This is a genomic window from Microbacterium sp. A94 (assembly GCF_051842855.1).
In the GTDB taxonomy this organism is placed as follows: Bacteria; Actinomycetota; Actinomycetes; order Actinomycetales; family Microbacteriaceae; genus Microbacterium.
Window position 1 is genome coordinate 57,672 of sequence record NZ_JBPXMU010000005.1, and the last position, 228,229, is coordinate 285,900.

General features: G+C 65.0%; 208 protein-coding genes and 3 tRNA genes (1 of these 211 running past the window's edge). 73 read left to right on the forward strand and 138 right to left on the reverse strand.

Translation table 11 applies throughout. The annotated features are described in order from the left end of the window. From ACSU1L_RS13220 to ACSU1L_RS13245, 6 genes are all read left to right on the forward strand, one after another. Nucleotides 1-632, forward strand: partial view of a beta-N-acetylhexosaminidase gene (locus ACSU1L_RS13220; protein WP_438253203.1) — the final stretch only. 868 nt of this gene lie to the left of the window's left edge; 632 of the gene's 1,500 nt are visible here — the last part of the coding sequence; the start codon falls outside the window, past its left edge; the stop codon is at nt 630-632. Further along, on the forward strand, nt 629-1,777 hold the full coding sequence (nagA, locus tag ACSU1L_RS13225; RefSeq protein WP_438253202.1) for an N-acetylglucosamine-6-phosphate deacetylase: 1,149 nt from the start codon (nt 629-631) through the stop codon (nt 1,775-1,777). Before ACSU1L_RS13220 ends, nagA begins: the two co-directional genes overlap by 4 nt. Before the next feature lie 381 nt (nt 1,778-2,158). Next, nucleotides 2,159-4,324, forward strand: a complete 2,166-nt coding sequence (locus tag ACSU1L_RS13230) for a sigma-70 family RNA polymerase sigma factor (protein WP_439256102.1) — start codon at nt 2,159-2,161, stop codon at nt 4,322-4,324. A gap of 31 nt (nt 4,325-4,355) precedes the next feature. After that, the gene (locus tag ACSU1L_RS13235; RefSeq protein ID WP_438253200.1) at nt 4,356-4,727 is read left to right on the forward strand and encodes a YrdB family protein; all 372 of its coding nucleotides are present in this window, start codon (nt 4,356-4,358) and stop codon (nt 4,725-4,727) included. Then, a complete protein-coding gene (locus tag ACSU1L_RS13240) occupies nt 4,724-6,085 on the forward strand; it encodes an FAD-binding oxidoreductase (RefSeq protein ID WP_438253199.1) in 1,362 nt (453 codons plus the stop codon). The genes ACSU1L_RS13235 and ACSU1L_RS13240 overlap by 4 nt, the downstream gene beginning before the upstream one ends. Continuing rightward, nucleotides 6,078-6,485 (forward strand): NUDIX hydrolase, encoded by a 408-nt coding sequence (locus ACSU1L_RS13245; protein WP_438253198.1) that lies wholly within the window; start codon nt 6,078-6,080, stop codon nt 6,483-6,485. The genes ACSU1L_RS13240 and ACSU1L_RS13245 overlap by 8 nt, the downstream gene beginning before the upstream one ends. 91 nt (nt 6,486-6,576) lie before the next feature. Here ACSU1L_RS13245 and nagB read toward each other — a convergent pair whose 3' ends face one another. Both nagB and ACSU1L_RS13255 read right to left on the reverse strand, forming a co-directional pair. Then, complete coding sequence (nagB, locus tag ACSU1L_RS13250; RefSeq protein WP_438253197.1) at nt 6,577-7,356, reverse strand: glucosamine-6-phosphate deaminase; 780 nt, start codon at nt 7,354-7,356, stop codon at nt 6,577-6,579. A gap of 150 nt (nt 7,357-7,506) precedes the next feature. Further along, a complete protein-coding gene (locus ACSU1L_RS13255) occupies nt 7,507-8,691 on the reverse strand; it encodes an ROK family protein (protein WP_438253196.1) in 1,185 nt (394 codons plus the stop codon). Nucleotides 8,692-8,884: 193 nt separating this feature from the next. On the opposite strand from ACSU1L_RS13255, the gene ACSU1L_RS13260 reads away from it, so the two are divergent. Beyond that, nucleotides 8,885-10,348, forward strand: a complete 1,464-nt coding sequence (locus ACSU1L_RS13260) for a L,D-transpeptidase family protein (RefSeq protein WP_438253195.1) — start codon at nt 8,885-8,887, stop codon at nt 10,346-10,348. Between the two features lie 69 nt (nt 10,349-10,417). Here ACSU1L_RS13260 and ACSU1L_RS13265 read toward each other — a convergent pair whose 3' ends face one another. Further along, on the reverse strand, nt 10,418-12,637 hold the full coding sequence (locus ACSU1L_RS13265; RefSeq protein ID WP_439256103.1) for an NADP-dependent isocitrate dehydrogenase: 2,220 nt from the start codon (nt 12,635-12,637) through the stop codon (nt 10,418-10,420). Between the two features lie 118 nt (nt 12,638-12,755). On the opposite strand from ACSU1L_RS13265, the gene ACSU1L_RS13270 reads away from it, so the two are divergent. Together ACSU1L_RS13270 and ACSU1L_RS13275 are read left to right on the forward strand one after the other, a co-directional pair. Then, nucleotides 12,756-13,214 (forward strand): GNAT family N-acetyltransferase, encoded by a 459-nt coding sequence (locus tag ACSU1L_RS13270; RefSeq protein WP_438253193.1) that lies wholly within the window; start codon nt 12,756-12,758, stop codon nt 13,212-13,214. A gap of 185 nt (nt 13,215-13,399) precedes the next feature. Beyond that, on the forward strand, nt 13,400-14,836 hold the full coding sequence (locus tag ACSU1L_RS13275) for a GH1 family beta-glucosidase (RefSeq protein WP_438253185.1): 1,437 nt from the start codon (nt 13,400-13,402) through the stop codon (nt 14,834-14,836). A 3-nt stretch (nt 14,837-14,839) separates the two neighbouring features. Here ACSU1L_RS13275 and ACSU1L_RS13280 read toward each other — a convergent pair whose 3' ends face one another. Further along, nucleotides 14,840-15,748, reverse strand: a complete 909-nt coding sequence (locus ACSU1L_RS13280) for a hypothetical protein (protein WP_438253184.1) — start codon at nt 15,746-15,748, stop codon at nt 14,840-14,842. A 239-nt stretch (nt 15,749-15,987) separates the two neighbouring features. On the opposite strand from ACSU1L_RS13280, the gene ACSU1L_RS13285 reads away from it, so the two are divergent. After that, a complete protein-coding gene (locus ACSU1L_RS13285; RefSeq protein ID WP_439256104.1) occupies nt 15,988-16,827 on the forward strand; it encodes an endonuclease domain-containing protein in 840 nt (279 codons plus the stop codon). A 95-nt stretch (nt 16,828-16,922) separates the two neighbouring features. Here ACSU1L_RS13285 and ACSU1L_RS13290 read toward each other — a convergent pair whose 3' ends face one another. Continuing rightward, complete coding sequence (locus ACSU1L_RS13290) at nt 16,923-18,737, reverse strand: ABC transporter ATP-binding protein (RefSeq protein ID WP_439256105.1); 1,815 nt, start codon at nt 18,735-18,737, stop codon at nt 16,923-16,925. Continuing rightward, nucleotides 18,734-20,605: an ABC transporter ATP-binding protein gene (locus tag ACSU1L_RS13295; protein ID WP_439256106.1), complete on the reverse strand. Its 1,872-nt coding sequence runs from the start codon at nt 20,603-20,605 to the stop codon at nt 18,734-18,736. Before ACSU1L_RS13295 ends, ACSU1L_RS13290 begins: the two co-directional genes overlap by 4 nt. Before the next feature lie 261 nt (nt 20,606-20,866). On the opposite strand from ACSU1L_RS13295, the gene ACSU1L_RS13300 reads away from it, so the two are divergent. Continuing rightward, entirely contained in the window at nt 20,867-21,322 is a 456-nt protein-coding gene (locus ACSU1L_RS13300) for a hypothetical protein (protein WP_438253180.1), read from the forward strand. Here the strand turns inward: ACSU1L_RS13300 and ACSU1L_RS13305 are convergent. From ACSU1L_RS13305 to ACSU1L_RS13325, 5 genes are all read right to left on the reverse strand, one after another. Further along, nucleotides 21,314-21,817 (reverse strand): methylated-DNA--[protein]-cysteine S-methyltransferase, encoded by a 504-nt coding sequence (locus tag ACSU1L_RS13305; RefSeq protein ID WP_438253179.1) that lies wholly within the window; start codon nt 21,815-21,817, stop codon nt 21,314-21,316. The genes ACSU1L_RS13300 and ACSU1L_RS13305 overlap by 9 nt on opposite strands. Then, the gene (locus tag ACSU1L_RS13310) at nt 21,814-23,313 is read right to left on the reverse strand and encodes a DNA-3-methyladenine glycosylase 2 family protein (RefSeq protein WP_439256107.1); all 1,500 of its coding nucleotides are present in this window, start codon (nt 23,311-23,313) and stop codon (nt 21,814-21,816) included. Before ACSU1L_RS13310 ends, ACSU1L_RS13305 begins: the two co-directional genes overlap by 4 nt. Nucleotides 23,314-23,378: 65 nt before the next feature. Further along, nucleotides 23,379-24,986, reverse strand: a complete 1,608-nt coding sequence (gene purH, locus ACSU1L_RS13315; RefSeq protein WP_439256108.1) for a bifunctional phosphoribosylaminoimidazolecarboxamide formyltransferase/IMP cyclohydrolase — start codon at nt 24,984-24,986, stop codon at nt 23,379-23,381. A 34-nt stretch (nt 24,987-25,020) separates the two neighbouring features. Further along, entirely contained in the window at nt 25,021-25,602 is a 582-nt protein-coding gene (gene purN, locus ACSU1L_RS13320) for a phosphoribosylglycinamide formyltransferase (RefSeq protein ID WP_439256109.1), read from the reverse strand. 9 nt (nt 25,603-25,611) lie between these two features. Further along, nucleotides 25,612-26,943, reverse strand: coding sequence for a cell division protein PerM (locus ACSU1L_RS13325; RefSeq protein WP_438253174.1), 1,332 nt, complete (start codon nt 26,941-26,943; stop codon nt 25,612-25,614). A 91-nt stretch (nt 26,944-27,034) separates the two neighbouring features. Here ACSU1L_RS13325 and ACSU1L_RS13330 point away from each other — a divergent pair, with 91 nt between their 5' ends. The 4 genes from ACSU1L_RS13330 to ACSU1L_RS13345 all read left to right on the forward strand — a co-directional run bounded on the left by ACSU1L_RS13330 (nt 27,035) and on the right by ACSU1L_RS13345 (nt 32,558). Then, nucleotides 27,035-28,468, forward strand: coding sequence for an NCS2 family permease (locus tag ACSU1L_RS13330; protein WP_438253173.1), 1,434 nt, complete (start codon nt 27,035-27,037; stop codon nt 28,466-28,468). A 117-nt stretch (nt 28,469-28,585) separates the two neighbouring features. Next, the gene (locus ACSU1L_RS13335; RefSeq protein WP_438253172.1) at nt 28,586-29,341 is read left to right on the forward strand and encodes a GntR family transcriptional regulator; all 756 of its coding nucleotides are present in this window, start codon (nt 28,586-28,588) and stop codon (nt 29,339-29,341) included. Nucleotides 29,342-29,488: 147 nt separating this feature from the next. Beyond that, nucleotides 29,489-31,456, forward strand: a complete 1,968-nt coding sequence (locus ACSU1L_RS13340; RefSeq protein WP_438253171.1) for a glycerophosphodiester phosphodiesterase — start codon at nt 29,489-29,491, stop codon at nt 31,454-31,456. Nucleotides 31,457-31,523: 67 nt separating this feature from the next. After that, the gene (locus ACSU1L_RS13345; protein ID WP_438253170.1) at nt 31,524-32,558 is read left to right on the forward strand and encodes a hypothetical protein; all 1,035 of its coding nucleotides are present in this window, start codon (nt 31,524-31,526) and stop codon (nt 32,556-32,558) included. On the opposite strand, the gene ACSU1L_RS13350 is transcribed toward ACSU1L_RS13345, so the two are convergent. Next, nucleotides 32,533-32,910: a VOC family protein gene (locus ACSU1L_RS13350; protein ID WP_439256110.1), complete on the reverse strand. Its 378-nt coding sequence runs from the start codon at nt 32,908-32,910 to the stop codon at nt 32,533-32,535. The two genes, ACSU1L_RS13345 and ACSU1L_RS13350, sit on opposite strands and share 26 nt — an antisense overlap. Nucleotides 32,911-33,013: 103 nt before the next feature. Here ACSU1L_RS13350 and ACSU1L_RS13355 point away from each other — a divergent pair, with 103 nt between their 5' ends. Further along, nucleotides 33,014-33,598, forward strand: coding sequence for a TetR/AcrR family transcriptional regulator (locus tag ACSU1L_RS13355; RefSeq protein ID WP_438253168.1), 585 nt, complete (start codon nt 33,014-33,016; stop codon nt 33,596-33,598). Between the two features lie 72 nt (nt 33,599-33,670). Then, on the forward strand, nt 33,671-34,603 hold the full coding sequence (locus ACSU1L_RS13360) for a glycerophosphodiester phosphodiesterase (RefSeq protein ID WP_438253166.1): 933 nt from the start codon (nt 33,671-33,673) through the stop codon (nt 34,601-34,603). Nucleotides 34,604-34,647: 44 nt separating this feature from the next. Here ACSU1L_RS13360 and sucD read toward each other — a convergent pair whose 3' ends face one another. Next, nucleotides 34,648-35,550: a succinate--CoA ligase subunit alpha gene (gene sucD / locus ACSU1L_RS13365; protein ID WP_438253165.1), complete on the reverse strand. Its 903-nt coding sequence runs from the start codon at nt 35,548-35,550 to the stop codon at nt 34,648-34,650. 18 nt (nt 35,551-35,568) lie between these two features. Continuing rightward, the gene (sucC, locus tag ACSU1L_RS13370; protein WP_438253164.1) at nt 35,569-36,735 is read right to left on the reverse strand and encodes an ADP-forming succinate--CoA ligase subunit beta; all 1,167 of its coding nucleotides are present in this window, start codon (nt 36,733-36,735) and stop codon (nt 35,569-35,571) included. Nucleotides 36,736-36,848: 113 nt separating this feature from the next. Between sucC and ACSU1L_RS13375 the strand changes: the two genes are divergently transcribed. After that, nucleotides 36,849-37,514 (forward strand): TetR/AcrR family transcriptional regulator, encoded by a 666-nt coding sequence (locus tag ACSU1L_RS13375; RefSeq protein WP_438253163.1) that lies wholly within the window; start codon nt 36,849-36,851, stop codon nt 37,512-37,514. A 4-nt stretch (nt 37,515-37,518) separates the two neighbouring features. Here the strand turns inward: ACSU1L_RS13375 and ACSU1L_RS13380 are convergent, their stop codons facing one another. Then, nucleotides 37,519-38,007 carry a hypothetical protein gene (locus ACSU1L_RS13380; RefSeq protein ID WP_438253162.1) on the reverse strand — a complete coding sequence of 163 codons (489 nt, stop codon included), beginning with the start codon at nt 38,005-38,007 and terminating at the stop codon, nt 37,519-37,521. A gap of 31 nt (nt 38,008-38,038) precedes the next feature. Between ACSU1L_RS13380 and ACSU1L_RS13385 the strand changes: the two genes are divergently transcribed. Next, complete coding sequence (locus tag ACSU1L_RS13385; RefSeq protein WP_439256111.1) at nt 38,039-39,502, forward strand: phytoene desaturase family protein; 1,464 nt, start codon at nt 38,039-38,041, stop codon at nt 39,500-39,502. A gap of 132 nt (nt 39,503-39,634) precedes the next feature. Then, nucleotides 39,635-40,678, forward strand: a complete 1,044-nt coding sequence (locus tag ACSU1L_RS13390; protein WP_439256112.1) for an ATP-dependent DNA ligase — start codon at nt 39,635-39,637, stop codon at nt 40,676-40,678. Nucleotides 40,679-40,700: 22 nt separating this feature from the next. On the opposite strand, the gene ligD is transcribed toward ACSU1L_RS13390, so the two are convergent. Both ligD and ACSU1L_RS13400 read right to left on the reverse strand, forming a co-directional pair. After that, entirely contained in the window at nt 40,701-41,765 is a 1,065-nt protein-coding gene (gene ligD / locus ACSU1L_RS13395; RefSeq protein ID WP_438253159.1) for a non-homologous end-joining DNA ligase, read from the reverse strand. 39 nt (nt 41,766-41,804) lie between these two features. Beyond that, nucleotides 41,805-42,914 carry an SseB family protein gene (locus tag ACSU1L_RS13400; RefSeq protein WP_438253158.1) on the reverse strand — a complete coding sequence of 370 codons (1,110 nt, stop codon included), beginning with the start codon at nt 42,912-42,914 and terminating at the stop codon, nt 41,805-41,807. A 39-nt stretch (nt 42,915-42,953) separates the two neighbouring features. Here ACSU1L_RS13400 and glsA point away from each other — a divergent pair, with 39 nt between their 5' ends. After that, a complete protein-coding gene (glsA, locus tag ACSU1L_RS13405) occupies nt 42,954-44,333 on the forward strand; it encodes a glutaminase A (RefSeq protein ID WP_438253157.1) in 1,380 nt (459 codons plus the stop codon). 3 nt (nt 44,334-44,336) lie between these two features. Here the strand turns inward: glsA and ACSU1L_RS13410 are convergent, their stop codons facing one another. Next, the gene (locus ACSU1L_RS13410) at nt 44,337-46,817 is read right to left on the reverse strand and encodes an ATP-dependent helicase (RefSeq protein WP_439256113.1); all 2,481 of its coding nucleotides are present in this window, start codon (nt 46,815-46,817) and stop codon (nt 44,337-44,339) included. 77 nt (nt 46,818-46,894) lie between these two features. Between ACSU1L_RS13410 and ACSU1L_RS13415 the strand changes: the two genes are divergently transcribed. Beyond that, on the forward strand, nt 46,895-47,290 hold the full coding sequence (locus ACSU1L_RS13415; RefSeq protein WP_438253155.1) for a YccF domain-containing protein: 396 nt from the start codon (nt 46,895-46,897) through the stop codon (nt 47,288-47,290). A gap of 63 nt (nt 47,291-47,353) precedes the next feature. Here ACSU1L_RS13415 and ACSU1L_RS13420 read toward each other — a convergent pair whose 3' ends face one another. The 4 genes from ACSU1L_RS13420 to ACSU1L_RS13435 all read right to left on the reverse strand — a co-directional run bounded on the left by ACSU1L_RS13420 (nt 47,354) and on the right by ACSU1L_RS13435 (nt 53,412). Continuing rightward, nucleotides 47,354-50,293 carry a lamin tail domain-containing protein gene (locus ACSU1L_RS13420; protein WP_439256114.1) on the reverse strand — a complete coding sequence of 980 codons (2,940 nt, stop codon included), beginning with the start codon at nt 50,291-50,293 and terminating at the stop codon, nt 47,354-47,356. A gap of 134 nt (nt 50,294-50,427) precedes the next feature. Beyond that, nucleotides 50,428-51,450 (reverse strand): ABC transporter permease, encoded by a 1,023-nt coding sequence (locus ACSU1L_RS13425; RefSeq protein ID WP_439256115.1) that lies wholly within the window; start codon nt 51,448-51,450, stop codon nt 50,428-50,430. Beyond that, on the reverse strand, nt 51,447-52,379 hold the full coding sequence (locus ACSU1L_RS13430; protein WP_439256116.1) for an ABC transporter ATP-binding protein: 933 nt from the start codon (nt 52,377-52,379) through the stop codon (nt 51,447-51,449). The genes ACSU1L_RS13425 and ACSU1L_RS13430 overlap by 4 nt, the downstream gene beginning before the upstream one ends. 46 nt (nt 52,380-52,425) lie before the next feature. Next, nucleotides 52,426-53,412 (reverse strand): glycerophosphodiester phosphodiesterase family protein, encoded by a 987-nt coding sequence (locus tag ACSU1L_RS13435; RefSeq protein ID WP_439256117.1) that lies wholly within the window; start codon nt 53,410-53,412, stop codon nt 52,426-52,428. Nucleotides 53,413-53,502: 90 nt separating this feature from the next. Here ACSU1L_RS13435 and ACSU1L_RS13440 point away from each other — a divergent pair, with 90 nt between their 5' ends. Both ACSU1L_RS13440 and ACSU1L_RS13445 read left to right on the forward strand, forming a co-directional pair. Then, nucleotides 53,503-54,399 carry a Bax inhibitor-1/YccA family protein gene (locus ACSU1L_RS13440; protein WP_439256118.1) on the forward strand — a complete coding sequence of 299 codons (897 nt, stop codon included), beginning with the start codon at nt 53,503-53,505 and terminating at the stop codon, nt 54,397-54,399. 138 nt (nt 54,400-54,537) lie between these two features. Beyond that, complete coding sequence (locus ACSU1L_RS13445; RefSeq protein ID WP_438253149.1) at nt 54,538-54,810, forward strand: GlsB/YeaQ/YmgE family stress response membrane protein; 273 nt, start codon at nt 54,538-54,540, stop codon at nt 54,808-54,810. 6 nt (nt 54,811-54,816) lie between these two features. On the opposite strand, the gene ACSU1L_RS13450 is transcribed toward ACSU1L_RS13445, so the two are convergent. The 10 genes from ACSU1L_RS13450 to guaB form a co-directional block, all read right to left on the reverse strand. Then, on the reverse strand, nt 54,817-56,097 hold the full coding sequence (locus ACSU1L_RS13450; RefSeq protein ID WP_439256119.1) for an RNA polymerase sigma factor: 1,281 nt from the start codon (nt 56,095-56,097) through the stop codon (nt 54,817-54,819). After that, the gene (locus tag ACSU1L_RS13455) at nt 56,094-56,522 is read right to left on the reverse strand and encodes a YciI family protein (protein WP_439256120.1); all 429 of its coding nucleotides are present in this window, start codon (nt 56,520-56,522) and stop codon (nt 56,094-56,096) included. Before ACSU1L_RS13455 ends, ACSU1L_RS13450 begins: the two co-directional genes overlap by 4 nt. Before the next feature lie 204 nt (nt 56,523-56,726). After that, nucleotides 56,727-58,304 (reverse strand): glutamine-hydrolyzing GMP synthase, encoded by a 1,578-nt coding sequence (guaA, locus tag ACSU1L_RS13460; RefSeq protein ID WP_439256121.1) that lies wholly within the window; start codon nt 58,302-58,304, stop codon nt 56,727-56,729. Then, a complete protein-coding gene (locus ACSU1L_RS13465) occupies nt 58,301-58,825 on the reverse strand; it encodes a DUF3817 domain-containing protein (protein ID WP_438253145.1) in 525 nt (174 codons plus the stop codon). The genes guaA and ACSU1L_RS13465 overlap by 4 nt, the downstream gene beginning before the upstream one ends. Before the next feature lie 80 nt (nt 58,826-58,905). Continuing rightward, complete coding sequence (locus ACSU1L_RS13470; protein ID WP_439256122.1) at nt 58,906-63,030, reverse strand: ExeM/NucH family extracellular endonuclease; 4,125 nt, start codon at nt 63,028-63,030, stop codon at nt 58,906-58,908. A gap of 187 nt (nt 63,031-63,217) precedes the next feature. Beyond that, a complete protein-coding gene (locus ACSU1L_RS13475; RefSeq protein WP_439256123.1) occupies nt 63,218-63,970 on the reverse strand; it encodes an SURF1 family protein in 753 nt (250 codons plus the stop codon). Nucleotides 63,971-64,027: 57 nt separating this feature from the next. Further along, nucleotides 64,028-65,146: a GuaB3 family IMP dehydrogenase-related protein gene (locus ACSU1L_RS13480; RefSeq protein ID WP_438253687.1), complete on the reverse strand. Its 1,119-nt coding sequence runs from the start codon at nt 65,144-65,146 to the stop codon at nt 64,028-64,030. Between the two features lie 275 nt (nt 65,147-65,421). After that, nucleotides 65,422-65,973: an OsmC family protein gene (locus tag ACSU1L_RS13485; protein WP_439256124.1), complete on the reverse strand. Its 552-nt coding sequence runs from the start codon at nt 65,971-65,973 to the stop codon at nt 65,422-65,424. A gap of 67 nt (nt 65,974-66,040) precedes the next feature. Continuing rightward, nucleotides 66,041-66,355, reverse strand: coding sequence for a DUF2277 domain-containing protein (locus ACSU1L_RS13490; RefSeq protein ID WP_439256125.1), 315 nt, complete (start codon nt 66,353-66,355; stop codon nt 66,041-66,043). A gap of 125 nt (nt 66,356-66,480) precedes the next feature. Further along, the gene (gene guaB / locus ACSU1L_RS13495) at nt 66,481-67,983 is read right to left on the reverse strand and encodes an IMP dehydrogenase (RefSeq protein ID WP_438253139.1); all 1,503 of its coding nucleotides are present in this window, start codon (nt 67,981-67,983) and stop codon (nt 66,481-66,483) included. A 214-nt stretch (nt 67,984-68,197) separates the two neighbouring features. Between guaB and ACSU1L_RS13500 the strand changes: the two genes are divergently transcribed. The 4 genes from ACSU1L_RS13500 (at nt 68,198) to ACSU1L_RS13515 (ending at nt 72,265) form a co-directional block, all read left to right on the forward strand. Next, nucleotides 68,198-69,550, forward strand: a complete 1,353-nt coding sequence (locus tag ACSU1L_RS13500; RefSeq protein ID WP_438253138.1) for an ABC transporter permease subunit — start codon at nt 68,198-68,200, stop codon at nt 69,548-69,550. Between the two features lie 3 nt (nt 69,551-69,553). After that, the gene (locus ACSU1L_RS13505; RefSeq protein ID WP_438253137.1) at nt 69,554-70,531 is read left to right on the forward strand and encodes a branched-chain amino acid ABC transporter permease; all 978 of its coding nucleotides are present in this window, start codon (nt 69,554-69,556) and stop codon (nt 70,529-70,531) included. Beyond that, a complete protein-coding gene (locus ACSU1L_RS13510; protein WP_438253136.1) occupies nt 70,521-71,483 on the forward strand; it encodes an ABC transporter ATP-binding protein in 963 nt (320 codons plus the stop codon). Before ACSU1L_RS13505 ends, ACSU1L_RS13510 begins: the two co-directional genes overlap by 11 nt. 71 nt (nt 71,484-71,554) lie before the next feature. Next, nucleotides 71,555-72,265 (forward strand): ABC transporter ATP-binding protein, encoded by a 711-nt coding sequence (locus tag ACSU1L_RS13515; protein WP_438253686.1) that lies wholly within the window; start codon nt 71,555-71,557, stop codon nt 72,263-72,265. A 62-nt stretch (nt 72,266-72,327) separates the two neighbouring features. Here the strand turns inward: ACSU1L_RS13515 and ACSU1L_RS13520 are convergent, their stop codons facing one another. From ACSU1L_RS13520 to groES, 3 genes are all read right to left on the reverse strand, one after another. Continuing rightward, on the reverse strand, nt 72,328-73,590 hold the full coding sequence (locus ACSU1L_RS13520; protein WP_439256126.1) for an ABC transporter substrate-binding protein: 1,263 nt from the start codon (nt 73,588-73,590) through the stop codon (nt 72,328-72,330). A gap of 109 nt (nt 73,591-73,699) precedes the next feature. Then, nucleotides 73,700-74,611, reverse strand: coding sequence for an EamA family transporter RarD (gene rarD, locus ACSU1L_RS13525; protein WP_439256127.1), 912 nt, complete (start codon nt 74,609-74,611; stop codon nt 73,700-73,702). A gap of 173 nt (nt 74,612-74,784) precedes the next feature. Further along, nucleotides 74,785-75,081 (reverse strand): co-chaperone GroES, encoded by a 297-nt coding sequence (gene groES / locus ACSU1L_RS13530; protein WP_028502311.1) that lies wholly within the window; start codon nt 75,079-75,081, stop codon nt 74,785-74,787. 158 nt (nt 75,082-75,239) lie between these two features. Here groES and ACSU1L_RS13535 point away from each other — a divergent pair, with 158 nt between their 5' ends. Further along, nucleotides 75,240-76,427 (forward strand): THUMP-like domain-containing protein, encoded by a 1,188-nt coding sequence (locus ACSU1L_RS13535; protein ID WP_439256128.1) that lies wholly within the window; start codon nt 75,240-75,242, stop codon nt 76,425-76,427. Nucleotides 76,428-76,439: 12 nt separating this feature from the next. Here the strand turns inward: ACSU1L_RS13535 and ACSU1L_RS13540 are convergent, their stop codons facing one another. Genes ACSU1L_RS13540 through ACSU1L_RS13580 form a run of 9 tightly spaced genes read right to left on the reverse strand, consistent with a single transcriptional unit; the run spans nt 76,440 to nt 82,936 of the window. Then, the gene (locus ACSU1L_RS13540) at nt 76,440-77,570 is read right to left on the reverse strand and encodes a hypothetical protein (RefSeq protein WP_439256129.1); all 1,131 of its coding nucleotides are present in this window, start codon (nt 77,568-77,570) and stop codon (nt 76,440-76,442) included. After that, nucleotides 77,545-78,165, reverse strand: coding sequence for a hypothetical protein (locus tag ACSU1L_RS13545; RefSeq protein ID WP_439256130.1), 621 nt, complete (start codon nt 78,163-78,165; stop codon nt 77,545-77,547). Before ACSU1L_RS13545 ends, ACSU1L_RS13540 begins: the two co-directional genes overlap by 26 nt. A 4-nt stretch (nt 78,166-78,169) precedes the next feature. Further along, nucleotides 78,170-78,652 carry a hypothetical protein gene (locus ACSU1L_RS13550; RefSeq protein WP_439256131.1) on the reverse strand — a complete coding sequence of 161 codons (483 nt, stop codon included), beginning with the start codon at nt 78,650-78,652 and terminating at the stop codon, nt 78,170-78,172. Continuing rightward, entirely contained in the window at nt 78,649-79,734 is a 1,086-nt protein-coding gene (gene tsaD / locus ACSU1L_RS13555; RefSeq protein WP_439256132.1) for a tRNA (adenosine(37)-N6)-threonylcarbamoyltransferase complex transferase subunit TsaD, read from the reverse strand. Before tsaD ends, ACSU1L_RS13550 begins: the two co-directional genes overlap by 4 nt. Next, nucleotides 79,731-80,318: a ribosomal protein S18-alanine N-acetyltransferase gene (gene rimI, locus ACSU1L_RS13560; RefSeq protein WP_439256133.1), complete on the reverse strand. Its 588-nt coding sequence runs from the start codon at nt 80,316-80,318 to the stop codon at nt 79,731-79,733. Before rimI ends, tsaD begins: the two co-directional genes overlap by 4 nt. After that, entirely contained in the window at nt 80,315-80,938 is a 624-nt protein-coding gene (gene tsaB, locus ACSU1L_RS13565; RefSeq protein WP_439256134.1) for a tRNA (adenosine(37)-N6)-threonylcarbamoyltransferase complex dimerization subunit type 1 TsaB, read from the reverse strand. Before tsaB ends, rimI begins: the two co-directional genes overlap by 4 nt. 53 nt (nt 80,939-80,991) lie before the next feature. Continuing rightward, nucleotides 80,992-81,477 (reverse strand): tRNA (adenosine(37)-N6)-threonylcarbamoyltransferase complex ATPase subunit type 1 TsaE, encoded by a 486-nt coding sequence (gene tsaE / locus ACSU1L_RS13570; protein ID WP_439256135.1) that lies wholly within the window; start codon nt 81,475-81,477, stop codon nt 80,992-80,994. Continuing rightward, nucleotides 81,474-82,580: an alanine racemase gene (alr, locus tag ACSU1L_RS13575; RefSeq protein ID WP_438253124.1), complete on the reverse strand. Its 1,107-nt coding sequence runs from the start codon at nt 82,578-82,580 to the stop codon at nt 81,474-81,476. Before alr ends, tsaE begins: the two co-directional genes overlap by 4 nt. Continuing rightward, the gene (locus tag ACSU1L_RS13580; protein ID WP_438253123.1) at nt 82,577-82,936 is read right to left on the reverse strand and encodes a holo-ACP synthase; all 360 of its coding nucleotides are present in this window, start codon (nt 82,934-82,936) and stop codon (nt 82,577-82,579) included. Before ACSU1L_RS13580 ends, alr begins: the two co-directional genes overlap by 4 nt. 264 nt (nt 82,937-83,200) lie before the next feature. On the opposite strand from ACSU1L_RS13580, the gene ACSU1L_RS13585 reads away from it, so the two are divergent. Further along, on the forward strand, nt 83,201-84,031 hold the full coding sequence (locus ACSU1L_RS13585; protein ID WP_439256136.1) for an endonuclease domain-containing protein: 831 nt from the start codon (nt 83,201-83,203) through the stop codon (nt 84,029-84,031). Between the two features lie 121 nt (nt 84,032-84,152). On the opposite strand, the gene glmS is transcribed toward ACSU1L_RS13585, so the two are convergent. The 7 genes from glmS to ACSU1L_RS13620 all read right to left on the reverse strand — a co-directional run bounded on the left by glmS (nt 84,153) and on the right by ACSU1L_RS13620 (nt 92,511). Continuing rightward, on the reverse strand, nt 84,153-85,994 hold the full coding sequence (gene glmS, locus ACSU1L_RS13590) for a glutamine--fructose-6-phosphate transaminase (isomerizing) (RefSeq protein ID WP_439256137.1): 1,842 nt from the start codon (nt 85,992-85,994) through the stop codon (nt 84,153-84,155). Between the two features lie 60 nt (nt 85,995-86,054). Further along, nucleotides 86,055-87,008 carry a type I pantothenate kinase gene (coaA, locus tag ACSU1L_RS13595; protein ID WP_438253685.1) on the reverse strand — a complete coding sequence of 318 codons (954 nt, stop codon included), beginning with the start codon at nt 87,006-87,008 and terminating at the stop codon, nt 86,055-86,057. Between the two features lie 80 nt (nt 87,009-87,088). Then, a complete protein-coding gene (locus tag ACSU1L_RS13600; RefSeq protein WP_439256138.1) occupies nt 87,089-87,646 on the reverse strand; it encodes a histidine phosphatase family protein in 558 nt (185 codons plus the stop codon). Continuing rightward, on the reverse strand, nt 87,643-88,680 hold the full coding sequence (locus ACSU1L_RS13605; RefSeq protein WP_439256139.1) for an ABC transporter ATP-binding protein: 1,038 nt from the start codon (nt 88,678-88,680) through the stop codon (nt 87,643-87,645). The genes ACSU1L_RS13600 and ACSU1L_RS13605 overlap by 4 nt, the downstream gene beginning before the upstream one ends. After that, nucleotides 88,677-90,416: an ABC transporter permease gene (locus ACSU1L_RS13610; RefSeq protein WP_439256140.1), complete on the reverse strand. Its 1,740-nt coding sequence runs from the start codon at nt 90,414-90,416 to the stop codon at nt 88,677-88,679. Before ACSU1L_RS13610 ends, ACSU1L_RS13605 begins: the two co-directional genes overlap by 4 nt. Beyond that, the gene (locus ACSU1L_RS13615) at nt 90,413-91,588 is read right to left on the reverse strand and encodes an ABC transporter substrate-binding protein (RefSeq protein ID WP_439256141.1); all 1,176 of its coding nucleotides are present in this window, start codon (nt 91,586-91,588) and stop codon (nt 90,413-90,415) included. Before ACSU1L_RS13615 ends, ACSU1L_RS13610 begins: the two co-directional genes overlap by 4 nt. 92 nt (nt 91,589-91,680) lie before the next feature. After that, nucleotides 91,681-92,511: a MurR/RpiR family transcriptional regulator gene (locus tag ACSU1L_RS13620; RefSeq protein ID WP_438253116.1), complete on the reverse strand. Its 831-nt coding sequence runs from the start codon at nt 92,509-92,511 to the stop codon at nt 91,681-91,683. A 150-nt stretch (nt 92,512-92,661) separates the two neighbouring features. Between ACSU1L_RS13620 and ACSU1L_RS13625 the strand changes: the two genes are divergently transcribed. Next, nucleotides 92,662-93,603: a Ppx/GppA phosphatase family protein gene (locus tag ACSU1L_RS13625; protein ID WP_439256142.1), complete on the forward strand. Its 942-nt coding sequence runs from the start codon at nt 92,662-92,664 to the stop codon at nt 93,601-93,603. A 178-nt stretch (nt 93,604-93,781) separates the two neighbouring features. On the opposite strand, the gene glmM is transcribed toward ACSU1L_RS13625, so the two are convergent. The 3 genes from glmM to rplM are packed head-to-tail and all read right to left on the reverse strand — an operon-like array spanning nt 93,782 to nt 96,116. Continuing rightward, nucleotides 93,782-95,140 carry a phosphoglucosamine mutase gene (glmM, locus tag ACSU1L_RS13630; protein WP_439256143.1) on the reverse strand — a complete coding sequence of 453 codons (1,359 nt, stop codon included), beginning with the start codon at nt 95,138-95,140 and terminating at the stop codon, nt 93,782-93,784. A 14-nt stretch (nt 95,141-95,154) separates the two neighbouring features. Then, a complete protein-coding gene (rpsI, locus tag ACSU1L_RS13635) occupies nt 95,155-95,640 on the reverse strand; it encodes a 30S ribosomal protein S9 (RefSeq protein WP_438253113.1) in 486 nt (161 codons plus the stop codon). Between the two features lie 29 nt (nt 95,641-95,669). Continuing rightward, nucleotides 95,670-96,116: a 50S ribosomal protein L13 gene (rplM, locus tag ACSU1L_RS13640; protein WP_439256144.1), complete on the reverse strand. Its 447-nt coding sequence runs from the start codon at nt 96,114-96,116 to the stop codon at nt 95,670-95,672. Nucleotides 96,117-96,458: 342 nt separating this feature from the next. Here rplM and ACSU1L_RS13645 point away from each other — a divergent pair, with 342 nt between their 5' ends. Beyond that, a complete protein-coding gene (locus ACSU1L_RS13645) occupies nt 96,459-97,454 on the forward strand; it encodes a hypothetical protein (RefSeq protein ID WP_439256145.1) in 996 nt (331 codons plus the stop codon). A 219-nt stretch (nt 97,455-97,673) separates the two neighbouring features. On the opposite strand, the gene ACSU1L_RS13650 is transcribed toward ACSU1L_RS13645, so the two are convergent. Then, on the reverse strand, nt 97,674-99,659 hold the full coding sequence (locus tag ACSU1L_RS13650; RefSeq protein ID WP_439256146.1) for an acyltransferase family protein: 1,986 nt from the start codon (nt 99,657-99,659) through the stop codon (nt 97,674-97,676). 22 nt (nt 99,660-99,681) lie between these two features. On the opposite strand from ACSU1L_RS13650, the gene truA reads away from it, so the two are divergent. The 3 genes from truA (at nt 99,682) to ACSU1L_RS13665 (ending at nt 102,301) form a co-directional block, all read left to right on the forward strand. Next, nucleotides 99,682-100,524 (forward strand): tRNA pseudouridine(38-40) synthase TruA, encoded by an 843-nt coding sequence (gene truA, locus ACSU1L_RS13655; RefSeq protein ID WP_439256147.1) that lies wholly within the window; start codon nt 99,682-99,684, stop codon nt 100,522-100,524. A 168-nt stretch (nt 100,525-100,692) separates the two neighbouring features. Then, nucleotides 100,693-101,583 (forward strand): hypothetical protein, encoded by an 891-nt coding sequence (locus tag ACSU1L_RS13660; RefSeq protein WP_439256148.1) that lies wholly within the window; start codon nt 100,693-100,695, stop codon nt 101,581-101,583. A gap of 49 nt (nt 101,584-101,632) precedes the next feature. Further along, the gene (locus ACSU1L_RS13665) at nt 101,633-102,301 is read left to right on the forward strand and encodes an endonuclease/exonuclease/phosphatase family protein (RefSeq protein ID WP_438253107.1); all 669 of its coding nucleotides are present in this window, start codon (nt 101,633-101,635) and stop codon (nt 102,299-102,301) included. Nucleotides 102,302-102,307: 6 nt separating this feature from the next. On the opposite strand, the gene ACSU1L_RS13670 is transcribed toward ACSU1L_RS13665, so the two are convergent. From ACSU1L_RS13670 to ACSU1L_RS13680, 3 genes are read right to left on the reverse strand one after another with little or no spacing between them, the layout of a single operon-like run. Next, the gene (locus ACSU1L_RS13670) at nt 102,308-102,985 is read right to left on the reverse strand and encodes a methionine ABC transporter permease (protein WP_438253106.1); all 678 of its coding nucleotides are present in this window, start codon (nt 102,983-102,985) and stop codon (nt 102,308-102,310) included. Then, complete coding sequence (locus ACSU1L_RS13675; RefSeq protein WP_438253105.1) at nt 102,982-104,043, reverse strand: methionine ABC transporter ATP-binding protein; 1,062 nt, start codon at nt 104,041-104,043, stop codon at nt 102,982-102,984. Before ACSU1L_RS13675 ends, ACSU1L_RS13670 begins: the two co-directional genes overlap by 4 nt. A gap of 32 nt (nt 104,044-104,075) precedes the next feature. Then, nucleotides 104,076-105,005 carry a MetQ/NlpA family ABC transporter substrate-binding protein gene (locus tag ACSU1L_RS13680; protein ID WP_439256149.1) on the reverse strand — a complete coding sequence of 310 codons (930 nt, stop codon included), beginning with the start codon at nt 105,003-105,005 and terminating at the stop codon, nt 104,076-104,078. 97 nt (nt 105,006-105,102) lie between these two features. Here ACSU1L_RS13680 and ACSU1L_RS13685 point away from each other — a divergent pair, with 97 nt between their 5' ends. Next, nucleotides 105,103-106,410, forward strand: coding sequence for a M20/M25/M40 family metallo-hydrolase (locus tag ACSU1L_RS13685; protein ID WP_439256150.1), 1,308 nt, complete (start codon nt 105,103-105,105; stop codon nt 106,408-106,410). Nucleotides 106,411-106,439: 29 nt separating this feature from the next. Here ACSU1L_RS13685 and rraA read toward each other — a convergent pair whose 3' ends face one another. Beyond that, nucleotides 106,440-106,907, reverse strand: coding sequence for a ribonuclease E activity regulator RraA (gene rraA, locus ACSU1L_RS13690; RefSeq protein ID WP_439256151.1), 468 nt, complete (start codon nt 106,905-106,907; stop codon nt 106,440-106,442). 111 nt (nt 106,908-107,018) lie between these two features. Continuing rightward, nucleotides 107,019-107,408, reverse strand: a complete 390-nt coding sequence (locus ACSU1L_RS13695) for an SHOCT domain-containing protein (protein WP_439256152.1) — start codon at nt 107,406-107,408, stop codon at nt 107,019-107,021. Nucleotides 107,409-107,651: 243 nt separating this feature from the next. On the opposite strand from ACSU1L_RS13695, the gene ACSU1L_RS13700 reads away from it, so the two are divergent. Then, on the forward strand, nt 107,652-107,861 hold the full coding sequence (locus ACSU1L_RS13700; protein WP_438253101.1) for a heavy-metal-associated domain-containing protein: 210 nt from the start codon (nt 107,652-107,654) through the stop codon (nt 107,859-107,861). A gap of 46 nt (nt 107,862-107,907) precedes the next feature. After that, complete coding sequence (locus ACSU1L_RS13705) at nt 107,908-110,154, forward strand: heavy metal translocating P-type ATPase (protein WP_439256153.1); 2,247 nt, start codon at nt 107,908-107,910, stop codon at nt 110,152-110,154. Between the two features lie 80 nt (nt 110,155-110,234). Here ACSU1L_RS13705 and ACSU1L_RS13710 read toward each other — a convergent pair. From ACSU1L_RS13710 to ACSU1L_RS13785, 16 genes are all read right to left on the reverse strand, one after another. Then, a tRNA-Met gene (locus ACSU1L_RS13710) sits at nt 110,235-110,308 on the reverse strand. Between the two features lie 34 nt (nt 110,309-110,342). Beyond that, nucleotides 110,343-110,414, reverse strand: a tRNA-Thr gene (locus ACSU1L_RS13715). 67 nt (nt 110,415-110,481) lie between these two features. Continuing rightward, a complete protein-coding gene (locus ACSU1L_RS13720; protein WP_439256154.1) occupies nt 110,482-111,510 on the reverse strand; it encodes a M23 family metallopeptidase in 1,029 nt (342 codons plus the stop codon). Nucleotides 111,511-111,769: 259 nt separating this feature from the next. Beyond that, entirely contained in the window at nt 111,770-112,564 is a 795-nt protein-coding gene (locus ACSU1L_RS13725; protein ID WP_439256155.1) for an inositol monophosphatase family protein, read from the reverse strand. Between the two features lie 8 nt (nt 112,565-112,572). Beyond that, nucleotides 112,573-113,715: a hypothetical protein gene (locus ACSU1L_RS13730; RefSeq protein ID WP_439256156.1), complete on the reverse strand. Its 1,143-nt coding sequence runs from the start codon at nt 113,713-113,715 to the stop codon at nt 112,573-112,575. Between the two features lie 60 nt (nt 113,716-113,775). Next, entirely contained in the window at nt 113,776-114,573 is a 798-nt protein-coding gene (locus ACSU1L_RS13735; protein WP_438253096.1) for an enoyl-CoA hydratase/isomerase family protein, read from the reverse strand. 57 nt (nt 114,574-114,630) lie between these two features. Then, nucleotides 114,631-115,125: an FBP domain-containing protein gene (locus ACSU1L_RS13740; protein WP_439256157.1), complete on the reverse strand. Its 495-nt coding sequence runs from the start codon at nt 115,123-115,125 to the stop codon at nt 114,631-114,633. A gap of 9 nt (nt 115,126-115,134) precedes the next feature. After that, nucleotides 115,135-116,013: a bile acid:sodium symporter family protein gene (locus ACSU1L_RS13745; RefSeq protein WP_438253094.1), complete on the reverse strand. Its 879-nt coding sequence runs from the start codon at nt 116,011-116,013 to the stop codon at nt 115,135-115,137. Nucleotides 116,014-116,140: 127 nt separating this feature from the next. After that, nucleotides 116,141-116,225 (reverse strand) — tRNA-Tyr (locus ACSU1L_RS13750). Nucleotides 116,226-116,312: 87 nt separating this feature from the next. Beyond that, the gene (locus ACSU1L_RS13755; RefSeq protein WP_439256158.1) at nt 116,313-117,233 is read right to left on the reverse strand and encodes a carbohydrate kinase family protein; all 921 of its coding nucleotides are present in this window, start codon (nt 117,231-117,233) and stop codon (nt 116,313-116,315) included. A gap of 203 nt (nt 117,234-117,436) precedes the next feature. After that, nucleotides 117,437-121,312: a DNA-directed RNA polymerase subunit beta' gene (rpoC, locus tag ACSU1L_RS13760; protein ID WP_439256159.1), complete on the reverse strand. Its 3,876-nt coding sequence runs from the start codon at nt 121,310-121,312 to the stop codon at nt 117,437-117,439. Nucleotides 121,313-121,365: 53 nt separating this feature from the next. Then, the gene (rpoB, locus tag ACSU1L_RS13765; protein ID WP_439256160.1) at nt 121,366-124,866 is read right to left on the reverse strand and encodes a DNA-directed RNA polymerase subunit beta; all 3,501 of its coding nucleotides are present in this window, start codon (nt 124,864-124,866) and stop codon (nt 121,366-121,368) included. A gap of 202 nt (nt 124,867-125,068) precedes the next feature. Next, nucleotides 125,069-126,739, reverse strand: coding sequence for an ABC transporter ATP-binding protein (locus ACSU1L_RS13770; RefSeq protein ID WP_438253089.1), 1,671 nt, complete (start codon nt 126,737-126,739; stop codon nt 125,069-125,071). 22 nt (nt 126,740-126,761) lie between these two features. Then, nucleotides 126,762-127,712, reverse strand: coding sequence for an ABC transporter permease (locus ACSU1L_RS13775; RefSeq protein WP_438253088.1), 951 nt, complete (start codon nt 127,710-127,712; stop codon nt 126,762-126,764). Continuing rightward, nucleotides 127,709-128,713, reverse strand: a complete 1,005-nt coding sequence (locus tag ACSU1L_RS13780) for an ABC transporter permease (RefSeq protein WP_438253087.1) — start codon at nt 128,711-128,713, stop codon at nt 127,709-127,711. Before ACSU1L_RS13780 ends, ACSU1L_RS13775 begins: the two co-directional genes overlap by 4 nt. Nucleotides 128,714-128,782: 69 nt before the next feature. Beyond that, nucleotides 128,783-130,465, reverse strand: coding sequence for an ABC transporter substrate-binding protein (locus ACSU1L_RS13785; protein ID WP_439256161.1), 1,683 nt, complete (start codon nt 130,463-130,465; stop codon nt 128,783-128,785). Between the two features lie 184 nt (nt 130,466-130,649). On the opposite strand from ACSU1L_RS13785, the gene ACSU1L_RS13790 reads away from it, so the two are divergent. The 3 genes from ACSU1L_RS13790 (at nt 130,650) to ACSU1L_RS13800 (ending at nt 132,660) form a co-directional block, all read left to right on the forward strand. Further along, complete coding sequence (locus ACSU1L_RS13790) at nt 130,650-131,516, forward strand: spermidine synthase (protein ID WP_438253085.1); 867 nt, start codon at nt 130,650-130,652, stop codon at nt 131,514-131,516. Between the two features lie 81 nt (nt 131,517-131,597). Further along, a complete protein-coding gene (locus ACSU1L_RS13795) occupies nt 131,598-132,125 on the forward strand; it encodes a hypothetical protein (protein WP_438253084.1) in 528 nt (175 codons plus the stop codon). Nucleotides 132,126-132,171: 46 nt separating this feature from the next. Then, on the forward strand, nt 132,172-132,660 hold the full coding sequence (locus tag ACSU1L_RS13800; protein WP_438253082.1) for a SprT-like domain-containing protein: 489 nt from the start codon (nt 132,172-132,174) through the stop codon (nt 132,658-132,660). Between the two features lie 9 nt (nt 132,661-132,669). On the opposite strand, the gene ACSU1L_RS13805 is transcribed toward ACSU1L_RS13800, so the two are convergent. The 10 genes from ACSU1L_RS13805 to ACSU1L_RS13850 form a co-directional block, all read right to left on the reverse strand. Then, nucleotides 132,670-133,335, reverse strand: coding sequence for a 2-phosphosulfolactate phosphatase (locus ACSU1L_RS13805; RefSeq protein ID WP_439256162.1), 666 nt, complete (start codon nt 133,333-133,335; stop codon nt 132,670-132,672). A gap of 80 nt (nt 133,336-133,415) precedes the next feature. Next, entirely contained in the window at nt 133,416-134,876 is a 1,461-nt protein-coding gene (locus ACSU1L_RS13810; protein ID WP_439256163.1) for an FtsX-like permease family protein, read from the reverse strand. Then, complete coding sequence (locus ACSU1L_RS13815) at nt 134,873-135,634, reverse strand: ABC transporter ATP-binding protein (protein WP_439256164.1); 762 nt, start codon at nt 135,632-135,634, stop codon at nt 134,873-134,875. The genes ACSU1L_RS13810 and ACSU1L_RS13815 overlap by 4 nt, the downstream gene beginning before the upstream one ends. 154 nt (nt 135,635-135,788) lie before the next feature. Then, a complete protein-coding gene (locus ACSU1L_RS13820) occupies nt 135,789-136,430 on the reverse strand; it encodes a response regulator (RefSeq protein WP_439256165.1) in 642 nt (213 codons plus the stop codon). After that, nucleotides 136,427-137,650: a sensor histidine kinase gene (locus ACSU1L_RS13825; RefSeq protein WP_439256166.1), complete on the reverse strand. Its 1,224-nt coding sequence runs from the start codon at nt 137,648-137,650 to the stop codon at nt 136,427-136,429. Before ACSU1L_RS13825 ends, ACSU1L_RS13820 begins: the two co-directional genes overlap by 4 nt. A 136-nt stretch (nt 137,651-137,786) precedes the next feature. After that, nucleotides 137,787-138,578 (reverse strand): class I SAM-dependent methyltransferase, encoded by a 792-nt coding sequence (locus ACSU1L_RS13830; protein ID WP_439256167.1) that lies wholly within the window; start codon nt 138,576-138,578, stop codon nt 137,787-137,789. 110 nt (nt 138,579-138,688) lie between these two features. Further along, nucleotides 138,689-139,861 (reverse strand): AMP-binding protein, encoded by a 1,173-nt coding sequence (locus ACSU1L_RS13835; protein ID WP_439256168.1) that lies wholly within the window; start codon nt 139,859-139,861, stop codon nt 138,689-138,691. Between the two features lie 32 nt (nt 139,862-139,893). Further along, nucleotides 139,894-140,793 carry a 1,4-dihydroxy-2-naphthoyl-CoA synthase gene (locus ACSU1L_RS13840; protein ID WP_439256169.1) on the reverse strand — a complete coding sequence of 300 codons (900 nt, stop codon included), beginning with the start codon at nt 140,791-140,793 and terminating at the stop codon, nt 139,894-139,896. Nucleotides 140,794-140,802: 9 nt separating this feature from the next. After that, complete coding sequence (locus ACSU1L_RS13845) at nt 140,803-141,756, reverse strand: permease prefix domain 1-containing protein (protein ID WP_439256170.1); 954 nt, start codon at nt 141,754-141,756, stop codon at nt 140,803-140,805. A 1-nt stretch (nt 141,757) separates the two neighbouring features. Then, complete coding sequence (locus ACSU1L_RS13850) at nt 141,758-142,105, reverse strand: PadR family transcriptional regulator (RefSeq protein WP_438253071.1); 348 nt, start codon at nt 142,103-142,105, stop codon at nt 141,758-141,760. Between the two features lie 85 nt (nt 142,106-142,190). Here ACSU1L_RS13850 and ACSU1L_RS13855 point away from each other — a divergent pair, with 85 nt between their 5' ends. Together ACSU1L_RS13855 and ACSU1L_RS13860 are read left to right on the forward strand one after the other, a co-directional pair. Next, nucleotides 142,191-143,210, forward strand: a complete 1,020-nt coding sequence (locus ACSU1L_RS13855; protein ID WP_439256171.1) for a GNAT family N-acetyltransferase — start codon at nt 142,191-142,193, stop codon at nt 143,208-143,210. Between the two features lie 115 nt (nt 143,211-143,325). Continuing rightward, nucleotides 143,326-144,309 (forward strand): o-succinylbenzoate synthase, encoded by a 984-nt coding sequence (locus ACSU1L_RS13860; protein ID WP_439256172.1) that lies wholly within the window; start codon nt 143,326-143,328, stop codon nt 144,307-144,309. A gap of 99 nt (nt 144,310-144,408) precedes the next feature. Here the strand turns inward: ACSU1L_RS13860 and ACSU1L_RS13865 are convergent, their stop codons facing one another. Further along, nucleotides 144,409-145,041 (reverse strand): TetR/AcrR family transcriptional regulator, encoded by a 633-nt coding sequence (locus ACSU1L_RS13865; RefSeq protein WP_439256173.1) that lies wholly within the window; start codon nt 145,039-145,041, stop codon nt 144,409-144,411. A 125-nt stretch (nt 145,042-145,166) separates the two neighbouring features. Between ACSU1L_RS13865 and ACSU1L_RS13870 the strand changes: the two genes are divergently transcribed. Next, nucleotides 145,167-147,935 carry an MMPL family transporter gene (locus ACSU1L_RS13870; RefSeq protein WP_439256174.1) on the forward strand — a complete coding sequence of 923 codons (2,769 nt, stop codon included), beginning with the start codon at nt 145,167-145,169 and terminating at the stop codon, nt 147,933-147,935. Beyond that, nucleotides 147,932-150,103: a YhgE/Pip family protein gene (locus ACSU1L_RS13875; protein WP_439256175.1), complete on the forward strand. Its 2,172-nt coding sequence runs from the start codon at nt 147,932-147,934 to the stop codon at nt 150,101-150,103. Before ACSU1L_RS13870 ends, ACSU1L_RS13875 begins: the two co-directional genes overlap by 4 nt. A 410-nt stretch (nt 150,104-150,513) precedes the next feature. Here the strand turns inward: ACSU1L_RS13875 and ccsB are convergent, their stop codons facing one another. The 5 genes from ccsB to ACSU1L_RS13900 form a co-directional block, all read right to left on the reverse strand. Beyond that, nucleotides 150,514-151,485: a c-type cytochrome biogenesis protein CcsB gene (ccsB, locus tag ACSU1L_RS13880; protein ID WP_438255536.1), complete on the reverse strand. Its 972-nt coding sequence runs from the start codon at nt 151,483-151,485 to the stop codon at nt 150,514-150,516. A gap of 9 nt (nt 151,486-151,494) precedes the next feature. After that, on the reverse strand, nt 151,495-153,249 hold the full coding sequence (gene resB, locus ACSU1L_RS13885) for a cytochrome c biogenesis protein ResB (RefSeq protein ID WP_439256176.1): 1,755 nt from the start codon (nt 153,247-153,249) through the stop codon (nt 151,495-151,497). Next, the gene (locus tag ACSU1L_RS13890) at nt 153,230-153,964 is read right to left on the reverse strand and encodes a cytochrome c biogenesis CcdA family protein (RefSeq protein WP_439256177.1); all 735 of its coding nucleotides are present in this window, start codon (nt 153,962-153,964) and stop codon (nt 153,230-153,232) included. The genes resB and ACSU1L_RS13890 overlap by 20 nt, the downstream gene beginning before the upstream one ends. Further along, nucleotides 153,961-154,602, reverse strand: a complete 642-nt coding sequence (locus ACSU1L_RS13895; RefSeq protein WP_439256178.1) for a TlpA family protein disulfide reductase — start codon at nt 154,600-154,602, stop codon at nt 153,961-153,963. Before ACSU1L_RS13895 ends, ACSU1L_RS13890 begins: the two co-directional genes overlap by 4 nt. An 82-nt stretch (nt 154,603-154,684) precedes the next feature. Continuing rightward, complete coding sequence (locus ACSU1L_RS13900) at nt 154,685-155,089, reverse strand: MerR family transcriptional regulator (RefSeq protein WP_439256179.1); 405 nt, start codon at nt 155,087-155,089, stop codon at nt 154,685-154,687. A 52-nt stretch (nt 155,090-155,141) separates the two neighbouring features. Here ACSU1L_RS13900 and ACSU1L_RS13905 point away from each other — a divergent pair, with 52 nt between their 5' ends. Next, nucleotides 155,142-156,041 (forward strand): NAD(P)/FAD-dependent oxidoreductase, encoded by a 900-nt coding sequence (locus ACSU1L_RS13905; RefSeq protein WP_439256180.1) that lies wholly within the window; start codon nt 155,142-155,144, stop codon nt 156,039-156,041. A 5-nt stretch (nt 156,042-156,046) separates the two neighbouring features. Here the strand turns inward: ACSU1L_RS13905 and ACSU1L_RS13910 are convergent, their stop codons facing one another. Both ACSU1L_RS13910 and ACSU1L_RS13915 read right to left on the reverse strand, forming a co-directional pair. Beyond that, nucleotides 156,047-156,670: a histidine phosphatase family protein gene (locus ACSU1L_RS13910; RefSeq protein WP_438255542.1), complete on the reverse strand. Its 624-nt coding sequence runs from the start codon at nt 156,668-156,670 to the stop codon at nt 156,047-156,049. A 40-nt stretch (nt 156,671-156,710) separates the two neighbouring features. After that, nucleotides 156,711-157,076 (reverse strand): DUF5684 domain-containing protein, encoded by a 366-nt coding sequence (locus tag ACSU1L_RS13915; RefSeq protein ID WP_438255543.1) that lies wholly within the window; start codon nt 157,074-157,076, stop codon nt 156,711-156,713. Nucleotides 157,077-157,213: 137 nt separating this feature from the next. On the opposite strand from ACSU1L_RS13915, the gene aspS reads away from it, so the two are divergent. Next, complete coding sequence (aspS, locus tag ACSU1L_RS13920; protein WP_438255544.1) at nt 157,214-158,995, forward strand: aspartate--tRNA ligase; 1,782 nt, start codon at nt 157,214-157,216, stop codon at nt 158,993-158,995. A gap of 89 nt (nt 158,996-159,084) precedes the next feature. Here the strand turns inward: aspS and ACSU1L_RS13925 are convergent, their stop codons facing one another. After that, nucleotides 159,085-159,915, reverse strand: a complete 831-nt coding sequence (locus ACSU1L_RS13925; protein WP_438255545.1) for a sulfite exporter TauE/SafE family protein — start codon at nt 159,913-159,915, stop codon at nt 159,085-159,087. 70 nt (nt 159,916-159,985) lie between these two features. Here ACSU1L_RS13925 and ACSU1L_RS13930 point away from each other — a divergent pair, with 70 nt between their 5' ends. Next, on the forward strand, nt 159,986-160,498 hold the full coding sequence (locus ACSU1L_RS13930; protein ID WP_438255546.1) for a GNAT family N-acetyltransferase: 513 nt from the start codon (nt 159,986-159,988) through the stop codon (nt 160,496-160,498). A 31-nt stretch (nt 160,499-160,529) separates the two neighbouring features. Here the strand turns inward: ACSU1L_RS13930 and ACSU1L_RS13935 are convergent, their stop codons facing one another. From ACSU1L_RS13935 to ACSU1L_RS13975, 9 genes are all read right to left on the reverse strand, one after another. Then, complete coding sequence (locus ACSU1L_RS13935; RefSeq protein WP_439256181.1) at nt 160,530-161,285, reverse strand: amino acid ABC transporter ATP-binding protein; 756 nt, start codon at nt 161,283-161,285, stop codon at nt 160,530-160,532. Then, nucleotides 161,282-162,067 carry an amino acid ABC transporter permease gene (locus ACSU1L_RS13940; RefSeq protein WP_438255548.1) on the reverse strand — a complete coding sequence of 262 codons (786 nt, stop codon included), beginning with the start codon at nt 162,065-162,067 and terminating at the stop codon, nt 161,282-161,284. Before ACSU1L_RS13940 ends, ACSU1L_RS13935 begins: the two co-directional genes overlap by 4 nt. 25 nt (nt 162,068-162,092) lie before the next feature. Further along, on the reverse strand, nt 162,093-162,917 hold the full coding sequence (locus ACSU1L_RS13945; RefSeq protein WP_439256182.1) for a basic amino acid ABC transporter substrate-binding protein: 825 nt from the start codon (nt 162,915-162,917) through the stop codon (nt 162,093-162,095). A 135-nt stretch (nt 162,918-163,052) separates the two neighbouring features. Next, the gene (locus ACSU1L_RS13950) at nt 163,053-163,352 is read right to left on the reverse strand and encodes a Dabb family protein (protein ID WP_439256183.1); all 300 of its coding nucleotides are present in this window, start codon (nt 163,350-163,352) and stop codon (nt 163,053-163,055) included. Next, nucleotides 163,349-163,606 carry a glutaredoxin family protein gene (locus tag ACSU1L_RS13955; protein ID WP_439256184.1) on the reverse strand — a complete coding sequence of 86 codons (258 nt, stop codon included), beginning with the start codon at nt 163,604-163,606 and terminating at the stop codon, nt 163,349-163,351. Before ACSU1L_RS13955 ends, ACSU1L_RS13950 begins: the two co-directional genes overlap by 4 nt. Then, nucleotides 163,603-163,905, reverse strand: coding sequence for a rhodanese-like domain-containing protein (locus tag ACSU1L_RS13960; RefSeq protein ID WP_438255552.1), 303 nt, complete (start codon nt 163,903-163,905; stop codon nt 163,603-163,605). Before ACSU1L_RS13960 ends, ACSU1L_RS13955 begins: the two co-directional genes overlap by 4 nt. Before the next feature lie 70 nt (nt 163,906-163,975). Then, nucleotides 163,976-164,074 (reverse strand): 30S ribosomal protein bS22, encoded by a 99-nt coding sequence (locus ACSU1L_RS13965; RefSeq protein WP_003792170.1) that lies wholly within the window; start codon nt 164,072-164,074, stop codon nt 163,976-163,978. Nucleotides 164,075-164,209: 135 nt separating this feature from the next. Then, entirely contained in the window at nt 164,210-164,401 is a 192-nt protein-coding gene (locus tag ACSU1L_RS13970; RefSeq protein WP_438255553.1) for a helix-turn-helix domain-containing protein, read from the reverse strand. A 147-nt stretch (nt 164,402-164,548) separates the two neighbouring features. After that, nucleotides 164,549-164,965, reverse strand: a complete 417-nt coding sequence (locus tag ACSU1L_RS13975; protein ID WP_438255554.1) for an ArsR/SmtB family transcription factor — start codon at nt 164,963-164,965, stop codon at nt 164,549-164,551. A gap of 96 nt (nt 164,966-165,061) precedes the next feature. On the opposite strand from ACSU1L_RS13975, the gene ACSU1L_RS13980 reads away from it, so the two are divergent. Genes ACSU1L_RS13980 through ACSU1L_RS13990 form a run of 3 tightly spaced genes read left to right on the forward strand, consistent with a single transcriptional unit; the run spans nt 165,062 to nt 168,243 of the window. Then, on the forward strand, nt 165,062-166,492 hold the full coding sequence (locus ACSU1L_RS13980) for a TrkH family potassium uptake protein (protein ID WP_438255555.1): 1,431 nt from the start codon (nt 165,062-165,064) through the stop codon (nt 166,490-166,492). After that, a complete protein-coding gene (locus ACSU1L_RS13985; protein ID WP_438255556.1) occupies nt 166,485-167,156 on the forward strand; it encodes a potassium channel family protein in 672 nt (223 codons plus the stop codon). The genes ACSU1L_RS13980 and ACSU1L_RS13985 overlap by 8 nt, the downstream gene beginning before the upstream one ends. 10 nt (nt 167,157-167,166) lie before the next feature. Further along, nucleotides 167,167-168,243 (forward strand): alpha/beta hydrolase, encoded by a 1,077-nt coding sequence (locus tag ACSU1L_RS13990; protein WP_439256185.1) that lies wholly within the window; start codon nt 167,167-167,169, stop codon nt 168,241-168,243. Between the two features lie 6 nt (nt 168,244-168,249). On the opposite strand, the gene proC is transcribed toward ACSU1L_RS13990, so the two are convergent. Next, on the reverse strand, nt 168,250-169,089 hold the full coding sequence (proC, locus tag ACSU1L_RS13995) for a pyrroline-5-carboxylate reductase (RefSeq protein WP_439256186.1): 840 nt from the start codon (nt 169,087-169,089) through the stop codon (nt 168,250-168,252). 72 nt (nt 169,090-169,161) lie between these two features. Between proC and ACSU1L_RS14000 the strand changes: the two genes are divergently transcribed. Further along, complete coding sequence (locus tag ACSU1L_RS14000; RefSeq protein ID WP_438255559.1) at nt 169,162-169,473, forward strand: hypothetical protein; 312 nt, start codon at nt 169,162-169,164, stop codon at nt 169,471-169,473. Between the two features lie 62 nt (nt 169,474-169,535). Here ACSU1L_RS14000 and tadA read toward each other — a convergent pair whose 3' ends face one another. After that, entirely contained in the window at nt 169,536-169,991 is a 456-nt protein-coding gene (gene tadA / locus ACSU1L_RS14005; protein WP_439256187.1) for a tRNA adenosine(34) deaminase TadA, read from the reverse strand. A gap of 107 nt (nt 169,992-170,098) precedes the next feature. Here tadA and ACSU1L_RS14010 point away from each other — a divergent pair, with 107 nt between their 5' ends. Both ACSU1L_RS14010 and upp read left to right on the forward strand, forming a co-directional pair. Continuing rightward, the gene (locus ACSU1L_RS14010; RefSeq protein WP_439256188.1) at nt 170,099-170,245 is read left to right on the forward strand and encodes a hypothetical protein; all 147 of its coding nucleotides are present in this window, start codon (nt 170,099-170,101) and stop codon (nt 170,243-170,245) included. Nucleotides 170,246-170,297: 52 nt separating this feature from the next. After that, entirely contained in the window at nt 170,298-170,930 is a 633-nt protein-coding gene (gene upp, locus ACSU1L_RS14015; RefSeq protein ID WP_438255562.1) for a uracil phosphoribosyltransferase, read from the forward strand. A gap of 63 nt (nt 170,931-170,993) precedes the next feature. On the opposite strand, the gene ACSU1L_RS14020 is transcribed toward upp, so the two are convergent. From ACSU1L_RS14020 to nadE, 3 genes are read right to left on the reverse strand one after another with little or no spacing between them, the layout of a single operon-like run. After that, the gene (locus ACSU1L_RS14020; RefSeq protein WP_439256189.1) at nt 170,994-171,200 is read right to left on the reverse strand and encodes a VOC family protein; all 207 of its coding nucleotides are present in this window, start codon (nt 171,198-171,200) and stop codon (nt 170,994-170,996) included. Between the two features lie 6 nt (nt 171,201-171,206). After that, nucleotides 171,207-174,740 (reverse strand): TM0106 family RecB-like putative nuclease, encoded by a 3,534-nt coding sequence (locus ACSU1L_RS14025; RefSeq protein WP_439256190.1) that lies wholly within the window; start codon nt 174,738-174,740, stop codon nt 171,207-171,209. A gap of 46 nt (nt 174,741-174,786) precedes the next feature. After that, nucleotides 174,787-175,614 (reverse strand): ammonia-dependent NAD(+) synthetase, encoded by an 828-nt coding sequence (gene nadE, locus ACSU1L_RS14030; RefSeq protein ID WP_439256191.1) that lies wholly within the window; start codon nt 175,612-175,614, stop codon nt 174,787-174,789. 114 nt (nt 175,615-175,728) lie between these two features. On the opposite strand from nadE, the gene ACSU1L_RS14035 reads away from it, so the two are divergent. Continuing rightward, nucleotides 175,729-176,682 carry an aldo/keto reductase gene (locus tag ACSU1L_RS14035; RefSeq protein WP_439256192.1) on the forward strand — a complete coding sequence of 318 codons (954 nt, stop codon included), beginning with the start codon at nt 175,729-175,731 and terminating at the stop codon, nt 176,680-176,682. 26 nt (nt 176,683-176,708) lie between these two features. On the opposite strand, the gene ACSU1L_RS14040 is transcribed toward ACSU1L_RS14035, so the two are convergent. From ACSU1L_RS14040 to ACSU1L_RS14060, 5 genes are all read right to left on the reverse strand, one after another. Further along, entirely contained in the window at nt 176,709-179,690 is a 2,982-nt protein-coding gene (locus tag ACSU1L_RS14040; RefSeq protein ID WP_439256193.1) for an AAA family ATPase, read from the reverse strand. Further along, the gene (locus ACSU1L_RS14045; protein WP_439256194.1) at nt 179,690-180,859 is read right to left on the reverse strand and encodes an exonuclease SbcCD subunit D; all 1,170 of its coding nucleotides are present in this window, start codon (nt 180,857-180,859) and stop codon (nt 179,690-179,692) included. Before ACSU1L_RS14045 ends, ACSU1L_RS14040 begins: the two co-directional genes overlap by 1 nt. A gap of 58 nt (nt 180,860-180,917) precedes the next feature. Then, nucleotides 180,918-182,414, reverse strand: a complete 1,497-nt coding sequence (locus ACSU1L_RS14050; RefSeq protein WP_439256195.1) for an MFS transporter — start codon at nt 182,412-182,414, stop codon at nt 180,918-180,920. Nucleotides 182,415-182,741: 327 nt separating this feature from the next. After that, nucleotides 182,742-183,209 (reverse strand): DIP1984 family protein, encoded by a 468-nt coding sequence (locus tag ACSU1L_RS14055; protein ID WP_439256196.1) that lies wholly within the window; start codon nt 183,207-183,209, stop codon nt 182,742-182,744. A 57-nt stretch (nt 183,210-183,266) separates the two neighbouring features. Then, the gene (locus tag ACSU1L_RS14060; protein WP_438255571.1) at nt 183,267-183,575 is read right to left on the reverse strand and encodes a GNAT family N-acetyltransferase; all 309 of its coding nucleotides are present in this window, start codon (nt 183,573-183,575) and stop codon (nt 183,267-183,269) included. Nucleotides 183,576-183,902: 327 nt separating this feature from the next. Here ACSU1L_RS14060 and ACSU1L_RS14065 point away from each other — a divergent pair, with 327 nt between their 5' ends. From ACSU1L_RS14065 to ACSU1L_RS14075, 3 genes are all read left to right on the forward strand, one after another. Next, the gene (locus ACSU1L_RS14065) at nt 183,903-184,616 is read left to right on the forward strand and encodes a winged helix-turn-helix domain-containing protein (protein WP_438255572.1); all 714 of its coding nucleotides are present in this window, start codon (nt 183,903-183,905) and stop codon (nt 184,614-184,616) included. Between the two features lie 213 nt (nt 184,617-184,829). Next, nucleotides 184,830-185,786, forward strand: coding sequence for a DNA-3-methyladenine glycosylase family protein (locus ACSU1L_RS14070; protein ID WP_439256197.1), 957 nt, complete (start codon nt 184,830-184,832; stop codon nt 185,784-185,786). Between the two features lie 68 nt (nt 185,787-185,854). After that, the gene (locus ACSU1L_RS14075; RefSeq protein ID WP_438255574.1) at nt 185,855-186,064 is read left to right on the forward strand and encodes a hypothetical protein; all 210 of its coding nucleotides are present in this window, start codon (nt 185,855-185,857) and stop codon (nt 186,062-186,064) included. A 9-nt stretch (nt 186,065-186,073) separates the two neighbouring features. Here ACSU1L_RS14075 and ACSU1L_RS14080 read toward each other — a convergent pair whose 3' ends face one another. The 4 genes from ACSU1L_RS14080 to ACSU1L_RS14095 form a co-directional block, all read right to left on the reverse strand. Then, on the reverse strand, nt 186,074-186,829 hold the full coding sequence (locus tag ACSU1L_RS14080; protein ID WP_438255575.1) for an iron ABC transporter ATP-binding protein: 756 nt from the start codon (nt 186,827-186,829) through the stop codon (nt 186,074-186,076). Further along, nucleotides 186,826-187,869 (reverse strand): iron chelate uptake ABC transporter family permease subunit, encoded by a 1,044-nt coding sequence (locus tag ACSU1L_RS14085; protein ID WP_438255576.1) that lies wholly within the window; start codon nt 187,867-187,869, stop codon nt 186,826-186,828. The genes ACSU1L_RS14080 and ACSU1L_RS14085 overlap by 4 nt, the downstream gene beginning before the upstream one ends. Beyond that, the gene (locus ACSU1L_RS14090; RefSeq protein ID WP_438255577.1) at nt 187,862-188,848 is read right to left on the reverse strand and encodes an ABC transporter permease; all 987 of its coding nucleotides are present in this window, start codon (nt 188,846-188,848) and stop codon (nt 187,862-187,864) included. The genes ACSU1L_RS14085 and ACSU1L_RS14090 overlap by 8 nt, the downstream gene beginning before the upstream one ends. A gap of 70 nt (nt 188,849-188,918) precedes the next feature. Beyond that, complete coding sequence (locus ACSU1L_RS14095; RefSeq protein ID WP_439256198.1) at nt 188,919-189,911, reverse strand: siderophore ABC transporter substrate-binding protein; 993 nt, start codon at nt 189,909-189,911, stop codon at nt 188,919-188,921. Nucleotides 189,912-189,995: 84 nt separating this feature from the next. Between ACSU1L_RS14095 and ACSU1L_RS14100 the strand changes: the two genes are divergently transcribed. Then, nucleotides 189,996-190,754: a siderophore-interacting protein gene (locus tag ACSU1L_RS14100; RefSeq protein WP_439256199.1), complete on the forward strand. Its 759-nt coding sequence runs from the start codon at nt 189,996-189,998 to the stop codon at nt 190,752-190,754. 50 nt (nt 190,755-190,804) lie between these two features. Here the strand turns inward: ACSU1L_RS14100 and ACSU1L_RS14105 are convergent, their stop codons facing one another. Both ACSU1L_RS14105 and ACSU1L_RS14110 read right to left on the reverse strand, forming a co-directional pair. Then, nucleotides 190,805-192,262: an MFS transporter gene (locus tag ACSU1L_RS14105; protein WP_439256200.1), complete on the reverse strand. Its 1,458-nt coding sequence runs from the start codon at nt 192,260-192,262 to the stop codon at nt 190,805-190,807. A gap of 11 nt (nt 192,263-192,273) precedes the next feature. Then, the gene (locus ACSU1L_RS14110; protein ID WP_439256201.1) at nt 192,274-193,614 is read right to left on the reverse strand and encodes a M20/M25/M40 family metallo-hydrolase; all 1,341 of its coding nucleotides are present in this window, start codon (nt 193,612-193,614) and stop codon (nt 192,274-192,276) included. Nucleotides 193,615-193,751: 137 nt separating this feature from the next. Here ACSU1L_RS14110 and ACSU1L_RS14115 point away from each other — a divergent pair, with 137 nt between their 5' ends. Continuing rightward, nucleotides 193,752-194,762, forward strand: a complete 1,011-nt coding sequence (locus ACSU1L_RS14115) for an FUSC family protein (protein ID WP_439256202.1) — start codon at nt 193,752-193,754, stop codon at nt 194,760-194,762. Nucleotides 194,763-194,890: 128 nt separating this feature from the next. Here the strand turns inward: ACSU1L_RS14115 and ACSU1L_RS14120 are convergent, their stop codons facing one another. The 6 genes from ACSU1L_RS14120 to ACSU1L_RS14145 all read right to left on the reverse strand — a co-directional run bounded on the left by ACSU1L_RS14120 (nt 194,891) and on the right by ACSU1L_RS14145 (nt 201,963). Continuing rightward, the gene (locus ACSU1L_RS14120; RefSeq protein ID WP_439256203.1) at nt 194,891-196,099 is read right to left on the reverse strand and encodes an ROK family protein; all 1,209 of its coding nucleotides are present in this window, start codon (nt 196,097-196,099) and stop codon (nt 194,891-194,893) included. Continuing rightward, complete coding sequence (locus ACSU1L_RS14125) at nt 196,096-197,739, reverse strand: beta-N-acetylhexosaminidase (protein ID WP_439256204.1); 1,644 nt, start codon at nt 197,737-197,739, stop codon at nt 196,096-196,098. Before ACSU1L_RS14125 ends, ACSU1L_RS14120 begins: the two co-directional genes overlap by 4 nt. Then, on the reverse strand, nt 197,739-198,605 hold the full coding sequence (locus ACSU1L_RS14130; protein ID WP_439256205.1) for a carbohydrate ABC transporter permease: 867 nt from the start codon (nt 198,603-198,605) through the stop codon (nt 197,739-197,741). The genes ACSU1L_RS14125 and ACSU1L_RS14130 overlap by 1 nt, the downstream gene beginning before the upstream one ends. Further along, nucleotides 198,602-199,531, reverse strand: coding sequence for a carbohydrate ABC transporter permease (locus ACSU1L_RS14135; RefSeq protein WP_439256206.1), 930 nt, complete (start codon nt 199,529-199,531; stop codon nt 198,602-198,604). Before ACSU1L_RS14135 ends, ACSU1L_RS14130 begins: the two co-directional genes overlap by 4 nt. Nucleotides 199,532-199,595: 64 nt before the next feature. Further along, the gene (locus ACSU1L_RS14140; protein ID WP_438255584.1) at nt 199,596-200,918 is read right to left on the reverse strand and encodes an extracellular solute-binding protein; all 1,323 of its coding nucleotides are present in this window, start codon (nt 200,916-200,918) and stop codon (nt 199,596-199,598) included. 112 nt (nt 200,919-201,030) lie between these two features. Beyond that, the gene (locus ACSU1L_RS14145) at nt 201,031-201,963 is read right to left on the reverse strand and encodes a LysR family transcriptional regulator (RefSeq protein WP_439256207.1); all 933 of its coding nucleotides are present in this window, start codon (nt 201,961-201,963) and stop codon (nt 201,031-201,033) included. A gap of 70 nt (nt 201,964-202,033) precedes the next feature. Between ACSU1L_RS14145 and ACSU1L_RS14150 the strand changes: the two genes are divergently transcribed. The 4 genes from ACSU1L_RS14150 to ACSU1L_RS14165 all read left to right on the forward strand — a co-directional run bounded on the left by ACSU1L_RS14150 (nt 202,034) and on the right by ACSU1L_RS14165 (nt 208,124). Beyond that, complete coding sequence (locus ACSU1L_RS14150; RefSeq protein WP_439256208.1) at nt 202,034-203,764, forward strand: L-aspartate oxidase; 1,731 nt, start codon at nt 202,034-202,036, stop codon at nt 203,762-203,764. Nucleotides 203,765-204,218: 454 nt separating this feature from the next. Next, nucleotides 204,219-205,022 (forward strand): phospholipase, encoded by an 804-nt coding sequence (locus ACSU1L_RS14155; RefSeq protein ID WP_439256209.1) that lies wholly within the window; start codon nt 204,219-204,221, stop codon nt 205,020-205,022. A gap of 67 nt (nt 205,023-205,089) precedes the next feature. Continuing rightward, nucleotides 205,090-205,956 (forward strand): TrmH family RNA methyltransferase, encoded by an 867-nt coding sequence (locus tag ACSU1L_RS14160; RefSeq protein WP_439256210.1) that lies wholly within the window; start codon nt 205,090-205,092, stop codon nt 205,954-205,956. 41 nt (nt 205,957-205,997) lie between these two features. Continuing rightward, nucleotides 205,998-208,124: a heavy metal translocating P-type ATPase gene (locus ACSU1L_RS14165; RefSeq protein WP_439256211.1), complete on the forward strand. Its 2,127-nt coding sequence runs from the start codon at nt 205,998-206,000 to the stop codon at nt 208,122-208,124. Here the strand turns inward: ACSU1L_RS14165 and ACSU1L_RS14170 are convergent, their stop codons facing one another. Then, complete coding sequence (locus ACSU1L_RS14170) at nt 208,125-209,219, reverse strand: AI-2E family transporter (protein ID WP_439256212.1); 1,095 nt, start codon at nt 209,217-209,219, stop codon at nt 208,125-208,127. Between the two features lie 253 nt (nt 209,220-209,472). Here ACSU1L_RS14170 and ACSU1L_RS14175 point away from each other — a divergent pair, with 253 nt between their 5' ends. Genes ACSU1L_RS14175 through ACSU1L_RS14185 form a run of 3 tightly spaced genes read left to right on the forward strand, consistent with a single transcriptional unit; the run spans nt 209,473 to nt 211,022 of the window. Further along, nucleotides 209,473-210,147: a hypothetical protein gene (locus tag ACSU1L_RS14175; protein ID WP_439256213.1), complete on the forward strand. Its 675-nt coding sequence runs from the start codon at nt 209,473-209,475 to the stop codon at nt 210,145-210,147. Between the two features lie 4 nt (nt 210,148-210,151). Beyond that, complete coding sequence (locus ACSU1L_RS14180) at nt 210,152-210,367, forward strand: hypothetical protein (protein WP_439256214.1); 216 nt, start codon at nt 210,152-210,154, stop codon at nt 210,365-210,367. Between the two features lie 31 nt (nt 210,368-210,398). After that, on the forward strand, nt 210,399-211,022 hold the full coding sequence (locus ACSU1L_RS14185) for a TetR/AcrR family transcriptional regulator (RefSeq protein WP_439256215.1): 624 nt from the start codon (nt 210,399-210,401) through the stop codon (nt 211,020-211,022). Nucleotides 211,023-211,096: 74 nt separating this feature from the next. Here the strand turns inward: ACSU1L_RS14185 and ACSU1L_RS14190 are convergent, their stop codons facing one another. From ACSU1L_RS14190 to ACSU1L_RS14210, 5 genes are all read right to left on the reverse strand, one after another. Beyond that, nucleotides 211,097-211,963: a lysostaphin resistance A-like protein gene (locus tag ACSU1L_RS14190; protein ID WP_439256216.1), complete on the reverse strand. Its 867-nt coding sequence runs from the start codon at nt 211,961-211,963 to the stop codon at nt 211,097-211,099. A 146-nt stretch (nt 211,964-212,109) separates the two neighbouring features. Further along, nucleotides 212,110-212,772, reverse strand: coding sequence for a response regulator (locus ACSU1L_RS14195; RefSeq protein ID WP_439256217.1), 663 nt, complete (start codon nt 212,770-212,772; stop codon nt 212,110-212,112). Between the two features lie 8 nt (nt 212,773-212,780). Further along, nucleotides 212,781-213,923 (reverse strand): sensor histidine kinase, encoded by a 1,143-nt coding sequence (locus ACSU1L_RS14200; RefSeq protein ID WP_439256218.1) that lies wholly within the window; start codon nt 213,921-213,923, stop codon nt 212,781-212,783. Nucleotides 213,924-214,024: 101 nt separating this feature from the next. Continuing rightward, nucleotides 214,025-214,570, reverse strand: a complete 546-nt coding sequence (locus tag ACSU1L_RS14205; RefSeq protein ID WP_439256219.1) for a GNAT family N-acetyltransferase — start codon at nt 214,568-214,570, stop codon at nt 214,025-214,027. A 97-nt stretch (nt 214,571-214,667) separates the two neighbouring features. After that, nucleotides 214,668-215,702, reverse strand: a complete 1,035-nt coding sequence (locus tag ACSU1L_RS14210) for a MerR family transcriptional regulator (protein WP_439256220.1) — start codon at nt 215,700-215,702, stop codon at nt 214,668-214,670. A 129-nt stretch (nt 215,703-215,831) separates the two neighbouring features. Here ACSU1L_RS14210 and ACSU1L_RS14215 point away from each other — a divergent pair, with 129 nt between their 5' ends. Together ACSU1L_RS14215 and ACSU1L_RS14220 are read left to right on the forward strand one after the other, a co-directional pair. Continuing rightward, on the forward strand, nt 215,832-216,557 hold the full coding sequence (locus ACSU1L_RS14215) for a SurA N-terminal domain-containing protein (protein ID WP_439256221.1): 726 nt from the start codon (nt 215,832-215,834) through the stop codon (nt 216,555-216,557). A gap of 23 nt (nt 216,558-216,580) precedes the next feature. Continuing rightward, entirely contained in the window at nt 216,581-217,195 is a 615-nt protein-coding gene (locus tag ACSU1L_RS14220) for an HAD-IA family hydrolase (RefSeq protein ID WP_439256222.1), read from the forward strand. Between the two features lie 50 nt (nt 217,196-217,245). Here ACSU1L_RS14220 and ACSU1L_RS14225 read toward each other — a convergent pair whose 3' ends face one another. From ACSU1L_RS14225 to ACSU1L_RS14235, 3 genes are all read right to left on the reverse strand, one after another. Next, complete coding sequence (locus ACSU1L_RS14225) at nt 217,246-217,917, reverse strand: response regulator (protein ID WP_439256223.1); 672 nt, start codon at nt 217,915-217,917, stop codon at nt 217,246-217,248. A gap of 4 nt (nt 217,918-217,921) precedes the next feature. After that, nucleotides 217,922-219,358, reverse strand: coding sequence for a sensor histidine kinase (locus ACSU1L_RS14230; RefSeq protein ID WP_439256224.1), 1,437 nt, complete (start codon nt 219,356-219,358; stop codon nt 217,922-217,924). Between the two features lie 127 nt (nt 219,359-219,485). After that, nucleotides 219,486-220,214 (reverse strand): alpha/beta fold hydrolase, encoded by a 729-nt coding sequence (locus ACSU1L_RS14235; RefSeq protein WP_439256225.1) that lies wholly within the window; start codon nt 220,212-220,214, stop codon nt 219,486-219,488. Between the two features lie 73 nt (nt 220,215-220,287). Here ACSU1L_RS14235 and ACSU1L_RS14240 point away from each other — a divergent pair, with 73 nt between their 5' ends. After that, entirely contained in the window at nt 220,288-220,977 is a 690-nt protein-coding gene (locus tag ACSU1L_RS14240) for a helix-turn-helix transcriptional regulator (protein ID WP_439256226.1), read from the forward strand. Nucleotides 220,978-221,035: 58 nt separating this feature from the next. On the opposite strand, the gene ACSU1L_RS14245 is transcribed toward ACSU1L_RS14240, so the two are convergent. Continuing rightward, entirely contained in the window at nt 221,036-221,377 is a 342-nt protein-coding gene (locus ACSU1L_RS14245; RefSeq protein WP_438255675.1) for a DUF5713 family protein, read from the reverse strand. 305 nt (nt 221,378-221,682) lie between these two features. On the opposite strand from ACSU1L_RS14245, the gene ACSU1L_RS14250 reads away from it, so the two are divergent. After that, nucleotides 221,683-223,050 carry a hemolysin family protein gene (locus tag ACSU1L_RS14250; protein WP_439256227.1) on the forward strand — a complete coding sequence of 456 codons (1,368 nt, stop codon included), beginning with the start codon at nt 221,683-221,685 and terminating at the stop codon, nt 223,048-223,050. Next, nucleotides 223,043-224,086, forward strand: coding sequence for a hemolysin family protein (locus ACSU1L_RS14255; protein ID WP_439256228.1), 1,044 nt, complete (start codon nt 223,043-223,045; stop codon nt 224,084-224,086). Before ACSU1L_RS14250 ends, ACSU1L_RS14255 begins: the two co-directional genes overlap by 8 nt. Nucleotides 224,087-224,362: 276 nt before the next feature. On the opposite strand, the gene ACSU1L_RS14260 is transcribed toward ACSU1L_RS14255, so the two are convergent. Then, nucleotides 224,363-226,459, reverse strand: coding sequence for a HelD family protein (locus ACSU1L_RS14260; RefSeq protein WP_439256229.1), 2,097 nt, complete (start codon nt 226,457-226,459; stop codon nt 224,363-224,365). Nucleotides 226,460-226,628: 169 nt separating this feature from the next. Here ACSU1L_RS14260 and ACSU1L_RS14265 point away from each other — a divergent pair, with 169 nt between their 5' ends. Next, complete coding sequence (locus ACSU1L_RS14265; protein ID WP_439256230.1) at nt 226,629-226,976, forward strand: winged helix-turn-helix transcriptional regulator; 348 nt, start codon at nt 226,629-226,631, stop codon at nt 226,974-226,976. Between the two features lie 233 nt (nt 226,977-227,209). Here ACSU1L_RS14265 and ACSU1L_RS14270 read toward each other — a convergent pair whose 3' ends face one another. Next, nucleotides 227,210-228,094: an aminoglycoside phosphotransferase family protein gene (locus ACSU1L_RS14270; protein ID WP_439256231.1), complete on the reverse strand. Its 885-nt coding sequence runs from the start codon at nt 228,092-228,094 to the stop codon at nt 227,210-227,212. Between the last annotated feature and the right edge of the window lie 135 nt (nt 228,095-228,229).

The window sequence follows — 228,229 nt, forward strand, 5'->3', positions numbered from 1 at the left end:
TCGTAGCGCTCACTCCGGGTCCGTATCTGCATGTCGGTGGCGATGAGGCTCACGGCACACCGCAGACCGACTTCGACGCATTCGTCGAACGTGTCACGGCACTCACCACGCGCCTCGGAAAAACTCCCGTCGCCTGGCATGAAGCAGGATCCGCGCAGGTCGCCGAGGGAACCATCGGCCAGTACTGGGGCAGCACAACTCCTGCCGGCACGAACGCTGACGATGTTCGTCGGTTCGCCGAGCGCGACGGCGCGGTGATCATGTCACCGTCAGATACGGCCTACCTCGATCAGAAGTACGACGCGGACTTCCCCCTCGGGCTGGATTGGGCGGCGCTCATCGATCTGGAGACCGCGTACAGCTGGGAACCGGCATCCATCGTCGCCGGTCTGCCGGAGACCGCGATCATCGGTGTCGAAGCGCCGCTATGGTCTGAGACTCTCACCTCGCTGGCCGACATCGACCAGCTCTTCTTCCCCCGTGCCGCAGCAATCGCCGAGGTGGCTTGGTCATCAGCCGATTCTCGCGATTGGGCATCGTTCCGTTCTCGCATCGGGCATCTCGATGTGCGTTGGGATGCCGCAGGCTGGGGAGGACACCGTCCCGCCGAGATCACTTGGAGCAACCGTTGAACACCACCCTGATCCACTCCGCTCGCCTCATCACCGAAGGTGAGGAAACCGCTGATGCCTGGGTGCGGTTCGAAGGTGGCGTCGTCGCGGCCACCGGCACGGGTAGCGATTGGGCACCTGCTGACGCCGTGATCGACGCGACCGAGGTTGCCGGTGCCGGCGCCATCCTCACGCCCGGATTCATCGATATCCACGGTCACGGCGGCGCCGGGGCAGCCTTCGACGACGGCATCGAGGCGATCCGCACCGCCCGCGACCTGCATCGCACGCACGGTACGACGCGAGCTGTGATCTCTCTGGTTACAGCCCCCGTCGATGATCTCGTCCGTCGGGTCGGTGAGATCGCCGATCTCATGCAGACGGATGCCGACATCGTCGGTTCCCACCTCGAGGGCCCTTACCTCGACCCGGCACACAAAGGTGCGCACGAGCCGACGCTGCTGCGGCATCCGGAAGCCTCCGAGGTGCAGCGCCTGCTGGATGCCGGTCGCGGCACGATCCGCCAAGTCACCATCGCCCCCGAGCTTCCCGGTGGAATCGAAGCGATCCGGTTGATCGTGGCTTCGGGCGCCGCCGCGGCTGTCGGTCATACGAGTGCCGATGCCGCGCAGGCCGTCGCCGCGTTCGAGGCGGGTGCGACGATCCTCACGCACGCTTTCAACGCCATGCCGGGCATCCACCACCGCGCCCCGGGACCCGTGCTCACCGCTGCAGCCGACCACCGCGTAATCCTCGAGGCGATCGCCGACAATGTGCACCTGCACCCGCCCGTGATCAAGTTGCTCTTCGACTCGGCGCCGGGACGCGTGGCGCTGGTGACGGATGCCATGGCCGCAGCCGGCAGCGCCGATGGCAGCTACGACCTGGGGGCGGTGAAGGTGACGGTGACCGATGGCATCGCCCGCACCGACGAGACCGGATCGATCGCCGGATCGACGTTGACGCAGGATGTGGCCTTGCGACGAGCCGTGCAGGCCGGGGCGTCTCTCGTCGAGGCGATTCGCGCGCTGACGGAGACGCCGGCTCGAGCTATTGGTCTCGGTGACCAGCTCGGACGGCTCATTCCCGGATATCAGGCGGATGCCGTACTGCTGGATGCCGACCTGCAGGTCGTCCACGTGCAGACGGGCGGCGCACTGCGCTGAGCGCGGGCGCGGGCGCGGGGCTGAGCGCAGGGGCGGGCCACCACTCCCCAGCAGCAGCCCGCGCTCCCCAGACGCGAGACAGGCGGCCCAGGAACTCCTCCCCCGAGGCACCTGAGCCGCCTAACCGTGCATTTCCCCCGCACGGTGCCGAACTCCGCCCCCCGGTGGAGTTCTGATGGCTGTCTCTATTTGATGAGACGACGACCTGGTGGATTCATTACGCGAAAGTCGAAGATTCTTTTCGAGAGTTGTTCGTTCGCGATGAACAGGGGTGACATCACAGGCAATTTCGAGGAGAATAGGCCAGTCGCGTGATGAAAGACAGCATCCCGCGTCTCTTCTTGTGAGAGCAACTCCGTCTCTCACGACCAATGGAAACCAGTGCAGAACGACGAGACTTTTGAGGCCGGCCCCGCCGATGCCGATCTGATCCTGCGCACCCGTTCGGGTGACAGCGCAGCATTCGGTGAACTCTGGCGACGCCACTACCCGTCGGGGATGTCCGTCGCGCGCTCGATCACCTCCAGCATCGACCCGGACGATCTGGTGCAAGAGGCGTACACACGCATCTATCAGGCGGTGCTCAAAGGCGGCGGACCGAACGGTTCGTTCCGTGCATATCTGTTCACCAGCATCCGGAACACCGCGGCATCGTGGGGCCGTTCGCGTGTCGAAACGCCGATGGACGAGCTCGAGACCATCCCGGATCCGGACAGCACCGACCAGGCCGCGAACGATGCTCTCGACCGCAGCCTCACCGCCCAGGCATTCCGCAGCCTTCCCACGCGCTGGCAGGAGGTGCTCTGGTACACCGAGATCGAGCGGATGAAGCCAGCAGAGGTCGCACCGCTGCTGGGGATGAAGGCTGGCGCGGTCTCGCAACTGGCATTCCGTGCGCGCGAGGGCTTGCGAGAAGCGTGGATCGGTGCGCATCTGCGCAGCACGAAAGACGGCTCCGAGTGCCACTGGACCATCGAACACCTCGGTGCGTATTCGCGCGGCAACCTCAGCGCTCGCGATCAGAAGCGCGCTGATCTGCACCTCGATGAGTGTGCCCGATGCATGATCGTGGCAGCAGAGGCGAAGGACGTATCCAACCGGCTTGCTCTCGTTCTGCTCCCTCTCGTGCTCGGTGTTGCCGGGGCAGCCGGATACGCCGCGATGCTTCAGGGCAGCGGGGTGCCAATCGTGGCGCTGGCTGCGATGCCGTCATCCGTAAGCGGTAGTGCTGTCAGCGTCGGCGGCGCGGGAGTGACTGCAGGAACCGGCGCGCTTCACGGCAATAGTGGGGCGGCTGGAGGCACAACGGCAGGAGCCGGTTCCGGCGGCGCAGTCGGAGGCGGCGCGACCGGGGTCGGTGCAGCAGGCGGTGGTATCTTCACCGGCATCGGCGCTCTGGTCGGCGCCGGATCCGCGGCAGTTCTCGTCGCCGGCGCAGTCGCAGCGGCAGCGATCGTCCCGGGGCTGGTCAACGCCGCTCCCGTCATGTCGATGTCCAGCGCCAGCGTGCCGGGCGACTCATTGATCACAACGGAAGTCGCCCCGGACGAGAATCTGGATGCTGACGAGAAGTTCGTCCTCGAGATCGCCGAGGATGCTCCCGAGCACGGCACCGACACGAGCACGGAGCCTGAAGTTGAGGCTTCCACTCCACAACCGTCGACTCGGCCCGCCGAGCAGGAAGATCGCCGAGAGGGCGAGGGTGGCGACCAAGTCCCGGCGCCCGAGTCGGAAAAGCCAGCTGAGCCTGGGCCTGAGGTTGTGCCTGACGAGCCGGTCGAGATTGTGCCGGTCGATCCGGCAGACCCGCCTGTCGAGCCAGAGACTCCGCCTGTGCCGGAGATTCCCGGCGATATCCCGACCGGGCCTGTGCCGGATCCTGTTCCCGTGCCGGAGCCCGCGCCTGAGCCAGCCCCCGCGCCTGAGCCAGCCCCCGCGCCGAAGCCTGAGCCAGCCCCCGCGCCTGAGCCAGCCCCCGCGCCGAAGCCTGAGCCAGCCCCCGCGCCTGAGCCAGCCCCCGCGCCGACACCGACACCGACACCGACTCCAGAACCAACACCGGAGCCGACACCAGAACCAACACCGGAGCCGACACCAGAACCAACACCGGAGCCGACACCAGAACCAACACCGGAGCCGACACCAGAACCAACACCGGAGCCGACACCAGAACCAACACCGGAGCCGACTCCAGAACCGACCGACCCTCCCATCGATGAACCGGAAACTACCGTCCCAACCGCTGCAGTCACGCTCGGCGCGACTACGGTCTGGTACGAAGACACCGGTGAACTGTTCAAGAAGACCCACATCACCGTGGTTGTCTCGGGCGTTCCCGGCGAATGGGTTCAGCCGCGAATAGCCGGTGATACCGACGGTACGACTGCGATGATGCTGGATGAGAATGGCCAGGCCACATTCGACCTACGCCCGGGCGGCCTGGAGTTGCTACTCGGCGCGACAGTCACTTTTTCGTATACCGATCATCCGGATGCGCCAGTGGCTACGACGACTCTTGCTGCGCTGATGGGCGCAGCCGTCGACTGAGCAACCTCCCCCGGCCGAATAGACTGGGAGCATGTCCGAAGCTCCTGACGCAATCCCCGGTGTCAATCGTCCGAACATCGCTCCGCTCGACATCATCCGGGCCGTGATCCTGGTCGCAGCGATCGCATCGCTCGTGCTCTGGGGCTTTGCGATGTGGGCCTTCCCGTGGAACCTCGTGTTCGGTATCGGTGCGCCGTTGCTCGTTCTGGTCATCTGGGCGCTGTTCCTGTCGCCGCGTCCTCTGCTTCGCCTGCATCCATTCGTGCGCGCGGTCGTTGAACTGCTCATCTATGCCGGTGTCACCGTTGTTTGGTGGTCGATGGATCAGGCCTGGGTCGGACTCGGCTTCGCCCTCGTCGCCGTCACCGCCGGACTCTTCGCGGGTCGGAGAAACCTGCAGTGACCGTCGCTGCGGCCCTGCGGGACGCTCTCGGCGACATCGTCGATGTCACCGACGGCACGCTTGAAGCCGCGCGCGCAGACCGTTCCGGGCATGCCTCCCCAGGCCGCCCGCTCGCTGTCATTCATGCCGAGACCGTCGAGCATGTGCAGCAGACGATGCGAATCGCCACGCAGACCCGCACACCTGTCGTGGTGCGCGGTGCAGGCACCGGGCTCGCGGGGGCTGCCAACGCCGGGCCCGGTGAGATCGTCCTGTCGACTGTGCGGATGAACCGGGTGCTCGAAGTGCGCCCCGATGATCTCTTCGCCGTCGTCGAGCCCGGCATCCTGAACGCCGAGCTGAACACGCTGCTCGCAGAACACGGGCTGTGGTGGCCGCCCGACCCGGCCAGCCGAGACATCTCCACGGTCGGCGGCAACATCGCCACCGGTGCCGGTGGACTGCTGTGCGCGAAGTACGGCGTCGTGCGCGATGCGGTTCTTGCGATCGATCTCGTACTCGCGGATGGACGGCTCCTGCATCTGGGCCACCGCAGCGTCAAGGGCGTGACCGGGCTCGATCTGACCTCTCTCGTCATCGGTTCGGAGGGAACCCTCGGCGTCGTGGTCGGCGCGACGCTGAAGCTCAAGCGTGTCGTGGCCGGAGACGTCTGCACCATCACAGCGCTGTTTCCCACCGTCACCGATGCGGCCACCGGGTCGGCAGTGGTGACGGCATCCGGCGCTCAGCCCGCGATCATGGAACTCATCGATGCGACCAGCCTCGCAGCCGTCCACCGATTGCTGAGCCTGCCCGCTCCCCCGGCTGGATCGTCTCAACTGACGATCCAGACAGACGGCCCGGCTGCCACGGCAGAGGCCGATCTCATCGCCGCAGTGCTCACCGACGCCGGCGGGCAGGTCGTGCTGAGCTACGACCGCGCTGAAGGCGAACGGTTGCTCGCGATCCGCCGCTCGATCCATCCGGCGCTGTCAGCTCTTGGCACCACGCTGATCGAAGACGTCTCGGTTCCGCGCAGCGCCCTGCCGAGCATGTTTGACGAGATCGCGCGGATCGAGCAGAAGTTTGGCCTGACGATCCCCACCGTTGCGCATGCGGGTGATGGCAACCTGCATCCGAATTTCATCTTCGAGGGGCCCGACGTTCCTGCCCAAATCTGGGAGGCGGCCGATGAACTGTTCCGTGCCGCCATCCGCTTGGGAGGGACGCTGACCGGCGAGCACGGCATCGGGATGCTGAAGAGCCGCTGGCTCGCCGAAGAACTCGGTGAAAACCAGTGGGAGCTGCAGCGTCAGATCAAAGCTGTCTTCGATCCTCTCGGCATCCTCAATCCCGGGAAGGTATTCAACCGTGCCTGACATTCATGTGAGCGCAGCGATCATCCAGGACCCCGCTGGCCGGGTGCTCGTGGTTCGCAAGCAAGGCACGATCGCCTTCATGCAGCCGGGCGGGAAGCCCGAGGCTGGCGAGAACCCCGCGCAGACACTCGCCCGGGAACTCGATGAGGAACTCGGCCTCAAGGTCGATGAGAACGCACTGCGCCCGCTCGGACGGTTCATCTCTGCCGCCGCGAATGAGCCGGGATACCGTGTGGTCGCGGATGCCTTCGCCCTCACGATCGATGCGAGCGAGGTCGCGGTGCAGGCGGAAATCGCCGAGCTGCGTTGGATCACTCCTGCGGAGATCGGCACGCTGCCCTTGGCCCCGCTGAGCGTGGAGCATCTGCTCCCCCTCGCCTGGCCCGCTGTTTCCCCCTAGCGAGCGGGCGGCTGTGGCTCATAAATCGCGAAAACTTGAGCCACGCGCGCCCACTCGCAAGCAGGGGGTGAGGGTGTGGGTGGGGTGGGGGTTAAATTCCCTGCCAGGCGGGCTTGTTCGCGAAGGCGTACCGGTAGTAGTCGACGAGCTTCAGCTTCGACGCTGCTGCCTCGTCGACGACGACTGTGACGTGCTGATGCATCTGAATCGCGGATGCCGGCACCAGCGCGCTGACCGGTCCTTCAACAGCCTCCGCCACAGCACGTGCCTTGCCCTCGCCGAACGCCAGCAGTACCAGGTGACGCGCGCGCAGGATCGTGCCGAGCCCCTGCGTGATGCAGTGCCTCGGCACGTCATCAATCGAGTCGAAGAAGCGCGCGTTGTCCTTGCGTGTCTGCTCGGTGAGTGTCTTCACCCGGGTCTGTGAAGCAAACGACGAGCCCGGCTCGTTGAAGCCGATGTGCCCATCGGTTCCGATCCCGAGGATCTGCAGGTCGACGCCGCCCGCTGCGGTGATCGCTGCTTCGTAGTCGGCGCCGGCGTGCTCGATTCCGTCGAGAGAGCCGTTGGGCACGTGTACGTTCTCCGGGTTCAGCCCGAGAGGTTCGACGACCTCTCGAGTGATCACCGAGCGATAGCTCTCCGGATGCTTCGGGTCGATGCCCGCATACTCATCCAGCGCGAAGCCGCGGACCTGCGACACATCGGTGCCCGCGAGTCGTCCGTGAAGCGCCTGGTAAACCGGCAGTGGCGTCGAACCGGTCGCAAGGCCCAGCACCGTATCCGGGCGGTGTGCGATGAGTCGCACAATCTCGCCCGCCACCAGTGCACCTGCAGCAGCGGCGTTCTCGACAACAACGACTTCAGCCATGGACGACAGTCTCCTCTTCACGAACATGTGCTCCCACCGGCGCGGCGCTGAGAGCAGCCGCAGGGGAACCGGATGGAAGCAGTTCAATTCTCTCATCGAGGCGCGATGGAATCCGCCCGGCCAGACCTCTGACCGGGCGCACCACTGCCACTATGAGACTCCTAATTGTCCCGACAGCACCATCACCGTGGTGCCGAGCAGGACGATGTCATCCTGCGGGGTCAGACGAATTACCACGTCGCGGAACTCGTCGAGAGTCCGCTCGCGAAATGCTGCGAGTGCGGCATCGATGAACGTTCCGCTGAGCAGTTCCGCTGGTCCGTCAACGACGACGTCAGTCAGATCGAGTGCAGCGACGGTGGCAGCGATCGCGATCGCCAATCGGGTACCGGCGTCGCGCAAGATCTCCTCGCGCGCCTCGGGATTGGCATCGATCTCGGCGGTCAGGCGCGTGACGCTCAGCCACGCTTCCAGGCAACCGCGTTTGCCGCAGATGCACTGTGGGCCCCCATCGGTGCCGACCACGACATGGCCGATTTCACCAGCGGCGAAGCGACTGCCGCGCAACGGTTGTCCACCGGAGATGAGTCCGGATCCCACGCCGACCCCGATCTTGATCAGGATGAAGTCCGCACGAGCGGCGCCGAAGGTGTATTCGGCGAGCGCTGCCGCGTTGGCATCATTGCGCACCAGAACCGGGAGGCCGAGAGCAGCGTTCAGCTTCTCCTCCAGCGGAAAATCGATCCAGCCCAGGTTCGGCGAGTTGAGTACGACCCCGTCGGTGCGCACGACACCGGGGGTTCCGACGCCGACGCCGAGCAGGGTTTCTGTGGATGCCGCGATGAGGTCGCGGCCGAGTCCCAGCACCGCGGCAAATGCGGCATCCCCGTCGCCCCGCTCTGTGCGTGCGATCTCGCGACGCTCCACGACTTCACCATCCAGGGTGAGCACGGCGCCCCGGAAGACCTCAGCATCGGAAAGATCTATTCCGATGATCTGATGTCCCTTGCGGTCGATGTCGATGAGAATCGGTGGTTTGCCCGGACCAGAGGTCTCTCGCACACCGAGCTCGACGACGATGCCGTCAGCGATGAACTCCGAGACCAGATCCGAAATAGTCACCCGGGTCAGGCCCGTCTCGCGAGCCAGATCCGCCCGGCTCATCTCGCCTTCGTGGTACAGCATCTGCAGCACCAACGCGCGGTTGTGGCCGCGGGCGTGCTCAGGAAGCGCCTTGACCCGCGAGCGCAGCCTGCGCGATGGCCCGAAGGCATGAGAGCCGACAGTAACTGACTCAGTTACGGGCGCCTGAGGCGTGTCATCCAATGCGGACATATTTGTTAGTAGACCTTACGAACGACAGTTTCGCAACCACTTTTACCCCCAGAGTAAAAAGTCCACGAAAGCAATTTCCTCATCCTACGCCGCAGCTCACCCCTGCCCCGCGACCAACCGTTGCCTCTCCGTTACCCGGCGCACCGTATGATAAAGGGAAGTATGTCGCGTCAAAATCACGGGGGGTGAATTCGTGACTGATCTTGCTGCCACTCCAGGCGCAGACACTGCACAGACCACGGTTGTCACACCGGCGCCACCGCCGCCGGGCGGCAGTGGCCCGTCAGTCGAATGGGCTCCGCACGAGCCCGCACCGAAGAAACGCCGTGTCGGCCTCTGGGTCGGAATTGGCGCAGGAGCTCTGCTGGTCGCTGCCGGTGTTGCCTCCGTATTCTTGATCGCACCGGGAACGACGATCGCTGGCGTCCCTGTCGGAGGCCTGACCCCCGGTGGCGCAACGGATGCCGTCAACTCGCGCCTAGCGAACCTCGAGATCACCCTCACCGATGTCGCCGACGAGCAGGTCATCACCGGCGCCGAGCTCGGCGCTGCCATCGACGCCGGACCTCTGGCTGAAGAAGCATTCGCCGCTCACCCGATGTGGAAGCTCGGCGAATGGATGCCAGAACCGCTCACCGGCACGATCGCCGTCGATCCGGAACTGGCGACCGACGCATTGCGTGCGCTGATTCCGGCCAGCTACACGGATGCTGTCGACGCAACCGTCGCGTTTGACGCGGGCACCGGCACTTACGTCTCCACGGCAGCTGAAGCCGGAACCGGCATCAACCTTGCCGATCTCACCACCGCCATCACCGAAGCTCTCGCTGACGGTGAGAGCTCGATGAGCTACTCCGCGGCTCCCGCCGAATCTCCGGCGCTCATCAGCGACCAAGAAGCCGCCACCACCGTGGAAGAGCTGAACACCATGCTCGCCGCCATCGGCTTCTACGTCGGCGAAGAGCGCACGGTCCCCGTCGAACCAGCCGTCGCCGCCACCTGGCTCAACGTCTCCAACGACGGCAGTGAGTTGAACATCACCGCGGACGAGTCCGCGATCCAGGCTATCGTCGACACCCTGCCCGAACTCGTCAATCGTGCCGCCGTCAACGCCGATGTGATCGTCAACGGCGCAGGAGACGTGCTCCGCGAGATCGTCGCCGGCGTCAGCGGTCGCGAGTTGGGCGACGTCAGCAATGCGGCATCCGACTTCGCTGAGCAGCTTCAAAGCGGCGACGCCGCATTCGAACTGAACGTCAACGAAACCGCGTTCGAGACCACGACGCGGCTGCGTCAGATCGACATCAACCTCGCCACTCAGACCATCACTGTTCTGGAGAACGGCAACGCCATCGACTCTTGGCTCGTCTCCTCCGGCGTCAATGGTTTCAACACGCACACCGGCTCGTACCAGGTCGGCTGGAAGACGTCCAGCCAGAACATGGGCAACCGTGACCTCGCACAGGCTCCGCACTACTTCCAGCCGAATGTGAAGTCGGTCATGTATTTCAACGGCGACCAGGCAATCCACGGTGTGTACTGGCACGAAGCCTGGGGCACGCCCAAGAGCCACGGTTGCGTGGGGATGCCTGAGTGGCGCGCGCAGTGGCTCTACGACTGGTCACCCGAGGGCGTCGGCATCAATATCCACTACTGAGCCAACACTGGCAACAGACAACAATGGGGCCGGATGCCACAGCATCCGGCCCCATTGTTGTCCCTGTGCTTACGCCAGAGCGTCGATGATGCTGTTCAGCGTCGCTGACGGACGCATGATCTTCGCGACCTTGGCGGTGTCGGGGCGGTAGTAGCCACCGATGTCGACGGGGTTGCCCTGTGCGGCCTTCAACTCCTCGACGATCTCCTGCTCCTTGGCAGTGAGGTCTGCGGCGATCGGACCGAAGGCGGCGGCCAGATCTGCATCCTTCGTCTGTGCCGCGAGCTCCTGCGCCCAGTACAGCCCCAGGTAGAAGTGGCTGCCGCGGTTGTCGATCGTGCCGAGCTTGCGGCCGGGCGAACGATCCTCTTCGAGGAACGTTCCGGTCGCAGCATCCAACGTCTCGGCGAGAACGCGCGCCTTCTCGTTTTCGGTGCGGTCTGCGAAGTGCTCGAATGACGCTGCCAGCGCGAAGAACTCGCCCAGCGAGTCCCAGCGCAGGTAGTTCTCCTCCACCAGCTGCTGCACGTGCTTCGGCGCCGATCCACCGGCACCGGTCTCGAACAGGCCTCCGCCGGCGAGCAGCGGAACGATCGAAAGCATCTTGGCGCTCGTTCCGACCTCGAGGATCGGGAACAGGTCGGTCAGGTAGTCACGCAGCACGTTTCCGGTGACCGAGATGGTGTCTTCACCGCGACGCAGGCGCTCCAGCGAGTAACGGGTGGCGTCCTCCGGAGCGAGGACCTTGATCGTCAGCCCCTCGGTGTCGTGATCCTTCAGGTACTCATTGACCTTGGCGATGAGTGCCGCGTCGTGCGAACGTGCCTCGTCCAGCCAGAAGACGGCCGGCGTCGCACTCGCGCGAGCTCGCGTGACGGCCAGCTTCACCCAGTCACGGATCGCAACGTCCTTGGCCTGAGTGCCGCGCCAGATGTCGCCCGGCTGAACGCTGTGCTCGAGCACGACGTCGCCAGCTGCGGTGACTACCTGGATGCGGCCGGCTGCAGTGACCTCGAAGGTCTTGTCGTGGCTACCGTACTCTTCGGCCGCCTGTGCCATGAGGCCGACGTTCGGAACAGTACCGATCGTGGCCGGGTCAAGCGGACCATTGGCGATGACGTCTTCGATGGTCGCCTGGTAGACGCCCGCGTAAGACGAGTCGGGGATGACCGCAATCGTGTCGTCCTCGCCGCCATCCGCTCCCCAGAGCTTTCCGCCGTTGCGGACGAGCGCCGGCATGGATGCATCGACGATGACGTCGGAGGGCACGTGCAGGTTCGTGATGCCCTTGTCGGAGTTCACGTACGACAGGCGCGGCCCATTCTGCATGGCACGGAAGAACGCCTCGGCGATCGTCTCGCCACCGTCGAGGTCGGCGAGTCCTGCGAGGATCGAGCCGAGACCGTCGTTGGCGCTGAGGCCGGCCGCAGCCAGCTTGTCGCCGTACTCGGCGAACACATCAGCGAAGTAGGCCTTCACGACGTGACCGAAGATGATCGGGTCGGACACCTTCATCATCGTGGCCTTGAGGTGCACCGAGTAGAGCACGTCATCCGCCTTGGCGGCGGCAAGCGTCTCAGCGAGGAACGCGTCCAGGGCCGCGGCCGAGAGGAACGTGGCATCCACGATCTCGCCGGGCAGAACCTTCAGGTTCTCCTTGAGCGCGGTAACCGTGCCGTCTTCGGCGACGTGCTGGATGGTCAGCACATCATCGCCGGGGCTGACCCAGCTCTTCTCGTTGGCCTTAAAGTCATCGTGACCGAGAGTCACGACACGAGTCTTGGATCCGTCTGCGAACGGCTTGTTGCGGTGCGGGTGCTTCTTGGCGTAGTTCTTCACTGCCAGCGGCGCGCGGCGATCGCTGTTGCCCTCGCGCAGCACCGGGTTGACGGCCGATCCCTTGATGCGGTCGTAGCGTGCGCGCACGTCCTTCTCTTCGAGAGAGGAGGGCTCGTCCGGGAAGCTGGGCACGTCATAGCCCTGCGCCTGCAACTCGGCGATGGCCGCCTTCAGCTGCGGGATCGATGCCGAGATGTTCGGCAGCTTGATGATGTTCGCCTCGGGGAGCGTGGCCAGTCCACCCAGCTCAGCGAGAGCATCAGAGACTTCCTGGTCGGCCGTCAGCTTCTGCGGGAAGGTCGCGAGGATGCGCCCGGCCAACGAGATGTCGCGGGTTTCGATGTCGATTCCGGCCTGTGCTGCGTAGGCCTGGACGATCGGGAGGAACGATGCAGTGGCCAGAGCCGGTGCCTCGTCCGTGTACGTGTAGATGATGGCGTCGTCGGTCACCGGGAGATTCTCCGTTCACGAGTCAAATTTGTCTCGATACCAAGATACCTGAGTGCCCTCGAAGCCGTTCGCAGACATCTTTTGCCCGCAAAATGCTTCGAGAGGTTACCCTGGGCTTATGTCGGAACTGCGCATGGTCGAACTATCCGCTGCGACGATCGTCGCTGTGAACAACATGTCGCTCAAGCCTGGGCAGGAGCAGTTCCTCGCTCCGGTGTCCTACGGTATCGCCGCCACGGTGATCAACCCGCAGACCTCATGGCAACGAGTCGTCTTGGATCGCAACGAGGTCGTCGGCTTCGTGAGCGCCAACTTTGACGATGAAGCACCCGAAGAGCACTTCCGGTCCGTCCTCTGGCGCATCAACGTCGACGCGGACGATCAGGGTCGCGGTATCGGCCGCTTCGCCGTGGCGAATCTGCTTGACGAGGCCCGCACGCGCGGCATGGAACACGTCAATGTGATCTATGAGGCCGGCAGCGATGGCCCTGAGGCGTTCTTCCGCCGCGTGGGGTTCACCCCGGTCGGCGAGACCGCGTATTCCGAAGTGATCGCCGAAATCCGTCTGACCCCCTGATACCGGCGGCGGGGCTTCGGATCCCCTCCCCCACCGAGGCCTCGTCGCCTTTCTTTTGTTGGCCTTGACCACAAAAGGCTTGCGCTCGCGCTCTTCCCCGGTGGTACCGGGAGCCGCACGATCACGGTGACGTCGCCTGGCGGAGTCGCCCGCACCTACACCGCAGACCTCGAGGAGACCACCGAATGACTGCCACAACTGGCTCGGCCGACTACCGCGATTCCGGCCTCGTCTTCCCCAAGAGTTTCACGTTCGGCTCTGCCACCGCCTCGTACCAGATCGAGGGCGCAGCGGCCGAGGACGGACGTACCCCGTCGATTTGGGACACCTTCAGCAAGACACCCGGCAAGGTGTGGAACGGCGACACGGGAGATGTGGCATGCGATCACTACCACCGCGTCGATGAAGACCTCGACCTCATGAAGGAGCTCGGACTCGAGGCGTACCGCTTCTCGATCGCCTGGCCACGGATCCAGCCGACCGCCGACGGTGCGGTCAATCAGTCGGGCATCGACTTCTACTCGCGCCTGGTGGACGGGCTGCTCGAGCGCGGCATCCGTCCTGTCGCGACGCTGTATCACTGGGACCTCCCCCAGTACCTCGAGGATGCCGGAGGCTGGACGTCGCGCGCGACCACCGATGCTTTCGAGCGCTACGCGGAGATCATGGGCACGGCGCTCGGCGACCGCGTGCACACCTGGACCACGCTGAACGAGCCGTGGTGCTCGGCGTACCTCGGCTACGGCCAGGGCGGGCACGCCCCCGGACGCACCGAGCCAGCATCCGCGCTCGCAGCCGTCCACCACCTGAACCTCTCCCACGGTCGCGCGATCCAGGCACTGCGAGCAACCTCCACCGGAGACCCCGACTACTCGGTCACGCTCAACTTCCACGTGCTGCGCGGCCAGGGCGATGGTGCTGCCGAGGCGATGCGCCGCATTGATGGTCTCGCGAACCGCGCGTTCACGCATCCGATGCTGCGCGGCGAGTATCCCGCCGACCTGCTCGCTGATACCGCAGAGGTCACCGACTGGTCTTTCGTGCAGGACGGCGACCTTGCCACGATCAACCAGCCGATCGACGTGCTCGGTGTGAACTACTACTCCACCGCGACCGTTCGGCTGTGGGACGGAGTCTCCGCGAAGCAGCAGAACGACGGGCACAAGGGCACCTCAGCCGGCACGGCCTGGCCGGGCAGCGACCAGCTCGTCGAGTTCGTCCAGCAGCCGGGGCCGTACACGGCGATGGGCTGGAACATCGCACCCGAGGGTCTGGAGGAGCTTCTCGTCTCGCTTTCGGAGCAGTTCCCCGAGCAGCCACTGATGGTCACCGAGAATGGCGCAGCCTTCGAAGACGAGGTTGCTGAGGACGGCTCCGTGCCCGACCCCGAGCGCACCGACTACCTGCGCCGCCACTTCACCGCAGCGCACCGCGCCATCGAGCGCGGCGTCGACCTGCGCGGTTACTTCGTGTGGTCGCTGCTGGACAACTTCGAGTGGGGCTACGGCTACGCGAAGCGGTTCGGCATCGTGCGCGTCGACTTCGACACGCTCGAGCGCACGGTCAAGGACTCCGGGCACTGGTACCAGGAGCTCGTGCGCACCCGCGCGCTCCCCGCGTAATCGCTACGGCTGCGGCGGCGTCTCGTCTTTGCCGGGCCGCCGCCGCGCCGGCTTCGCCGTGCTGCTGTCGGTCTCGGCCCGGGATTCATCGGCCGAGCGATCCTTAGCCGGACGCCGCTCGTTCCAGGCTGCGAAAGCGGATGCTGCCGCACCAGCAGCCTTGTCAAAAGCTTCCGCTGACCGTACGAACACCTGCTGCGCGGCATCCTGCCAGGCCTGTCCCGCATTCGGATCCACACCGTTCGCGCGTGCCTTCGCTGTGTGCTCAGCCACGTCGAAGGCACGCTCAAGGTGTGCGACGGCATCACGATAGGCCGAGAACTCCGCCGTGGTGACACGAGGGCTGAGCGACGCACGCAGCTCGCTCGCTTGCTGTGAAGCGGTCAGAAAAGCCGAAGTCGCCGGCTCCTTGCCATCGCTCATGGCGGGATAGGCGATCAGCTTGGCAGGATCGGTCTCATAATCCATCCACCGCGCGAGCACGGCGTCATGCGCGCGGTACAACTTCGTCAGCGGATAGCGCTCACGTGCAGACGTCGGCGGAATCTCCGCGTATGCGACCTTGACGTGGACCCGCCGAGCGCGCACATCCGCTGCCGCCACCTTCAGATTCTGCTCGGCCTGTTTCAGCATCCGGCGAGAGCTCGCGACATCGGCACTGCTGGCCCGCGATGCCGAGCGTTCGGCAATCGCCCTGGAGTGCTCGGCCCGCGCGACTTTCACGGCCCGACGGTGCTCACCGACCTCGAGCTGCGCCTCTTTCAGGTCTCGTCGAGCCGCGTCATGAGCCAGCCTCCGCTCCACGCTGCTGCGACGCCCGCGCATACCGATTGCGGTCGCTGCTCCGGCTCCGGCCGCGACGGCTGGCGCGATCCACCATCCGTCCGCTGCCAGCGCCACCACTCCGATCACTCCTTCATCGTAGTCACCTCATTCCCCGCAATCCCCTGCGCCCGTGAAGTAAGCTGCTCCCTTTCCGCGGCCCGTCACAACTTCGGCGGCCATAAACCCGTAATGTCTCCGCAGAAGTTGCTCCCGGCCGCCGAACTTGCACCTCCACTCTTCCTGCACAGTTCCTGACTCGGGCAACTTGTCCACCGTTCGCGCTTGCGCGACCACGCCGAACGCGTCGCACACGCCACGGTGTTCACATGGATCTGATCACCTGGCTCAGCGACCGCAACGGCATCGGCCATCGAGCGGATGCTCGTGCGGCAGGGTTCTCGCCGACCCATGTCCGCGCAGCTATTCGGGCGGGGCACGTCCGCCGCATCCGCGCGAGCTGGATCGCGCTGGCTTCGGCTCCGCGCGAGCTGGTGGCGGCCGCCGCGGCTACCGGCCGACTGACCTGTCTGTCCCTCGCTCGCCAGCGCGGTTGGTGGATTCCAGACGGAGCCTCGGCCCGGCTTCATCTGCACGTCGGGACCAACGCGCACCGATTGACTGCGGACGCCGTTCTGCACTGGGCCAAGCCGCTCGTGGATCGCGGAAACCGCGTGCTTGAAGCATCCGTAGAAGATGCACTCGCCCATCACGCGCAGTGCTTGGCCTACGAGGATGCCGTGTCCGTCTGGGAATCCGCGGCCAAAGCCGAACGGCTCGACCCGGAATCGTTGCGCACTGTCCGCTGGCCGGATGCCGCGTCCCGCGCGTGTGCGAATGCGGTCACCGGCCTGTCCGACTCGGGGCTGGAGACCGTGTTCGTCGTACGACTGAGCACGTGGGGAGTCCCGATCAGACAGCAGGTTCGACTGGCCGGACACAACGTCGACGTGCTGATCGGCACGCACTTGGTCGTCCAACTCGACGGGTTCGCGTTTCACTCTTCCTCGGCCGATCGCACCCGTGATGTCAGGCACGATGCTCAGCTGCGTCTGCGCGGCTACACCGTCCTGCGCTTCACCTATGCGCAGGTCATTCATGATTGGGCCTATGTCGAAGCCACCATTGCCGCCGCGATCGCACGCGGTCTGCACCTGCGCCCCGCCTGATACCAGCCAACTTCTACGGTCAATTGCAACTTTGGCGGCCAGCATCCGAAGATGTGGCCGCCAAAGTTCCTCTGCCCCGCCAAAGTTAGAGGCCGCTAGACGAGCGTCTGCTGCCACGCGGCGTGCAGCTGCGCGAACTTGCCGGTGCCGCGGATGAGCGCATCAGGCGTGTCATCCTCGATGATCTTCCCGTGCTCCATCACCAGCACCCGATCGGCAATGGCGACTGTCGACAGCCGGTGCGCGATGATGATCGCTGTTCGATCGGCCAGCAGCGTCTGTAGCGCGTCCTGGATGAGCCGCTCCGACGGAATGTCCAGCGATGCCGTGGCCTCATCGAGGATCAGCACTGCGGGATCGGCGAGGAACGCTCGCGCGAACGAGATCAGCTGACGCTGCCCCGCCGAAACGCGACCGCCGCGTTTGTTCACATCGGAGTTGTAGCCGTCCGGAAGCGCCGAGATGAACGCATCCGCACCGACCGCACGCGCTGCCGCCTGAATCTCTTCCAGGGTGGCATCCGGTTTTCCGAGCGCGATGTTGTCCGCGACCGTACCGCTGAACAGGTAGGCCTCCTGCGTGACCATCACGATGGCCCGGCGCAGATCCTTCGGATGCAGCGAGCGCAGATCGACGCCGTCCAGCGTCACACGCCCGACGGTGGGATCGTAGAACCGCGAGATGAGCTTCGCCAGCGTCGACTTGCCGGCACCGGTGGTCCCCACCAGCGCGATCGTCTGCCCGGCCGGGATGTCGAGTGAGAAGTTCGGCAGGATGGTCTTCTCCCCCGAGTATCCGAAGGTGACCTCGTCGAAGTTGACGTGTCCGCGTGATTCCCAGAGGTCGATGGGCTTGTCGGGGTCCGGAACCGTCGGCACCTCGTCGAGCACACCGGATACCTTCTCCAGCGCCGCGGTGGCGGACTGGTAGGAGTTCAAGAACATCGCGATCTCCTGCATGGGCGCGAAGAAGTTGCGCACGTACAGAACTGCAGAAAGCAGAACTCCAACCGTCAGCGCACCATCGGCGACACGGATGCCTCCCCACAGCACGACCAGTCCGAGGGTGAGCGCGGCCACGCCCATCAGCCCGGGCTCGAACGTGCCGAACAGCAGCATCGAGCGACGGTTCACATCCCGGTAGTCACCGGCGACCTTCTGGAAGGCGACATCATTGCGCGGCTCCTTGCGGAACGCCTTGACCGCGCGGATGCCGGTCATGGTCTCCACGAACTGCACGATGACCCGGGCACTGATGACCCGCGACTCCCGGAAGATCAGCTGCGAGCGCGAGTAGAACCAGCGCATCAGCAAGAACAGCGGCACTCCCGCCAGCAGCAGGATCACGCCCGATTCCCAGTCCCACACGATCAGCGCGATGAAGGTGAACGCTCCGAACAGCACACCAGAGACGAGGTTGTTCAGACCACCGTCAAGCAGTTCACGAATCGAATCGAGGTCGCTCGTCTGGCGCGAAATGATGCGCCCGGACGTGTACGTCTCGTGGAACTCCAGGCTCAGTCGCTGCGTGTGCAGGAAGATTCGCTTGCGCAGATCAATGAGCACTGCCTGGGTGATGCGCGCGGCCACGACCACATACCACCCGATCAGCGCTGCAGCTGCGGCACCGGCGAACAGGTAGATGAACCCGATCGTGAATGTCGGCATCCAGTTCGCGTTCTTCAGCACCTGCGGCAGCGCCCAGTCCAGCCCGACGCTGATGAGGATGGGGCCTGCGACCTGCAGGGCCGTCGAGATCACCAGCACGGATGCTGCGAGCACGATCTGCGCGCGCAGCGGAGACACGAGCGAACCGAGCAGCCGCAGCGAACGCCGGCGGATCGCCTTACTCTCTTCTCGCGTGTAGTTGGAACGGTCCTCATCCTGTGTTCCCGTCAGTGCGGCGCTCATGCCTGCACCTCCTTCTCGGTCGCTGCGAGGTCCTCATCGGTGATGATCGGGATCGCTCCAGTGCGCGCTGCCTCTTCCGCTTCCAGACTGGAGATCACATGTCGGTAGTGTCTGCTGGTCTTCAGCAGCTCGGAGTGCGTTCCCACGGCGGTGATGCGGCCGCTCTCCAGCAGCGCCACCCGGTCGGCGAGCGCCACGGTGGAAGGCCGGTGGGCCACGATCATCGCTGTGGTCTCGGCGAGCACATGACGCAGCGCTTCTTCGACAAGAGCCTCGGTGTCGACGTCCAGTGCCGACAGCGGGTCATCGAGCACCAGCACCTTGGGTGCAGCGGCGACGGCACGCGCCAGGGCGAGCCGCTGACGCTGGCCTCCCGAGAGGCTGAGGCCTTCTTCCCCGATCACGGTCTCCACGCCGTCAGGCAGGGAGTCCACGAAACTCGCCTGCGCAACGTCGAGGGCTTCACGCAGCACGCGCTCACCCTCCGCACTGTGGATATCGAGTTCGGCGCGCCCCAGCAGCACATTCTCCCGAACGGATGCGGAGAACAGAGTCGCGTCCTCGAACGCCATCGCAATGTGCCGGCGCAGCTCTGCCAGGGGCAGGTCGCGCACGTCGACGCCGTCAAGCAGCACGCGCCCGCCGGTCACGTCGTACAGGCGGGTGGGCAACGTCGTCAGCGTGGTCTTGCCGCTGCCGGTGAGTCCCACCAGCGCCATCGTCTCGCCAGGTCGCAGCACCAGGTCGATCCCGTCGAGCAGGTCGCGCTCTGCAGCACCGGCATCCTGATAGCGGAAGTGCGCTGCTTCGAACACCAGCTCGCCGCGCGGCTCGTCGATGTGCACCGGGTTGTCCGGGTCGGTGATGCTGTTCTCCTCGGAGAAGATGTCGAACACGCGGTCGGTTGCGGTTCGGGCATCCAGCATGAACGAGAACAGGAACCCGATCGACTCGATCGGCCACCGCAGCACGGTCGCCATCGCGAAGAACGCAAACAGCTCCGGCAGTTCGATCATCCCCTGCGAGATCAGCCAGATTCCCGACATCAGGCTCACCCCGAAAGCGATCTGCGGCATCAGGTCGAGGAAGAACCAGAGCCCGCCCACCGAATGCGCCTTGCTCATCTCGGTTTCCCGCAGGGTTTCTGCCTGCCCGGTGAAGCGATTCAGCGCGTGCTTGCCGCGGCCGAACGCCTTGAGTACCCGGATGCCATGCACGCTCTCCTCGACGCTGGTGGCCAGGTCTCCCGCCTGGTCTTGGCTGCGGCGGGTCAGTACGCCGTAGCGCTTTTCGAACAGGTAGCCGCGAATCCACATCGGGATGCCCGTGACCAGGAAGATGACCCCCAGCAGCCAGTGCCAGCGGAACAGCAGTACCGAGCCGATAGCGATCGTGAGAATGTTCACGACCAGCAGGATCAAACCGAAAGCCAACCAGCGACGAATGAGGCCGATGTCCTGCATCATGCGGCTGAGCAGCTGACCCGACTGCCACCGATCGTGGAAGGCCACGGGCAGTCGCTGCAGGCGCGAGTAAAGCTGGGAGCGCATCTGGAACTCGACCTCGGTGGAGGGCTTGAGGATGAACCAGCGGCGAAGCCACACCATCACGGCCTCACCGATTCCGAGCGCAAGAACGGCGAGAGCGCCGAGCGCGATGAGGTTGACGTCACCGGACTCGATCGGACCGCGCACGATCTGTTCGAGCACGATGGGGATCATCAGCGCGATGACGGCCGCGCCGAGCGCGCTAGCCGCGCCCCCGGCGAGACGCCAGATGACGGGACGGACGAATGGCTTGAGCCGCCACAGGGCGGCGGGGGTGGACAGCGAAGCGGATGATCTTTGCGATGACGACGAGGAAGACATGACTCTCAATGAGTGGAGTTGCGGAAGGGAAGGAGCGGGGCACACCTGTGGTGTGCAAACCCCCGGGAAAAACGCGGCTGTGCTAGCGGGGAAGACCAGCCAGGTTCGAGCCCAGAACGGTGATCGGCGCGATGGCGATCGAAATCATGGTGTCCTCCTCAAGCTCGACATCGTCGCCCGGTCTGCGCGACAGCCCTCCAGCCTATGGCTGTGAGCTTGCTGAAGGCAAGCAGTATTTTCTGTCGCCCCTAGGCTGAGCACATGAGTTCTCGTTTGCGCATTGAAAGCATCGACATCGGGCCCGAAGATCTGGCGGCACAGTTGCCCGCTGAAGCGCGGTTGCTTCGTCAGGCATCGGGGCCGGATCGCACCGATTACTTCTTCGCTGTGCTCGATGAGGCACTCACTTACCGCACGTCGCTGACGGCGCTCGGCGAAGCAGGCGTGAATCCGGATGCTGCAGATCCCCAGTTGATCACGATTCACGAGGACGGCACCGTCGACCTGCGCGTGTTCGGAATCGTGTTCGCGGCACGTCTCGCCGGTGCGCACCCGCACGCCGGGATGAAGGACTTTCCGGTCATGCTCGCGTATGTCGTCGATAACACCGCTATGCGTGACGAGGTGGTCGACTTCTCCAAGCTCATCTATGCCGCGGTCGCGTTCATCAGCGACATCGATGAGGAAGCGCCCGCACCGCAGCCGACGTCAGCGTGAGCTGAACTCCCGCTCGCGCGCCAGCAGACTCTGTTTCACCGGCAGCCCCCAAGCGAAACCGCCCAGCGAGCCGTCCGAGCGCAGCACGCGATGGCAAGGGACGAACAGCGCCGGAGCATTGCGTGCGCAGATGGATGCCGCAGCGCGCACCGCGCGCGGATTGCCCAGGGCTGCGGCAAAGGATGTGTAGGTGAGCGGTTCGCCCGGTGCGATTCGCCGCAGAGCCTCCCACCCCGCCTGCTGCAGTCCCGTGCCGATCTGACGTACGGCGACGGAATCGATCGCCGCCAGATCCCCGTCGTAGTACGCACGGACGATGGATGCCGCATCCGTATCGTGCTCGCGCACCGCGGTGGGTCGTGCGTGTTCGGGCAGACGATTCAGGATTGCGACATGGTCGTGTGTCCACCCGGACGCGAGCACGTGCTGCCGTGCGTCGACCAGCAGGGTGAATGCGCCATCCGGGGTCTGGAGAGTCTCAATGAACGCGGTCATGAGTCGGCCTTTCGTTGGGAGGTTCGCACGGGGGCCGCCCGCCACAGGTGCGCGGTGAGGTAGCTGCGCCAGGGCGCGATCTGTTCTGCCCACGCCGTGAGCGGGGCAGGGTCTGACGGGATGCCAGCAGCCGCAGCCCCGGCACGAACAGCGACGTCGCCGGGCAGGAAGACATCGGGGTCGCCGAGTACGCGCATCCGGACGTAGTCAGCGGTCCAGGGTCCGATGCCCGACCTGGCGAGCAGCACCTCGCGCTGAGCGACGCGATCGTCGCCGACGGTGAGCGTCAAGGAACCGTCCGCGAGTGCTGCGGCAGCACCGGTGATCGCACGGATGCGCGCTGCGGGCCCGCGCAGCACCTCGGCACCGTGCTCGGCGATCGCCGCCATGGTCGGGAAGAGAAGGCCGGGGCCGTCATCGGCTGCGGGGCTTGCTGCATCCTCTCCGAGAGCCGCGGCGAGCGCCGTCAGCGCCGTGCGTGCGGCGGCGACGGTGATCTGCTGGCCCACCATCGCCCGGATGAGCATTTCATGCGGATCAGCGGCGCCGGGCACGCGGATGCCGGGGACTCTGGCGACCAACGGAGCAAGCAGCGGATGCGCGGAGAGTGCGGAATCGACGGCGACAGGGTCAGCATCGAGGTCGAAGATCCGCCGAGCTGTCGAGACGAGAGGCGCCAGGTCGCTGAGGTGCGCGACACGAGCCCGAAGGCGCAGGCGACCGGTCTCATCCTGTCGCACCTCGAACCACGCAGGCCCCCCTGCCATCCGCAGGTTGCGCGCGAACGAGGTCGCCGTGCTCGTCTCCACTCCGGGGATGGCTCGTGCGTTCATCCAAGCGAAGATGTCGGCGGCATCCATCGGCTCACGATGCGGAAGGAGAAGGTCGATCTCACCGAGTACGGGTACTGCGATGGCGCTTGCCGGATGGCGACGCGCTCTGAGCTCAGTCGGCGTCAGCCCGAACACCTCACGAATCGTGTCGTTGCACTGGCGGACGCTGGCGAACCCGGCCGAGAACGCGATGTCCGAGATGGGAAGATCCGTGCCGACCAGCAACATCCGCGCATTATGAGCACGATGCGCACGGGCAAGGGCGAGCGGTCCGGCACCGAGCTGGGTGGTCAGCAGCCGAATGAGGTGACGGGAAGAGTACCCGAGGCGGGCGGACAGACCGGATACGCCTTCGCGTTCCACTACCCCGTCGGCGATGAGACGCATCGCCCGCGCGGCAACGTCACCGCGCAGGTCCCAGGCGGGCGAGCCCGGGGCAGCTTCGGGAAGGCACCGTTTGCAAGCGCGGAACCCGGCCTCGTGTGCGGCTGCGCTCGTCGGATAGAAGCTGACGTTCTCGCGCTTCGGGGTACGCGCGGGGCATGAGGGCCGACAGTAGATGCCCGTGGTGTGCACGGCGGTGACGAACTGACCGTCGAAGCGGATGTCCCGTGCGTCGATCGCACGGTACCGCTCGTCGAAACTCATCGTCGGGAATGCCATGCCTCCACTCTGACACGCCCCCACGCCGATGGCTCGCGGAAATCGGACACGACTGTGCCCGCGGATCAGTGGAAGAAGTGCCGCTCCCCCGTGAAGAACATGGTCACGCCCGCTGCCTTAGCCGCCGCGACGACTTCGTCATCGCGCACGGATCCACCAGGCTGCACGATCGTGGTGATACCGGCATCGATGAGCACCTGGGCACCGTCAGCGAACGGGAAGAACGCGTCGGATGCCGCAACAGCCCCAGCCGCACGGTTGCCGGCCCGCTCCACCGCGAGGCGGCACGAGTCGACGCGGTTGACCTGGCCCATGCCGACGCCGACAGTCGCGTTGCCCTTGGCGAGCACGATCGCGTTGGATTTCACCGCGCGGCAGGCCTTCCACGCGAAGATCATGTTCTCCAGCTCCGAGTCATCCGGACGCTCACCGGAGACAAGCTCCCAGTTCTTCGCCACCGAGAGGATGTCGTCGGGGAAGCGGTCCGCGTCCTGCAGCAGCAGGCCGCCGGAGACCAGTCGCACGTCCATGCGCTCCTGCTGCCAGTCATCGGGCAACTGCAGCAGACGCAGGTTCTTCTTCGCCTTGAACACTTCCAGTGCTGCCGGCTCGAACGACGGGGCGACGATGACCTCGGTGAAGATGTCCTTGAGGTTCTCGGCCATCTTCAGCGTCACGGTGCCGTTGGTGGCGATGACGCCGCCGTACGCCGACACCGGGTCGCACTCGTGTGCACGCAGGTGGGCGCTGGCGATCGGGTCGAGCGCGTTGGGCGCGGTGGTCGCGATGCCGCACGGGTTCGCGTGCTTCACGATGGCGACGGCCGGAAGGACCATGTCGAACGCAGCGCGCAGCGCAGCATCGGCGTCGACATAGTTGTTGTACGACATCTCCTTGCCCTGCAGCTGCACGGCCTGCGCGATGCCGTGGCCACCCACACGGGTGTAGATGGCGCCGCGCTGGTGCGAGTTCTCGCCGTAGCGGAGGGTCGAGAGGCGTTCGGCCTTGATGGTGAGGTGCTCAGGCAGTTCGCCGCCCTCGTTGAGGGTGCGCTCGGCGAACCAGGCGGCCACAGCCGTGTCGTATGACGAGGTGTGCGCAAAGGCACGCGCGGCGAGCTCACGACGCTGCGTGAGGGTGGTCCCCCCGGCCCCGATCGACTCGATGATCGCCGGGTACGACTCCGGAGAGACGACGATCGCAACGTTGGCGTGGTTCTTGGCCGCGGCGCGCACCATGGCGGGGCCACCGATGTCGATCTGCTCGATGACGTCGTCGCCGCTGGCGCCGGAGGCGACCGTCTCCACGAAGGGGTACAGGTTCGCCACGACGAGCTCGAACGGGGCGATGCCCAATTCGGTGAGCTGACGCTCGTGGTCCTCGAGACGCAGGTCAGCGAGCAGACCGCCGTGGATGCTGGGGTGCAGCGTCTTCACACGACCATCGAGCATCTCGGCAATACCGGTGACGCTGGCGACATCGGTGACCTCGTGGCCGGCGTCGCGGATCGTTGCCGCAGTCGATCCGGTCGACACGATCTCAATGCCGGCGTCGGCGAGAGCCGCGGCCAGCACGAGCAGATCGGTCTTATCGCTCACCGAAACCAGTGCACGCTTGATCTCGACGACATCGCGTTCGCGGTACAGGGACGAATCGTGGCTCGGACCGGCCATAAGAGTGCTCCTTCGTGCTGTGGACGTTCGGGGGTCAATGAGTCAGAACGAGCTCGCCGGTCGCGACGCGGCGAACCACGTCGATCAGCAGGCGTCGTTCGACGGGTTTGATGCGTTCATGCAGGGCATGCTCAGTGTCATCTGCCTGCACCGGAACACGTTCCTGGGCGAGGATGGGCCCGGAGTCGACGCCGTCATCGACGACGATGACGCTGGCGCCGGTCTGGGTGACTCCGGCGGCAAGCGCATCGCGAACGCCGTGGGCACCGGGGAACTCCGGCAGGTATGCGGGATGGGTGTTGATGATCTGCGGCGCGTACCGCGCGACAAGGGCCGCGGGCAGCAGGCGCATGAGACCGCTGAGGACGATGAGGTCCGGTGTCCAGACGTCGAGCTGACGAGCGAGTTCTTCGCCCCACGCTTCGCGGTTGTCGAAAGAACGGAACGGAACGGTGAAGCTCGGGATGCCGAAGGCTTCGGCGTGCGCGAGCCCTTCGGCGTCGCGATCCGCTCCGACGACGACGATTCGGGCCGGAAAATCAGGGTGGCTCGCAGCTTCGAGCAGAGCCCGGAGGTTCGAGCCGGAGCCTGAGATGAGAACGGCGACCGTGAGCACCCCGCCAGTCTACCGGGGCGTGGGAGTACTGCCGTCCGCGAAGAAACCGTGCTCATCCAACGGCTGGGTGTCGGCGGCATCCGAGGTCGGCGAAGCGCCCATCTCGGCGACCCAGCGATCGGTGCGCTCCTCGGCGAGCTCGTCCCGATGCCGGGGAGCGAGCAGCATGATCGCAGCACCGATGAGTACTTCGATGCCCACAGCCAGCGTGATCGCTCCGACATTCGGTCCGGTTTCCGCGAGCCGGCCTGGTCCGATCGATCCGGATGCCAGCATCGTGGCGACAGCGGTGACCGCTGCTGTCAGTGCCGCGGTGCTTACCGCGATCACAGCCCGCGGGGCGATCGCGTGCGCCACGTCTTCCCAAACGAGCCGGGATCGGATGATCCAGCCGGCGAAGGCGCCGGCGGCAACCGGCAGCAGCACGACGATCAGCATCCAGAACGAGCTGCCCTCCGGCAGCAGACCGAAGATCGGCAGGCCCGGAACAACACCGAGTTCCGTGCCCGCCGGCGATACGGCAGTGCCTACCCCCACCGAGAATCCGGGGCCAGCGATCCAGGCCAGTGCCCAGACGAGCATGGTCGGAAGGTAGGCGAGGTGACCGAGGGTGAGCACGGTGGCGCCGGTCGCATCGACGCGCGCGGCTTCGAAAAGGGCGACGACCTCTCCCCCGCGCGTGGCAACCGCCACCGCAACAGTGAGGCCGGCGACACCGGTGAGTCCGACGAGCACCGCGGCTGCGCCCCGAAGAGCCTCGACCGGCACGACACCCCAGTCTCCCCAGCTGTCGACGGCGTCGTGCAAGCGGTCGATCAGGCCGTTGTCGCCCTCTCGCCAGGCGTAGCGGACGGCGCCGAAGACGGTACCGATGACGTAGACGACCGCGGGCAGCAGGATCGCGAGCGCCACTGGCGTCTCAGCAATCTCCGCCCTGGATGTCAGAGCCACCGCTGCTGCGATCAGAGCGAATGCGACGGACCCGGCGATCACGCCCAGCATCCAGGCACCGGATCGCGCAGCCCGGGCACCGGAGCGGGCCGCGAACAGCAGCGTGAAGAGGAGGAACGCCAGCGGCGTCAGTGAGAGCACGAAGTTCGCGGCCTCCGGTGCGATACCGACGGCGGCGGTGACGGCATCCGGAATCGCAATACTGATCGGCACCCCGTGGCCGAACTGCCAGAGCGTCCCAGTGACGGGCCAGAGCGCACCCCACTGGGCGGTCACTCCGAACGCGAGAGTCCACAGCAGGGTCAGCGGAGCGAGCAGCACGGCGAGGCCGACGGCCGCCGCGATGGCAGCGTCGACGGCGGCGAGAATCGCGACGAGGAGGCGTTGCATGACTCCATGAGACTACGACGAGAACCTGACTGCCTCGCGGGGACGCGCGAGGTGTCGCCGACACGATATCGTCTCCAAGGAGGTTTACCCGATGACTACTGCCCCCTCGACCACAACTGACCAGACGGCTGAGCCCGCTGCTGAGCCGAAGAACGCGTTGGATCGCTTCTTCGAGATCAGCAAACGCGGATCAACGATCGGCACGGAGGTCCGTGGCGGCCTGGTGACGTTCGTCACGATGGCCTACATTGTGATCCTCAACCCCCTCATACTTTCCACCCCCGACGTCGATGGCACAGTGCTCGATGGTGGTGCCGTCGCGGCGGCCACTGCCTTGACAGCCGGTGTCATGACGCTGCTGTTCGGCATCGTTACGCGTCTGCCGTTCGCATTCGCCGCGGGCCTGGGTATCAACGCCTTCGTGGCGTTCTCCGTCGTCGGGTCCGTGACCTGGCCGGAGGCGATGGCCCTGGTGGTCATCAACGGTGCCGTCATCGTACTGCTGGCAGCGACCGGCCTGCGCAAGATGATCTTCGACGCTGTTCCTGTGCAGCTCAAGCTGGCGATCACGGTCGGAATCGGCCTGTTCATCGCGTTCATCGGCTTCGTCAATGCTGGCTTCGTCACCGCGACGGGGAACCCGTCTCCCCCGGTCGACCTCGGTGTCGGCGGCTCCGTCGCCACGCTGCCGACTCTGTTGTTCGTCATCACCCTGCTTATCGGCGGTGTGCTCATCGCGGTGCGCCTGAAGGGCGCGATCCTGATCGCCCTCGTCGGCGGCACGGTGCTCGCGGCGATCGCCAACCTCATCTGGCCGTTCGGTCTTGATTTCGGTTTCGCCGGCGGCATCATGAGCATGCCGGACCTCAGCCTGATCGGCGCGGTTGACTTCGGATTCGACCTGTCGAAGGTGAGCGTCGTCGCACTGGTGATGTTCGTGTTCACCCTGGTGTTCTCGAACTTCTTCGACGCCATGGGCACGATGACGGGGCTCGCGAACGAAGCGGGCCTGGCCGATAAGAAGGGTGACTTCCCGCGCATCAAGTCGGCACTGGTCGTCGAAGGTGTCGGCGCGATCGTCGGAGGCGGCACGTCGTCCTCGTCGGCGACGGTGTTCGTCGAATCGGGCTCTGGAATCGGCGAGGGCGCCCGCACGGGCTTTGCCAACGTCATCACGGGCCTGATGTTCCTGCTCGCGATGTTCTTCACCCCGCTCGCATCGATCGTTCCCGGTGAGGTCGCCGCGGCAGCACTGGTGCTGGTCGGTGCGATGATGCTCGCGCAGATCAAGAACATCGACTTCAGCGACTTCCGGGTGCTGCTGCCGGTGTTCCTCACGGCGACCGTGATGCCGATGACCTACTCGATCGCCAATGGCATCGGTGCGGGCTTCGTCAGCTGGATCATCGTGAATGCGTTCTCCGGCAAGGCGAAGACCATCCACCCGCTGCTGTGGATCGTCGGCTTCGGCTTCGTGCTGTTCTTCGCCCGCGGGCCGATCGAGGCACTCTTCGGCGTGGCCTGATACGCCGCCACCACCTGACGACGAGGGACGGATGCCACGGCATCCGTCCCTCGTCGCATCTCCGAGACTTCACCGGAACTGCTTCACGCGTTAACCCGTGTCCGGCAGGTTCGGAGCGTGAACCCACGCCGCAGGTCCCACCGTCCCAAGCACCTCGAGATCGCCGCTGAGCTCACCGCCGACATCACTTCGGGACGAGTTCCGATCGGCGAGGCACTGCCCAGTGAATCCGCACTGGCGGCGCGCTTCGATGTCGCGCGAGGCACCGTGCGTCGGGCGCTCGAGCACGTCGAGGCCACCCACCGCCGATTGTCGAGACAGGGCACACGCTGGGTCGTGCACCCGGAGCGGCTCGCCCAGGATGTCACGGAGCTGCGCTCCTTCGGGCAGTGGGCGAAGGCGATCGGGCACGAGCCAGGCGGACGCACGGTCTTGTGCTGCGAGGGCCGCGCGACACCGGAGGAGGCCCTGGCCCTCGCCATCAGCCCGCAGCGGCCAGTGCTGCGCATCACTCGGCTGCAGTACCTCGACGATGCGCCGGTGATGGTCAAGCGCACCACCTTCCCGCAGTGGCTCATGCAGACCATCGCGCAGCTCCCGCCGGATGCCCGCTCGATCATGGAAGTCGTCGAGCGCGAGCACGGGCCGCAGCTCGCTCACGGCGAGCACCTGATCTCGGCGGTGCTGCCGGATCCAGAGGACGCCCGCCTGCTCGGAGTGACCCGCACCACGCCTCTGCTGCGCGTGCAGCGCTCCGCGCGCACCTTCGATGGCAGGCCGTTCGAGTACAGCGATGACCGCTACCTCGCAACGGCCACGTCATTGAGCATCGTGAATTCTGCTCGACTGCCTGAGCGCGCCATCGCGCAGTGACCGTTTCCGCCGACTGTCAGTCCGCGTCACCAGGTCTTCGCTCGACGGTGTCCCAGACGTCGGGCTCCGGGCAGGGACGCGACGTGCGCGCCTTCTTGAGTGGAGTCGCCCACCCGGGCGAACCTCTCCCCTTGGAAGGAAACACTCATGACCATTCGCCGTTCGCGCTTATCGCGTCTCGGAGCTGTCTGCGTCGCCACGACCACCGTATTCGCGGGCGTTCTCGCCCCGGGCATCGCGCACGCAGCCACATCAGCTCCGACAGCCACGGATGTTCCCGTGGATGATCGCGTCTTCCTCTCCGAGTCGTTCGACTCGGGCACGATCCCGGAGAACTGGAATGCCGTCGCAGGAACCTGGAGCGTGAAGGACGGCGAGCTCGTCGGTAACGGCACCGGCGGTAACGCCAAGATCCTGTTCGGCGAAAACCGCGAGAACTTCGCGATCGAGGCCGACATCACCTTCGAATCGGCCGCGGACAGCGCACGCTGGCTGGCATTGGTAATCGATGCCCCTGCCGATGGCTCCGGCCCCTGGCAGCACGCAGCGCTGCGCAATGGCTCGAGCTCGGGCAACGGCGTCGAGTTCGCACAGCTCAATGCATCCGGCAACTGGAATGTCACGGACGCCGGTTCCACGGCCAGCGACATCGGCATTGGCACCCAGGCGCACCTTCGCGTCGAAGTGAACGGAAACGTCGGAACCTGGTACATCGACGACAAGAAGATCATGACCACGCGTCAGCTGGTGCGCACCGCGGACGGCGTGCAGGGTCTGATCGCGAACAACTCGGTCGTGCGTTATGACAACGTCGTGCTCACCGAGATCGACCCGCTGCCTCCGATCACGCTCCGTCAGCCCGGCGAAACCGGCGTCATCGTCGGACACCGTGGAAACTCGACCGTGACCCCGGAGAACACGATGCCGGCGTTCGTTTCGACGACTCGTGCCGGTGCCGAATACTTCGAGATTGACATGTACCTCTCCAAGGACCGCGTGCCCGTGGTCATCCACGATGGCACGGTGGATCGCACCACTGATGGCACCGGCTCGGTGACGAACATGACACTTGAGGAACTGCGTGCGCTGGATGCCGGATCCTGGTTCTCTCCTGCATTCGCCGGTACGAAGATCCCCACGTTCGACGAGGTGCTCACCTATGTCGCGAATGGTGGGGCGGATGTCGTCATCGAGTACAAGGGTGAGTGGAATGTCGAAGACACCCAGCTCACGGTCGACATGATCGAAGCCGCCGGTGTCGAGAACAAGGTCCTCGCGCAGAGCTTCAGCGCTACAACGGTCGCAAACTTCGCCACGGTTGCACCCGACCTCCCGGTCGGCTGGCTCACCGGTGGGATCGACGCATCGATCATCGCGACCGCCGAGCAGATCGGCGCGGATGCCATCAACCCCTCCAACGCGACCGCGGAGAGCGTCGCTCTGGCACACGAGCACGAGCTCGGCGTCTTCGTGTGGACGAAGAACAACGCGGCCGATTGGGCCTCCCTGACGGCCATGGGCGTCGACGGCATCATCACTGACCGTCCCGACGCACTCCGTGGCTGGATGCAACGCTACAACCAGGCTCCTCCGGTCGTCGAAGAGCCCGGTACACCCGCCGAGCCGGTGCCCAACGAGCAGGCCATCAACGTGAACATCCCGGAGGCTAACCAGCCGGCTGGCGAGTTCACCTGGCGCTTCAGCTCGCAGGATGTCGTGTCGCTGGGTGAAGCGACGCAGCTCGGTGACAGCTACGTCGCCACCGGTGTATTGAACGACATCGAGATCACCGACACCCGCGCCAACCCCTCCTCGAGCTGGACTCTGTCGGGCCAGGCCGCGGCCTTCGCCTCGGCGGACGACGCGTTCGAGGCGAGCGCGCTCGGCTGGACACCGCGTCTGACGGCCGAGGGCGCTGGCGCCATTGCCGGTGACCCGGTCGAGGCTGGCGTCGGCAACGGCCTCGCAAGCGCAGCCGTGCTCGTTTCGGCTCCGAGCGACGAGTTCAAGGGCGTCGACACGGCGGTTGTCGCGGCCGACCTCGCCCTGCGCCTGCCGCTCGGCCAGGCCGCAGGCGACTACGCCTCGACCCTGACGGTGACCGTCATCCAGTAATGAACGGCGGGGTGCGGCCTCGCGGCCGCACCCCGCTTCCCCTCTTATCGATCCGAAAGGCCTCCCGATGCTCCGTCTGATCCGCCGCTCCCGATTTCTGCTCGGCGCCGTCGCTGCCGCAGCGCTCGTCGTCCTGACTTCGACAGCTACCTCCGCGCTCAGCGCCCGCGCAGATGACACTTCCCTGGCATCCTCCGCCAGCCAGGTCGCGTGGAGCATGACGCCGGTGATCACCGACGTCGGCGAGGAGCGCAGCAACTTCGCCTACGCCCTCGACCCGGGCGCGCGCGTCGATGACGCCGTACTGGTCCGCAACTCCGGCGCGACAGCACTGGATCTCGCCGTGCATGGCTCAGACGCGTTCACCGACGGCACGGGTGCCCTCGACATCGCCACCGAGTCCGTGGCCGACGGCGTCAGCGCGTGGATTTCACCGGCCGTCGACACTGTGCACATCGCACCGGGTGAACTCGTCCGCATTCCGTTCAGCGTCGCCGTGCCCGCGGATGCCCAGCCCGGCGAGCACGCGGCTGCCCTGCTCACGGTGCTCGCCAGTGCGGGCGAGACCGTCTCGGTCGATATGCGCTACGCGACACGGGTCACCGTGACAGTCGCGGGAGAGCTCACCGCCGGGCTGTCGCTGGATCAGGCGCAACTCGAGGTGACGACCGGATTCTGGCCGTGGGAGTCGGCCTCCGCCGATGTCTCCTACGCGGTCGGCAACACCGGCAATACTCGTCTCACCGCTATGCAGCTGATCACAGCCCCGGGCGTCGAACTGTACTCGTCACCGGATGCTTCGACGGGCCTGCTCAGCCTCGCCGAGCTTCTTCCCGCGGCTGCCGTTGATGTGCAGGCAACGGTTGATGGGCTCTCTGCATGGTCGCCCTTCACCGCGGTGGAGGTGTCGGTCTCGCCGACGGTCATCGCAACGACGGCCTCGGCCGAGATACCGACGATCGCCCAGCAACAGCTCAGCCTCTCCGCTCTCGCCATCGCCCCGGGATGGTGGGTCATTCTCGCGGCCGTCCTGCTGTTGATCATCGTCGCCGTACGCGTGGCCGTGCGCAGACGCGTCATTCCCCCGCGTACGCCGCGCTGAACTCTGCGGACGGTTCGATCGGCTCGATCACGTCAATGAGCACTCCACCCGGTGCTTCGATGATGAAGTGCCGCTGGCCGAAGTCCTCGTCGCGCAGAGAGAGGCGCTCCGGCAGGCCGAGAGTCTCGACCATGCGGACGTGTTCGGCCGCAGCATCTGGCACCTCCACGTTGAGCAGCAAACCGCGCACGGAGTCGCGGAAGCCTTCGGGGATGGTTTCGTGCGTGCGGTTCAGAATCGCGAGTTCGCCGCCGTCAAAACGCAGACTTACGTACCAATCAGTCTCGAGCGTCGTATCGAACCCGAGCACGTCGCGGTAGAACTGGGCAACAGTGTCGACGTCGTCGACCATGAGCACAGGGTAAAAACTGGAGAAGTTCATCATTCCTCTTACATTCATCGTGTTTGTATTGGCGGATACTAAGATACATACACATCGCACGTAAGGGAAGGTTATGGCTCGAACAACTGCGGCGGAAGCCGCCGAAACCTCTCGAAGGATCCTCGAAGTCGCTACCGCTCAATTCGCCGAGCATGGTTACGCGGCGGCAGCTGTCGACGACATCGCTCGCACGGCCGGCGTCACGCGCGGAGCGGTCTACCACCATTACTCCTCGAAGCCCGGGCTCTTCACCGCAGTGGCCTCCGGGCAACAGCAGCTGATCGCGGACGCCATTGCCACTTCAACAGACGGGGCGGATGCCATGAGCGCACTCCGCCTGGGAAGTCACGCCTTTCTCGACGCGATCACGCAGGGCCCCGCAGCCCGCGTGCTCCTCGTCGACGGACCCGCCGTGCTCAGCTGGGATGAGTGGCGCCGGCTGGATGCCGATGGGCCAGCGACGCAGCTGCGGGAGGGACTGGCAGAGGCAGAAGTCCCGCCGGCGCTGATCGACGCGCTGACCGCCGCACTGTCCGGCTCAATGAATGAGCTGGCGCTCTGGCTCTCCGAACGCCCTACCAATACAGAGGCGCGCATCCGCGCACACGAGACGCTTGATCTGCTGTTGTCCGCCGTGCTGGCATCCGGCCGCGGCTGATCACACGCCGCGTTCGCCAAATATAACGAAAAGGTCTCGACGGGAACGCTCGCCTCTGGCAGGATGCAGATCATGAGCGTTCATCGTCGACGCCTGTGGTGCGCAGGAGCCGTCTGGGTTGTCATGTGGGCAGCCGTCAGCGCACTGTCATCCCCCGCACATGGCGCTCTCGCTCAGTTCCCCAGCGACGCCAGCACTTCGTACTCGTCCGCCAGCGACAGACCCTCGCTGCTGACGCTTGACACGATCATCCTGCGGCCGCTCGTGGTGCTTCGCGAGCCCGGGCAGCCGGGGGTCGTCATCGCGCATCGAGGCGATTCAGCGGTGGCACCCGAGAACACGATGCCCGCGTTCGCATCGACGACGGATGCCGGCGCCAAGTACATCGAAATCGACATCCGCATGTCGAAGGACGGTGTACCGGTCGTCATCCATGACAGCACGGTGGACCGCACAACGAACGGGACGGGCATGGTCTCGGAGATGACCATCGAGGAGCTGCGTGCGCTGGACGCGGGCTCCTGGTTCGACGATTCCTTCACCGGCACGAAGATCCCCACACTCGACGAGGTGGCATCTCACATCGCCGACAGCAGCACGGACGTCATGATCGAGTACAAGGGCACCTGGTCTCAGTCCGCCATTCAGACCACCGTCGAGATGCTTGACGCCGCGGGTCTCGACGGCCGTGTGATCACGCAGAGCTTCAGTAAGAAGACCGTCGCGAACATCTCAGAGCTCGCACCGCGACTCCCGGTGGGCTGGCTCACTGAGAAACTCGATCCGTCCACCATCGCGACAGCGCAGAAGATCGGGGCGGATGCCGTAAACCCCAGCCGCGCCAGCGCCCAGGGCGTCGCGCTCGCGCACCAGGCCAAGCTCGGGGTCTTCGTCTGGACTCATGATTCAGATCCGGACTGGGAATCACTGACGGCGATGGGCGTGGACGGCATCATCACGAACCATCCCGTTGCCCTTTACGAGTGGATGCACGGGAAAAAGTGAAGGCCCCAGGGTGGAGCCCGGGGCCTTCACTATCAGTCTAGTACTTAGAGCGACTCGACGATTGCACGCATGAGGTCAGCCGCCTCGGACGGGGTCTTCCCGACCTGGACGCCAGCAGCCTCGAGTGCTTCCTTCTTCGCCTGCGCGGTGCCAGCAGAGCCCGACACGATGGCGCCTGCGTGGCCCATGGTCTTGCCCTCCGGAGCGGTGAAGCCCGCGACATAGCCGACGACCGGCTTCGTGACGTTCGCCTTGATGTATTCGGCGGCACGCTCTTCAGCGTCACCACCGATCTCACCGATCATGACGATTGCCTTGGTCTCGGGGTCGGCCTCGAACGCAGCGAGTGCGTCGATGTGCGTGGTGCCGATGACGGGGTCGCCGCCGATGCCGATGGCGGTCGAGAAGCCGAGGTCGCGCAGCTCAAACATCATCTGGTAGGTCAGGGTTCCCGACTTCGAGACGAGGCCGATCGGGCCCTTGCCGGTGATGTTCGCCGGCGTGATGCCGACGAGTGCCTCACCGGGCGTGATGATGCCGGGGCAGTTCGGGCCGATGATGCGGGTCTTGTTGCCCTTGCTCTTCGCGTACGCCCAGGCTTCCGCCGAGTCGCCGACGGGAACACCCTCGGTGATGACGACGAGCAGCGGGATCTCGGCATCGATGGCCTCGATCATGGCGTCCTTGGTGAAGGCGCCGGGAACGAAGGCGATCGACACATCAGCGCCGGTCTCCTTCATGGCCTCTTCAACAGAGGCGAAGACGGGCAGCTCGACCGGGTTGCCTGCGGCATCGGTGTGCGAGACGGCAGTGCCGGCCTTGCGGGCGTTGACGCCACCGACGACCTGGGTGCCGGCCTTCAGCATGAGGGCGGTGTGCTTGGTGCCCTCGCCTCCGGTGATGCCCTGGACGATGACCTTGGAATCCTTGTTCAGGAAGATCGACATATCTCTAATCCTTCTGTCTCAGGCGTTCGCCAGCGCGGCGGCCTTGTCAGCGCCCTCGTCCATGGTGGCGGCGAGGGTGACGAGCGGGTGGGCGTACTCGGCGAGGATCGCGCGACCTTCGTCGACGCGGTTGCCGTCCAGGCGGACGACGAGAGGCTTGGAGGCGGTGTCGCCCAGAGTCTCGAGGGCGCCCTTGATGCCGTTGGCGACGGCGTCGCAGGCGGTGATGCCGCCGAAGACGTTGACGAAAACAGACTTCACCTGGGGGTCACCGAGAATGACGTCGAGGCCAGCAGCCATGACAGCAGCCGAGGCGCCGCCGCCGATGTCGAGGAAGTTCGCAGGCTTCACGCCACCGTGGTTTTCACCGGCGTAGGCGACGACGTCGAGCGTCGACATGACCAGGCCCGCACCGTTGCCGATGATTCCGACCTGGCCGTCGAGCTTGACGTAGTTCAGGCCCGACTCCTTGGCCTTGGCCTCGAGCGGGTCCGCAGCATCCTTGTCCTCGAGCGCTTCGTGCTCGGGGTGACGAATCTCGGACGCGTTCTCGTCGAGCGTGACCTTGCCGTCGAGGGCGATGATGGAGCCGTCTTCGGTGCGAACGAGCGGGTTGACCTCGACGAGCGTCGCGTCCTCACCCTTGTACACCTCGTACAGCTTGACGAAGACGTCGGAGACCTTCTCGATGAGGTCTTCGGGGAACTTCGCGGCCCGGGCGATTTCGACGGCCTTGGCCTTGTCGATGCCGGTCAGCGGGTCGACCTCGATGCGAGCGAGCGCCTCGGGCCGCTCAACAGCGAGTTCTTCGATCTCCATGCCGCCCTCAACCGAGCAGAGGCTCAGGTAGGAACGGTTCGCACGGTCCAGCAGCACAGAGAAGTAGAACTCCTCAGCGATGGCTGCACCCTGGGCGACCATGACGCGCTTGACGATGTGGCCCTTGATGTCGAGACCGAAGATCGTCTTTGCTGCTTCGTATGCCTCGTCGGGGGTCTTGGCGACCTTTACGCCACCAGCCTTGCCGCGGCCACCGGCCTTGACCTGAGCCTTGACGACGACGACGCCGCCAATCTTCTCCGCAGCTGCTTTCACCTCCTCGGGGGTGTCAGCAACGATGCCGGCGAGAACCGGCACCCCATACTTCTCGAAAAGGTCTCGTGCCTGGTACTCGTACAGATCCACTGTGCTTCCTTCGCTGGGCTGCGGTCCGGAAAGTCTCTCGATGTCGAGATATCGACCAGTATCAAATCTTACTACCTCTAGATGAGCGGTCCCGTCGGTCTAGGCTTCTCGCTATGCATGAAACCGCAGAACCGCGCACCGGCGTCGTGGCCGCCGCGCTGAAGCTGTTCCAGGAGCAGGGCTTCGACCAGACCTCGGTCGAACAGATCGCCAAGGCGGCTGGAGTCTCTCGATCAACGTTCTTCCGCCAGTTCGGCGGTAAAGAAGATGTGGTCTTCGCCGACCACGAGGCACTGCTGGAAGATTTGCGTGCGTTCCTCGCCGAAGGGCACAGCGACCCGTGGGAGGCCGTCTGCCAAGCGTCCCAGCACGTGTTCTCGCACTTCGCGCACGACCCGGAACTGGCCAGGCTGCGCTACCAGATCGTCCGCCGAGTACCGGCACTGCGCGAACGAGAGATCGTGACTGTGTTCCGCTACGAGCGGCTGTTCGATGACTACCTGCGTCGTGCGCTGCCGGGAATCGACCCTCTGGATGCCGTCGGCTTCGCCGCCATCGTCACCGCGGTGCACAATCATGTGCTGCGACAACTGTTGCGGGGCACGAAGAAGGTGGCGCCGTCTGTGCTGCAGAACGCACTGGACGATGCTCGCCGTCGCTATGGCGTGTTCCCGGATGCCGCAGGCTCTGCCCCCGACGACATGGTTGTCGCCGTGTTCCCCCGCGCGATGCCGCTCGCGGAGGTTTCACGGCGTCTTCAGACGCGGCTCGAGCGATAGTCGCTCAGCAGCTGCAGGTGCCCGAGGCAGTGCGCACCATGAAGCAGACATCGCACACGCCGTAGTCTCGCTCGATCGGTTTAGCTACGCGGGCCACCCGCGGCTCTGACGATGCCGTTGCCGCCTTTCGCGGTGTGCGCGACGATGCCGCCGGTGCAACCGGCCGGAATTCGCTGGGGTGCGTGACGTAGAAGTACGGCGCGCGGCCCTCGCTCGCCCGCAGGCGCAGCGTTGTGGAGCCGACGACGATCTGCTCGTCTTCGGCGAAACCATTGGTGTAGGTCTTGCCGATGTGCAACGCGGTGCCACCGTCGCGACGGACCGCTTCGATGTAGCGACCGCGGTCGATGAAGGACGAGATTCCAACAGCATCCGTGATCGCTGTGATGAACTCGTGGTTCGCAGGTTCGATTCGGTGCGCGCGCAGCGCCTCCGGGAGGTTTCGGTAGGGACGGGATGTGCCGGCGGGCGTTGGCCCCTGAGTTTCGTTCATCTTCTTCAGGATCCCATGGAAGACTGAGCGTGTGGCACAGGCAACCATCGTCGGCAGCGGCCCGAACGGGCTATCCGCAGCAGTGACGCTCGCACGCGCAGGATATGACGTCCGCGTTGTGGAGGCATCCGACACGATCGGCGGCGGTGTGAGCACTGTCGATTCGACGCTTTCCGGATTCCGCTACGACGTCGGCTCGTCCGTGCATCCTGCGTCCCTCGCTTCCCCGTTCTTCCAAGCGTTCGGGTTAGCCGAGCGCGTTGACTGGATTCGTCCGGAGATCTCGTACGCCCACCCTCTCGACAACGGCCGCGCCGGCATCGCGTGGCACGACATCGAACGCACTGCAGCGGGACTGGGCGTCGACAGCCGTGCCTGGTTGTCGCGCTTGCGTCCGCTCAGCCAGCACATCGACGGTGTGGTCGACTTCACCGGCAACCAGATGCTGCGCATCCCCCGCGACCCGCTCACAGCAGTGCGCTTCGCGTTGCGGATGCTAGACCAGGGCACACTGCTGGCGCGCTCGTCATTCCGCACGGATGAGGCGGCAGCTCTCATGTCGGGGGTGCTCGCACATGCCAACACCCCGCTGCCATCGCTTGCGGGAGCGGCAGCAGGTCTGCTGCTTGCCGCGCAGGCGCACGCTGGCGGCTGGATGTACCCGCGCGGCGGTGCCCAGAAGATCACCGATGCCCTTCTCGCCGATCTCGAGGCGCATGGCGGCAGCGTCGAGACCGGTACGCGCATCACTGATCTGTCCGCACTCGATTGGGGAGACGCCGAGCGGGGCGATGTGCTGCTGCTGAACTCGTCGCCGCGCCTTGCGCTCACGCATCCGGATATCCCCAGCCGGTATGCCCGAGCGATCGCCTCGTACCGCTACGGCCCTGCGGCTGCAAAAGTCGATTTCGCGCTCGATGGGCCGGTGCCGTGGACGAACGATCAGGTCGCCCAGTCCCCCACCGTGCACGTCGGCGGCACGCAGGCCGAGGTCTGGGCGAGCGAGAATGCTGTGGCGAAGGGGCACGTCAGCGACCGGCCGTATGTGCTCGCTGTGCAGCCGTCCGTCCTCGACGACACCAGAGCGCCGGAGGGCAAGGCGGTGCTGTGGTCGTACATCCATGTCCCGCAGGGGTCGGATCTCGATGCCACCGAGCTCATCACCCGCCAGATCGAACGATTCGCCCCGGGTTTCCGCGAACGGATCCTCGCGCATTCGTCTGTTCCCGCATCGTCTCGAGAGGCGATCAACCCGGCGAACATCGGCGGTGACATCCTCGGCGGCGCATTCACGATCCCGCAGGCGATCCGGCGCCCCGTGCTATCGACGGCGCCGTGGCGCACGCCGATGCGCGGCGTCTATCTGGCGTCAGCATCCACCCCGCCCGGTCCTGGGGTGAACGGCATGGCCGGCTGGCACGCTGCGCGCACCGTGCTGGCGGATGCCGGTGTCCGCAGCCGCACGTTGCTCGGCGAGCTGTTCAGCTCCCGCTGATTCCGCAGGTACAGGTGTCGGTCGATTTCCACACCTGTCAGCCCATCCGGCGTGTTTCCGGCCGGCACACGTGCTGTTCGGCTGACGCCTGTACCCCTTCCGCGACCTGCGAGATGGCGCGAGGATGGACGCATGCGCTACGAGATCCCCACGCCGATGCTCGCGAAAGCCGCCGCCGCCGTACCTGACCCCTCGAAGGCTGCGGGTGGGATGCTGTTCGAGCCGAAGTGGGACGGCTTCCGCGGGCTCATCGCGTGGGACGGCGAAACCGTCGAGATCGGTTCACGCGGCGCAAAGCCTCTGACGCGCTACTTTCCCGAGCTCGTCGAAGCCATGCCGCAGATCCTCACGGCTCCGTGCTTGCTCGACGGCGAGATCGTCGTCGCAACGGGAGAACCCGGGTCCCAGCGGCTGGATTGGGAGGCGCTGAGCCAGCGCATCCATCCGGCAGCGTCCCGCGTTGCACTCCTGTCCGAACAGACACCGGCGATGTTCATCGCGTTCGACCTGCTCGCCCTCGGCGAGGAGATGCTGCTGGATGAACCGTTCGCGCAGCGCCGCGCGCGTCTCGAGGAGTTGCTCGCCCCGGCCCAGCATCCGCTCCACCTCACTCGCACGACGACCGACCGTGACACGGCCGTGCGCTGGCTCGCCGAGTTCGAGGGCGCCGGCCTCGACGGCATCGTCGCGAAACCGCTCGACCAGCCCTATGCGCCCGGAAAGCGCACGCTGATCAAGGTGAAGCATGCACGCAGCGCCGACGTGGTCGCGCTCGGATATCGCATCCACAAATCCGGCTCCGGGGTTGGTTCGCTGCTGGTCGGTCTGTACGACGCGGATGGGGTCCTGCGCCAGGTCGGCGGCGTCGCGGCCTGGAGCGATAAGCGACGTCAGGAGCTCATCAACGAACTAGCGCCAATGGTTGAGCGTGACGATGCGGGTGCAGCGGTGACCGCCGAAGGAGAGCGCAGCAGGTTCACCGGCTCGAAGGACGTCTCCTTCGTCCGGCTGCGTCCCGAGCGCGTGCTGGAGGTGCGATACGACCAGCTTGAGGGAGCGCGTTTCCGACACACGGTGCAGTTCGAGCGCTGGCGCCCCGACCGCGACGCCCGATCGTGCACCTACGACCAGCTCGAGACCGTCGCCGGTTACGACCTTGACGACGTGCTCGCCTGACTGCAGCGCGAACGGGGCCGGGTCAGCCCTCGATCGGGTTGCCCTCTGCGTCCCAGTTCTCGGCGACCATCTTGCTGGGTTGCACGCGCGGCGGCTCACCCGGCATCTTCGGGAAGTCCGGGGGGAACGACAACTCGCCGAGCCCGTTGTCGAGATCTCTCATCCACCAGCCGAGCAGCGTGTCAATCCGCCCGGGTGCTGTCTGAATATCGGCCCATGGATCGCCGATGTCGGCCAGACGCTGCGGGATGCTGCGCACCGTGAAGACCGTCGGATCCAGTCCGTCCAGTTCGTCCCATTCCACCGGCGTCGACACCGTTGCGGCGGGAAGCGCACGCGGGCTGTAGGCACCCGCCATCGTGCGGTCGCGATTAGCCTGATTGAAGTCGACGAATATGCGCTCGCCCCGTTCTTCCTTCCACCAGTTCGTGGTGACCTGCTCAGGCATGCGGCGCTCCAGCTCTCGTCCTGCGGCGATGACCGCGTGACGCACGTCGAGGAACTCCCACTCCGGCACGATCGGGCAGAACACATGCAGGCCGCGGTTGCCGCTGGTCTTGATGAAGGGCTCGAGATCGGCTTCTCGCAGCACCTCGCGGAGACCATGCGCGGCGGTGACGGCATCCGCGAAGTCCGTGCCCGGCTGCGGATCGAGGTCGATGCGCAGCTCGATCGGGTTGTCGGTGTCGGACGCAAGTGACGCCCACGGATGAAAAACGATCGTATTCATCTGCGCAGCCCAGACGATCGCGCTCGGCCGGTTCAGAACGATCTGCGGATGCTGCCTGCCGCTGTTGTAGGTGACGGTCACAGCGTCCACGAAATCGGGCGTGCTCTTGGGTGGGTTCTTCGAGAAGAAGCTCTCGCCGCCGATGCCGGCGCGGAACCGTTCGAGCGACACCGGCCGGGCACCATTGGCATTCAGGAATGGATCGGCGACGACCTGGAAATACTCAGCGAGCTCCGCCTTCGTGATGCCGGCCCCTGAGCCCGGCGAAGGCCAGATCACTTTGTTCGGGCTCGACAGCTCGACTTCTCGCGCTCCCTCCGGGTCGGCGATCGTCAATGTCACGCGCTCACTGGCCATGCACCGACCTTAGAACGGCACCGCCGCGAACGGTAGTGGTCAGTCGCCGACGTCGACTGCGAGCACGAGCACCGCGGCGAGCGCATCCCGCTCGACGAGGATCGACGGTCCCGCCGGGTCGACGATCACACCGGCGATCGCGCTGTGCGTGGTGAGAACCTTCGCCAACTGCTCCGGTGTGAACGGCATCGGCTTGTCGCTGCGGCCGAGTGCAACAACCTCGAGCGGATGCGAGAAAACCTGCAGGTAGCGCTTGCCATCAGCCGTCTGCGCCTCAGCGATACCGATCTGGCCTCCGCCGCTGCCGTCGTTGACGGCCACGTAGACCTTGCTCTTGGCGAGCGCGTCACCGACCTTCTTCGCTGTGTCCTGTTCACGCGGGGCAGCGATCAACGTCTTGACGGCCATCGCGGGATCGGCCTGCTCAAGCGCCTTCGACAGGATCTCGGTCGGGAAAACAGCACGGTGCACACCGGAGGCGTTGTCGAGGATGATGCCGCTGAAGTTCCCGGAGACCACCTGCTGGAGCACCGCTGTGACCGGCTGCGCAACGGCAGAGGTTGCCGTCGGCTCGGTCTCGCGTTGCACAGAGTCCCGAACGGCAACAGCCGAACTGAACGCGAGCATGAAGGCGCGCTCGCCGTCTCGGACCACGGCGATCGACAGCGGCTTGCCCTCGGCGATCTGCGTTCGGGCATCACCGTGCACGCGCAGGTACAGGTGCCCCTGCATCATCTGACGCAGCACCCCGATCAGCTGCTCGTTGCTCGGGCCCTCTTCCAACTCGGCAAGCGCCGTGCGCAGCAGGACGTTGTCCTTCATGCCCGGCACCGATTCGGTCTGCTCGGGCGGAAGAGCAGGTGCCAGCGGGAGCGTGCGCTTCTCCGGCACGAGCGGCGTCGCGGTGGGGTTCTTCGGCGCGACAGCCTGTCGCGCGGGGGCTGGCGCATCCGGATCCGGAAGAGTCACCTGCGGGCCGGCATCGGCACCGACGCCGCGGAACGCCTGCACAGAGATGCCGATCTGTGGCACGGGTTCGCTCTGCACCGCATCCGCGGGAACTTCTTCGTCCGGGGCATCCGCCTCGGCAGAGGTCTGTGATTCGGGAACGACGTCGTCGGTCTTCTTGCGGCGGGAGAACAAAGCCATATCTGTCAGCCTATCCCGCACGGCCCGTAGCATGGGGCCATGGCAGCGCCCGAGAAACTCTCTGACATCGTCACCACGTTTCTCGATGTCGTGCACGACCGTCTCCTCTCTGACCGTCGCGGCACGGTCGCCGATTACATCCCGCAATTGGCAAGCGCGGACCCCGAACTGTTCGGTATTGCCCTGTGCGGTCTCAACGGGCGCGTGTACGAGAGCGGCGACACGGGTGTCGACTTCACAATCCAATCGGCGTCGAAGCCGTTCGTGTACGCGCTCGCGCTCGATGACCAGGGTTTGGATGCTGTACATGCACGAGTCGGCGCCGAGCCCAGCGGCGAGGCGTTCAACTCGGTGAAGCTGGAAGCGGGCACCGGACGGCCGCCGAACCCGATGGTCAACGCCGGGGCGATCGTCACAACGTCGCTTGTTACCGGCAGCTCGCCCGAGCAGAGGTTTGCCCGCATTCTCTCCCGCCTCAGCGCGTTCGCCGGCAGGGATCTGAGCGTCGACGAGACGGTTTTCGCGTCCGAGGAGGAGTCCGGCGACCGAAATCGAGCATTGGCCTACCTCATGCGCAGCGCCGGATCGCTCACCGCACCGGTGTCGGAGACGCTCGACACATACTTTCGCCAGTGCTCTGTGCTCGTCACTGCCCGCGATCTCGCGGTGATGGGGGCGACTCTGGCGAACGGCGGGGTGAATCCGCTGACGCACGAACGGGTCACGAGCGCCGAAACCTGCCAGCACGTCATGACCATCATGGCCACCTGCGGTATGTACGACTATGCCGGCGAGTGGTTGCTGCGCGCCGGGCTACCGGCGAAGTCCGGCGTTGCCGGTGGCCTGGTTGCAAGTTCACCGGGTGAGTTCGGCCTTGGCCTGTTCAGCCCGCGGTTGGATGCCAGCGGTGCGAGCCTCCGCGGCGTCGTGGCCGCGCAACGCCTCGCGAACCGGTTCGGCCTGCATGTGCTGCACCGCCCGCTCACCCTTTCGGCCGCCGAAGTGACGGCGGCGAATGATGAGCTCGCCGCGGGATTGGGGGCCGAGCAGGATGCCGTGGCCACCCAGATCCTGCAGGAGAACGCCGACGACCTCGCCGTATGGCGGCTGCGCGGGTACATCGACTTCGACGGAGCGGAACGACTGCTGCTCGATCTGGACGCGTGGCTTGACGCTCGTCCGGCGGACCGCGAGTCGCCGGCGGTCATTGTTCTGGATCTCACCGAAGTCACACAGCTGCAATCGGTCGCGGTGTGGATGCTGGCGGCCCTGGCCACCTGGTGTCGTGAGCGGGGGATTCGTGTGATCGCGAGCGACCCGCAGGGCCGCAGCCTCGGCGTCGCGGGGCTCTCGCAATCTGCCGACTTCGACGACGCCGTTCGCGACGCGGCAGCCGGTACCCAGCAGGACGAGGACTGAGCGTTACAGCTTCTCGATCGGAGCGATCTTGATGAGCAGCTTCTTCAGGCCCGCGGCGTCGAAACGCACGTGCGCGATGCGCTTCGCACCTTCGCCGGTGACGGCATCCACTCGTCCCTCCCCGAAGTCGGAGTGACGGATGCGGTCGCCCGCGGTAAGTTCGAGGTCGCCGTTGTCGCGCACCTTGCCGGTGACCCTGTTGGGGAACTTGTCCATCGAGGTCGATAGCGGCTTGAGTCCGTCGCGCGCAGCGAGCGGTTTGACCGCGAACCGGTCGTTGCCGCCGCCTCCTGCCCCTGCCGAAGCGCCATAGCCTCCCCCACCGAACCCGCCGCGCCGCGCATTCAGTGCACGCGACTGCATGCCACCACGCGAATTCACGTCTCCCGGCGACTGACGCCAGTCGACGAGTCCGGCAGGAATCTCTTGCAGGAACCGGCTGGGCATGGCGACGGTGACCTCGCCGAACTGCGCCCGGGTCATGGCCAGCGACAGGTGCAGGCGCTTTCGTGCCCGGGTGAGGCCGACGTAGAACAGGCGCCGCTCCTCCTGCGGGCCGCCAGGTTCCCCCGCCGAGATTCGATGCGGGATGAGGTCTTCTTCGACGCCGGTGACGAACACCGCGTCGTACTCCAGCCCCTTGGCCGTGTGCATCGTCATCATCGACACTGTTCCCGACTCGTCATGCAGATCGTCCGCATCCGAGACGAGTGCGACCTCGGTGAGGAAGTCGACGATCGTGCCCTCGGGGTTGTTGCGGGCGAAATCACGCGCGACCGCGACGAACTCGTCGAGGTTCTCGACTCGAGCTTCGTCTTGCGGGTCGCGGCTGGCGCGGAGCGTGTCGAGGTAGCCGCTCTTCGAGAGCAGCACGCTGAGACCGTCGGCCACGGCTGTCGGCGGCGGCACTTCGCCGGATGCTGGCAGCATGAGTGCGGTCGCCTCTTTCAGCACAGCATCCAAATGGCCGATCGCCGTCTGAATCTTCGGCCCGACGCCAAGCTGGCTGGGAACGGACAGGGCGTCACGGAAGCTGATGCCGTTCTCTTCGGCGAAACGGCCGATCGCCGTCTCGGTGACCTCGCCGATTCCGCGGCGCGGCTTGTTCAGGATGCGGCGCACCGCCATGTCGTCGGCGGGATTCGACACCGCGACGAGATAGGCCAGCGCATCTTTGATCTCGGCACGGTCGTAGAACTTCGTGCCACCCATGATCTTGTACGGCACAGCCGAACGGATGAAGATCTCTTCCAGAGCGCGCGACTGCGAGTTGGTCCGATAGAAGACCGCCATCTCGGAGTACGGCATTCCCGCCCGGCGAAGCACCTCGACCTCATCGGCGACGAACTGCGCCTCGTCGTGCTGCGAGTAACCGGTGAAACCGACGATCTTGTCGCCGTCGCCCTTATCGCTCCAGAGCTTCTTGTCTTTACGATCGAAGTTGTTGCCGATCACCGCGTTCGCGGCCGACAAAATGTTCTGCGTCGACCGATAGTTCTGCTCGAGCAGCACCACCTTGGCACCGGGGAAATCGCGCTCGAACTCGCTGATATTGCGGATGTCAGCGCCGCGGAACGCGTAAATCGACTGATCGGAGTCACCGACAACGGTGAGCGATGCCCCCGCGACAGGATCGACTGAGGGAGCGTCGAAGATCATCATGCCGCTGTCGCCGTAGGCTTCGCCGTCTGCCTCACCCGAGACCGGCTTCGTCAACTCGTGAATCAACGAGTACTGCGCATGGTTGGTGTCTTGGTACTCATCGACCAGGATGTGCCGGAACCGGCGGCGGTACGTGTCGGCGACCTTCGGGAACGCCCGGAACAGGTACACGGTCTGGCCGATGAGGTCGTCGAAGTCGAAAGCGTTGGCCTTGCGCAGGTTGCGCTGATAGTCGGCGAATATCTCGACGAACTTGCGTTCGGCGGGGTCGCTCATGTTCGCATCGCGCGAGTAGGACTCAGCGTCTTGCAGTTCGTTCTTGAGCTTCGAGATCCGCGACTGCACGGATGCCGGGGTCAGCCCGTAGGCGTCGGCCTCGTGCTCTTTGACCAGACGCTTCAACAGCGCCCGCGAATCGCCGGAGTCATAGATCGTGAACGACTTGGTGAAGCCGAACTGTTCTGCTTCACGGCGCAGGATCCGCACGCAGGCGGAGTGAAAGGTGGAGATCCACATGCCCCGAGCAGCTTCGCCGACGATGTCGGCAACACGCTCGCGCATCTCACCGGCGGCCTTGTTGGTGAAAGTGATGGCGAGGATCTGGCTCGGCCATGCTTCACGATTGCGCAACAGCGAGGCGATACGGCGCGTGAGCACGCTGGTCTTGCCGGAGCCTGCCCCGGCGACGATCAGCAGCGCCGGACCACGGTAGGTCACGGCGTCGAGCTGTTGCGGGTTGAGGCCGGAGAGGTGGTCGTCCTGATCGCCGGCAGACGAGCGTGGGCCAGCGGATTCGGGAACGATGAGAGGTGCGTCGGTCATGTCTCTACGAGTCTAGGCCGGGCCGCCGACGTTGCGATCCTGGCGCTTTCAGGGTCTCGAGTGCCACAATCATGCTCATGCGCACGATATTGAACATCATCTGGGTGATCCTCGCCGGCTGGGCGCTCTTCCTGGGTTACATCCTGGCCGGAGTCCTGTTGTGCATCCCGATCATCACAATCCCCTGGGCGATCGCCTCGTTCCGCTTGGCGGGCTACGCGCTGTGGCCGTTCGGTCGGCAGGTGGTCGAACGTCCGACTGCAGGGGTCGGGGCATTCCTCGGCAACGTCATCTGGGTGATCCTCGCCGGCTGGTGGCTGGCGATCGGGCACATCGTCTCGGGCGTCGCCCTGTGCATCACGATCATCGGCATCCCGATGGCGATCGCCGATTTCAAGATGGTGCCGATCTCGCTCATGCCGCTGGGCAAAGAGATCGTCTCCACGCGCCGGGGCCCCTTCGACGCGAAGTGATCCGCACACGCAGGTGAAAGCCGAGGCGCCGAGGAACGACTGTTCCTCGGCGCCTCGGTGGTGTCAGACTCGCTGCCTGCGGCGGCGCGCAACCAGTGCGATCCCCCCGGTCAGCAGCAGCGCGAGCGCCATCACGGAAGCGCCGATCGGCAGCTCAGTTCCCGTGGTCGCAAGTGCGCCCTCCCGTTGGGCCGGTTCGCCCGGTGCGATGGGGCGCTCGGGGGCGTTCGGCTCAGTCGGAGCGTCGGGGGTGCCCGGCGCTTCAGGCTGAGTCGGCGTCTCAGGCTGAGTCGGAACGGTGGGCTCTGTCGGTGTCTCCGGCTCCACAGGAACCTCGGGCTCGACAGGAACCTCGGGCTCGACAGGAACCTCCGGCTCCACAGGAACCTCCGGCTCCGCGGCGACCGGCAGCGTTCCGGTGCGCAGCGACTCAGAGGCATAGCCGTCGGCGAACCACCACACCGGACGCTGATCGTCCACCGCGAGCGAGGACGGCGCCGTGGCGAAGCCCTCGTTGTTGATGTCAGGCAGACCTGCTGGACGGGCGAACTGCGCGATGCCGGGATCAGCTGTGCCGTTCAGTGTGATCTGCGCGGAGCGCCCCTGGCATCCGTCGTCGCACACGGCCCACAGAACTCCGAGAACGGAGTCGTAGTCCAGGCTCATGACGCCGGCAAGCCCGGGGTCGATCGTCGAGACGAGCTGCGCTGAACCGTCTGCGGCGAGCGCGAAGGCGTACACGCCGCCGCCATCCTCGACCGCGACGAAGAACAGTCCGTCGCCCGCGTACGCCGACGGATCGTATGCTGCCTGCGTGTTGTCGTCGAAGAGCATGCCCGCGAGCATCTCATCCGAGACCCACTCGACCGCTTCGATGCCCAGGTTCGCGCCGACTGCCGGAAGCAGTTCGGTGAGATCCCATTCGTTGAGCGCGATGAGGTCGGGGCCAGCTTCATCCGGATCAACCTGCAGCACCGTGTTCTGGTTGACGCCCTTCACACTGTTGTCGCGCTCGGATGCGACGTAGACGAGGCCATCACCGTCGACGGTGATGCCTTCGGTGTCGGGTCCAGCGGCGCCCGGGGCGTCAGCATCCCTCTGAAAGCGCACCCGCTTGCCGTCTTCCCAGCCGTCCACAAGCGCGACTGAGCCATCGGCAGACGCTTCAAGCTTCCAGATGCGTCCCTCACCATTGTCAACGGCCCAGAGGAATGCGCCGTCGGCGGTCTCCTGCACGTCGAGCCCCGAGCTGTCCTCCAGGAAGGTCGGCACGGTGTCAAGAACCCGTACGTCGGCGGAACCAGGCCACGGCGTGACGGCGATCTCGCCGACGCAGACGTTGGCTGCGCCCGGGGTGGGCTCGGCGGTCTCAGCGAACGGTCCACTGATGTCCGGGCAACGACCCCATGTGGTGGCCGCGTGGGCTTCGCCCCATGAGACCTGGTCAACCAGCTGGTCGCCATCGAAGACCCGGACCGTGTCGTCCTTGCCGATTCCGAAGTCGAAATCATCGAGCACGAGGTAGCCGCCCGCGGGAATGCTGGTGGCAGGAGGGATGACGTACTCGTGCGAGTCGTCGTCATCCTTCACGATGATGCCCGAAATATCGAGGGCAGCATCGGTCGGGTTGACCAGCTCCACCCAGTCGGGCTCACCATCCGACTCGACCTCGTTGATGCGTACCGGGTTGCCGCAGGCGTTGCGGATGCCTGGAGTGCCGACTGCGACGTCGACGAAGTCGCCCGTACCGTCCTGGCAGCGGGCCCAGAAGCCCTCCGCGTGCGCGGCGTAGGCATGCTCAGCGACGGTCAAGCCGTCGGCATTGCGGATGGTGACTGTGTCGCCGTTTCCGAGGCCGAAGGTGAAGTGATCGGTGCCGTTGAACACGAAGTACCCACCGGGCTCGAGGATCGTGCCAGCGGCCAGGGGAGTCACATCCGCGGCGTGGCCCGCCGGGTCGTTGTCCATGAGCGTCCAGCCGGAGATGTCGAGCGGCTCCGTGCCGGTGTTGACGATCTCGGCCCAGTCCGGCGAGCCGTTCGAGTCGATCTCGTTGATGCTGATCGTCGGCGGGACGCAGTTGTTCGCCGCGCCCGGAGTTGCGTAAGCGAGGGAGAACTCTCCGACGCCATCGAGGCAGCGCGCGAGCGTGGCCGCGATCTCGTCACCGTCGATGTTGGCGTGGCCCTCCCACGCGCCGGTCCGATCAGTCAGCACACCGGCACTGTCGAAGAGCCGGATCTCGTCGGTGCTGCCGATGCCAATCGGTGCGTCGAAGCGTGCAAGCTCTCCATCGACGATGCCGATCGAACTCGCCTCTACGACGAGGAACTGCCCGGCTGCGATCGATGTCCCGTCCTGGAATGCCCAGCGGTGGTCATCCGAATTGTCGCGAAGCTCGTAGCCCGAGATGTCGAAGGATTCGGTCCCGGGGTTGTACAGCTCTACCCAGTCGGCCGGACCCGAGTCGACCTCATTGAGCAGGATCGATCCGGCGACTGTCGCAACGGTGCAGTCGTTTGCGGCGCCAGGCGTCGCGGTAGTCGCATGCGCCCACTCGCCAGTGCCGTCGGGGCAGCGGGCGAAGGTCGCGATCGGCGAAGTGTTCGCATAGAGGTAGGCGTCGACCTCGACGCTGTCGGCGTCGTAGAGAACGACCTCATCGCCCTTGCCGAGACCGAAGTCGAAGTCGACATCGGTGACGAGCACAGCGAATGCACCCGGGGCGAGAACCGTGCCGTCTGCGAACGGCGTGCTGAATCGATCACGCTTGTCGTCCGAGATCGTCCAGCCCCCGATCGCAACGGTCTCGGTGCCGGCGTTGTAAATTTCGACGCGGTCGCTGTGGCCGGAAATGTCGTCGTAGATGATCTCGTTGAGGACGACACCCGAGCCGGGTGTCTCAGGCTCGGCACCGAGGGCAGAGGTAGGAACAGCGAGCAGCAGAGCAGCGCTGAGGGCGCATACCGCTGTTGTCGCGAGTCCGCGTTGCAGGCGGGACATATGACTCCATGGTCAAGAGGCGGGCGGGGTGCCCCCAGACCATCGAGTTGCGCTTACGCCTCCGCGTCGGAACGGTGTACTACACATGAACAGCGGCTGTCCGGCGGTGCCCGCGGCTCAGACCGGTCCGCTGCTCAAGCGATGCGTGTGCCCGGCGGCAGCATCCGCGCCGGCGTGCGCGTGCGCGCCCAGGCACCGGCGAACAGCCCACCGGCGATCACAATCTGGATGCCGAGACCGACGAACCAGCTCGGCACACTGTTGTCGATGACTTCCTCTGCCGTGGGCGTCATGTCGTTGCCCATTGCCACGCACTCATCCCAGCGGTACTCCGCCGGCGACTGCTGTGCGCTACGCAGACCGTACTTGATCTGGCCGAACAGGTCGACGGGCCAACCGCTGTCATCGAACGCTGTCGGTGTGGCATCGGCCAGCACCACGAAGGGATTAGCCGCGAGCGCCCACCAGACCCGATCGAATCGGGGTGTCTCGTAGGTGTAGCTGTCCCATCGCTCGCAGTCCACATTTCCGGCGTTGTCGTACGGGCGGCTGTAGCCGGTGACCTCACTGCGCAGCGCCGTGCCGCCCAGTCCGAACGCAATGAGCGTGCCGATCGTCAGCGCCGCCACGACGAGGTACGTTGCGGCAACGGAGAACAGCGGGCGTGCAATGAGCCCGCTGAGCCCCACACCGACGGCTGCGACGATGATGATCTCGGCGGCAAGCACGAGCAGCGACACCGCAAAAGTCGCCGGGCGGACCCCGCCTCCGAACAGCGAGACTGCCAGGAACGGCAGCGCGACGAGCAGGAAGACCCCGCCGGTAGCAATTGCCGCCAGAAGCTTGCCGAGCATGATGTCGCCAGTGGATGCCGCGGTCACCTGCACTGCGGCAAGCGTCGCCGCCTCACGGTCGCCGTTGATGGCGTTTCCGCTGAGCGTCGGGGATACCAGGACGACGAGCAGCAGCACCATATTGACGACGATCGAGTAGACCCCCGCACCCGTCACCCCGGTATAGGAATACACCGCGAACGCAAGACCGGTGACGGCGAGCAGGATCAAGGCGAAGATCCCGAGCAGGATGTACCAACCGACGCTGCGCAGACGCTGTGTGAGCTCAAGACGCGCAACAGTGCCGATGTGTGCCAGGGTCATGATCCGGTCTCCGTCCGTGGCAGGTTGAGGAACGTATGCTCCAGCGCGCTCTGCGCCGGCACGAACTCACTCACCGCAAGACCCGCTTCCACGATCCTGCGCAGGCCGTCGGCAGCCGCCAGCTCGGATGAGAATCCGACGAGCAGGGCAGTTCGATCGATGCCGAGCGATTCCGGTGCCATGGACAGCGCCGTGGCGACCCGCTCCGCGTCGCCACGCAGCTGCTGTTCTCCGGATCCGGCAAGACGAATGCGCCAGGCGCGGACCACCGACTGCGAGGGCGCGGCGTCCACGACGGATCCGGCCACGAGGAACACCGCATCATCGATGACCTCCTCAAGTTCGGAGAGGATGTGGCTCGAGATCAGCACCGTGCGCCCCTCACTCGCGAGTCGCCGCAGCAACCCGCGCAGCTGCACGCGAGCTTCCGGATCGAGACCGGATGCCGGCTCGTCCAGCAGCAGCACTTGGGGGTCGTGCACGAGCGCGCGGGCCAGCCCGAGCTTCTGCTTCTGCCCCCGCGAGAGCACTTTCGCCGGGGCATCCGCCAGGTCTACGAGACCAACCAGCTCCAACAGTTCGGCTGCGCGCACATGTGCGGCGGAGCGTTCCATGTCATAGAGCCGCGCAGTGGTGACGATCGTCTCCCGCGCCGTGAGTGACGGCCAGGCGCCGAGGGCGTCCGGCATCCAGCCGAGAAGTCGGCGCGCGCCCAGGGGGTCGGCAAGCGGATCGATTTCACCGATGCGGATCGTGCCGGTATCTGGCGCGAGCAGGGACGCCAGCATCAGCAGCAGCGTGGTTTTTCCCGCTCCGTTCGGCCCGATCAGGCCCGTCACCCGTCCCGGCGCGGCGTGGAAACTCGCGTCTCGGACAGCCTGCACGTGGCCGAAGGCTCTGCTGACACCGTCAGCGACGATTCCGCTCATGCCGTCAGTCTGGCACCATCAGGACGCCGCGCCATGCGACAGGCGCTCAGCCGCGGAAGAAAGCTACTCCGAGGTCTGGGTGGTCGACGAAGACACCGTCCACACCGGTGCGTGCGATCGCCGCCCACTCCCCCTCATAGTCGCCGAATGCGGGCTTACCTCCATCGCCACGGAACTCCGCCGAAAGGAAGGCATTCTCGGGGCGGGCCGTCCAGGTGAAGACCTTCAGGCCACGGGCGTGGGCATCTGCGACGATTGTGTTCTGCTTGGCCAGCAGCATCCGCTTATTGACGCTGATGCCATCGACCTGACCGATCAGGCCATTCAGGCCCTCCGGTGTGACCGTCGCTTTGTACGTGGGTGCCGCCCGTCCGTGCGCGACGAGCTGATCGTAGGGGCGACCGGATGCCTCGATCAGATAGATGTACGACGCCGAGATGTCGTGCTTCTGCAGCTGCCGGAGCACGGTGGATTCGAACGCCTCGATCACCAGCGGAAGTTCGCCATCGGCCCACCCGGCCGCCCGCAGGTCGCGCACGATCAACGGCACGAGATCCAGTCCGATGCTCGCGAAGTACGTCGCGTGTTTGACCTCGAGCACGACGCCGATCTCGCGTCCGTGCTCGGCAGATGCGGCGCGCACCAGATCAAGAACATCGATCAGGCGCAGGATGCCCTGCGCGCCGTTGAACGACGCGCTCGAGGTGCGGATCTTCGGTAACCGCTCGGTCACCCGCAGCGTCGCCAACTCACTCCAGGTGAAATCCTCGGTGAACCACCCGGTCAGCGCTTCGCCGTCGATGCGTTTGGTTGTTTTGCGATCAGCGAACCGCGGATGCTCGGCGACATCAGTCGTGCCCGAGATCTCGTTCTCGTGCCGAACGACCAGGACACCGTCTTTGGTGGCCACGATGTCCGGCTCAACAGCATCCACACCCATTGCCAAGGCGAGCTCGTACGAGGACCGGCTGTGCTCGGGTCGGTAACCAGGCGCGCCCCGATGACCGATGACGAGGGGAAACTTCCTGGGCATGCTCTCAGCGTAGAACACCCCCTGCAAAGAAAACGCCCGCTATCGTTGAGGAAAGCGACCTATATACCCCACTTGGAGTGAGGCCCACCGATGAGCAATTTCGCGTTCAACAATCCCGCTTTCCAGAAGCAAGACCCCCGTAATGTGGCGACCTATCCGGGTAGCCCACAGGCCGGGGCTCAGACTGCTTCGTTCCAGCACGCCGGCATGGATGCTGCCGCGAACGCGCAGCTGGAGGGAATGTACGCCGCTCCCCCCGCCGGCGCCATCGAAACCGACCGGATGACTGTCGAGGACACCGTCTGGAAGACCGCAGGTCTCTTCGGGATTCTGCTGGTCACCGCCGTTATCGGCTGGATCTGGACGCTCGGTGGCACACAACTCGCCTCGGCGGCCTCCATCTCGATGGTGCCCTGGCTGATCGGTGCGCTCGGCGGATTCGTCCTCGCCATGGTGATCACCTTCACCTCGCGCAAGAAGGTGCGCCCGGCGCTGATCTTCGCCTATGCGGCTCTTGAGGGTCTGTTCATCGGTGGCATCTCGGCGTTCTTCGAGATCATCTACCCGGGCATCGTCCTGCAGGCGACGCTCGCGACCCTCGCCGTGGTCGGTGTCACCCTCGCTCTCTTCGCCAGCGGCAAGATCCGCGCGTCCAAGAAGATGACGAAGATCTTCATGATCGCGATGATCGGCTACCTGGTCTTCTCGCTGTTGAACCTCGTACTCATGTGGACCGGCGTCAACGACAACCCGTTCGGCCTGCGCGGCGCTGAGATCATGGGCATCCCGCTCGGACTCATCCTCGGCGTGCTCGTCGTCTTCATGGCTGCCTACTCGCTGGTGCTCGACTTCGATCAGATCCAGCAGGGTGTGCGCAACGGCGCTCCCCGCCAGTTCGGCTGGATGGGCGGCTTTGGCATCATGGTCACCGTCGTCTGGCTGTACGTCGAGATCCTGCGCATGATCGCGATCGCTCGCAGCAACTAGTCTCTGTGCTTTAAGGGTGTCCGTCTCGTCCGAGGCGGGCACCCTTTCGCATTGAGGGCGCGCCTGTCAATGGGTTGCGTCGCTTTCTTGGGCGGAGCATGATTGCCTCACCGTCACCAACGACGTAAGGAGCACATCATGGGATTTCTTGGATTTCTTATTCTCGGCCTCATCGCCGGTGCAATCGCAAAGCTGATCCTGCCCGGCAAGCAGGGCGGCGGATGGATCGTAACGCTGATCCTTGGCGTCGTCGGAGCGCTCTTGGGCGGATGGATCGGAGGCATGCTCTTCGGCCGTGGCCTGGAGGAGTTCTTCGACCTCGGCACCTGGGCCCTCGCCATCGGTGGCGCGATCATCGTGCTCCTGATCTACGGTCTGATCGTCGGACGAGGTAACAAGGTCCGCGACTAACACCGACTACTCGGAGGCTTTCGCTTCCAGAAGGGCGCGCTCCCTGTCGTTCCCCGCAAGTTTCGCGGCGGTGGCGAACTCGGAGCGCGCCTCTTCTTTTCGTCCCAGACGCAACAGCATCTCACCGCGTGTTGCCGACAGCAGGTGGTAGCCCTGCAGGGAATCGGATGCGACCAGCCGGTCGATAATGAGCAGAGCTGATGCCGGCCCGGTCGCCATCGCGACCGCAGCTGACCGATTGAGCTCGATCACCGGCGAGGGCGCGATGCGGCCCAATGCCTCGTACAGCACGACGATCTTTTCCCAGTCGGTGTCATCGATGGCTGCTGCGATGGCATGGCACTCGGCGATTGCGGCCTGCAGTGCATAGGCGGTACGTCCGCCACCGAGTGCGTCGGCTCTGGCCAGCGCCGCCCGTCCACGGGTGATGCGACTACGGTCCCAGCGGGATCTGTCCTGATCGGCCAGAAGCACCGGCTCCCCCTTCGCATTCGCCCTGGCAGGAAAACGCGCGGCGGTGAGTTCCATCAGAGCGAGCAGACTGTGGGCATCGCGCTCTTTCGGCACGAGCGAAGTGAGTACGCGGGTGAGCCGGATGGCCTCGGCGCTGAGTTCGGGGCGCATCCAATCCGCGCCGCTGCTCGCCGCGTGCCCCTCATTGAAGATCAGGTAGAGCACGCCGAAGATCGCGCTCAGACGTTCGGCATACTCCTCGCGAGGCGGCACTTCGAAGGGCACGTTCGCTGCGGTCAGCGTCTTCTTCGCTCGCACGATGCGCTGCTGCACTGTCGCAACCGGCACGAGGAAAGCGCGCGCGATCTGCTCGGTGCTGAGCCCCGCGACAACCCGCAGGGTCAGCGCGACACAGGCTTCACGCGAGAGCACAGGATGGCACGAGATGAAGACGAGCCGCAGCACGTCGTCGTCGATGACGTCGGGGTCCCAGGGGTCGGCATCCGCGGCATTAGCCTGTTCGCGTTCGAGGTCATGGGCGATCCCGGCGATGCGATCGTCATAGCGCTCTTGGCGGCGCCATCCGTCGATCGCCTTGCGTTTGGCGACGGCGGTCAGCCATGCTGCGGGATTACGCGGCACGCCCTCAGCGGGCCACTGCTTCAAGGCATCGATGAGGGCTTCCTGGGCGAGGTCTTCGGCAAGGCTGAAATCGCCGACCATGCGCGTGAGCGTCGCGATGATCTTGGCTGATTCGATGCGCCAGACAGCGGCGATGGCACGCTCCGCTTGCTCGGCGGAGCGCGCCACCGCGTGGCCAGACCGATCGGTCATGACTCCTGCGCGCGCTTCGCCTGTTCGCCGCGCATGATCTCTTCCTTCTCAATCCACTCGTTGTCAGCAGGGAAGTCTTCGACTCCGGTGACCCGGCGCACCTCGAGAAAAGAGCCGGCGCCGAGCGGGGCGCGCCCTGCCCACTGCGCAGCTTCTTCCCGGGTGGAGACCTCGATGATCCAGAAGCCGTTGAACAGCTCCTTCGTCTCCCCGTAGGGGCCGTCCGTGACCAGTGGCGTTTCCGCCGAGAAATCGACGACGAAGCCCTCAGCGGCGTCCGTCAGGCCCTCGCCGGCGAGAAGCACTCCGGCTTTCATCATCGACTCGTTGTACTTGCCCATGGCTTCGATGACCTGCTCGAATGGCACGTCCTTGTATGCCTCTACAGCCGCGTCGGTCGCTCGCATGATCAGCATGAACTTCATGATTGTTCTCCTTCAGTCGCGGGTCGTTTTAGACCCTCTCACTGAAGACGTCGAACGGGAAGAGCTCAGATCGACACAGAGCAGAAAGTTTTTCGCGCTGAGATATCGCAGAACAGCACTAATCTCGCAGAAGCTGCCGAGGAACCTGCGAAATTCGTGTTGTTCTGCGAGAACAGTGCCTGCTAAAGCGGAAGCGGCTCGCGCCTACTCCCACTCAATGGTTCCCGGGGGCTTCGAGGTCACATCGAGCACTACACGATTGACGTCGCGCACACCGTTGGTGATGCGGTTCGAGATCTTGGCGAGCACGTCGTAGGGCAGACGCGTCCAGTCAGCCGTCATCGCATCCTCGCTGGAGACGGGACGCAGCACGATCGGGTGACCGTAGGTGCGGCCGTCGCCCTGCACGCCGACCGAGCGGACGTCTGCGAGCAGTACGACCGGGCACTGCCAGATCTCGTTGTCGAGGCCGGCCTTGGTCAGCTCTTCGCGAGCAATGGCATCGGCTTCACGCAGAATCTCCAGGCGATCGGCTGTGACCTCACCAACGATGCGGATGCCGAGGCCAGGGCCGGGGAACGGCTGGCGTCCGACGATCGCCTCGGGAAGACCGAGGTCGCGGCCGATCTGGCGCACCTCGTCCTTGAACAGGGTGCGCAGCGGCTCGATGAGTTCGAAGTCGAGATCTTCGGGAAGACCGCCGACGTTGTGGTGCGATTTGATGTTCGCGGTTCCCGCGCCGCCGCCAGACTCGACGACGTCGGGGTACAGCGTGCCCTGCACAAGGAACTTCACCGGCTCGCCGGACGCCTTGGCCTCGGCGACGAGGTCCAACTGCACCTTCTCGAACGCACGAATGAACTCGCGGCCAATGATCTTGCGCTTCTGCTCGGGGTCGGTGACACCCTGGAGGTGACCGAGGAACGTGTCTGCGGCATCCACCGTGATCAGGCGCACACCCGTCGATGCGACGTAGTCGTTCTCAACCTGCTCGCGCTCACCCTTGCGAAGAAGTCCGTGATCGACGAACACGGCGGTGAGCTGGTCGCCGATCGCCTTGTGCACAAGAGCCGTGGAGACAGCCGAGTCGACGCCACCGGAGAGCGCGGAGATGACACGGGCGTTGCCGACCTGCGCGCGGATGCGCGCAACCTGCTCGTCGATGACGTTGCCGCTGTTCCAGTCCGCGGCGAGCCCGGCCGCCCTGTGGAGGAAGTTCTCGATGATCGCCTGGCCGTGATCGGAGTGCTTGACCTCGGGATGCCACTGCACGCCGTAGAAGCACTTCTCTGCGCTGCCGAATGCGGCGACGGGAGTATCTGCCGTGGATGCGAGCACCTCGAAGCCCTCGGGGGCACGGGAGACCTGGTCGCCGTGGCTCATCCACACGTTCTGGGTGCTCGGCTGGCCGCCCATCAGCACGCCACCGTCGTTGGCGATGACCGCGTCGGTGGCGCCGTACTCACGAAGACCGGTGTTGGCCACTTCGCCCCCCAGAGCCCGCGCCATGACCTGGAATCCGTAGCAGATGCCGAGTGTCGGGACGCCGAGTTCGAAGATTGTGTTGTCCAGCGACGGCGCGCCCTCGTCGTAGACCGAGGAGGGACCGCCCGAGAGGATAAGAGCAACGGGGTTCTTCGCGCTGATCTCAGCGGCGGTGACCGTGTGCGGAACGATCTCGCTGTAAACGCCAGCCTCGCGCACGCGTCGCGCAATGAGCTGTGCGTATTGGGCGCCGAAGTCGACGACGAGGACGGGACGCTGGGCGGTGTCTGCGCTCATCGCGCTGCCTCCTGGGTCTGGGATTCAGCAGCGATCGCTGCTTCACGGGATACGAGGTAGGCCTTGACCTCACGGGAGACCTTCGCCTCCATGATGAACGAGAGCACGGGCACGATGCCGCCCAGGGCGAGCACGATGAACCGCGGGAACGGCCAACGCATCAGGCTCCACATGCGGAAGCAGGCGAAGAGGTAGACGACGTAGAACCAGCCATGCGCCACGAGAATGAAGAGCGAGAGGTTTGCACCGCCCGCTGTCTGCCCCGTCGAATCGAGCTCGCAGCCCATCCCGCCCGGGACGAACAGCGAGTACCACTGGCATCCGTCGCCGACGATGACCGGCGCAAACCAGAGAAGGCCACCATCGCCACCGGCGAAGAGTTCCACGTGGATCGGGCTGTACTTCAAGATCATCTCGGCCAGCAGCAGAAGCAGCATGACGCCGGTGATGATCGACGCGATCTGGTAGAACGTCAGCGCCCCGCGGATCTTCGGGAATGAGGCGACTTTCGGTTCAAGCATGAAGTCCAGTCTAGCCGTGCCTGGGGTGGACGAACGCCGAAGACCGGCGGGATCACTCCCACCGGTCTTCGCGCGTTCGGTCAGCTCTCGGTGTCCTCGATCTCCCCGACGTTGCGGCGGCGTCGGAGCACGAGGAACCCGGCGCCGAGCAGCAGCAGAATCGCGCCGATCACGATGTACGGAGTGGAATCCGCACCGGTTCCTGGCAGCTGTCCGCCGCCGCCAGGAGCCGCGGTCACCACGAGTGTCGCCGTCGCTTCAGCACCATCGGGCTGAATGGCGGCGAGCGTGTGGTTGCCTGCTGCCGTGTTCTTCGGCACCGTGATGGTGGTGCTGAACGTTCCGTCTGTCGCGACCGTCACCGTGCCGACCTGCACCGGTGCAGAGCGCAGTTCCAGCACCAGCTCGAGGCCGGCTTCGAACCCTTCACCGCTGACGACCAGGGTGCCGCCGGCTACGACCGAAGTCGCGCCGAGCTTGATGGTTCCTGGTGCGTCCGGGGCATCCGGTGCGTCAGCGAACATGATCGGAAGCTGCACACTCGTGCCGGCTTCAGCCGTCGCCACGGTGAGCTCCTGAGCCCCGAAGACATCTTCGGGAACGGTGAAGGTCACGCTGGCGCGACCTGCTTCATCGGTGGTGTCTACCGGCGTGGAGTCGACCGCAGCGCTTGCCAGCACCGACTCCCCGAGCGAAACCGTGACGTCGCCGGGAGCCGCGTCACCACCGGTGAAGGCCAGCGAGGAAAGATCAAGTGTGACCTCATCTCCCGCACTGTAGCCATCGGCATCCGGGGCGCTCATCACCACGCCCACCGCGCGCTGCGCAAGATCCGGTGTTGCCGTGCCGTTGGCATCGAACCACTCCACCATCGAAGATAGGTCGCTCTTGCCGGTGTCGGCCTGGTTCGCACCGTCACCCAGCGTGGTGAAGTTGTCGCCGCCGGATGCGAGGAACGAGTTCGCCGCAACCCGATAGCTAGCCTCAGCATCGATCGCCTCACCGTTCAGGGTGACGGAGGTGATCCGCTCCCCCGCTGCTGCCGTCGGATCGTAGGTGTACTGCACCCCTTCCGAGACGCCGAGCTTGAGGAACGGCCTGCTGGAGCCCTCCGGCTGCCACTGTTCCTCGAGCACGCTCTTGAGCTGAGCGCCGGTGAGGTCGAGAGTGACCAGAGTGTTCGCGAACGGCTGCACGGTGGCGGCCTCACGGAAGGTGACGTTGCCGTCCGGGTCAGCCGTTCCCGAGGAGGCGTACGTCAAATCGGTGCGGATACCGCCCGGGTTCATCAGCGCGAGGTCCGCGTCCGTCGCCCATTTGTGCACATCTGCGACGAAGTTTCCGATCGTCGATTCGCCGCCGCGGTTCTCTGAAGCATCCGTCTGGCGCGCACGGTTGAAGTCGGCCGTGATCTCGCCCACCGGCTCTGCCCCGAGCACATCGGCCTCGGCGACAGCCGCGTCGACGATGTCCTGCACGTCCTGCACAGCGGGATACAACGGGGCCCCCTCCTCATCGGTGAGAGGCATGATCTCGTTGGTGATCGAGATGAGTTCCTTCGACTTGGCGTCGACCTGCAGGTTCATCAGACCGAAATTCTCGCCGTATTGACCGGCCGAGACAACGGGTCGACCGTCGATGACATGGTTATACGCGAGGTGGGTGTGCGCCGAGACGATCGCACTGACCTTGTCGTTCACGCCCGCGACGATCTCGCCCAGAGCCGATTCCGGGGTGATGCTGGCGACGTCGGTCGACGTCGCGCCCTCGTGGACGAGCAGGATCAGCACATCGGCCTCACCATTTGCATCATCACCGTCAGTGAGTTCATCGGCGACCGCGTTCACGGACTCCGCGATGTCGCGAACTTCGAGATCTGCGATTCCCTCCTGAGCGACGAGCGATTCGAGCTCTTCCGTCACCGCGCCGATGAAGCCGACCTTCACACCATCGAGTTCCGAGACCCAGGCCGGAGCGAGCGCCGTCTCACCCGTTTCGGTCAGGAACACGTTCGAGGAGATGTACTCCCAGTCCGCCCGGTCCTGCACGCGGTCGCGCAGGTCTTCCCAGCCCTGATCGAACTCATGGTTTCCGGCGGCGCTGACATCGAGCCCCGCGGCGTTGAGAGCGTCGATCGTCGGATTGTCGTCAGCGATGAAGGATGTGAAAGTGGATGCCCCGATCAGGTCACCGGCTGCCGCGAACACCGTGTTCGCGTTCGCATCGCGCACCGACTGCACAGCACCCGCCAGAACCGCGGCTCCTGCAGTTGCTCCGTCCGCTTCGATGCGACCGTGGAAGTCGTTGATCGTGACGACGTCGATACTCACCGGCGGCACGGCGCTGGAGACGCCGACAACCACCGGATCGTGATCGCTGGAGCGGAACGGCGTGCCGGATTCAGCGGCGCCGAAGGAATAGCCGCGGTCGCTCCACTCGGGCGAGTTGATCGTCCATACGCCGGTGCCGGTCACCGATGCCGCCAGCGCGGGCGACGCGATGGCGTGATCGAGCGAACCGAGCTCGCCGTCGAAGGTGTAGGTGTACTGACCGGCAGCCTGCGCCGGTACCAGATCGGTCCAGCCGGCCTGGGCGAAGACATCGATCGGGTCTTCCTGGGCGTAGGCGTTGAAGTCGCCGAGCAGGAGGACGTTGTCGCTGCCGCTGCTCTCAGCCAACGTCTGCGTGAAGCCGAGCAACGATTGTGCCTGAGCGGTGCGGTCTTCGTTGAAGAAGCCCTGGCCGTCGGCTGGTTCGTCCCCGCCTTCCTCCGGCGGCGACTTCGACTTGAAGTGGTTCGCGACCACCGAGACGAGCTTTCCGTCGATGTCGAAGGTCTGCGCGATCGGTTCGCGAGCGTTGTCCCACACCTCTTCGTCGATGACCGTGGCGCTGTCACCGACGGGGGTGACGGCATCCGTCCGGTAGATGATCGCGTTGGTGATGACATCTGTCGTCGCGGTGTCCTGCAGGGCGACCGGGGTCGGTACATAGCCCCAGATTTCGGAGCCTGCTGCGGCGTTGAGCCCGGCAACCAGATCAGCGACAGCGGTGTCGACCGGCTTGCCGAAGTGGATGGAGTTCTCGATCTCCATCAGCGCGACGACATCTGCGCCGAGGCCGCTGATCGCGGTGACGATCTTGGACTTCTGAATCGCGAACTTCTCCGCGTTCGCCGCACCGCGTGCTTCCGAGTTTTCGCTGCGCAGTGTCGTGAAGTAGTTGAAAACGTTGAACGCGGCGATCTGCGCGTCACCGCCGACGTCGGGTGCGGTGTCGCTGCGCGGGTTCTCGGTCGTGAACGTGGCCTTGTACGCTGCATCGCTCGAGTCATCGATGGCGATGACGGGCTGCAGCCGCCAGTCGTCGAACCCGTACTGCAGCACATAGCCGTTCTCAGCGAAGGAGACGACGTCACCGTTGCGCACTGTCGTGTCGGTGGTGAAGTACGGTTGCTCGCCCGGGTGCGCATTGCTCACGACCTGCGAGTTCCAGCCATCATCGAGCAGAATGCGTTCGGCGCGGTTCTGCGCGGCGATCGTATTGGCATCCGAGCCCGGTCGCGTGGTCTCGGTGCTCTTGACGTTCAGCTCTCCAGGGTTGAGCCACAGCGTTCCGAAGTTGTAGAGCTGGTGACTGGATGCCAAGCGGTACGTGCCCGAAGGGGACACGAACATGTTCTCGTAGGCTTCACGATCCGTGCCGATCACCGAGTCCGGGAGCGGTGTCACCGCAGGCACGCCGACCGCCGCAGTCACGACGGCGACGTCTTGCTCAGCGGCGGGTGCGATCTGCGTCTGACCGTAGTTCTCCGAGACGACGCCGGTCACCGTGACGAGGTCGCCGATTTCGAGCGTGGGTGCGAGGTTGTTCAGGTAGACGAAGATGCCATCGGATGCCCCGGGCGTAGCATCCGTCTCGCCACCGCTTCCCGCGGTCTGAATCGAGATGCCCGCGTAGCCGCCGACACGATAGTCGCCGGTAACGATGCCCTCGACCGTGACTGTCTGGCCGACAAGCGGCGAAGACTCGCCGGTGCCCTGCACAGCGGCGATCGACTGCGTTGCGGCAGAAGCGGGAGCTACAGCAAGCCCACCGAAGGCGAGAGCCGCAGTCGCGATGACAGCGAGGGCCGCGCGGCGTCCCCGACTGTGAAAAAAGGATGATCCTGTGCTCGGCACTGCACAGTCAGGAACAGACATCATTGCGGTAGTTCTCCTCGACGTCGACTCAAGAACTTCGCGCGCCGTCGTGAGGCACACGAAGAGGCGTCCCCCAGTACACACATCTATGTGTGATTCAGGCGCCTAGCTGTGAGCATATGGCTCCCCGCCGACATCCTCAATGGTGTTCGCCGAATGGCCACCACCGCGTCACCGTAAAACGTGCTCGTCAAGCGGCGGTCGCGCGTTCCTCGAACTCCTCGACTTCGAGCTCCCAGCGATCCTTCGCCAAGCGATACCAGATGTAGAAAGCGAAGCCCGCGAAAACAGCCCATTCCAGGGCGTAGAAGACGTTCAGCCAGTTGACTGTGGCGAGTTCTTCCGGTGCCGGGGAGACGATATCGATCAGTGCCTCAGGAGCATCCACAGCAGCAAGATAGGTCCGGTAGACCGACAGTTCCTCGATGTCGTGCCACTGCCCCAACAGCATGGCCGGAGACATCCTGTTCATCGAGTGCGGGTCGTCCTTGGTCGGCAATGCCGTGCCCTCATCCGAGATGATGCGGCCCAGGACCGTCGATTCGGTGCCGGCAATCGTCTGCTCAAGAACGGATGCCGCGGCATCCGCTGATTCTTGATCCGGAGCCCACCCCAGCGCCACGGCGATCGAAGTGCGCTCGGCGACACGCAACTGGCCGGTCACCCAATACCCTTCGACGTCGTCGTTGAAGCGCGCTGATACGACGAGAAAGTCGTCGGCGATCCAGGTGCCGGTGGTTTCCACTCGCTGTCCGACATAGGGCTCGGGCAGATACTCCCCCGGAGAAACCACATCCCGGAGCTCTCGGACATCCTCGGTGATCCCCACCGGGGCGGGATCAGTATCGATCGCGCGTTCGAGCTGCCACTGCCCGAGGAACGCGAACACCCCCGCGACGACCAGGCACGCGATCAGCACTCCGATCCAGCGTGCACGGAGCATGACCTCGCGAAGGGTCGGTGGGAATTCCTGGGGTGTCGTCACAGCGTGCAGTACTCGTCAGGCCTGTTCGTATGGAGCAAGCACAACTTCGACGCGCTGGAACTCCTTGAGATCGGAGTATCCCGTGGTGGCCATCGACTTGCGAAGTGCGCCCATGAGGTTGGCTGTGCCGTCGGCGACCGGCGCCGGTCCGTACAGGATCTCTTCCAGCGTGCCGATGCCCCGGGTCTCGACGCGACGCCCGCGCGGAAGGTGCGGGTGATGAGCCTCCGGGCCCCAGTGGAAGCCCCGGCCCGGAGCATCCGTGGCACGAGCAAGCGCGACGCCGAGCATGACGGCATCCGCGCCCATGGCGAGCGCCTTGACGATGTCGCCAGACGTGCCCACGCCACCGTCGGCGATCACGTGCACGTAGCGTCCGCCGGATTCGTCGAGGTAGTCACGTCGGGCGGCGGCGACATCAGAGACGGCGGTGGCCATCGGGGCGTGGATGCCGAGCACCGCTCGCGTCGTGGATGCTGCTCCCCCGCCGAATCCGACGAGGACGCCTGCGGCGCCGGTGCGCATGAGGTGCAGAGCTGCCGTGTAGGTGGCAGCGCCGCCGACGATCACCGGAACGTCAAGGTCGTAGATGAACTTCTTCAGGTTCAGTGGCTCGGCCACGCTGGAGACGTGCTCAGCGGAAACGGTCGTACCGCGGATGACGAACAGGTCGACACCGGCCGCTGCGACGGTCTCGTAAAGCTCCTGCGTGCGCTGCGGCGTGAGAGAACCCGCGACCGTAACACCACCCTCGCGGATTTCCGCCAGACGTGACTTGATCAGCTCGGGCTTGATCGGCTCGGAGTACAGCTCCTGCATCCGCACCGTCGCCTGGGCAGCGGGCAACGAGGCGATCTCGGCGAGGAGCGGCTCGGGCTTCTCGTAGCGGGTCCAGAGACCCTCGAGGTCGAGCACACCGATGCCGCCGAGCTTGCCCAGCATGATCGCGGTCTGCGGGCTGACCACGGAGTCCATCGGAGCGCCGATGATCGGGGTATCGAAGTGATACGCGTCGATCGACCATGAAGTCGAGACGTCTTCGGGGTTACGTGTCCGCCGTGACGGCACCACCGCGATGTCGTCGAAAGTGTACGCGCGACGCGCGCGCTTGCCTCGGCCGAGTTCGATGTCCATGCTCACCCGTCCAGCCTACCCGCCCCGCAATATGCTTCCCACGTGCGTGAAGTGGCAATAGGCGCCACCTTGAATGACGCCGAAGTCCGAGAGGTGTCGCTCGTGGTCGCGTCATTGCACGTGGTGCGACCACGAGCGACCCCTCAAGCAGGGGCAGACGGGATGCCGGAGCCAGGTATATGCCGAGCAGATCAGGCGATCAGCTCTGCGGAGGCGCCATCACCTGTCGATCCGGATGCACCCGATCGCAAGTGCGGCGCCCGAGCGCGCGTGGCTCAGGCCAGCGCGCCGGAGGTCGGCACGGGATTCGTGAAGACGTCGAAAACGGGGCAGTGCGCGTCGACGACCTGGCGCAGGTTCTCGTACTGCTCGGCCGTGTCGGGTCCGGTGATGTCGACCTTCACACGCACGTCTCGGAATCCTGCCCGACCGGACTCATCGATCCCAAAGAGCTTGCGCACATCGAGGTCACCTTCGGCCGTGATCTCGATCTCGTCGATCGTGAGCCCAAGCGCCTGTGCGTAGAGGCGGAACACGACAACCTGGCACGACACAAGCGCGCCAAGCGCATATTCGACGGGGCTGGCCGCCGCATCGTCACCGGCGAGAGCGCTGGGTTCATCGACGAGGAAACGGTGCTTGCCCGCGCGGATCTCAGTCGCGACCGAGCCGATTCCTCGGCCGACGACCTTGTAGGTGAGCTGGGCGTTCGTCGCATCCGCGGCGATGCGTTCGTTCCACGCCGTTCCCGCGTCGGTGAGGCGCTGTGTGCGCTCGGCTGCGGTGACGTCGGTGACGGATGCGATCTGGTCCTGAAGAAGAGTCATAGCGCGACGATAACGGCGACGCTGGCCTGCGGCGAAGGAGGCCGTCATCCGCCGTCACATCACAGGATTATGTCGTGGCGCGCGCAGCTCGCTTCTCCTCCTGGAAGACGCGGATCGCCTCGTAGCGCTCGGCGGAACGGGCACGGCGTTTGGACGCCTCCTGCTCGCGGTTCTTCGGCGGCGCGGTGGTGATCAGGCCATCGAGAAGGACACGGGTCGCCTGCGCGATCTCTGCGACGGCACGGTCGAAGACCACCTGATTGGCGCGGGAGGGTGCGTTCGCGCCGGAGACCTTGCGCACGAACTGCAAAGCGGCATCCTGACACTCCTCGTCAGTCGCGGCGGGTTCCAGGTTGTTCAGCGGGACGATGTTGCGGCACATGCCAGCACGCTACGCCGGTTCCTGAGGTGGCGCGAGTGGTCGCGTCACCACAGCGCGAGCGGCGCGAAGCGACACCTCCCCGCGACGGACTCCCCTCCCGCAGCGGGCCAGGCATCCGCCGCGGGCTACTTCTTGTAGTTGGGCGCCTCTACGACGATCTGCACGTCGTGCGGGTGCGACTCCTTGAGCCCCGCCGCAGTAATGCGCACGAACTTGCCGCGGGTCTTGAGCTCGTCGATCGTGCGAGCACCGACATAGAACATCGACTGACGCAGGCCACCGACGAGCTGGTACGCGACTGCCGAAACCGGACCGCGGTACGGGACCTGTCCTTCGATGCCCTCCGGGATGAGCTTGTCATCGCTGGGCACATCGGCCTGGAAGTACCGGTCCTTCGAGTACGAAGTCTGCTTGCCGCGCGTCTGCATCGCACCGAGCGAGCCCATGCCGCGGTACTGCTTGAACTGCTTGCCCGCCTGGAAGACGATCTCTCCCGGCGACTCGTCGGTTCCGGCGAGGAGCGAGCCGAGCATCACAGCATCCGCCCCGGCGACCAGCGCCTTGGCGATATCGCCCGAGTACTGCAGACCACCGTCGGCGATCACCGGGATACCGGATTCACGCGCGGCGAGCGAGGCTTCATAAACGGCTGTCACCTGCGGCACACCAACGCCGGCTACAACGCGAGTGGTGCAGATGGATCCGGGACCCACCCCGACCTTGACGGCATCCACGCCCGCATCGATCAGCGCCTGCGCACCCTCGCGAGTGGCGACGTTGCCGCCGATCACGTCGATGTGCTCGAACGTGGGGTCTGCCTTCAACCGCTGCACGAGGTCAATCACACCCTGGGACTGCCCGTTCGCTGTGTCGACCACAAGTACATCCACACCGGCGTCGCGCAGCGCCTCCGCACGTTCCCAGGCGTCGCCGAAGAATCCAATCGCAGCACCGACACGCAGCCGGCCCTGCTCATCCTTGGTGGCCAGTGGGTACTTCTCGCTCTTGTCGAAGTCCTTGATGGTGATCAGGCCGGCGAGCTTGCCGTCGTCATCGATGAGCGGCAGCTTCTCGACGCGGTGCTTCGCGAACAGCGCGATGACCTCTCCTGCCGGAACACCGACGGGAGCGGTGACCAGGTTCTCGCTGGTCATGACGTCCTTGACGAGGGTGGTCTGACGTTCACGCCCGCTGACGAAACGCATGTCGCGGTTGGTGATGATGCCGACCAGGTGTCCGGTGTCGTCGATCACCGGAAGCCCCGAGATGCGGTATCTCGCACACATCTCATCGACCTCTTCGACCGTTGCCTCGGTCGTGGTCGTGATCGGGTCGGTGATCATGCCGGACTCGCTGCGCTTGACGCGATCCACATGAGCGGCCTGATCAGCGATCGAGAGATTGCGATGCAGGATGCCGATACCGCCCTCGCGCGCCATGGCAATTGCCATGCGGCTTTCGGTGACGGTGTCCATCGCGCTGGACAGCAGGGGCGTGGCAACCGAGATGCGGCGGGTGATCCGCGAAGAGGTATCCGCGTCGCTGGGAATCACATCGGTGTGCCCGGGAAGGAGCAGAACATCATCGTATGTGAGTCCGACGAAACCGAAGGGATCGGGCTGGTCCATGAAATCTCCTCCTGCAGGCGCGTTGCGGTGTACCAATTCTAAGCGTGCGGAGACCGCGAATATTCCGGTCGAGCGCCGCCTCTGCGACACCCCCGGCATTGCGATCAGGAAACAGTTAGTACGCATTTACCCAAGTCCGCGTTACGCTCAGTGCGACGTCCGTCACTCGACAGCCTCCCGACGGCTGCGCGAGGGCACTCAATGTGGAGGATGCGTGGGACTCAGATCATCGGCGCTTCAGCGCCCCAAGAACACCCTGTGGGCGCTGCTGGCGGCGCTGACAGTCATCTTCGTGCTGGTCGGGATTCCGTCCGGCACGGCTGTGGCAGACACGACCGACGACGGCCAGGAAGTGACAGACTTCTACTTCGCCGGCAACATCACCTTCGAAGGCACTCCGATCGAGGGCGTCACCGTCGCTGTGGACGGCAACGGTTTCGATGCGAAGACGGAAACGGATGCCGACGGCAAGTGGCGGTTGTACGTGCCCGAGAAGGAGCAGTACACCCTCGCCGTCGATGAGGACACGCTGCCCGAGGGCGTCATCGTCGATCAGACCAAACTCCCCGAGGGCGTCGCAGCGGTCGAGGGCACGAGCGGTTCGTTCGAAGCCGAGTTCGGGCTCACCGGAACTAAGATCATCAACCTGTTCCTCGGTGAGGGCGAGCGGGTGACGGTCTCCTTCATCGATCAGCTGATCTCCCGCATGGTGGGCGGCATCAACTTCGGTCTGCTGCTGGGGCTCGCCGCCATGGGCGCGGCCCTCATCTACGGCACGACCAGGCTGTCGAACTTCGCACACGGTGAGATGGTCACCTGGGGTGGCGTCGTCGCGGTGCTGTTCACATCCTTCTGGCAGCTTCCATTGTGGGCCGGTCTCATCGCCGCAGTGATCGGCGGTGGTGCGCTGGGCTTAGCCATGGATGCCGGACTCTGGCGTCCGTTGCGCCGACGCGGCCTCGGCATCGTGCAGTTGATGATCGTCAGCATCGGACTGTCGCTCGCACTGCGATATGTGCTGCAGTACATGGTTGGCGGCGGTACCCATCAACTTCCGGGGGCAAGCCCGACGCCGATGCAGTTCGGACCGATCACCCTGTCGTACATCGACCTGATCAGTATGGGGATCAGTCTCGCCGCCATCCTCGGCATGGCCTATTTCCTCACCCGCACTCGCATCGGCAAGGCGACGAGGGCGATCTCCGATAACCCACAGCTGGCGGCAGCATCCGGAATCGACGTCGACAAGGTCGTACGCATCGTCTGGATCGTCGCCGGCGCGCTGGCGGCGATCTCCGGCGTTCTGTGGACCTACTTCCGGCCTGGTGTGAAGTGGGACATGGGCATGCAGATGCTGCTGCTGATCTTCTGCGCGATCACCCTGGGCGGTCTCGGCTCGGCGATCGGCGCTCTGATCGGCTCCCTCATCGTGGGCATCGCCGTCGAGGTCTCGACGCTGCTGGGTGTTCCCTCCGACCTCAAGTACGCCACCGCGCTGGTCGCACTGATCGTGATCCTGCTGGTGCGGCCTCAGGGCTTGCTCGGGCGCAAGGAAAGGCTGGGCTGACATATGGACTTCGGATCGATCTTCGGCAACACCGCCGCATACATCTTCAGCCCCGTCACGATCGCGTACGCGCTGGCGGCCACCGGGCTTGCCGTGCACTTCGGCTATGCGGGTCTGCTCAACTTCGGCATGGCGGCATTCATGGCCGTGGGCGCCTACGGCTACACGATTCCCGTCCTCGTGTTCGGAGCACCATGGTGGCTCGGCATGCTCATCGGCCTCCTTGGTGGCGCCGTGTTCGCCCTGCTGCTGGGTATCCCGACGCTGCGGCTGCGCGCTGACTACCTCGCCATCGCCACGATCGCGACAGCGGAAGTGGTGCGACTACTGTTCTTGACGAGGCTGTTCGAGGAGTGGACGGGAGCGGCAGGCGGGCGTACCGGATACCACGCCAGCTTCCGCTCTGCGAACCCGTTCCCCGAGGGGACCTACGGCTTCGGTCCCTGGACGTACAACGCCACTGAACTGTGGGACCGGGTATTCGGCCTGATCCTGCTGGCCATCGCAATTCTGCTGGTGTGGGCCCTGATGCGCAGCCCCTGGGGCCGCGTGCTCAAGGGCATCCGCGAGGACGAGGATGCCGTGCGCTCGCTGGGCAAGAACGTCTTCGCCTACAAGATGCAGGCGCTCGTCGTCGGCGGTGTGATCGGTGCTGCCGGTGGCATGGTCTTCGTGCTGCCCTCGGCAGTGGTGCCCGGCAGCTATTCGACATCGCTGACGTTCTTCCTGTGGACCGTGCTGCTGCTCGGAGGAGCTGCCACCGTGTTCGGCCCCACTCTCGGTGCGGTGCTGTTCTGGGTGCTGTTCGCGTTCCTCGGCAACCTGCTTCCACAACTGGCGAGCAACGGCCTGCTGCCGATGACGGCATCCCAGGCCGAGGTCGTCCGCTGGATCCTGGCTGGTGTCGCGCTCATGCTGATCGTGATCTACCGCCCGCAGGGCATCCTCGGAGACAAGAGGGAGATGACCTTTGTCAAGTGAAAGCACGCCGGTCAAACGGCAGAAGTCAACGGGCCTGGCCAAGGGCGAGGCTGTCCCCGGAGTCGCCAAGGTTGACCCGATCCTCGTCGTGGATGCCATCGAGCGCCGCTTCGGCGGACTCGTCGCCGTCGACGTCGACCATCTCGAGATCCCCCGCGGCGCGATCACCGCCCTGATCGGGCCGAACGGTGCGGGAAAGACTACCCTGTTCAACCTGCTCTGCGGCTTCGACAAGCCCAACGCTGGCACCTGGGAATACAACGGCAAGAGCCTGGCCGGCATCCCGTCGTTCAAGGTGGCCCGCATGGGGCAGGTGCGAACCTTCCAGCTCACAAAGGCACTGTCGCTGCTGACGGTGCTGGAGAACATGAAGCTCGGCTCCCCCGATCAACCCGGTGAAAAATTCTGGGCCAGCCTGTTTCCCGTGATCTGGCGCAAGAAGGAAGCCGAGATCGAGGTCAAGGCCCGAGAGCTGCTCACGCTGTTCAAACTCGATGCCAAGGAGAAGGACTTCGCCGCCTCCCTCTCGGGAGGTCAGCGCAAGCTGCTGGAGATGGCGCGGGCGCTGATGAGCGATCCCAACCTCGTCATGCTCGACGAGCCGATGGCCGGCGTCAACCCGGCTTTGACGCAGTCCCTGCTCGATCACATTCTCGGGTTGAAGGACCGCGGTATGACCGTGCTGTTCGTCGAGCACGATATGCATATGGTGCGCCACATCGCCGATTGGGTGGTCGTCATGGCCGAGGGCCGCGTCGTCGCGGAAGGGCCACCGGAGACGGTCATGGAGGATCAGGCCGTGATCGATGCGTATCTGGGCGCTCACCAGGACGTGGACCTCGGTGAGGTCACCGGGCGCATCGCGGTGGTATCGGATGCCGAGGCAAGCCGCATCCGTGAAAAAATCGAGTCCGAAGCCGAGGCTGAGCTCGATGAAGGGGAGAAATCATGACCGATGCTTCGCACGTCCGCCAGCAGATCGGCGACGCTGCCCCGCCCGATGATCGCGACATCGTCGTCGAGATGAAGGACGTGCACGCCGGGTATCTCCCGGGCGTCAACATCCTCAATGGTGCGAACCTCGTCGCGCACAAAGGCGAATTGGTCGGCATCATCGGCCCCAACGGCGCGGGAAAGTCCACGCTGCTGAAGGCGATCTTCGGCATGCTGCAGGTGCGTGAGGGCGAGATCACCCTGAACGGTTCGAGCATCGTCGGCCTCAAAGCCGACAAGCTCGTTGCCCGTGGGGTCGCCTTCGTTCCGCAGACCAACAACGTCTTCCCGTCGCTGACCATCGCCGAGAACCTGCAGATGGGGCTCTATCAGAACCCGAAGATCTACAACGAACGCCTCGCGTTCGTCACGGAGATCTTCGCGGAGCTCGGCTCACGGTTGAAGCAGCGCGCCGGATCCCTGTCGGGCGGCGAGCGTCAGATGGTGGCGATGTCTCGCGCGCTGATGATGGACCCCTCCGTCCTGCTGCTGGATGAGCCCTCGGCAGGGCTTTCGCCGGTGCGCCAGGATGACGCCTTCATCCGCGTCTCCGACATCAACAAGGCCGGCGTAACGACGATCATGGTCGAGCAGAACGCTCGCCGCTGCCTGCAGATCTGCGACCGCGGCTACGTGCTCGACCAGGGTCGCGACGCTTATGAGGGCAGCGGACGTGACCTGCTCAACGACCCGAAGGTGATCGGCCTGTACCTGGGAACGCTCGGCCAAGACGCCGCCTGACCAGCGCCACAGTGAAACGGCCCCGGATGCGTCGCATCCGGGGCCGTTCTCTTCTCCGCGTGTTACTTGATGCGGGTGTGTAGGTTGCCCTCACCGTATTCGTAGACGCCGATGGCTGCGCCCTTCGGGTCGTTGTTCTCATCGAACGTGACCGAGCCGGACAGGCCCTCGTAATCGACGGTGCCGCCGTCGTTGATGATCGCGGCGCAGTCAGCGAAAGTGCTGCACTTCTCGCCTTCGCCCTCACCACCCGAGACCTCGCGCATCTTGCCCGCGATGTCCGCGCCCTCGACGGACTGTGCAGACAGCGCAGCCAGTGCGATCAGGATCGTGGCGTCGTACGCCTCAGCGGAGTACGTGACGGCGTCGATCGGGTCATTGCCCTCAGCGGTCCAGATCTCGTTGAGCTGGTCGATGAAGTCATCGGGCAACTCGGCTCCCGCACGCGTTCCCTTGGAACCGGTCAGGTCGATTGGGAGGTCAGGCCAGTCCTTCAGGTTGCCATCGACCAGGTACAGCTTGCCGGTGTCGACGCCCGCGTTGCCCAGCAGCGGGGCGATCGTTGCGAACTGGTCGTACGAGACGATAGCGACCGCGTCGGGGTTCGCCGCGGCAATGGTGTCGACCTGGGCGTTGTACTGGCCGTCGCCCTGGTTGTAGGACGCTTCTGCGACGACTTCGCCACCGGCGGATGCGAAGGTCGCCCCGATGGCCTCTGCGAGGCCGGTACCGTAGGGGTCATTCTGGTAGAGGATGCCGAGAGTAGTGTTGCCATCCTCAGCGATCTGGTTGCCCAGCACCTCGCCCTGCAGATTGTCACTGGGAGCGGTACGGAAATACATCGGGTCGATGCCGGTGAAGTCTGCCGAGGTGTTCGACGGCGACACCGTGACGATGCCGGCACCGACGTTGCCGTCGAGGATGAGCTTGGAGACGCTGGAGGAAGCCGCACCGACCATCGCTGTGATGCCAGCGCTCTGCAGTTTGGCGATCGAGGTCTCGTAGGCCTTGTTGTCGAGGTCGCCTTCATCACCGGTCGACAGTTCGACGGTGATGCCTGCATCCGCCTCATTGATCTGCGAGACGGCGAGCTGCACACCGGCCTCCATCGGAGCGCCGAGGAACGAGAGCGTTCCGGACGCCGGCAACAAAGAGCCGAGCTTCAGCGTCAGGTCGACCGCCGCCGGCTTATCTTCACCGCCGCCATTGTCTGTGGGCGTCTCGGCTGGGGTGCTGCTGCACCCGGCAATGACCAGTGCGGAGGCGCTTGCCAGCGCAAGCCCCGCGAAGATCCTCGCGGATCGCGAGCCCTTCATAGCGTTCATGTTGCTCCTTTGCGTAACTGAACGTGGATAACCACCTTCGGGTGCCTATCACCCTAATCTCTTGTATGTGCGGACAGTCGATGCTTCTGTCTCGGTCCCGCAACAATCCTCAGATCAGCGCCGCTGGGGCCGCGCGCCGGCCACGCTGCTTCTTCAGAGCGAGGTCGACGAGGAACACGCCGATCGCCACCCAGACGATGGCGAACCCGATCCAGCGTTCGGTCGGCATCGGCTCTTTCAACAGCGCCCAACCGACCAGGAACTGCATGACCGGGGTGATGAACTGGAACATTCCCACCAGGGTCAGATCGATCCGCCTGGCACCGGCTGCGAAACACAGCAGGGGCACTGCTGTGGCGATACCGGCACCGGCTACCAGCACCGTATGCCAGACGCTCACGGCACCGAAGGTGATGCCATCGGTACTGCCGACGATGATAAGTGTGACCGCGGCGACCGGGATCAACCAGAAAGATTCCATGGTCAGTCCGCTGACAGCATCCACCGCCGGGCCGATCTGCTTCTTGACGAGTCCGTAAAGGCCGAACGATGCCGTCAACGACAGTGCGATCCAGGGGAACCGTCCGTGGGCGATGATGATCACCACAACCGCGACGGCGGCGATGCCGATCGCCGTCCACTGCAGTTTTGAGATGCGCTCGCGCAGCACGAAGACGCCCAGCAGCACCGTGAAGATCGGGTTGATGAAGTACCCGAGACTCGTCTCGATGACCTGCCCGCTGAGGGTTCCGATCAGGAACACCTGCCAGTTGCCGTAAATGAGGATTCCGGCGAGCGCCGTCCACCCCAGCAGCCGCGGCTGCCGGATGATCGCCCGCAACGACGCCCAGCCGCGTGTGACAGCGAGCAGCACGAGGCAGAAGACGAACGACAGCAGCACCCGCCACGCGACGACCTCCCATGGGCCGGTCGGCACGAGCATCAGGAAGTACAGCGGCAGCACACCCCAGAGCAGATAGGCGCCGACGGTGTAGGCGACGCCGCTGCGGCTTGCTCCCATCCCCTCACCCTATCCGCCCCCTCCGCCCCTTATCCCCTTGCGAGTGGTCGCTGGTGGCTCATAATTTGACGAAAATCGAGCCACCAGCGCCCACTCGCAAGGGGTGGGGGTGGGGGACGCGGAAGGGCCCGGATGCCGAAGCATCCGGGCCCTTCTTTGCTTTACTGAAACGCTCAGCGAACGACGACTGCGAGGACGTCGCGAGCCGAGAGCACGAGGTACTCATCGGCGCCGAACTTCACCTCGGTGCCGCCGTACTTGCTGTACAGAACGCGGTCGCCGACGGCGACGTCGATCGGAACGCGGTTGCCGTTGTCGTCAATGCGGCCGGGGCCAACGGCCACAACCTCGCCCTCCTGGGGCTTCTCCTTGGCGGTGTCAGGGATGACCAGGCCACTTGCTGTGGTCTGCTCGGCCTCGACCTGCTGGATGACGATGCGGTCTTCGAGCGGCTTGATGGAAACCGACACGGTCTACCTCTTCTTTCTTGACGCTGACACGAAAGACTTGTTCGCACTCTCAACCCGAGAGTGCTAACCCAAGTGTATGCGGTCGGCTGGCACTCACGCAATGCGAGTGCCAGTTTTGTCGTCACAGACCCGACGGACACACCTCGTAGGCTGGTCCCGTGGACATGTCCGAACTCACTGCCCTACTCACCCCCGATGGCCTCCGGCTGCTCGACGAGGTGGGCACGATCGAGTCGACGGCGCATGTGGCGCAGACCGTTTCCCGCCTGCGTGCGGCGGGCCACTCCCCCGATCTCGTATCCGCTGTCGTCGGGCAGGCGCATCTGCGCGCAAAGGGTGCTGCGAAATTCGGTGGCTTCGCCGAGCGGATGCTGTTCACCAGAGCAGGCTTCGAACAGGCCACCCGCCTGGGAGTTGCAGCACGCCATGCCGGACGCATGCGCCGCGCCGGCATCACCCGGGTCGCAGACCTCGGTTGCGGCATCGGCGGCGACGCACTCGCGTTTGCCGGTGCAGGGCTGAGCGTGCTGGCCGTCGATGCGGATGAGGTGACCGCAGCCATCGCCGCGTACAACCTCGCTCCATTCGGCGATGAAGCGACCGTCAAACACAGCACAGCCGAGACCACCGATCTCACCGGCATCGACGCAGTGTGGCTCGACCCCGCGCGCCGGACGGCCGGTCACAGCGAGACGCGGCGGGTGACGGCATCCGATTATTCCCCGTCACTGGACTGGGCATTCGAGCTCGCATCGCGGGTGCCGACCGGCATCAAGCTCGGCCCCGGGCACGACCGTGAGGCGCTTCCGGCAGACGCCGAGGCGCAGTGGGTCAGTGCTGACGGCAGCGTCGTCGAACTCGTGCTCTGGTCTGGCGTGCTCGCTCGCGAAGGTGTCCGGCGTGCGGCGCTGGTGATCCGCGGCGACGAGTCGCATGAGCTCACCGGCGGGGCGGATGCTGAGGATGCCGACGTCCGTGAACTCGGCGCTTTCCTGCACGAGCCCGATGGCGCGGTCATCCGCGCACGTCTGATCGGCGACGTGGCACGCAGCTTGGAAGCCGGGATGCTGGACGAGAAGATCGCTTACATCACCGGAGATGCGGCGCTGACGAGCCCGTTCGTGCAGTCGTTCCGCGTGCGCGAGGTGACCGCTGCGAACCCGAAGGCCATCAACGCGGTGCTGCGCGCCGGCGACATCGGCACGCTGGAGATCAAGAAGCGCGGGATGGACATCGATCCCGCCGCGTTCCGCAAGAAGTTGAATCTGAAGGGAACGAAGTCGGCGACGTTGATCCTCACGCGCACGGGCGACAAGCGGATGGCGATCCTCGCCGACCGGGTATGAGCCGGAGTCATCTCACTCCTTGATGTCCCCGGTTTTGTCGTCGATCTCGACCTGCTCACCTTCGGTGACTTCGACTCGAGTGCCCTCAGGAACCCTCACGATCGTGAGTTGCTGACCGCGCGTCTCGGTCTGATGCACGATGTACTGTGTCGGGATGCCGCCGACGGGTGCCGTGACGACCAAGTCCGTCATGGGCATTTCCGCGGTCGATGAACAGCCCGACGCGATGCCGGCATCAGATTCCACGATCAGGCACATCTCGTTGCCCCAACTCGTCCAGATCGGCCTCTCGCCGTCATAGCCGAGAATACTGAGCGAATTTCGATCGAAACCTGCTGCTTCTACGCGGTCGAGGGCTTCGCGTTCTTCCTCGCTGAACTGCGATTCCCAGTTGTTGTCTTCGGGATTCCAGAGTTGGATCGCGGGGACAACCTCCCCATTCGCCGATAACAGCAGGAACGCATTGAGCATCTGCCCCTCGGCCTCATCGCCCTCCGGCACCGTGATGGAGACGTTGGCGGCCCCCAGGTTGCTCTGATCCAGCTCCGCGCATCCGCTCTGCTTCTGCACCGGCGTCGTGACGATGATGCACGTCCGCTCGCCCTCTTGGCTTTCTGCACGCCAGATGACCACTCCATGACTCTCCGACAGCGCGGCGACGGTTCCCGGGTCGTAGTCACCGGATTTCTCCAGTTCGGCGCGTTTCTCGGAGTGTGTGGTGGCGAGGGCGAACTCGGCCGTGTTCCAGCCCCAGAGCGTCCATCCGATCCCCATCCCGATGAGCAGGGCCCCGACAGCGGCGAGTGCGAGCCGCCGGCGACCGCGGGTTCGTCGGGATGGTGCGGATGCTTCAGGCTCTGGACTCGGCGATTCCTCGGGCAGCTCGGACCCGTCCGGCACCTCAGACAGCTCGACAGCCTCCGCGCCCCAGACCGGGGCTGCGCGCTCCACAGGCTCCACGACGGAAGGCGCCGCGACGCGCGGGCGCAGCTTCGACTCCAGCTCGTGCAGGCGCGCCGCATCCTCGGCGGCCAGCCCACCACCGCGTCCGTACGCACGTTTCTGAAGCGACCGCAGCTGCGCGGTCTCTGATTCGTCCAGCATCCGTCCGATCATGTCACCCGTCGAGGCTTCGGTGCACATCCAGGTGCACGGCCGGCTCCCGTCCGGCGGTGAGCAGCAGCGTGGCGTACGCCTCGTCGGTGTAGCCGTCGCCGTCGGTCCGGTGCACCACTGCGAGCCCGTCGGATGCCACCCGATCCTCATCGCTGCACGCCGTGGTGGCGTCGAGGCCGTCATCGACGATGAGGCACAACGTATCGCCGCCGTCGGTCATCGCGAGCCAGACGATCACGTCGTCATGTGCGATCATCGCCCGCAGCGCGTTCGCGTCGTAGCCGCCATCGGTGACGAGCTCATCCCCTCTCAGCCGTTGCTCCTGTGTTAATCCGATCGATGAACTGTCCGCACGTCCGAACAGGATCCAGCCGACGCCGATGCCCACAGCGAAGACGGCGATGACTGCGAGCACGGCGCCCCACATCCGGATGCGCGAAGACGGCTGCGGCGGTGCGCTTCCGGATAGATCAGCACCGGATGCGCCGCCGGACGGCCCGGTGTCGCGGCGCCGCTCCAGGTCTCGCAACCTCGAGATCTGCTCCGCTGACAGATCACCATCCTGCCGATACACCTGCGCCTCAAGCATCCGCAGTTCTGCGAATTCGTCGGCGCTCAGCATCCGTTTATCCGAGTGTCTCGAACTGCATGGCGGCCCAGATCAACCAGCCCAGGCTGAAGATCGTGGCGGCGATCCCGAGCACAAGTGCCCACCGCGCAATCGCGCGGTTCTCGACCGGACGACGCAGCGACATGATCGCGGCTACCACCGCGACGATCGCCAGCGGGATGCCCCAACCCACGAACCACGACGCGACCAGGGCGACGATTGCTGCGACAAGCGCCCAGGGCGCGAGGCGCGCATTGTCATCGCTGCCCACCGTGTCGTTCGGAGCCCACTGCACCGCAGGCATACCCGCGGTGTCGGCCGGACCACTGGCGACGACCGGCTCTATGCCGACAGGGCCTGTGGGCAGCGTCGTGTACCCCTCGCGCGGCGCTCCGGGCATCCGCGCTGTGCCGGCTGGCCGCTCAACCTCTGAGCTCGGCTCCTCAACTCTGGGCTGATCTCTGGACTGATCGCCGGGCTGGCCGCCGGGCTCACTCATGCGGCTTCCTCGTGCGCGGCATCCGTTCGCTCGGCGACCTGGATCTCGGTGACCGGCAACGTCGAATCCGCCCCGAATGCGAGCGTCGAAGGGCGACGCCCGGAAGCAATGAGGTCAGCGGCGAGCGCGGCGATCATCGCACCGTTGTCCGTGCACAGCGACAGCGGCGGGATACGCACGGTGACGCCCGCTTCCGCCGCACGGGAGAGAGTAACCTCGCGCAGCCGCTTGTTCGCGATCACGCCACCGCCGAGCAGCAGGCGAGGCACTCCGAGGTCGGCGCAGGCGGCCAGCGCCTTGGTCACCAGTACATCGATGACGGCCTCACGGAAGCTCGCTGCCACATCAGCAACCGGCACCGGTTTGCCTTCTGCCTCACAGCGTTCGACCCAGCGGGCGACGGCGGTCTTCAATCCGGAGAAGGAGAAGTCGTAGCGGTGCTTTTCCATGTCCGAGGCCTTCGACAGCCCGCGCGGGAAACGGATCGCCTTCGGATCGCCGTCGAGAGCCACCCGGTCGATCTGCGGGCCGCCCGGATACGGCAGCGACAGCAGTCGGGCGACCTTGTCGAATGCTTCACCAGCCGCGTCATCGATCGTTTCGCCCAGCAGCTCGACGTCGGTGGTGAGATCGCGCACGTGCAGCAGCGATGTGTGCCCACCGGAGACGAGAAGTGCAATCGTCGGGTACTCGAGTGGTTCGGAATCGGGGGTCACGATGTCTGCGGCGATGTGCCCGACGAGGTGGTTCACCGCGTAGAGCGGCTTGCCAAGCGCGACGGCCAGGCCCTTGGCCGCTCCGACTCCGACCATGAGTGCGCCGGCGAGGCCCGGACCGCTGGTGACCGCAATCGCGTCGAGGTCGGCGAGCTGTACCTGAGCTTCGGCGAGCGCCGCCTCGATCGAGGGTTGCAGCGCTTCGAGGTGCGCGCGGGCGGCGACTTCGGGCACGACGCCCCCGTACCGGGCGTGCTCGTCCATGCTCGAGGCGATCGTGTTCGACAACAGTGTGCGTCCACGGACGATGCCGATGCCGGTCTCGTCGCAGCTCGTCTCGATCCCGAGGACCAGTGGCTCGCTCATGCTGTCTTCTCCTCGTCACACTGTTGGGCGGAGTTCGCGCTGTTGAGCGGAGAAATCTCCGCTGAAGTTCCGCCCATGGGTGCGTTTTCCGCCCGAGCGTGCGGCGCGGCCGCGGCCGCGGCAGCCCTATCCGCCCACGCCCGCAGGTCGAGCTTCATCACGATTGCATCCACATTTTCCGGCTGGTAATACCGGGGGCGGCGGGCGATCTCATCGAATCCCTCCGAGAGATAGAGCGCCTCCGCACCCGGGTTGTCAGCGCGAACCTCCAAGAAGACTTCCCGGGCTCCGCGAGCGGATGCCTCGGCGAGCAGCGTACGCAGAAGCGCGCGGCCGCGGCCCTCTCCCCTGCGTGCTTCGAGCAACGCGATCGTCTGGATGTCGGCATCCGCATTCCCGCGGATCGAACGGAGGCCGGCGTATCCGATGATGTCGCCAGCATCCTCGTCGACGAGATACTGGCTGTACTCGGTGGCGAGTTCCGTTGCCATCGACTCGCTGCTCCACGCGTCGGTGGGAAACGATGCGTTCTCGATCGCCATGATCGCGTCCAGATCAGCGGGAGTCGCAATACGGATGGTCACGAGCTCACTCGTTTCGGAGCGCCGGGAACGGTGACATCCGGTTGGCGGAGGTAGAGCGGCTCAGCGCCGGTCAGCACGCGTGCGGCGTTCGCGGCACGGATGCCGACGCGGCCGAGCGCGGCGCCATCGATGGTTGCGACCTCAATGGCATGGATGCCGCTGAGCCGCTCCTCCGAATCGGCGCGAGGCACGAGCACCGTGGGTGCTGTGAGGTTCGGGATGCCGTCGGCATCGAGGCCGTCGAACACGCTGATCGCAACCTCTCGGCGGCGAGCATCCGTCACGATCGCGAAGGGGGTGTCCGGAGCTTCTGCCTCGATTACTGCGAGCGCGGCACCGAAATGGCTGGGCACCGCGATGACCGGGATGCCGCGGGCGAGCGCGAAAGCTCGGGCTGTGGCGATGCCGATCCGCAGGCCAGTGAAGGGGCCGGGGCCCATGCCCGCGACGACCTGGGTGATGTCCGCCGCATCTGCTTCTGACAGCGCCCGCTCGAGGAGCGCGCCGATGACCTCGGCGTGCCCGAGCGGGTCAGGGCTCGAGGCATCCGCTCGCAGACGCCCATCGGCATCGATCAGAGCGACGGCAGTGCCCAGGGAAGTATCGACGGCAAGGATCACCTCTCCAGGGTAGTCGGCGCTGGCACCGGGAGCCTGGCGACTGGCTCACGCGTTCAGCGCTCGACGCGCTCGATCGTCACGATTCGGGGGGCATCGGCATCCAGATCCTCGTCTGCGACACCGTCGTCGGCGACGCCTACGGGCCGCTCCAGCTCGATGTCCCACCAGGAATCGGCGATCGACGAGGCCATCTCACGACCCCACTCGACTACGACGACCGAATGCGCGAGGTCAACATCGAGGTCGTCGAGCTCCGCGGCCGATCCCAGCCGGTAGGCGTCGACATGCACGAGCGGTGCGCGCCCGACGAGCGAGGGGTGGGTGCGAGCAATGACGAAGGTCGGACTCTGCACAGGGCCGCGCACGCCGAGTCCTTCAGCAAGCCCACGCGTGAAAGTCGTCTTGCCAGCACCCAACGGACCCGTGAGCACCAGCAGATCACCTGCTTCGAGCTGCTCCCCCATGACGAAGCCGAGACGCTCCATGCCGTCCGCAGTGGCGATCTCGCGGCGACCGAGGAATGCCGGGTCGACGCTCATGCGTTTCTCCGCGGCACCCGGTTGCCGATGCGGGTGACGATCTCATAGTTGATCGTGCCGGCGGCATCCGCCCAGTCCGTGGCCGATGGCGCACCCAACGTCGGATCGCCGAACAGCACGGCTTCATCGCCCACCGCCACGGAGGTATCACCGACGTCAACGACGAATTGATCCATCGCAATGCGTCCGGCGACGCGGAATCGGCGACCGTTGATCAACACGGGTCCACGTCCGGATGCTTGGCGCGGGATGCCATCGGCATAGCCGAGCGGAATCAACGCCAGGGTGGTCTCTCGGTCGGTTCGGTGGTCGTATCCGTAGGAGACGCCGGCACCGGGCCCGACCCGGCGCACCGCAGCGACAGCGCCGCGGAGAGTCATAGCGGGGCGAAGGCCGAGATCGGCTGAGGAGCGGTCGTCGAACGGCGAGAGCCCGTAGAGGCCGATCCCGATGCGAACGGCATCGAGGCGGGTTTCAGGCAGATCGATGGCGGCCGCGGTGGCCGCGATGTGCCGGATCTGAGGTCGGACACCCGCGGCTGCCGCGGCAGCCGTCCCCTCGTCGAACTGGGCGAGCGCGGCCCGGTCGTCAGCAGCCGAGGCGTTGGAGAGGTGGCTGAACAAGCCGATGATCTGGACCCGGCCGATGCGCTCGAGGCGCGCGGCCTCAGCAAAGATTCGCCCCCAGTCAGCGGGTGCGATGCCGTTGCGGGACAGACCCGTCTCGAGCTTCAGGTGCACGCCGACGGGGCTATCGACGCCGGCTGCGGCTCCGGCGGCTTCCAGCTGGTCGAACGAGGAGATTCCCACCTCGATGCGGTTCGCGGCGGCGAGATCGAATCGCTGGCCCGGCTCGTGCAGCCACGCCATAATCGGGGCGTTGACGCCCTGCCGACGCAGGTCAATGCCCTCGGGCACCTCGGCGACGCCGAGGCGGGTGGCTCCGCCGGAGAGCGCTGCGACGGCGCTGGAAGCGGCACCGTGTCCGTAGGCGTTGGCTTTCACGACGGCGATGACCTCGGTGCCGGTGAGTCGGCGCAGGTGCCGGGTGTTATCGGCGATCGCATCCAATTCGATGGTCGCTTCGCGGAACGGGACAGTCACAGCGGCGCTCCTTCAGCGACGACGAAGGCGGTGGCAAGACCAGCATCGTGGGACATGGTCAGGTGCAGGTTCAGGATGCCCCGACTGGCCACGGCCTCGGCTGTTGTGCCGGACAGCACGAAGTGCGGCTTGCCGGACTCTTCGGATGCGATCTCGATCTCGGTCCAGTGCACACCGTCGGAGCCGCCCAGAGCCTTGATCAGAGCCTCTTTGGCGGCATAACGCGCGGCAAGCGAAGCGAGCCGGAGCGTACGCTCCGACGGGGCGAAGAGTCGCTCCATGAGCCGCGGTGTCCGGGACATCGTGCGCTCGAACCGCGGGATGTCGACGAGGTCGATGCCGGTGCCGATGATCACGCTTCCAGCCTACTCGCGCAGTGGCCTGGCACAGATTTCGCCCGGGCGGCCGGCGGCGCGGTGGCTCCGGCACGGATGGCGGCTCGGATCTACGGATGCCAGGAGATTCGGGGGAATTGGACTGACCGGTGTGGAAATCCACCGACAAGTGGACCAGAGCCACCCGCGGCCTGACCAGTTCTGCACATCTCGGGCTATGCCCGTTTTGTCCACAATCGCCCGTTTCGGCCTCGTTCGAGGCCGCAGTTCCGGCACGCTCGGGACATGTTTCCTCCTGTAGTCCTCCTTGACCGTTTCGGCGGCATCGCTCGCGGCACTTTCCTTCAGCAGTTCGGATGCACGCGAAAACAGCTTGCTGCCGACGTGCGAATCGGCAGCATCCACAGGGTCCGTCCCGGTGTTTTCGCCATCCCGACGGCAGACGCGAGAGTCGTATCCGCCGCAGCGCATGGTGGAGCGCTCACGTGCAATGCAGCGCTTCGTTTCCACGGAATATGGATTCTGCCCGATCCAGACGACGAGGTTCACGTCTGGATGGGCGCGGCGGGCCGCAGCCATCCGCATGAGCGATGCGTCTGCGTGGTGCATTACTCTCCCGGCCGCGCCGAACTCGGACTCGCTCCGGTCGCCGCGGCCCTCGTCCATGCGTACCGGTGCCTGAGCCAAGAGGCGTTCTTCGCCGCGTACGAATCCGCATGGAACAAGCGACTCATCTCCGCGACCGACCGGGCACGTATCCGTCGTGAGCTGCCCAAGACCGCAGGCTGGCTGCTTGATCTGGCACGCGCTGACGCTGAGAGCGGCCTGGAATCGCTTCTGCGGCTTCGCCTGCATCTGCTCGGTATCCAGCTCGAATGCCAAGTAGCCATCGATGGGGTCGGCCGCGTGGATTTCGTGATCGGCGGACGTGTGATCCTCGAGGCAGATGGCAAAGACAATCACACGGGCGCGAAGCGCCACAAGGACCTGATGCGGGATGCCGCGGCATCCGTTCTGGGATACGAGACTCTGCACTTCGACTACGCGATGATCCTGCACAACTGGGATCTGGTCGTCGCTGCCATTCTGCCAGCGATCGCGCGTGCTCGCGCGTGAGTACAGGTACGGATGTCAGTCAGAAAACACGGATGCCTGCGCAGCCACCTGATTCCGGCAAACATCCGTGGAATCGACCGACAAGTGTGCCCGGGCGGCCGGCAGCGCGGCCGCACACCGATTACTCGACGGTGACGGATTTGGCCAGGTTGCGCGGCTGGTCGACGTCGAGTCCCTTGGCCGTGGCCAGTGCCATGGCGAAGATCTGCAGCGGAACGACGGTGAGGAGCGGCTCAAACATTGCGCCGGCGAGCGGAATGCGAATGACCTCATCGGCGAAGGGCAGCACTGCGGCATCGCCCTCTTCGGCAACCACGATCACCTTGGCGCCGCGAGCGCGGATCTCCTGGATGTTCGAGACGACCTTCGAGTGGATCAGCGCCGAGTGACGCGGCGACGGCAGGATCACGAACACCGGCTGGCCGGGCTCGATCAGCGCGATCGGACCGTGCTTGAGCTCGCCTGCAGCAAAGCCTTCGGCGTGGATGTACGAGATCTCCTTGAGCTTGAGCGCACCCTCGAGCGCGATCGGATAGCCCACGTGGCGGCCGAGGAACAGCACCGAACGGGTATCTGCCATCCAGCTGGCCAACTGCGAGACGTGGTCGTGCTCTTCTTCCAGCACCCGAGCGATCTTCTCGGGGAGGGTGGCGAGCTCTTCGACGGCGGTCTCATCGGTCAGCGTGGCGCGCACACGACCCATGTGCAGGCCCAGCAGCAGCAGCGCCGTGATCTGCGCTGAGAACGCTTTGGTGGATGCGACAGCGACCTCGGGGCCGGCGTGGGTGTAGACGACGGCATCCGATTCGCGCGGAATCGTCGCGCCCTGCGTGTTGCAGATCGACAGCGTCCGGGCGCCGCGCTCGCGCGCGTACTTGACGGCCATGAGCGTGTCCATGGTCTCGCCGGACTGGCTGATCGAGATGACGAGCGTGTCGTCGCCGATCACCGGGTCGCGGTAGCGGAACTCGTGCGCGAGCTCGACGTCGGTGGCGATGCGGGCCCACTGCTCGATGGCGTATTTTCCGACGAGGGCTGCATAGGATGCCGTGCCACAAGCGGTGATGATCACCCGGTTGATGCCACTGAAGAGGTCATCGAGCCCCTCGAGTTCGGGGATGACGACCTGTCCGTCCTGAACGCGGCCGCGAATCGTGTTCGCGACAGCCTCGGGCTGCTCGGCGACCTCCTTCGCCATGAAGGAGGACCATCCGCCCTTTTCTGCGGCGGCAGCATCCCAGGAGACGTCGAACGGCTCGGCTTCGACGGGCGTGCCCGCGAAGTCGGTGACGGTAACCGCGGCGGGTGTGATCGAGACGATCTGATCCTGGCCGATCGCCAGGGCCTTGCGGGTGTGTTCGACGAAAGCGGCAACGTCGGATCCGAGGAAGTTCTCCCCCTCGCCGAGTCCGATCACCAGCGGAGAGTTGCGGCGAGCGCCGACGACGAGGTCGGGGTGGTCCTGGTGCATCGCGAGCAGAGTGAAGGCGCCCTCGAGACGGTTCACAACGTTCTGGAAAGCGGTCTGCAGGTCGGGTGTCTTCGCGTACTCCTGGCCGAGGAGCGCGGCGGCGACCTCGGTGTCGGTTTCGCTGCGGAACTCGACGCCCGCAGCAAGCAGCTCTTCACGCAGAGCCGCGAAGTTCTCGATGATGCCGTTGTGGATGACGGCAAGCTTGTCACCATCGGCGAGGTGCGGGTGGGCGTTAACGTCGGTCGGTCCGCCGTGGGTCGCCCACCGCGTGTGGCCGATCCCGGTGTTGCCGTCGCTCAGCGGCGAATCAGCCAGCGATTCGCGCAGCATGCTGAGCTTGCCGGCTTTCTTTCGCATGCCGAGGTGGCCGTCACCATCGATGATGGCGATACCAGCGGAGTCGTAGCCACGGTATTCCAACCGTGCAAGGCCGGCGATAAGGATGTCCTGGCTGGGGCGCGGCCCCACGTATCCGACGATTCCACACATAAAGTACAGAATAAACGCGATATTTTGCGAGTCGTCCGAACGAACCCTGCGGCAGTGTGGTCAGAGTTTGCGCAGCAGCACGCTCTCGACTGAGTGATCGGCACCCTTGTTCAGAACAAGGCTCGCCCGATGCCGAGTCGGCATCACGTTCTCGACGAGGTTCGGCATGTTGATGTCGTTCCAGTATCCGAGCGCGGTGGCGCGTGCCTCATCGTCAGTGAGATGGGCGAACACGTTGAAGTACGACGACGGGTTACTGAACGCGCCCTTGCGCAGCGCGAGGAAGCGGTCGACGTACCATTTCTCGACGTGCGCGACATCGGCGTCGACGAAGACTGAGAAATCGAACAGATCACTGACGGCGACGTCGTTCGGCGCGGGTGGCGGCTGCAGCACGTTCAGCCCCTCGACGATCACGACATCGGGCCGGCGCACGACGACGCGCGCATCGGGGACGATGTCGTAGCGCATGTGCGAGTAGAAGGGTGCCCGCACCTCGGGTGCACCAGATTTCACCTCGGTGAGAAACTCCAGCAGCGCGCGCCGGTCGTAGGACTCGGGGAAGCCCTTCCGGTCCATCAGCCCGCGCCGTTCAAGCTCAGCGTTCGGGTAGAGGAAACCGTCTGTGGTTACGAGCTCGACCCGGGGTGTGCCCGGCCACCTGCTCATCAGCTCACGCAGTAGACGTGCGATCGTCGACTTTCCCACCGCGACGGATCCTGCGACGCCGACCACGAACGGGGTCGTGACGTCATCTTCCTGCAGGAAATCACTGGTAGCCGCACCGAGTCGCTTCGTCGCCGTCGCGTACAGGCTGAGCAGACGACTCAGCGGCATATAGACCTCACGCACCTCGTCGAGGCTGAGGCGGTCTCCGATCCCTCGGATCTCGACGACCTCGGTCTCGCTCAGCGGCTGATCCAGGCCCTCGGCCAATCGCGCCCACTCCGCACGTCCGATCTCGCGGTACGGCGACAGTGGCAGCGTGGGGTCGGCGGTAGTCACGGCATCCATCGTATCGGCGTGGATGCCCTGGACCATCGCTCCGAGTCATAACGCTTCTACACCGGCAGCAGCGACCGAGCACCTCGACATCACGCTCCGACGTTGAACTGCCGAAGTCGCGCCGCATCTCCTTCGACGTCAAGGACAGTGAGGCTGGGTGCTGCGACGGGATGGATGCGGCTGGCACCGAGTCCAACGAAACGATCCAGCACCGCACGGATCGTGCCGCCATGGGTAACGACCAACACTGGTCCCGGATGGGCTGCCGCACTACGCACAGCGCCAGATACCCTGGCACGGATCGCCTCCGCCGGTTCACCGCCCGGAGGAATGAGCACGCCCTCGCGCCACTGGTGGTAGGCGGGACCGATCATCTGCGGAGTCGCGCCTTCCCATTCACCGAGACTGTGCTCGATCCACGCTGTGTCGATGATGGGTGGGACATCGCTCAGCAGCGCGGCTGTGGTGCGTGCGCGGGTGAGCGGTGAGACGACCACGGTCTGCGGGTTCCAGGGTGCGATGATCTCCGCGAGCGCCGTGACCTCTGCGCGACCTTGCTCGGAGAGATCGATGTCGGTCCTTCCCTGCATTCGCTGCTGACGATTCCAGTCGGTCTCTCCGTGTCGGACGAGTAGCAGTGTCGTCACAGTCGCTGTCCGTCCGCACCAAAGCACGCCGCCGGTCTCTCCGGGAATCGAAGGCGAGTGCCCTCCCCCGGAATCGCTGCCCGGTCGCTGACCACGGTGATCCGATGTCCTGCCTCAGGAGCAACGCGTCCGGTGACCAGGTGTCGTCCCGCCTGCGGCGTGGATTCGACGACCTCGAAATCAAGCGTCCCCTGCGGATGCATGGCGACCTCATCCGGGCGGAACATGAGGTGTGCGGCATCCGCCGGGAGCGTCATCACGGTGTCGAGAATGATCTCAGCACTCCTGGGCAGGAGGACAGCTGCGGGGCTTCCGAGGAAGGAGGCGACGAACATCGTGGCGGGAGCCTCCAGCAGCTCCGTGGGCGTTCCGAACTGCTCGAGCCGCCCACCGTTCATCACCGCGATGTGCGTGGCGAGCGCCAGCGCCTCGACCTGGTCGTGCGTGACGTACACGCTCGTCGCGCCGCTGCTACGGTGCACGCGGCCGAGCTCAGAACGCGTCTCGACTCGCAGGCGCGCGTCGAGGTTCGACAGGGGCTCGTCGAATAGCACCACCTGCGGACGGGGTGCGATCGTGCGGGCTATGGCCACACGCTGCTGCTGCCCGCCTGAGATCAGCGCCGGTGTGCGATCGGCCAGATGCGCGATCTCCAATGATTCGAGAACCGCTTCCACCCGCGAAGCACGATCTCGGCGCGACCATCCGGCGACGGTGAGCGGCCACTCAACGTTCTGCTTCACCGTCATGTGCGGCCAGAGCGCATAGCTCTGGAATACCATGCCGATGCCCCGCTTCGAGGGCGGGACGCTGATTCCGCGGGTCCCGTCCGCGATTACGCGGTCTTCGAACGAGATGCTGCCGCTGGTTGGGTCCTCGAGACCGGCGATCATCCGCAGCGTCGTGCTTTTACCGCAACCTGACGGGCCGAGCAGCACAAGGAAGGCGCCGGAGGGGATCTTCAGCGACAGATCTGCGACGGCATCCTGTGCTCCGAAGCGCTTGCCGAGCCGATCGATGGTGAGTTCAGTCATGAGATCTTCCGTTCAAGAGAGCGGTTCTTTTCGAGCGAACGCGCGCACAGGGTCGCCGCCACTGAGATGGCCGCGATGATCAGGGTGATGACACCGGCCTGCTGGGCGAAGCCCTCCGAGGCATAGCGGAAGGTCATCATCGACAGCAGCGGGGTCGCCGGCGTCACGAGCAGCACGACGACCGAAAGATCGCGCACCATGGTGACGAAGACGAGGATGCCGCCGTTTGCAAGCCCCCTCGCCACAAGCGGAATCGTGATGCGCGCGAGGCGGCGAGGACCACCTGCCCCCGTGAGCACGGCGGCTTCGTCGAGTTCGGGTGCAACCTGCCCGAGCGCGGACTTCGCCGTTTGGAACGCGAACGGGATGCTCGCGGCAATGCCGGCAAGCACAAGGATGCCGAACGTGCCGTACAGCGATCCAAAGGGCCCGATCGGCGCGCCGAACTGCGCGATGAACGCCGCTCCGAGTGCCACGCCAGGAATGAGGAAGGGCACATACGCCAGCAGATTGATCGCGCCATTCATTGTGCGCGCCCGCGGCATCCTCCGGATGACGTATGCGGCGACCAGTCCGATGAGAACCGCCCCGATGGCGACGGCTGCCCCGAGTCCGAGGGTTCCTCCGAGCGCCTGCAGCACGGTGGGGTCAAGCAGCACGCCGCGCATGCCGTGCGAGATCGACGGATCGGACTCCCCGATCCAATAATGGAGTGTGAATCCGCCGTCGAAACTGTTCGTGCGCCTCAGGAACGTGCTCACAATGAGCACGATGGCGGGAATGATCGCGGTGATCACGACTGTTGCCCACGCAGTCGTCGCCAACGGCGCCCTCCAACCGCCCGTTCGAGTGACGCGTGCACGGGTGGCTTTGCCGGTGATGGTGGAGAACGACCGACCTCCGGTGATCCGGTTGCCGCCGAAGAGAATGATGCCGGCGACGACAATGAGCAGGATCGAGAGCACATAGCCACGTTCGGCATCGCCTGTGGAGATCGCTCCGTACAGGCGTGTGCTCAGCGTCTGGAACCGCACCGGGAGTCCCAGCAGCGCGGGGACGGCGAAGTTCGATACGCCTTCGGCGAAGGCGAGGAGGAACCCGGAGAGCACGGCCGGTGTCACAGCGGGGATGACGATGCGCGCGGCGACGCGAGTACGGGAGGCTCCTGTCAGCTCGGCGGCGGCGACAAGATCTCCCCCAACGTTCGAGAGAGCTGCGGCGATGACGACGAAGCTCAGCGAGTAGTAGTGCGCAACGAGGGTGAGGATGACGGGAACCGGACCCCAGGCGAGCCAGTCCGGCACCGGAACACCGAGCGAGAACAACAGTCCGGTGCTACCGCCGATCAGGTCGTTGCGGAAGATGCTTTCCCAGGCGAGTGCGATCGCGAAGCTCGGCAGCGCGAACGGAATGGCGGCGAGAACGCCGATCACCCGGCGACCAGGCACGTCGCTCATGACGACGATCCAGGCGAGGAAGGCGCCGATGACGGTGGCGATGATTCCGGTTCCGAGGCCTACGAGCAGCGAACCGCCCAGCGGCTGCCAGAACAGCGCAGACGACATCGGGCTGGCGAGCACATCGCCCCAGGCGCCGTCGGCGTCCTCTCCGACAGTGGCCGCCGTGAGCCCCGCCAGTGGCAAGGCGACAAGGATGACGAGTACCGCGAGCACGGCGATGGCCAGCCACAGAATGGGCCGGCGCACCGCCGCGCGCACGCGGATGGAAGCACTCACTGGATCGTGAGAAGGAAGTCCGCGACGTCGGAGCGGTGCTCGGCCGAGGCCTCCGGGTCGATCTGCCAAGCGCCCAGCTCGTCGAGGCTCAGAGCATCGGCGGGCGTATCGATGTCAGTGCGGGTCGGATAGTCACCCGCGACGTAGAACGGCTCGAATCCGGCTCCTCCGGTGGAACTGTCGTCACCCATCATGTAGTCAATGAGCAGACGGGCAGCGGCCGGGTTCTCCGCCCTGGCGGTGACGCCGAGGTACGCGGGGAAGACGATCCCGGGCGCGGGAGCGACACCTGAGGCCACTTGCAGCGCCCAGCCTTCCTCTTCGTTATCGCGGCGGTCGGAGTACGACGTGAACCCGACGGGTGGAGCGTCCTGCCCCGTTGCGCCAACGGCGGCATTGACCGTGTCGGTGTCATCGACGAGCACGGCGTCATTGGCGTAGAGGTTCTTCAAGAACTGCAGTCCGGCATCCGGCATACCGTCTTCGAGAGCGATCTCCTCACCGAAGTGCTCGGTGTATGCATCCGCCATCTCGTCGGCGCGCAGCGAGAACTCCGTGGCAAGGTCGAGGTAATCGCCACGCACGTTGGGGTCGACGAGCACGACTTTACCGGCCCATTCCGACTCGGTGAGCTCCCAGAGATTCGACACTGGCGCACCGTCAGGGTGCGCTTCTTCGTTGTACATGAGCACCTTCGTCGAGAGGCGGTTCGCGACCAGCGGAGCCTGATGCTCGGACGGCAGCGCCTCGGCTACACGTGCGGGGAGGTATGGCAGCAGTACACCATCGGCGAGAAGCTCGGTGACGACGACGGGGGCGTCGGAGACGTAGGCGAGGTCGGCCGTCGCGCTGCCGGCTGTGTGCTCGGTCGCAAGTCGTGTGATGAGCTCACTGGAGGAAATGTCGCTGGCGACGACGTCAATGCCGGGGTACTCCGCCTCGAACGATTCCTCGATGGCGGCGATCCGGCTGGTGAAGGCGTAGACGACGACTTCGCCTTCGTCGGTGGCCATGTCGACGAGCTCATCGTGCGTGAGGGCATCCCAGTCGACATCGGCGGACGGCGCGGATGCGGCGGGTGCGCTGCATCCGGCGAGCGTGACCGCCAGGCCGCAGGCGACGAGGACGGCGGTGGCGGCGGTGATCGGGCTGCGGAGCGGTTGCCGGGTCATGATCGTTCCTTTCGAGGGATTTTCAAGGGAATTTCGAGGGCGTACGGGGTAAGCGACTACGGATGCGGTGGGACGGATGCTGCGAGCAGGTGTCACCGGTCGAAGCGCTCGAGCAGAGACTCGAGACGGTCGAGCGAGCGCAGGACGCGGTCGGGCGCCTGGCGGGCGATGGTGAGAATCAGGGCGTTCGCGATTGCCATAGGGACGGTCAGCGTGAGGAACTCGTCCCCACCGCCGCGCGGTGCTGCGAGCACAGCATCCGGTTGGGGCGACAGCGAAAGCAGGGTGTCTGTGAGCAGCGCGGTGTATGCGCCGGTCTCACGTGCGAGCTCGAGCACGGGTACGAGGTCGCGCGGTGCCCGACGGAAAGCGCAGGAGAGGATGAGATCGCCCTCGCTGAGCGTGGCGAGCTGCTCGGCGACATCGCGGACAGGACCGTCCAGGGCGGTGACGCGGATGCCGCTGCGGCGCAGCCGGCGCTCGAGCAGGTCGACCAATACGGTGGCGTTGCCGTGTCCGAAGAGGTACACGTGTCCAGCGGCGAGCACCCGGGCGGTGAGGTCGTCGAGGTCATCCTGACTGATGTGCTGTGGGAGGGCTGTCAGAGCGGCGATCTCGTCGTCGACGAATCCACCGATGACGTCGTCCGGGTGCCGCTCCAGACGGCCTCGGATCCGCTGGGAGGGGCCGGAGCCAGCTAGGTAGTCCTGTCGGAGGGCGTCGCGCAGCCGCGGGTACCCGTCGAACCCCAGACGCTGCGCGAAACGCGTGGCAGCCGACTGGTGCAGGCCCAGGGGATCGGTGAGCTCGGCTGCCTGCCAGAACGCGGCCTCTGCGGGTCGCGCCTGCAGCACGGCGACGAGTCGACGGTCGGTCGCGGTCAGCGCGGAACCGTGGTTCTTGGCGAGGTCGGTGATGAGCACGTTCTGGACGCTATGCGCAATTTCACTTGCATTGAGCGCAAGCCATGCGAGTTCACGTGCCGTTCATCGGTCCGCCGACGCGCGGTCACCACGAGCCGTCGCCGATGCGCTTGTCCGCGCAGTTACGCCAGATGCGCGTAGTCTCTTTCCGTGCGCTTGGGAATCCTCGATATCGGTTCGAATACCGTCCATCTCCTCGCCGCGGATGCCCGCCCAGGTGGCCGTCCACACGCGACGACGAGTGACCGCACTGTGGTGCGCCTGATGCGCTTTCTCACACCCGAGGGCGCGATCAGCGAGGAGGGCGTGCGTGCGCTCGAAGCCGCCGTCACCCGGGCGCGGCACATCGCTGAGGCTGAGAGAGTTGAGACGCTGCTGGCCACGGCAACCAGCGCGATCCGTGAAGCGGCCAACGGCTCCGAGGTCATCGCGCGCATCGAGAAGGCTCTCGGTCAGCCCTTGCAGGTGCTTACCGGCGAGCAGGAGGCCGATCTCACATTCCTCGCCGTCCGGCGTTGGTTCGGCTGGGATGCCGGACGCATCCTGCTGCTCGATATCGGCGGCGGCTCATTCGAGTTCGCAGCCGGCGCGGACGAGACCGCGGAGATCGCAGCATCCGTCCCGCTCGGGGCTGGGCGCATGACCGTGCAGTTCCTGCCGGAGGATCCACCCGGTGAGGATGCTGTCGAGCTGCTGCGCGCGCACGCGAGAACGGTGCTCGCACCGGTGACCGAGAAGCTCAACGCCCTCCCCCGCCCTGATCACATCGTCGGCTCGTCGAAAGCGATCCGGTCGCTGGCGAACCTTGCTGGTCGCGAAGTGTCCGGGCTGGGATTCAATCGCACAGTGATGTCGCGCTCGGCTCTGAAATCGTGGATTCCACGGCTCGCTCGCATCCCAGCATCCGCTCGTCAAGAGCTGCCGGGAATCACGCCCGATCGCACGTTCCAGATCGTCGCCGCCGCCGTCTGCCTGCATACGGCGATGAGCATGCTCAACCTCGATGAGCTCGAAGTCTCACCCTGGGCACTGCGCGAAGGGGTGCTGGTGCGCTACACCGAATCGCTCAGCTGGGGCGGCGTCGGGATCTGACGCGCGAGGTCGACGGACCCGCCTGGCAGCCCTATCGCCGCACACTTGCAGGGTGATCGTACGGCTGCAGGGCGAAACGCCGATGGATGCCCCGACATCCGTGCATACGCCCTGCAAGTGTGCCGGGTCGCACTCAGCAGGCGCACTCAGCAGGGTCGCACTCAGCAGGCGCCGACACTCAGAGCGCGAGCCGCTCCTTGACCACATCGGCGAGCTTCTCCGCGTGCGCCTGAGCGGACTCTGCGTCCGCGGCCTCGACCATCACACGCACGAGGTTCTCCGTGCCGGACTTGCGTAGCAGCACTCGTCCGGTGTCTCCGAGTTCCGCCGTAACGGCGGCGACGGCATCCTGCACGCCCTCATCGTCAGCGCAGCGCTCCTTATCAACGTTTCGGACGTTGATAAGCACCTGCGGATACACGGTCATGACGCTGGCAAGTTCGGCGAGAGACTTCTTCTGGTGCGCCATCTCGGCCACCAGATGCAGCCCGGAAAGCACACCGTCGCCAGTGGTGGCGAATTCGCTCATGATGACATGCCCGGACTGCTCGCCGCCCAGCGCGAAACCGCCGGCGTTCATGTCCTCGAGAACGTAACGGTCTCCGACAGCGGTCTGGCGCACGGTGATGCCGTGCTCTTTCATCGCAATATGCAGACCGAGGTTGCTCATCACGGTTGCCACAAGCGTGTTGTCGGTGAGGTGTCCGCGTTCCTTCATCGCCACGGCGAGAATCGCCATGATCTGGTCTCCGTCGACGACATTGCCGTCGGCGTCGACCGCGAGGCAGCGGTCTGCGTCGCCGTCATGTGCGATGCCGACGTCAGCGCCGAGTCGAACCACCGCCTCGGCGAGGTTGTCGAGATGCGTCGAGCCGACACCGTCATTGATGTTGATTCCATCGGGTTCTGCCCCGATGACGGTGACCGTGGCACCGGCGGTCTTGAATGTCTCCGGTGAGACTCCGGATGCTGCGCCGTGCGCACAGTCCAGCACCACGTGGATGCCGTCGAGCTGATGCGGAAGCGACGCGAGAAGGTGCAGCTTGTAGCGGTCCTCCGCGTCGGAGAAGCGCTGGATACGACCGACGCCTTCACCGGTGGGAAGAAGCATCTCCCCCGTCATGGCCGCTTCGATGCGCTGTTCGACGACGTCGGGGAGCTTTACGCCACCGCGGGCGAAGATTTTGATTCCGTTATCGGGTGCCGGGTTGTGCGAGGCAGACACCATGACGCCGAAGTCGGCATCATGGTCGTTAACGAGGAATGCCAACGCCGGAGTCGGAATGACGCCAGCGTCGAGAACGTCGACGCCGGATGCTGCGAGGCCGGCAGAGACAGCGGCCACGAGGAATTCACCGGAGACGCGCGGGTCGCGGGCAACCACGGCGGAAAGCCGCTTGCCCTCGGACTTGCGAGTCTCTGCAGTGCGGCCCTGGCCCAGGACGACAGCTGTCGCCTGGGCCAGGGTGAGCGCGAGGTCGGCGGTGAGGATGCCATTGGCAAGTCCTCGCACACCGTCCGTGCCGAAAAGCGGCATCGGGACTGTGGACCTTAGCGCTTCGAGTACTGAGGCGCCTTGCGGGCCTTCTTGAGACCAGCCTTCTTGCGCTCGATGACGCGGGCGTCACGCGAGAGGAAGCCGGCCTTCTTCAGGGTCGGACGGTTGTTCTCAACGTCAATGCCGTTGAGGGCACGGGCGATGCCGAGACGCAGTGCGCCGGCCTGGCCCGAGTCGCCGCCACCCGAGATGCGTGCGATCACGTCGTACGCACCCGTGAGGTTCAACACGGTGAAGGGGTCGTTGATCAGCTGCTGGTGCAGCTTGTTCGGGAAGTAGTCCTCGAGCGTACGGCCGTTGACCGTGATCGTGCCCGAGCCGGGGACCAGACGCACGCGGGCGATGGCCTGCTTGCGACGGCCGACGGCTGCGCCGGGGACGTTCAGCACGGGACGGGGAGCCGTCTCCGTTGCCGTGGTCTCCGCGCTGGAGGTCGAGTAGTTCTGAGGGGTTTCGGTGGTGTCCTGAGTATCAGCCACGAGAATGTCCTTCGTAATCTTTGCGGCGCTTACTGGGCGACCTGGTCGAGTGTGTACGTCTGAGGCTGCTGCGCGGCGTGCGGGTGCTCAGCACCGACGTACACCTTGAGCTTCGACAGCTGCTGACGGCCGATGCTGTTCTTGGGGAGCATGCCGCGGACGGCCTTCTCGACAGCGCGGACGGGGTTCTTCTCGAGGAGCTCCTCGTAGGTGACCGACTTCAGACCACCCGGGTAGCCCGAGTGGCGGTAAGCCTTCTTCTTCTGGAGCTTCTGACCCGTCAGCGCAACCTTGTCGGCGTTGATGATGATGACGAAGTCACCGGAGTCCATGTGGGGGGCGAAGGTCGGCTTGTGCTTGCCGCGCAGGAGCGCTGCGGCGTGCGAGGCGAGGCGACCGAGAACGACGTCGTTTGCGTCGATGACGACCCAGTCACGCTGAATCTGCCCGGCCTTCGGGGTGTATGTACGCGTCACAATAGTGCTGCTTTCTTGTCGAACGGAGAGGTTCGTGAATCCCACTCCGGGGTGGTTCCCTGAGGAACACGCCAGTGGAGGGCTCACGTTCGTGGCACTCGGCAGTCGAGTACCAAAGATATAGCTTACGCCATCAGCCCGATGCGGCCAAATGGGCATCGGCGTGAGGGGCGCCTCGGTGGCAGGGGTCGCCTCGTGCCGCACACCCGGCCGCACCGCGACCACACGCGCCACCTCCGCAACCCGTGACCTTCCCTGCACAGGTTCCGAAGGGACCGAGTTCTCCACGGTTCGTGGTGTTCGGCATCCCGAGCATCCACCTCGACGAGCACAGTTGCCAATATGTCCCCATCTCCCCGACCTCTCCCACCGGAACTCGGCGGGCAGTTCTCTGTTCGCCGCGCGTCCGATGCCGGCGCCACCCGCCGCAGGATGCGGGCACGCGATCTCACCCGCCCCTTCCGTGGCGTGCGCCGCAGCGTCAGATTCATCGAGGAGCGGGGTGCGGCAACTGAAAGGGACAAGAAACCGTACGCCGAGTTCCGCCGCAAGCGCCAGGAACTGATCGACGACGCGCACGCGTATGCGATGGTCATGCCGCCAGGCGCCTTCTTCTGCGGCGCAACGGCGGCGGTGATCGGCGACAGCCTGCCGGTGAAGTTCCCTGACGCGCTGGACGTCGCAGTAGTCGCGCCGCAACGCGCACCTCGGGCGAAGGGCGTGCGTGGGCGGAAGGTAGCCGAGCATCTTGTCACAATCGGCCAGTTCGAGGGTCTGCGGTTGACGAGTCCGGCGAGCACTTGGGCGATGCTCGGCCGTGATCATGACCTGCGCGATCTCGTGGCGATTGGTGATGCGCTCGTGCAGATTCCTCGCGACAACTTCGGGCTTCAGCATCCGGAGTTTGCACGCGCCACCATCGCTGACCTTGCCACCGAACTCGCCCGCGGTCCGCGTCCACCGTCGACGAAGAAGCTTCACGAAGCCCTGGGGCTGATCCGCGTGGGAAGTTCCTCCGTACTCGAGACGGAGTTCCGACTGGATGCCGCGGCTGCAGGCCTGCCCGACCCTGAGCTTGACATGGAGATCCATTACGACGGCACCCGACTGGGGATCTCCGAGTTCGTGTACCCGCGATATCGAGTGGTCGTGGAAGTCGAGGGCGATCACCATCGCACATCCCGAGGTCAATGGAATCGTGACATCGAGAAGTATCAGGCCTACGTCGAAGCAGGGTGGGAGACCATCCGCCTGACCTCATCACACATTCGCGGTCGCGAGGCGGATGCCCTGCAGCGGGTTGCCGCAGCTCTCAAGCGCCACGGCTGGGTCGGCTGAGCATCCGTCACGCAGCGAAGCCGCGCCACGCCCCTCGCGCGGGTGTCGCAAACGGCCGCGCCAGGCGCCCGCTCCCGACACCAAGCGACACCTCCCGCGCATGCCCGACCCACCGAACTCACGCCGCGCTGAAGCGGGTGTCGCAAACGGCCGCGCCAAGCGCCCGCTCCCGACACCAAGCGACACCTCCGCGAGCGGGCGCGCCGCGTCGGCGTGGCGCTACGCGGGGAACGGTACGTGATGAGCGCGGCCGGATGGCGCGTGCTCGTATCGCTTCTCGGCCCGCAGCCGCTCCTTCTCGATCCCCTCGAAAGCAGACCAAACCGATTCGGCGAACACGTCTCCCCCGGCTGCCGCCGGATGGATCCCGTCGCCGGCGAGCAGATCCTGATGGGGAGCGATGGCACCCGACCAGTCCGCGATCCAGACCCGACGGTGACTGTCGGCGAACGCCTCAAGGTCTGCGTTCACGCCCGGAATCCAGTCGCGCGGTGCGACCGCGTTGACGAGGATCAGATGCCGCTCCGGTCCGATGATCTGCAGCATCTGATTGAGCACGCCCGTATCGACCGGCCCATTCGTGCCAAGCGCGACGACGACGTTTTCGCGCAACTGCCCGTTCCCGGCCAGAGCCGAGAGAATGTCGGGCCCGGCCCAGATCGATCTGGACACCTCCGCGTCCACGCTGATCCCGGGAAACTTCTGCATGAGTGATGGCGCCGACGCCAGCATCACCGAGTCACCCACGGCGGTGATATCCACGCCTTCCGGGATGACGATCTGATCGTCGGATGCTTCGGGCGAAGCGGACGCGGACGCGGACGGCGAAGCCGACGGCGACGCGGACGGCGACGCAGACGGCGACGGAGACTCGGACGGCGACGCGGACGCGGCTTCTTGCACAGCCTGCTCGCCGCGGTGGATCGCAGCCGACGCCGAGGTCGCATGCGGCGCCTGCACGATCGCGGCAGAGGTTCCGGCCACGGCGATGAGCGCGACGGTCAAGGCTGCCAGTCCGGCGAAGCGCGCGAGCGGCCTTCCCGTGATCCGCCTCCCGAGCGCGCCCAGAGAGCGCCGGAAACCGTAACGGCGAAGCGGTTGCTCCACGAAGCGATAGGAAAGCGTCGCGGCGACGAGCGACAGCACGAGCGCCAATATTCCCTCCACCCACGGCACCCCGCCCTCCGGTCCGTAGCCACGCGCCCCCGACAGCACCAGGACCAGAACCGGCCAGTGCCAGAGATATATGCCGTAGGAGCGGTCCCCAACCCAGCGCAGCGGTGCAGCATCCATTCCCCGGCCGAACCAGGACCCCGGCCAGATGCCGGCAAAAACTGCCAGCACGCTGCCGGTGGTCGCCAGTAACAGGGTTCCGGGGAATGTCACCAGATCAGGTGATTCCGGGATCGTCGACGCAACGACGATCGCTCCGATGCCGACGATCCCCACCAGCAGCGCGCAGACCTGCATCCTCCGCCGGCGCATCCATTCCCGATCGGGCATACCGGCCGTGGCCAGAGCCAGCGCAATGCCGAGCAGCAGCCCGAAAGCGTGCGCGTCGGTTCCGAAGTAGGCGCGTGTGACCTCCCCGGCCGACACGAGCTGTGCCATCCACCAGGCCGACCCGCCGGCTGCGACCATGAGGAGCGCGACGCGCGACCATCGTCCGGGGATCAGCAGCACCAGCGGAAGTAGCAACGGCCACACCACATAGAACTGCTCCTCGACGGCGAGCGACCAGAAGTTGCGGAACAGCTCCGGGGCGGTCGCGGTGAAGTAGTCCGTTCCGTCCGCGACGGCGAGCCAGTTGTAGCTGAAGGTGGCCGCCCCCAGCACCTGCCTGCCCATTCCCACCAGCAGGTCGCCGCCGAGCAGCCACGCCGCTGTCGCACACACCGTGATCACGACCACGAGCGCGGGCAGCAGTCGACGAGCGCGACGGCGCCAGAAATCGATCAGTCGACCAGGTCCGCGGTGCGAGGGGCGCAGCAGCAGCGAGGTGATCAAGAACCCGCTGATCACGAAGAAGACGTCGACACCGACGAATCCGCCCGGCAACGGCAGTGCCGGGAAGAGGTGGTAGACGACAACGAGGATGACGGCGACTGCACGCAGGCCGTCGAGGCCCGCGAAGCGCGTGGAGGAGGAAGGAGTCTGCGTCATCGTGGAGAGGTATGTATCGGCGTGCGGCCGAGAAGAATTCAAAAGCCCAGTCTAAGCTGGCCAGGTGCGAATTCGGCTGGACATCGCCTACGACGGCACCCACTTCCGCGGCTGGGCGAAGCAACCGGGGCTGCGCACGGTGCAGGGATCGCTGGAGACGGCACTCGAGCGGATCGTCGGCTCCCCGGTGCATCTCGTCGTCGCCGGACGAACGGATGCCGGAGTGCACGCCTCCGGCCAGGTCGCGCATCTCGATCTCACCGAGCCGCAATGGGAACGACTCGAATCGCGAAATGGCCGCAGCGCCCACAGCCCGGCGGAGTCGATAGCTCGCCGCGTGCGCGGGGTGCTCGGCTCATACCCCGATGTCACCGTGCACCGCTCCTCGCTCGCGCCGACCGGTTTCGATGCCCGATTCTCAGCGGTGTGGCGCCGCTATCGCTATCGCCTCGCAGATGATGTCACCGGCTTCGACCCCGCCCGCCGCCTCGACACCACGAGCATCCGGGGTGAGCTCGACGTCGAGACGATGGATGCTGCGGCACAGTCGCTGATCGGACTCCATGATTTCGCGGCCTATTGCAAGCCGCGGGAGGGCGCGACGACGATCCGAACCCTTCTCGACTATCGCTGGCAACGCGATGCCGACGGGGCACTGGTCGCCGAGGTGAAGGCCGATGCTTTCTGCCACAGCATGGTGCGGGCGCTGGTTGGTGCGTGCGCAGCTGTGGGTTCCCGCAGGCTCGATGTCAGTGACCTCGTCGCACTGCGTGATGCACTGGAGCGCACGAGCCGCTTCGCCGTCCTCGCCGCGCGCGGACTCACACTGACTGAGGTCGGCTATCCGTCAGATGACCTCCTCGCGGTGCGCGCCGAGCAGACGAGGGCGCGACGCAACTTCGAGTAGCAGTGCCACTACCCGGTGGCCTCCCCCCAGCAGCCACCGGATAGTCGATCGAGCGGACGAAGCCCCATTGATCGCCCCGCGATACGACGGCCCCGGCATCCGGAGGGACGCGATCGGAACCGTACAATGACCTTATTGGTGGGTTCTTCACAGGGATCGGGGGAAACTGTGACGAAGAACGATTCTGACTACGACCGCAGATTCGCCGCTGCGCTGAGCGAGGCGATCATCGCACGCGATGTCTCGCTCACCTGGCTTCATCGGCACCTGCACGACCGGGCCACTCCGGTGTCGATGGCCACGCTGAGCTACTGGCGCTCAGGAGATCGACATCCCGAAGGCACCGCCTCACGCGCCGCAGTCGACGAGATCGAAGCATTGCTCGGGCTGAGTCCCGGCAGCCTCAGTGAGCTCATTCAACCCATTGCACGAGTCGGCGCGCTCCCTGCCGCATACGTGCCGAGCGCTGCGGAGATCAGCGCTGCGATCGAGGAAATCACCAAAGTGCTCGGTACCACTCCGTCTTCGGGGCTTCGCGATCTGAGCACGCTGACCACGGTTGAGGTCGGTTCAAACGGTGCGGTGGAGAGCGTCACGATGCGCGCCCTGGTACAGTCCACGATGCCCAGCATGACGTCAGTGCCCCTGTTCGATTTCGTCCCCGAGCCAGGTGTCGAGCCGAAGAAGATAGTGAACGTGATCGGTGGCACGCTCGCCCCTCCGTATGTGCATCCGGGTGGGAAGGTCGTGTGCGACGTTCTCACACTCGACCGGCCTGTCCCTGCCGGCGGGACCACGATGATCGAGTTCACTGAGCTGTATGCACCGGGGTACCCGCAGACTCGGCAGGCGTCTCACGCGGTGTCCAGACCCGCACGGCAGACGGCGATCTGGGTGCGTTTCCATCCGGATGCTGTTGCGGACTGGTGCGAGGAGTTCGTCGATGCCGGGGAGGGTGAGGCCGTCAGGTCGCTTGAGGTGGCAGGTACCTCAGTGCACGTGTTCCGGTTCGGTTTCGGTCCGGCCACGCTGGGAGTGCGGTGGGGCTTCGACGACTGAGCACCGGTTGGTCATCCATCACACGGCAGATCGCAGTAGCGTGGACGGTGTGAAGGTCATCTCGTACAACCTACGCAAACACCGTGCTGCAACCGAGCTCGAGGAGCTCGCCGCCGAGCACGCGCCGGATCTTCTCTGCCTCCAGGAATGCGACGTGGCTGCCCTGCCGGACGAGATCGGCGGCCTCGCGCTTGCGGATGCCACGCACGGCAACCGCCTCGGGCTGGCGATCTACTACCGCACGAACACCTTCCGGCTGCAGGAGATTCGCACATTTGGGTTGAAGAAGTCGATGCATGACCGCGTTCTCAAGCCCGCTCACGAGCGTGTGCTCGGAGTGCGTCTGCTAGACATCGACGACGGACACGAGCTGATCGTGGCATCATTCCATGCCGCCCCTCTCACGGCGCTGAACTCGCTGCGCCGCAATCAGATCCGCGCTGCACTGTCCGAGCTCGAGACGATGGGAGTGGGGCTGCCGGTGCTCATGGTGGGCGACTACAACTACCCGGTTTTCAAGGAGAGCCTCAGCCAGAATGTGCGTGACCATGGCTACACGCTGACGCTCAGCGACGACCGCACCTACACCCGGTATCGAGTGTTCAAGGGGCATTACGACTTCGCCACCTCTGATGGCTTCACGATCGACAGCATCCGCACCCTGCCGCAGCGCTCCAGCGATCACCGACCGATTCTGGTCACCGCGAAGGTGGACTGAGCGGCCCTACCGCCGCAGCACGCGTTGCGCGAGCCAGTTGCCGAGCAGCTGACCGACCTGAACGATCACGATGACGATCGCGACGGTGACCCAGGTGACCTCCTGGTTGAACTGCTGGTAGCCGTAGATGATCGCGAAGTTTCCGAGTCCGCCGCCGCCGATGTATCCGGCCATCGCCGACATGTCGACGACTGCGATGAACATGAACGTGTAGCCGAGGATCAACGGCGCAAGCGCCTCGGGGATCACGACGCCGAACAAAATAGAGATCCGCTTCGCGCCGATCGCGAGGGCCGCCTCGACGACGCCGGGATCAACAGCGACGAGGTTCTGTTCTACGACGCGGCCGATCACGACCGCCGCCATGATCGTCATCGGCACGATCGCAGCGTCCGTGCCGAGGGTCGTTCCGGCGATGACCTTTGTCACCGGCCCCACGGCGGTGAGGAAGATAATGAATGGGATCGGGCGGATGACGTTGATCACCAGGTTCATCAGGTTGAACACGACGCGGTTGCCGAACAGGTTTCCGGGGCGCGTGGCGTAGAGCACCGCACCGATCAGAAGACCTGCCACACCGCCGATCAACAACGTGACAACCACCATGTAGATGGTTTCCTGGATCGACTGCATCAGCACCGGGCTGAGGGAACTCCAGTCGGTGGCGAGTTTTGCGCTGTTCATTCTGCGACCGCCGATCCGGATGCCGCGACTGCACCTTCGGCGCGGAGAACCTCGGCCCTGGTGCGCACGGAGAGATCGGCAACGACAGCGGCGCTGGCATCCGCCGCCGCCTGCACGCGATACGTGAGCGTGCCGAGCTGGCGCCCACGGATATCCGTGACTCCGCCGAAGACGACCGCGCGGCGCACGGCGTGCTTCTCGAAGATCTCGTCAACATCCTCGCTGGTGAACTCGTTGATGTCGACGCTGATCAGCGTGCCACCGCCGGCGAGCAGGGCTTCGCGAGTCTCGCCGGTCGGTACGCCCTGGGTCACCGCAGCGACGAAGCGCTCGGTCAGCTCGGCCCGCGGATGCGCGAACACACGGTACGTGTCGCCGCTGTCGACGACCCGGCCGCCGTCCATCACGACGACCTGATCGCACAGCTCGTGAACGACCGAGATCTGATGAGTGATGACGACGATAGTGATGCCGAGAGTGCGATTGATCTCGCGCAGCAGCGCCAGCACCTCACCGGTGGTCTGCGGGTCGAGAGCGCTGGTGGCTTCGTCTGCGAGCAGCAGTTCGGGGTTCGCGGCGATCGCACGGGCGATGCCGACGCGCTGCTTCTGCCCGCCAGAAAGCGCACGCGGGAACCGGTCGGCTTTGTCGCCGATGCCGACGAAATCGAGCAGTTCGGTGACGCGCGGACCGATGTCGGCCTTCTTCCAACCGGCGACCTTCAACGGATACGCGACGTTGCCGCGCACCGTCCGCGAGGCGAACAGGTTGAACTGCTGGAAGATCATCCCGATGCGTCCGCGCAAAGATCGCAGCTCGCTCTCGGAAGCCCGACCGACATCGGTGCCGAGGACCTTCACCGTGCCGGAGCTGGGCTTCTCGAGCCCGTTGATGAGGCGAACCAGCGTGGATTTACCGGCGCCGGAGTATCCGATGACTCCGATGATCGATCCGCTGGAGACCTCAAGATCAACGTCTTGCAGTGCGTTGACGACGGGTCCCTTGCGCGTTCCGGGGAACGCTTTGGAGACCTGTTCGAACGTGATGATGCTGTTCATAGGACCCGTCGTCGTGCGCGTGCTCGTCTGCGTTATTTGCTCTCGCGCAGCTGGTCTTCGAGGGTGGTGAGCTCGGCCCGCAGATCCGCTGCGGTCCAGTCGCCCTTGAACTGCAGGTTGTCCTGGTTCAACTCAGCGACCGCGGCCTCGACCTCGGTGGAGTGGTAGGCCTCGATGAGCGTGGCCCAGCGCGGATCGTCCTTGTCCTCGTCCTTCACGACGAACGCGTTGATGTAGGGCGCGAGCTCGGGGTTGTCGAGGTCTTCCTTGAAGATGATGACGTCGTCGCCGAGGCCGCCCTTCTGCGCCTGGGTGTTGTTGACGACAGCTGCTCCAGCGCTGCCGTCCTTGAGAGCGGTGACGGTCTGGTTCGAGTCGACCGCGAGGATCTCGATCTTGCTGTCGACGATGTCCGCCTCGGAGGAGAAAGCGTCGCCGCCGTCCTTCAGCTCAAGCAGACCTGCGCGCTGCAGGTTCAGCAGAGCACGTGCGAGGTTGGTGGGGTTGTTCGGGATCGCGACAACCGTGCCCGCGGGGATGTCTGCGACATCGGTGTACTTCTCCGAGTACAGCGCGAGTGGGTACACCGCCGTAGCGCCGACTGGCACGAGGGTTCCGCCACTGTTCACGTTGAAGTCGGAGAGGAAGATGAGGTGCTGGAACAGGTTGATGTCGGCTTCGCCGTCCTGAACGGCCTGGTTGAGCTGCACACCGTCGGTGAGGGTTCGCACCTCCAGTTCGATGCCTTCGTCGGCCAGCTTCTCCTTGAGGATCGTCCAGTGTGCCTCGACACCGTCATCGGCGGCGAGCACGATCTTGCTTTCGTCGCTGCCGGAGGCCTCGCCCGTTCCGGAAGCCGCGGCGTCACCACCCGCGCAGGCCGCCATCGACATCGTCAGCACACCGGCTGCGAGGACGCCGAAAACGGACAGGAGCTTCTTGTTCACACGGGTTTTATTCACGAGAGCGAGTGAACCACGCGCTCACGCCCGCCCCTACTCCGACGGTAACGCCGCGTAACGTGCCTCCCCCGCTCGATCATCGCTGTACGGTGATGGCGTGACTCTTCTGGAAGACGAAGCGCTCAGCTTCGTGCGCGAACTCATCCGCATCGACAGCGTCAACACCGGGGATGCGGCAACGATCGGTGATGGTGAGACGCGTGCCGCCCGCTTCGTGCAGGCGCGGCTGGCTGAGGTGGGAATCGACACGACGTTCATCGAGCCTGTTCCCGGTCGCGGCAGTGTTGTCGCGCGACTGTCCGGGAGCGATCCGGATGCCCCGGCGCTGATCGTGCACGCGCATCTCGATGTCGTTCCGGCGAGCGGGCAGGACTGGGTTCATCCGCCGTTCGGCGCCGAAATCGAGGACGGGCTGCTGTACGGCCGCGGCGCCGTCGACATGAAGAACTTCGCCGGCGTCATTCTCGCAGTGGCCCGCCACTTCGCTCGTTCCGGCATCCGTCCTCGTCGTGATCTGATCTTCGCGTTCCTCGCTGATGAGGAGAGCGGGGGCGTCTGGGGCGCATCGTGGCTGGTCGACAACAGGCCCGCGCTGTTCACGGGTGCGAGTGAGGCCATCAGCGAGGTGGGCGGGTTCTCGGTGCCGTTGGACTCCGACCGCCGCGCCTATCTGATCGCGACGGCGGAGAAGGGCGTCGGCAGTGTGAGGCTGACCGCGCGCGGTGAGGCGGGGCATGCGTCGAGGCCGCGACCGAGCGATGCCGTGCCGCGGCTAGCGGGCGCGGTGGCGCGGATCGGTGAACACCGCTTCCCGGTCGTGCGTACCCCCGCGTTGACGAAGTTCCTGTCCGAGTTCGGGCATGCGCGCGGTGTCGTTTTCAGCGATGCGAACCTGGATGCTGAGCTGGAAGAGATCGGGTTCGTCGGACGTGTTATCGCCGCAGCAGCGCGGAACACGGCCGCCGTCACGGTGTTGCGCGCCGGCGACAAGAGCAACATCATCCCCGGCAGGGCCGAGGCGATCATCGATTATCGAGCGCTGCCGCAGGGTGAGGCTTCCCTGTTGGCCGAGCTCGAACTGCTCGCTGGTGATGGCGTCGAGGTCGAGCAGTTCCGGTCGATGGATCCGATCGACTCTCCGATAGATTCGGGGCTGATCGAGGTGATCCGCGCCGCTATCGCAGACGAGGATGCTGGTGGGGTCGTCGTGCCCTATCTGCTGCCGGCATCCACGGACAATAAGCACTTCGCCCGGCTGGGAGTGCACGGGTATGGGTTCGTGCCGCTGCGCGTTCCGGACGACTTCGACGTCTACGGCCAGTTCCATGCGGTCGATGAATGCGTACCGGTGGAGAGTCTGTACTTCAGTGCCCGCGCGACCTCGCGGATCCTGCAGACGGCCTGAGGGCGATCGCTCGCCCTGGTAGTCCAGGTTCACCGCTCAACGAGGATGCCGTCTTCGTCGCTGTAGAGATGAGCACCGACTCGGAAGAGCACTCCCCCGAACGACACATCGACGTCGACCTCACCCGTGCCGAGCTTGGCACTTTTGCGCGGGTTCGTTCCCAGTGCTTTCACCCCGAGATCGAGCATGTCGATCGCAACGCTGTCGCGGATCGCGCCGTTGACCACAACGCCTGCCCAGCCGTTCACGACAGCGGATTCGGCGATCAGGTCACCCATCAGCGCTGTCTGCAGCGAAGCACCTCCCTCGACGACGAGCACGGCTCCATCGCCGGGCGTCGCGAGCGTCGACTTCACCAGGGCGTTGTCTTCCCGGCAGCGAATCGTGCGGATGCGGCCGTCGAACGCAGCCTTGCGTCCGAACGCGCGAAACTGCACCGGCAAGGATTGGATGCTCTCTCCGAGCTCGTCGTAGAGATCGGCGGTGGAGACAGGCATGGGAGTTCCTCTCGTCGCAGCAGTGCGCACATCGTCTCATGCTCCGAATGCGCGGGTGAACGGCAAAGAGGCCCCCGACCGAAGTCGGGAGCCTCTTGTCGTGCAATGAAATCAGCTCTTCGCGAGCGCTGCCGACTTGAGCTGAGCGAACTCGTCAGCGGTGATCGCTCCCGATTCCAGCAACTCCTTGGCGCGAGCAATGTCCTGGACCGGGTTACCCGCGACGGTGCGGATGTAGCTATCCGCTGCATCCTGTGCGGCGCGCTGCTGAGCAGCCGCACGCTGACTCATACCCTTTCCTCGGAAGATGAGGTAGGCGAGAGCGGTAAGCAGCGGCAGGAAGATCAGGAAGATCAACCAGACGGCCTTGGCGACACCGTTGAGCTTGTGGTCGCGGAACAGGTCGCTGATGATCGAGAAAAGCGCCATCAGGTAGGCGATGAAGACCGTGAAGGTCAGTGCCCACAGCAGCACATCCCAGATTGCAGACCAGAAAGACATTAAGTGTGACCCTTCGTCATTGATGAATGGGGTTCGACGCGTGACACGAGGGCAAGCAACTGCCGAAATTCTCGATGTCTGTACGAATCGGACCTAAGCAAAGTATGGCGTAGAAGGCATGTACACGTCCACGACGCATAAACCGTCTCAGAAAGGCATCGGGAATACCCCCCTGGGGTACTCTGTTACTCTGAGTGAACGGCCCCGCCGGGGCATCCGAGCAGACGACCAGAGGAGCAGACGATGAGCACGATCGAATACCAGGTCACCGGAATGACCTGCGGACACTGTGAGATGTCCGTTCGCGAAGAAGTCACCCAGGTCGCCGGGGTCGAGTCGGTCGAGGTCAGCGCACAGAGCGGCACGCTCGTCGTCACAGCATCCGGCCCGATCGCAGACGACGCCATCCTGGCCGCCGTTGACGAGGCCGGGTACTCAGCGACCCGCGCCTGACACAAGGAATCCCGTCCTTCCATCCGCCGTTTCCGAGGAGCACCCGATGAGCACCCCCACAACCCGAGGCGCGAGCGTTGAGCTCGAGATCGGTGGGATGACCTGCGCGTCGTGCGCAAACCGCATTGAGCGCAAGCTGAACAAGCTCGACGGCGTCGCCGCAACGGTCAACTATGCGACCGAGAAGGCGAAGGTCACCGCTCCCGCCGGGATCGACCCGATGCTCCTGATCGCCGAGGTGGAGAAGGCCGGATACACCGCTGCGCTTCCCGCGCCGAAGGCGGCTCCCATCGAATCCGACGCGGATCCTGAGCTCACGGCCCTGCGCCAACGGCTGATCATCTCGGTCCTTCTCACTGTGCCGGTGATCCTGATGGCGATGATTCCGCCGCTGCAGTTCACGTACTGGCAGTGGGCGTCGCTGACATTGGCTGCCCCCGTGATCGTCTGGGGCGCGTGGCCGTTTCACAAGGCGGCCTGGACGAATCTGAAACACGGCGCCGCAACCATGGACACGCTCATCTCGATGGGCACGCTCGCGGCGTTCTTCTGGTCGCTGTATGCGTTGTTCTTCGGAACCGCCGGCATGCCGGGTATGACGCACGGCTTCGAGTTCGCGCTTTCCCGCTCGGACGGTGCTGGGAACATCTACCTCGAGGTGGGCGCGGGTGTGACGATGTTCATTCTCGCCGGACGCTACTTCGAGAAGCGTTCCAAACGTCAGGCCGGCGCGGCGCTGCGGGCGCTTCTCGAGCTGGGCGCGAAGGATGTCGCTGTGCTGCGCGACGGTGTCGAGTCGCTCATCCCCGTTGACCAACTGCGTGTGGGCGACGAGTTCGTCGTGCGTCCCGGCGAGAAGATCGCCACCGACGGAGTCGTGACCTCGGGCAATTCGGCCGTGGATGCGTCGATGCTCACCGGCGAATCGGTGCCGGTGGAGGTCAGCGAGGGGGATGCCGTCACCGGGGCGACCGTCAACGCCAGCGGGCGTCTCGTGGTGCGCGCGACGCGCATCGGAGCGGATACCCAGCTCGCACAGATGGCCACGCTCGTGGAGGATGCGCAGACCGGCAAGGCCGAGGTCCAGCGGCTCGCCGACCGGATCTCCGGTGTATTCGTGCCGCTCGTCATCGTGATCGCTGCTGCAGCTCTTGTCGGCTGGCTCGTCGCCGGATTCCCGGTATCGGCAGCCTTTACCGCTGCCGTCGCAGTGCTCGTCATCGCCTGCCCGTGCGCCCTGGGTCTCGCGACTCCGACCGCATTGCTGGTGGGTACCGGTCGCGGCGCGCAGATGGGGATTCTCATCAAGGGCCCAGAGGTTCTCGAGTCCACGCGCAAGGTCGACACGGTCGTGCTCGACAAGACCGGCACCGTCACCGCCGGGCGCATGACACTCACCGACGTCATCGCGGAGGACGGAACGGATGCTGATGAGCTGCTGCGCCTGGCCGCAGCGCTCGAGCACGCATCCGAGCATCCAATCGCTCAGGCTGTCGCGAAGGCCGCACCGGCACCGCTGCCCGCGGTCGAAGGCTTCCGTAACATCGAGGGCAAGGGCGTGCAGGGGGTTGTGGAGGGGCACAGCGTCGTCGTCGGGCGCGAGTCGCTGCTTGCCGACTGGTCGCTCACCCTCTCCCCTGGCGTCGCCGCCGCGAAGGCCCAGGCCGAGGCCGAAGGCAAAACGGTTGTCGCTGTCGGCTGGGACGGCGCCGCCCGCGGCGTCCTGGTCGTGGCTGACACAGTCAAGCCGACCAGTGCCGAGGCGATCCGCGGGCTCGTGGCCCTGGGGCTGAAGCCCATCCTGCTGACCGGAGACAACAATGCCGTGGCGCAGCACATCGCCGCCGCCGTGGGCATTGACGAGGTGATCGCCGAGGTTCTTCCGCAGGACAAGGTCGATGTCATCAAGCGACTGCAAGCCTCGGGCAGGGTCGTGGCCATGGTTGGAGACGGCGTGAATGATGCGCCTGCGCTAGCCCAGGCAGATTTGGGGCTCGCCATGGGCACCGGCACCGACGTCGCGATCGAAGCATCCGATATCGCGCTCGTCCGCGGCGATCTGCTCAGCGCCGTAGATGCGATCCGGCTGTCACGCCGGACGCTCAGCACGATCAAGTCGAACCTGTTCTGGGCCTTCGCCTATAACGTCGCGGCGATCCCGATCGCAGCACTCGGAATGCTCAATCCGATGCTTGCCGGCGCCGCCATGGCGTTCTCCAGCGTGTTCGTGGTGGGCAACAGTCTGCGGCTACGCCGGTTTCGCAGCGTGACGCAGCGACCCGCCGCGGGGTGAATCTCGGTGTCTGAATGCCGGCATCGTAGTTCGGCTGTCAGATACGCAAAAACCCCCGACTTCCCGGGGGTTTCTATCTGTAGCAGGAGAGAGATTTGAACTCTCGACCTCACGATTATGAGTCGTGCGCTCTCACCAACTGAGCTACCCTGCCGCAAGGCATTCCACTCTCCCAAGCGAATGCTGCGAGCCCCGACCGGGATTTGAACCCGGGACCCCTTCCTTACCATGGAAGTGCTCTGCCACTGAGCTATCGGGGCGTTGTTACCTCGCTGAGGCAACCATACGAGAATACCAGTTATTCGGCGTTCTCAAAAACCGAGACGGTTAGTAGTCGTACCTTCCCGCATTCTCCTGCAGCCACGGCAGCGGATCGATGGTCGAACCGTTGACGATGAGCTCAAAATGCAGGTGCGAACCGTAGGAGCGGCCGGTGTTTCCAACCAGTCCAACGATGTCGCCGACCTTGACCTTGTCTCCGGCGCTGACGCGCAGGGAACCGTACTGCATGTGCGAGTAGTGGCTCGTGATGACCTTGCCGTCGATGACGTGATCCACGTACACGGTGACCCCGAAGTTGCCGCCGGATTCAGTCGCCGTGCGCACGGTACCGTCGGCAATCACCTGCACCGGAGCACCGTCACCGGGCACCAGGTCAATACCTTCGTGCATGCGACCCCAGCGCGCTCCGTAGCCGGAACTCATCGACACACCGACCACGAACGGCCACTGAATAGCAGCATCCGGATCATTCGTGTAGAGGTTGTTCGAGTACTGGATGCCCTTTTCCGCAGCGAGATCGATGAGCGAAGCCGTCGAGAAGCTCTCGGTGCGCTCAATCGTGTCGTTCTGCACGTCGGAGGACGCGACGTACGCCTGGATCTCGTCCTCAGCGACGTCGGATGCGACAACCTGCGAGCCAGCAACCAGCGACGTCACCGTCTGGTTCTGGGTGCCCTGCACCGCCGCGACTGCTTCTGCCGGAAGCGTCATCGAAACCGCGAGCATGCCGGCTACACCCATGACTCCCACCGTGGCACCAACGGCCAGCAGCTTGCGGCGAGCTTTGCTGCGCCGCGGTGCTACATGAATCGTGGTGGCCTCGGGTGGAAGCGACTGCTCGCGAGCGGCATCGAAAATCGACGGCTCCGCGGCAACCGCGCGAAACGCGCGCGATGCGCATACGAACAGGTCAGAATCAGGTTCGTCGACGACATCCGAAGCCCCGGACTCCACGCGAACCTGTCCGGCCGGGTCTGCCACAGCTTCGACCAACACCTCGGCGACAGCAGCAACCTGCTGCGCAACATCCGCAACAAGCGACTCGTCAACGATCTGCGTCTCGGCGGTTGCCACACGGTGACGCTCACGGATCTCACGACGCGAGAGCGGCTGCTCAGGGGCCGAGCCAGTGCCGTTCGGAGTCACCGAATTCGCGGTCCGTGCGCGGCTGGAACGGCGCGTTGGCACAGGTTCAGCCAGGGGGGAGTCGAAGGGCAAAACGGTTCTCTCGGGTACTTGGGAATCGGGGGGAAGATCTTCGAAGTTCGGGCTACGAAGATAACGAACGGGTAAACACTACCGTGATCGGTCTGTGAATGCCATGTGCGACGGTCTAGCTCTCATTGTGGAGAACAGAAGAAATCTGGGCGTGGATCTCGGGCCCAGCAGCAACGAGCATCGGCCGCTCGGATGCTGTATCCGTTCTCGTCACGACACCACCGGCTTCGGTGACCAGGAGCGCACCGGCGGCGAAGTCCCACGGGCGCAAGCCGCGTTCGAAGTAGCCGTCAAGTCGGCCGGCCGCGACATAGCTCAAATCGAGCGCAGCGGAGCCCATCCGGCGTAGGTCGCGTGCGAGCCGCATGATCTGGCGCACGGTAGCGAGGTCACCATCGTGAGTCGTCGGATCGTAGCCGAAACCGGTCGCCAGCAACGCGCCGGCCGGAGCCTCAGCGTTGACGGAGAGCCTCGTCTCCCCCAGCCATGCTCCTTCACCGTGCGCCGCGGTGAACAGTTCACCGAGCACAGGAGCGTAGACAGCTCCGGCAAGCCCGATCCACGTCTCCGGGTCGGCGTTCCCCTCGACCACGGCAATGCTGACGCTATAGGCGGGCATGCCGTAGGCATAGTTCACCGTGCCGTCGATCGGGTCGACGACCCAGGTCAGGCCGGTTGCACTGTCCGCTCCGCCCGACTCTTCACCCAGGAATCCGTCACCCGGGCGCTCAGCGCTCAACCTGTCGCGGATGAGCTGCTCTACTTCACGGTCGGCCTCTGTGACGATGTCAGCGACAGTTGATTTGGTTGCCGCCAGCAGAACGCCTTCGGCTCGGCGCAGGCGGGCAAGCTCGCCCGCTTCTCGCGCGATATCCGTGGCCAACTCCCGGAGTCGGCGAACGTCGTTCACTTCTCGGCTCACAGCGGCGGCGCCGGCGGAGGAGGAGGGAACGATCCAGGAGTCGGATGCTGACCAGGAATCGGATGCTGGCCGGGCGCAGGCTGCTGAGAAGGCGCAGGCTGCTGAGAAGGCTCAGGTTGCTGAGGCTCAGGTTGCTGGACAGGCGCAGGCTGCTGAGGCTCAGGTTGCTGGACAGGCGCAGGCGCAGGCTGAGCAGGCGCAGGCGCCGGCTGCTCCGGTGCTGGTGCGGCCTGCTCCGGCGCGACCGGTTCCGGCGTCACCGGGAAGCCCTGCGCAGAAGTCTCAATCCACGCCTGCTGCTGCGTCGGATAGCCCGTGTAATAGGCGTTCCAGTCCGGTGATCCGTCCTGCAGCACGGGCAACGGGGTCGCGCCGTCCGCGTATGTCGGCCACGGCTGGGCGGCGACCGGCGGCGCGGCAAGCGCTGGTGAAGAGCTCGCGAACGAGTTCGGCGCGTAACCATGCGGCGCAGCTGGCTTCTTCGGAGCGAACAGCGCGTTCAGCAGCGGGATGAGGGTGGTTCCGACCGCGGCAAGAATCGCCAGCGCAACGACGATGCGCCAGTAGAGGTCGCCGTAGTCGAAGGTGTGCGGGAATGCCAGGAAGAACACCAGCAGTGCAACCAGTCCGACCAGGATCGAAATCGTGACGTAGTAGATGACCTGCGTGAACGTCGTCACGTAGCGCTGCGCCGCAGCCGTGAACAGTCGCGCATGAAGCAGACCGAGCTGCAGCACACCGACGACGAGCAACAGCATGAAGAAGCGTCCGACACCCATCGTGTACTCGTCCGGAGCCTCGGGCATCCAAATCTTGATCGCACCGACCAGCAGCGCGACGATCCAGGTGATCATGCTGGCGAGCGCGAGCCAGTCCGGACGGTTCGGCGCGAGGCTGGCTTCAAGAATCGCAACGCCGGCAAAGGCCGCGAGCAGCAGGATCGTCAGGAACGCACGGCCGATGATGCCGTCCTGGTTGCCGATAAGCACCCAGATGACACAGACGATGGCGGCCGCGATCAACGCGCCGATAGCGATCCAGATCGCCCCTCTGATCAGCAGGGAGGCGTTCGTCTTCCCAGCCTCGACTGTTGTGACCTCTGACATGGTGGTCCCCTCTTCGGCCGTCGTTGCTTTCATCCTGCCACGCGCCGCCGTCGGATACCGCTGAGCTGCGGGAGTGTGGATAAACCCGACGCGTCAGCGCGCCTTCTTCGCGGATGCTTCGGCGAACGCCGCGACGCGGGCTTTCGCATCCGCCGTGTCGAAAGCGGCCCCGATAGAGCGTGCTTCCTCTGCCAGCTGATCGACGAAAGTGCGTTCGGGGCGCGAGCGCACCAGCCGCTTGGCCTGGCCGTAGGCGCTGGCTGCACCGGCGAGCCAGAACCGTGCGATCTCCTCGGCTCGCGAGCGCACGCGGTCTGCTTCTTCCGCGGCATCCGCACCTGCCACGATCTCGGCGGCGATCCCCCACTCGAGCGCCTCTTCGGCTGTGAGGAGGCGGTCCTGCAGAACGAGCTGCAAAGCGCGGCGCTGTCCGATAGCGGCGGCGAGCTGCGCGGATACCGACAGGTCAGGGGTGAGTCCGATATTCGCGTACAGGCTGCCTACTTTGGATCGTCCGCCGATGACGGCGTAGTCCGAGCAGAGCAGGATGCCGAGGCCACCACCCGCCGTCGTACCGTGCGCTGCCGCCACCACCGGGATCGCGGACTCTGTCAGGGCACGGATGCCGATATTGATGACGCCGGCGAGATCGGCGATCTGCGAGCCCTCACCCATCGTCGTCGCCATGTCGAGGACGTCCCCGCCCGCACAGAAGGCTGGCCCCGAGGCATCGAGCAGAATCGCCCGAACATCATCTCGCGTCGTCGCTTCGATCGTCGCGTCACGCCATGCCTGAGCCAGATCGGCGTTGAAGGCGTTGAGGCGGGTCGGACGGTTCAACGTCAAACGCGCGAGGCCGTCATCGACCGAGAACAGGATGGCATCGCTCATGGCATCTCCTTTGAAGCACTGGGTGGGACTGGGATTCAGCTTAGCTGCGACCCGAAGTCAACCGGTCTCCTCCTGCACACGCGCGACGAGACGCTCCATCCGTCGGCGCGTGCCGTCCAACCGGAAGTCGACCTGCCCTTCGGCGCGCACTTCATTGGGCGCGAGCGGATGCGCCAGCCGCACACTCTCGTGACAGGAAAGATCGGCGCATATGTACGTGCCGACGCTGTCACCGCGGTGCCCAGCCGCACCGGAACGACGAGCAGTGAACAGCGCGACCTGATTTCCCGGCTGCATCGTATGGCAGATGTTGCACATTCCGGAGCGCGTGCGGCCGGGGTCATTCGGCCGCAGAACGATGCCGGTCACGCCTTGATCGGTCTGGATGACCACGCAGCCACGTTTACTCGAGGCCGGGTCACGCCAGGCGAGAAAGTCGTGGAACTCCCAATCGATCAGCAGGAAATCGTGCGGCATCTCGATGAGGGCGAGTTCATCCTCCGTGGCGTTGATGAAGGATGCACGGACCTCAGATTCTGTGAGCGCTCGCATCTGTCCAGTCTATGAAGCCGTTGCAATGCGGGGCTCGCGATCACGGCCGCGGATGAGGAAGCCGAACCCGAACGCGATGAAGAACATGAGCACGCCGTACACGGCAGCGGGCAGACTCAGCTCAACCGATCCCAGCACCGTCTGTGCGATCACGATCGCGAGGGTCGCGTTGTGGATGCCGATCTCGAACGATGTCGCGATCGCCTGGCGCCGCCCAACCTTCAGCGCCCGCGGCACGAAGAATCCGATGGCGAGGCTGATCAGGCAGAACAGCACGGTGATCAGGGCGAGGCGAGCGAAGTTATCCACCAGGAGTTGCCAATTGGACGCCACAGCTCCGCCGATCACGACGATGAGGATAATCACGCTCGCAATGCGAACGGGTTTGTCCATACCGGCGGCGAACTTCGGCCAGAAGTGGCGAACGAGCATACCGAGCACAACGGGAAGCAGTACGATCGCGAACACTTCCAGCGCCTTCGACCACTGCAGCCCGAGCTGGTCGTCAAACGGATTGAAGTACATGATCGCGAAGTTCGTGATCAGTGGCAGGGTGATCACCGCGATCACCGAGTTCACCGCGGTCAGCGAGATGTTCAACGCGATATCGCCGCGGAACAGATGACTGTAGAGGTTTGCGGTCGTTCCTCCTGGCGAGGCCGCCAGCATCATCATGCCGACGGCGAGCACCGGCGGGAGCTGGAACAGCAGCACGAGTCCGAAGCAGACAACCGGCAGCACAACGAGCTGACAGACTAACGCGACGAGCACCGCCTTCGGCTGTTTCAGCACTCGTGCGAAATCCGCTGGCGTGAGGCTCAATCCGAGCCCGAGCATGATGATGCCGAGTGCAACCGGCAGTCCGATGGTGGTCAACGCTGATCCCATGACCCTCAGTGTGGCCGAGAACGAGCCTCGGTGCCACTATCCCGGGTCGACCATTTTCCGGTGGCCGTACTCGCCGAAGCTGAAATGGCTGAAGGCCCCGCTTTCGCGAGGCCTTCAGACAGGGTTTTGGTGGCGAGTACTGGATTCGAACCAGTGAATGCGTAGCAGTCTGATTTACAGTCAGATCCCTTTGGCCGCTTGGGTAACTCGCCAGGTGCACACCCGTCCAGCCTGTTCAGCCAACCGGGGGCGCGAGTATCAAGCATACCCGCCAGAAGCGACTGCAAGAAATCGAAAGCTCAGCTGCCCCGAACTCCGCGATCACCGGCATCCAACGACTCCGGCGTGCGCAGCAGACCACCCTCGGCGCGACATGTTGCAGCGGCGACATCCATCGCCCGGTCCAACAGCTTCTGCCACTCCCCCGCCACTTCCGGGCGCGCGCCGACGAGGCCTTCCGCAACGGCGGAAAGAGTCGCGTCCCCGGCGCCGACGGTATCGACAATGGGTCCGGGCAGGGTCGCGATCGGCGCTTCAAGGAGACCGGCATCTGACTCCAGCACGGCACCATCTGATCCGGCGGTCGCGAGCACCGCCTCCGCACCCAGTGCGCGCAGTCGCACCCGTAGTTTCGTTAGATCGCCGTCGTACAGCAGCGCGGCATCGTCTGCGCCGACCTTGACGATGGCGGCCCCGGCGACGAGCCTCTCGAACCCGCGGACGAACTCATCCCGGTCGCTGAGCATGCCCGATCGCGGGTTCGGGTCGATCGCGACGCGAACGCCGGCAAGGGCGTCAGCGACAGCATCCACCTCGCCGGGCACATCAAAGGGAAAACAGCTGATCACAGCGAGATCTGCGGCCTGCAGAGCCTGTCGCGCTTCTTCGCCATAACGGATGCTGCGGCGCTGAGCTGCTTCGTTGAAAACATAGGTCGGCTCACCATTCGCGTCGCGCTGCACAACTGCTCGCGACGAGCCGTGCGGGGCAACGCTTTCGATCAGCTGCACCTGGTGATCACTCAGGTACTCACGAATGTGAGCGCCTGCCTCGTCATCACCGACCATCGCGATGAGCGTCGTCGGCACGCCGAGACGCCGGAGCCCGACCGCGACATTCAACGCGGCACCTCCGACCAATTCGCGCACGCCGCCGGCGTCGTGGATCTCGTCGATCAGGGCGTCACCGATCACCACGGCACTGGGGGAATTCTGCTGCATCCTGCCATTCTGTCGCATTCGGCGCCGCCCACACGCGTTCCGGTCGCACTTGACGCCGCCCCGCATGCGTTCCGGTCGCACTTGACGCTGCTATAACGGTGTTTTAGCAACACGAAGTGCGACCGGAACGGGTGTCGCGGGGCCGGGGAACGGAGAAGGCCCCGGTTCCTGTCGGAACCGGGGCCTTCTCAATGGACTATCGCTCAGTTATAGGTACCGGGCGTGACGTCGTCCGTTGAGAACGCGTCGAAGTCGACGTAGCCGAAGTCGCCCTCAGCGTACGCACCGTCGGATGCGAAGATCCGGTTCGGGTAGCGCTCGCTCTTGGCTTCTTCCGTCGCCTCGACAGTAATGTCGCGGTACTTCGCAAGACCGGTTCCGGCGGGGATGAGCTTACCGATGATGACGTTCTCCTTGAGACCGATCAGCGGGTCGCGCTTGCCTGCCAGAGCAGCCTCGGTGAGCACGCGGGTCGTCTCCTGGAACGACGCAGCCGACAGCCACGATTCGGTCGCAAGCGACGCCTTCGTGATACCCATCAGCTCCGAACGGCCAGAAGCCGGACGCTTGCCCTCGGCCACGGTCTCGCGGTTGATCGCCTGGTAACGCTTGAGGTCGACCATCTCACCCGGCAGCAGAGTCGTGTCGGCGTGATCGACGACGGTGACCTTGCGGAGCATCTGGCGGACGATGACCTCGATGTGCTTGTCGTGAATCGGCACACCCTGCGAGCGGTACACACCCTGAACGCCGTTGACGAGGTAACGCTGTACCTCGCGGGCACCCATGACACGCATGACCTCCTTGGGGTCAAGCGTGCCGACCAGGATCGGCTGACCGACGGTGACGTGCTGGCCGTCTTCGACGAGAAGCGTTGCACGCTTCAGCACCGGGTAGACAACCTCTTCTTCACCGTTGTCGGGCGTAAGGATGACCTTCTTGCCCTTGTCGTTCTCGTCGATCGTGATGCGGCCATCGGCCTCAGCGATCGGCGATGCACCCTTGGGGGTACGAGCCTCGAAGAGCTCTTGCACGCGGGGCAGACCCTGGGTGATGTCATCCGCCGATGCCGAACCACCAGTGTGGAACGTACGCATCGTCAGCTGGGTACCGGGCTCACCGATCGACTGTGCGGCGATGATACCGACGGCCTCACCGATGTCGACGGTCTTACCCGTCGCCAGCGAGCGGCCGTAGCACTGTGCGCAGACACCGACGGCCGAGTCGCACGTCAGCACGGAGCGCACCTTGATGGTGTCGACACCGAGCTCGACGAGACGGTCGATCAGAACGTCTCCGACGTCGTCACCAGCCGAGGCGAGAACCTCACCCGACTCGTTCACGACATCGGCAGCCAGCGTACGAGCGAACACCGAGTTCTCGACGTTCGCGTCGCGCACGAGCTCACCCTGCGAGTTCGGAGCGGCGATCGGGAGCTCAAGGCCCTTCGACGTGCCACAGTCCTCTTCGCGGATGATGACGTCCTGCGAGACATCCACCAGACGACGGGTCAGGTAACCCGAGTCGGCGGTACGCAGAGCGGTGTCAGCCAGACCCTTACGGGTACCGTGCGTCGCGATGAAGTACTCCGCAACCGACAGCCCCTCGCGGTACGAGGAGATGATCGGGCGAGGGATGATCTCACCCTTCGGGTTGTTCACCAGACCACGCATACCGGCGATGTTCCGGATCTGCAGCCAGTTACCACGAGCACCGGAGGACACCATGCGGTTGATGGTGTTGTCCTCGGGGAAGTTCTCGCGCATCGCGACCTGAACCTCGTCCGTTGCCTCGGTCCAGATCTTGATGAGCTCCTGACGACGCTCTGTGTCAGTGGTGAGACCCTTCTCGTACTGGGACTGAACCTTCGCAGCCAGCTTCTCGTGCTTGGCGACGATCTCCTTCTTGTTCGGAGGAGTAAGGATGTCGCTCAGAGCAACGGTCACACCGGAGCGCGTTGCCCAGTAGAAACCGGCGTCCTTGATGCGGTCCAGCGTCGCAGCCGTCTCGACCTTGGGGTATTCCTCGGCGAGCTTGTTGACGATCTGCGACAGCTTGCCCTTGTCGGCAGGTTCGCGGACGAACGGGTAGCCCTTCGGGAGCGTGGCGTTGAAGATCGCCTGGCCGAGCGAGGCATCCAGCAGGTGGTGACGCTCGTATCCCTCGGGCGCTTCGCCCTCGAGGAACGTCAGTCCCGGAATACGGATGCGGACCTTCGCCTGCAGGTCGAGGGTGCCCTCGTCCTTAGCCAGGATCGCCTCGGAAACCGAGCCGAATGCGCGGCCCTCACCCTTGGCGCCGTCCTTGACCACCGTGAGGTGGTGAAGGCCGATGATCATGTCCTGCGAAGGCAGCGTGACCGGACGACCGTCCGACGGCTTCAGGATGTTGTTCGATGCGAGCATCAGAACGCGAGCCTCAGCCTGCGCCTCAACCGACAACGGCAGGTGAACAGCCATCTGGTCACCGTCGAAGTCAGCGTTGAACGCTGCACACACGAGCGGGTGAAGCTGGATGGCCTTGCCCTCGACGAGCTGCGGCTCGAACGCCTGGATACCCAGGCGGTGCAGCGTAGGTGCACGGTTCAGCAGCACCGGACGCTCGCGGATGATCTCCTCGAGCACGTCCCAAACCTCGGGACGGGTGCGCTCGACAGCGCGCTTGGCAGCCTTGATGTTCTGCGAGTGACCGAGGTCGATCAGACGCTTGATCACGAACGGCTTGAACAGCTCGAGAGCCATCTGCTTGGGGAGGCCACACTGGTGCAGCTGCAGCTGCGGGCCGACGACGATGACCGAACGGCCAGAGTAGTCAACACGCTTTCCGAGCAGGTTCTGACGGAAGCGACCCTGCTTACCCTTCAGCATGTCGCTGAGGGACTTCAGGGCACGGTTTCCGGTACCGGTGACGGGGCGACCACGGCGACCGTTGTCGAACAGCGCGTCAACAGCCTCCTGCAGCATGCGCTTCTCGTTGTTGACGATGATCTCGGGGGCACCGAGGTCGATCAGACGACGAAGACGGTTGTTGCGGTTGATCACACGACGGTAGAGGTCGTTGAGGTCGCTCGTTGCGAAGCGGCCACCATCGAGCTGCACCATCGGGCGCAGCTCCGGCGGGATCACCGGAACGACATCCAGAACCATGGCTGCCGGGCTCATGCCGGTCTCCAGGAACGAGTTGACGACCTTGAGGCGCTTGATCGCGCGGATCTTGCGCTGGCCCTTGCCCTCGGCGATCTGCAGGTGCAGGTTCTCCGATTCGGTCTTCAGATCGAAAGCTGCCAGGCGACGCTGGATCGACTCGGCGCCCATGTAGGCCTCGAAGTACTGACCGAAGCGGTCCTGCAGCTCGTGGAAGACGTCGTCCTCGGGACGAAGAGCGCCGACCTCGAGTGTGCGGAAGTCTTCCCACACGCGCTCGAGCTTGGCGATGGCCTCGTCTGCGCCCTTGCGCAGCAGAGTCATCTCCTTCTCGGCGGCATCCTTGACCTTCTTCTTGGCGTCGGCCTTTGCACCCTCAGCCTCCAGGGCTGCGAGATCATCTTCCAGCTTCGTCATGCGCTCGGCGATCTTCGCGTCGCGACGATCACCCAGCGTCTTCAGCTCGAGGCGGACGTTGTTCTCCTGGGTGGCGAGGTCGCGGTGACGAGCATCCTCGTCAACCGAGATCACCATGTAGGCGGCGAAGTAGATGACCTTCTCGAGGTCCTTCGGCGCCATGTCCAGCAGGTAGCCCAAGCGCGAGGGGACGCCCTTGAAGTACCAGATGTGGGTGACGGGTGCGGCCAGCTCAATGTGGCCCATGCGCTCACGGCGGACGGAGCTCTTGGTGACCTCTACGCCGCAACGCTCACACACGATGCCCTTGAAGCGGACACGCTTGTACTTACCGCAGGCGCATTCCCAGTCGCGGGAAGGTCCGAAGATCTGCTCGCCGAACAGACCGTCCTTCTCGGGCTTGAGCGTGCGGTAGTTGATGGTTTCGGGCTTCTTGACCTCACCGTAGGACCATCCGCGGATGTCGTCAGCGGTAGCCAGGCCGATGCGAAGCTCATCGAAGGTGTTTGACTCGAGCACTAGTTCTCCTGTGTCTCAATAAAATTTCAGCGAAATCGGGCGCTGTCGAAGCGTCAGATCTCGTCGATCGAGGCGGACTCGAATCGGCTGGAGATGTTGATACCGAGCTCTTCCGCTGCGCGGAATGCCTCGTCGTCAGTGTCGCGGAGGTTGACCGCGGTGCCGTCAGCCGAGAGGACCTCGACGTTCAGGCAGAGCGACTGCATCTCCTTCATGAGCACCTTGAACGACTCGGGGATGCCAGGCTCCTGGATGTTCTCGCCCTTGACGATCGCCTCGTAGACCTTCACGCGGCCGAGGATGTCATCAGACTTGATCGTGAGGAGCTCCTGGAGCGCGTATGCCGCACCGTAGGCCTCAAGCGCCCACACTTCCATCTCACCGAAGCGCTGTCCACCGAACTGTGCCTTACCACCGAGCGGCTGCTGGGTGATCATGGAGTACGGTCCGGTCGAGCGGGCGTGGATCTTGTCGTCCACCAGGTGGTGGAGCTTCAAGATGTACATGTAGCCCACCGAGACCGGCGCAGGGAACGGCTCGCCAGAACGACCGTCGAACAGGACCGTCTTTCCGGTCGAGTCGATCAGGCGGTGGCCATCGCGAGTCGGCAGCGTCGAGTCGAGAAGACCTGCAATCTCGTGCTCTTCAGCGCCGTCGAACACCGGGGTGGCGACCTTGGTGCCAGGAGCGGCCTCGAAAGCGACCTCGGGCAGCGTTGATGCCCACTCCGGGTTACCTTCGACCTTCCATCCCTGCTTGGCGATCCATCCGAGGTGGGTCTCCATGACCTGGCCGAAGTTCATACGTCCCGGGATACCCAGCGGGTTCAGGACGATGTCGACCGGGGTGCCATCCGGAAGGAACGGCATGTCCTCGATCGGGAGGATCTTCGCGATGACACCCTTGTTGCCGTGACGGCCAGCAAGCTTGTCACCCTCGGTGATCTTGCGCTTCTGAGCGATGTAGACCACGACGCGGCGGTTGACACCGCTGCCGAGCTCGTCATCGCCATCTTCCGCGTTGAACTCCTTGACCGCGATGATCGTGCCCTGCTGACCGTGGGGAACCTTCAGCGAAGTGTCGCGAACTTCACGGCTCTTCTCGTTGAAGATCGCACGGAGCAGACGCTCCTCAGCGCTCAGCTCGGTCTCGCCCTTCGGCGTGACCTTGCCGACGAGGATGTCGCCGGGGCGAACCTCGGCGCCGATGCGGATGATGCCGCGCTCGTCGAGGTCCTTCAGCAACTCGGGGCTGACGTTGGGGAGGTCACGGGTGATCTCCTCCTTGCCGAGCTTCGTGTCGCGGGAGTCAACCTCGTACTCTTCGATGTGAATCGAGGAGAGGGTGTCGTCCTTCACCAGGTCCTGGCTGAGGATGATCGCATCCTCGAAGTTGTAGCCTTCCCACGGCATGAACGCGACGAGCAGGTTCTTGCCGAGCGCGAGCTCACCGTTCTGGGTGGCGGGACCATCAGCGATGATCTCGCCGACCTCGACCCGCTCGCCTGCGGAGACGACGACCTTCTGGTTGTAGGACGTGCCCTGGTTCGAGCGGTCGAACTTGCGCAGGTAGTACTCCTGCGTTCCACCCTCGTCGAGCTGAACGACAACGCGGTCTGCGGAGACCTCGGTGACGACACCGGCCTTCTCAGCCGAGATGACATCACCGGCGTCGATGGCTGCGTAGCCTTCCATACCGGTTCCGACCAGCGGCGAGTCGCTGCGCAGCAGCGGCACAGCCTGACGCTGCATGTTCGCGCCCATGAGCGCGCGCTGTGCGTCATCGTGCTCAAGGAACGGCACGAGCGAGGTTGCAACCGACACCATCTGACGCGGCGACACGTCCATGTAGCCGATCTCGGCGGGCTCGAACATGTCGACCTCACCGCTACCGCCCTTAGGACGAGCAAGCACGTGGCTGTCGAGGAAGGCGCCATCCTTGCCCAGCGGCGCGTTGGCCTGAGCAATGTTGAAGTCAACCTCTTCGGCTGCCGTGAGGTAGTCGATCTGGTCGGTGGCCTTGCTGTCGACGACGCGGCGGTACGGGGTCTCGATGAAACCGAAGGCGTTGATGCGCGCGAAGGTTGCCAGCGAACCGATCAGACCGATGTTCGGGCCTTCAGGGGTCTCGATGGGGCACATGCGGCCGTAGTGCGACGGGTGAACGTCACGCACCTCGACGCCTGCGCGGTCACGTGAGAGACCACCGGGGCCGAGGGCCGAGAGGCGGCGCTTGTGGGTCAGACCCGCGAGCGGGTTGTTCTGATCCATGAACTGCGACAGCTGCGACGTTCCGAAGAACTCCTTGATCGCGGCGACGACAGGACGCACGTTGATCAGGGTCTGCGGCGTGATCGCTTCGATGTCCTGTGTGGTCATGCGCTCGCGAACGACGCGCTCCATACGGGACAGACCGGTGCGAACCTGGTTCTGGATGAGCTCGCCAACGGCGCGGATGCGACGGTTGCCGAAGTTGTCGATGTCGTCCGTTGCCATACGGATCTCGGCCTTCTTGCCGCCGCGGAGGGCGGTGAAGGTCTCATCGCCACGGTGCAGACGCACGAGGTACTTGATGGTCGCGACGATGTCTTCGACCGTCAGCACCGAGGAGCCCAGCGGCTGGTTCAGGCCCAGCTTCTGGTTGATCTTGTAGCGACCGACCTTCGCGAGGTCGTAGCGCTTCGAGTTGAAGTAGAAGTTGTCCAGCAGCGCACGGGCGGCCTCAGCGGCAACCTGCTCGCCCGGACGGAGCTTGCGGTAGATGTCGCGAAGCGCGTCTTCCTTGGTGAGGATGGTGTCCTTGGCCAGCGTCTCCTCGATCGAGGGGAAGCCACTGAACTCAGCGAGAATCTCTTCGCTGGTCATGCCGAGGGCCTTCAGGAACACGGTGACGGACTGCTTGCGCTTGCGGTCGATGCGCACGCCGACCTGGTCGCGCTTGTCGATCTCGAACTCGAGCCATGCACCACGGCTCGGGATGACGCGAGCGGAGACGATGTCCTTGTCAGAGGTCTTGTCCGGGGACTTGTCGAAGTAGACACCCGGGGAGCGCACCAGCTGCGACACGACGACACGCTCGGTGCCGTTGATGATGAACGTGCCCTTGCCGGTCTGCAGGGGGAAATCACCCATGAAGACGGTCTGAGTCTTGATCTCACCGGTCTGGTGGTTCATGAACTCGGCTTCGACGTACAGCGGAGCAGCGTAGGTCTTGCCACGCTCCTTGCACTCGTCGATCGAGTACTTCTCCGGCTCCAGGTACGGGTTCGTGAAGCTCAGCTGCATGGTCTCGCTGAGGTCTTCGATCGGGGAGATCTCCTCGAAGATCTCCTCCAGACCACTGAACTCATTGAGGTCCGTACGGCCGGCCTTCTTGCCTTCGGCGAGACGGGTCTTCCACGCTTCGTTGCCGACGAGCCAATCAAACGACTCGGTCTGCAACGCGAGAAGGTCAGGAACCTCCAGCGTGTCGGAGATCTTGGCGAACGAGAGCCGCGAGACGCCGCGCCCGTTCTTGTTGGTGGTGGATGTGGATGCGTTGCGAGCAGCAGCCAAGGGAATAACCTCCGTGAGCCCCGCAGGGCTTCTCGATTCCTTTGTCGTCAGGTGAGTGCGCGTTCGTATGCTCAACAACTGCCGACCACCATATGAGGGCAGGGAGAACCGAGGCGCAAAGATCAACTATACGTCGGATTTCGCGACATGGCAAGCGGAATCCTTGACCAATTCCGGATGCTGCGGTATTGGCATCCGTTCGTCAGGAGGCGATGTTGAGTTCGTTGCCGGGAATGGACGCCAGCAACCGCCGTGTGTACGGGTCTCGAGGGTTCGTGAAGATCTCCTCACTGGTGGCCGCCTCAACGAGTGCGCCGTCCTTCATCACGCATACGTAGTCGCTGATCAACCGCACGACGGCCAGATCGTGCGAGATGAACAGATAGCTCAGCCCGTACTCGCGTTGCAGGTCGCCCAGCAGCGTCAGGATCTGATCCTGCACGAGCACATCCAGCGCCGAGACCGGCTCATCGCAGACGATCAACTCCGGCGACAAAGCCAGCGCCCGAGCGATTGCTACGCGCTGACGCTGACCGCCGGAGAGCTCTGCCGGGTACCGGCGCAGCATCGACTGCGGCAGCGCCACATCATCCAGCAGTTGTCGCACCCGTTTACGCCGATCGGCGCTATTGCCGCGCCGGTAGAACTCCAGCGGTTCAGCGATTAGACGCTCGATCGTGAACATCGGGTTCAGGCTCGAATACGGATCCTGAAAGATCGTCTGCACGCGCTGCCGGAAGTCGCGCGTCTCCGCACGGCTGAGCGCGGAGATGTCTTTGCCCTCGAACGTGATCAGGCCACTGGTCGGCTCGATCACCTTCAACAGCATCCGCGCTGTCGTGGTCTTGCCCGACCCCGACTCCCCCACGATCGCGACCGTCTCGCCCCGAGGAATCGCCAGGGAGACATCGTCGACGGCGACGAAGTCCTCGCCGCGACCGCGCACCGGGTACACCTTGGTGAGGTTCTTGATCTCGACGATGTTGTCGGATGCGACGGAGGCACGTTTCGCCTCGCTCCGCTCACTCACCGACCGGGTCTTGTCGGATGCCGCAGTAAATGCCGCCGGCTGCAGGCGCGCCACCGCGACCGACGGTGCCGCCGCGACGAGGGACTGCGTGTACGGATGCTGTGGGGCTTCCAGGATCTGCTTCGCCGCGCCCTGCTCCACAACCTTGCCGCGGTGCATCACGATCACGCGCTCTGCCCGCTCCGCCGCCAGGCCGAGATCGTGCGTGATCAGCAGCACCGCGGTGCCGAGCTCGCGCGTCATTGCACCGATCTGATCGAGAATCGTCTGCTGCACGGTGACATCCAGCGCACTCGTGGGTTCGTCCGCGATCAACAGGCGCGGATTGCACGCCAATCCGATCGCGATCAGTGCACGCTGGCGCATGCCGCCGGAGAACTCATGGGGGTACTGCTTCGCCCGCTTCTCAGCATCCGGAAGCCCCGCGGCTTCCAGCGCCTCGACGACCTTCGCAGACACGTTCTGCCGGGTGGCGAGACCGTGCGCGAGCAGCGTCTCGGCGACCTGCGTTCCGATCTTGGCGACCGGGTTTAGGTTCGACATCGGGTCCTGCGGAACGAGCCCGATGTCGCGCCCGCGAATCTTCTGCAGCTCGGACTCGGATGCTTTCGAGATCTCCGCTCCGTCTAACCGGACGCTGCCGGCGGCGATGCGTCCGCCACCGGCCAACAGCCCGATGATCGCCATGGCCGTGGTGGATTTGCCGGAGCCGGACTCCCCCACGATCGCGACCGTCTCGCCCGCGGAGATCTCCAGGCTCACGCCCTCGACCGCGTGCACGACGCCGTCGACGGTATTGAAATCCACGGCGAGATCCTCAACAGAGAGGAGGGGTGCGGTCATGCTCTGCTGCTTCATCGACATATCAGCGTGCTCTCGTTCTCGGGTCCATGGATTCGCGCAGCGCCTCGCCAAAGAGGGTGAAGCCCAGGGCTGTGACGGCAATACAGATACCCGGGAAGAACGCCAGCCACGGCGCAATCGCCAGTTCACTCTGTGCGTAGGTCAGCATCCGCCCCCATTCCGCCGTCTCCGGACGCCCGCCGCCGAGGCCGAGGAACGACAGCGCTGCCGCATCGATCACGGCCGTCGCCAGGGTGAGTGTTGCCTGCACGATGACGGGGCCGATCGCATTCGGCAACACGTGCGACATGGTGATCCGTCCGCGGCCGAGGCCCAGTGTCTGCGCGGAGAGCACGTAGTCGCTTGAGCGCTGCTGCAGCATCGATGCGCGCAGGAGCCGAGCGAAGATCGGCACCTGTGAGGCACCGATGGCGATCATGACCGCAGATGGCGTCTGTCCCAGGATCGCCGCGATGGAAACCGCCAGCAGCAGGTTCGGCACCGACAGGATGATGTCGACGATGCGCATGATGACCGTGTCCACCCAGCCGCCGAAGGTTCCGGCGATAAGGCCGAGGATCATGCCGCCCACCAACCCGATGGCGGTGGAGATGACGCCGACCATCAACGATGCCTGCGCACCCCAGATGAGCTTCGACAGCACGTCGCCGCCGAATCGGTCCAATCCGAGAGGGAATTCCGGGAGCTCACCCGGACCCGGAATATTCGTCGGCGTGATGAACTTCGCACCGGGAAGAGCGGTCTCCGGATACGGCGCCAGCAACGGAGCGAGAGCCGCGATGAGCAGGAAGATGAGCACGATGGCCGCGCCGATCCATGCGGTCGGATTGTGCCGCAGCCGGCGGAAGACATCACGCCAGAAGCCGCCGGTGCTGTCTTTGAGTTCGGACTGTGCGATGGCAACGGTGTCGATGACCTCGCCGCCCTGTGCTGGTGGAAGCGGAACGCTCATTGCACCCTCACTCTCGGGTCGATGAAGCTATAGGAGACGTCCACCGCGAGGTTGATCAGCGCGTAGGCGATGGCGATGAAGATGATGAAGCCCTGCAGCACGGGGAAGTCACGGGTGAAGATGGCCCGCGCCAGGAACGAGCCGATGCCGGGGAAGGCGAACACCGTCTCGGTCAGCACCGCCCCCGAGATCAGCAATCCCGTCTGCAGACCGATCGTTGTGATCACCGGCAGCATGGAGTTGCGGAGGATGAAGCGTCCGCGCAGCGTCGATGCGGACACACCCTTTGCGCGTCCGGTGCGCACATAGTCGGCGTTCTGCACCTCGAGCACGCTCGCGCGAGTGATGCGGACGATGATCGCCAACGGGATGGTGCCCAGTGCGAGTGCGGGCAGGACCAGATGCAGGAACGCATCCCACGACGCATCGAATTCGCCGGTGATGATGCCGTCCCACACGTAGAAGCCGGTGGGATGAGTGGCATCTATTCGCGGGTTCTGGCGCCCGTCCGAGGGCAACCAGCCCAGCTGGACGGCGAAGATGTATTTCAAGATGAAGGCCAGGAAGAACACCGGAATGGTGATGCCGACCAGGCTCAGCACAACAGCAGCGTGATCGCTGAACTTGCCGTGTCGTCGCGCCGCCCAGTATCCCAGCGGAATGCCGACGCCGACCGCGAAGATCAGAGCGGTGATCGACAGTTCAATCGTCGCGGGGAAGCGGCGGAGGAACTCTTCCAGCACCGGACGGTTGGTCTGAATAGAAGTGCCGAAATCGCCCTGCAGCAGCCGACCGATCCAGATGAAGTACTGCTCGATCAGCGGCTTGTTGAAGCCATAGAGTTCGTTGATTCGGGCGACGGCTTCTGGCGTCGCCTTCTCTCCGAGAAGTGCGACCGCCGGGCCGCCGGGAAGAGCTCTGACCCAGGCGAACAGCAGAATGCTCAGGCCCAGCAGAGTCGGAATGAGAAACAGCAGTCGCCTGCCGATGGTGCGCAGCAAAAAGTACTCCCAGCTTTTCAGGTGCGTGGTGGCACCCGGTTTGCACCGGGTACCACCACGCGTGAATCCTTACTTGGTGAGGACGATGTCCGTGAAGACCTCGTCATTCACCGGGCTGGCAGGGTAGCTTTCGACCCGCGGGTCGAAGGCCAGGGTGGGTGCCGGGTGCGCGAGCGGGACGCCGGGGATGAACTGCGCGACATCCTCGTTGATCTGCTCGTACAGCGCGCTCTGCTCTTCCAGGTTCGCGATGCCGCGCGCCTCGGCGAGCTTCTGGAAGAGGTCCGGGTTGTCGAAGCCCCACTCGGAGCTCTGCTGGCCGAAGAAGACTCCGACGAAGTTGTCGGTGTCGTTGTAGTCACCCGTCCAGCCGAGCAGGTGGATGCCGTGGTCTGCGGTGCCGGTCGTGCGGTCGAGGTACTCGCCCCACTCTTCGGATACGGGAGTGGTCTCCACGCCGACGGCCGCCAGCTGTGTCGAGAGCACGGTGAAGATCTGCTCGGGGTCCGGCATGTACGGGCGCGAGACGTTGACCGGGTAGTTGAAGTCCAGCTTCAGCGGATTGGCCTCGGTGTAGCCGGCCTCCGCGAGAAGCTCCTTGGCCTTCTCGGGGTCGAAGTCGTAGGTGGTGACGTCTTCGTTGTAGCCGTTGACGACCGGAGGCATGAACTCGATCGCCTTCTGTGTTCCCTCGGGAAGAACCTGAGTGATCAGGGCATCCTTGTCGATCGCGAACGACAGCGCCTCACGAACAGTGGGGTCCTGCAGCTCGGGGATCGCCTGGTTGAACGCCAGGTAGAGGATCGTGAACGGCGGACGGGAGACCATCTGGAATCCGTCCTCCTCCAGCGCCTGTGTGTCTGCCGGGCCAACGAGGTCGTAACCGTCGATCGCCCCGGACTCCAGCGCCTGGCGGCGGGCTGTCGGGTCATCGATCGTACGGAAGATGATCTCGTCGATCTGGCCCTGTTCGCCCCAGTATCCGTCATAGGCCGTGAGCGTGACCTGCTCGCCCGGAGCCCACTCATCGAACTGGAAGGGGCCGGTTCCGACCGGGTGCGCCATGCCGTACTCGGACATCTGCGGAGCCTCGGCGGAGCCGCCGACCTCGTCTGCGCCGAACTCCGCCATCGCGGAGGGGCTCTGCATCGAGAATGCCGGCAGTGACAGAGCGGGGATGAAGCCGGCGAACGGCTTGTTCAGCTCGACCGTGACGGAGTAGTCGCCGTCCGGGGTGCATGACTTGTAGACAGCCTGTTCCGGGTTCGACGCGAAGCCCTGGAACAGCTTGTAGTAGTAATACCCGAAGGCCTCGGACGCGGCAAGGCCCGTCCAGTTGTACCAGCGATCGAAGTTGGAGCAGACGGCCTCGGCGTTGAATGGGGTGTCGTCGTGGAAGGTCACCCCTTCCTTCAAGGTGAAGGTGTGGCTCATGCCGTCTTCGCTGGAGTCCCACTTCTCCGCGAGCAGAGGCGCGGGGTCTGCGGTTCCGGGCTCGGTACCGATCAGGCCTTCGAAAATCTGACGTGAGACGCGGAACGTCTCGCCGTCCTGGGCGAAAGCCGGGTCGAGAGCCACGGGGTCCGAAGACGCGGCGAACACGAATGTGCCGTCGATGTCGCTCGTGCTCTCACCGGAGTCCTCGGTGTCGGCTTCTCTCTCGCTGGCGACACAACCCGCGAGCAGCATGGCTGCGATCGCGGTGCCGGTGACGGCGATGAGGCCTCGTCGACGCATGGATGAGTGGTTCATGCTGGGTACCTTCCCTGTGGGCGCTTCGTTGCGCGTGCTAGGGCGTCGTCGCCCCATCACGGTGATGATCTGACGCTACCCAGCACGCTCCAGTTATCCAAACGCTTCCGTGTTTCGATCTGGTATCGGCTGGGTAACGCTTGCGCCTCCGCGCGGACGACCGTCGCACCGTAGGCTCGTTCCCATGGGTAGAACGCGCACAAAAGACACCGAGCATCCTCAGGCCCATCTGGACCACGGCGGCATCGCGCGGATCATCCCGTCGGAGTTCACCAGCGGATTCGAACTCATCGTCGACGACACCCCGCAGTCGCATGTCGATCTCGACGACCCGACGCATCTGCACTTCGAGTACATCGTGCGCATGGGCGCCGTCATCGATCAGCTCACGTCCCCGGGCGCAGCCCTGACAGCCGTACATCTCGGCGCCGGAGCGCTGACCATTCCGCGCTACATCGCTGCGACCCGGCCCGGTTCTCGTCAGCAGGTGATCGAACTGGAAGCCCCACTCGCAGCTCTCGTTCGCGAGCATCTTCCCCTGCCGCGCGACGCGTCGATCCGCGTGCGCATCGGCGATGCACGAGAGGGCGCGCGTAAGCTCCCACCTGCGCTGACCGGTGTGTGCGATCTGGTCGTCTCTGACGTCTACTCCGGCGCACAGACACCAGCACACCTGACCAGCGTCGAGTTCTACACGGAGCTTCGCACCCTCCTTGCGCCTTCAGGGGTGCTGCTGGTCAACGTCGCCGATGGCCCCGGTCTCGCCTTCGCAAGACGGCAGGTCGCCACAATCGCCACCGCCCTTCCGGAGGTCGCACTGCTCGCCGATACGCAGGTACTCAAGGGGCGCCGGTTCGGGAACCTGGTCATCGCAGCATCTGCCTCTCCCCTGCCCACCGAGTGGCTGCCCCGAATGCTGGCTGCTGGCCCTCATCCGGCGAAGATCGCTCAGGGCGCCGAGATCGCGGCCTTCGCGAAGGGCGCCCACATCGTCACAGACGCGGATGCTGTGGCATCCCCGAAGCCGGACGCATCGCTGTTCCTGCGCTGAAATGCCCTTCCGGGGCGCGCCAGCGGCCCCTCCTGCGCAATGACAGGCAGACTAGGACAAGCGCTGCGAGAGGAGAGCACAATGGGTTACATCAAGGGTTACGACCCAGACACTCTTCGGGAACAGGTCGACCAGGTCGAATGCGCTGCCCGACTGTCTGAGATCGAGGCTCAACGGAGCCTGCCGGCGCTGCTTGAGCGCGTCTGGCTGTTGAAGGTTCTCGACCGTCTGGATGAGGCGCTGCACCTCTCGGACGAGTCCGTCCGGGTCGCGCGCATGGCGGGGACTCGAAAGGACGTACTGCGTTCCCGTGTGCTGCACGCGACGATTCTGCAGTACCGCGGCGCGTATGCTGCCGCGGAGCAGGAATTGGCAACCTGCGCGTCTGAAGCCGAAGGACAGGGCTGGGCATCGATCGCGGCATTCGCGTACCAGCATCACGGCAAGAATGCCTACGATGCCGGCGACTTCGACCAGGCTCGGGACAGCTTCAAGCAGGCGCTGTTCCTGCGCCGCGAGGCCGGTGCTGCCGACCCCGAGCTGGAAACCGCGCTGCTGGCGATCGAGGCTGCAGAGAAGCGCCGCAGCGGACAGCTCGTCTTCCCCTGACCACCGGGTCGCCCCGAATGTCTGCGGGATGTTTTACGCTGGGCGCATGGCGGACCTGAACCGTGTGCGCGTCTGGGGCGAGGCGCTGATTCGGATGCACCTCGACGAGACGTGGTCCTTCGGCTTCGACCATGCCAAGCGCCGTGCCGGGCAGTGCGATTTCGGGGCGAAGAAGATCACTGTGTCGCGCTATCTCGCGGCACGTTTCGACGACGACGAAATCCACCAGGTGCTGCTGCACGAGGTCGCTCATGCCCTCGCCGGGCACAAGGCCGCGCACGGGGCGAAGTGGAAACGCATCGCCCGTGACCTCGGCTACGTCGGCGGCACCACGCACCACGGCGAAACGGCCGAGGAGCTCGCACCGTGGGTCGGAACGTGTCCGACCGGCCACGTGACCTATCGTCATCGCCGCCCTGGCCGGCCGACCTCATGCGCCAAGTGTTCGCGGGCGTTCGACGCGCGGTTCGCGTTCGAGTGGGTTCGTCGCGAGATCAGCCCGGCGACGAAGCTCGCCGCTCAGACACCGCGCTGACTCGTCGCCCTACCGGAACGTGATGAACTTGCCCCCGTTGAGCACGGGCACGGCGTCTGTCGCATCGATTTCGGCTGCCGCCTTCGGCTCGGTCGGAACGATCCCCGCCGCGATCATTCGCTCAGTCGCCACTGCTCCCCCGACCCCCGCTGCGAGTTCTTTAGCCGATCCCGAGGCCGTGAGCAGGTGCCGCGTGGCCCGGCGCAGTCCGCGCGCGGATTCGCACGCTGCGGCCGCTTCCGGTGAGGTGTGATCTGCGCCGAGATCGCTGAGCGCGGAGATGATGGTTCCGGCTCCCAGCTGGTCTTCGACGGCGAAGCGGAGGTCACCGGCATCCGTTCGCTCGCCAGCGGCGATCACGTTCACCGAGGTTCGCACCTGACGGCGATTCTGGATCTCGAGCACCGCGCGCGCAACGGCCGAAGCGTTGCGCAGCGACCCGAGCAGGACGGTGGCACCCTGCGCGGCCGCGGCGACGGCGGCCCCGTTCGGCGACCACTGCCGTGCATCGGCGAGTTCGATGGATTGCCCGGATGCCACGGCATCCGTCACCGTCGAGGAGAACCGCAGTACGTCGACTACGACCACGACGTCGGCCGCTGCCAGCCGCTCGAGTCCGGCGATTCCCCAGTCGAAACGGACCTGAAACGACGACTGATCGAAGGGGTGCGACATGTTCCTAGCCTAGAAGATTCCCCATGACCGAGCCGTGGCAGCGGCACCGGCCCTGGCGCGCGCCTGGCGCGCGCACCCGCTCAATCGACGGCGAGCGCCTCGACAGGGACGACGCGAGTCGCGAGGCGGGTGGGGGTCGCTGCGGCGATGAGCGTCAGCATCCCCGTTGCCACCACGATCACCGCAATCGGCAGCCATGGCACGGCGGGTGCCACGAGTCCCGCAGCTTGGTCGAAGTCCGGCGGCATCTGCACCGAGCCGAGCAGCGACTGCGCCGCGATCCATCCGTAGGCGATGCCGAGCAGCAGCCCAGTCGCCGTCGCCGTGATTGTGATGTGCAGTGCCTCGAGCAGGATCATCTGCCGCACCTGACGGTTGGACAGACCAACCGCGCGAAGCAGCCCGAGCTCGCGCCGACGCTGCACGACGCCGATCGTCAGCAGGTTCACCAACCCCACTCCGGCGATCACCGCCGAGATTCCGACCAGCACCATCATGATCGTGCCGAAGCTGTCCATGATCATCGATAAGTCAGAGTCGAGCTCACCACCGGCCGCTTTCGTGAGCAGCACCTCCACCGACTCGAGTGCGACAGCAAACATCGTCACCAGAGTGACGCCCATCACCACGCCGATGGCCATGCGGCTGGAACGCTCCGGGTAGCGCAACGCGTTCTCCGCGGCGAGCTTCGCCGTCGCGGAGCGGCCAAACAGCCGCCCGACGATGCGCAGCGCCGGCGGCATGATGAGCACCGCGCCCACCGACAATCCGGTGAACGACAACAGCCCGCCGAGGAACGACACGATCACACCGAGCGGAGTGACCACGCCCGCCAGGACGCCCAGCGCGAGCAGCACCGCCCCCACGACGAGCAGTACCAGCGCCCCGACGTGACGGGCCGGCCGTGCCGCAGCATCCGCATGTGAGCGCTCGACGGAACCGGCAATTGCCTGCAACGGCGTCACAGCCAGCACGCGGCGAGATCCGACCCATGCGGCGGCCCAGGTCGTCAGCACGACACCGACCGCCGGAATGAGGATCGTCGGCTGCGTCATCGTGAAGTCGGAGACGGGGCCGAGGAAATTTTCGGCAAGATAGATCCCGGCTGCCGCGAGCAGTAGGCCCACGATCAGCCCCTGCACCGCACCGATCACGCCGACGACAAGGCCCTGCTGTGCCACTTCTGCCCGCTGCGAGCGCGCGCTGGCGCCGATCAGCCGCATCAGCGCGATGCGTCGGGTGCGTCCGGCGATGATCGTCGAGAAGGTGTTCGCCGTGACGATGGCCGCGACATATAGAGCCACGCCGACCAGCAGCACGCTGAGGATTGTGACGACCGCTGCGAGGGTGCCGCTGTCGCCGATGTAGGGGTCGGACTTCAGCATTGCGCCGATGTAGGCGGTCGCTTCGACCAGCACGACGCCGAACGCCGATGAGAGCGCCGCGACCAGAATGCTGGCGCCCATCCCCCGGTCGCGCAGCCAACCGAACCGCGGACCAGTGGCCGTCGACTCCGGGACGAACGTCGCCACGGCGCTCATGCTGCTACCTCGGCCGCCAGCATGTACGACGCGATCTGCTCGGCGCTCTGACGCGGGTGGTCGGCGACGATGCGGCCATCGCCGAGGAAAAGCACCCGGTCGGCGTGACTGGCGGCGATCGCATCGTGAGTGACCATGGCGATCGACTGTCCCTGCTCGCGGCTGGCGGTTGCCAGCAATTGCAGCACCTCACGCCCCGAGCGCGAGTCGAGATTGCCGGTCGGCTCATCGGCGAAGACGAGGTCAGGGGCCGTAGCGAGCGCGCGAGCGATGGCGACGCGCTGCTGCTGTCCGCCGGAAAGCTCGTGCGGGCGGTGGGTCAACCGGGTCGCCAGCCCGAGGCGGTCGACGAGCCCGTCGATGCGCGCTTTCTCGATCGCGCTGGGTCGCCGGCCGTCGAGCTCGAACGGCAGCATGATGTTTCCAAGAGCGTCGAGGGTGGGCACGAGGTTGAACGCTTGGAAGATGAAGCCCACACGCCGGCGGCGCAGAATCGTCAGGTCGAGGTCGCTGAGGCCGGTGATGTCGGTGTCGCCGATCCACGCGCGCCCAGCAGTCGGCGCATCCAACCCCGCCATGATGTGCATGAGGGTGGACTTTCCCGAGCCGGACGGCCCCATGATCGCGGTGAACTGTCCGCGCCGGATACCGACGCTGACGTCATCGAGTGCGGTGACGGCTCCGGCTCCTGAGCCGTACGACTTGGTGAGGTGCTGCACGCGGGCAGCGAGCCCGAGGTCGGTGGTTGTGATCTCCATACCTACGACGTTACGAACGCCGAGGGCCTCCCCGCATCGCCCGCACGGAGCATCCGTGTACATCCCAAGGATGATCCGCGAGACTTCACGTATGTCCGCAATATCGCGGAAGTTGGTGACACACGTGAAGTTTCGCGGGGGGGGTGGGGGTGTGTCAGGGGGTGGTCAGTCCGTGCTCGAACGCGAAGACGACCAACTGCACCCGGTCGCGCAGAGCGAGTTTGGTGAGGATACGACTGATGTGCGTTTTCACCGTGGCCTCGCTGAGGAACTCCCGCCCGGCGATCTCGGCGTTCGACAGACCGCGGGCAGCGAGTGCGAAGATCTCCCGCTCGCGGTCGGTGAGAGCCGCGAACTGCGCCGGCACCGGCTTTGCCTGCTCTGTGAAGTGCGCGAACAGCTCACGAGTGGCGGATGCTGCGATCACGCTCGACCCGGAATGAACGGTGCGGATCGCCGCCAGGAGAAACTCCGGATCAGCGTCTTTCAGCAAGAACCCGCTGGCGCCCTGACGGATCGCTCTGGCGGCCGCCTCATCGAGATCGAAAGTGGTGAGCATCACGACCCGGGGCGCATCCGACTTCTTCAGGATCTCAGCGGTGGCGGTGAGTCCGTCCATCACCGGCATCCGGATATCCATCAGGACGACATCCGGCCGTGATCCGGTCACTGCGGCGAGCGCTTCTTGCCCATTGCCCGCCTCTGCGATGACTTCCATGTCTGGTTGCGAGGAAACCAGCATCCGGATGCCGGCACGAAACAGTGCCTGATCATCGACGAGCATTACGCGGATCATTCATTCTCCTCCGAAATTACAAGAGCATCGGATGCTGTTCCGATCGGCAGCGACCCACACACCACGAATTCATCGCTCTCGCGCGCAGCGGTGAGGGAACCGCCGATGAGTTGCGCGCGTTCACGCATGCCGACCAGGCCGTGTCCGCCCGGCACTGCCTGCGTTGCATCCGCGGTGACAGCGTTGCGCACTTCGAAGTCGACGCGGTCCGGCATCCAGGCCAGGCGCACATCCACAACGGCCTGCGCGCCGCCCGCACCATGCCTGATCGCATTCGTCAGTGCCTCTTGCAGAATGCGATACACCGCGAGCTGAATCGCCCCGGGCGGCTCGCCCGGTGGCATCGGATCAACGGTGACGCGCGGCTCAACACCCGCCTGGCGCACATGCTCGAAAAGCTGTTCGAGGTCGGCGAGGGTCGGTTGCGGGCCATCACCCTGGCGGTGGCGGAGTTGTGTCAGCAGCATCCGCACGTCGGACAGTGCCCCTCGGGCCGTCTGCGCAATCGTGCCGAGCGCCTCGGTGGCCACGCCAGGATCGGATGCTGCGGCATAGCGAGCCCCGTCAGATTGAGCCACGATCACCGCCAGCGAATGCGCGACGATGTCGTGCATGTCGCGTGCGATGCGCACCCGTTCCTGTTCTTCCGCTGCAGAGAGCTCGGCGATCGACTGTGCCTCGCGGCTGGCACGCCAGCGCAGCACCATACGCCACCCGAAGCCTCCGAGCCAGGGCGAGCCGAGCGCAAGGATGCTCATGATCGCTACAAGGACGAACGTGGCCACCGCGCTGGCGAATCCGGTCGCGGTGAACCCGCCGAGGACGAACGCGATCTGCGCGGCAGCGACGATGCCGCCGACGAACGATGAGGCAAGCCCCGCCCAGAAGACACGCGTCGTGCCCCACGCGGCCGTCGCGTACAGCACGCCCAGGATCGCAAGGTTGATCGGCAGTGGGCCGAGTCCACCCGCCAATTGCACGATCGCGCCGGCCCAGGCTGCGATGAGCGCGATTCCGGGAGCAAGTCGTCCGATCGCGACCGCGCCAAACTGCAGCACCCCTGCGATGACCAGGGCGATGACGCCGACGGCCTCCGTCATTGTCGTGCTGAGGTTTCCGGACCCGTAGAACGCCAGCGATGTCAGTGTCAGTATCGCGAACAGCACGAACGACCCGACGACGTCGAGGACGAGCGAGGTGCGAGACAGCGGTCGGATCACCCTCTCACGCTACGCGAGGCACCGTGCCCCGGCATCCGCCGGAAGATGTATCCGCGAAACTTCACGTATGTCACGCGCAGCGCCCTTTTTAGCGACACACGTGAAGTTTCGCGGAGGGGGAGGGAGCAGGCGGGGCTCAGGCGCGTGCGAGGATCTCGCCGTGCGGGAGGAGATACCAGCCGTCGCCGTCGTCCGCCCAGGCACGCCACGCGGTGCTGATGCGCTGGAGGTCTGCGCCGGTCGCCATCCCGCTGTCGACAAGTTGGCGTGCGAGCGCCGACTCGAGAATGCGATCGGCCCACATGCCGCCCCACCACGCGCGCTCCTCGGGCGTCGCGTAGCACCAGGTGGATGCTGTCGCCGTCACCTGTTCGAACCCCGCAGCCCGAGCCCACGAGAGTAGTCGGCGTCCGGCATCCGGCTCCCCGCCGTTCGCGCGCGCCGCAGCCCGGTACAGCCGCAGCCACTCATCGAGTTCGGGCAGCAGCGGGAACCAGACGAAGCCGGCATAATCGGCGTCGCGCGCAGCGACGATTCCGCCGGGCTTCGTGACCCGTCGCATCTCGCGTAGCGCCTGCACCGGATCAGCAACGTGCTGCAGCACCTGGTGCGTGTGCACGATGTCGAAAGAGTTGTCAGCGAAGCTCAGCGCGTGCACGTCTTCGATCGAGAAGTCGATGTTCGCTGCGCCCGACTCTGCGGCGAGTTTCTGCGAGAGTGCCAGCTCGGCCGGGCCGATCTCGGTCGCGGTGACGTGCGCGACGTGCTGTGCGAACTCGACCGTGATCGTGCCCGGTCCTGCACCGACGTCGAGAAGTCGCGCATCAGCATTCAGGTGCGGGCGAAGGTACTCCGCCGAGTTCGCGATCGTCCGGTTGCTGTGCGAGCGCAGCACCGACTCGTGGTGTCCGTGGGTGTAGTTCGCCATCCCTCCAGCATCCCACGCCCCCTCCCTTGCCTTGCGCCCCCTGCGAGTGGGCGCGCGTGGCTGCATTTCCGGCAAAAGTGGAGCCACAAACGCCCACTCGCAAGGGGTTTTCAGAGCAGGCGGCGGACGGCCTCGCGGTCGGGCTTGCCGGATGCCAAGGTGGCAATCTCGTCGACGATGAGAAGCCTGGCGGGACGCGCAGGCTTGCCCAGCTCTGCAGCGACGACCTCGCGCGCATGCTCGAGCTGCTCGGTCTCGCTGCGGCGCAGCGCCGGCCCCCGCGCGGCAACGATTACAGATGCTTCGCCCCATCGCTCGTCCTCGACGCCGACAACCACGGCACCGGTGAGCCCCGGGATGCTGCGAACCAGCCGTTCAACACGATCGAGCGAAATGTTGACGCCGCCGGAGACGATCACGTTGTCGGCCCGGCCGTGCACGCGCACGATGCCGTCCTCGACGATGCCGAGGTCGCCAGTGCGATACCAGCGGATGCCGTGCTCGTCGCGCACGAACGTCCGCGATGTGAGGCTGGGGTCGCCGAGGTATCCATCGGCGAGCATGGGGCCGGCGATGCGCAGCTCCCCCTCAACCTCTCTCACAGCAACGGTTTCCAACGGGATGCCGTCGTACACGCTTCCACCACTCGTCTCGGACGAACCGTAGGTGCGGACAAGACGAGCGCCCATCTCCGCTGCGCGCTCGCGCACGGGCTCAGGCAGCGCCTGTCCGCCGACGAGAATCGCCTGGTATGCCTGGAGAGCGGCGAGTACTGTCGTGTCTTCCTGCGCCGCTTCGAGAAGTGTCGACACTTGAGCGGGCACGAGCGAAGTGAACAGCTGCTCGGTGCCGGTACGAAGCATTGGCAGCGTCGCCTCGGCGAAGGATCGAGGCGAGAATCCGCCGTCCAGCGTCGCTGGTGTCGTGCCCGAGAGAATTGATCGGACCAACACTTGGAGCCCCGCGACGTATCCCGCGGGAAGAGCGAGCAGCCAGCGGCCGGTCCCGATCCGGCTCGCAGTCGCTTCGGCGCTGGCACGCAACGCTTCGGCACTCACGACCACTCGTTTGGGGATGCCACTTGATCCTGAGGTACCGATCACCGCGGCCGTGCCGTCAGCGACGGTGTCTGGCCGATCGCCCAGCATCCCGAGCCCGAGAGCCGGCCCGCCGTCCAGTGCCCCCCTCAGCGCACCCAACAAGGCAAGTGGATCTTCCCCATCCGTCGAAATCAGCGCGCGAGACTTCGCGTATGTACTGTTCTCGGGGTCAATCTGGGACATAAGTGAAGTCTCGCGAGCCGTGTGCGGGGTGGTCAGAAGTGGTACGGGAAAGGGGACCAATCGGGGTCACGCTTCTCGAGGAAGGAGTCGCGGCCTTCAACAGCCTCATCGGTGCCATAGGCCAGACGCGTCGCCTCGCCGGCGAACACCTGCTGACCCATCATTCCGTCATCGACAGCATTGAACGCGAACTTCAGCATGCGGATCGCCGTGGGCGACTTCGTCAGCACCGCGCGCGCCATCTTCAGTGCTTCACGCTCGAGCTCCTCGTGCGGCACGACGCGGTTGACCGCACCCATCTCATAGGCGCGCTGCGCGGAGTACTCCTCGGCGAGGAAGAACACCTCGCGCGCGATCTTCTGCCCGGTCTGACGCGCCATGTAGGCCGAGCCATAGCCGGCGTCGAAGCTGCCGACGTCGGCATCCGTCTGCTTGAACTTGCCATGCTCGGCGGAGGCGATCGACAGGTCGCAGACGATGTGCAGCGAGTGACCGCCACCGGCCGCCCACCCGGGGATTACAGCGATGACCACCTTCGGCATGAAGCGGATCAGGCGCTGCACCTCGAGAATGTGCAAGCGTCCGGCGCGCGCCGGGTTGGCGACCGCCGTCTCGTCCTCGGAGTACTTGTATCCGTCACGGCCGCGGATACGCTGGTCGCCGCCGGAGCAGAACGCCCAGCCGCCGTCCTTCGCGCTCGGGCCGTTGCCGGTGAGCAGCACGGCGCCGATCTTCGGGTCCTGGCGGGCGATGTCGAGTGCCCGGTACAGCTCGTCGACCGTGTGCGGGCGGAACGCGTTGCGCACCTCCGGACGGTTGAACGCGATGCGGGCGACACCGCCGTCGACGGAGACGTGCGCGGTGATGTCGGTGTAGTCCTCGGCGCCGGGCGCGAGCACCCATTCGGCCGGGTCGAAGAGATCGGAGACCATGAGTCCAGCCTATGCCTGGGCCGCTGTGCGACGCGCCTTGCGCCAGCCGTCGATGCTGTCCCACACGGCGATTCCGACAGCCGCAAAACCGGTCAGGATTGCGAGGATGCGCAGCGCGTCTTCGTCCACTGCTCCGGTGAACGCGAAGTCGATGAACTCGGGATTGATGAGATCGCCCCGACCGAGCAGCGTCAGCCACCAGCTCACGAAAAGCACGGCGAGTGCAGTGTTGAAGATCGCGAGGCCGCGGTTCCAGCTCTTGTTCCCGTACACAGCGATGGCGAGCACGACTTCGGCGGCCAAGAGCACGAAGAGTCCTCCGATCCACCACGGCCACAGCTCGGGGTTGAGGATCGCGATGGGCTCGCCGCCGGTGGGAAAGAATCCGCGGAAGTGATCCCAGAGCACCGCGCCGGTCACGATCACCAGGTAGGCCAGGGAGGTGATGAGTTCAGTGCGTGGCGCCTCCTTCGCCTGCGGCTCCGGGAGCTGGTCCACGTCCCAGCGCACCCCGGTGTCTGCCCCTGTGCGCTCCAGCACGGCGAACACCAGCGTCACCCAGAATGCGATGTGTACGGCGACGCTCAGCCCGATTCCAATGGCCGAGCCGATGGTCTCACCGATGTTCCCGCCCGCGATCGCCTGACCGAGCGCGACTGCGCCGGCCACCGATACCGGAACAATGATCAGCAGCAGCTTCAGCAGGCGCCACCAGGTGAGGTAGTAGCGCGGACCGATCAGGTGCAGCGGCCTATCGGCGAAGCCCGCGGCGAGCGCAGCCGGATCGCCCAGCTCGGTGAGCACTGTGCGCTCGGCATCCTCTTGTGTTTGCCCCTGCTCGAGACGCGCATCGACGGCATCCGCGATGGATGCCTCGAGCTCGACGCGCACGTCGTCCTGTGCGGTGGGGTTCAAAGTTTTCGTGACGGCAGCGATGTACCGCTCGGTGAGTGTGGCGGTCATTTCAGTGCTCCTCGGTGTCTGAAGATGTGGAGGTGAGCGTGGCGATCGCGGCAGTGAGCGCGAGCCAGTCCTGGGTGAGCGTGTCAGCGAGCCGGATGCCCGCCTCTGAGGTGCGGTAGAACTTGCGGGGCCTGGCCTCGTCGGTGTTCCACTCGCTGGTGAGGTACTCCTGCTTCTCGAGCCGGCGAAGCAGGGGGTACAGCGTGTTCGCATCGGTGGCGAAGCCGCGACGCACGAGTTCCTCGAGCAGCGCGTAGCCGTACCCGGGACTCCGCAGCAACTGCAGACACGCAAGCACGACAGTGCCGCGCCGCAGTTCCTGCAGATGCGTATCCAGCGTCTCACTCATGTCGATCACATTACTGTGTCTCACACACTATAGTCAATGCCACATTATTATTCAGGCACTGATCCGATCGACTAACGTCGATCACATGCCTGTGCACCTCACCCGAATCAACCCTTTCGACAACGATGCCGTGGACATCTGGTGGGAGATCTACGCGGCCGCGGAGCGCGCTGATCGCGGCCAGGACACCCCGGTGTGGACACTCGAGGAATCTCGACTCGAACTGCAACAGCGCACCGACACGATCGAGCGGCGCGCCTACCTTGCACACCTCGACGGCAATGTCACCGCATCCGCGCGGCTCGCACTGCCCCAGCGCGACAACGTGCACAGCGCCGAGCTCGGCGTGCATGTCGCACCGGCGCTGCGACGACGCGGGATCGGTAGCGCCGTACTGACACTGCTAGAAGGCGACGCACACACTGCCGGGCGCAGCATCCTGAATAGTGAGACCTCCTGGCCATATGCCGCAGGCGAGGACGGCACCGGAATCCCCGGCCGTGAGTTCGCCCGACGGCACGGATATGCGCTGGCGCTCGGCGACGTGCAGAGCCGGCTCCGACTGTCCGTCGACGCTGCGCTACTCGATGGGCTCGATGCCGAGGCATCCGCACACTCCGCCGGGTACACACTGCAATCATGGGTCGGGGCCGTGCCGGAGGAGGTCGTCGCGGGCTGGGCAGCGTTGGATGCCGCGGTCGAAACAGAGGCGCCGATTGGTGCGCTCGAGATCGAAGCGCGCACGGCGGACATCGCAGATGTGCGCGCGACCGAAGCCTTGCTGGCGCAGCAGAATCGCACCAGCTACGGCACGATCGCGCTGGATTCCGACGGCCGAGTCGCCGCTTTCACGCAGATCGTCGTGTCCGGAGACGATGGGAACGCGTACCAGTGGGGCACGCTCGTGCACCGCGATGCCCGCGGAAACCAACTCGGCACTGCAGTGAAGCTTGCGAACCTGCGGATGCTGCAGGCCCACTCTCCGGAGACCGCGGCGGTGTACACATACAACGCCGGCGTGAACGAGCACATGCTCGCCATCAACACCCGCCTGGGCTTCGCCCCCTCCGAACGCCTGGGCGAACTCCAAAAACGTTTGACCTGACTGGCGTCCCGATTTCCAGACAGGCCCGCGGTGCCACGGCGTGTCGGCCGTATGACACGCCGTGCTGAGCACTCTGCATCTGGGATTCGGCACTCCGCGAGTGCATGATGGGGACATGAACGTCCCGCTCGCAGAGTTGCTCGGTACCGCCCGCGTCGTCGCATTGCCGATGACCACGCGCTTTCGTGGAGTGGACGTACGCGAAGCGCTACTACTGGAGGGACCTGAGGGCTGGGCGGAGTTCTCCCCGTTCCTCGAATATGCGGATGCCGAGGCATCCGTCTGGCTCGCCGCAGCGATCGACTACGCCTGGAATGCGCAGCCAGCGCCGCTGCGCGACCGGATCCCGGTCAATGCCACGGTGCCCGCCGTCTCCGCCGACCGCGTTGCCGACGTGCTGGCACGTTTCCCCGGATGCCGCACCGCCAAGGTGAAGGTCGCAGAGCCCGGCCAGCACCTGAGTGACGACATTGCCCGCGTGCAGGCCGTGCGCGAAACGCTCGGGCCCGAAGGACGCGTGCGCATCGACGCCAACGCCGCCTGGAACGTGGACGAGGCCGAACGGGCCCTGCATGCTCTCGCCGAATTCGACCTCGAGTACGCCGAACAGCCGTGCGCGAGCATCGACGAGCTGGCCGAAGTGCGCCGCCGCGTGAAGTACATGGGCATTCCGATCGCCGCCGATGAGAGCATCCGCAAGGCGCAGGACCCGATCGCCGTGGCCCGCGCAGGCGCCGCCGACCTGATCGTCATCAAGGCACAACCCCTCGGCGGCATTCGCCGAGCACTGGACATCGTCGCCGAAGCGGGCCTTCCGGCAGTGGTCTCCAGCGCATTGGATACAGCAGTCGGCCTCAGCCAGGGCGCGACCCTTGCCGCCGCACTCCCCCAGCTCGACTTCGACTGCGGCCTGGGCACCGGTGCGCTGTTCGTCGAGGACGTCGCCGACCGCACGCCCGTCGACGGTGCGATCCCGGTGGGCCGCGTCACTCCCGATGTATCGCGGCTCGACAGGCTCGCGGCATCCGCGGACCGTCGCGAGTGGTGGCTCGAACGCCTGACTCGCTGCCACGCGCGGCTCGCAGCATCCGCCAACTGACGCGAGAAACGTCTTCCAGCACGAGAAACGTCGCAGTTCGACCTGTCTCATGCAGAAGGACGTTTCTCGCGGGGCGAGCTCACCCCTCGGCGGGCGAAGTCACCCCTCGGCGGGCGCGATGATCAGTTCGACGATGTGGCCGAGCGCCTCGGCGCCGACACTGTGCAGCTTCTCCCCGTCGTGACCGGCGAGCACGCCGCGCCCCATGCATCCTTCCCACTGCACCATCAGCATCTGCGCAGCAACCGCCACATCGACGCGCAACGCGAACAGCCCGGAGTCTACGATGCCCTGAATAATGCCTTCGATGCTCGCAGTCAGCGCCTGATCCTGCGCGAGATATGCGGCCCGGAACACGTCATCGCGCAGGGCCCGGATACGGATCTCGCTCATCATCAGCACGCTGAGGCGGTCATCCTCACCGGATTCCATCACCTGCTGCACGAGATCGGTCGGGTCGGCGTCGTTGGTGAGCAGCCCGGACTCCACGAACTCGTCAATGCGCGAGCGCACGAGCGTCAGACGCTTCTCGGCGATCGTGGAAGCCAACTGCAAGAACAGTTCGTCCTTTGACTCGAAGTTCGAATAGAACGCGCCACGAGTGAATCCGGCGCGCTCGCAGATCGCCTCGACACTGGCACCGTCGAGGCCCACCTCAGCGAACACCTGCGTTGCTGCTTCGAGCAGTCGTGAGCGGGTGTTCTCACGGCGCTTGGTCATCGGAACTGCCATCTGATCCTCCTTCACCAGCTTCACATCCGGCGCACAGTTTCTGGTGCACAACCCACCGTAGGATACACAGATGTATCGGATACATCTCTGTATCCATTTTGCCACCCCTCGTCTCGGAGGATTCCGTGTCTACACTCCTGTCGTCGCTCGGACGCTGGTCATTCCGCCACCCCTGGCGCGTACTCGTCGCCTGGCTGCTCATCCTCGCGGCGGCGGGAGGCGGTGCTCTCGTCCTGAACCAGGGCACGGATAACTCGTTCTCGATCCCCGGCACGGAGTCGCAAGACGGCCTCGAGCAGCTCTCCCGTTCGTTCCCCCAGGTCAGCGGCACGAATGCGCAGTTCATCGTCGTCGCAGCCGATGGTGATTCGATCACGGACGAGAACTATCGTGTGCCGATCGAGGATGCCGTCGACGAGCTTGCGGACCTCGACGGCGTCCTTGCGGTCACCTCGCCCTACGACGAGATGATCGAGGGAATGATCAATGAGAACGAGACGGCCGCCATCGTGCAGCTGCAGTTCGACGGTCAGTCAACCGACGTCTCCGACGAGACGAAAGATGTCCTCACCCGCTCTGTCGACGCTCTCGCTGGCGAGCTGCCGGACGCGGCACAGCTGAAGCTCGGCGGTGACCTGTTCGCCATCTCGATCCCCGGTGTGACGCTGACCGAGGCCGTGGGCGTTGTGATCGCCCTGCTCGTACTCATCGTCACATTCCGTTCGTTCGTGGTCGCAGGTCTCCCCCTTCTCACGGCTATGCTCGGCGTCGGCATCTCGATGTGCGGCATCTTCGCCGCCACCGCCTTCGCGAGCGTGTCCTCGACAACACCTCTGCTCGCGCTGATGCTCGGGCTCGCCGTCGGCATCGACTACGCACTGTTCATCATGGCCAGGCATCAGGACCAGGTGCGCGACGGCGTGGATCCTGAGGAATCCGCCGCACGCGCCGTCGGCACGGCCGGATCCGCAGTGGTGTTCGCCGGCATCACGGTGCTCATTGCACTGATCGGCCTCGGCTTCGCCGGCATCCCGTTCCTGACGACCATGGGTATCGCGGCATCCGTCGCTGTGGCCATCGCCGTCGCGATCGCCGTCACCCTGACCCCCGCCGTGCTCGGGTTCCTCAAGGGCCGCGTCGTCGGACGCCCGAAGAAGGTGAAGCCCCCGAAGAAGGGCACGGAAGCGAAGACCCGTCGCGGATTCAGCGAGCGCTGGGTCGGCGGCATCACGAAGCATCCGGTGCTCACCTCTCTCGCGATTGTCGTCGGCCTCGGCGCCGTCGCGATTCCCGCGCTCAGCCTCAACCTCGCCCTTCCGAACGCCGGTGTGCTCGCCGCTGACGACGAGGCACGCCAGAGTTACGACCTCGTAGCGGAGGAGTTCGGTCCGGGATTCAACGGCCCGCTCGTCCTCACCGGAACGATCGTCACCTCGACCGATCCGCTCACCCTCATGGAAGACCTCGGGGATGCTGTCGCCCAGATCGACGGCGTCAAGGAGGTTGCACTCGCCACCCCGAACGAGACGGCTGACACCGGTATCGTCCAGGTGATTCCCGAGACGGCGCCGGATGACCCGGCCACCAGCGACCTTGTTCGTGAACTGCGCTCGCACCACGACCAGTGGCTCGAAGAATTCGGCATCGACGTGAAAATCACCGGCTTCACCGCCGTCGCGATCGATATCTCCGATCAGCTCGGCGACGCCCTGCTGCCGTTCGGGATCTTCGTGATCGGGCTGTCGCTGATCCTGCTGACTATCGTGTTCCGCTCACTCTGGGTGCCGGTCACCGCAGCGCTGGGCTACCTGCTCTCCATCGTCGCGGCGTTCGGCGTCGTCGGCGCGGTATTCGAATGGGGTTGGCTCGCCGATGTCCTGCACGTCGCGAAGGTCGGACCGATCATCAGCTTCATGCCGATCATCCTCATGGGCGTGCTGTTCGGCCTGGCGATGGACTACCAGGTGTTCCTGGTGTCGCGGATGCGCGAGGACTTCGTGCACGATGCCGCCTCAAAGTCGCCGAACCGCGCCGAACGCCGCGCAGCCGCGCAGCGCGCCGTGCGCAGCGGCTTCACCGGCTCCGCCAAGGTCGTCACCGCCGCGGGACTCATCATGTTCGCCGTCTTCGTGGCGTTCGTCCCGGAGGGCGACTCCTCACTCAAACCCATCGCGCTCGGCCTTGCTGCCGGCATCGCGATCGACGCGTTCCTCGTGCGGATGACGCTGATCCCGGCACTCATGGCCATCCTCGGTGAACGCGCGTGGGAGATCCCGGCCTGGCTCGAGAAGATCCTGCCCAGCGTCGACATCGAGGGCGAGGCCGTCGAGCGTGAGCGGCATCTGCAGGCATGGCCCGGGGACGGTTCAGTCGCAGCCGTCGACGATCTCGTTCTCGACGCGGACGATTCCGCGAACGCGCTCACTCTGCGCATCGCACCGGGCGCTGCCACCGTCGCGACCGGCTTGAACGCACGCACTCGACGCGCGCTCAGCCTGGCCGTCGCCGGCCGGCTCACCCCGGCAGCCGGGCGATTGCGCGTGGCCGGGCACCTGTTGCCGGGACGTGCGGCCTGGGTACGCAGTCACGTCGGCTGCGTGCTCGTCGACGACACGGATGCTGCGCTGCTCGACCTGCAGGAGGCCCTGCGCGGGCGCTCACCGCTCGTCATCATCGACAGCATCGATCGCTTCACCGGAGCGCAGCGCGATCAGGCGACAGCGATGCTGCGGGATGCGGCATCCGCTCGTGAACTCGCGGTGTTCGCCACGGCAGCCGATGCGAGTGTCGCCGGCAGCATCCTCGCGGAGGCATCTTGGCCGACGCTCGACATTCTCGATATCTCGACGCCATCGGCGTCTACTCACAACGATTCTTTTGAGGTGACCGCATGACCCTCTTCATTGAACGCGCCCGCTCGTCGAGGCCTGTCTCCTGGCTGACGCTGCTGGGTGTGCTGCTGCTGCCCGCGCTCATCGGTGGCGTGCTCGTCGCGGCGCTGCAGAACCCGACTGAGCGGCTGGAAAGCATGACCGCGGCGATCGTCAACCTCGATGAACCGGTTACGATCGACGGCCAGTACACGCCGCTCGGACGCCAGCTGGCCGCCGGGCTCGTCGAGGGGGCGGACGATCTGGACTCGAACCTCACCTGGGTGATCTCCAACGAGGATGACGCTGCCGACGGGCTCGCCGATGGCAGTTACCAGGCGGTCGTCACGATTCCTGCGGAGTTCTCGACGGCCGCGACCTCGGCAGGTCAGGCGATTGCGGGCGATGCCACGCCGCAACAGGCCACCATGGTCGTGGCCACGCCGGATGACGCACTCATCGCCGATGATCTCATCACATCGCAGATCGCTGCGGCTGCTGCGTCGTCTATCGGCACGATGCTGTCTGAGGCGACCCTGGAGAATGTGCTCGTCGGCTTCACCACGCTCGGTGACCAGATCGGCGAAGCGGCCTCCGGTGCGCTGGAGCTCACGAACGGCGCCCATGCCGCAGCCGACGGCGCAGCAGCCCTGCCCGACGGTGCTGCCCAGCTCGCTGACGGTGCGACTCAGCTCAGCTCCGGTATCTCGCAGCTCGGCTCCGGTGCGACACAGCTCGGAGCGGGCGCGAACCAGCTGGGCGGCGGGGTGACGCAACTCGGAGATGGTGCAGCACAGCTCGGCACCGGAGCATCCGATCTGGCCACCGGTCTGGGCTCCATCGCCGACGGCACCCGCCAGGCGGCGGGCGGCGCCACCGAACTCGGCTCCGGCCTCACCGATGGCGCAGCCGCGCTGGACGCAAGCGGGCTTGTCCCCGATGAGCTGTTCACCGCCGCAAACGGCGCGCAGCAGGCGACGGTCGGGGTGAAGTCCGGCGTTGACCAGCTCGCCGACGGCATGAGCGCGCTGCTCGCCGCGTGCGCCGGCCGCGAGAGCACCGACCCGGTCTGCGTGGGGCTGGCCGGCATGTCCCAGTCGATGCCGCAGCTTCAGGGCGCGGCCGACGCGGCCGCACAGGCATCTGCCGGAACGGCTGGAGGCCTCGAAGCATTCGACGGCCAGGCCACAGCCACGATCGCTGAGCAGCTGCGCACCGCGGGCACCGGTGCGAGCTCACTCGCCGACGCGCTAAACCAGCTCGCTGGCGGCGTCGACCAGTCCCAGGCTGGCGCGACCGCGCTCAGCACGGGTGCCGGCGATCTCAGCGGCGGCGCTGCTGCGTTGACTGCCGGGGCGAACGAGCTCGCCGGCGGCGTAGGGGAACTGGCCAGCGGTGCCGGCCAGCTCGCATCCGGTGCCACTGACCTCGGCACGGGCGCTTCGGCACTCGCTGACGGAGCCGGTGAGTTGGCAACGGGACTGGACACTCTTGCCACCGGAACCGGAGACCTCGCCGGAGGCCTACGCACCGCGGCGGATTCGCTCCCCTCGTTCACCGATCAGGAATCCAGCTCACTGGCGTCGGTCATCGCCGATCCGGTGTCATCGGATGCTGGCGGCAACGCCCTGTTCGGCCCAACCGCGATCCCGCTGCTCGCTGCCGTCGTGCTGTGGTTCGGTGGGCTGGCGTCCTTCATCGTGATGCGCGCGCACACAGCACGCACCCTGACCTCGCGGCGTTCGTCTGCTGCACTCACGCTGCGGGCGTTCCTGCCCGCCGCGCTGATCGGAGCAGGACAGGGCGTGCTCGTCACTCTGATCGTGCAGATCGTGGCGCAGTATGAAGCCGGCACCTGGTGGGCGTTCGCGGGTACTGCGGTTGTCGCCGGGGTCGCATTCGCCGCGGTGAACCAGGCGCTCGTCGCAGTATTCGGCGGCGTGGGTCGCTGGATCAGCGCACTGGTCGGGGTCATCGCGGTGGCGACCGGACTCATCTCGACTGTGCCGGGGTGGCTCGCCTCCCTCGGCGCTGCGCTTCCCACAGCCCCGGCGTTCACCGGTCTGATCAGTGCGAACGGTGGAGCCATTGCCGCACTGATCGTGTGGGGGGTGCTGTCGATCGTGGGCACCACAATCGCGGTGGCGCTGCGTCGCACGACGTCGACGAAGGCGGTGCTCGCCTCGGCGTAGCATCCGCTGGTCGTCGGACACCGGGCCGAATCCCAGACGGGACGTGTCATGGGCGGCGTGTCGCAGCAGAATCCTGCCCTGACACGCCGCAGCGACGCCGTGGCGTCTGGCACCTGGGACCAGGCACACAGCCCCGCGAAGAACACGTACGGCCACCGGCCGAACCCCAGACGGGAAGTGTCATGGGCGGCGTGTCACAGCAGAATCCTGCCCTGACACGCCGCAACGACGCCGTGGCGTCTGGCACCTGGGACCAGGCACACGGCCCCCGCGAAGAACACGTACGGCCACCGGCCGAACCCCAGACGGGACGTGTCACGGGCGGCGTGTCACAGCAGAATCCTGCCCTGACACGCCGCAGCGACGCCGTGGCGTCTGGCACTTGGGACGAGGAGCACAGCCCCCGCGACTCAACTCAGGCCGGAGTACGCGTGCAGCCCCTTGAAGAACACGTTCACGATCGTGAAGTTGAAGATCACCGCGGTGAATCCGACGATAGACAGCCATGCTGAACGGTTGCCGCGCCAGCCGCGGGTGGCGCGAGCGTGAATGTACCCGGCGTACAGCACCCACACGATGAACGTCCAGGTCTCCTTGACGTCGAAGCCCCAGTAGCGGCCCCAGGCATCCTGCGCCCAGATGGAGCCGGCGATGAGGGTGAAGGTCCAGAAGATGAAGCCGATGATCGCGAAGCGGAACGCCGTTCCTTCCAGCCGGTCGGCGTTCGGCAGCGTGCTGAGGAACCGCGGCCCTGGCTTGTCCACGTTCTCGAGGAGACGGCGCTCGCGGCGCGACTGCATCAGCTGCAGCACCGAGAGCCCGCAGGCCAGCGCGAAGAATGCTGTCGACAGCGAAGCAACGAACACGTGGATCACGAGCCAGACGCTCTTGAGCGGATCCATCAGCGGCACGACGCCGACGTAGAAGCTGATCGCAGCCGCGCCCATCAGCACGACGACCAGCCCGGTGATGAAGGTGCCGAGATAACGCAGGTCCACACGCGTGAGCACGAGCAGATACACGAAGACGACCAGCAATGTGCCGATCATCGCGAACTCGTACAGGTTCGCCCACGGCACCCGTTCGGCGGCGATGCCGCGCAGCACCGTGGCGGCGAGGTGCAGGACGAAGCCGAGCGCGGTGAGCGTGGTTCCGATCCGCGCCATTACGTAGCGGGGTTTGGCAGGCGGGGCGGATGCTGTATCCGCCGTGTCGACCGAAACTCCGCCAGCACCGACCAGTGCCGCTTCGCGCGCGAGGCGTGCGTCAGAGGTGACCTCGGAGCGACGCGCAAGATCGAACGCATAGGCGATGAATGCTGCGGCGTAGATCGCGATCGCTGTCCAGATGAACAGGATCGAGAGAGAGTCGAAGTCGGGCATGATCCCATTCTACTTTCGTGGGTTTTGCGGAGTGGAGTCGGTATCGAGCAGCCGGGTGTGACCGGCGACGAGGTCATCGACGGCAGCGGCCAGGGTCGGGTCTTCGCCGCGAGCGAGCCCGGCGTATTCGAGCTGCACTTCGTCGTCGTTTGCGGTCGCCTTCACCCACATCCGCCGGCGCGGTACGAACAGCGCGATCATGAGTCCGGCCAATGCGAGCAATGCAAACACGAGCACCCATACGGCCGAGGCGTCATGGTGGATCTGCAGCGACACGAAGCGTTTCACCGAGTCTTCGTATGTGGTCGCACCGGCGGGAGCTTCATCCTCGAAGGTGATCGTGCCCCGGCCACCCGGTAAGTCGGCAGTCTCACCGGGAAGGAGTTCGATCGAATCCACATCGGTGGTGCGGCCGGTGAGCTTGGTGAGCTCCCCGGTATCGAGCACGTACACCGATCGCGGCGTTCCCTCGTTGATCCCGAGGTCGCCCTCGTAGACGTCGAGGGTGAGTAACGGCGACAGGAGATCGCCGTGCGCAGATGTGAAAGCACCGGTGTCCAGACGCGCAGCGCTCGGGTAGAAGAATGCCGCGATGCCGAGCTGCTGCGGCATCCCATCGGTGACCTTGATGACACCGAGCGAGGTCATGTTGTTGTCCTGCGGGAGGAACGGCACCGAGTTGCTGTAGACGACGTCGCCGTCGGCGTTTCGCACCGTAATCGTGGGCGCGTAGCCATTGCCGAGCAGGTAGACGTTGTCTCCGGCGAGGCCCAGCGGGTGGTTCACCCGCACTGATTCCTCGCGACTTTCGCCGTCTTCGCGCACGGTCACGTTGGCCGAGAAATTGCCCGCCTGACCGGATGCTGCGGACCCGTACTCCTGGTACGTCACATCAAAGGAATCGAGGGTCATCGCGTAGGGCTGGAGTGCATCGTCACTGACGAATCGTCCGCGGTTCATCGATTCATAATCCAGCAGCGTGTTGACGAAGGTCTGCCCCTCGACGATCACACGCTGGCCGGTGTATGCGAAGCTGCCGCCGACGCCGACGGTGATGAGTACGCCGACCAGAGCGAGGTGGAAGACGAGGTTGCCGGTTTCACGCCAGTATCCGCGCTCTGCCGACACTGAGAAGGAGCGCCCCTTGTCGTAGCGTTCGACGCGGTACCCGAGCGCACGCAGCTGCTTCTGCGCGACATCGACCGAGCGGGATGCTTCTGCCTCGGAGTCGGAGCCCGTCGACTGTCCAGCCGGGATGGGTCGGGTGACCTCGCGGTAGTCCTCGAGTCGCTGCAGCCGAACAGGTGTGCGTGGCGGACGCGAGCGCAGCGCCTTCAGATGATGCTTGATGCGCGGGATGACGCAGCCGACGAGCGAGATGAACAGCAGCAGGTAGATTGCCGAGAACCATGGCGACAGGTAGACGTCGAACAGGCTCATGGCATCGAGCACAGGGAACAGATCGGGGTTGTCGGTCTGCCACTGGGTGACGCCGTTCGGGTCGGCCATCCGCTGCGGGAAGATCGAGCCGGGGATGGCAGCGATTGCCAGTACCAGCAGCAGGATGATCGCTGTGCGCATCGAGGTCAGCTGACGCCATCCCCACCGCAACCAGCCGACGAAGCCCAGTTTGGGCTGGTTGATACTGCCACCATCGCCGTCGATGTGGTCGGAGGGGCGCAGCGGATCCGAGGCGTCGTTGTTCACGGCATCCTTGTTCTTGTTCTGGGAGCGAGCGGGGAAATCAGAGCGGGAGGATGACACTGCCCATCACCGCCCCGAGGCGCGACATGATGTCCGTCCACAGGCCGGTGACCATGAGCACGCCGAGCAGGACGAGCAGCACGCCGCCGGCGATGTTCACGATGCGGATGTGACGGCGCAGGAATCCGATCGCCTTCGTCGCCCAGCCGAAACCGAGGGCGACGAGCAGAAACGGGATGCCGAGGCCGAGGCTGTAGGCCAGCCCGAGGAAGCCGGCGCGCACGGGGTCACCGAGGGTCCAGGAGACGGCGGTGATGGCGGCAAGGGTCGGTCCGATGCACGGGGCCCACCCGATACCGAGGGCGAAGCCCAGCAGCGGCGCACCGATGAGACCGGTCTTGGAGTTGACCTGCAGCCGAACTTCACGCTGCATGAATCCGAACAATCCGACGAAGACCAGGCCCATGGCAATGATCACGATGCCCAGAATGCGGGTGATCATGTCACCCCATTGCAGGAAGAACACTGATGCCGTGCCGCCGATGACCGTGAACGCGATGAAGACCACGCTGAAGCCCAGGATGAACAGCAGCACGCCGAGCACCAGGCGTCCACGTGTGCCTCGGGTCGTTGCCCCTGTCCCCCCGAGGAAACCGAGGTATCCCGGCACGAGCGGCAGCACGCAGGGCGAGAGGAACGACACGAGCCCGGCAAGCATGGCGACCGGAATCGCCAGCCAGAGGGCCCCGGAGCCGATTAACTCCTGAGTGTTCACGCGCTCTCCGCGAGCGCGTCTCTCACGAGCGTGGAAAGGATGCTCGGCCCGTCGAGCTGGCCGATGATCCGAGCGGCGACGCGTCCCTGCTTGTCGAGCACGAGCGTGGTGGGTGTCGCCTGGATGGGGGTGACTTCCGCGAAGGCGAGCTTCGCATCACCCGAGTCGACGTCGATGAGGCTCGGGTAGGTGATGCCGTACTCGTCAGCGAATGCGCGGGCGGTGTCGGGCTGGTCGTAGGTGTTGACACCGACGAAAGACACGGCTTCGTCTTCGTACTGCTGCCAGACGGCCTCGAGGTCTTTCGCCTCGACTCGGCACGGACCGCAGGCCGCGTACCAGAAGTTGACGACGGTGACGTCTCCGGCGATCTCGGAGCTGGTGAACTCGTCGCCGTTCTCGGTGACTCCACCGAATTCGACGGGTTCGCCGCGGTCATCCGGCGCGATCTCCACGACGGTCAGATCGGCGGAGATGTACCCCTTGTCACTGCCTTCGAGGTATTGCTCGGCGACGGAGTCCTGCGTGCACGCGCTCAGGGCGACAGCGGACAGCACGGCGAACGCGGCTCCGATCATCCGACGCGAACGTCGAGTGCGGGAGAGGCGGCCGTCACGATTCGTCGAGGCGAGAGGCACGACCCCAGTTTAGGCGCGAGATCCTATGGGTGCTCTGGATGCTCTGGCCACTCCCCTGTCGGCACTGCGCGCACATTGGTTCTTAGAATCTCGCGAGCACATCCTCGATTCCGGCGCGGAACTGCGGACAGGTGGTGATGTCGTGCGCGCTGCATCTGATGGCATGTTCGGTCATCGCCCTCGACAGCTGCATCTCAAGCATCCGGCGGTCAAGGTCGGCCAGATGTGCGAAGAGCACCTCGTGCCGACCGCTTCTGCCGTCATCGAGCAGCACCGCGATCTGCTCCAGACTCATCCCCGCCGCTTTGCTGCGCTGGATCACCGCGATCCGCACGATCTCGTCTTGACCGTAGCGTCGCCGCCCCGCGGTGTCGCGCGCGGGCGTCAGGAGCCCGACGGCTTCCCAGTGCCGGAGCACGTTGGTGGGGAGGTCGAACCGTTCGGCGACTTCGCCGACAGACCACGGATGCTTCGAACTTGACTTCATGTTGACATGAAGTCACACACTGGTCGAGAACACAAGATCAGAAGGAGATCTCATGTACGACGCGATCATCATCGGCGCCGGCCCCGCAGGCCTGCAGGCGGCGCTCACGCTGGGAAGGATGCACCGCCGCACGATGGTCGTCGATTCCGGCGAGTACCGCAACGGCACCGTCGCGCACATGCACAATGTGGTGGGCGATGATGGAACGGCCCCCGCGGACTACCGCGCACGCTCTCGCGAACAGCTTGCGGCGTATCGCGATGTCACCGTGGCCCGCGGTGCCGTATCGGCCATCACCGGAAGCGCCGACGACTTCACCGTCCATTTCCCCGATGGTTGCAGCGAACGCGCCCGTCGCATCATCCTCGCCACCGGACTCGTCGATGACCTGCCCGACATTGCCGGACTCGGCGAGCTGTGGGGACGACGCGCATTCGTCTGCCCGTTCTGCGACGGCCATGAACTTCACGATGCCACCATCGGGATCATCGGTGCCGGTCCGCGCGCGCAGCACCTGCTCGGCATGCTCGGGCGCATCGCCCAGAGCATCACTGTATTCCCGATCGACACCCCACCCGCAACCGAAGAGATCTCCGCACTGGAGGCAGCCGGTGCCCGTGTTTCAGCGGCCGTCGTCGACCGCGTGCAGGCCGCAGACGACGGCGGAGTCACGGTCGTCACAGGCGACGAGAGCCACACCGTGGCGGGACTGTTCCTCGCCGCAGGCGGCTTCCACCAGCGCACTCCGTTCGCCGCGCAGCTCGGGCTGCGGATGCTCGAAAGCGGCTGCATCGAGATCGATGATTTCGGCCGCACGTCGGTTGCGGGAGTCTTCGCCGCGGGCGATCTTGCGCACCGGGCGAGCATGCCGGGGCCGATGGCATCCGTCATTCAAGCCGCTGCCGCAGGACAGCTGGCGGCGTCGTTCGTCGTCCAAGAGCTGAGCGCCTGACGGGCTCAGACCGCGCCGAGGTCGATTCCCCCCGAAGCGGGCTCGGCGTAGCTGACCTCTCGCCAGACGTCGCCGACGCGCTCGAACGACGTCACACTCGACAGGGCACAGCGCCGGGTTCGGGGGTCGTGCGGCAACCGGAGACCAGCGACGCGCAGGTGCGTGATCCAGATCGGCGCCTGGTGAGAGACGATCACCGCGTCACCCTCGACCGTGTCATCCCAGATACTGTTCATCGCCTGCTGCATGCGTTCGGCGATCGACGAGTATGGCTCGCCCCAGCTGGGCACAGAGGGACGACGCAGATGCCACCAGTTGCGCGGGTCGCGCAGCGATCGCCGCATCTGCGTGCCTTCGAACACGTTCGTCGGCTCGATGACGCGCTCGTCGATTGCCGCTTCCAGCCCGAAGACCTGGGTGAACGGCTCGGCGGATTCCTGAGCACGCTGCAACGGCGAGCAGCGCAACGAGGTGACCGGTCGCCCAAGATCGGCGATGTGCTCGGCTGCGGCGCGCGCCATCAGCTTGCCGTCTTCACTCAGACGGTAATGCGGAAGGCGGCCGTACAGCACGCGCCCCGGGTTATGCACTTCACCGTGGCGGACGAGATGGAGGCGTTCGGCAGGCATACCGCTCAGTCTAGGGATCCCCCAGACACCGTGTCGTCGCTCAGACGCGACGGTACTTCGCGGAGCCGAACCCGATGATCAAGTGCCCGATGAAGGGGAACATCCACAGCAGGAAGAACGAAAAGACACCGCCCTTGCCGAAATTGGCGCCCTCCTTGAACGCCACAACGATCGCGAAGACGATGTTCACGATCGGGATGAGATACAGCAGCACGAACCAGCCACTCATCCCGGCGATCTTCACGAGAATGATCCAGTTGACGATCGGAATCAGAGCGAGGATGCCCGGATAATCTGCCTTGGCGAACACCTTCCACATTGTGATCGCATAGATCACGTAGACCACGATGCCCAACAGCACCGAACTCGTCGAGAACAGCTGTTCGGTGACCAGATTTGAATCCACGGGTTCACTCCTTTGTGTGAAAGGCGCTGTCCGCCTCTTGCGACGGAGTCTACCCACCCGAGGAGGTTGTCTCTTCGAAGGGTGGCACGCCCACGTAGAATGGGCGAGTTCCCTTTACTGAACTGGAGGAATCTTCCGTGCTTCGCACTCACACGACCGGCTCCCTGCGAGCCGAGAACATCGGTCAGACCGTCACCCTCACGGGTTGGGTCGATCGTCGTCGTGATCACGGAGGAGTCGCGTTCATTGATCTCCGCGACGCCTCGGGCATCGCTCAGGTGGTCATCCGCGACGAAGAGACTGCGCACCCGCTGCGCAGTGAGTTCGTCCTGAAGGTCACCGGCGAGGTCTCCCGCCGCCCGGACGGCAACGAGAACCCGAACCTGCCCACCGGCCAGATCGAGGTCATCGCAACTGCGGTCGAGGTTCTCAACGAGTCCGCTCCGCTGCCGTTCCAGGTCTCCACCGGCCTTGGCGACTCCGAGACGGCGGGCGAAGATGTGCGGTTCAAGCACCGCTATCTTGACCTGCGACGCCCGTCCGCAGCATCCGCTCTTCGCCTGCGATCGAACGTCTACAGGGCGGTCCGCAACGAACTCGAAAAGCGCGAGTTCATCGAGGTCGAGACCCCGACGCTGACGCGCTCGACCCCCGAGGGCGCCCGCGACTTCGTCGTGCCCGCTCGTCTGCACCCGGGCAGCTGGTACGCACTGCCGCAGAGCCCGCAGCTGTTCAAGCAGCTGCTCATGGTCGGCGGTGTCGAAAAGTACTACCAGATGGCCCGCTGCTACCGCGATGAAGACTTCCGTGCCGACCGCCAGCCGGAGTTCACGCAGCTCGACATCGAGATGAGCTTCGTCGACCAGGAAGACGTCATCGAGATGATGGAGTCTCTCATCGTCGCGATGTGGAAGACGATCGACGTCGACGTGCAGACGCCGCTGCCGCGCATCACCTATGCCGACGCGATGGCCAAGTATGGCTCGGACAAGCCCGACCTGCGCTTCGGTCTCGAGCTCGTCGATGCGACCGAGTACTTCTCCGAGACCACGTTCCGGGTCTTCCAGTCCGATTACGTCGGTGCGGTCCTCATGCCCGGTGGCGCTTCACAGCCACGCAAGCAGCTGGATGCCTGGCAGGACTGGGCCAAGCAGCGCGGCGCCCGCGGCCTCGCCTATGTCCTCTTCAACGAGGACGGCACGCTCGGCGGCCCCGTCGCCAAGAACCTGTCCGAAAAGGAACAGGCCGGTCTCGCCGACCTCGTGGGCGCTGCGGCAGGTGACTGCGTGTTCTTCGCGGCCGGTTCTGCCAAGGACTCGCGTGCACTGCTGGGCGCTGCACGCGTCGAGATCGGGCGCCGGCTGGGGCTGCTTGACCCTGATGTCTTCGCGTTCACGTGGGTGGTCGATGCCCCGATGTTCGAGCCTGCGGCGGATGCCGTGGCATCCGGTGACGTCGCCGTCGGTGCTGGTGCGTGGACGGCCGTGCACCACGCCTTCACCGGCCCGAAGCCGGAGTTTGCCGACACGTTCGACACCGATCCAGGGTCCGCGCTCGCCTACGCGTACGACATCGTCTGCAACGGAACCGAGCTCGGTGGTGGCTCGATCCGCATCCACCGCGAGGACGTGCAGAAGCGTGTCTTCGAGGTGATGGGCATCTCGGATGAGGTTGCCCAGGAGCAGTTCGGATTCCTGCTGGATGCATTCAAGTTCGGCGCCCCGCCGCACGGAGGCATCGCGCTGGGCATGGACCGCGTGCTGCAGCACCTGACCAAGACCGATTCGATCCGCGAGGTCATCGCGTTCCCGAAGACCGGCAACGGCTTCGATCCGCTGACGAGTGCCCCCGCTCCGATCACCGACGCGCAGCGCGCCGAGGCCGGCGTGGACTTTGTCGCGGAGGACACCGAGGCCTGAGCCTCGCCTCTTCGCTCTTCGTCGAGACCCCGTCGTAATCGCGCTTGACCCCAAGCGTGCATATGACGGGGTTTCGCCGTATGCACGGCTCAGGGCGCGAGTAGCGCGAGCGCGGGGACGATGTTCTCGTTCCACACGTCGAAACCGAGCTTCCCGATGAGCACGACTACGACGATGAGGAAGACCACGCGGATGAACGTCGTCCCGCGCGCGATCGCCATCCGCGAGCCCAGGTAGCTGCCGGCGACGTTCGCGACGGCGAGGATGCCGCCCAGCAGCCACAGCACTGCCCCGTGCGGGATGAACAGCAGCAGTGCCCCAGCGTTCGTTGCGAGGTTGACGATCTTCGCTTTAGCGCTGGACTGCAAGAAGTCGTATCCCATGAGCGCCACGAGCGTGATGACGAGGAACGTGCCGGTTCCGGGACCGATCATCCCGTCGTAGAACCCGATCACCAGCCCGGCGGTCCCCGCCATGATGTGGTGCTTGCGACCGGAGAAGCGCAGCTTGGTCGCCGCTCCCAACTCGGGCCGGAACACCGTGAAGATCACCACGGCGAGCAGGGCGACGATGATGATCGGTTTGAATGCGGCTGGAGGCAGCACGGTGGCCACCGCCGCTCCCCCGAACGAGCCCGCCAGCGCAATCCCGGCCATGGGCAGAGCGGTGCGGATGTCTGGTTTCGCACGCCGATAATACGTAACACTGCTGGTGGCGGTGCCGAAGACAGACGCGAGCTTGTTCGTCGCAAGCGCCTGCACCGGCGCGATTCCGGGGATGAGTAGCAACGCGGGCAGTTGCAGCAGCCCGCCACCGCCGACCACCGCATCGATCCAGCCGGCCGCGAACGCCGCGAAGACGACGAACACCAGCATCCCCCAGGTGAGCTGTTCCAGCCCGAGCAGCTCACCGATCTCCATCAGATCAGAATACGTCCGCACGCACGTGCTGCCGCACGCGGCGACGCACGGGTGGTGGCAGACTGGCGGCATGCTCGATGCTCTTCCCCTACCGCACGCATTCGACTGCGCCGCAGGCCGGGCGACTCTGCGACGCGCATCGCCGCAGGACGCCGACGCTCTGATCGAGTTGCTCGCAGACGATGCGATCAGCGCTTCGCGTGGAGATGTCGCATCCGACGCTGACCGCCTCGCCTATACGAGCGCGCTCGCGGAGATCCTCGCGGACCCCTCGAATGACCTGCTCGTCGTCGACGTGGACGGGAGCGTGGTCGGCACACTGCAGCTCACGTCGATTCCCGGGATGACACGCCGCGGATCGCGCCGGCTGCTGGTCGAGGCTGTGCGGGTGCGCAGCACGCTTCGCTCATCGGGCATCGGATCCGCCGTCATGCGCTGGGTATCGGATGCCGCCGCCCCTGCCCTGGGGGCTGCGATGGTTCAACTCACCTCGGATGCCGCCCGGACCGATGCGCACCGGTTCTATGAGCGGCTCGGATACGCCGGCTCGCACATCGGCTTCAAGTACCCAGTCACTCACTGAGCGACTTGTACACCGTCGCTCGCTGAAAGACTTACAGAACCCGCGACAGGAAGTCCTGTGTGCGCGGATGCTGCGGATTCGCGAGCACCTCGTGCGGATCGCCCTCTTCGAGGATCACTCCGCCGTCCATGAAGATCAGGCGTGAGCCGACTTCTCGTGCAAAGCCCATCTCATGGGTCACGACGAGCATCGTCATCCCCTCATCAGCCAGCGTGCGCATCACCTGCAGCACCTCGCCGACGAGTTCAGGATCAAGTGCCGAGGTCGGCTCGTCGAAGAGCATCATGTCGGGGTTCATGCACAGCGCCCGCGCAATCGCGACGCGTTGCTGCTGACCGCCCGAGAGATGGCCAGGGTATGCGTCCGCCTTCTCAGACAGTCCCACCCGTTCGAGCATCGCGTGAGCGACTTTCTCAGCCTCGACCTTAGATCGCCGAAGAACGCGCCGCTGGGTGATGGTGAGATTTCCGAGCACGCTCAGGTGCGGGAACAGGTTGAAGCTCTGAAACACCATGCCGATGCGCGTGCGCACCCGATCGATGTCAGTTTCGGGGTCGATGATATCGATGCCCTCGATGAAGATCTTCCCCTCCGTGGGCTCTTCGAGAAGGTTCACCGAGCGCAGCAGCGTTGATTTACCCGACCCCGAGGGCCCGATCACACAGACAACCTCCCCAGCAGAGACCGTCAGGTCGATGCCTTTGAGAACCTCGTTGTCACCAAAACTCTTGCGCAGCTGCTGCACTTCGATCGCCGGCGCGTGAATATCAATCAAATCTGTGCTCATCGCTGCTTCGCCATCCTTCGCTCGAGCCACGCAACCGCCCGGGTCAGCGGAATGGTCACCGCCAGGTACAACAGCGCTGCCATGATCAACGGCGTTGAGTTCGCCTCCGAGGACAGCCCGTCACGAGCGAACGTGGTGAGTTCCCTCGTCGCTAGGGTCGAGCCCACGACGAACAGGAGAGACGTGTCTTTCAGCAACAGCACGAACTCGTTCGTCATCGGCGGGATGATGATGCGGAAGCCCTGCGGAAGGATGATCCAGAACATCGTCTTCAGCGGTGACATTCCCAGCGACCGCGAGGCCTCCATCTGGCCCTTCGGAACTGCCTGGATCCCCGCGCGCACGACCTCTGCGATATACGCGGACGACACCAGAATCAGGCCCAGAAGACCCGAGACGATCGCGCCTCCTGGCATTTTGAATCCCAGACCGATCGGCAGGCCGTAGGCGATGATGAACAGCGTCAGGATCGCTGGCATCCCGCGGAAGAGCTCAATCCACGCCGTGGCGAACCAGCGATAGGGGGCGACGCTCGACAGCTTCATCACGGCGAAAGCCACGCCGAGAAGAGTTCCTCCGACGAATGCGATCAGGGTGAACAGCACCGTGTTTCGCAGGGCGATCACGATGATGTTCGGGAACTGCTTGATCGCCACTTCGACGTTGAAGAAGACCGTGCCGATCTTCACCCAGTCGGTCGCCAAGGCGACAGCGACGACGGCCGCGATGAAAATCGCGTACATCGTGAACCGATAGAGCTTCGCGCGAGTCGTGCGCCTCATTGCCATTGTTCGCGGGCGCCGCGGGTCAGTTCGCCGCGAAGTAGGAGTCGTAGATCGTCTGGTAGGTTCCGTCGTCCTTCAACTCCTGCAACGCAGTGTTGACGGCCTCGATCAGTGCGTCGCGCTCACCCTTGGCGAACGCCCAGCCGTACTGCTCCTGAGTGTCATACTCTTCGACGATCGTGTACGTCGAGTCGGCCTTCTCATGCTCGATGTTCACCGGCTGGTCCTGCAGAATCGCGTCAATGTTGCCGGCCTGCAACGCCGGCCACAGCTCACCGTCGGAGGGGTAGGAGACGACTTCGGCTCCGGTGGCGTTCTCGTTCGTGTAGGCCTCACCTGTGGTGCCCTGCTGGACACCGACGGTCTTGCCGTCCAGATCAGCGATGCTCTTAATACTGGAGTCAGCGCGGACCAGCAACGACTGCAGTGAGTCATAGTACGGGTCCGCGAAATCAATGTTCGCCTTGCGTTCCTCGGTGATCGTCATTGCCGATGCGCCAACGTCACACTGTCCGGCGGCGAGGGTCGTACCCGACTGCAACGCGTCGAAGCCGACATCCTGGACTGCCAGCTTCAGATCGAGCTTCTCAGCGACAGCGCCGAGCAGATCGATGTCAAAGCCCGAGTAGCCCGTCTCAGTGCTGGAGTCCTCGAACTCGAACGGCGGGTACGGGATGTCTGAGCAGACAGTGAGCTCGCCGGCAGAGATGAGGCCGTAGTCGTCTCCGCTGGATTCGGGAGCCGCTTCTCCTCCCGGGGTGTCGGAACCACCAGCGCACCCAGAAAGGGCAAGAGTGGCGGTCGCCGCGAGGGCGAGACCGAAGAAGAGATTACGGCGTCGGGACATTACCGCTCCAGAGTGACGGGGCAACGATGCCCTCGGACGGGTATGCAGATCATCCTGACACGCAGCGACGAAGAAATCCCGTTCAGACGGTTACGTTTGCGTTGCACTCCTGCACACGCGGGCGGTGTCGGTTGCTCAAACCTCGAAATCGACGGCCACGCGAGAGGCGACGACCGAGCGAATGTAAACCGCGGCCTCTTCGTGGGCCGGGTGCACAACGTACTGCTCCAGCGCCTCAACAGAATCGAAATCTGCAACCAGGGTGACGTCCCAGTTCGCTTCTGGATAGATCGAGTTCGCTCCAGCCGAAATCGACCGCAACTGCGGAACGACGCCGCCCAGAGCGTTCAGCCGCCGCGCGACTTCGGCTGCCTGCGCACCGCGTTCAGCAGCATCCTCGCTGGCAAGCTTCCAAGTGACTACGTGGCGAATCATTGCGTCTCCAGTCTTTGGCGCAGCAGCTCGGGCGAGACCCGCCACTGCGCATGAAATTCATCGTTGATGAGAACGACGGGGATCTTTTCCCACCACAGCTCATACAGCGCAGCATCCTCATCGATTGATTTCTCGATGATCTCGATGCGGTCGCCGACTTCATCGGGAAGATCCGCCACGACGGTCTCAACGATCTCTCGTGCTGTGGGGCACAGATGACAGCCGGGCCTGCCGATGATGGTGACGGTGGTCACGCCGAGGGTACTTCGACCGGGTGGCCGGCAGCAATCCACTCACCGGTGCCGCCATCGACGTTGGTGGCGTCGTAACCGCGTGGCTCGAGCGCTTCCACCACGCGACCGGAGCGACCACCGGCCTGGCAGATGACGTCGAACGCCTCGGCAGGCAGCTCGTCGAGCCGGTCGCCGAGCTGCGACATCGGGATGTTCACCGCTCCGGGCACGTGCCCGGCCGCGAACTCATCTTCCTCGCGCACATCGACAAGCGGAGTGTTCTCGCGTGCAGCAAGTTCGGCGATGGTGATCGATTTCATGACTCTCCTCAGAACGCGGTTGCATACACAAAACGCCCGTCCGAAGACAGGCGCTCGTGTCTTGCCGCGTTTACTTCTTGTTGCGGCGCTGGTGGCGAGTCTTACGAAGCAGCTTGCGGTGCTTCTTCTTCGCCATGCGCTTGCGGCGCTTCTTGATGACAGAACCCACGGAAACCTCACTAAGTCAGTGGCTGGGCGTCAAAAAATTCGGACGCCCGAGTACGGGCACGGTAAATGCCTCGGATCATTCTAGCAAACCACGACCGGTGCAAAGTGCACATTGTCGAGACTTGATCCGAAGCGGTCAGCCAACCTCAGAGATCGGGCGCTGGAGAGCGTCGGCAACAGCCGATTCGGGCACGCGATAGCTGCGACCAAATCGAATCGCCGGCAACTCGCCGGAGTGCACCAGTCGATAGACGGTCATCTTCGACACACGCATGAGCTCTGCGACCTCTGCGACGGTCAAGAATCGGACATCTGGAACTTCGGGCATCCCCATTACCCCTTTCTCTGCCCCGATCCTATGGGGAATGCGGGACGCATGTAAACCCATGTGGTGATTGTGACCTATGTGACCACTGTGCAATCACTGAGGACGCACCGTCGTGGACGCAGGCCCTGTTCGGGACTGCCGGAGTGATCAGGCCCCGAGCCGCTTCAACGCCGTGGTCACCACGTGCCTCGCTGATGCTGCGGCGCGGCCGACAACCTCGGCCGCGTGCGATGCGCCGTCCGGAAGCGGAGTGAACGAAAAATCGATGTCTGGCGCGTCATCGCCGAAGGCATCCATCAAAAAGGGCACGAGCCAGTCGTCGACGACTTCGAGCGGACCGACATCGATGCTGTAGAACCGACGCTGCCCGTCTTCGCGGACACTCACCAGCTGCGCCTCGCGCAGCACCTTGAGGTGCTTCGACACGGTCGGCTGACTGATGCCCAGCTCGCTGACGATCTGCGAGACGCTCGTGCCGGCATCTTCCTCGGTCGAGCGACGCAGAAGCAGCTGAAGGATGTCGCGCCTTGTGCCGTCTGCGATCACGTCGAAGATGTCGGTCATGAGATCAGGCTAGCCGTCCCGGGCCCGGAGTACCATGTCGAAGGCGCTTCAGCGATCCTCGTAGAAGCCTGAGATGAAGCGCAGGGAGGGACACCGATGTCGAGCGCCTGGGCATCTCCGTCGTCGCAGGGGAAGATCCGCGACGCGTGGCACTTCATGCGACGAATCGTGACGTCATCCCCTTCACGTTTCGCGATCGCCATCTTCGCCACGCTGATCCTCGTGTTCACCGCACTGTTCTCACTGCCGATCGCGTCGGCATCCGGAACGGTCACGCCGCTCAGCGATGCTCTGTTCACCGCGGTATCCACGATCTGTGTCACCGGACTTGCGACAGTCGACATGGCGACACACTGGTCACCATTCGGACACGTGCTGGTCTTCTTGGGCGTGAACATCGGCGGAATGGGTGTGCTCACGCTGGCTTCCGTGCTGGGCTTGGTGATCTCCAAGAAGCTCGGCCTGCGTGCCAAGCTTCTCGCCGCAGGTGACAGCAACCCGCTGCGTGCACATGGTGGTCCTGTCAATGAGGGCCAGACTGTGCGCCTCGGTGAAGTCGGACAGCTACTGAAGACAGTCGCCTTGTCGCTGCTCATCATCGAGCTCGTCGTGGCTGTTCTGCTCTACCCCGGGCTGGTGATGGCCGGAATCCCCCCGCTCGCGGCGCTGTGGGAGGCCCCCTACTACGCGGCGATGTCGTTCACGAACACCGGTTTCACCCCGAATACGGGCGGCGTGTTGGAGTTTGCCGACGACTACTTCGTGCTCTCCGTGCTCATGGTGAGCGTCTTCCTCGGCAGCATCGGCTTCCCTGTGATCTACACGCTCGCCAAGCACCACTGGCACGTCAAGCGCTGGTCACTGCACGCGAAACTCACCCTCATCACCACCACAATCCTGTTCGTCGCGGGCGCCGGGGTCTTCCTCGTGCTGGAATACGACAACGCGCTGACATTCGGATCAATGGATGCCGGAAACACCACATTCCAGGCGTTTTTCCTCTCGGCTATGACCCGTTCTGGCGGCTTCAGCGTCATCGACATCGGCGATCTCAACGGCTCTTCACTGGTTGCGGGATCCATGTTGATGTTCGTCGGCGGCGGCTCAGCATCCACCGCAGGCGGCATCAAGGTGACCACGCTCGCAGTCCTCGCCATTGCGGTGTGGTCAGAGGCGCGCGGACGCCAGTCCGTCGAGGCATTCGGCCGCCGCATCCCGAGCGATGTGCAGCGGGTCGCGCTCAGCGTCGTCGCGTGGGGCGCCACGATCGTCGCCCTGTCGACGATCGTGATCGCCCAGATAACCAAGGCACCCATCGCCGAGGTGCTCTTCGATGTGATCTCTGCGTTCGGAACCGTCGGGCTCTCCACGGGGCTGACCGCACAGCTGCCGGATTCGGCGTCATACGTCATGGCAGCCACGATCTTCATGGGGCGCATTGGTACAGTGACTCTCGCCGCGGCAGTCGCCGCGACATCGCGTTCGCAGCTTTATTCGCTGCCCGTGGAAAGGCCGATCGTTGGTTGAAGTCCTCCGGGGCGACGCCCCCGTACTCGTGATCGGCCTCGGTCGGTTCGGCGCCGCATGTGCTGGCGAGCTCGACCGTCTGGACCGCGACGTGCTGGCGATGGACGAAAGCCTCGAGCTCGTTCAGAAATGGTCCGACCGGGTCACGCACACGGTGCAGGGCGATGCCCGCAACCTCGATGCGCTCAAGCAGATCGGCGCCCAGGACTTCCAGGTCGCCGTCGTCGCGGTCGGTTCGCTCATCGAGGCATCCGTCCTCATCACGGCCAACCTTGTCGATCTCAAGGTGCCGCAGATCTGGGCCAAGGCCGTCTCGCAGTCGCACGGCAAAATCCTCGCCCGTGTCGGCGCCAACCACGTCATCTACCCGGAACGCGAGGCCGGCGAACGCGTGGCGCACCTGGTCAGCGGGCGGATGCTGGACTTCATCCGCTTCGACGATGACTTCGTGCTCGTCAAGATGTACCCGCCGAAGTTCATCCGCGGCGTGGGACTGAACGAATCCGGCGTACGGTCCAAGTACCGCGTCACCGTCGTCGGAGTCAAGAGCCCGGGCAAGCCTTTCCGCTACGCGGAGGCGACGACCGTGGTCACCAACCACGACCTCATCATCGTTTCCGGCACCAACAGCGATATCGAACGCTTCGCCGCTCTCGACCGCTGAGCAACTGGCTATGTCGATCACCAAAAATATCCTTCTTGACGGTATCTCCGCGCGGGTGATCGAGACGTCCCGACTGCGCGTGAACATCCTCGAGCGCACGGCCGATGCCCCCTCCACTCCCCCGCTGCGCACGGTCGTCTTCGTGCACGGAAACGTTTCATCGGCCCTGTTCTGGCAGGAGACGATGCTGAGCCTTCCTGCGGATGTGCGGTCGATCGCCGTGGATCTGCGCGGTTTCGGTGGCAGCGAGGCGCTGCCGGTGGATGCGACGCGCGGCCTCAGCGATTTCAGCGATGACGTGTATGCCACGTTGCAGGAGATCGGCGTGCCCTCGGCACACCTGGTCGGATGGTCGATGGGCGGCGGCGTCGTGATGCAGTACGCACTCGACTACCCGGTGCTCAGTCTGACGCTTCAGGCTCCGGTCTCGCCCTATGGCTTCGGCGGAACGCGCCTGGATGGATCGCGATTGACTGATGATGATGCCGGTTGCGGAGGTGGCGGCGGCAATCCGGACTTCATCGACCGTCTGCGCGCCGGCGACACCTCTGCCGATGCGCCGACATCGCCGCGCAACGTGTTCCGCGCCAGCTACGTCGCCCCCGGGCACATCGCCGAACACGAGGACAACTGGGTGGCCGCAATGAATTCGACCTCAACCCAACCCGGAAACTACCCTGGCAACAGCGTCACAAGCACGAGTTGGCCCGGTTTCGGCGCGGGCGACACCGGTGTGCTGAACACGATGGCGCCAGGGAACTTCAACGTCTCGCGCCTGATCGACCTGGTCGAGAAGCCGCCGATCCTCTGGGTGCGCGGAACCGCTGACGCCATCGTGTCGGATGCGTCATTGTTCGATCTGAACCACCTCGGCGCCATCGGCGCGATCCCTGGCTGGCCCGGAGCAGATGTTGCTCCCGCCCAGCAGATGGTGTCGCAGACGAGAGCGGTGCTCGACGCCTACGCCGCCGCGGGCGGCGAGGTCGATGAGGTCGTCTGGGAAGGTGTTGGACACTCTCCGCACCTCGAGCGTCCGGAGGATTTCCGCGCGGCGCTGCTGCGTGTCATGCGGCATCCCCGCGGCTGAGCGCGCTCAGTTCCCGGCGGCCATCTCCCGTGCACGGGCCAGCGCAGCATCGGTCGCGCTGGCGAAAAGCTCGTCGAGGTGCGCGTCCTGAAGCACGGCGATGGCCCGCTCCGTGGTGCCCTTCGGGCTGGTCACACGGCGGCGCAGCTCGGCGGGGGTCTCGCCGGATGCCGCCAGCAGTGCGGTCGCTCCGATGAATGTCTGCTCGGCCATCAGACGCGCATCCGCCTCATCGAAGCCCTTGCCGATCGCTGCCTTCGTCAGCTCTTCGATCAGGAGGAACACATACGCCGGCCCAGAACCGGAGATCGTGGAGAGCGCATCGATGCGCTCTTCTGGCACCTCGATGACCGCGCCCACAAGCTCGAACAGTCGGCGCACCACCGCGAGGTCATCAGCGGATGCGGCCGCGCTGGCCGCGAGGCCGGTCACACCCTTGCCCACGGTCGAGGGCGTGTTCGGCATCGACCGGATCACGCTGACGTCCGGCCCGAGGTGCTCGGCGAAGGTCGCCAGGGTGACGCCGGCGGCAAGGCTCACGACAATGGCATCCTCGCGCAGAGCCGGCGCGATCTCGCGCAGCAGATCGGGCACCATCGCGGGCTTCACACCCACGAGGATGATGCGGGCCGACGCCACGGCATCCACGTTGCCGGTCGGGCGCTCCTCCAACGCGACCGCCGTGACATTCTCGAGCTCGGCGAGAGACGCGGCCTTCTCAGCCGTGCGGTTGGTGGCGATGATCCCGCCGTCGACACCGAGGCCGGAGGCGACGACGCCGTGCAGGATGGCGCCTCCCATCGATCCGGCACCGAGGAACGCGAGAGACGGGAGCGATTCAGCCATGCGGCCATCCTATTAGCGGCATCCGCCATCAGGTCCTGGGCATCCTGAGCGGCGCGAACTAGAATCACCGTCATGAGTGCATCTGCGAGCAAACACGACGTGGACCTGATCATCGATGCCATCATCGGATGCCCCGACATCGAGAAGCTCATCAGCCTGAAGACATTCATCGTTGCGCCCGGTGAGTTGCTCGTCGCCGCGAAGATCGCCTTCCCGGCGGAGAAGACCGTGCGGGAGTTGGCCGATCACATCGAAGTGATCGAGCAGCAGATCCGCGACACCGTTCCCACGGCACGCGCCATCTACATCCAGCCCGACATCTACCGTCCAGCGATCGACCCCGAGCCGTCGACGGACGTGTTCGTTCTGAAGTCCGCGGACTGACGTCCGCGACGCCCGCGTCGCCCGCGTCGCCCGCGTCGCCCGCGTCGCCCGCGTCGACAGACTCAGCGGCGCTGCTCGAAGAATTCGCGCAGCAGTGCGGTTGCGGCATCCTTCTGCACACCGGCGACAACCTCCGCACGGTAGGGAAGGCGGCGATCACGCAGAACGTCGTACATCGACCCGGCGGCCCCTGCTTTGTCGTCCCACGCCCCGAACACCACCCGCCCGATCCGGGACTGCAGGATCGCGCCAGCACACATCACGCACGGCTCCAGCGTGACGACGAGGGTGTGCGCTTCGAGGTTCCATGATCCGGTGGATGCCGCGGCCTGCCGCAGCGCCACGATCTCAGCGTGCCCGGTGGGGTCGTGCGTTTCTTCGCGGTTGTTGCGCCCTTCACCAACCACCTGACCTTCGGCATTCAACACCACCGCACCAACCGGGACTTCGCCGTCGGCAGCAGCCTCAGCGGCGAGCGCGAGGGCACGCTGCATCGCACGGTCATCGGAGCGGGTCATGCGTCGAGTTTAGTTCTCGGTCGTGTCGGCATCCCCCTCAGGGCGGATGCCGAAGATCAGCCACCGGGCTGATCCGCTCATCCGCTGGCGTCGGCAAGATTGAAGACATGGAAAACTTCGCATACATCGCCACCATCTCCGCCGGTCCGCTGCTCGTCGCCGTGATCACCACTGTGAACGCTAAGAAGACAAACGCTATGTGGCGTGATCGCCGTAAGGCCCGTATCGCCGCACGCGCAGCGTCCAAAGCCTGATCTAGTGCAATCAGAGTCGTGTCGCAGGCGTGCAGCGCATTACCCTGTAACCATGCGTGTTCACGTCGCCGACCACCCTCTCATCACCCACAAGATCTCGGTGCTGCGCGATGTGCGCACCCCGTCGCCTGTTTTTCGGCAGCTGACGGAGGAGCTTGTGACGCTGCTCGCCTATGAGGCGACGCGCAATGTCAAGGTGAGTCCTGTTGAGATCACCACGCCCGTCACCACCACGATGGGCGTGAAGATCTCGGAGCCGCGCCCGATCGTCGTGCCGATTCTGCGCGCCGGGCTCGGGATGCTGGAGGGCCTAGTGAAGCTGCTGCCCACCGCGGAGGTCGGCTTCCTCGGGATGATCCGCGACGAGACGACGTTCGAGCCGACGACCTACACCGAGCGCCTTCCCGATGACCTCAGCGATCGGCAGTGCTTCGCTATCGATCCGATGCTCGCCACCGGCGGTTCGCTGGGGGCAGCCATTGAGTTTCTCTTCCAGCGCGGTGCGCAGGATGTCACGGCGATCTGCCTACTGGGCACGCCCGAGGGCGTTGCCGCGATCGAGAAGATCGTCGGCGACCGCGACGTGACGCTCGTGCTGGGAGCACTCGACGAGGGCCTCAACGAAAAGGGCTACATCGTGCCGGGTCTCGGCGACGCCGGCGACCGCCTGTACGGCACGGCCTGAGCGCGACCGGGAACACGGCCTGAGCGCGGCCTAAGCACGACCCGGGCGACAGCGCTCCGGCGATCAGCGCAGCGCCCACACTCCGAGTTCATTGCCGCTCGAGTCGGCGAAGTGCAGCCGTCGCCCGCCGGGGAACTCGTACGGTTCTTGCACGATGCGACCGCCCGCCTGAGCGATCGCGCGCGCCGTGGCATCGAGGTCATCTGAATACAAGAGCACGAACGGTCCGCCGCTCGCCCGCGACTCGGATGCGACGAGCAGACCGCCCACTTCTTGTCATGGCGCGACGCTAGCACCGGCCGGCGACATCGAGTCCGCGCGGTCATCCTTCGCACTCTCGTCGCGGTCTGCACCCACCAACCGCGCGAATGCGCTCAGCCGCGCCACGCCCTCCGGCGTGTACGGCAGGTCATCGAGGAGGGCGGGCGAGTGGATGACGAACGAAGCCACCTGCGCTCGTGAGATCGCGACATTCAGCCGGTTCTGCAGCAGCAGGAACTCGGGACCACGCGGCGCATCACGGCCGCTGGATGCCGCGAGCGTGACGATCGAGACAGCCGCTTCCTTGCCTTGGAAGTTATCGACGGTGCCCACCGGGACCCCGGGATACCCGGCAGCGGCAAGAGCGTCGGAGACCAGCTGCTTCTGCGCGTTGTACGGTGCCACGACGATGAAGTCGGACTCGCCCAGGGGCCTGGGAGAAGCGTCCTGATCCATATCGGTGAACTCGCGGCCGAGCAATTCGCCGATGATTCGCACGACCTCGGCGGCCTCTTGTGGGGACTGCGTGGCGTTGCCCCGGTGACGCACCGGGACGATGCGCACGCCGGGTTCAATACTGGCGATGGAGCGTCGTTCGGTGCCGGGCGCGGAAGCGAGCTTGCCGGCATAGGAGAGCTGGGAGACGGGAGCGGCAACTGCCGGATGCATCCGCCAGCTGCGGTCGAGGAAATACCCGTACTCTGCTCGGACGACGGCGTCGCCGTCCATCACCCATCCCAGCGCCGAGGTGTTCACGGGCTCCGGGTGCGCTCCTTGACTGACCTGCGGCAGCTGTTGCGGGTCGCCGAGGAGGAGTAGTCGCTTCGCACCGGCTGCCACCGCGATCGTCGAGGCGATGGAGAACTGTCCGGCTTCATCGATGACCAGCAGGTCGAGCCCGTGACGTTCGACACGGCCGGTGTGGCTGAAGTCCCAAGCGGTGCCCCCGACGACCACACCCTGCTCACCACGTTCAGCGAGGAACGCCGCCATCCCGGGCTTCGGGATCGGGGTGTACGTCGGGTTGCTGTGCTTGTCCTTCGGGGCCTTTGCGACCTGGCCCGGTGGCACACCATCGACGATGACTCGTTCGAGCAGCGTTTCCACGATCGCGTGCGACTGCGCCACGACTCCGACCCGGAACCCGTGCTCGTTCACGAGGCGGGCGATCACCTTCGAGCCGGTGTAGGTCTTCCCGGTGCCGGGCGGGCCCTGTACGGCGAGATAGCTGCGGTCCAGATCAAGAATGCCCCGGACGATCGCATCGATTCGGTCGTCGTCCGCTGCCGGCAACGCATTTCGGGAAACAGTACGCGGCGGGATGCGACGCAGGATGTCGGTCGCGGCGTCCTGCGGGAACGCGGGTGCCTCGGCATGCACCGCATCCGCCCATTCATCGATCGCGCCCTGGAGAGATGCGACACGTGGCGGGGACGCCGGGGTGAGAGCGAGAGGTAACTCATCCCAGGTCTGACCGCCGATTGCCGTCTCAACGACCACGTAGCCGTCGTCCAGCACTTCGAGCACTGTAAGAGTGCGGGCAACATGCACCGCGCGCGACGGTGCTTCCGCATCGAAGGGAGCCGGATACGGGTACAGAGCGAACGGGTTCGACCCTTCGCCCAGTGTCGTGCCTGGTGAGACCTCGCCGCGGATCTCTATTTCACGCGAGGAGACTCGTCGTCCCTCTTCGACACTCCAATCGCGCCGGAGCGTGCTCTGCGCAGCATCGACCCGAACGACGTCGCGGGTCTGGTCCCACATCGATACCGGCTCACGCAGACGTTGGAAGTGGCCGACCCAGAAGCTCTTGGCCTCGCGCGGGAAATAGTCGATCGCTGCCGCGGCGACACGGTGCGCTTCGCCGTCTCCCCCGGCTTCGACGTCACGAGCGGCGTCGGCCAGCAGCGCGACGGAGCGGTGCGATGGCTCATAGACGAGCTCTTCGGGGATATCAGGCGGGGCCGGGTTGACCCCCTTCTGCTTGGCGATCTCGATCAACCAGTTACGCAGCCGGCGGGTGGAGACGCAGTCGTAACGGTTGTAATCGGCCAGGTCGTCGAACACCGCCTGCGCCTGCGCAGCCTCGCCAGCAGCGGAGAGCTCCCGCGCGGCGACGTACTGCACGATCGAGTCATCCCCCTTCTGCACGTCGCTCGTGCGCACGTCCTCGCCCATATAAAGCGGTTCGAGCTTCTTGATGGAGTAGGAACGCGAACCGACACGTACCGTGCGCAGCACCAGCGGGTACAGGTCGACGAACACTCCGTCACGCAGGAGCTTGTCGACGGCCGCTTCACCGGTCCCGTGACGCGCAGCCATCGCCACCAGGTGCGACGTCTCGTACGGCGCGTAGTGGTAGATGTGCATGTCGGGGTGGGCGGCGCGGCGAGCGTTCACAAAATCGAGGAACTGCTCGAGCGCACGCTTCTCATCGGCGAAGGTATGCGCCCACAGCGGCGTGTACTGGTCGTCGTTATCGACCCAGCCGAAGAGGTAGTCGATCCCCCACTGGGTGTGCCCGTCAGGTGCAGGCTCGGTATAGAGCGGATCTCCTTCGAAATCGAAGAAGATGTCACCGCGGCTCGGACGCGGAAGCGTGTTGATGGCCTGCGGATGGTAGACATCGAACACCGGCGCGTCATCGGCGTCTGCCCGCAATTGCAGTCGCGCCTGATCACGGAGAGACTCGAAAGAATCGACGTTCATGCCCGTCGGAGCCTGTACCGCGGCGGCGAGCTCATCGATCGTCTGGATGCCGGCGGCACGCAGTCGTGCACGCTGTACCGGACGCATGCGCGCCACCATCAGCAGGTCTCTGGCGGCATCGACCTGCTCGGTGCAGGTGGCGCAGCGCCCGCATGCGGTGATATCGAGCTCATCGCGCCCATCGCCCCAGGCCAGTGCCTCACCCGCTGGACCGTCAGAAACTCGACGATCGGTGATGATTGCGCGCAGACGTGTTCGACGGACGTGGAACAGCGGCAGCAGATCATCGACGGCGTGCGTGCTGATGGTGCCGTCGCCGAGAATGAGGTCGACTTCGTCGGCACGCGGGATGCCGAGGCGATCGAGCTGGTCGACATATGCCGCAAGCTGCATGAGGGCAGTGACTCGCGCAGTGCGGGCGAGTTTGGAGTCTTGCACCCGCCAGCGGCCGTCGTCATCCTTCAGCAGAAAGTCCGCGAAGCCGACGAACTCGTCGGTGGAGAAGGCGGCTTGGAACACCACCCGCGCATCGGAGCGAAGCGCCACCGTACTCTGTGCCACAGCGGCCGCGAGCGCCGTTGGTTCGGCCGATGAGACCGGGGAAACCTCGTACACGGAGTCGACGCCGAAACGCTGGCGATATGCCTCGAGCACATTCAGTTCGTGCACGTCTCCGAGCCGAGCGGCCCGGGCGAGCGTAGCGTCTTCGGGCTCTTCCACCCGGGGCACACGGCCGAGCTTCGCATCGATTGCGCGTGCCCAGGCGAACTCGCACTCGGCGGCGGCCTTCAGGTCGCTGGCGCTCCAGATAACGCGCTGAGCGTGGGTGTCGATTCGCATGCTTCGACACTAGCCGCGGCATCCGACATCACCGCGGGCGCGCGGCTCAACGAGCGCTGCGCCACCAGGTGTCGTCTGGGGTGACCGGAAGGTGTCTCTTGTGCCGGCTGCCCAGATACTTGGCTTCCACTAGCGCGGCGGTGGCAGCATCCACTGGCTTGCCCTCGAGGTAGTCATCGATCTGCTCGTAGGTCAGCCCGAGTTCGTCCTCGTCGGCTCGTCCCGGCTGCCCGTCGAGCAGGTCGGCGGTGGGCACCTTCATCCAGAGGCGGTCCGGGGCACCCAGCTCACGAAGCAGCGCCTTGCCCTGCCGTTTGGTGAGCCCGGCAAGGGGCAGGATGTCGGCTGCGCCGTCACCGAACTTCGTGTAGAAACCTGTCACCGCTTCGGCCGCGTGATCGGTACCGAGCACCAGATGCCCGTCGTGTCCGGCCAACGCATACTGCGTCACCATTCGAATGCGCGCCTTGATGTTCCCGCGATTGAAGTCCGTCAGTTCTGCGCCGGCCGCCTGCTCGATATCTTCTTCGACACCGTCGACGCCGTGCTGGATGTTGACATCCACGGCGCGGTCGGCAGCGACGAACGCGACAGCCGCGATGGCATCATCCGCGTCATATTGGACCCGGTAGGGCAGACGCACACCGATGAATGATGCCGTACGGCCCGACTCACGCACACGTTCGACAGCCAACTGCGCGAGGCGCCCGGCGAGGGTCGAGTCCTGACCACCGGAGATGCCGAGCACGTACCCGGCAGCGCCTGTTGTCGTGAGGTAGTCAACGAGGAACTGAACCCGGCGCTCGATCTCTTGGCGCGGGTCGATGTCTGCCTGCACGCCGAGTGTCTGTGCGATCTCCTTCTGAAGCGTCATGTCTCCAGTATCGTCGTTGGTTGTTACGAAGCAATGAGGCGATCCCGCGAAGCCGGCAATAGGGTGGCGTACGGCGCTGGTTGCCTCACCAGCGGCTAAGAAAGTGAGCTCCTCATGACTGTTCTCGGCCACAGCGACCTCGATGTGCTGCCCCTCGCGCTAGGCGGCAATGTGTTCGGCTGGACCGCCGACCGCGACGCCTCCTTCGAGATCCTCGATGCTTTCGTCGCCGGTGGCGGGAATTTCATCGACACCGCCGATGGGTACAGCGCCTGGGTACCGGGCAACAGCGGCGGCGAGAGTGAGACGATCATCGGCGAGTGGCTCGCTTCCCGCAAGCCCCGCGGATTGACGATCGCGACGAAGGTCAGCAGCCATCCGGAATTCAGGGGTCTGTCAGCGAAGAACATCCGCGCGGCCGCGGAGGCATCGCTGAATCGTCTGGGCGTCGAGTCGATCGATCTCTACTACGCGCACTTCGACGATGCCGCGACCCCTCTCGAGGAGACGGTCGCCGCATTCGGTCAGCTCGTCCACGATGGCCTCGTCCGTCACATCGCCGTGTCGAACTATTCGGCCGACCGCATCCGCTCGTGGATCGAGATCGCGCAGGATGCCGGCATCGCGCTACCGGTCGCCGTGCAGCCGCATTACAACATCGTGCACCGAAACGACGTCGAGGAGCACATCATCCCGGTCGCCGAGGAGTTCGGGCTGAGCCTGGTGCCCTACTACGCCTTGGCCAGCGGTTTCCTCACCGGAAAGTACCGTTCGACGGATGCTACGAGCGTGAACTCACCGCGTGCCGGCGGAGCATCGAAGTACGCGACGGAGCACGGACTGCGGGTGATCGCCGAGTTGGAGAACGTGGCTGCGGCGCACGGCGCGTCAGTTGCCGCCGTTGCTCTCGCGTGGTTGCGCGAACAGCCGACGGTTGCCGCTCCCATCGCCAGCGCGTCACGTGTGGAGCAGGTGGCAGATCTGCTGGCCAGCACCGCGCTTGAGCTGACCGCAGATGAACTGGGTGCGGTGGATTCGGTATCGGAGTGGAGCCCGGCGAACGTCTGAGACAGCCGGAGTGCGATCCTGCAGACTCAGACTCTGATCCGGCTGGCACCGCTGTCGGTTTGCTCGACGAGAAGCTGAGCGGGAATCTGCTCTTGCATCGACTCGACATGGCTGATGATGCCGACAGTGCGTCCGCCGGAGCGTAGTTCGTCGAGCGTGCGCATGGCCACGTCGAGAGTGTCGCCGTCCAGTGACCCGAAGCCCTCGTCGATGAAGAGCGTGTCGAGTTGAATGCCACCGGCGCGCGCGGTCACAACCTCGGCCAGTCCGAGTGCGAGCGCAAGCGAGCTGAGGAAGGTCTCGCCGCCGGACAGTGACTGCGCGGGCCGGGTCTGGCCGGTGAAGGCATCGAAGACGACGATTCCGAGACCGGATGCCGCGCCACGGGCTGCGAGTGCATCGGAATGTTGCAGCTGATACCGACCGGTCGACATATCACTGAGCCGTCGGTTGGCAGCCGCCACGATCTCTTCGAGTTCCGCGGCGAGGACGAACGTCTCAAGCGTCATCTTGTGCGTGTTTCCGGAGCGCCCGGCGATCGTGTCAGCGAGGCTCTTGAGCACCGCGAAATCGGCCTGCTGCTCGGCGCTGGCGGCATATTCCACTGCGGCTGATTCGATGAGTTCGCCGAGCTGTTCGACGGTGGTCTTCGCTCTCGCGGCGGCGTCGAGCGCGGCCGTCCATGCCGTGCGCGCCGCACGTGCTGCGTCCTCGGGCCCGCCGAGGTCGACCGGAGCCTCGGGAAGCGCGCGCATCTCCAATGCCAGCAGCAGCTCTCGCTGCTTCTCGCGCTGCACGGTGTGCGATGTGATGCGCGAGTCGAGCTCCTGCTGCTCGGCCGCCGGTAGCAGCGCCTGACGTGCGGCCGTGACGTCGTCGAAGTCGGATGCATCGAGCGCCCGCTCCTGCTCGGCCACAGCCTCGGCGTGTGTCGTCGTCCGCCGGGCGCTTTCCTCCAGCGCATCGGCAAGAGCACGAGCAGTTCCGACGTGCGCGGTGACCGCGGCGATGCGCTCAGCGACCGATCCGAAGGGGCCGCGTGCGTCGGCGACGGCTGCCTCAGCCTCAGTGCTGCGCTGGGCGATCAGGGCGAGTGCCTCGCGCGCCTGCGCCAACGCTGCTGCCGCTTCGGCACGGTCCTTCTCAAGCTGCGCCGATCGTGCTGTCGTCTCACGCAGCGCCTGCTCGGCGTCAGCGAGTGTGCCGACGGCTACCTGTGCCTCGGCACACAGCGCTGTCGTAGCGGTGAGCTCATCTTCGGCGACGACGGCGGTGCGGCCTTCCGTCACCGTGTCTACGACGGCCAGCTCGCGCTTAAGCTCTGTTACGCGATCGAGCGCCTCACGATCGCCCTTGGCGGCGACATCACGCGCGGCTTCGGCGGTGGCGACGTCGTCCTGCGAAATGGGATCGCTGTGCTCGGCCGGCGCGGGATGCTCCGTCGCCCCGCACACGGAGCAGGCTTCCCCCGGCACCAGTGCGGTCGCGAGCTCTCCAGCGAAGCCGTCCAGACGGCGGCGGCGCAGCTGTGTGAGCGCAAGCTGTGCATCGTCGAGGGCACTGCTCGCATCCACGAGCGACCGCTCCGCCTGCTTGAGATCTTCCCGAAGCCGCTCGGCTTTTACCGCTGCGTCTCGGCGTGCCACCGCGGCGCTCATCGCCCTGTCCAGGTCGTCGGCTCTGTCGGCGCTGCGCCTCGCGGTGTCTCGCTGTGCGGTCAGCTCGGCGATCCGGGCCGGAAGCTCTGCCCGTTCCGCGTCGCGCGCATCGACGAGCTCGGATGCCGCTACCGCCTGCGTCTCAGCATCCGTCTTCTGCGCAGCGAGGTTCGGGGCGTTCTGCTCGAGCTCGGCTGCGCGCTTCCACTCGCCGCTCTGACTGGTCCGCTGTTCCGCCCATACTTCCAGCGTCTCTGCGGTGACCTCCTCGAGTTCGACCTCTGCCGCAGCCCACGCCTCGCGGGCCGCGCATGCGGCGACCTCAGCCTTCTCACGGTCGCTCGCGGCACGATCGGCGGCGCTGATCGTGCCGCGCAGCGCTTCTGCTGCCCGGGCACGCTGCAGGGTGGTGCGGGCCGCCGCGATCTCGGGCTGTTGGGCGTCCAGCTGCTGCATCGCAACCCTGGCCGCGTCCCTGTTCTGTTGCGCGTTCTGCTCCTCGCGCGCGGTTGTCAGTGCCGCGTCGGCCGCGGTGAGTCGCGTCTCGGCTTCTGCACCTTCGGCATCTCGGCGTTCGAGATGGTACTGGGCGCGCTCGAGCGCAGCCCGAAGCTTCTCGAGGCGCTCCTCGGTGGTTCCGCTGGAAACCTGATCGAGCTCATACTCGCCCCACAGCTGAGTGCTGGTCACCATGCGCTCGGCCTGTTGGAGGCCAGCGTTGACAGCCGCCAGACGCCCCTCCAGGAGATACTCGGCTGAGCGGCGCCGCTCGTCGAATCGCGCCTGCACGTCTTCGAAGCGTTCCGTCGCGAACAACCGGCGCAGCAGCGACTGGCGCTCCTTACTGTCGGCGAGCAGGAACCGTGCGAAACGGTTCTGTGCGAGCAGGATGACCTGCAGGAACTGTTCGCGACTGAGCTGCAAGATCATGTCGAGCTCGCCTGCCACGTCCACAGCCCGCGCCGCGATACCGACCCAGGTCTCGTCGACCCACTCTTCGAGGGCGACGGCCGACACCTGCTTGGTCATGCCGCCACCGCGTTTGGCCGGACGCAGATACTCCGGCGAGCGCGTCACCCGGAATCGTCCGGCAGTGGTGCTGAATTCGATGACGACCTCGCTGATGTCGTCCGGAGCGCAGTGGTCGCTGCGCAGGCGCTTGTCACCGCTTTCGTACCGCGGAACGCCCCCGTACAGGCCGAAGCAGACAGCATCCAGAATGCTGGACTTACCCGCGCCCGTGCGCCCCGCGATGAGGAAGATGCCATCGTCAGCGAAGCGGTCGAAGTCGACGATCTGCCGGTCGAGGAACGGCCCGAACCCCTCGATCTCCAGCCGATGCAGACGCACTAGACGAGCGCCTCTGCGGCAACGCGTTCATCGAGGATCTCGTCGATCAGCTCGCTTTCGCGTTCGCTGGCCCCGTGACCTGCGCGTACGTGCTCGAGGAAGGCCTCGATGCGCTCGGTATCGGTGACGGCCGTCTTCAGCCGGTCCGAGTACGAGCGCTCTTCGGTTTCAGCTGCCCCGACGGGCGCGTGCTGCACCATCGCACAGTAAGGGAATCGCTCTTTCAGGCGCCGCATCGGTTCGGCCTGTGGGAGAGTGTCGGTGTAGACGGCGCAGACCCAGTCGTCGGCGTGGGCTGCGACGTTCTCGGCGGAGAGGATTTCGTCGAGCGCTCCGGTCAGCGTCACGAGCCTGCGCGGTACTGGCAGAGCGAGCCACTGCGCGGACACAGCCCCCACGCGGTCGATGTCGACGAGCCAGGAACCGCGCTCCTTATGCTGCTCGCCGAAGCTGTAGTGCAGCGGAGCCCCGGCATATCGCACGCGTTCGCTGAGGGTCTGTCGCCCGTGGATGTGGCCGAGTGCGACATAGTCAGGTCCGTCGAACACGTTCAGCGGTACAACGTCGAGCCCGCCCTGACGAACCTCGCGTTCGAGGCCGTCGGTCGCCTCGACGCCAGCCGCGAAGCAGTGTGCGATCGCGACCGAACGCCCCGCACGCGACGCCAAATCGGCTCGCACCAGACCCATGGCGTGCGCCATGGTCTGCGCCTGCGTGCGCAGGGTGACCTCGGGCCAGTGCTGTCGCACGATCGCTGGCTCGAGGTACGGGATGCCGTAGAAGTGCACGGGACCATCTGCATCGTCGATCGTCACCGGCCGACCGATCGCGAGCGGATCGGTCATCACATGGATGCCGTCACGCAGCAGCTGCGCCTGGAATCCCAGCCGGGCAGCAGAATCGTGGTTCCCGCTGGTGACGATGACGCGAGCGCCCGTCTCATGCAGCGCGACGAGCGTGTTCCCGAGCAGTGTGTACGCGGGGCCTGCCGGAGTCGCGGAGTCGAAAACGTCGCCGGCGATGATCACGACATCCACTGGGTTTTCAGAGGCCGAGAGCTCAGCCACCTGCCGCACCAGCGCCGACAGCACATCAGCCAGCGCATCCATGGTCGAGTTGCCATGGAACGTGCGGCCGATGTGCCAGTCGGAGGTGTGCAGGATTCGCATATTCACACCGTACGGAGCGCCGCGGACATTCCCTCAGAGGCGTGCCGTGGCATCCCGATCAGTTGGCCAGTGCGAGGGTGCCGGTGTCCTCGGAAACGGGGCCGTCCTCGGAGACGGATTCGTCCTGCGTCATCGGCTCGCGCGGCAGGAGATCCTCCTTGCGCCCGCGCACCATGGTGAACGCGACGACGGATGCCAGCACCATACCGACCGCGGCGGCGAGGAAAACTCCGCCGTAGCCGTTCGTGAGGACGTCTCGGCCCACCTCACCCTGGGCGTGACCGCCGATGATCGCGGCGTAGACCGCCGTGAAGATCGACAGACCCACCGATCCACCGATCTGCATGGCCGAGTTGGTGACGGCGGATGCGACACCCGCATCGTGCGGCTCCACCCCTGTGAGGGCGACATTCTGCAACGGGATGAAGACGAACGCCATTCCGAGGCCCATGACCAGCAGCGCCGGGGCGACCTGCACGAAGTAGTTGCCGTCGGCAGTGATGAACGACAGATAGACGAGCGCCCCCGCGACGACGAGAGGACCGCCGATGAGCATCGGACGCGGGCCGACCTGACCGAGCATCTTCGTCGCGAATCCGGCCAGCACCATCGTTCCCAGTGGCAGCGGCAGGCTGGCCACTCCGGCCTCGAGCGCTCCCATACCGAGCACGATCTGCAGGTGGAAGGTCAGGTACAGCGTCGCGCCGATCATGACGCTGCCGGCGACGGCCTGAATGAGAAACGCCCCGCCGCGCACCTTATTGGCGACAACGCGCAGCGGCAGCAGCGGGTTCGAGACCTTCGCCTGAACCCACACGAACGCCGCGAGGATGATGAGCCCCAGCACGATGAAGCCGATCGTGAACGGGTTGGTCCAGCCCGTTTCCGCGAGGCTGAAACCGTACGCGAAGGATGCCAGGCCAGCCGTGACCAGCAGCGCACCCCACAGGTCGTAGCGCTTGTCGCCCGCCGCTTTACTCTCGGTGAGGAACAGCGCGCCGCCGATGATACCGACAGCGCAGAAGAACAGGTTCACCAGCAGACACCAGCGCCAGTCGAAGAACTCGGTGAGGAATCCACCGAGCACCATGCCGACGGCCGCGCCGGTGCCGGCGACCGTTCCGAACACGGCGAAGGCGACGTTGCGCTCCTTGCCGGAGGGGAACAGCGTGGTCAGCAGTGCGAGCGCGGCCGGCGCCAGCATCGCGGCGAAGACGCCCTGCAGCCCGCGACCGAGGATGAGTTCCCACCCGGCGGTCGCCAAGCCTGCATACAGCGACGCCAGGCCGAAGCCGATCATGCCGACCATGAACGTGCGCTTGCGGCCCCAGTAGTCGGCGATGCGTCCGCCGAGCAGCAGCAGCGCCCCAAAGGCGAGGGCGTAGGCGGTGACGACCCACTGCCGCAGATGATCATCCATGTTCAAAGCGATCTGCGCCTGCGGCAGAGCGATGTTGACGATGGTGCCATCGAGGACGACGACGAGCTGGGTCAACGAGATGACGAACAGGGCCCACCATTTGGCTTTGGGGCGGGCGCGCAGGGTCTGAGACATGAAAATACCTCCGGTGTCTGGTGAGGATGCCGGAGGTTTCAAGCCTCGGACCAGCTTCCGTTCAGAGGCTGACCGCCTCAGCTAACGGTGCTGAGCAGAGTTCCATTGTATCTGAGGCCAAGCTGTGGATTCGAGCCGGAAGGTCCCCTGACCCACCCTCACCGCGACGATCGACACGTGGTCATACAGTGTGCGCGTTGCACTTTCACCTGTGCGGCGTGCGGGGCTGCGCGATGCGAGATCTGGACTGCCCTCCGCCCTACAGGAGCCGGAATTGACCCTCCGGCAGGGCTTGTGCCCGCTTCGTCGTGGCTACCGACTTCCGCTCTATTCCTCCAGGTCGTGCGTCCAGTTGGCCTGCTGAATCCGATTGTCCAGCTCGCGCAGTTCCTGCGCGACGCCGTCGGCCGCCGCGCGCACTTCTGAGACAGGGAGCGCTGCGATCTGCCGCAGCTCTGATCGCATCTGGCGCATGCCGACGGAGTTGGTTCCGGATGCTGCGGCCGCAGCATCCGCCAATAAAGAATGCTGCAGGCGCAGCACATCGCGCGCGGCGAGCGCATCGGTCATTGTCCCGTCCGCGCCGAGGGAGAGCCGGGAGTTGGTCGCGTTGATCCGCCGGATGAGATCGCGCAACTGACCGAGGTCGGCTTCGGCTTCACCCAGCAGTGCTGCGGCATCCTCTGCAGGCTCCTCGCCCTCCTGGTAGCGGGCGTTCGCAGTGATGCGTGCGCGCAGCTGTTCGAAGCGGCGCTGCAGGTCTGCTCTGGCCGTCAGTGCCTCAGCGAGTTTCATGCCCTCATCTTTGCAGATGCCACACGATGCGTAATAGAAGGTCACACACCTGAGCGCTCAGCGCCGGCGCAGCAGCCCGGCGTGCGCGGGGTGCTGCTCGAACCACTCGGCGACGTACCAACAAACCGGGTCGACCTTGCGATCGCCGCGGTTCTCGATATCGGCGACGGCACCGGCGACCACACGGGCAGCATGCCCGTTTCCGCGGAAAGTCGGGATGGTGAAGGCTCTGGTGAGCGCGATCGTCGCCCCGTCGTCGCGATAATCAAGAGCGCTGACGAGCACTCCGTCTCGGGTGAGCGTGTAGCGCGAAGCATCCTTTTCGTCGGTGAGAAGGAAACCGTCAATCATCGTGGATTCACTCATCTCTACACGGTAGGCCACACCGACACGCAGGGACTCGTTTTGACACGAGACGACATCGTCAGTAATAATCCCCCCATGACCACCAACGCGCGCCCTTTGTCCGCCCAGGAGGCGAACAGGACTGCCGGGATGATGATGCCCGGCTGCGTTGGCATGTGTTGCCGAATGTGTAGCTGACCCCAGCCAACCCGTCTGGCTCGACGGAATCGCCATCTGCGAATTCTGAGCCCCCGAGCATCCACCCCTTGTGCTCGTTCCCGGCCTTTCCGGTCATTCATGCAACACATCAGAGCTGTATCAGCTCACCCTCACAAGGACTTCATCATCATGTCGAATACTGCACTCCTCGAGCGTCCCGTTACTTCCGCCGCGCACCTTCGTGCCGTCCAGCCGCCGGCAGTGTCTGCCGCCGTTGCGCCGACTGCCGCTGATCTTCCCGCCACCCGTTCGCCGCGCGGCTTCGCCCTCTACGTTGGTCTCGACGAGATCAAGGCCGCCGAAGCCGGTGTGAGCCTGCCGGTGCTTGTCGACGCACTGCGCCGCACGCTCGCCGAGCTCGCTCCTGGAGCTGAGACGCACGCCACCGTCGCCCTCGCACCGCACGGTGCCGGTGGACGCGACCTCGATGTCGTCCGCCTCGCCCTGCAGGAACCGGGCGCGATCGCCCGTTCCAAGGCGGCCGAGGATGAGGAGCAGGACGAGAACTACGGCGTTACCGTCGACATCTCCCGCAAGCGCGTTCTGATCGACGGCGATTCCGCTGCGTTCACCTACAAAGAGTTCGAGCTGCTGCAGTATCTCGTTCTGCGCGAAGGCCGCACGATCGAGCGCACGGAGCTGGTTTCTGCGCTCTGGCAGTCGCCGGATGACGAGACCCCTGGCGAGCGCACCATCGACGTGCACGTGCGGCGCCTGCGCGCGAAGCTCGGCCGTTACGAGGACATCGTGCGCACCGTCCGCGGTGTCGGCTACCGGTTCGACCGTCACGCCGATGTTGCCATCCGCTACGGACACGGCACGCCTTCGCCCGACCGCTTCTGAGGCTGTCTGCGGGCAGTTCGACCCGGCATCCAGCCTGATCGGCCAGTCCGCCTCCTCGACCATAACTCCTGAAGATTGGGCCGCTCGGAGCGAAAACCGGCCGGATCCGGACCGTTCCAGCCCAAAGTTCAGGAGTTGTGCACCAGGGCCACGGCAACCGGGGACGGTGCGACGGCAACGAGCACTGTCAGAGACCGGACGTAGGGTATCTGCATGACCACGACAGCGGATGCCACGGCCCCCGCTGCCGCGTCGGCCCCGCCGTTGACCACGGCGTATCGGCCCCCGCACCCGCTGAACATGTTCCGCACGGTCCGCGCTCTCATGCGCGGACCGAAAGATCCGACGATGCTCGTCCACGGCACCACGCTGTGGCGTGCCTCGCGCACCCCGCAGGGCATCGCGACGTTGGCACTGCGGCAGAGCACGGAGGGCGTGCATGCCACCGCCTGGGGTCCTGGTGCTGAGTGGGCCCTGACACAGCTTCCGGCGCTGTGCGGTGCCGACGACGATCCGGCCGGCTTCGACGCATCGCTGCATCCGCTCATCGCCGAGGCTGCGCGCCGTCACGCCGGGCTCCGCCTCACCCGCACCGACCTCGTCTTCGACGCCTTCGCGAGCGCCGTCATCGAGCAGAAGGTGACGTCGTTCCAGGCGTTCGGAGCCTGGCGTGTGCTCGTCACCCGCTTCGGTGAGCAGGCCCCCGGCCCGACGCCGCGCGCGATGTTCGCACCGCCGACCGTCGCCGGCTGGCACGGCATCCCGTCATGGGACTGGCATCAAGCCGGCGTCGAGCCGCCGCAGTCACGTGCGCTGGTGCGCGCGGCCGAACGAGGGCAGCGCATCGCCGATGCCGTGCTCGCAGCTCCCACCGGCGCCGATCGCGACCGTGTTCTCACCAGCCTGCCGGGAATCGGCCCCTGGACCGCATCCGAAACCCGCGTGCGCGCCCTCGGCGATCCGGACGCCGTGAGCGTCGGTGACTACCACCTCGCCCACGAGGTCGGCTTCGCACTGACCGGCGCACGCGCCGACGATGACGGGATGCTGGCGCTCCTTGAGCCGTGGGCAGGCCACCGCCACCGGGTCATCCGCCTCATCCTCGCCAGCGGCGTACGCGAAGCACGCCGTGGACCGCGCCTCGCACCCGAGGACCATCGCCGGCGCTAGACGAATCCCTCGCGCCAACGCCACGCCGCACCACGGCACGGAAACGCGCTTCCCCCTATGCTGGGGCCATGGCGGCAACGAAGAAGCAACGCTGGACCTGGCTCGGCGGCACCATCGCGCTGTTCATCCTCGGGTTGGTGATCGGGTTGGTCCTGCAGAACGTCTGGCTCGGGCTGCTGCTCGCGCTGATCGTGTCGCTGATCTGGCTGATCGCCGCGGAGTCCCGCAAGGGCGGAAACAGCGGCGTGAACGACGAGTCTCGCGGCATCGAACTCTAAGCGCAGCCCTCAGTAGTAGACCGCAAGCCGCCCGCGCGGACCGTCGATCACCTGTACTGGGGTGTCGAAGACGTCGCTGAGCACAGCATCCGTCATGATCTCGTCCGGTGCACCGAACTGCACGACCTTGCCGTCCTTGACCGCACAGATGTGATCGGCATAGTGTCCCGCGAAATTGATGTCGTGCAGCACGATCACGATCGTGCGTCCGAGCTCAGCAGCCGCGCGCCGCAGGTGCTGCATCATCTGCACCGAGTGGCGCATGTCGAGGTTGTTCAGCGGCTCATCCAGCAGCACGTAATCAGTGTCCTGGGCGAGCACCATCGCGACATACGCTCGCTGGCGCTGTCCGCCGGAGAGTTCGTCGAGGTACCGGGTCTCAAGATCAGATAAACCGAGGAACTCGATCGCCTCGCTGATCACCCGCTCGTCCTCGACGTTGAGCCGCCCCTTCGAGTGTGGGAATCTGCCGAAACCGACGAGCTGGCGAACCGTGAGTCGGGTGATGAAGTGGTTCTCCTGGCGCAGCACCGACACGATCTTGGCGAGATCCTTCGAGGGCGTGCTGACGACGTCGTACCCGCCGATCTCGATCGTCCCCTCGTCCAGGCCCAGCAATCGACCGATCATGGTCAGCAGTGTCGACTTGCCGGCGCCGTTCGGCCCGACCAGGGCAGTGACTCCCCCGGCCGGAATCTGCAGGTCGACGGGACCGATCGAGACGGTGTCGCTGTACTGCTTGCGGACGTCGGTAAGACTGATCACAGTCGACCCTTTCTGAGGATCACGATGAGGAAGAGCGCGCCCCCGACGAGCTCGATGATGATCGAGACGACGCCCTGCGCGTAGAAGAGGTGCTTCATCACGAACGATGCTCCGGCGAGCACGACGAAGCCGGTCAGCACGGAGATCGGGAAGATATACCGGTGGTCGTATGTGTCGGCGAACTGGTAAGCCAACGTCGCCACGAGGAATCCGAGGAACGTCATCGGTCCCACCAGCGCCGTCGACACCGCCATCAGAATCGACACCAGCAGCAGCACGCGAATGAGCTCACGCCGATGGTTCAGCCCGAGGTTTGTCGTGATGTCCTTGCCGAGCGCGAGCAGGTTGAGTCGCTTGGCGTTCATCCAGAGCAGGATGCCGGCCACCAGGCACAGCGGGATCGCAATGGGCAACTGCTCAGGGTCGGCGTTGGAGATGCTGCCGAACATCTGGGCGGTGAGCACGTCGAACTCGCTGGGTGTGAGCAGGCGCTGCATGAACGCCGACACCGATCCGAGCCCGCCGCCGATGATGATGCCGATCAACAGCATCACCTGCAGGTTGGCGTAGCGACCCGAGAGCAACCACCCGTAGAGCAGCACTGACAGCGCGACCATCACCACGATCTGCAACACGAACTGGGCGTTACCCTGCAGCATCACGAGTCCGGTGACCCCGAGGAAGTAGACCGCGGCTGTCTGCACGGCGACGTACAGCGCCTCGAATCCCATGATCGACGGGGTGATGATGCGGTTCTCGGTGGCAGTTTGGAAGCTGACCGTCGCGATCGCCTGGCAGAACGCGACGACCAGCATCACGATGATGCTCGTGGTGCGCATCTGCGTGATGCGCCAGAATCCGTCGGTGCCGAAGGGCACCGGGTTGTCCCACACCAGGATCCCGATGGCGAAGAATGCCGCGAGCGCGATCAGGATGCCGAGGATCGTGAAGTATCTGCGCCTGGCGCGTCCGCTCGGCAGCGGGCCTGAACGGCGCTCGGCCAGCCGCGGGGCGCGTGCGGAATCGACGGCCCTAAGCACGACGGCGCTGTTTCAGCAGAAGGGCGATGAACACGAGCGATCCGACGACACCGAGGATCAGTGAGACAGGGACCTCGAACGGCATGATGATCGTGCGACCGATGATGTCGCACACTGTGACGATGGCGATGCCGAGCAGGCAGACCCAGGGCAGGTTGCTGCGCAGATCGTCTCCGCGGATCATCGAGATGATGTTCGGCACGATCAGTCCGAGGAACGGAAGGTTGCCTACGATGACGGTGACGACACCGGTGGCAACCGCGATCAGGGCGGTGCCCAGCAGCACGACGCGGTTGTAATTGAGGCCGACGTTGGTGGAGATCTCCTCGCCCAGGCCAGCGACAGTGAAGCGGTCGGCGACGATGAAGATGACGACGCCGACGATGGCCACGATCCACAATGCCTCGTATTGTCCGCGCAGCACCGAGGTGAAGCTGCCGGCGAACCAGACGCCGAGACTCTGCAGCATGTCGGTCTGCAGGGCGATGAAGGTGGATATCGAGCCGACGACCGCGCCGAGCATGATCCCTACGATCGGCACGATCAGAGACGAGCGCAGCGACACCCGCCGCAGGAACAGGAAGAAGACCATCGTGCCGATGAATGCGGCGATGATCGCGCCGGTCATCTTGGGCACGATGCCGGCCGTCGGGAAGATGATCATCACGGCGAGCAGTCCGAGGCCCGCCCATTCGGTGGTGCCGGTGGTGGTCGGTTCGACGAAACGGTTCTGCGTCAGTAGCTGCATCACCAGACCGGACATGGCCATCGCCGCTCCGGCGAGCATGAGGGCCGCGGTGCGCGGGATGCGAGTGATGGCGAACATCTCGGCGCCGTCATCCGCGCCGAAGATGTCGTAGACCCCGACGAACAACGACACGACCAGCAGCAGAGCGACAACGACGATCCCGATCACGAGCTTGGGGTCGAAGAGCCGACCGCGCGTTCGCGGCGTCGGGCTCAGAGTCGTTCGCATCATGGTGTTTCTCTTATTGTCTCGCAGGTGTGGGGGCGGTCGTGCACGCACCGGCCCCACACTTGCGCTGAGATCAGTTTCCTTCGAGTGCGTCCGCGAAGGATTCCAGGAACTCGGTGTAGGTCTGGATGCCCTCGTTCGTGTAGGTGTCAGCGGGCATGTAGATGATGTTTCCCTCGACGACGGCGGTGACCTTGGCCAGTGCCTCCGAGTTCTCGAGGACGTCAGCGGCGGGCGAGAAGTTCGGGTCGTCAGCGCCGACTGCGGCATCCCGGTCCATCACGAGGATCCAGTCCGGGTTGGAATCGGCGATCGCCTCGACGGCGATGTCGTCACCCTGGTGGTCGTCAGTGGCTTCAGCAACCTCAAGCGCAGGAGTGAGTCCGGCGAAATCGAAGACCGGGCCAAGCGTGCGTCCGACATGCGGGGCGATGTAGCCGATCTCTCCGCCCGAGGTTGTGACGGCCATGACGGTTTCCGCGTCGTCGTATGCCGCCGCGACCCGCTCGATGGCCGCGTCCAGGGCGTCGTTGAGGGCCTTCGCTTCGGCCTGCTTGCCGAACACTTCGCCCAGGATGGTGGTCTGACGCTTGAGCTCTTCCTCGAACGGCTCGCCCTCGCGCGGGTCGAGTTCGAGCACGACGGCATCCGGCGCGTACGAGACGAAGTCGTCGTGGAACTGCGCGAAGCGCTGGCCATTGATGATGAGGTCGGGCTCGACCGCGACGACCGCTTCGAGGTTCGGCTCGCGGTGGCTGCCGAGGTCGATGATCGTCTCGTCCTCCGTGTAGGAGTTCGTGTTCGGCATGAGCGAGACGGCAGCCGCGGTCAGTTCGACGCCCCATGATTCGAGCGTCTCGAAGGTGCGGTTGTCGGTTGCGACGATCGACGCGAGCGGAAGGTCGATCGTGTGCTCACCGTTGTTGTCTTCAACCGTCACCGTGGTCGGCTCGTCTGCGGAGCTGGGCGCTTCGGCTTCTGCGGCAGGGCTCGCTGCACAGGCTGCGAGTGTGAGTGCGGACACGAGGACGAGGGATGCTGCGGCCAGCGGGCGTCGTGAAGACATGAAGCTCCTTGTACGGAAGAGAGGGGATCTGGCGGCTAGGTAAGGCTTACCTCAACTGCTCGTTATGTAGGCTAGCCTAACTTTATGGCCGAATCGAAATCTTCCTTCTCTCTGGAGCGTCATCCACTCGATCTGCACTTCCGGGTCGTCACGCTCACGGCACGGGAAGAGGTCGCGCCGAACTACGTACGCGTGCGGTTGGAGGGCGATGATCTGTATGGCTTTGCCTCCCCCGGCAGCGATGATCACATGCGCCTGTTCTTCCCGGACGAGATGCCGGACACCGTCGAGGAACTGCGCGCTGCCCCCAGCCGCGAGTACACCCCACTGGTGTGGGCCGAGAACTGGCTCGAAGTCGAATTCGCCGTTCACGGAGGCGAAGGCGTGGCCTCAGTCTGGGCAGCCAATGCCCCCATCGGCTCGAAGATCGGCGTGGGCGGCCCCCGCGGATCAGCGGTCATCACCGGCACACCCGGCTCATGGTTCCTCGCCGGCGACGAGACGGCGATCCCGGCAATCCGCCGATTCGCGGCGCTGATCGAGAATCAGCCGGCACGCATCGTCATCGAGGTGCGCGGCTCAGAGGACGAGATCCCGCTCGATGCTCCCGTCACGGTCGAGTGGGTGCATCGTGGAGATGCGCCGGCCGGGTCTGCGCTCATCTCCTTCATCGATGGCGTGACGGATGCTCCGGGCGAAAACCCGTTCGTCTTCATCGCCGCCGAGCAGCAAATCGTGAAGCCCGGACGCGCTCTGCTCGGGCGCTGGGGCGTCGACCCGAAGCAGGCTGTTGTGAAGGGCTATTGGAAGCGTGACGAGCCGGAGTATCACGCTCCGCATTGACGCTGCGGGCCTGAGGCTGCGGGCCGATGAGCCGGCGGAGGGAACCCGGCTCAGGGCGCGGGCGATGCAGCCTCTACGGCACGGTCGGTGAAGGCCTGCTTGGGCACGAATAGCAGCAGCACCGCCGCGGCGAGTGCGGTGGCACCGCACACTGCCCACACCGTGAAGTAGCCAGCCAGCGAGCCCGCCGTACCTTCGGCTCCTGCAGCCGTCCCGGCGACTCCGCCGAGCAGCGCGATACCGAACACACACGAGGCGATCGCCCCGCCCACGGTTTTGACCGAATTGGTCAGCCCCGTGGCGACGCCGGTCTGCGTCGCCGGTGCAGCGGATGCCGCAGCCGCCGGCAACGCCGCCACGAGCGCTCCGGAGCCGAGGCCGACAATCACCATGTTCGTGATCACCTGCGCATAGGTGTCGTGGAACGGCAGGAACAACATGAACCCGATGCCCACCAGAACGGATGCTCCGATGAGAGCGTTGCGCGGTGTCGCAAGCCGCGCAACCACAGGGAACAGCAGCGCACCGGCGATCATGCCGATCAGGTAGATGCCGATGATGAGCGAGGTCGCAAAGCCCGACGTTCCCAGTCCGTAGCCGTAAACAGTGGGATCGGTCCGCGCAAAGGTCGACAGCGGTGCCTGCGCTCCGAGCACGCTGACGCCGAACAGACCGGCGGTGAGGAATACCGGACCGAGCGCGGGCGAGCGGAACATCCGCACATCGATCAGCGGGTCATCGTGGCGCAGTTCCCACAGCACGAACGGCACGATGAGCAGCAGCCCGAGCACGACCACGGCCCACGACCAGACGTTGACGAGACCGCCATCGAGGCGCAGCAGGCTGAGCCCGCCGGTGAAGCAGATCAGGGCAATCGAGATCAGTACGAGCCCGACGGTGTCGAGCACGCCGCCGGTGGATTCCGGTGATTCCTTCACCCCGAACAGGATCACGAAGAAGCAGACCACGACGAGCAGGGCGGGAATCAGCAGCACGATCGTCAGGGGCAGCACGTCGATGAGCGCACCGCCGATGAGTGCTCCGGTGATGGCTCCGGTTTCGAGCGCGGCCACGAGCAGTCCGGCTGCACGCGCCGTGATGATCGACCGACCCTCCCTGCGGCGCGCCCGCGACCAGATGAGTGCGATCTCCAGGGGCAGCCAGACGACGTAGAAGCCCATGAGCGTCCATGCGACAAGGAACACCCAGAACGATTCCGTGAATGGCAGTGCCAGCGCGGCAGCTGCCGTGAGAGCCGTCGAGATCAACAGCATCCGCTTGTGCCCGACCATGTCGCCGAGTTTCGCGAAGGCCGGCACGACGAGCGCGGAAAGCATGAGCTGTGTGCCTTCGAACCAGTTCACGTCGGCGTCGTGAATTCCGAGGTGGCGCGCGATGTCGGTGAGCATCGGCGTGTAGTAGCCCTGCAGGACGCCGCTGGTGAACTCGACGAACGCGAGGAACCCGACGATCGAGGCGAGCGCGCCCAGGGTGACAGTACGAGACATCTGCGGTCCGTTCAGTTCAGGTTCTGAAGCAGTGCGCGGTGGAAGATCTCGCCGCGCTCCAACGTTGCGATCTCGACGCTCTCATCGACACCGTGGATCGACGCACGCTGGGCGTTAGACATCTCCAGCGGCGCAAAGCGGTAAACGGCGGGCGAGTATCGGTGAAAGTGCCGCGAGTCTGTCGCCGCCATCATCACGTACGGAATGGGCTGCACTCCGGGGAATGACGCTTCCAGAGCTGTGCCGAGCAGTGCGAACTGAGCATTGTCCGTGGGAGATTCCGGAGACGGTTCGCTGCCCTCGAGAACCTCCACGGTCACGAGCGGGTCATTGATGCGTTTGCGCACGCGCGCGACGGCGCCCGCGACGCTCTCCCCCAGCGCAATGCGCAGATTGACGGTCGCGGATGCCTGCGACGGGATGACGTTGGCCGCAGTTCCGCCGGACTGCATGGTCGCAGCGACCGTGGTGCGCACCATCGCGGCGGGCTCGCCACCGAGCGCCGCGAAGACTCGGGCGGTGAGAAACGGCACCCGACTCAGCACTTTCAGCAGCAGTCTCGAGGGCCCAGTAGCCTGCTCGGCGAATTGCGCCAGCATCCGAGAGATGGCTTTCGGAGTGCGGGGGCGGAAGGTACCGGGACCGAGCCTGTTCACTGCCCGGGCGATGCGCCGGACCGCGGTGAGCGTGGGCGGTGCAGAAGCATGGCCACACTCGCCCCGGGTACTGAGGTTCAGTGTGAGGACGCCCTTCTCGCCGACGCCGACCATCGCGGCGCGGCCCTGCACGAATGAGAGAGGGGCGTCGACGACGGCGCCGCCCTCGTCGAGCACGAGCCATGGCACGACTCTGCGGTCTTTCAGGACCCGGGCGATTTCGACGGCTGCCGCGCCGAAGGTCTCTTCGTTGCCGCCGAAGGAAAGGTAGACATCACGCGCGGGCACGAAGCCTGCGGCAAGGAGGTTCTCGACGGCCTCGAGCACGACGATCAGCGGTCCCTTGTCGTCGAGGGTTCCGCGCCCATATACGAAACCGTCGGCGATGACGCCGTCGAAGGGCGGGTAAGTCCAATCGTCACTCTCATCGACGGGGACGACGTCGTAGTGCGCCATGAGCACGAGCGGACCATCGGATGCCTCGGCGCGGCCTTCCCAATGAAACAGCAATCCGAACTCGGTGTGCCGCTCGAGCGCGAGCTGTGCATGCGTCAGCGGGTACAGTTCTGCGATCAGTGTGACGAAATCCTCGAACGGCTGCGCGCCGCGCTGCTCCAGTTCGGCCGACACCGTCGGCAGGTGAATCATCCGAGAGAGCCGGTCAGCGATGCCCGGCCGCGCTGTCACTGCAGTCATCGAGCCAGACTATCCGGTGCACCGCCATGATTCCGGTCGCAATTGCTGTCGCTATGACGGCCTCCAGACGACATAAACTGCGACCGGAACGCCAGCGTCGGGGCTTCGGCGTTACGCACCAGGAGGACAATGGAGTCGTGAGTCTGTTCGCCTTCGCCCCCTCCCGTGGCCCTCGATGGCAGCTGGGACTGCAGGCAGCGATCGGACTCACCGTGCCGATCGTCGTGATGACGTTGCTGGGTATGCCGACACTGGGTTATGTCGCCGCATCCGGCGCGTTCACTGTGCTGTTCGCCGGCGCCTCCCCTGTGGTCGAGCGCGCCAAAGTGCTGCCGATGGTCGGCATCGGACTCACCCTGAGCGCCACGGCCGGTGCGTACGCTGCCGAGGAGTCGTGGCTGGTCAGCATCGGCATCGTTGCCATCGCGCTTATCAGCGCCGGACTCGCGTTCGGATTCAGCCTGGGTCCGCCCGGCCCACTCTTCTTCGTGCTGATGTTCGGGCTGTCGGCCCAGGTCGTGGCTCACGCTCAGGTCACACCGCTCGCGTACACCGCTGCTGTTGCCGGCGGGTGCCTGTTCGCGTATCTGGTCGCCGTATCTCCACTGCTCATCTCCCGCGTGCGCGCCCGACGCGCGCGCCGGCTGAGCGAGCTGCTGCCCGGGCCGGCGCTGGACGCCGATGCGAAGATACTCCTTCTGCGCGCGGCCATCGTTTCCGTACTCGGGGTCGTGATCGGTTCTTTCGTCGACCCCGGTCGCAGCTACTGGATCGTCGGAGCCGCCATCGCGGTGATCGGGTCAGCCGCCGCGCGCAAGGCCGCCTTGCAGCGCGGCTTGCACCGGATGCTGGGCACGGTGCTGGGCGTCGGAGTCTATGCGCTGCTGGCGCTGCTGCATCCGTCCGGCCTGTGGATTGCGCTCCTGCTGGGCATCATGCAGTTCTCGGTCGAACTCGTGGTGGTTCGTCACTACGCCCTCGCGCTCATGATCATCACACCGCTCGTTCTACTGCTGACAGGAGCCGCCACGGGCCAGATCGGATCGATGGACGTGGCGCTCGAGCGCATCATCGACACCGTGGTCGGCGCGACGCTCGGCGCGGTGTCCGGCATCCTCCACGCAAGGACGCTGCCGGAGACCCAATAATCGGCCGCTCCGGTCGCACTTTGTGTCGCTATTCGCGGCTTTTAGCGACACGAAGTGCGACGGGAACAGTGGGTGGTGGGCGCAGTGGGTGGTACGCGCGGTGGGTGGTGGGCGCTCAGGGCGAGCGCTCAGCGCACACCGAGCTGAGACTCCATGACTGCGGCCGCGGCGCCGAGCAGCACGAGGTCCGGGTCGTTCGCGCCGACTTCGATCTTCAGCCCCTCGATGATCGCCGGGCGCAGCCGTGAATGGATGCCGTCGACCACACCGTCCGCGAACGCCCCCTCGACAAGGCCTCCCGGGCCCACCACAACGACGACGTTGATGTTCAGCATGATCACGATCGGTGCGAGCACTTCGCCGAGCGTGCGACCGGCCGGCTCCAGCACCTCCGTGCCAACGGCTGCGACCCGTCGCTGAAGGTGCGGTGCGCCCACGACCATGTCGAGGCATCCACGCCGACCGCATGGGCACAGCTCGCCGCCGGGGTCGACGGTGAGGTGTGCGATCTCACCCGCCGCGAACTGCTCGCCCAGCACCGGCTCACCGCCCTCGAGCACGGCCGCGCCGACGCCGTTCGCCATGTCGACGACGATCGCGTCGCGGCCGGATCTGTTCCGGAAACGACTGAGGCCGAGCGCGAGCAGGTTGACGTCGTTGCCGACGACGGTCGGAAGACCGGTGCGGGTTTGGATCGTGTCTGCCAGCGGCACGTCTCGCCAGCGCAGCCGGTCGGCAACATGCACGAGACCGGTGTCGTCCACGAGCCCCGGGGATGCGACGCCGACGCCGATCACCTGACTGGAGGCGCGCTTGATCAGCAGTCTCGCCAGGTCGACGGCATAATCCAGCGCCGGCTCGCCGTGCGCGCCGCCGATACTGATCTGTGCCCGATCTACGACGGTGCCGTCGAGGTCGATGATCGCTCCGGTGAAAGTGTCGTCGTGGGTGAGATCGAGCACAATGGTGCAGTTGCCTTCGGCGTCGATCGCCACACGAGAAGCGGGCTTACCGACGCGCGCCTCGGCCACCACGCCCAGGTCATGCACGGTGCCGGCCCCCACGAGCTCGGAGACGAGCCCGCCTACCGTCGGCAACGACAGCCCGCTCAGCCGAGCAAGCTCCGGCCTGGTCTGCGGGCCGTTCGCGTACAGCAGCCGTCGGATCACCGACAGGTTGTGTTGCCGCGTGACGTGAATCGCCTCACCGCCGGAGTGCTTTCGTGAGCGACGAAGCGCCTTGAGTTCATCGGGAGTCAGCGACAGGATGCCCCGCGCATCGGCGTCGTTGGGCTTTCGTGCCACCACCACTTCGTCCTGCTCTCCTGGCTCCGTCACCGCACGATCGTCGAGGTCAGCTCGTCGATCTGCTGCTGACGTTCCGCCTGATTCTGAATCCGCCCGCTGACTCCGGGCCGTTCCTGCCACGGTAGCGGCCCCGAGCCGCGCCGGTACTCCACGCCACGCTCGTCGAGTCGTCCGAGGTGCGTATCGAGCCGTGCTGAGAACTCGTCGAAGTCGCCACCCGGCCCGCTCCACAGCACCTCAGCGAGCGCGCAAGCGCGCGGCCACAGCATGTAGTCGCGGACGCGTCCGGAATCCAGGTGCTCGGCCCACAGGTTCGCCTGGGCACCGCGCAGGAAGGTGGCCTGATGCTCGCTCGCCCATGCCGGGATCGGGTCGAAGTCGTAAACCTCTCGCAGCCCCACCACAACGCCGACCGGGATCGGCTCGCGGGGATCATCGGATTGCCGGTAGTCGAAGTAGAGCTGATTGTCGGGGCACGCGATGACCGGGATGCCGCGACGCAGGGCTTCACCGATGCCGGCATCCCCTCGCCAGCCGAGCACCGTCACATCCGCGGTGACATCATGCTCGAGCACTTCGTCCCAGGCGAGCATGCGCCGACCGCTCTGCTCGATATGCGCGCGCAGCTGCTCGAGGAACCAGAACTGCAGTTCGCGAGGACCGGCGAGTCCGCGTTCCCGGGCCAGCTGCTGCGAGCGCGGGTCTGCCTCCCAGGGGCCGGCAGGAACCTCGTCGCCACCCAGCCCGATGTCGACAGCGGGGAAAAGTTCAAGCACTTCGTCGAGCACGGTGCGGAAGAAGTCCACTGTCACGTTCTCCGCGTTCAGCGGGTACGCGCTCACACCCCAGCGCGGGTAGACCTCGACCTGCGGTTGCGCGCCATCGGGGCCGGGAACTCCCAGCTCTGGGTAGGCGGAGATCGCCGCCTGGGAATGACCGGGTAGGTCGATCTCAGGAACGACGGTGATGCCGCGGGCAGCGGAGTAAGCCACGATCTCGCGGATGTCCTGCTGCGTGTAGAAGCCGCCGTGCGGGCGAATCACTTCGGGAGCGTTCGCGTCGTCGGCCCCCTCCTGCGTGCGGTCTCGCCAGGCGCCGATCTCGGTCAACCGCGGGAAGGCACGGATCTCGATGCGCCACCCCTGATCATCGGTGAGGTGCAGGTGCAGTCGGTTGAACTTGTGCATCGCCATGAGATCGATGATGCGCAGCACCTCGCGCACCGGCAGGAAGTGCCGAGCGACGTCGATCATGATGCCGCGCCAGGCGAACGCCGGCTCGTCTTCGACCCGGCAGGCGGGGATCGTCACGGTGCGCGGATGAGTGGATGCTGCGCGCCAGACGTGCTCGCCCATCAGCTGCAGCAGCGTCATGACGCCGTGGTGGAAGCCAGCCGCATCCGACGCGTGAATCGTGATGACCAGTGGTGCGACCTCCAGGCGGTAGGCCTCCGGTTGCAGCGCGGCATCATCGACGAAGCAGATCCCGGCCGAATCGAATTCAGCGTTATCGACGCGGATGCGCGCTCCGGCCCAGAGCCGCTCAGTCAGCAGGGCGACAGCATCCGCGGCATCCGGAACCCTGAGTACCTCGACCGACTCGGCGATGACGAACTCTCCGACGCCCTCGACAAACTGACGTGGACGCGGAATCACAGTGTGCTTCATCATCAGCCCTTCACCGCCCCGCCGGTCATGCCGGTGACGAGTTTTCGTTGCAGGAAGACGAACAGCACGACCACAGGCAGCGAGAACAGCACGGATGCCGCCATCTGCCCACTGACGTCTGTTCCGGTAATGGGAGAGCTGAATGAGGCCAGCCACACCGGGAGCGTGTACATCGACTGATCCTTCATGAAGGTGTAGGCGATGAGGTAGTCGTTCCAAGCGTTCATGAAGGTGAACACGCTCGTGGCGAGCACGCCCGGCAACACGAGGGGGAAAAGGATGCGGGTGAGCACCTGCCACGTCGTCGCGCCGTCCAACTGCGCGGCCTCTTCGAGCTCCTTGGGCAGCGCGAGGAAGAAGCTGCGCATCATCCAGATCGAGAACGGGAGCGTTGCCGACACGTAGGCGAGGATGAGCCCGAAGTATGTTCCCAGCAGCCCCGTCGCGTTGAAGACGAAGTACTGCGGGATCAGCGTCGCTCCCCCGGGGATCATCTGGATCAGCAGGATGGTCACCAAGATGGTGCGGCGGCCGCTGAAGCGGAAACGCGACAGTGCGGCAGAAGCGAACAGTCCGGCCACGATCGCGAACACGACGGCGCCGACCACCACGATCACCGAGCTGCGCAGGTTCTCGAAGAAGCCTGCTTGAAACAGTGCGGTGTGGAAGTTGGCGAGCGTCGGGTCGGTGGGGAAGAACTGCGGCGTGGAGCTGAGCGCATCGGAACGCTTCGTGAACGCGGTTTTGACCATCCAATAGATCGGGAAGGCCCAGAGCACGCAGAAGACGAACGCGATGATGTTTGCCGTCGGCGACGTGCGGTTCAGTTTCCCCGCGCGTCGGCTCCTGGTCGAAGTGATGGTGCTCACAGGTCGTCCTCCCCGGAGTGGATGAGATGGCGGATGTAGACGCTCGTCAGCGCGGCAAGCAGGATGGCCGTGATGAGTGCGAGCGCCGCTCCGGTGCCGAGGTCGAAGGAGACGAAGGCAGTGATGTAGGTGAAGACGCCGAGCGTCGCGGTGGTGCCGTCTGGGCCGCCCTGGGAGACCAGCCAGATCTGGTTGAACACGTTGAAGTCCCAGATCACGGAGAGGATCGTGACAAGCAGGATCGTGGGCTGCAGGAAGGGCAGGGTCACGTTGAAGTAGATCCGCCGTTCGGAGGCGCCATCCAGTCGCGCAGCCTCCTTGTACTCCGGCGAGACCTGAGTCTCAGCGGCGTAGACGGTCATCGCGAGGAAGGGCACAGCCTGCCAGACAACCAGCAACCAGATGGAGGTGAATGCGAGACCGGTGTCCGAGCCCCAGTCCGTGTTGGTCATGTCGCCGAACACACGCAGCTGCGTGAGCATCCAGTTGAACACTCCGTAACCGGGCTGGAATAGCCAGTTCCACACTAGAGAGGCGGCGACGTTGGGCATCGCCCAGGTGAACACGAGCACGATCGTGACGAGGACGCGCATCTTCGATCCCAGGCGCGTCATGAGATGGGCGATCGCGACGCCGATGAGGAGGCTGCCGATGACGAGGGCGGCGGTGAAGAGGATCGTGCGGATGAACGACCACCAGAACTCGTCGTTCGTGAGAATGTCGAGGAAGTTATCGAACCCGACGATCGAGTATGCACCGGTGAACAGCGATTTCCTGTTGTAGTCGGTGAATGCCATCCAGATCATCACGCCAAGCGGGATGATCGTCACCGCCAGCAGCAGGAGGCCCGCTGGCGTCATCAGCAGGAATGCTGGCAGTCGACGGTCCGCGAAAGCACGGGCCGATCTTGGTGTCTTCTGGGTCACTTCGTTCTCCGGGTCGAGTGCAGCCGAACGGGGCGGGCGCCATTCTGACGCCCACCCCGATATGTCACTGCAGGTACGCGTTGGCCTTCTCGTCGTACGTGGCCGCGGCCTCCTCCGGTGTCGCGGCACCAGAGGCGATCGTGGAGAACATGTCCTTCAGGACTCCCGAGCTCTCGACGTCGGTCCATCCGGGCGAGGCCGGTGTGGCGCGAGAGGTCAGCGCTGCGGAGAAGAATCCGCTCTTGACCTCGGGGACATCAGCGAGGATCTGCTCGCCGACCTCGACAGAGTTGGGCATCAGGCCCTGGTCGCCGAAGACGTGGTCCTTCTGGATCACGTCGCTGGTCGCGATCTGAATCCAGATCAGGGCGAGCAGCTGGTTGTCGCTCTTGGCTGCGATGCCCCAGTCCGAGCCGCCGAGCATGACGGGCTGTGTGCCCGTGCCGGTCTGGCTCGGCAGTGCGAAGGTGCCGAGGTCGTCCTCGGTGAGGTCTGGGTTGGCAGCAAGGACCGTTGCCATCGCGCCGTTGGTGGCGATGATCGCGCCAGCCTTGCCGTCAGCCAGGATCTGCTCCTGCTCAGGGCTGTCCGTGAATACTGTGTCTGCGGCGGCCACCGAGTAGGCGTCCTGGAACTTCTGCCACTCTGCCAGCGCCTCGATGTTGTCGCTCGCGGTCGACGTCCATGTGCCGTCGTCGTTCTGCGTGGCGATCTCCCCGCCATGGTCCCAGACGAACTGCAGTCCGACGTAGAAGTGCTGGCCCGGCAGGTAGAGGGCCGAGAAGTCGCTGGCGGCGTTGGCGGCCTGGACCTTGTCCAGAGCGCTGGTCAACTCGTCCCAGCTGGTGGGTGCCTCGGTGACACCGGCTTCAGCCCACATGGTCTTGTTGTAGATCACCGCACGGTTGCCGGCGAAGCCGGGAACGGCGTACAGGGTACCGTCAACCGTCGCCGGGTCTTCGAGTCCGGACAGCCAGGTGTTCCCCTGAGCGAGGTCGTCCTTGTACGGGGTGACATCCATCAGGGCACCGTTTGCAGCGTAACCGGCCACCTGCGTGTTGCCGATGTCGACGACGTCCGGCGGGGTCGAGGTCCCCAGCGCGGTGGAGAGCTTGGTGCCGATGCCGTCCCACTGTTGGATCTGGACATCAGCTTCCGCACCGGTACGCTCGGTGAACTCGGCTTTGATGGCCTCGAGCGACGCATCGTTGTAGTCGTCCTGCATGATCCAGACGGTGAGGGTCTCACCTGAAGCATCCACCGTTTCCGGGATTCCTTCGGGAAGCTCGCTTCCGCCGGCGGCGCTGCCGCTTGAACCGCATCCGGCCAGCGCTAGGGCGGCCACTCCAGCCGTGGCGAACGCTGCCACGCGCATGATCTTACGCATCTGAACTCCTCTGTGAGTCTCTCGGTGGACCACCGCGAACGGTGGATTAATTAATAATCCACACTTATTAATTAATCCGCAAGCATGTGACCGAACTGAGACCTTCAGTGATTCACGAAGTGAGACTGGTTGTGCCCGATGAGCGGGCGGCGAAGTCGTCCGCAGTGGCGAGAATGCTGGCCCGCATGGCGGTGGCTGCCCGGGTCAGATTCACGTCCGAGCGATGCGCGAGACTGACCGTCCGAGTCAGCCTTCGATCCCCCAACCGCATCGACCGCAGACTCGGCCGATCAAGCAGCACCATCGCCGGAACGACGGCGACGCCGAGTCCGCGTTCGACGAAGCGCAGCACTGCGTCCATCTCGGCCCCTTCGACCACCGGGGTCGGGCTGAGACCGGCGGCACGGAAGGCCGCATCGGTCGCTGCGCGCAGGCTATAGCTCTCCGCAAGAAACACCAGCGGCAACCGAGCGAGATCGTGCAGGCCGATGCTCTCCCCATCAGCCACCGGCGGCTGCGCAGCTGACGAGACCACAACGAGCTCTTCGGTGAGCAGCGGAGTGCGCACCAGCGCCGCCCCCGCGACCGGGAGCCCTTCTGACGCGGTGATCAGTGCCATATCTAGCGCTCCGGCGGCAAGATCTTCGACGAGCGGATGCGTACCTGCCTCGGTCAGTTGCAGTTCGACGCGGGGGTGGGCCGCGTGAAATGCGCTCATCACCTCGGCCACCAGACTGATGCACAGCGTGGGTGGAGCCCCCAGGCGCACGCGCCCGCGCTGAAGTCCGGCCAGCTCGGCCATCTCGGAGCGAACTGCTTCGGCATCCGCCAGCATCCGCCGCGCCCGAGGCAACAGAACCTCCCCTGCTGCGGTGAGCGAGATGTTACCGCGAGCGCGATGGAACAGTTCCGAACCGAGTTCCTGCTCGAGCGTTGAAATCTGCCGGCTCAGCGATGGCTGAGCGAGGTGCAGATTCTCAGCCGCGCGCGTGAAGTGCCCGATCTCGGCGATCTCAACGAAACCGCGCAACTGCTCCAGGTTCATGTGCTTAGTCTATTGACACCAGAAGAACAATGCATTGGAGTTATTGGTTGCATGTTCTTAGCGTGGAAGGATGACGACACGCGAGCGACAGATCTCCACCACCGTCCTGGTCATCGGAACCGGCGGTTCCGGCCTCCGCGCAGCCATCGAAGTCGCCGAACGCGGTGTCGATGTGCTGGCGGTCGGTAAGCGTCACCGCGATGACGCGCACACCTCGCTCGCGGCGGGCGGCATCAACGCTGCTCTCGGCACGATGGATCCTGACGACAGCTGGCAGCAGCACGCCGCCGACACCATCAAGGAGAGCTACTTCCTGGCGAACCCGCACACCGTCGAAGTGGTCACCCGCGGTGCTGAACGAGGCATCAGTGATCTGGAGCGCTGGGGTATGGACTTCGCTCGCGAAGACGACGGGCGCATCTCGCAGCGGTTCTTCGGCGCCCATACTTTCCGTCGCACCGCATTTGCGGGCGACTACACCGGACTCGAGATTCAGCGCACGCTCGTACGACGGGCCGAGCAGCTTAATGTACCGATCCTCGACGGCGTGTACATCACACGCATCCTGGTGAAGGACAACGTCGTCTTCGGCGCGTACGGGTTCGACCAGTCAGACGGCACGCGCTATCTGATCCACGCGGATGCCGTGATCCTGGCTGCGGGCGGACACACCCGGATCTGGCGCCGCACGTCATCGCGTCGCGATGAGAACACCGGGGACGCGTTCCGCCTGGCAGTCGACGCCGGGGCGCGGCTGCGCGATCCCGAGCTCGTGCAGTTCCATCCGTCCGGCATTATCGAACCCGAGAATGCAGCCGGCACGCTGATCTCCGAGGCGGCGCGCGGTGAGGGCGGCATCCTGCGCAACGCGCTCGGCGAGCGCTTCATGTCGAAGTACGACCCCGAGCGGATGGAGTTGTCGACCCGCGACCGTGTGGCTCTCGCTGCATACACCGAGATCGCTGAAGCCCGCGGAACGCAGAACGGCGGAGTCTGGCTCGACGTGTCGCATCTTCCTCGCGAGACGATCATGTCCCGCCTCCCCCGCGTTTTCCAGACGATGATGGAACTGCAGATGCTCGATATCACGACCGATCCGATCGAGATCGCCCCGACCGCGCACTATTCGATGGGCGGCGTATGGGTACGCCCGGAGGACCATGGCACCGACGTCGACGGGCTCTACGCGATCGGCGAAGCATCCAGCGGCCTGCACGGCGCGAATCGTCTCGGAGGCAACTCTTTGATCGAGCTGCTGGTGTATGGGCGGCTGGTCGGCCAGGCGGCGGTCGCACATGCCTCGGCGCTGGACTCGCAACGACGCTCCCCGGTCGCTGTCGCGCAGGCGCGCGCCGAGATCGATGATCTGTTGGCAGCCGACGGGCGTGAGAATGTGCGCGCGCTGCAGCGCGGCATCCGCAACATGATGACCGAGCATGCCGGCGTGGTGCGCTCCGAGGACGGGCTGCGTACCGGTCTTGCGGAGCTCGCCCTCATCGAGGAGCGCATGAACGACGTCGGAATCCATCCCGACATCGCGGGATTCCAGGATCTCGCGCACGCGTTCGACCTCAAGGGCTCGGCCCTGGCTGCGCGGGCAACTCTCGAAGCGGCGTTGGAGCGGCGCGAGACCCGCGGATGCCACAACCGTAGCGACTTCCCCGATACGGATCCGGAACTGCAGGTGAACCTCGTCTGGTCGCCCGCCACCGGCGTGACGCGCGAGGAGATCCCACCGGTGCCGGCCGAGATCCAAGCACTCATCCGCAACGTCTCCTCCGAGGGCAAGCTCGTCGAGTAGCGCGGGCACACCGATATTCATCGTTCTTTCGGGAGCCGCGTGTACGGCATCTCTGTCGCTCTGCGGACCGGAATATCGCAGGGCGACTTGACTCCGAATATAGGGTTCGGCGGTGCCCGATTCGATTCCCGCCACGACATGGCCACAAAGTTCGCCCCCGGTTAACCCCCACGAACAAGTCGGAGCGCGCCCGTGCCCACGATCGAGGGGTTGCCTACCAGGTCAGGCTGATCGATTCACGCACATCGTTCGGCGCTGCGGCGACGTCGAACAGGTACCGCTACTTGGCAACGCCGAGTAGCGAGTTTTCCCTTCGCATCGTTCACACCGGGCATCCAGGAATCCGGGAGGCCACACACAGGGACGCTGATGCAGAATCGTTACCTTGCGCGCTTGACCCGACAGCGCGCCGGCCATTCGGCCCCCGTTACTTCAAAGGATCGTTACGTTCGTCATGCCCGAAACTGCTCTGCTCGCCCCTGTCCGCCCACGCATCGCCGCCCTTACGCTCGTCGCCGGCGCAGCGATCGGCGTTCTCGCCACCCTTGGTATCGCCACCGCAGCCCCCGCATCTGCGGCAGGCCCGGCTCGAGCTGTCGTTATGGAGGCGGCTGACCTCGGCATCGGCCTCGAGGAGGCAGAAGCTGCGACCGCGGCGTCGCGCGCTGCGTTGAACGACGCAGCCGTCGTCGTCACGGATGCACGCTCCTCCGGACTCGATTTGGGCCCAGACTCCATCGCGATCGATACGGCGGGGCTACTGAGCGCGCTGGATCGGCTCGATGACCCCGATGCGGACGCGGTACTGGATCGCGTAGAGCGCACCGGCGATCTGGCGTCGGAAACCGAGCAGGTGGTGACCCAGAGCGCGGCCGTGCGCGAGCGATTGGATGCTGCGGTCGCACAGAAGCGGGCGGCAGAAGCTGCCGTGGCTGCCCTCGCGGCGGCCAACACTCCGGATGGCGCTCGGGCCGTGGCGCAGCAGATCGCGGCCAGCGATTACGGCTGGGGCGCCGACCAGTTCTCCTGCCTGAACTCGCTGTGGCAGAAGGAATCCGGCTGGGATTACCAGGCGTATAACCCCTCCGGCGCCACTGGCATCCCCCAGTCACTGCCCGGAAACAAGATGGCAAGCTTCGGCGCCGACTGGCAGACCAACGCCACGACCCAGATCCGCTGGGGCCTGGACTACATCCAGCGTGTGTACGGTTCACCGTGCTCCGCGTGGGGTCACTCGCAGGCGGTCAACTGGTACTGAGTCTCGGTACGCTCGAAGGTGTCGCCGCCCCGGCGACACACCCCCGCAGAGAGGCCCAGCCCACACGATGTCTCCGGATTCTCGACCGCGTCGCACCAAGGCCGTATCGACCAGGAACGCGACCTTCCAGTATTGGGAGACCCTGCTCGGCAATCGCACCAAGCGCAATCGCGCGGGAGAGATGATCGTGCAGGGCGTGCGCCCCATCAACCTGGCGCTGGCATCAGACCTGTCGCTGCGTGCGGTGCTGATCACGCATGGCAGCACACGCTCGTCGTGGGCGTCGGAGACGATCGAGGCTGCGGAGCGCGCAGGTGCGGTGCCGTATCTGGTGGCGCCGGAGCTGATGGCAGAGCTCGGCGAGAAGAGCGATGACGCACCGGAACTGCTGCTGATCGCCGGCATTCCGGCGGATGATCTGTCGCGCCTGCCGACGCCGGCGGACGGGCTGTACGTGGCACTGGATCGCCCAGCCTCACCAGGCAACATCGGCTCGATCGTGCGCACGGTCGATGCGCTCGGCGGGCACGGCGTGATCACCACGGGCCACGCCGCCGATCCCTACGACCCGCAGGCACTGCGAGCTTCTACGGGATCGGCGATCATGACCCCGACAGTGCGGCTTTCCAGCATCCGTCAGGTTCTCGATTGGGTCGCGCAGTTGCGCGACCAGGGCATCAATGTGCAGATCGTCGGCACCGATGAAGCCGGCACGGCTGATGTTTGGGACGTCGATCTCACCGGTCCCACCCTGATCGTGACCGGCAACGAGCACTCCGGAATGTCGGCCGCGTGGAAAGAGGCGTGCGATGTCCTCACTCGCATTCCGATGACCGGGCACGCGTCTTCCCTGAACGCGGCGAATGCGACCGCGGCCATCCTTTATGAGGCGACCAGGCAGCGCCACACCACGGGGAGTCGTTCCACCGAGTGACTCCCACCCATACCCCGGGTGGGTATAAGGTTGGGCGCATCATGACCTCGACACACCACGAGCACCATGGCGGGCGTGAGGGCGCAGAGCACGACTCGCACGGACAGCACGCAGAGCACGCGCCCGACGCACACGGCAGTCATGCAGAGCACGATAGTCATGGCGGCCACGCAGGGCACGGCGGGCATGGCGATCACGCCGGCCAGTTCCGCCGATTGTTTTGGATTATGCTCGCGCTCGCGATCCCGACGGTCGCGCTGTCCGGCATGTTCGCGATGATCGTCGGATACCCGCTTCCGGATGCTCCGCTGCTGCACTGGGTCTCGCCCGCACTGGGAACGGTCATGTATCTCTGGGGCGGTAAGCCGTTCCTGGTCGGCGCGGTCAGCGAAATCCGCTCTCGCAAACCGGGCATGATGCTCCTGATCGGCTTGGCCATCACCGTCGCATTCGTAGCGTCCTGGGGTGCGACGCTGGGGCTGCTGCACCACGAACTCGATTTCTGGTGGGAACTCGCACTCCTCGTCGTGATCATGCTGCTGGGGCACTGGATCGAGATGCGCTCGCTCGCCCAGACCACATCAGCTCTGGATTCACTCGCCGCGCTTCTCCCCGACGAGGCCGAACGCATCGAGGGCGATGACGTCGTCACCGTCGCTCCCGCCGATCTCATCATCGGCGACCTCGTCATCGTGCGGCCGGGCGGCAGCGTCCCTGCTGACGGACGCATCGTCGACGGGCGGGCATCGATGGATGAATCCATGGTTACCGGAGAGTCCCGCACGGTGAGCCGCAGCGTCGGTGACCAGATCACCGCGGGAACCGTCGCCACCGACTCCGGTCTTCGGATCGAGGTCACCGCGACGGGCGACGACACGGCGCTCGCCGGCATCCGTCGCCTGGTAGCCGACGCGCAGAACTCGTCTTCTCGCGCGCAGCGCCTGGCCGACACCGCCGCCGGCTGGCTGTTCTGGTTCGCGCTGGGTGCCGCGCTACTCACCGCGCTCATCTGGACGCTGGTCGGGATGCCGGACGCCGCCGTGATCCGCACCATCACTGTGCTCGTCATCGCCTGCCCGCACGCCCTGGGCCTCGCCATCCCGCTCGTGGTGTCCATCGCCACCGAGCGCGCGGCCCGCGCTGGCGTACTGGTCAAGGATCGTCTGGCACTCGAGAGCATGCGCACGGTCGACACCGTATTGTTCGACAAGACCGGCACCCTCACCAGAGGTGAGCCGGTCGTCTCCGAGGTGGTCGCGGTCGACGGCCTCGACGCCGACCGGGTGCTGGTGCTGGCAGCGGCGGCGGAAGCCGACAGCGAGCATCCACTCGCGCGGGCCATCGTGCGCGCCGCCGCCGACAAGCAGCTGGCCGTACCCGACAGCTCCCAGTTCGCGTCCTCGCCTGCTGTGGGTGTCACCGCCACGGTCGAAGGTCGCACTGTTCGCGTGGGCGGGCCTCACCTGCTCAGCGAAGAACGCGTCGATGAGCTCGCGATCGCCGAGAAGTGGCGCGCCGACGGCGCGATCATCCTCCATGTCCTCGACAGCGGCCGGGTCATCGGTGCCCTCAAACTCGCCGATGAGGTCCGCTCAGAATCGCGCAGCGCCGTCGACGCGCTGCACGGTCTGGGCCTGCAGGTGGTGATGATCACGGGAGATGCGGAAGCTGTCGCCCAGGCGGTCGCCCACGAACTCGGAATCGATCGTGTCTTCTCCGGTGTCCGTCCAGAAGACAAGGCCGCACAGGTTCAGGAACTCCAGCGCGAAGGACGGAAGGTCGCCATGGTCGGTGACGGTGTGAACGATGCGCCCGCTCTTGCCCAGGCGGATGTCGGTTTGGCGATCGGCGCAGGAACGGATGTTGCCATCGCATCGGCCGGTGTGATCCTCGCCAGCGACGATCCGCGCTCTGTGCTGTCTGTTATCGAGCTGTCTCGCGCCGCCTACCGGAAGATGCGTCAGAACCTCTGGTGGGCCGCGGGTTACAACCTCATCTCCGTGCCGCTCGCCGCCGGCGTCCTCGCACCGATCGGTTTCATCCTGCCGATGTCGGTGGGCGCGATCCTGATGTCACTGTCCACCATCGTTGTCGCGCTCAATGCTCAGCTGCTGCGCCGGCTCGATCTTCGTCCCGCTACGATGACACGCGGCATCCTCGAACGCTGATCACGCGGGATTGACCGCGGCGTCCGCATCTCCGGAAAGCCAGCGCAACCAGCGTGCGCCGGGGTCACCCTCGAGCACGAGAGCTCGGACGAGCAGCGTCAGCGGAATCGACAGGATAGCGCCGAGCGGACCGATGACGAACGTCCAGAAGATCACCGAGAAGAAGCTCAGCGTCAGGCTCAGATTGACCGCGTCGCTGACGAACTTCGGTTGCACGAGCACTTGCAGTGTGACGTTGACGACGATGTAGATCGCGATGACGATGAGCATGAGCGGCCAGCCTCCGACCACAAACGCCAGCATGGCCGGCGGAAGCAGCCCCAGCACGAACCCGATGTTCGGCACGAAGTTCGTGACGAACGCAAGAATCGCCCACACGATCGGCGCCGGCACATCCAACGCCCACAGTGCAAGCCCGTCGACGATGGCGACAATGGCGCCAAACGTCGCGTTGACGATGTAATAGCGACGAACACCCGCGTTGAAGGTGTGAAAGCGTGCGATGGCCGGGCGCGCGGCGGGACCGAACGATGCCTCTGCGCGCGCGTACCGCGATCCGTCGGCGGCCATGAAGATGACATACGCGAGAACAAAAAAGAACGCGGTCAGCACGGCGAGAACAGACCCGCTGAGTGACGAGACGAACGACAGTACGTTCGCGGGCTTGAGGATTGCGGCCGTGGCCTCGGTCACCTCGCTACCGAGCCCCACTGATTGCAACCAGCCGGTCAGATCACGTACGGATGCCTGGAGGTCGCTGTACACATCGCCGACGAGCTTCGCGAACTGTGCGCCCGCGTAGATGAGCATTGCGGCGAGCGCGGCAAGGATCAGGTACGCAACGACGATGACGGCGGTAGTCGCTGCCCAGCGCGGCCATCCGCGTTTTTCGAGCGGATGCCGCAGGGGATGGCAGATGATGACGATGACTGCGCCCAGCGCGAGCGGCCCGATCACCTCCCGTGCGAAGAACATCCCCACGAGCACGACCACTGCGGCGGCAAGCCCGATGAGAACGCGCAACGCCGGCGAGAGCGCCGGGGGTGCGGGTTCAGGAGCAACTGCTGTCGGGGCTACCAATCTCCTGCGCTTCATTGCGCCAGGCTATCGGACGGGTTCCTCCTCTCCTGATTGCGGAGGTCGGCGGGGACGGAACCTGCGGAGCGCACCTCGATGATGCGACTCTGCGAGGAATCGTCCACCCGCTTGTCACCTTCATCCGTGAGCGATCGAGACGCCCAGGAATAACCACCTCGACCAATACGCTGTATTGGAGCATCCGCTAATGCCAATCGGGCAATAGCAACACACCGCAATAGCTGCGGTGGCGATCGAGGGAGTGTGCCGGATGCTGAGCGATCACCAGCGCCGAGAGGGCGCAAAACGAACGCATGCCGGTGACGGGCGGCCGCTCGAGCCGTTTCGCTGGTGGCACCTCCTCTCCGGGCGGAAGCTGCTCCGACTGCCACTCACTTACTCAGATGGCAGCCGTATCGACTACGTCGTCGACGTCCGCACGTCCGGCAAGCAGGGCCGCGACGACGACAGGGACCTGTACGACGGAATGGCGCACCTGTACCTCGATGGTCGGCACCATGCTGCGTCACCGCTACCCGCTGTCATGCCCGTCGAAGGGGGCGTGATCGAGGTGTCGCTGGGGTCAGCCGGACTACGACGTGCCCACTACGTGCCGGACGGGGCTGCCGCCCAACTCCTGATTCCGCACCCGAAGACAGCGATCGGCCGCAGGCTCCGTTTCGATCGAGATCATCCCGCACTCAGCCGCCTGCTGGGCGCCATCTCGGTCGTCGTGCTTGTGGTCGGCGTGGGAGTGAACGGGGTGCAGTTGCTGGAGGTTCTCTCTGAGATTCCGCCGGTCGCCGAGCGCTTCGGACATTTCCACTCGCCTGTGGACCTCCCGCTCTGGCAAAACATCGCACTGGGTTTCGCAGCCGGCCTCGCGGCCACTGAACGTGCGCTTCGCCTGAAGTTCCACTGGCTGCTCGACGCCTTCGGCACCTGAATACGTGATCTCGCGCTTCCGGTTCGACAGCTTCGGGCGAGCACTGCTCTTCATCACCGCCGCGTACGACCGTTCGGCGGGCGTCGGAACGATGACGACACTTCTCCCCGGAGTTGTCATCATCATCACGGTCCTTATCGTGTGGCTCCGCACCCGGCGCACTGGTCCGGCGCGGACACCGAACAGCATCGGATCGAGCGTCGGGGCAGGGGTAGCGTAGAAATCCAGTACAGCGTAATGGGAGGCATCAGATGACAACGCAGCCGCCAGAGGGCTTGAATAGCCGCGAGAGGATCCTCTGGGCTGCGACGACGATGCTGGGGGAAGCACCCTCGACGACACCGAGCGTGCGGGCGGTCGCCGCGCGGGCCGGGGTGAGCGCCGGGTCTGTGCAGCATCACTTCCCCACCCAGCGCGAACTAATGGACGAAGCACTTGTCCTGATCTACGACCTGGTACTTCCCGATGAAAGCGTCCACGACTCATCCATTCCGGCGAGGGACCGACTCGTCGGCTCCCTCCAGAGGCTGCTCTCACTCACGGTCGAAGGCCTGGATCCGCGCGATGCGTGGGGTCAGGCCTTCGACCGCTACGTGAGGCCTGCGCCGACAGACTCGGCGCGCGAAGAGTACTTGGCGAGCGGGAGAGAACTGCTCCGTCGCATCGAGTATTGCCTCACGGTTCTCCAGGGCGAGGGTGCGCTCGTCCCCGGAGACAACTCACTCCGAGCGAGGTTTCTGCACACGGTGGTAAGCGGGCTCTCGATCGCGCAGGTGTTCCCTGCCGAGACCTCACACCTGGCGACCGAGCTCGAGGTGCTACGGGCGGCTGCCGAATACGTGCTGAACGAGCAACCGCCCGCGGAATCGCTGTAACCGGGGTCAAGCCGCGACCACGACCACGAACTCCGGCGAAACTGCGACCGTATCGCGGACGCTCACCCTGGCGATCAGCGACGACGAAGTGAAAGCCGACCCCGACGGTGCGCAACAAGCAGGAGGAGCGTTGTCACCACCGAGCACACCAGGACGGCAACGATGCTGCCTTCCGGACCGAAACTTCCCCCGGAGAGCCAGTCCGGCCCGCTTGTCACGGCGGTGACAAGGGAATCGCGCGCCTCGGCACCGGAGGTGACGGTGCCGAAGATGCCCACCGTCGCGACGTTCCAGCCGAAGTGCAGACCGATCGCAAGCCACAGCGACCCGGTGGCGAGGTACGCAGCGCCCAGCATGAGTCCGGCCTCGATCGCAATAACAACAGCACCCCAGAGCGAGGCGCCCGGATTGAGCATGTGCACGAGTCCGAAGATGATCGCCGAGGCGCCGAGCGCCACGCAGGCACCCCACCGGCCCTGGAGGAGGCGGAACACAACTCCCCGGAAGAACACTTCTTCCGAAACGGCGACCGCACACATGGTTCCGGCGACGGCCAGCGCACCGGCGATCGATCCCCAACCGGTGATCGTATAGGCACCGAAAAGGGCGAGGATGCCGACGGTCACCGCCGACAGTGTCAGCCCGACCCCCGTTCCAATCAGCAGGTGACGGGTCGCACCTTTCGGCGCGAGATCGCTCACGTGGCGACGTTCGACATGCCGGCCTGTCCAGACGTACAGGGACACCATCGCAATCGCCAGGGCCGGGCCAATGATGAGCGCAGCAAAAGGGTTGTGCAGCTGGGCGGCGATGGCGTTCGTGACGAGCATCGCCACGGCGAAACCGACGACGACAAGGGCGGTTCTGACCCAGGGCCGAGTGCGGGGCTGCTCGATCCCGCGCTCGGCTGATGGCTGGAGATCCTGCGTGGACTTCGTCATTCCTGCTCCTTATCCCCTACTCGATTTCGGGGTATGAGCACGACGTTACGGAGCTCGCGAACACCGCGAATCCCGCCAGGGTGGACAATTCGGATCCCTCGCTCGGGGGATCCAGCGCCATGCAGATCAGCGATCGGCGCGGAGCGTCAGGACCAGGCAGCGAGCCCCGCTCGGTGCGCGAGGACCACCGCCTGCACCCGATCACGCACCTGGAGCTTCGTCAGGATGCGTGACACGTAGGTCTTCACCGTCTCGTGACTGATCACGAGCTGCGCAGCGATCTCTGCGTTCGACAGCCCCTCGGCGACGAGGATCAGCACTTCACGTTCCCGCGCAGTGAGCGCTTCGAAGATCGCAGCATCCTGCACAGAGGGCCGTAGCCGGTCACCGTATCGCCCGATCAATGTTCGCGTCACTGCCGGCGCGATCAGGGAGTCGCCCGCGGCAATGGTTCGAATGGCCTCCGTCAGCTCGGCCGGCCGGGCGTCTTTCAATAGGAAGCCGCTGGCGCCTGCTCGCAGGGCGTCGTACACGAGACCGTCCAAGGAGAACGTCGTCACCACCAGCACGCGCGCGGCATCCGAGATATGCGGGCCCGCTATTCTTCTTGTCGCTTCGATCCCGTCGAGAAGGGGCATACGGATGTCCATCACGACGACGTCCGGCCGCTCGCGACGGGTGACCCGCACAGCCTCTTCACCGTCAGCCGCCTCGCCGACGACCACGAGATCGGGCTGAGCATCGATGATGGTGACGAATCCGGTGCGGACGAGCTCTTGGTCATCGCAGACGACGACGCGGATAGGCATGCCCGCGCTCATCCGGGAAGCCACACGCGTACGACGAACTGTTCGCCAACTGGTTCGGCCTGCAGATCGCCGCCCACGAGTTCCACGCGCTCACGCATCCCGATGATCCCCCGACCTCCCGATATCGAAGCCGTGCTCTTGCGGCTGCGGCCGGAACTGACCACGTCAATCAGGATCTCACGCTCACCGTATGCGACCGTCACTGTTGCAGCGCCGTCACGCGCGTGCTTCATCGCGTTCGTGAGGCTCTCCTGGACCACTCGAACGACCACGAGTCCGGTGGCGCCGGCCAGCGGTCGAGGATCGCCACGCTCCACAAGCTCGACCTGCTGACCGGCCGCGCGGGCACGGGTGACGATGTCGCCGACCTGCTGTTCGGCGGGCGCACGTGTGATCTCAGCATCCCCCTCGAGAGCCCCGAGCAGACTGCGCAGGTCGACGAGCGTCATCCGGCCTCCGTCGGCGATGGATGCCAGCAGCTCCAGCGTCCCCTGATCGATGTTCTGGCGAAACTGACCGGCCTCAGCCTGCACGACCATCGCCGTCACGTGATGAGTGACGACGTCGTGCAGCTCGTGTGCGATGCGCGCCCGTTCGGCCGTGATCGTCTCCCATTCCGCTCGCTCGGTGCGGCTGCGACGCAAAGCGGCCTGCGATCGGAGCCAGGAGCCGAAGACCCACAGCGCCGCCAGCAGCGCGCCGAAGACCAGCGCATCGAGCACGGTGAGTGCGGCGTCGAGTGCGATCAGCGCCGCGACAAGCGCGATGTAGCCGCCCAGGGCGAGCATCGCCGTCAGCGTCCGGTGCCGCTCGACCAGTGCCCCGGCACCCACCAGGGCAACGAGCAGGCCCAGGGCAGCGAACGTCGTGGGGAACCCGAGCAATTGATACGCCGCGAATGCCGAGAACGTCAGCGCCAAGGACCAGTGCGGCGATCGGCGCAATAATGCGACCGAGCCTCCCTGGATCACGATGAGCGTGATGCCGAGCAGATCGAGTGGTCGATCAGGCGACGCCGCCAACTCGAGCCCCTGCTGCGCCACACCGGGGACGAACGACAAGCTGACGAGAATGACCGCCGACAAGACATCCCACGTGACATAAGCGCGCAGAAATCGGACCGGCTCGTACTCGGCGATGGCATTGATCACTGTTGGCCTGGCTGCACTCTCGCTGGCGTTCGCACGATTCTCCTGATCCGCACAGTCACGTTGATGCGCACAGCAGTGATCGCTTCTGTCGGTAGCTTTGGTCAAAGTGGGCAGAACATGACGTGCAGCCCCACATCGCCTTCCACTGGGTGGCGAAAGCCGCCTGGGGTGGTTCCAATTATGGTGAAGCCGAGCGACTCGTAGAGCCTGATTGCGTAGGAGTTGGTCTCGGCGACAGCATTGAACTGCATCCCACGGAAGCCTCGCGCTCGTGCCCAGCGGAGTGAGTCCAAGACGAGCGCCCGCCCTCCCCCTCTGCCCTGGTGGTCTGGGTCCACCATGTAGCTCGCACTGGCAATATGGGCGCCAGGGCCAGCGCGATTTGCATACATATTTGCGGTTCCGACCACGCCGCCGCTGGCTGCTTCAGCTACGACCACGCGACCCGGTGCCCGCACCATCCACGCCGCCTCGGCCTCTTCCTCACCCAGTTCCGGGGAGTAGGTGAAGGTGTCTCCCGCCGCTACGATCTTTTGCAGGAAGGGCCAGATAGTGGGCCAATCGGCGGGGGTAGCGTCGCGAATCAGCATCAAGCCAGTCTGCTCCTTCGCCCGCGAAACCGCGACCTTGAGGCGTCCGGTCGACACGAAGACGGTCTCGTGCCCGACCTGACCGTCTAGATGCAGCTCCGGGGCAGCCTGTAAAGATCATCACGAGGCGCCTCCGTTCGTGCAGACCTCTGAATCACCGTGCGGCGAGTATTGCGGCGGACAGCCACTGGCCGAGGTCTCGGAAACTGGGTCCGTCACCGTCGCTCTGCTCTCGGCGAGCACTGTCCAGGAGAGCCGCATCCGGATGCGGTTGATCATTGATGATCGAGACCAGTTCGAGGTAGCGCCCCTCGGTGGCGTTGTATTCCGGATCCTGGAGCGCCTCGAGAGTGGTGCTGTCGAGATCGCGATAGCGGTCGGCGAGCCGCCGTCGGAGGTCGTCGTCGGCTGCGACTCCGAACGCCTGCGCCAACTGCTCGACCATCTGTGCGGCGAGGGCGATCACCTGAGCGTCATCGGCGGCGAATCCCGCCTGGTGAGCAGCCATCAGCTTCGGCGTCAGATCAGCGCCCGCCGAGTTGATGAAGTTCTGCACGTGAGGTTTCGCCATCTCCGAGCCGGGAAACTCCGCGTACGTCTCGTGCAGATAGGAACGGGTCGCCGCGCGGAACCGGTCATCTCGCAGCAGCTCCGCCAAGGTGACCCACGCATCGAGCTGCTCTGGGGCGGGGTCCGCCGGCAGCATCGGCTGCGCTGCACGGATCCGCTCGATCGTCTCCGCCGGAAGCCCTGCGGAGACGTCCTCCAGGAAGTCGTCGACCAGCCGCTGACGCTCGGCGTCGGACATCGTCACCAGTTTGCGCAGAAGGTTCGCGCGTTCCGCCGTGCCCTCCTGCCGCACAAGCGCGCGGAGCACTGCCCGCTTCGCCTGAATATCCTTCGACCGTTTCTCGATGACATCGAGATGTTCAGCGAGAATATCGCGCAGCGATGTCGTACCGGCGAGGACGCGGCGCACCTGATCCAGGCCGGTCTCGAGGTCGCGCAGCGTGCGGACGAACTCCAGGCGGGCGATCGCATCCACGTCATACAGGCGGTGACCGCCGTCAGTCGCGTCCGTCGGGTGCACGAGCCCTTCATCGGCGTAGTAACGGATGGCGCTGACGCTGAGCCCGGTGCGATGCGCGACTTCGCCGATGGAGTAGAGAGTGTCTTCTGAAATGTTCATGTTCCCACCTTGCAACCTCAAGCGGCTTGAGATGCAAGTCGGCGTTTGGACGCTGACACTCCGCACCCCCGATTGATCTGCCGCACAGGTCGCACTGTTAGCGTCGCCCGTCAGCGAAAGGACAGTTGAGTGAGTCGCAAAATTTGGGTAGGGCTAGGCGTCGCAGTTGCATTGTTGGGCCTCGTCGGATGCAGCAGCACCGGTCCAGAGGAACCAGCTGAGAGCAGTCAACAGGAGGGTTCATCGCAGCAGCCTGATCTGGAGGGCGTCCCCGACGTGGTTGCGGAGGTGAACGGCGTGGAGATCACCAAGGACGAATTCGTCAGTATCTATGAGATGCAGTTCACGCAGTGGCAGATGCAAGCGCAGCAGACTGGCGAAGCGCTCGATCAGGATCAGTTGCGCACGCAGACGGCGGAAGCGATGGTCGACTCGGAACTCCTCTCGCAGGAAGCTGACGAACGCAAGATCGAATTGACTCAGAATGAACTTGATTCCGCACTGGAGCAGCTCGCCGCAGCCAACCAGATGGGATCGACGGACGAACTACTCGCAGCGCTGAAGGAACAGGGCATGGGCGAGGAAGAGGTGTACGCCGAGCTGGAAATGCAGCAGCGGGTGGACCGACTTCTGACTGAGGAAGTCGGCGATACGGAACCGACCGAGCAGGAACTTCGCGAAATCTACGATCAGGCGGTAGCCCAGCAGGAGCAGTCCGGTGGCGAGGCGCTGCCGACATTCGAAGAGGTGAAACCGCAGATCGTCGAACAGGCCGTGAACACCAAGAAATCCGAGGCGTATCAGGCGCTGGCGGCCCAGTTGCGTGAAGAAGGCGAGATCACACTGCATCTGTGATCCACTCGGGATAGGTTGCCGGGATGAAATGGATTCTCTACGACATCGGTGGCGTCCTCGAAATCGTCGATGATCACAGTTGGCCGCAGGTCCTGGAGAAAAGCTGGAGCGTCCGCCTCGGCTTGTCCGTCCAAGAACTGCGTGCTCGCCTGGATGCCGCCGGTCTCCCCGACACCACGTTGCAGACCGGGGTCGCAGACGAATACTGGCGCAAGTTCGGTGCCGCACTGGAAGTCGATGATGTTGAAGTCGCGGCGTTGCGGGCACAGCTGTGGGATGCCTATTGCGGCCAGGCGAATGTCGAGCTATTAGCTCATGCACGGTCGTTGCGGGGGCGTGCGGGCCTGGCCATTCTGTCCAACTCCGGTGATGGTGCGCGTGAAGAAGAAGAGCGACGCTTTCGCTTCTCGTCCATCTTCGATCCGATTTGCTACAGCCACGAGCAGGGAGTGGCAAAACCGGATGCTGGCGCGTACCTGACCGCTCTGAAGAGAATGGGAGCGTCCGCCGAGGATGTTCTATTCATCGACGACAACGAAGCTCCGATGCGGGGCGCGGAAGACTGCGGGATCCGTGCGGTTCTGCATCGCGATAATGCCACGACGATCGCAGCGATCGAGCGTTTCCTGGCGAGCTGATCGATCAGAGCGAGAATAGAGATAGAGATGCAGCCGCATCGGACAGTGCTCTAGCGTTGCAGCCAGGCGAGTACAGCCAGCACCCTGCGATGCGCCGATCCAGAGCCATCGAGACTCAGTTTGCTGAAGATTGATGTGGCGTGTTTCTCAACCGCACCGACGCCGATCACGAGACTTTCAGCAATACCGGCGTTGGTGCGGCCCTCCGCCATCAGCGCGATGACTTCGCGTTCCCGAGGGGTGAGAGCTGCGAGCGGATCCCGGCGGCGCCCGAGGAGCTGACTCACGACCTGCGGGTCGAGCACAGTTCCGCCGTCGGCAATCCGCGCGACAGCATCCTTCAACTCCTCGATTGACGCGAGCCGGTCTTTCAGCAGATAACCAAGACCCGTGTCTCCAGCGGCGAGCAATTCCACCGCGTAGGTCTCTTCGACGTACTGGCTGAGAAGCAGGATGCCGACATCCGGATGCCGTCGGCGCAACTCGATGGCCGCACGCACCCCCTCATCGCGAAAGGTCGGGGGCATCCGTACGTCGAGCACGGCGAGGTCGGGCTGCAGCTCCGTCACCTCGGCGAGCAGGGCATCCGCGTCGCCGTAGGCGCCTACGGTCTCGTACCCCGCCTCGTCGAAGAGTCTGATGAGACCTTCGCGCAGAAGCAGGGAGTCTTCGGCCAACACGATTCTCACCACTGTGCGATCGTCATCCCTCTGGCCTGCCATCCGATCAAGATACCGTGCCCTCTGTCGCCTGATACGGGATGCTGGCCGAAATGACTGTCGGACCGCCTGCCGGACTCGTGAGGTGGAGGCTGCCGCGGAGTCCGTGGATTCTTTCGCTGAGACCGGCGAGCCCGTGCCCAACTGCAGCGTTCGCTCCTCCGACGCCATCATCGGAGACGACGATCGACAGCAGGTTTCCCGCGCCGGCAATCGCCCTGGTCGAGTCGATTGTGAGCTCCACCCGCGACGCAGATGCGTGTTTCGTCACGTTCGTGAGGAGTTCTGCCACCACGAAGTATGCGCTGCGCTCGACCTCGGGCGGGAGCGTCTGACCGATGAGTGTCACCGTTGTGGTGACGGGAACTGTGCTTCGTCCGGCAAGCGAATCGATTGCAGCGGCAAGACCGCGGTCTTGCAGGATCGGTGGCGCGAATCCGCGAGACAGCTCGCGGAGCTCTTCGAGGGTGTCGCGCGACTGCTGCATGGCGCCATCGAGGAGCGCGCGGGCGGCACCCGGATCGCTCTCAAATTTGCGTCCTGCGCTAGCCAGATCGAACTGCAGCCGCACGAGCCGCTGCTGAGGTCCGTCGTGGATGTCGCGCTCAAGGCGGCGCAGCGAGTGGTCCTCGGCGGCGACCGCCGCACCACGCGACGCGCCGAGGTCGGCGACCTCTCGCTCGAGCGCCTCTGAACGGAATGCGCCGAGAACACCTACTGCGAGTCCATGGTGCAGCAGGATGAGCCCCCGGGCCACCCATGGCAGCGTCACAAGGAAGACGACGCCGGCCACCGCGTACATCACGCTCTCACCATTGAAACGCCCGAGGTAGCTGTCTGCTATCTGGAAACCAGGGAAGAAGAACCGGAGTGCGACGTCGTGCAACCAGACGTCTTGCTCGCTCTGCGGAAGGAATCGACCCCAGAACCAGTAGCTGACGCCACCGAGACCGACTGCCACCCACACGAGGCTGACGGCCCAGGTGAATACCCCCAGGATGAACCCGAGCAGCACCGTGTGCAGCAGATAGAGCCAATAGTGAGCGTTGCTGAATAGGTCTTTGAACCAGCCGACGAGTCCCGGACGATGCACGACCGGCGTCCAACCAGGCCGGGCGATGGCCGGAAGTCCGGCCCAACTCAGTCGGGTGAGTTCTAAGGTGCCGAAGGCGCGGGCGACGAACAAGGCGGCAGCGAGGATGAAGAGGCCGATCCAGATAATCAGCGTCCCGAGACCGGCAGCGAAGAGCACCCACCCGATTGAGAAACCCACCGTCACGATGGGGAGCGTAAGTAACAGGAAGCCCAGCTCACGCGGAAGGGACCGCCACAGCTTGCCATAGCCGGGGCCGCGCCTCGGGCGTTCGATGGGCGGCGAAGAAGTCACGTCTCCCAGCGTGCCAGAATCGTCACCAGGTTGCGTGCTGAGCAAGAGATTGGTCATAGATCCACCCTCGCTTCACCTGCTTCGAACAACCAGCAGGCCAGCATCCGATTCTCCACGGGGGTTATCCCCCGTGGGCGCTGCCGCTCATCGGGCAGCACCCACGGGATCACCCACGGGATCACCGTCAGCGGTCTGCTGCGCGGGCGATGGTGAGGGCGAGGTCTGCGGGCCGGCTCCACATCGGCCAGTGCCCGGTCGGGAGATCGACGATTTCGAGATCGCTGAGCATGGCAGTTTCCGCCATCATCGGGTGCCCTTCACGAGCCATCTGCATCAGCGCTTCGGACGGGAAGGAACAGGCGATGATCGTCGACGGCACATTTCGTCGAGCGTCGTTCTCGAGATGAACCGCTGCACGCACGACGGTTGCGGGCTGCGGAACCGCACGCTGACGAAACCGGTCGAGGTCGTCCTCGCTGAGCCCATCGAGACTGGCGGCCAGCTCCGCGAACGGGGGAAGCGCCACCTCGTGCTGGTCAAGCGGAACCGACGCATCGTTGGCAGAGCCGTCGGCTGACGGTCCACTGTCGACGTAGACGATTCGAGCGACCGCGGTGGGATTCTGATCCAAGAGAACGGATGCGGGAGCTCCAGCACCGCTGTGAACGACGAGGACGACCTCCGAGCCTCCACCACCAGCAGTGCTCACCGCCGCGCGTAAGTGGTCGACCTGGTCGGCAAGACTCCTTGATACCCGATCAGAGTCGTCAGGGTCGAGGCCTGGCAGAGTCACGGCGATGACGCGGTGGCCACGGTCGCGTAAGTCATCCGCGACGGCATCCCAGGCCCACCCGCCCAACCAATAGCCGGGGACGAGAACGAATGATTTCTTGTTGGTCGTGAGCGTTTCCATGTCTTCATGCTCTCCCGGACACAAGACAATGGGATGTCACTATTCCGGTCACTATTTCTGAGATAGTGGCAGGGTGAACCGAACCGAGCGCTTGCATTCGCTGACCGAGTCGTTACGTCGAGCTGGCACTCGTGGCCGCACTGCGCAACAGCTCGCAGACGAATTTGAGGTCACCGTCCGCACGATCAAGCGTGATCTCGCTGCCCTTGGGGCAGGCGGCCTGCCTGTCTGGGGACGAACCGGTCCCGGTGGCGGCTACGGCCTGACGGAGATGTCCTCGCTACCGCCGGTGAATCTCACGGCTGCGCAGGCGCTAGCCCTTACCGCTGCGGTGTCGGCGACCGCTCAGGCGCCATTCTCTGGTTCGGCGCGCGCCGCGATTCGTAAGGTGTTGGACGTGTTGGATCCCGCGGCCCGCCGTCGAGCCACTGAACTGTCCAGCCGGGTGTGGGTCGATGTCGCACCGGCCGCTCCGCGGCGAGTGATGTCGGCGCTCGAGCAGGCCACGGTCGACCAAGTCACCGTGAATATCGTCTACATCGATGCGAAGGGCCAGCACACCCGACGCGAGGTGGAGCCGATGATCTTCGCCCTCACCGGTGGACGGTGGCTGCTTATTGGGTGGTGCAGATTGCGAGATGACGTCCGTTGGTTCGACTTGACCAGGATCCAGAGCGCAACGACCACCCGCCATCCGTGCACCGGCCACTCGATCGACGAGATCGGCACCCCTCCCGAGCTCGCGCGCCCGGTTGGTGTCTGACCGACATCGAGATGCGAGGGTCAGGCAAAGAAGCTGAACGTCAATGTGGCGAGACTCGTCACCAGGTGCGCGGAGCGATCAGCTTCTCGAAGTCGGCAGACGTGAACCCGTAGACGTCGGCGATCTGGGCGATGTCGGATCCGATCGTGTCGCGTGCGGCCGTGTCGAGTTCACTGCCCTGTTCTGCAAATTCCGCAGCCAGCGCGTTGAATTCTTCAGTCGTCGCGTGCGTGATGACGTAAAGCGCGTCGAGATCAGCAGGATGCTCCTTCTCGATCGTTTCGCACAACTGAACCAAGATCAGCTTGCCCTTTTCCACGAGCGGCTGCGGATAGTGCGCATCGTCCGTCATCTCGGCGAGGAAGTCGTATCCAGAGAGAGCCTTGTTGGTGATTCGCATGTGATTTCCAATCGCGAAGGGGTAATGCCCCACCCTCAGCGAGGAGAAGCTGGGCCAGCGTTGCGTTGCAATCATCTCACCGCACTGCGCCGCGGCATCAACGGGCCGCGGTAGAGACGACTCCAGCACGCGGTGGCACGGGGAGCCGGGTGAGAATCTGCCAACAATCGACGACAGCGCTTGTTGGCGAATTCAAATTTTCGACGTCTAAAATTTTGCCTTATGGAAGACCCCCCTAGTCATAGTCCCAAGCCTCTTGATGTTCCGGCCGCGTACGCGTCCGCCACAGTCGAGAGGCGCCACGCATGAACGAATGGGTGATGCTCGGCATCGGCCTCGTTCTGACAGTCGGAACCGGGTTGTTCGTCGCGAGCGAGTTCGCACTCGTCAACCTTGACCGAAACGATTTGGAAAACCGGCAAAGCCGCGGAGAGAAACGACTCGGGCCCACCATCAAGGCCCTGAGAATCACATCGACACACCTCTCCAGCGCACAGCTCGGAATCACGCTCACCACGCTGCTCACGGGATACACGTTCGAACCGGCGGTGAGCTCGCTCCTTTCGGGGCCTCTGACCTCGGCGGGCCTCGCCCCGGGACTGGTACCGGTTGTCGGCACGATCGTCGGGGTCGTGCTCGCCACGCTGTTCTCGATGATCATCGGCGAGCTTGTGCCGAAGAACTTCGCGCTCGCGCTACCGCGTGCCACGGCGAAGGTCGTCATCCCGTTCCAGGCGGCGTTCACGATGGTCTTCAAGCCCTTGATTCTGATGCTGAACAACACCGCGAACGCCATCATCCGGGCCATGGGCATCGAGCCCAAGGAGGAGCTCTCCGGCGCGCGCAGCGCTGACGAGCTTTCGTATCTGATCCGACACTCCGCGCTCTCCGGCCTGCTCGAAGCGGACGACGCGGTGTTGTTGCGCAGGACTCTCCGGTTTGCTGAGCACGACGCCTCGGACGTCATGACTCCCCGCGTGCGCATGGCGAGTATCGGCATAGACGACACCGCTGCGGCGATTGTCGCGCTCTCGCTTGCGACTGGGTTCTCGCGGTTCCCGGTCATCGATGGGACGCCCGACAGTGTCACCGGTTTTGTGCACGCCAAGCAGGCGTTCGCGGTTCCGATCCCGGAGCAGGCATCCGTCACTGCTCGAGCTCTGCAGACCGAAGCCCTCCGGGTGCCGGAGTCGATGGGTGCGTCCGCGTTGTTGGCGCTCCTGCGCGCCGAGCGGCACCAGGTTGCTGTCGTCGTGGATGAGCATGGCGGCACCGCCGGTGTCGTGACGCTCGAAGACCTTGTGGAAGAGATCGTGGGTGAACTCGAGGACGAGCATGACCGGCACCGTACCGGATTCACTCGACGCGGCCGCTCGGTCACCTTCGATGCCTCCTGGCGGCCGGACGAGCTCCTCGATCGCCTGTCGATCGAGGTGCCGGAACACGGCGACTACGACACGATCGGCGGTTTCATCACCGACACCCTCGAACGACTACCGGAGCTCGGCGACGAGATCGTGATCGCGACGGGGACTCTTCGTGTCGAGCACATCGACGGTACGCGCATCTTGCGTGTGCGGTATCTCCCGAATGACCCCGACACGGATGCGAGCACGATGAGCCGTCACGACCGAACAGTCGATCAGCTAAAGGAGGGGATGACTCGTGAGTGAGTACCTGCCCGGAATCCTGTGGCTGTTCGTTCTCCTGATCGGCAACGCGTTCTTCGTCGGCGCTGAGTTCGCGGTGATCTCGGCAAAGCGCTCGCAAATCGAGCCCCTCGCAGAGCGCGGCAGCAGGGCTGCGAAGACCACGCTGTGGGCGATGGAGCACGCGACGCTCATGCTGGCGACCAGCCAGCTGGGCATCACCGTGTGCTCGCTGCTCATCCTGAACGTGTCGGAGCCCGCGATTCACCACCTGCTGGAGATCCCGCTCGGGCTGACACCACTGACCCCAGAGGCGATCAGCGTGATCGCATTCGTGGTGGCGCTGGTCCTGGTGACGTTCTTGCACGTCGTGTTCGGCGAGATGATCCCGAAGAACCTCGCGTTCTCGGTCCCGGATCGCGCTTCGCTGCTGCTCGCACCACCCCTTGTCGTGGTCTCGAAGATCTTCAACCGGGTGATCTGGAGCCTCAACGGCATCGCGAACGGCATCCTCCGGCTCTTCAAAGTCGAGCCGAAGAACGAAGCGACGAGCACCTACACGCTCGATGAGGTGGCGGGCATCGTCGAGCAGTCGACCCGTGAGGGAACGCTAAGTGACGCATCAGGCACTCTTGCCGGGGCATTCGAGTTCACGGAGAAGCGCGTCTTCGACGTGGACGTGCCGCTCGAGGACATGGTGCTACTACCGGTGAACGCTCGACCGATTGATGTGCAGGAGGCCGTAATCAAGCATGGCTTCTCGCGCTACGTCATCTCCGACGAGTCGGGTGACCCTTCAAGCTACATCCATATGAAGGACGTCATGGATCTCATGAGTCCGGAATTGTTCACCGCCCCGATTCCGGAGAAGCGGCTTCGACGCCTCATCTCGGTGTCGAGGGATGCGGAGCTCGAAGACGCCATGGCTGTCTTGCGGCGCCGAGGAGCACACGTCGCCAAGACACTCGACGCGGAAGGTCAGGTCACGGGTCTGCTCTTCCTGGAAGACGTGCTCGAAGTGCTCGTCGGTGAAGTAAACGCGGCCGCAGGAGCCGAGTGATCTGACAGAGCATCGTCGAGCCAGATTTGAAGGTCCCCACCAGCACGGTGGGGACCTTCACTCGTCCATACGCTCGGGAGGCCGTCGTCGGATAGCTGCCGTGGAGTAGCCATCGCGTCTGACGATGGAAGAGGACCGTTCGGCGGATTGGGCTCCGACAGGGAGGTTTGGGCAGCCGCTTAACCGGGTTGCCGAACGTGTTTTGAACCGAGATCGTCAACCTGCCGATAGGAATACGAGACAGGCCTCCTCATGGCTATGGCGGGAGCGCGATTCTTAGCGGACCTTGATCTGGCCAAGTTCCTGGGTTGCACGGGTGAGTGCCACATAGAGGCGGTTCCAGCCGCGTGGTTCTGCGGCGATGCCGTCGGGATCGATGACGAGGGTGGCGTCCCATTCCAGACCTTTGGATTGGGTGGCAGTGATGACCGGGATTCCTGGCAGCGCGGCTTGCAGCTCAAGTACTCTCGGGGCAGCAGCAATGACACCGACCGTGCCGCCTGCCCAGCGGTCAGTGAGTTCTTCGTAGGTTTGGGTGATCTCGGCGACCAGTTCAGACTCGGCGACGTCTCGTGCCCAGGGGTCGACACCGGAGAAGCGCACAGCGTTTGGTGGCTCATTGACGCTGCCGGCCTTTTTGAGGATGGGGCCGGTGAGCGCCATGACTTCGGCTGGCGTCCGGTAGCCGATGGTGAGTTTCGCTTGGGTCCAGCGTTCGCCAAAGACGGCGGTGACCGCTTGCGCCCATGTTGTGTGCTCGTGGGGCGTTTCGGCCTGGTCGATGTCACCCACCGCGGTGATGGAAAGCTGTGGGGTTCGCCGGGCAACCATGTGCCATTGCATCTCGGACAGTTCTTGCGCTTCATCGACGATGACATGTCCGTAGATCCAGTCGCGGCGCGCTGCGGCCCGTTCTGAAAGGAACGTGTCAGACGTCGGGTGAACGACGGTGTCGCCGATGAGGTGTGACACGGCATCGAGGAGCGGAATGTCGCCCGTTGCCCAGCCAATCTTCGTGGCGACGACGGCCTGTCGTTCGTCATTGCTCAGCTCGGGGACGAACTGTTGGAGCAGCTCTTCATCGCTCAGCAGCCGGCGGAGTTCTGTCGCCGGATCCAGCGTCGGCCAAATATTAGCGAGGGTGCTGGCCACACGGGCGTTCATTGCGATGTCGTCGCGAAGCTTGTCGAGTTCCTGCTCGGTGAGTACGCCGTCGACCTCGCTGCCCTCGTTGTCGCGATCCACTTCTTGGAAGGCGACTTTGGCGTGCACGACGTCCTCGAGGCCTTCGTCGATCCTCGCGAAGACGTCCTCGAAGCGTTCAGCGATTGCGTGCGCGAGCTGGTCGTGCATCTGCTCGAAGAACCACCGTTGAGCGGCGTGGTAGCTGCGCCCGGACGTCGCGGTTTTGATGAGGCGGTCCACCAGGTCCGCGGGGATTTCATACTGCTCGCCTTCCCAAACCAGCGCGACCGGTGTCCCCTCGGGTGTGCGCGCGGCAACGTACTGCTCAAGCGCTCGTTGCCAGAGTGCGCGTCCCTTGATGCCCTCGACGGTGCGCGACTCTTCTGCGGTGACGGTGACACCGGGGATGAGCGTGTCGGGCGTCGCGGCGACGATCGCAGTCTCGCCAAGAGCAGGGAGCACCTGGGCGATGTAGTCCAGGAATCGTCGTGACGGTCCGAGCGTCAGCACGCCGCGTGCGGCGAGTTGCGGGCTTGCGAACAGCAGATACGCGGCCCGATGGAGCGCGACAACCGTCTTGCCCGTGCCGGGGCCGCCCTGCACCACCAGGGGCCCTCGGACCCCTGCGCGCACGATTTCGTCCTGCTCGCGTTGGAGTGTGGCTGCGGCACTGGTCATCTGTCCCGTTCGTCGTTCTGACAGGGCACTAAACAACGCACCCTCGCCGACCAGCTCGCTGGTGCTCTCACCGTCAAGGGGTTCGTCGTCCACCCCTGCGACGGTGGTGCCTTCAATGCGGATGTGTCGGCGATGTGCCTGCCCGAGGGACTCGAGGGGCGTTGCCATGTAAAAGGGCCTTGCGGCAGGTGCGCGCCAGTCAATGACCATCGGATCAGCGTCGTCTGCCGCTGCGGAGACTCCAACGCGACCGATGCGTAGGGTGCTGCCATCAAGGGCGTCAAGACGACCGAAGATCAGACCGTTCTCGGCGTGCGTGAGCTCAGCGCGTTGCCGAATCATTCCCTGCCGGCGGGCGTGGCCGACTGCGTCATGCACGGAGGTGGACAGCTCGGTGTTCAAGAAGTGAAGTATCTCTGCTCGGCGCGCGAGGGTAGCGTCAAGGTAGTCCTGCTCTTCGGTGATCGCAGCTTCGCGTGTGTCCAGGGGCGAGGCAGTCTCGTTCAACACCGGTTCTCCTTCAGATGTATCTGTCCGTGTGCCCCCGCGATGCAGTGAAAAACAAGGCAGAGTTCGGGACCGCCAATCGGGCAAGATCACTAGTAAACCAGAGCACTTGCGAAAACCAAGTACTCGTTTTTCAATAGCAGGTCATGTCAAATTTGGATACGATCAAGGCATGGCAATCCGATCGCGCCTCGTGAGCACTGAGCGTGACGCCGGATTGCAGACAGCCTTTGGCATTCTGGGCAAGAAGTGGAACGGTCGAATCCTTGCCGCCCTTCGCGAGGGTCCCATGAAGTTCACAGATTTGAGACGAGCGGTTGGAGCGATCACGGACTCGGTTCTTTCCGACCGGCTCGTCGACCTCGCTGAGGCCGGACTCGTCGAGCGAGCGGAAACGCGGACTCGCCCTGTCCACATCACCTACCGCCTCTCACAGCGAGGCGAGAATGTTCAACCCGTGTTGGACGACCTCGCGGTGTGGGCCGTAAGGAACCTCGAGGTCGAACTGCCGAGAAACTGAACCTACGGGTTTCGATGCGTCTCGCAACCTCCCCGTCTCGAACCCATGGGTTACGCGACAGGTGCCATCCCCACGCCGTTTGCGGAACAGACTGGTGCGTCTCCGCGAGATCAGCCGGAAACCCTTGCCGTTTGGTGGTTATGACGAACGGTTGCGGCAGGCATTCCGAGCCCTGGCTCTGGATCACGCCGAAAACGATCGTTAGCGGGAGGCATGGAAAAAGAGCGTCGTTCTTATCCCTTCGTCAGGTCGGCCACATCGCTCAGCACGGCATCCCGTGAGCGCCCGTATTTGGTAAGCACCTCTTCGGGGGAACTGATGAGGGCCTTCCACAGCGCCCACGCAGCTCCTCGTAACCATGCATCCTCCGGTAGCTCTAGCCGGTCGTGCAGTCGATCACGTTCGCGAGAACTGCAACTCAACCATGCGAAGGCCAGGTCGCAGGCGGGATCACCAACGCACGTCTGTCCGAAGTCGATAAGCGCCGCCAATTGGCCGCTGCTATCGAACAACATGTTGCCTGGCGCGACATCGCCATGGACCCACACCGGCGGCTCGGTCCACACTGTGGCCACGGCCGCATCCCAGAGTGCCCGACATCCCTCAGCGTGACGTCTGTCCAGGAGGGGGAGCCGGCTCTGTATCTCCTCGCCAACCGCGCTGATGTGACAGCCGCGGTAAGCAGATGCGCTTCCCGCCCATGGGCCGCCGACCGTGTCGCAAGCCTGCAATTCCCTCAGGGCGTCGCCCAAGCTACTGATGGCGCTCTCTCGCTCGCGCGTTTCAACCGCGGTTAAAGTGTGCCCCTCAATCCACTCGCGAACGGACCAGGGTCGGTTGAATGCCTCCGAGGGGGCCCCGGTCGCTACTACGCGGGGGATCGCGACGCGAAAGCTGGAACCGAGGATCGCGAGGGTTTGCTCCTCCCGGACTAGGCCGGCGACGTAGCCGTCCGCGCTCGGGAGGCGGACAGTCATTCGGTCACCAAGCCGGAAGGTGCGGTTGTCCCACCCCTGAACTTCCACCGGGCGGATCGGCAGCTCCGACCACTGAGGGAACTGCTCCGACACAAGGGAGCGAACCAACGAAGAAGTGATCTCTTCGGAAGCGGCAGCCATCGCGCCAGCTTAGTTGACGACCTGTGAGCACTCGGAGATTCGCGCAAACGCCCGAAACCGATCGTTTTCGATCGGACGAAGAATCCATGCGTCACCGAAAACGATCGTTTGTGGCAGATGTCTGCTGTGCAGTCT

Excerpts from the sequence above, each read along its gene's own strand:
- ACSU1L_RS13235 (WP_438253200.1), top strand. The coding sequence starts at position 4,356 with ATGTCCGAAGCTCCTGACGCAATCCCCGGTGTCAATCGTCCGAACATC.
- nagB (WP_438253197.1), bottom strand. The coding sequence starts at position 7,356 with ATGGCTGAAGTCGTTGTTGTCGAGAACGCCGCTGCTGCAGGTGCACTG.
- ACSU1L_RS13255 (WP_438253196.1), bottom strand. The coding sequence starts at position 8,691 with ATGTCCGCATTGGATGACACGCCTCAGGCGCCCGTAACTGAGTCAGTT.
- ACSU1L_RS13270 (WP_438253193.1), top strand. The coding sequence starts at position 12,756 with ATGTCGGAACTGCGCATGGTCGAACTATCCGCTGCGACGATCGTCGCT.
- ACSU1L_RS13275 (WP_438253185.1), top strand. The coding sequence starts at position 13,400 with ATGACTGCCACAACTGGCTCGGCCGACTACCGCGATTCCGGCCTCGTC.
- ACSU1L_RS13285 (WP_439256104.1), top strand. The coding sequence starts at position 15,988 with ATGGATCTGATCACCTGGCTCAGCGACCGCAACGGCATCGGCCATCGA.
- ACSU1L_RS13290 (WP_439256105.1), bottom strand. The coding sequence starts at position 18,737 with ATGAGCGCCGCACTGACGGGAACACAGGATGAGGACCGTTCCAACTAC.
- ACSU1L_RS13295 (WP_439256106.1), bottom strand. The coding sequence starts at position 20,605 with ATGTCTTCCTCGTCGTCATCGCAAAGATCATCCGCTTCGCTGTCCACC.
- ACSU1L_RS13300 (WP_438253180.1), top strand. The coding sequence starts at position 20,867 with ATGAGTTCTCGTTTGCGCATTGAAAGCATCGACATCGGGCCCGAAGAT.
- ACSU1L_RS13305 (WP_438253179.1), bottom strand. The coding sequence starts at position 21,817 with ATGACCGCGTTCATTGAGACTCTCCAGACCCCGGATGGCGCATTCACC.
- ACSU1L_RS13310 (WP_439256107.1), bottom strand. The coding sequence starts at position 23,313 with ATGGCATTCCCGACGATGAGTTTCGACGAGCGGTACCGTGCGATCGAC.
- purH (WP_439256108.1), bottom strand. The coding sequence starts at position 24,986 with ATGGCCGGTCCGAGCCACGATTCGTCCCTGTACCGCGAACGCGATGTC.
- ACSU1L_RS13325 (WP_438253174.1), bottom strand. The coding sequence starts at position 26,943 with ATGCAACGCCTCCTCGTCGCGATTCTCGCCGCCGTCGACGCTGCCATC.
- ACSU1L_RS13330 (WP_438253173.1), top strand. The coding sequence starts at position 27,035 with ATGACTACTGCCCCCTCGACCACAACTGACCAGACGGCTGAGCCCGCT.
- ACSU1L_RS13340 (WP_438253171.1), top strand. The coding sequence starts at position 29,489 with ATGACCATTCGCCGTTCGCGCTTATCGCGTCTCGGAGCTGTCTGCGTC.
- ACSU1L_RS13345 (WP_438253170.1), top strand. The coding sequence starts at position 31,524 with ATGCTCCGTCTGATCCGCCGCTCCCGATTTCTGCTCGGCGCCGTCGCT.
- ACSU1L_RS13350 (WP_439256110.1), bottom strand. The coding sequence starts at position 32,910 with ATGGTCGACGACGTCGACACTGTTGCCCAGTTCTACCGCGACGTGCTC.
- ACSU1L_RS13355 (WP_438253168.1), top strand. The coding sequence starts at position 33,014 with ATGGCTCGAACAACTGCGGCGGAAGCCGCCGAAACCTCTCGAAGGATC.
- ACSU1L_RS13360 (WP_438253166.1), top strand. The coding sequence starts at position 33,671 with ATGAGCGTTCATCGTCGACGCCTGTGGTGCGCAGGAGCCGTCTGGGTT.
- sucD (WP_438253165.1), bottom strand. The coding sequence starts at position 35,550 with ATGTCGATCTTCCTGAACAAGGATTCCAAGGTCATCGTCCAGGGCATC.
- ACSU1L_RS13375 (WP_438253163.1), top strand. The coding sequence starts at position 36,849 with ATGCATGAAACCGCAGAACCGCGCACCGGCGTCGTGGCCGCCGCGCTG.
- ACSU1L_RS13380 (WP_438253162.1), bottom strand. The coding sequence starts at position 38,007 with ATGAACGAAACTCAGGGGCCAACGCCCGCCGGCACATCCCGTCCCTAC.
- ACSU1L_RS13390 (WP_439256112.1), top strand. The coding sequence starts at position 39,635 with ATGCGCTACGAGATCCCCACGCCGATGCTCGCGAAAGCCGCCGCCGCC.
- ligD (WP_438253159.1), bottom strand. The coding sequence starts at position 41,765 with ATGGCCAGTGAGCGCGTGACATTGACGATCGCCGACCCGGAGGGAGCG.
- ACSU1L_RS13400 (WP_438253158.1), bottom strand. The coding sequence starts at position 42,914 with ATGGCTTTGTTCTCCCGCCGCAAGAAGACCGACGACGTCGTTCCCGAA.
- glsA (WP_438253157.1), top strand. The coding sequence starts at position 42,954 with ATGGCAGCGCCCGAGAAACTCTCTGACATCGTCACCACGTTTCTCGAT.
- ACSU1L_RS13410 (WP_439256113.1), bottom strand. The coding sequence starts at position 46,817 with ATGACCGACGCACCTCTCATCGTTCCCGAATCCGCTGGCCCACGCTCG.
- ACSU1L_RS13415 (WP_438253155.1), top strand. The coding sequence starts at position 46,895 with ATGCGCACGATATTGAACATCATCTGGGTGATCCTCGCCGGCTGGGCG.
- ACSU1L_RS13420 (WP_439256114.1), bottom strand. The coding sequence starts at position 50,293 with ATGTCCCGCCTGCAACGCGGACTCGCGACAACAGCGGTATGCGCCCTC.
- ACSU1L_RS13425 (WP_439256115.1), bottom strand. The coding sequence starts at position 51,450 with ATGACCCTGGCACACATCGGCACTGTTGCGCGTCTTGAGCTCACACAG.
- ACSU1L_RS13430 (WP_439256116.1), bottom strand. The coding sequence starts at position 52,379 with ATGAGCGGAATCGTCGCTGACGGTGTCAGCAGAGCCTTCGGCCACGTG.
- ACSU1L_RS13435 (WP_439256117.1), bottom strand. The coding sequence starts at position 53,412 with ATGCCCAGGAAGTTTCCCCTCGTCATCGGTCATCGGGGCGCGCCTGGT.
- ACSU1L_RS13440 (WP_439256118.1), top strand. The coding sequence starts at position 53,503 with ATGAGCAATTTCGCGTTCAACAATCCCGCTTTCCAGAAGCAAGACCCC.
- ACSU1L_RS13445 (WP_438253149.1), top strand. The coding sequence starts at position 54,538 with ATGGGATTTCTTGGATTTCTTATTCTCGGCCTCATCGCCGGTGCAATC.
- ACSU1L_RS13450 (WP_439256119.1), bottom strand. The coding sequence starts at position 56,097 with ATGACCGATCGGTCTGGCCACGCGGTGGCGCGCTCCGCCGAGCAAGCG.
- ACSU1L_RS13455 (WP_439256120.1), bottom strand. The coding sequence starts at position 56,522 with ATGAAGTTCATGCTGATCATGCGAGCGACCGACGCGGCTGTAGAGGCA.
- guaA (WP_439256121.1), bottom strand. The coding sequence starts at position 58,304 with ATGAGCGCAGACACCGCCCAGCGTCCCGTCCTCGTCGTCGACTTCGGC.
- ACSU1L_RS13465 (WP_438253145.1), bottom strand. The coding sequence starts at position 58,825 with ATGCTTGAACCGAAAGTCGCCTCATTCCCGAAGATCCGCGGGGCGCTG.
- ACSU1L_RS13470 (WP_439256122.1), bottom strand. The coding sequence starts at position 63,030 with ATGATGTCTGTTCCTGACTGTGCAGTGCCGAGCACAGGATCATCCTTT.
- ACSU1L_RS13475 (WP_439256123.1), bottom strand. The coding sequence starts at position 63,970 with ATGCTCCGTGCACGCTGGATCGGAGTGCTGATCGCGTGCCTGGTCGTC.
- ACSU1L_RS13480 (WP_438253687.1), bottom strand. The coding sequence starts at position 65,146 with ATGGACATCGAACTCGGCCGAGGCAAGCGCGCGCGTCGCGCGTACACT.
- ACSU1L_RS13485 (WP_439256124.1), bottom strand. The coding sequence starts at position 65,973 with ATGACTCTTCTTCAGGACCAGATCGCATCCGTCACCGACGTCACCGCA.
- ACSU1L_RS13490 (WP_439256125.1), bottom strand. The coding sequence starts at position 66,355 with ATGTGCCGCAACATCGTCCCGCTGAACAACCTGGAACCCGCCGCGACT.
- guaB (WP_438253139.1), bottom strand. The coding sequence starts at position 67,983 with ATGGACCAGCCCGATCCCTTCGGTTTCGTCGGACTCACATACGATGAT.
- ACSU1L_RS13505 (WP_438253137.1), top strand. The coding sequence starts at position 69,554 with ATGGACTTCGGATCGATCTTCGGCAACACCGCCGCATACATCTTCAGC.
- ACSU1L_RS13515 (WP_438253686.1), top strand. The coding sequence starts at position 71,555 with ATGAAGGACGTGCACGCCGGGTATCTCCCGGGCGTCAACATCCTCAAT.
- ACSU1L_RS13520 (WP_439256126.1), bottom strand. The coding sequence starts at position 73,590 with ATGAACGCTATGAAGGGCTCGCGATCCGCGAGGATCTTCGCGGGGCTT.
- rarD (WP_439256127.1), bottom strand. The coding sequence starts at position 74,611 with ATGGGAGCAAGCCGCAGCGGCGTCGCCTACACCGTCGGCGCCTATCTG.
- ACSU1L_RS13540 (WP_439256129.1), bottom strand. The coding sequence starts at position 77,570 with ATGTGCACCGAAGCCTCGACGGGTGACATGATCGGACGGATGCTGGAC.
- ACSU1L_RS13545 (WP_439256130.1), bottom strand. The coding sequence starts at position 78,165 with ATGCTGAGCGCCGACGAATTCGCAGAACTGCGGATGCTTGAGGCGCAG.
- ACSU1L_RS13550 (WP_439256131.1), bottom strand. The coding sequence starts at position 78,652 with ATGAGTGAGCCCGGCGGCCAGCCCGGCGATCAGTCCAGAGATCAGCCC.
- tsaD (WP_439256132.1), bottom strand. The coding sequence starts at position 79,734 with ATGAGCGAGCCACTGGTCCTCGGGATCGAGACGAGCTGCGACGAGACC.
- tsaE (WP_439256135.1), bottom strand. The coding sequence starts at position 81,477 with ATGAGCGTCGACCCGGCATTCCTCGGTCGCCGCGAGATCGCCACTGCG.
- ACSU1L_RS13585 (WP_439256136.1), top strand. The coding sequence starts at position 83,201 with ATGTTTCCTCCTGTAGTCCTCCTTGACCGTTTCGGCGGCATCGCTCGC.
- glmS (WP_439256137.1), bottom strand. The coding sequence starts at position 85,994 with ATGTGTGGAATCGTCGGATACGTGGGGCCGCGCCCCAGCCAGGACATC.
- coaA (WP_438253685.1), bottom strand. The coding sequence starts at position 87,008 with ATGGATGCCGTGACTACCGCCGACCCCACGCTGCCACTGTCGCCGTAC.
- ACSU1L_RS13605 (WP_439256139.1), bottom strand. The coding sequence starts at position 88,680 with ATGACTGAACTCACCATCGATCGGCTCGGCAAGCGCTTCGGAGCACAG.
- ACSU1L_RS13615 (WP_439256141.1), bottom strand. The coding sequence starts at position 91,588 with ATGACCCGGCAACCGCTCCGCAGCCCGATCACCGCCGCCACCGCCGTC.
- glmM (WP_439256143.1), bottom strand. The coding sequence starts at position 95,140 with ATGCCGCTTTTCGGCACGGACGGTGTGCGAGGACTTGCCAATGGCATC.
- ACSU1L_RS13645 (WP_439256145.1), top strand. The coding sequence starts at position 96,459 with ATGTCCCCATCTCCCCGACCTCTCCCACCGGAACTCGGCGGGCAGTTC.
- ACSU1L_RS13670 (WP_438253106.1), bottom strand. The coding sequence starts at position 102,985 with ATGAACAGCGCAAAACTCGCCACCGACTGGAGTTCCCTCAGCCCGGTG.
- ACSU1L_RS13675 (WP_438253105.1), bottom strand. The coding sequence starts at position 104,043 with ATGAACAGCATCATCACGTTCGAACAGGTCTCCAAAGCGTTCCCCGGA.
- rraA (WP_439256151.1), bottom strand. The coding sequence starts at position 106,907 with ATGCCTGTCTCCACCGCCGATCTCTACGACGAGCTCGGAGAGAGCATC.
- ACSU1L_RS13695 (WP_439256152.1), bottom strand. The coding sequence starts at position 107,408 with ATGTCTTTCTGGTCTGCAATCTGGGATGTGCTGCTGTGGGCACTGACC.
- ACSU1L_RS13700 (WP_438253101.1), top strand. The coding sequence starts at position 107,652 with ATGAGCACGATCGAATACCAGGTCACCGGAATGACCTGCGGACACTGT.
- ACSU1L_RS13705 (WP_439256153.1), top strand. The coding sequence starts at position 107,908 with ATGAGCACCCCCACAACCCGAGGCGCGAGCGTTGAGCTCGAGATCGGT.
- ACSU1L_RS13730 (WP_439256156.1), bottom strand. The coding sequence starts at position 113,715 with ATGAAAGCAACGACGGCCGAAGAGGGGACCACCATGTCAGAGGTCACA.
- ACSU1L_RS13735 (WP_438253096.1), bottom strand. The coding sequence starts at position 114,573 with ATGAGCGATGCCATCCTGTTCTCGGTCGATGACGGCCTCGCGCGTTTG.
- ACSU1L_RS13740 (WP_439256157.1), bottom strand. The coding sequence starts at position 115,125 with ATGCGAGCGCTCACAGAATCTGAGGTCCGTGCATCCTTCATCAACGCC.
- ACSU1L_RS13745 (WP_438253094.1), bottom strand. The coding sequence starts at position 116,013 with ATGGGATCAGCGTTGACCACCATCGGACTGCCGGTTGCACTCGGCATC.
- ACSU1L_RS13755 (WP_439256158.1), bottom strand. The coding sequence starts at position 117,233 with ATGCAGCAGAATTCCCCCAGTGCCGTGGTGATCGGTGACGCCCTGATC.
- ACSU1L_RS13770 (WP_438253089.1), bottom strand. The coding sequence starts at position 126,739 with ATGACCGCACCCCTCCTCTCTGTTGAGGATCTCGCCGTGGATTTCAAT.
- ACSU1L_RS13775 (WP_438253088.1), bottom strand. The coding sequence starts at position 127,712 with ATGAGCGTTCCGCTTCCACCAGCACAGGGCGGCGAGGTCATCGACACC.
- ACSU1L_RS13785 (WP_439256161.1), bottom strand. The coding sequence starts at position 130,465 with ATGAACCACTCATCCATGCGTCGACGAGGCCTCATCGCCGTCACCGGC.
- ACSU1L_RS13790 (WP_438253085.1), top strand. The coding sequence starts at position 130,650 with ATGGGTAGAACGCGCACAAAAGACACCGAGCATCCTCAGGCCCATCTG.
- ACSU1L_RS13795 (WP_438253084.1), top strand. The coding sequence starts at position 131,598 with ATGGGTTACATCAAGGGTTACGACCCAGACACTCTTCGGGAACAGGTC.
- ACSU1L_RS13800 (WP_438253082.1), top strand. The coding sequence starts at position 132,172 with ATGGCGGACCTGAACCGTGTGCGCGTCTGGGGCGAGGCGCTGATTCGG.
- ACSU1L_RS13805 (WP_439256162.1), bottom strand. The coding sequence starts at position 133,335 with ATGTCGCACCCCTTCGATCAGTCGTCGTTTCAGGTCCGTTTCGACTGG.
- ACSU1L_RS13810 (WP_439256163.1), bottom strand. The coding sequence starts at position 134,876 with ATGAGCGCCGTGGCGACGTTCGTCCCGGAGTCGACGGCCACTGGTCCG.
- ACSU1L_RS13815 (WP_439256164.1), bottom strand. The coding sequence starts at position 135,634 with ATGGAGATCACAACCACCGACCTCGGGCTCGCTGCCCGCGTGCAGCAC.
- ACSU1L_RS13820 (WP_439256165.1), bottom strand. The coding sequence starts at position 136,430 with ATGATCCGCGTAATGCTCGTCGATGATCAGGCACTGTTTCGTGCCGGC.
- ACSU1L_RS13830 (WP_439256167.1), bottom strand. The coding sequence starts at position 138,578 with ATGGCGAACTACACCCACGGACACCACGAGTCGGTGCTGCGCTCGCAC.
- ACSU1L_RS13835 (WP_439256168.1), bottom strand. The coding sequence starts at position 139,861 with ATGTCCCAGATTGACCCCGAGAACAGTACATACGCGAAGTCTCGCGCG.
- ACSU1L_RS13840 (WP_439256169.1), bottom strand. The coding sequence starts at position 140,793 with ATGGTCTCCGATCTCTTCGACCCGGCCGAATGGGTGCTCGCGCCCGGC.
- ACSU1L_RS13845 (WP_439256170.1), bottom strand. The coding sequence starts at position 141,756 with ATGACCGCCACACTCACCGAGCGGTACATCGCTGCCGTCACGAAAACT.
- ACSU1L_RS13850 (WP_438253071.1), bottom strand. The coding sequence starts at position 142,105 with ATGAGTGAGACGCTGGATACGCATCTGCAGGAACTGCGGCGCGGCACT.
- ACSU1L_RS13855 (WP_439256171.1), top strand. The coding sequence starts at position 142,191 with ATGCCTGTGCACCTCACCCGAATCAACCCTTTCGACAACGATGCCGTG.
- ACSU1L_RS13860 (WP_439256172.1), top strand. The coding sequence starts at position 143,326 with ATGAACGTCCCGCTCGCAGAGTTGCTCGGTACCGCCCGCGTCGTCGCA.
- ACSU1L_RS13865 (WP_439256173.1), bottom strand. The coding sequence starts at position 145,041 with ATGGCAGTTCCGATGACCAAGCGCCGTGAGAACACCCGCTCACGACTG.
- ACSU1L_RS13875 (WP_439256175.1), top strand. The coding sequence starts at position 147,932 with ATGACCCTCTTCATTGAACGCGCCCGCTCGTCGAGGCCTGTCTCCTGG.
- ccsB (WP_438255536.1), bottom strand. The coding sequence starts at position 151,485 with ATGCCCGACTTCGACTCTCTCTCGATCCTGTTCATCTGGACAGCGATC.
- ACSU1L_RS13900 (WP_439256179.1), bottom strand. The coding sequence starts at position 155,089 with ATGAAGTCAAGTTCGAAGCATCCGTGGTCTGTCGGCGAAGTCGCCGAA.
- ACSU1L_RS13905 (WP_439256180.1), top strand. The coding sequence starts at position 155,142 with ATGTACGACGCGATCATCATCGGCGCCGGCCCCGCAGGCCTGCAGGCG.
- ACSU1L_RS13910 (WP_438255542.1), bottom strand. The coding sequence starts at position 156,670 with ATGCCTGCCGAACGCCTCCATCTCGTCCGCCACGGTGAAGTGCATAAC.
- ACSU1L_RS13925 (WP_438255545.1), bottom strand. The coding sequence starts at position 159,915 with ATGGAGATCGGTGAGCTGCTCGGGCTGGAACAGCTCACCTGGGGGATG.
- ACSU1L_RS13930 (WP_438255546.1), top strand. The coding sequence starts at position 159,986 with ATGCTCGATGCTCTTCCCCTACCGCACGCATTCGACTGCGCCGCAGGC.
- ACSU1L_RS13935 (WP_439256181.1), bottom strand. The coding sequence starts at position 161,285 with ATGAGCACAGATTTGATTGATATTCACGCGCCGGCGATCGAAGTGCAG.
- ACSU1L_RS13940 (WP_438255548.1), bottom strand. The coding sequence starts at position 162,067 with ATGAGGCGCACGACTCGCGCGAAGCTCTATCGGTTCACGATGTACGCG.
- ACSU1L_RS13945 (WP_439256182.1), bottom strand. The coding sequence starts at position 162,917 with ATGTCCCGACGCCGTAATCTCTTCTTCGGTCTCGCCCTCGCGGCGACC.
- ACSU1L_RS13950 (WP_439256183.1), bottom strand. The coding sequence starts at position 163,352 with ATGATTCGCCACGTAGTCACTTGGAAGCTTGCCAGCGAGGATGCTGCT.
- ACSU1L_RS13960 (WP_438255552.1), bottom strand. The coding sequence starts at position 163,905 with ATGAAATCGATCACCATCGCCGAACTTGCTGCACGCGAGAACACTCCG.
- ACSU1L_RS13970 (WP_438255553.1), bottom strand. The coding sequence starts at position 164,401 with ATGCCCGAAGTTCCAGATGTCCGATTCTTGACCGTCGCAGAGGTCGCA.
- ACSU1L_RS13975 (WP_438255554.1), bottom strand. The coding sequence starts at position 164,965 with ATGACCGACATCTTCGACGTGATCGCAGACGGCACAAGGCGCGACATC.
- ACSU1L_RS13980 (WP_438255555.1), top strand. The coding sequence starts at position 165,062 with ATGTCGAGCGCCTGGGCATCTCCGTCGTCGCAGGGGAAGATCCGCGAC.
- ACSU1L_RS13990 (WP_439256185.1), top strand. The coding sequence starts at position 167,167 with ATGTCGATCACCAAAAATATCCTTCTTGACGGTATCTCCGCGCGGGTG.
- proC (WP_439256186.1), bottom strand. The coding sequence starts at position 169,089 with ATGGCTGAATCGCTCCCGTCTCTCGCGTTCCTCGGTGCCGGATCGATG.
- ACSU1L_RS14000 (WP_438255559.1), top strand. The coding sequence starts at position 169,162 with ATGAGTGCATCTGCGAGCAAACACGACGTGGACCTGATCATCGATGCC.
- tadA (WP_439256187.1), bottom strand. The coding sequence starts at position 169,991 with ATGACCCGCTCCGATGACCGTGCGATGCAGCGTGCCCTCGCGCTCGCC.
- ACSU1L_RS14010 (WP_439256188.1), top strand. The coding sequence starts at position 170,099 with ATGGAAAACTTCGCATACATCGCCACCATCTCCGCCGGTCCGCTGCTC.
- upp (WP_438255562.1), top strand. The coding sequence starts at position 170,298 with ATGCGTGTTCACGTCGCCGACCACCCTCTCATCACCCACAAGATCTCG.
- ACSU1L_RS14025 (WP_439256190.1), bottom strand. The coding sequence starts at position 174,740 with ATGCGAATCGACACCCACGCTCAGCGCGTTATCTGGAGCGCCAGCGAC.
- nadE (WP_439256191.1), bottom strand. The coding sequence starts at position 175,614 with ATGACGCTTCAGAAGGAGATCGCACAGACACTCGGCGTGCAGGCAGAC.
- ACSU1L_RS14035 (WP_439256192.1), top strand. The coding sequence starts at position 175,729 with ATGACTGTTCTCGGCCACAGCGACCTCGATGTGCTGCCCCTCGCGCTA.
- ACSU1L_RS14045 (WP_439256194.1), bottom strand. The coding sequence starts at position 180,859 with ATGCGAATCCTGCACACCTCCGACTGGCACATCGGCCGCACGTTCCAT.
- ACSU1L_RS14050 (WP_439256195.1), bottom strand. The coding sequence starts at position 182,414 with ATGTCTCAGACCCTGCGCGCCCGCCCCAAAGCCAAATGGTGGGCCCTG.
- ACSU1L_RS14055 (WP_439256196.1), bottom strand. The coding sequence starts at position 183,209 with ATGAAACTCGCTGAGGCACTGACGGCCAGAGCAGACCTGCAGCGCCGC.
- ACSU1L_RS14060 (WP_438255571.1), bottom strand. The coding sequence starts at position 183,575 with ATGAGTGAATCCACGATGATTGACGGTTTCCTTCTCACCGACGAAAAG.
- ACSU1L_RS14065 (WP_438255572.1), top strand. The coding sequence starts at position 183,903 with ATGTCGAATACTGCACTCCTCGAGCGTCCCGTTACTTCCGCCGCGCAC.
- ACSU1L_RS14070 (WP_439256197.1), top strand. The coding sequence starts at position 184,830 with ATGACCACGACAGCGGATGCCACGGCCCCCGCTGCCGCGTCGGCCCCG.
- ACSU1L_RS14075 (WP_438255574.1), top strand. The coding sequence starts at position 185,855 with ATGGCGGCAACGAAGAAGCAACGCTGGACCTGGCTCGGCGGCACCATC.
- ACSU1L_RS14090 (WP_438255577.1), bottom strand. The coding sequence starts at position 188,848 with ATGATGCGAACGACTCTGAGCCCGACGCCGCGAACGCGCGGTCGGCTC.
- ACSU1L_RS14095 (WP_439256198.1), bottom strand. The coding sequence starts at position 189,911 with ATGTCTTCACGACGCCCGCTGGCCGCAGCATCCCTCGTCCTCGTGTCC.
- ACSU1L_RS14100 (WP_439256199.1), top strand. The coding sequence starts at position 189,996 with ATGGCCGAATCGAAATCTTCCTTCTCTCTGGAGCGTCATCCACTCGAT.
- ACSU1L_RS14105 (WP_439256200.1), bottom strand. The coding sequence starts at position 192,262 with ATGTCTCGTACTGTCACCCTGGGCGCGCTCGCCTCGATCGTCGGGTTC.
- ACSU1L_RS14110 (WP_439256201.1), bottom strand. The coding sequence starts at position 193,614 with ATGACTGCAGTGACAGCGCGGCCGGGCATCGCTGACCGGCTCTCTCGG.
- ACSU1L_RS14125 (WP_439256204.1), bottom strand. The coding sequence starts at position 197,739 with ATGATGAAGCACACTGTGATTCCGCGTCCACGTCAGTTTGTCGAGGGC.
- ACSU1L_RS14140 (WP_438255584.1), bottom strand. The coding sequence starts at position 200,918 with ATGCGTAAGATCATGCGCGTGGCAGCGTTCGCCACGGCTGGAGTGGCC.
- ACSU1L_RS14145 (WP_439256207.1), bottom strand. The coding sequence starts at position 201,963 with ATGAACCTGGAGCAGTTGCGCGGTTTCGTTGAGATCGCCGAGATCGGG.
- ACSU1L_RS14150 (WP_439256208.1), top strand. The coding sequence starts at position 202,034 with ATGACGACACGCGAGCGACAGATCTCCACCACCGTCCTGGTCATCGGA.
- ACSU1L_RS14155 (WP_439256209.1), top strand. The coding sequence starts at position 204,219 with ATGCCCGAAACTGCTCTGCTCGCCCCTGTCCGCCCACGCATCGCCGCC.
- ACSU1L_RS14160 (WP_439256210.1), top strand. The coding sequence starts at position 205,090 with ATGTCTCCGGATTCTCGACCGCGTCGCACCAAGGCCGTATCGACCAGG.
- ACSU1L_RS14165 (WP_439256211.1), top strand. The coding sequence starts at position 205,998 with ATGACCTCGACACACCACGAGCACCATGGCGGGCGTGAGGGCGCAGAG.
- ACSU1L_RS14170 (WP_439256212.1), bottom strand. The coding sequence starts at position 209,219 with ATGAAGCGCAGGAGATTGGTAGCCCCGACAGCAGTTGCTCCTGAACCC.
- ACSU1L_RS14175 (WP_439256213.1), top strand. The coding sequence starts at position 209,473 with ATGCTGAGCGATCACCAGCGCCGAGAGGGCGCAAAACGAACGCATGCC.
- ACSU1L_RS14185 (WP_439256215.1), top strand. The coding sequence starts at position 210,399 with ATGACAACGCAGCCGCCAGAGGGCTTGAATAGCCGCGAGAGGATCCTC.
- ACSU1L_RS14190 (WP_439256216.1), bottom strand. The coding sequence starts at position 211,963 with ATGACGAAGTCCACGCAGGATCTCCAGCCATCAGCCGAGCGCGGGATC.
- ACSU1L_RS14195 (WP_439256217.1), bottom strand. The coding sequence starts at position 212,772 with ATGCCTATCCGCGTCGTCGTCTGCGATGACCAAGAGCTCGTCCGCACC.
- ACSU1L_RS14210 (WP_439256220.1), bottom strand. The coding sequence starts at position 215,702 with ATGAACATTTCAGAAGACACTCTCTACTCCATCGGCGAAGTCGCGCAT.
- ACSU1L_RS14220 (WP_439256222.1), top strand. The coding sequence starts at position 216,581 with ATGAAATGGATTCTCTACGACATCGGTGGCGTCCTCGAAATCGTCGAT.
- ACSU1L_RS14225 (WP_439256223.1), bottom strand. The coding sequence starts at position 217,917 with ATGGCAGGCCAGAGGGATGACGATCGCACAGTGGTGAGAATCGTGTTG.
- ACSU1L_RS14230 (WP_439256224.1), bottom strand. The coding sequence starts at position 219,358 with ATGACCAATCTCTTGCTCAGCACGCAACCTGGTGACGATTCTGGCACG.
- ACSU1L_RS14235 (WP_439256225.1), bottom strand. The coding sequence starts at position 220,214 with ATGGAAACGCTCACGACCAACAAGAAATCATTCGTTCTCGTCCCCGGC.
- ACSU1L_RS14245 (WP_438255675.1), bottom strand. The coding sequence starts at position 221,377 with ATGCGAATCACCAACAAGGCTCTCTCTGGATACGACTTCCTCGCCGAG.
- ACSU1L_RS14250 (WP_439256227.1), top strand. The coding sequence starts at position 221,683 with ATGAACGAATGGGTGATGCTCGGCATCGGCCTCGTTCTGACAGTCGGA.
- ACSU1L_RS14265 (WP_439256230.1), top strand. The coding sequence starts at position 226,629 with ATGGCAATCCGATCGCGCCTCGTGAGCACTGAGCGTGACGCCGGATTG.
- ACSU1L_RS14270 (WP_439256231.1), bottom strand. The coding sequence starts at position 228,094 with ATGGCTGCCGCTTCCGAAGAGATCACTTCTTCGTTGGTTCGCTCCCTT.